A 182814-nucleotide genomic window follows, 5' to 3' on the forward strand; every position below is an offset into this window, starting at 1 on the left:
TGGCTCGTGAATACGTAAGATTATATCTCCAGAACAATCATCAGCCAGCTTAACCCAATCTAATGCAATTAGACCTGAGTTTCTATGAATCGTAAACAATGAATCGACATCTGGTAACATATCAATAATTGGCGAATTCAAAAGATCGGCTGCACTTAGCACTGAATCCATATTTGCATCAGCAATAAATGACCAAGTAAATTCATGCTCACCTTGATCAGTGTTAGGATCGGGATAAAGCGGTGCAGAAAGCAAAGATAATCTGAGCATAGTTCCATAAGATGAAGAATAATCGCCAATAGGAGCAGCATCAGCGCCATAAGTAGACGAATTTGCAACAGCAACAGCATAAGAGGAATCTTCTATGCGAACAAACCTATGAGTACATGATTCAAATTTTGCATCATCACTACGAGTATTTTTTACTATTGGCCGTTCAACTAAACCATATTGACACTCATATTGCGCATTATTTGAACATATAGATGTTGGCATATCTACTTTTAGAAATTGCTCTTTAGCATTCCAATCAACTTGCGCATGGAAATCAAGTCGTTTAACACATGGCTCTAAAATTATATTTGTTTGAATCTTAACATCCTTTTTACATGCCAAGATTTCAACAGATACACCGCCCGATAAAAGTTCTTTAACGGCAACAATTGAAGAATCATCAATCTTACAATTCCTCATAAATGCATCTCGCTCAATATCCCACGCATCCCACTGATATGGCTCATCTTTTAATATCTCATATTGCGCCATGCGATAACCAGATGGGATTAGCTCACGATTAACTTTAATATCTTTAACAGAAGATACTGTGCCATCTTGTTCAATAGTCACACTTAAAACACCATTATTAAGAATTATTCCACCATCATTTTTGTGTTTTACAGTTGTTGTATTATTTTTACCGCTTTCACTACATTGATATAAATTCCAAGCGACCTCATTTTTACCTGTATAAGTCAACAACTTTACATTTTCACGCGCATTAACCGTGTTAACCGTGCTGCTAGTTTTTACAATCGCATCAGCAATATTTGAAATAATTTTACGCAAACAAGAAATATCTCTAGCATATTCTTCTCTAGCTTGTCTATGAACCCATGCAATAGCAGAACCCGGAAGAATATCATGGAACTGGTTCAATAATAAAGTCTTCCAAATTCTAGTAAGCTCATCGTTATTGAAACGATATTCCGGTGCATACACTCGAGCTAAAACAACAAGATATTCAGCCACGCGCAACAACGATTCCTCCATGCGGCAATAACGCTTCATATCTTGCTGAGATGTAAGAGTTTTCCTGTGCAACTCTAAATACAGCTCACCCTTGAATACTGGTGTATCACCATTTGAATCATCAACAATATCTTCGCGTATTTTTTCAAACAACTCATCAGGAGTGCCGAAATCAACTCTAGGAGCACCCTCTAAATTGCGATCACGTCTAATGCGAGCAGTCATCTCGCGAGTAGGTCCGCCACCGCCGTCGCCAAAACCGTACAACAATATTGCGTGATTAGATAAATCTTTATCCAAAAAATTGCGCTGAGAATAAACCAACTCATGCATACTAACAGATGAAGCATAAGTATTAGATGGAGGGAAATGAGCTAAAATCCTAGAACCATCTATTCCCTCCCAAAGGAATGAATGATGTGGGAATTTAGTGGTATCGTTCCATGAAATTTTTTGAGTTAAGAACCAATCAAAACCAGCTCGACGAGCGAGTTGAGGAAATGCACCAGTATAACCAAAACTGTCTGGAAGCCAAATTCCATGCGGCTCAACACCAAGATGTTCCTTAAAATAGCGCTTACCAAAAGTCATTTGGCGAATTAAAGATTCACCGCATGGCATAATTGCGTCAGACTCAACCCACATACCTCCAACAGGTATAAAACGTCCTTCCTTAATCCTATTTTTCATACGCTCAAACAAATCAGGATGTTCGTTTTCTAGCCACTCATATTGTTGAGCAGAACTCATAGCATAAGTAAAATCAGGATCCTCATCCATAAGAGCTAAAACGTTGGATACCGTGCGTGCAACCTTTCTATGAGTCTCACGCACAGGCCATTGCCAAGCAGAATCAATATGAGCATGACCAACAGCAATATGCCTTAGAGAACTTGCAGCCGCAGGCTGATTTAATACATTAGTCAACATATTACGAGCATTTTGAACAGTAGAAGAATCATGCTCATCATACGCATTTAAGGAGCGCTGTAAAGCTTTAGCTAGTTTCCAGTAACGCGGATTATCATCATTCAATTCTCGCATCAAAGAACTTACAGTCTCAAGATCCATATAATAATCAAAAATATTACGATTAAAAACGGTAACGTCAACATATTTCAACATATATTGGCATTCTGTATTTCCAGTCGCACACTCACCTAAATCAGTAGGAGAAAATGGAGTAGGTCCTTCAACAAATGGATTGTCTGCAGCTTCCAAATATAAAGTAAAATTACCATTTTCATCAATACTGATAGAACGATTATTATGTTCATCAATCAATGGAACCCAATGATTACAAGGGTTTACAGCTTTGATAACTTTTCCATCAGAATTATATACTAATCCTTCAGCTTGAAAACCAGGAAAAAGATTCTCAATCCAACCTAAATCAACATTTAGCTCAACTTTGCGCCCTTTTACCTTTGAAAAATCAATCGACCCTGTAACTTCAAACCACGTTGTGCCCCATGTTGTTCCCCAAACGTCTGGAGCATTAAATGAATAAAACATAATATCATTTCTTTTCAACTTAGAAAAGAATTTGTTAGAAGAAATAGGTTCTCCAGCAATCTCATACGCTCGAATTTTACAATGCGATAAAACAGTATTTATATACGGATATAAGCGTTGTTGCATAACTCTTGTGCAGCGATTCAACTGCTGCTCAGGTAATAAAAACATCGTTTCTACACTTCTTTCTTACCCAACTACACATTTATAAATAAATCATGTATCTCTGTATATAAAGACAAAACAAGTATACGATATTACATCAGTAAAAGTTTATGACAAAAGACAGTAATTAATAAAAATTCATAACTGCTGTGAATTTTGCTGACCAAAATTATAATATTTAATCAGCGAATAGTAATTGTCCATATATAGTGATGAGCTGTTAGAAACTTTGGAAAATATTAAAGATGATATTTTCTAATTGGAATAATTATCTATAGTCAGTATATAAACAGCATAAATGAAGATAGGCAATTAGTCATCTATAACATAACACATGACTCTGTTGATTCAATTTTAAAATTACAATCTACGAAAGGACAATAATGCAAGATTTTGAAACATCTAAATATGCGTTTGGCACACAAGCCAACAGAATATTTATGGCAGAACAAACAAAACAATTACTTGATTTCGCAAAAAACTTCCCAGCACCAATAGGAGGGTCGGGATGGCTCAGCACAGACGGATCACTAGATAAAACACGCGGAGTACAAACATGGATTACAGCACGAATGACTCACGTTTACTCAATAGGAGAAATGTTAGGATACACAAAAGCGAATCAACTTGTTGAACGAGGACTCGACGGACTATTAGGTCCTTTACACGACAACGAGCACGGAGGATGGTATCCACAAGTAAGTTGGAACAAAGAACCTGAAAAAGACAAAATTTGTTACACTCACGCATTCGTTATACTAGCCGCATCAAGCGCACTACTAGCAGGACATGAACGCGCAAAACAACTATTAGAAGATGGATTAAAAGTATTCGATAAATACTTCTGGAATAATGAAATAGGTTTAACAGTAGATACATGGGATACAAGCTTCAATAAGCTTGATTCTTATCGCGGGCTTAATGCAAACATGCATACAACAGAAGCATTTCTTGCAGTAGCTGATAGCACAGGAGATGAAAAATATAGAGAACGAGCAAAGCGCATAATCAGCCACGTAATCAATTGGGCATCTAACAACAATTGGCGAATACCAGAACATTTCAACGATCAATGGCAAGCAGACTTAGAATATAATAAAGACAAAAAAGATGACCAATTTAAACCATACGGTGCAACACCAGGTCATGGAATCGAATGGTCAAGATTAATACTCCAATGGGCATACAGTTACTATAAGGAAGATTGCAAACAGCGAAGAGAAGCATTAAACGCTGCAGAAAATTTGTTTAACCAAGCATTAAAAGATGGATGGAATGCTGACGGACAACCAGGTATCGTATACACAACAGACTGGAATGGAAAGCCTATAGTCCACGACCGTATGCATTGGACACTAGCAGAAGCCATTAATACATCATCAACACTTTACAGAATCACTAAAAATAAGCAATATGCTACTTGGTATAAAGAATTCTGCAAATATCTAGACCACTCAGTCATTGATCATGCTAACGGTTCGTGGTTCCATCAACTCGATGATAAAAACAATGTTTTAAATACTGTATGGCCAGGAAAATCAGACGCTTATCATGCCTTCCAATCCACTCTGATTCCATTTATAGATCCAACGTGTTCTATAGCAAGCGCTATATACAGAGAGCAACTTGATTAATAATAAAATATTGTTAATTTATTAATTTAATAATCCACATTGCAGTTAAATCTGCAGTGTGGATTATTTCATCGCATACACTCCAAGCATTCCACAAATACATACCAAAATATAAAAATAAGAAACGTTAAAAAGCAAAGTAAACAGCATTAAGATGTAAATACAATACTGATAAATCTTATAGAATTTGCGACTGAAGGTTTTTTCGAGCGCTTTCCATTTTAGTGATTTGACCTAAAAGATTAAGCTTTTCTTGACCATCAGGAAGCTTACTCATACGAACTTTAAAAGCTCCGATTTTTCGCATAAAACCAACGTCTAAAAGCTTAATAAGCAACTCGTTTGCATATTTTTGCTCTTCTTCACTAGGAACGCGCAAAAGATCAGATGGTCCGCCTTTAGTGCCTTCGCCACCATAGTCGTAAGCAGCCGACGAGTTAAGCGAAGAGGCCCCACTTAAGCCCTTATTAAAAGACAATGGAAGAGGCATTACAGAAAGCTCGTTAATAACGCCTTCTAGCATTGGACCAGCAGCTTTAGTTATAATATGAAGCCACAATCCTTGACTTGCATTTGAAGTAGGCAATCCCCCAGCTGCCACAAAAGCCTGAAAAAGCGTTCTAAAAACTGGCGTAATAAAATTATTCAAAGTAAGCTGCGCAAAAAGCTTACTGTTAAACGCTAGAGGAGATTGCATAAGAACGGCCATAAATTGCTGCTCACACATAAACACAGAATCGTCAACCTTATAATAGCTTTGATTTTTGTACGCACTCCTAGACATAGCGGTTTTTATAGCAGCTTCATTCATACTCTGCGAACGCTGATCAAACACGCGAGAATCCGAAGAAACGCTAAAAGAATAACCTTTAGAATAAGCATCATCGTCTACAACGTGCAATCGCCTTCTAGCAGACTCCACTTCCCTACGCATAACGTCTAGATCAACACCAATATTTCTAACGGCTTTCCTAGTGTACAAGTCCAACAAAGACCTGTCTCGAATTTGCGCAACAAGAGGAGCAACAGCCTTAACAGCACCCATCTGACCTGTTGCAAAAAACGTGTCAAACTTACGAATAACAGTGTCAATTACAAAATCGTAAAGAGGGTTAGCGTGCGAAATCAAAGAACGAACAGCCTCGTCTCCCCTTTGAATACGCAAATCGCAAGGGTCTAAATTGTTATCTGCAACAGCAACAAAAGTCTGTGTCAAAAACGCTGAATCTAAGCCAAAAGCATGCAACGCAGCTTTCTGGCCAGCCGCATCCCCATCAAAAGTAAAAACAATACGAGAACTAACTTGCTGACCTTCTACTTTTACAGGTCCTACAAGCTGAATCGCTCCCAAAGAATCGTCTGCAATAAGACGGCGAATAATCTTCGCATGCTCCGCGCCAAAAGCCGTTCCACAAGTTGCAACAGCAGTATCTACACCTGCTAAATGACAAGCCATAACATCCGTATAGCCTTCCACAATCACAACTTGACGCTTTTTAACAATATTCGACTTAGCAATGTCAATTCCATAAAGAACTTGCGTTTTTCTATACAACACAGTGTCTGGAGTGTTAATGTATTTTGCGCTAATAGAATCGTCATCGTAAAGCTTTCTAGCACCAAAACCCAAAGTTCTGCCTGTAGAATCGCGAATAGGCCACGTTAATCTGCCGCGAAAATAATCGTAAATTCCGCGCTGACCTTGGCGCGCTAAACCTGCATCCAATAATTCTTGACGAGCAAAGCCTTTATTAGACAAATATCTAACTAGAGTATCCCAACTATTCGGCGCATATCCGCAACCAAAACGTTCACATTGAGCTTGAGTAAAATCACGTCCAGCAAGCAAACTACGAGCTGGAGCTGCTTCTTTAGAGTTGATTTGGGACACGAAAAAACGCTGAGCTTCCTCATTTGCTTCTATAAGACGAGCACGCTTTGAACCTGCGTGAGCACTATCTTTACCAGCTTGCGATTGGTCATAATGAACTTCAACATGGTATCGATCTGCCAATAGTTCTACTGCCTCGCGAAAATCAATGTTTTCTTTTTGCTCAACATACTTAAAAACATCTCCACCAGCACCGCAACCAAAGCAATGCCAGACACCTAAGCTTGGACGAACGCTAAAACTAGGCGTTTTTTCATCGTGAAACGGGCAAAGCCCTACAAAAGTACCCGTTCCAGAAGGCTTAAGCGTAACAGTTGCAGACACAATATCGTACAAATCTGCAGCAGCGCGCACACGCTCAACGTCTTCTTTTACAATCATTCCAGCCATAGTCTCTAGCTTATCGCAAGCCGGAGGCTATAGACACTCTATACTAGAAAGAGTTGATTTAACACAAAGCGGCATGAAGAGCTGTAGCAGATCCATCTGTAAGACTTGCAACTTGATCAATCGCAACTCTTAAACGCTCGTCATCGCTAGAGCAAGCATTCCAATCGCTTATAAACACAGATTCCATAGCATCGTGCGCTCGCGGAGACTTGCTCATAAACACTTCAACCAAATCCGTTAGAATCTTTTGCTCACGCCTATAAAACTCGCGCTCTCTAGGTTGGATTATAAAATGCACAGCCAAACTTTTAAGAACGATTATCTCGTAAGACGTTTCAGGCGGAATCACAACGTTTGCGCGGTATCGAATTAAAGCGCCGTTTCCATATTTTTCTCGAGTTGCTCGCTCAACAGAACTTGCAAACCTTCCGATTAAAGCACTCGTAATATTCTTTAAATGAGCGAGCGACCTTCTAGAGCCGTCAAAAGAATCAGGGAACATATTAAGAGCACGCAAACGCTTAAAAGCTGCCAAAAGACTATCCGCATCCCACTGGCTACCGTACCAATTATGAGCTTCTTGAACAATTTGATCTGCAACGCTTGAATCCCAAACAAGCTCCGTGTTAAAAGCGCCAGTCACAATCGCGTCTTCAATATCGTGAACACTGTATGCAATATCGTCGGAAAGATCCATAATTTGACACTCCATAGGCTTCGATTCGCGCGGAGAGCCACTTTTTAGCCAATCAAAAACTTCTCTATCGTCTGGGTAAACGCAGAATTTTAGATCACGCTCGCCTTTATCGTGCGCTTTTGCTTCATCAAAACCCCAAGGATATTTAACAGCAGCATCCAAGCTTGCACGCGTAAGATTTACGCCTGCGCTAGCTCCATTTTCTCTAAAAACTTTAGGCTCTAAACGCGTTAAAAGTCTAAGAGTTTGAGCATTTCCTTCAAAACCACCAATATTGCTTGCGATTTGAGCAAGAGCGCGCTCTCCATTATGACCAAAAGGAGGATGACCTAAGTCGTGAGCTAAGCAAGCGCAATCTACAACGTCTGGATCCGCGCCAAGCATCGCAGCAATCTGGCGACCAATTTGCGCAACTTCCAACGTATGCGTTAAACGTGTGCGAGCAAAATCGTCGGAGCCTGCTACAAGTACTTGACTTTTAGCACCAAGCCTTCTAAGCGCTGAAGAGTGGATTATTCTTGCTCTGTCTCGCTCAAACGGTGTGCGAGCGCGCGTGTGATGAGGCTCGCTAGCCCATCTCTCAGTATCGTGCAAGCTGTATTCGCCAACAACTTCGTTATCGGAAGCAATCACCTCATCACACATTAAAAACCTCTTCTTCTAAACAACAAGTAGCAAATCGCAAATTAGCTAATAGAAATTCAGCAAATCGCAAGATCGCTAAATCAAGCTTTTTTCATCCAACATTTTTATGTCTTTTTTAGGCAAAACTTCGTAAGCATTCTTATACAATCGAGGAACTCTAGGACCTATGCCAGTCATAATCTCGTAGCTTATTGTTCCTGCAGCTGCTGCCCAATCGTCTGCCGTCGGCTCCGCATATTCAAGACCCCTGCCTGGACCAAAAAGCCTGACTGTATCTCCTTCTTTAACCCCAAGCTCTTTAGCGCTGCCTTTTAAGTCAACAATAAATTGATCCATGCAAACGCGCCCCGAAACGTGCAAAATCCTAGCACCGTTATTAGTTTCCACGCGCACGGGTCCTCCATGCTTATCAACATGCCGAGATCCTTGCATATCAAATCCGCTAGCGGCGCGCAAAATGCCATCCGCATAGCCAAGTGGAACGATTGCTGTGCTTGTATTATCTGGCGTTAAATACGTGCGGCCGTACGAAATGCCGTGACCTGCTTCTACAGATTTAACTGTTCCTAATTGCGCTTGTAAAGTCATAGCTGGGCGCAAGTCGTAAGTTTGAGGCGCTCCCATAACAGGGTCTGGCTCGTATCCATATAATCCAATTCCTGGGCGAACAAGCTCAAATCGTATCTCTGGCCTGTTAAGAGTTGCAGCTGTATTAGCTAAATGTCGGATTTTAGGCTCCAACCCAGCTTCGCGCATTCTTCGAGTAAAATCGTGGAATTGCTCAATTTGCCTATCTGTAGATGCAACAAACTCTGGAACATCTGGGCAATCAGCAACAGCCAAGTGACTCCATTGACCAATAACTTTGATTAATCCCTGGCTAGAATATTCACTAAGTTTTTCTAAAGCAGCATTAAAACCTGCAGGCGTAAAACCGTTTCTACCAAATCCTGTATCTACCTTAACGTGCACGCGTGCAGCGGCACCAACCGATTTAGCAGCGAGCGCAACAGCGTCAATGGAATCGAGCGAGCCAACAGAAATATCAATATCTGCTTTTATTAAATCAGCAAAAAGAGACGTTGGAGCACTAGTAAGCCATGTAAGAATACGGCATCTGCTTGAGTCAATTCCACATGTGCGAAGTCGCAAAGCCTCATAAGGCTGAGCTGTGCCAAGCCAAGTTGCTCCTCCTGCTAAAGCTGCAAGCGCACTAGGAATAAGTCCGTGACCATAAGCGTCTGCTTTAACAACTCCCATAACTGCTGGCGACTTTTGCCCAGGCTGCAAATCTTTAGAAACACGCTCAACAAGCGTTCTCATATTATCTCTTAGTGCTTTTAAATCAACGATTACCTGCCCTGGGTATGCACTCAAGGCGCGAGCATAGTTTTCTTGCAAAATCGTTTGTATACTCGAATTTTTACACATATCTCACGCCTTTACTTTTAGTTTTTACTTTATTTTTTTATATCTACTATATATGCAACTAATTTTGACTTACGTTTTGATACAGCTAATACCGTATTTAATACCGTATTACATGATTATGCGAGCGCAACCATTGATACGCGATTCTAGTTGCGCTATGTGCGCGATCTGGAATTACAACAAGACCACACTTGCTAAAGCCTTCTCGCAAAATAACTTTTTGCATAATCAAGTTGTCGGGATGAGTGTCGATTCTAACATTAGAGTAGTTGAGTTTAGCCCATTTTAAACACTCGCTTGCCATTTTTGGTCTAACTCCCGAAGATGCAAGTCGATGGATTGTAACGTATGGCAAAACGTCATCTAGCCATGCTCCGTCGATCTTTGCATAGACTTCATCAAGCCCCTCGCACAGTGCAAATTGCGCCAAAATGCGCTCATCGCCAAAGTCTGGGTCCGTGTCTACAAGAAGATTAAAACGATTCAAACGAATATCTTCTATAACACTAGACGTCAGAGGAAAACGATCTCCCCATTGATGAGGATTACCATTATTTGCCATAAATACTCTTGCTCTCTCATAAATATTTTCAATATCTTTTAGATCGCTAAGAGTTGCTTTCCTCAATCTTATATCACACATACACCCCCCTATGCTTAGAATATGGCGATTTTACAGTCTTACACACAAGTGAAGTCTTAACAAGCAAAGTCTTACACAATCGAACGCAACGAATCACACAATCTTGCGCTCAAAAGGATCGGAGCTAATGCCCTTATCTAAAATATCTTTACACCATTGACGCGCTCCAAACAAGCTATGATCGCGGTAGTTTCCGCAAGACTCAATAGTTGTAGCTGGAACATCATCCCAAGTAGCTTTATACGCAATAAATTCAAGCGATTCCTTCAACGCACGCGCAACATCTTCCGTGCTATGAGTGCCCCAAGTTAAAAGATGGAATCCTGTACGGCAACCAAATGGAGAGCAGTCAATGTAGCCTTCAATACGCTGGCGCAAAAGAACAGCAATAGTGTGCTCAATCGTATGCAAAGCGCCCGTAGGAATAGCCTCTTGGTTAGGCTGAGTTAAGCGAATATCATAGTTAGAAATAACATCTCCATTCGGGCCTTTTTGAGTGTCAATATAGCGAACATATGGAGCCTTAACTTTAGTGTGGTCAAGCTCAAAGCTTTCTGGACGAGGAGTCGGCTGATTGTTTTGATTTTCGCTCATTTTATCTTTCCTAACTTATATTCATGCGCAAAATATATGCGTAAATAACGATTACTAAATAATATTAGACGCTATTCTTGCCAAACACACATAAATGCGAATTTAAAAATATTTTTTATTGACTTATTAACTTATAAGACTTACATATACAGAATATACAGACTTACAAAGTAGAAGCATCAATAAGCTCACGCGTGTAACTATGTTTTGGATTAGTTAAAATTTGATTTACACGCCCCGATTCAACAACAACGCCATCTTTTAGAACAACAACACTAGACGCTAAATGCTGAATCATACCAAGATCATGGCTAACGAATACGCATGCCATATTAGGGCGATTTGCGCGAATCACATTAAAAGCATCTAAGATTCTTGTGCGTTCAGCAACATCGATTGCGCTCATTGGCTCATCCGCAACCAAAACTTTAGGATTATTGATTAGCGCTCTAGCAATCGCAACGCATTGAGCTTGTCCGCCCGAAAGCTCGCAAGGGTATCTTTTGCCAAAAACATTAGGATTTAATCCAACTAAATTCAAAACATCATCTACTTTAGAGTCAATAGCATGTGAATCAACATCACGTGAATCAACAATATTTGAGTCAGAACTCATGTTTTTACGCCATATTTCAAGCGGTTCAGCAACGCTTTTTCTAACTGTCCAACGCGGATCTAAAGCTGCAAAAGGATGCTGAAATACAAGCGAACATTGTCTTCTCATATTTGCGTAAGCAGAGTCTTTTAAACTTGATTTTTTAGCGTTTTCAACAGTGTCGACAACTTTGCCGCAATACTCTATTCTTCCTTCGCTTATTTCTTGCAATCCGAGCAAAGAGCGAATCAAAGTTGTTTTACCACTTCCCGATCCGCCAATTAAAGCTAAAGATTCGCCAACTTTAAGATTAAAGTCAACGCCTTTTAATGCTTCAACGCGGTTTTTTGAGCTTCCTAAAACAACGTGAACGTTTTTAGCTTTAAAAATGCAATCATCTTTAGAAGAATCATGCTTATTTGAATCATTCTTATTTAAATCGCTTTTACTATCAAAACTTAAATTATTCTTATCAAAACTCGAAGCATTTTTACTAAGACTTAAATTATTTTTACTAAGACTTAAAGCGCGCGCCGCAAGGACAAGCTGCTTAGTAGAGTGAACCTTAGGATTTTCTAGCAATTCACCAACACGCGCGCTATCGACTAATCGCCCAGAATCCAAAACATAGCAACGAGTAGCAGCGCGAGAAAGAACCGAAAAATCGTGAGTAACAAAAAGCATTGAAGCGCCCATATTATCAACTAAAGAAGTGAGCATATTCACAACATCTTTTTGTGTAACAGAATCAAGAGCAGTAGTCGGCTCATCCGCAAGAATCAACTTAGGGCAAGTTATAAGCGCTGTAGCAATCCCAACTCGTTGCATTTGACCGCCCGAAAGCTCAAAAGTGCGCTTATTTAAAATATTTGCGTTTAAACCAACTTTTTCAAGCATAACTTTAACGCGATTTTGAATATCGTCTTCGTCTAAATTGTAATGAAGCCTAAGAGGTAACGCGATTTGCTCGCTAACATTCATAATAGGGTTAAGAGCACGATCCGCTTGCTGAAAAACAACGCCAACATACTTGCCACGAATGTTTGCAAGCGCAGAATCGTTAGCGCCAACAGTTTGGGCATTGCCAACATGGCAAGAGCCAGTGATTTTGCAATTAGAAGGAACTAAGCCAATCGCAGCTCTTAAAAGCATTGATTTACCAGAGCCAGAAGATCCAACTAACCCAACGCGCTCGCCATCTTTAACGTTAAGTGAAACATCACTTAAAATGCGCGAAGATCCAATGCTAAGAGATAATCCTTTTACATCAAGACTCATTCTTAGACTCCCTATTTGCTGGATTTGTAACACTTCTTAAAACATCACCCAAAAGATTAAGAGCCAAAACTGTTAAAGTGACAACAAGACCAGGCCATAAAGCCGCAAGCGGATAAACATGAATCAAAGTAACCGAAGTAGAAAGAACACGACCCCAGCTCGGTACTCCCGATGGAACACCAACACCTAAATAAGTCAATCCGCTTTCCGCTAAAATAACAGTTCCTGCCGAAAGCGAAAGCTGAACGGAAGCAATAGGCAAAATATTAGGGAGAACATGCTTTAGTAGAACGTAACTTCTGCTAGCTCCATTAGAAATCGCGCAATCAACATAGTTGGACTTAAGAACAAGAACAGCACTTGGTCGCAAAATACGAGCAAGATTTAAGCCATATCCAAATCCGCATGCAAGCATAATTACAAGAACGGATGCTCCAAGAGGCACAGCAAGCATAAGCGCGATCAAAACTGTAGGAATGGAAATTAAAGCATCTACTGCCATAATGCTTACGGAACGAATTTTTTGAACGCGGCAAATCGTAAAACTAAAAATCACAAACCCAACAACGCTCGCAATCGCAACCGTTGAAATAACAAGCAAAATCTCTACTCTAGAACCAGCCATAAGCCAACTAAGCATATCTGCACCCGTGCCATCTGTGCCAAGCCAATACTTTAGCGAAGGCTTTTGCCATACCTGGTATCCGTTTGTTTCTAGAAGAGAATAAGGCGTCCACACAAAAGAAAGAGCAGCTACAAAAATCCACAAGCACAAAATAATGCAAACGAATTTTCCAGTAACTCCGCGCCAAATGCGTCTTAAAAACTTAATCATTGTTTGAAGCACTCCCCACTTGAATCACTGCTCGAATCATTCACTACTCGAATCTTGGCTAAGTCTTGAATCCAGCAAACGATGCAACACGTCAATCGCAAAACCAACAAGCAAGAACAATGCAGAAAGCATAAAAAGATTGCCTTGAACAGATATAAGATCTCGCAAACCAACATCTCTCACAAGACCCATACCCATTCCAGGAAGCGAAAACAGATTTTCAATAACCATTACGCCCATAATCATATGCGCAAAAGTCAAGCCGATTACGGATACAAGCTGCGGCAACGCTAATCGCAAGCCAACTCGCCAAATCATTTGCTTTTTAGTCATTCCACAAGCCATAGCTTGCAAAGCAATGTCACTATTAGAAATCTGCTCTAATGATGCTGCAGTGTAACGCATAAAACCAGATCCAACAATAATGCCAACTGTTAGCGCTGGAAGAATCAAAGACAAAAATGCGCTACCAAAATCTCGCCAGCCGTCTGTTGGAAAACCTTGAGTAGGGAAAAACTCCACCAAACCAATGCCCTTGCCAAAAATCATGATTAAAATCATTCCGCCCCAAAGAGCTGGAACAGATCCTGCTGTAATAGCACAAAACCTTGCGACTACTTGCGAAGCCTTACCAGAATGCAAAACTTGCAAGCATCCCAGAGGAATACCAATTGCGAGCGCAATTAAAAGTCCAAGGAAAATAAGTGGAAAAGTTATACTAGCACGCATGGCAATAGTGGATGCAACGGAGCGGCCCGTAAGCATTGAAACACCAAAATCGCCTCTAAAAACGCCAAAAATCCACTCTAAATATTGAACGAAAAGGGGCTTGTTTAATCCTAAATCGCGTCTTAATTGCTCAACTTTTCCATCTGGCGCATTTAAGCCAGCCATAACTTGAGCAACGTCTCCAGGTAAAACTCTAAGAGCAAGAAATACGATTGCAGAAATAAATAGCAGCGCTACAAAAAACAACGCGATGCGTTGAAGAATCATGCGCTTCATACAAACCCCTTACTTAATCTAGTGTTCCCTATAGTGTTCCCTATTTTGTAGCTTTACGAGCTAGTTTGAGCAACATTTTCGGTAAATCGCTCGCGCGGATTAGCCGCGCTCACGTCTTCGCTTGCGTTGAAAGCACACTGTGCTTTCAACTTGAGCAAGCTCAGCGCTCCGAATTGCCTTCGCGCCCGCATTTGTTCCCTTTTTTACCTAAATGGTAAACAAACTCGTGAAAGTGTTCCTGCTTTTGTTTACCGAATGAGCCAAAACGTAAACAAAAGCAAGAAAAAAGAAACAAACGCGGGCAATTTTTCAGAGCAAATCAGCTAAGTCTAGAGCAAATCAGCTAAGTCGCAAGTTGTATAGCGGCAAAAGAACTTGATTAATGTCAAAAGGCATGCCTTCAAGATTCTTTACCTTAGCTGTAACAACCTTATAATTAAGCAACCAATCTGCAGGAGCATCCTTGCTAACGATTCTCGCAGCCTTGGCAAGAAGCTTATTAGACTCCTTAGTATTCGCGCAAAGCATTGCCTTAGCGTACAAATCCTGAACCTGCTTATTGTTGTAACCGTAGTAATATTTAGGATCTGCCCATTGTCCAAAATCATGGCTTTCATTGTGATCTACCATAGACAAATCGTAGTTTTTATTGTTATAAACGTCGTGAAGCCAAGTAGTAAATTCTACAATGTTTACCTTCAGATCAATGCCAATCTGCTTTAGCTGAGACCTCAACTGGTCACCAAGTTGCGTTCCATAAATATTCGGGTACGTAAGTGAAAGATGCAAAGGATTTGATTCACTAAAACCAGCTTCCTTCATCAATGACTTAGCGCGCTTAACATCATGAGTGTAAATATTAGTCAAATCCTCATAACCTGGGTCAAGAGAAGGAATTGGACCACCCAACAAAGCATCCGTGCCTCCGCGTGAAGCAATAATTTGCTTATGGTCAATCGCATATCGAATCGCTTGGCGCACGCGCTTATCTTTAGTTCGTTCACCATTCATGTTCATAGCAAGCACAAATTTATCGGTGCTGTTTCCAGCTTTAACCACATAGCGCTTTGTATCCGCTTTAAAAGTCTTAGCAAGCTGACCGGAAATAGGCGCCAAAGCTTGAACAGCTCCAGAAGAAAGCGCATCTACAGCAGCAACATCATCCACAAAGTAGCGAACAACAACTTTTGATGTTCTAGGCTTATTAATACCCTTGTAGCATGGATTTGCCTTTAACACAACGCGGTCATTCGGTACAAACTTTTCTACCAAATACGGGCCAGATCCAACAGCTTGAGTTTTAGCATCATAATTCGCAAGCTTATCGAAGACTAATCCAGCTCTAGAGCACAATGCCCACAAAAGTTTTGCGTTTGGTTCTTTAAGCTTGATTTCAAACGTGTAATCATCCTTAGCTTTAGCGGATTCAACTTTTCCAACCATGTTTGATCCGCGATACTTCTTTGCAACAAGCTCGTTAAAAGACCACTCAGCATCTTTAGCCGTAAGCTTGTGCTTGTTAGAAAACACGACTCCCTTACGCATGTGGAACGTGTACTTTAAGCCATCTTTGCTAATTTCCCAACTCTTTGCAAGTGATGGAACAACCTGATTTTTAGTATTTCTAGCTACAAGACCTTCATACACGTTTCCAATCAACAACTGCTCTAAGGAAGAGCCAGATTGATTACGAATATCAAGATTTGTAGGAGCAAGTTTTAGTCCAATTGACACAATTTTATTTGACACTTGTGTAGAGGAAGTTTGACTTGCAGGATTTTTTTGCGGACCTGTAAACGTTGCAATAATAGCGCTAACCACCGCAATTACTACGATTGCTACAGAAACAAGCCAGAATTTTCCTAAACCACGCTTATTAGTTTTATATCCCCTTTTAGACGCAGCGTTAAGCGAAGCATCTGTACTAGAACTAAATTGCGATTGTTCTGCGTTTTCTTGCCCATAGAATTTATCGGTCGCGTCGTTATTGTACGCGCCATCTTTGGGTTCTTTGTTATCCATCCAACAAACCTTTCTGGATTGTAATTAGATACATTATTTATATTTAATTTATATTTATTCTGTTTTACAGCTCGTCGCTTTATCTAGCTGCAACTTTCGCAACCATAAAGTCAACGGCAAACACAATCGTATCCGATTCACAAGTCAAACAAAGATGCGGTGAGTCTAAACAACACATTGCATATTTACATTGCATATTTACATGATTTTTCAGATATTTTAAGCCTATTTTATTGCCATATATCCTACGAATGTGGTTAAATGCCAACAGACGTAAACTTGCAAACGTGCGCAAAATCCTAAAAAGATTAGAATCACGCTAGCTTGCATATTAACAAAATACATACGTTTAATAGCATATGTTTAATAGATGCATGAAAATGTGTAGTATAACACTGTACAACATAAAAATGCGTTTAATAGGTTTAGTAAAAAGCGAGGAATAATGGCTGAGAACCTGAATACTACAGTAACCGTGAACGAATCCTCGGATCCGCAAAATAAAGGCAGCGAGGACCGCACTGCTCTAAATCGCCAGCTTGCACAAATGCTTAAAGGCGGCGTAATTATGGACGTTACTACTCCAGAGCAGGCACGAATTGCTGAAGATTCTGGAGCTTGCGCAGTTATGGCGTTAGAGCGCATTCCTGCTGATATTCGCGCAGCTGGCGGCGTATCTAGAATGAGCGATCCAGCTATGATTCACGGAATTCAAGAAGCTGTGTCTATTCCTGTTATGGCAAAATGCCGTATCGGTCACTTTGTTGAAGCGCAGGTACTTGAGGCTATTGAGATCGATTACATTGACGAAAGCGAAGTGCTTAGCCCAGCAGACGACGTTTACCACATTAACAAGCGCGATTTTGCTGTGCCTTTCGTTTGCGGCGCTAAGGATTTGGGCGAGGCTTTGCGCAGGATTAACGAAGGCGCTTCCATGATTCGTACTAAGGGTGAGCCTGGAACTGGAGACGTGATTCAGGCAGTACGCCACATGCGCATGATGAATTCCGCAATTCGTAAGCTTACAAGCATGCGCGAGGATGAGCTTTTTGAGGAAGCTAAGACTTTGCGCGTGCCTTTCGATCTCGTAAAGTACGTTGCACAAAACGGCAAGCTTCCTGTTGTTAACTTCGCTGCTGGCGGTGTTGCTACCCCTGCAGATGCTGCTTTAATGATGCAGCTTGGTGCTGAAGGCGTGTTCGTTGGCTCTGGCATCTTTAAGTCTGGAGACCCAGCAAAGCGCGCTGCTGCAATCGTTAAAGCTGTGACTAACTACAAGGACGCTAAAATGATTGCTAAGCTTTCCGAGAATTTAGGCGAAGCAATGGTTGGCATTAACGAGCAGGAAATCAAGCTTTTAATGGCTAATCGCGGCGAGTGATTGAGGCGAATGATTTTGGCAGACTCACCTACTACTACTTCTAACTGCGCGCACACTGTAGCAGTTTTAGCTGTTCAAGGAGCTTTTCTTGAGCATCGCTTAATGCTAGAAAAACTTGGCGCGCGCGTTATTGAGCTTCGTCAAGCACGCGATTTAGAGCAATCTTTTGACCGCCTTGTTTTGCCTGGCGGCGAAAGCACTGTGCAAACTAAGCTTCTTAAAGAGCAAAATATGCTCGAACCTTTGCGCGAGAGAATTGCAAACGGAATGCCTGTTCTTGGCACTTGTGCAGGCTTGATTTTGCTTGCAAAAAACGTGGAAGGTAACGAAGTTAGCGGATTTGGCACGCTAGACGTTACTGTTAAGCGCAACGCTTACGGCCGCCAGCTTGGAAGCTTCCACTACGAATCTGAGTTTGGAAATCTTGGCAAAGTGCCGATGACATTTATTCGCGCGCCTTATATTGTGCAAGTCGGTCCTAATGCCGAAACTCTTGCAACAGTAGATGGCAACGTTGTGGCTGCTCGTCAAGGAAATCAAATCGGAACAGCTTTCCACCCAGAGCTTGACGAAGACACTAGAATCCATCAGCTCTTCTTAGATTTGTAAATATCTTAGATTTGTAAATAAATGTGGCACTTAAATCACTTGTTTAAGTGCCACATTTATGATTAAAACACTATTAAAACGCCATTAAACCGCTATTTTACCTCAAAAATCGCGTATCCAAAGGCTCCAAGAGCATGATTTTGAGCATCATAATTGTAGCTAATAATCGGCTCACAATCAGGCAAAGCACTAAACGAATCATTAGATTCATTGAACGCATTTAAAGCCACAACAACGCGCTTAGAATCAGTTGCTCGCGCAAACACAAACTTTCCGCGCTCATCATAGTCAAGAACCCTAAAATTGCCATGAATAAAGCAATCGTTGCTTCTACGTAATTTTATGAGTTCGCGGAACAAATCGCGATTATCCTTTACAGGATTTTCCCAAGGCATAGGTGCGCGATAATCACACTCTTCAAAACCAACTACACCAAGCTCATCACCGTAGAACACGCTTGGAGCTCCAACAGATGTAAGCAAACAAAGCTCAGCCAAGCGGAATCGCTTATCTACCGTAGAAAAGTCGCAAGCATCCGAAGAGCTTTGAGTACACAAGCTTCTAAAGCGACTAACGTCATGGCTATCAAGCAAATTCAATTGACCTTGAACAATCGGGAATGGGTATCTTAAAAGCATATCTACAAATCGACTATTAAACTCGCGCGCATTAATCTTGCCAAAAGCAAAGAAATCGCGGCAAACTTTGCGGAATTCGTAGTTCATAGTGGAGTCAAACATGTCTCCTTGCAGCCAACGCTCAGAATTCTCCCAAATCTCCGCAATTAGCACACTATCTTTTTTAGTCTTTTTAGCAACAGCGCGGAAGGCACGCCAAAAGTCTTTATCAACCTCATTAGCAACATCCAAACGCCAACCGTCAACATCAAAATCTTCAAGCCAATAGCGGCAAACGTCCATAAAATAGTCGCGAACTTCGGGATTAGAAGTATTGAGCTTTGGCATTTTACGCTCATACGCAAAACACGTATAGTTTGGGCGCTGACCATCTTGAGGGCGCACAACAGGGAACTTTAATCCATAGAACCAATCCTTGTATCGCGAATTTTCACCATTTTTAACAACATCGTCAAACGCGAAGAAATACCAACTAGAATGATTAAAAACGCCGTCAATAATTATGTGCATGCCGCGATTATGAACCTCGCTAACAAGCTCCCTAAAATCGTCATCCGTTCCCAAATTAGGGCAAACGTGGTAATAGTCAAGAAGATCGTAACGGTGGTATTCTGCAGCTTTAAAAATAGGATTTAAATACAGGCAATTAAAGCCCAAATCCTCAATATAATCAAGATTTTCTATTATGCCTCTAATTGTTCCACCCAAACGAGTGTGCAAAGTTTGACCAGTTTTCTCATCAAAATAATCTTTTGCTGTGCAACTTATGCCACGCTTAGAATCTGCAAAACTATCTGGGAAAATGTTGTAAACAACAGCCTCTTTAAGCCAATTGGGAACGTCGCTAATCTCCTCGCGGCGAATAAATGGGAACTGGTAGACTTCTGTACGATCTTCTGGAAAATCAGTCGCAATAGTATCGGCGTACAGATACAAGCGCTCATCCGCATCTTGCATCTCAAAGTAATAACAAACTCTATCCAAATCGCTGCTTATATTTGCTTCATAGTAGTCAAAGTAATCGTCGCTCGCAATCTTTTCCATTTTCAGCGTGCGGAACTTATCTAACGGAGTCAAATCAACGCGATTTCCGTAATGCAAAACGCATGAACAAAGATTATTCTTTGCTGCACGCAAGCGAATTGTTAAACAATATTCTGCCGTAGAATACGCATATTGTGAAAGTGGTCGGTGCAATATTGCTTGACGATTTATCATTTACATTTCCTTTCTAGCCTCGCTGCCATTGTTTTCGACTTTATCACCTACTCTTCTACACCGCTACACTTTGATTGTGACTCGCCGAGAGAGCGAAAAAAATCGAGAATCTCAGTGTCTAAGCAATACGTAATTGTTCAAGCATGTAAGAGGGCTGGGTGATTCTTGGTCGAACAATATAAGAGCGGCGCCGATACCAAATAATCCAATGAGTCACCACTACAAACAAACTTCAACCCAAAAAACAAAATCAAAACCAAATCGGAACAACCGCAACAACAACCAACACACAAAAGGCAGAGCGTTGTGAGACAAGAATTAGCCAGCCCTCGCGCAACACCAAGTAAGGAAAGCTTGTAAAAGCCCGCAACGGACCTAGCATTAATGTAGTATTGCTCTAAAGATGCGCATACTTAAGTTTGGCAACACACAAACACAACGGAGGCGAATATGCTTTTAGCAGTCGATATTGGAAACACGAATATTGTGCTTGGATTCTTGGAGAACGGCAAGATTGTTGGCACGTATAGAATGACTACAAAAGCAAATCACACTTCCGACGAATACGGCATTATGATTACGCAATTCTTAAATCTTAGCGGTTTTAGCGTAAACGATGTTGAAGATGTTATCGTTGCTTCGGTTGTCCCAAAAGTTATGCACTCGTTCCGCGCAAGCATTGTTAAGTTTTTGCAAATCGACCCTATGATTGTAGGCCCTGGCGTAAAAACTGGCGTAAATATTCGCATTGACGAGCCACGCTCTTTGGGCGCTGATTGCTTAGCGGATTGCGTTGGCGCGTTTTACGAATACGGCGGGCCTGTATTAGTTATCGATTTTGGCACGGCTACCACCTATAACTATGTTGATAAAAGCGGCGCAATTACTTGTGGACTTATTTGCACGGGAATTAGTGCGGCGGCTGCAGCTCTATGGGATAATACTGCTCAGCTTCCAGAAGTTGAGATTTCTCGCCCTAAATCCGTTCTTGCAAAATCAACTCGTCCTGCTATGCAAGCTGGATTGTATTACAGCTTCCTTGGGGGCATTGAGCGCACAATTGAGCAGTTCAAAATAGAGATAAATGAACCTTTTAAGGTTGTTGCTACAGGAGGCTTGGGGCGACTTTTTGAAAAAGACGTTGACTCTATTGATTATTACGATTCAAATTTGATTTTTAAAGGAATGTACGAGATTTATAGACGAACGATCGGCTGCTAGCGACTTTTCCTTTGGATTACAGACCTAAAGTGCATAAGTCTAGCGCACAACAAAACCCTGATTATACCCGTATTCTTTCAAGTCTTTTTTCCAAAGATTAATACCATCTTTAAGACTAATTTTAGGACCAGGGTCGTCTGGAAGTTGAAAATCCTTACCATCGTCTTGTTTAATGCCTGCATCAATCATCGACTGCACTGTTAAACGTGCTCTTGATTTTCTGTTCCAATCATAGGCCAAACCGACTGTGAAACGAAAATCGCTACGAGAATATACTTCAAACGGCAAATATTTGTAGCCTGTATCTACATGATTTGCTGCATCTGCAAAAATACGGTTGAATTGTTGTCCTCCGAAATATGGCACATCGATTCCGCGAGAATCACGAACCATTGTTTTGTTTAGAAACGATTTGTCTCTAAGAGTCACAACGTCTGCTGGGAATGCTCCAGATAAAACTCTTTCTTTAATACCAGTCTGATCATGGCATACAAAATTCACAAAACGCATCGCGGCTTCAGGCTTGCGACTAGACTGAAGGACGCTTAGAGCAGATCCTCCCATTTGCGCATTATCATTGTTTCCATTCATAGTTGGAACTCTCGCTACACGCCACAATCCTGCTCCGCCTGGAATATCATGCATAAGAAGCGATGTCATCCATGCTCCGGCAAAAACAGATGCAACACTGCCAGAACCGACTGCATTTTTCCAAGCTGGAGTCCAAGTTGTTAGTCTTGTATCAACCAAATCTTCGTCAATCATTGACTGCCAGAATTTGGTAAAGTCTTTTGTCCCTTTGTCTTTACTTAAGCGAACTGTAACGGTTTTACCATCGTGAGAAGTTATAAAAGGTCTTCCTCCTGCAAGCCAAATCATAGCGTTATAAAAACTAGCATCTCCAGAATCTGCAGCAATATAAACGCCAATATTTTTTAATTTTCTTGCAGCATGTAGATAATCCTTCCAGGTGTGAATTTGCGTAGCATCCACACCTGCTTGGTTGAATACGTCTTGATTATAAAACCATGCTAAGGGACCTGAATCCATTGGCAATCCATAAACTCGTCCTCCTAGTTGAACAGAAGACCATGTGCCTGGCGTATAGAATGTTTGAGTTCCTTGAACGCGATTTGTAATATCCAAAAGTTGTCCGCTAACCGCGTATTGTGGCAAAGCGTGATATTCAAGCTGAGCGACATCCGGCATACCGTAGCCGTCTTGAATAGCGCTGTTAAGATTGTTGTATCCGCTTGTATCTTTAACACTAACGCGAATATCTGGATTTCGTTTCTCAAAATCTGCCGCAATCCGCTTCATGCTTGGTTCCCAAGACCATACTGTTATTTTTGTTCTAGAATCAACAGATCCGCATGACGCACAAAAAGCAACAATAAAAACGCATGTAATCGCAGAAATTACGCGCTTTATATTACGAACAAAAACGCGGTTTATATTACGGTTTATATTACGCATAACAAAACAACCAAAATTCTGCTTGCGACTTTTCTGCGGGCTTCTTGCACACATAATATTCACTGCTATTCTACAGTTACAGATTTTGCAAGATTCCTAGGCTTATCAACGTCATAGCCTTTAAGCTTTGCCATATTCATAGCAAAAAGTTGTAATGCTACAACATCTACTAAAGGACTTAACAACGTTGGGCATTTAGGGCGCCAGAACACAATATCTGCGTAACGCTCAGCGTCTGGATCACCATCTTCTGCAACCGCAATCGTAAACGCTCCGCGAGCCTTAACTTCTTCAATTCCCGAGATTACTTTAGCGTGTAAAACGTCTCTGCCTCTAGAAGATGGCACTATAACAACAACTGGCTCGCCTTTGTCTACTAGAGCTATCGGGCCATGCTTTAATTCTCCTGCCGCAAAACCTTCTGTAAACGTGTACGCAATCTCTTTTAGCTTTAATGCGCCTTCTAAAGCAACTGGGTAGCCAACATGCCTGCCAAGGAACAGGAACGATTTTGCGTCTATTGTTTTCTTTGCGGCTTGCATAATCGAATCAGCTTGCGTATCTAAAACGTTTTGGATTTTATCTGGCATTTCTTTAAGCTGAGACACAATTTGCTGAATCTCATCCCTGTACATTGTTCCCTTGACTTGAGCCAAATAAAGCCCAAGCATGTATGCTGCCACGATTTGCGCAACAAATGCTTTTGTAGAAGCAACTGCGATTTCTGGGCCAGCATGAGTGTAAAGTACAGCATCCGATTCTCGCGGAATACTCGAGCCTTGAGTGTTGCATATTGCAAGCACGCGGCTACCCTGCTCGCGCGCGTGCCTTAACGCCATTAACGTGTCCATTGTTTCGCCAGATTGAGATATTGCGACAACAAGCGTTCTATGCGTTAAAATTGGGTCCCTGTACCTAAATTCGTGAGCCAACTCCACTTCTACTGGCACGCGCACCCAATGTTCGATCGCATATTTTGCAACTAATCCAGCGTAGCTTGCTGTTCCACAAGCCACAACTATTATCTTGTCGATTGATCGCAAAATATCTTGACTAATCCTAACTTCGTCAAGAATAATGTTCCCTTTTGCGTCAAATCGTCCTCGTAAAGTATCAGCTACAGCATGCGGATCTTCGTGGATTTCCTTATCCATAAAGGAATCCCATCCGCCTTTTTCTACCGCAGAAGCGTCCCAGTCTACTGTAAAACAACTAGGGTTTTCAATCTCGTTGCCGTCAAAATCTGTAAGAAGAAGCTCTGCTTTTTTGTTTCCTTCTATATCACCTATTAAAACAGCTTGATCTTGACCAACTTCAAGCACTTTATCTGTGTATTGAACAAAAGCTGCAACATCAGAGCCCAAGAAATACTCATTATCTGAAACACCTACTACAAGCGGCGAATCGTGACGAACAGCGGCAACAATACCAGGCTGTCTAACATCCACTGCAAGTAGAGTAAAAGCTCCTTTAAGAATTTTTGCAACTCGTCTTATTGCTTCAAAAAGATCTGGTTTACCAGTTTCTTCAATTATTTGATTCGCGATTTTTCCAAGCGCTTTTGCTGCAACTTCCGTATCTGTTTGAGACGAAAACTCTATGCCTTCTTTTTGCATTTGTTCTTTAAGGCTAATAGCGTTTTCAATAATACCGTTATGAATAAGAGCGATTTTTCCGTCTGCACTAGTATGCGGATGCGCGTTTAAATCACAAGGAGCGCCATTCGTAGCCCATCGAGTGTGACCGATTGCCACGCTCGCTTCTGGCATTGGATTAGCTTCTATATCTTTTCTTAAAACAGCTAAGCGACCAGCTTTTTTGCGTACGCATATAGAATCCATTCCTGGAGCAGCAAGCGCTACTCCAGATGAATCATATCCGCGATATTCTAAGCGTTCTAACCCATTTAAGCAAACTTCTAAAGGCTTTGCGCAAACTGTGCCAAAACCTGCATATCCTACAATGCCACACATAATTTTCTATTGTACGTTATAAAACGTGCGTGTTTCTACACATGTCGAAAATATGCAAAAATCTTATTAAAATACGCGAAAAATACTTGCAAAATATTTATATAAAATACTTGCAAAACACTTATAAAACGTGATGTAGAAAATCTTTAAATCTTTCTGTTTGTGGGCAATCTATGATTCCTGAAGTACCACATTCAACAACTTTTCCGCCGTCCATGAACACAACTTGATCTGCAACTTCTCGAGCAAAGCCAATCTCGTGAGTTACGACAATCATTGTCATTCCATCATTAGCTAAATCGCGCATAACGTTAAGCACTTCCCCAACTAGTTCTGGGTCTAATGCAGACGTAGGCTCGTCAAAAAGCATTATTTCTGGTTTCATTGCGAGCGCACGCGCAATGGCAACTCGCTGCTGCTGACCGCCCGAAAGCTGAGAAGGATAATGGTCTAATCTATCTGCCATTCCGACACGTTCAAGTTCTTTAATTGCTAAATCGCGTGCAGCGGTTTTGTCCATGTGTAAAACATGAACTGGCGCTTCCATAACGTTTTCAATAGCAGTCATATGTGGGAATAAGTTAAAACGTTGGAATACCATGCCTAGCTTTGCGCGTTGCGCTGCAATTTCATTGTCGTTTAACGCTTGCAATGCTTCTTTACCGTTATGTATAACGGTTTTTACGCCAATGCGCTCGCCATAAATCGTGATTTTACCAGACGTAATTTTTTCTAGCTGATTTATCAATCGCAATAGGGTTGATTTTCCACTTCCAGAAGGACCAAGTATGACTGTTACACTTCCTGGATTAACAGTCATGTCAACTCCCTTAAGGACTTGAAGATTGCCGAAGGACTTGTGTAAATCTTTTATGACTACTGCTGGAGTATCACTTTTAGTACCATTTTGGTTTTGTGTATCAACCGTTAAAATATCAGTCATTTTTCCTCAAATCTAATTACGATTATATAAAATTTGTAATTTTTACGCGGTTTATGCGTTATATGTTTATGCGTTAAAACCTAACATTGTTGCATTATTGCGACCTTTTACAGCGTCACTATTCGCTTTAATCGCATTATCTCCACGCTTTGCAGCATTAGAGTTAATTTGAGCATTGTTTACAATGTCTTTTGCTTCAAATCCTTTACCAAAATGCTTTTCTAACATAACTTGAAAAACCATCAAAATAGACGTAATAATTAAATACCAAATGCTAGCAACTATAAGCAACGGAATTGGCTTATAAATACGATTTGCTACAGCATTTGTGGCAAACTGAAGCTCTAAGGTAAAAGGCACAGCTAAAACCAAAGACGTAGTTTTAAGCATACCAATAGTCTCATTGCCCAAAGGTGGAACGATAATGCGCATAGCCTGAGGCAAAACAACCCTGCGCATAGTCAAAGACCTGCCCATGCCAAGAGCTTGAGCTGCCTCAACCTGACCAGCATCAACAGCTTCTAAACCAGCACGAACAATCTCCGACAAATACGCAGCCTCATTAAGCGACAAGCCAATAACTGCAGCGTTTAAAGAAGTCATAACAACGTTGGAATCAATGGAGAAAAACTCAACGGATGTAAATGGAATGCCCATACTCAATTTAGGAACAAGTACAGCAAACATTCCCCAAAATACTAGCTGCGTATAAACTGGTGTACCCCTAAAGAACCAAATAAAGAACCAGCTTACGGCTCGAAGAACAGGGTTTACAGACTTACGCATCATTGCTAATCCTATGGCAAGAACAATTGCAATAATCATAGATAAGAATGTGAGTATTAGCGTCCAAGCAATGCCTGTAAGAACATTGTCGCTTATTAGATAAATGCCTACAATATTCCACTCAAAACGCGGATTTGTGATAATTGAATAAATCAAAGAGCAGGCGATTATTGCTACTATTACGCCAGCTACAATCGGTCCAGGGTTCTTTACTGGTAGAATCCGATCACCATCAGAGTTTTGCGAAAGCTTCTTACTCGCATTGTTAAACATATTTTCTCCATTAACATTTTAAATTGTCACATATGTGAATAATAACTAGCGGATTATTAACTAGCAATTAACGCACTTGCGATGCACAAATATATTAAATACAAATAAGGCGTGCGATTTTCACTATACTAATAGCTACAAACGCACGCCAAATTTAAGATCAAACTTCTGGATTTACTTGCGCTTCCTTAATGGCAACGTTTTCAACACCCCACTTCTTTAGAATGTCATTATAAACGCCATTCTTCATAAGCTTATCTATTGCAGCCTTAATGAGCTTTAACATCTTAGCGTCGCCCTTTTTAACCGCCGCTCCCATTGGCTCGGAATCATTGCTGCTTTCAAGAATCTCTAGCTTTCCATCGTTCTTTATTGCAGCATAACCAGCTACAGGAGTGTCAGCATACATAACGTCTGCACGACCAGAGAGTAATGCTGTAGTAGCATCTGTCTGCTCTTTAAAGCTCATGATTTCTAGTGGCTTATCATTATTTGCCTTGCACTGCTTTTTGGCTTCTTCCATAATTGGCTCGCCAACAGTGCCTGTTTCTAATGTAACTTTTTTGCCGCAAAGATTCTTTGGATCTACCTTAGTTGGGTTTCCTTTGCGAACTTCAAAAGATAAGCCAGCGTTTGCGTACGTCACGAAGTCAACGGACTTCATACGTTCAGCGTTTACAGTAAAACCAGAGATTCCAACGTTATACTTGCTTCCGATTGCTGGAATAATGGAATCAAACTGAGCATGCATAATCTTCGCTTTTAAGCCCATCAATTTTGCTAAAGCTTTAGAGAAGTCGATTTCGTAGCCGACTGGTGTTTTTCCATCTGCAGCGAAGAACTCTGCTGGAGCATAGCTAACGTTTACACCAACTGTTAATTCGCCAGTTTTTGCAACGCTTTCTGGAACGAGTTTTGCAATCTCTTCATCTTTTTGAACTTTGCTTACATCGTAGCTGCGTGCCACATCTGGATCTGCTGCTTTAGAATCAGCTGGACCGCACGCGCAAGTGCATCCAATTAATGCAAGAGTTGCAATTGCTGCAATAGGCTTAATTGACTTAAAAATCTTATCCGACTTAAGCATTTCCTTCTCCTGTTCAATATTTCAGTCTTAAACAACTAATAACTTATAATTTACAGTGATGTGCATAACTATACACTATATCGCTACTAAATTGCGATTACTAAAATGCAAAAACTGAATATTCATAAATTGCCATACATGAATATGCTAAAAATCAGCAAAAAATAACGAATTACAAAATCAAAAACCGTATATTATTCGTAAAAATGAATAATATACGGCGTGTCGCAATACAATCACAAACAGCAAATCACCTAGATTGCATATTCTTGTATCGCATAGCGCGCAATGCCTCGCGCTTATCTTGTTCCTCTCGCAATGCCTGCCGCTTATCGTACTCTTTTTTGCCTCGCGCCAAAGCAATCTCAACTTTAGCGTAGCTGCCTTTAAAGTAAATCCTCAAAGGCACAATAGTGTAACCTTTAGCTTCAATTTGCCTAGAAAGTTTAGCAATTTGAATCGCATGAAGAAGCAACTTACGCTTGCGCTTAGGAGCATGATTATTCCACGTGCCATTTAAATATTCAGGAATATTTGCGCCTTCTAGCCAAATCTCACCACGTCTATCAATATTCACAAACGCCTCAGCTAAAGAAGCGCGGCCTTCTCGCAAAGACTTAACCTCTGTGCCAGTAAGAGCAATACCTGCTTCATAGCAATCTTCAATCGCATAGTCGTGATTTGCTTTTTTATTTCTTGCAACAGTTAAAGTACCATCTGAACCAGGTTTTTTATCCAAATTACACCAGCCTAAATAGAATCATAAAAATTAAAATTTAGTAGTGAACATACTCATAATTGCCAGCATTACGAATAGTCCTATAAGACGGGAATGTTGCGAAACCAACGCCACCTTCGGAAATCAGTACCGAACCGTCCGAATTAACGCGTTCAACAACAGCAACATGTCCATATGTAGGATCTGATCCAGCAGCTCCTCTAGCAAATACCATAACAGCGCCAACGTGTGGAGTGCGGTTAACCAAATACCCAAGTCTACGCCCAGAATTCGCCCAATCAGCACCGTTGCCCATAAAGGATCCTACTGGAAGACCAAGCTGAGATCTGCGCAAATACGCCCAAAGTGTGCATTGACGAGCTGGATAGGCAGAACCTCCAGCTGTGTTACCAGTATTATGCCCGTAGCAATTGCCAGAACCAGCAGGACAATTCCCAGGAACCGCGTAATTCATACCATTTGCGGCACCATTAGAAAGCGGTAGTGCAGGCAAGGAAGGAGTATTCCATCTGCCACCGCCTCTAAGCTGTTGACGATTACCATTATTAGGATTCATGCGAGCTGCAGCAGTAGCAGCTAAAGCCCTAGCTTGAGCGTCAATTTGTGACTTCAAAGCAATTATTTCAGCAGCTTCGCGAGCATCTTGAGAAGTAAGACTATTCTTTTGACTCTCTAACTGCTTTCTTAGAATAGTTCCTTGATCTCTTAAAGACTGAAGAGAACGCTGCTTTTCACTGGCAGCCTTAGCCGCAGCCTGGGCACTTTGCGCCTCAGAATCAGCTTTTGCTTTTAACTTTTGAATCTCTGTTTCAATAGCAGCTAAGCGCTGACGTCTATTCATAGAATTATTCAAAGTCACAGCAGCATCATTTGCAGCATTTGCTTCGCTACGTGCAACAGCAGCTTCTGATTGAAGTTTTCCAACAAACTGCTCAGTAGTAGTGGAGTTAGTCACCATTGCCATTACGTTAGAAGCATTGGAGCCATGGAAACTTTTGCGAGCAAGTTGAGCTACAGCAGCCTTTGCATCATCGAAATCTTCGCCAGTCTGCTTGATTTTTTCTTCCAAATCGCGTTTGTCTTTTTGTGCAGATTGCAAACGCTGATTTGTTGATTCAACAAGACTCATAGCTTGTTGAGCTTGCTCCTGAGCTTGCTGAGTAGCACGGACTTGATTAGGGATTTGATGCTCGTTTAAATCATTAAGCTCTAGAATTTTATCAGCAAGCTGTTTATTTACTCCAGCAAGACGCTTTTTAAGAGCAGCATTACTTTGAACTTTCCTGTTGTAATCTTGCATGGTAACGGCATCAGCGCGTAGTGGCTGGTAAGCATATAAGGTAATACCAGCGGAAAGCATAAGAATGCTGCTTGCAATCGCGCTTGCAACAGTGCGCTTACAATATTTTGCATGGCATTTCTTGCTTTCCATATTTACTTCCCTTTCAAGTAGAAAATTCAAACACAACTAATGCGAATTATACATTGAAAATTCTATTATCGATAAAATTTTTTTATTTATGATTTTTTATTTATGATTTTTTAATGTTCATAATTTATTGATAATTTAAATTTTGCTTTTATATTTACGCTTGAAGATATCTTCTGAGTGCAGCCGCGGAGGCGACTATTGAAAGTAGCACAGCTCCAAGAACCAGCACTGGAACTGTCATCCAAACAGTTGTTTGATTTACAAATGGCATCCAACGAACGTTTTGTGCAAGCCAATCTGTAATAAACACTTTAACAACAACGCTTAGTGCACACCCAGATAGTAGGGATCCCATAAGGGACGCAAAAGCACCTTCTAAAATAAATGGCATGCGAATTGTCCAATTAGACGCGCCCACAAGTCGCATAATCTCCGTCTCTTGTTTTCTAGAGGCTGCAGACATACGAATAGTTGTACCGGTTAGCATAATCGCAACAACAACCATAACTGCAGCAAGCACAATAGTCACAGCCGTAGCATGATTCAAAACGCTAAACACTGGGTCAAAAATTTGTCTTTGGTCTACTACTTCCTCAACACCATTTCTGCCAGAAAGAACTTCTGAAACAACCTGATATTTGGTTGGATTTGTAAGCTTTAGTCGCAAAGAATCTTGCATATCAGCAGCTGTTAAAGTACGCCCCTGATATAAGCCATTAGGATATTGCTTAAGAAAAGTATTCTTGTAAAATTCGCTTCTACTAACATAAGTGATATTCGAAACATCATCACCTAACTCTTGGTTAATAATGTTCTCCAATTTTACAATTTCTTCTTTAGTAGGAGCTTTTCCAGAAGCACAGGATGCTGACTGACTTGTACCGTCTGGGCAAAGCCATGCTACAACTTCTACCTTGTCATACCAATCGCCTTTGGCTTTTGTGATTTGCGCTTGCATAAGAACAGATGCGCCTATAAACAAGAACGATATGAATGTAACGAGCATTACCGAAACAATCATAGAAACGTTTCTGCGCAAGCTAATCCACGTTTCTGAGAATATGAACCGCAATCGCATCACTCGTCTCCTTCGTTCTTAAGATTTTCGCTTTTACTGGCTTCAGATTTACTTTTTTCATCGGATTCTTTAGATTCAATATAATCGTCAGTTTCGCTTGGATTCTCGCTTGTATTGCCGACGTTTTCGCCAGAATTATCGCCAGAATTTTCAATATCGTTTTCGACAATATTTTCTGCATTATTCTTATCTTTTTGGTTCTCACTTAAATCCAAAGAATCGCCGGAATCCAAAGAATCGTCAGAATCTGCAAAATCTGAATTCTTCATATCTTCAGCATCATTCGACTTTTGTACAGGAGGAGCTGGTGGAATCGAAAGACCACGCCCCCAAGTCATAGTTGTTTCTAAAGGCTGAAAAACTTCACCATATCTACCCGTTCTGCCTGAATGAACAGATTGCGCAAGTCGAGCAATGCCCTCATTATCTTCAGAACCATTTTGCAAAGTTTGCGCAACAGCATCCATAGCCTGCTTTGCTTGAGCTGCACGCTTTGCGCGTTTAGACATGAATCTGTAATTTTTAGGATCTTCAGAAGACGAGTTAAAACTAGTGTGATCAGAGCCAGAATCTGCCACAGTACGAACACCTGAATCGCCTTCAACTGACTGCTGAGCTTTCGACTTTTGCTCAACATCTGCATCTGGGAAGTAAAGCGCAGAATCATAAGAGCCTTCACGCTCGTCTCGCACAATTTTTCCAGCATGAAGCTCCACAACTCGCTTGCGCATTGAGTTAACAATTTCCTCATTATGCGTAGCCATAACAATTGTAGTGCCCGTACGATTAATGGCGTCCAAAACTTCCATAATGCCAAGCGAAGTAGTTGGATCCAAATTACCAGTAGGCTCGTCGGCGAGAAGAATTTGCGGATGATTCACGTACGCGCGCGCAATGGCAACACGCTGAGCTTCACCACCCGAAAGCTCATGAGGATAATTATTTTCTTTACCCGTTAAGCCAACCGTTTCAAGCACACGCGGAACAAGCGACTTAATAGTAGAACGACTCGTACCAATAACTTCTAGTGCAAAAGCCACGTTCTGGTACACGGTTTTATTATTCAACAGTTTATAATCCTGGAAAATAAAGCCGAGAGTACGTCTATACTGCGGAACCTGACGATTCACTAAGCGTCGCAAGTCATTACCAGCAACGTGAATCTCGCCCTTAGTGGCCTCCTCTTCGCGCAGCAGCAAGCTTAGAAGAGTTGTTTTACCAGATCCAGACGCTCCAACAAGAAACACGAAGTCGCCACGATTAACGTCTAAAGAAATATCGTCCAAAGCAGGGCTCGTACCCTTAGGATAGATCTTCGACACATGTTCTAGTGAAATCAGAGACATATTCTGCAGTTTCCTTTACGAACTATTGAACGATATACTTTAATTTTGTTTTTAACTATTTTATATTTTATTTTTGATTTTTATTCTGACTTTTATCTTGAATTTTACCTAGTGCAGACTAAGCTTGCGACTTTTCCTCGGCTTCTTTTTTAGCTGCAACTCTCTGTTCGTGTCTCCAACGAATTCCAGCTTCAATAAAACCGTCAATATCGCCGTCAAAAACAGCCTGAGTTTGCGAAGTTTCGTAGCCAGTGCGCAAATCCTTAACCATCTGGTATGGGTGAAGCACGTATGAGCGCATTTGGTCTCCCCAACTTGCCTTAATATCTCCAGCAAGCTCCTTCTTTTTCGCTGCTTCCTCAGCATGCTTAAGCACAAGTAAACGCGATTGCAAAACCGCCATTGCAGCAGCTCGGTTCTGAATCTGGCTGCGCTCATCTTGCATTGAAACAACCAAACCAGTTGGCAAATGCGTGATGCGCACAGCAGAATACGTAGTGTTTACGCCTTGTCCGCCAGGGCCAGACGCCTGGAAAGTATCCACACGAATGTCAGAATCTGGAATATCAATATGATCCGTAGCTTCAACAAGTGGGATTACTTCTACGGCACTAAAGCCAGTTTGACGCCTGCCTTGATTATCGAACGGCGAAATACGAACCATTCTGTGAGTGCCGCCTTCTACGGAAAGACGACCATACGCATATGGGGCATCAACTTGGAAAGTGGCGGATTTAATACCAGCTTCTTCTGCGTAAGACGTATCCATCATCTTAGTTTTGTAGCCGTTTCGTTCCGCCCAACGCAAATACATTCTAAGAAGCATTTGCGCAAAATCGGCAGCATCCACACCACCCGCACCAGAGCGTATTGTCACCACTGCTGCACGAGCATCGTATTCGCCGTCAAGAAGAGTTTGAACTTCCATATCGTCCAACTCGTGAGCAATAGAGCCAAGCTCCTCTTGAGCCTCGCTCATAGAATCAGCATCCTCTTCTTCCTGACCAAGTTCAATTAAAGTCTTAGTATCTTCAATGCGTTGCTCAACGGCTTGTAAACGCTTTAATTGAGACTGAGCTGCCGAAAGCTTACTCGTAACTTGCTGAGCGTGCTCAGAATCATCCCAAAGTCCAGGCTCCGAAGCCTGCTTTTCTAAATCTGCAATAGCAGTCTTCAACGAATTAACGTCTAAAGCCTTAGAAATCAAAGAATACTTTGCTTCAACATCATTTAACGCTTGGGCAAAATCAAATTCCGCCATTTACTTAAAGTACCTCTTTATATTTTATATTATTCGTTTTACGCACTTACTATTCGAAGTTTAGCGTACGGTCAAAATCTCTGGACCATTCTCAGTAATTGCAATCGTATGCTCAGTGTGTGCACCGCGAGAACCATCAGCAGAACGAAGAGTCCAGCCGTCCTTTGGATCTTGGTAAATTTCGTCAGTAGTCTTTAGGAACCATGGCTCAATTGCAATCACAAGACCTGGGCGAAGCTTGTAGCCGTGGTGAGCAGTGCCATCGTTAGGAACGTGCGGATCGCCATGCATAATATGGCCAACTCCGTGACCACCAAACTCAAGGTTTACGCTGTAACCATACTCGTGAGCAACGCATCCAACAGCTGCAGAAATGTCTCCAAGACGGTTTCCAGGCTGAGCCATGTTAATTCCAGCCTCAAGTGCTTCCTCAGTGCACTTAATTAAGCGCAAATCTTCAGGATCCGCATGCTTTCCAACCACGAAACTAATAGCAGAATCTCCAACCCAGCCATCAACGTTAATTGCCAAATCAAGAGTCAACAAATCGCCGTCTTTAAGGTTGTAATCAAAAGGAACTCCGTGAAGAACAGCATCGTTTACAGAAGTGCAAATGTAGTGTGCAAAAGGACCAGTTCCAAAATCAGGAGCGTAATCAACATAGCAAGAAGACGCATCTTTACGGCTCATAATGCGTTGGCGAACAAAGTCATCGATCTCAAGAAGATTTGTGCCAACTTTTGTCATTGCTTTCAAGTCTTTAAGAATACTACCAACGAAGCGACCTGCAGGCTTCATAGCTTCAATTTCGGATGGAGTTTTAAGTTCAATCATGATTTAAGACTAACTCGCAGGCACGAAAATAGCGCAAAATATGGCGAAAATACTAGCTAATGATGTCGCTTAATACTTGTAATCTAGGCACATGCATAATAACAATGAAAATAATAATAACAATGAGGAATCGCAGAAGGAAATTTCTGCTGTAAATTTTGACCCAGCTTCCTTCTCTTCAGTTACTCGACCACAAGACGATTTGTTCCGCTATGTGAACGGTCCTTGGATTGACACTTACACTCTTCCAGAAGATAAGCCAATGTATGGTGCTTTCTACAAGCTCGCAGAAGATGCAGAGACGCAAATTCGAGATATTTTAGAAAGCGAAGATTGCCCAGCCAAAAAGTCGCGAATCTTATACCGCAATTATTTGGATACTGAAGCTATTGAAAAAGCTGGAATTACGCCAATTAAGGGCGATTTAGACGCTGTTGATGAGGCTGCTAGCAAAGAAGACTTAGTTCGCACTATTGCTTCTCTTACTCCATATGGCGGCCCAAATGCAATGTTTGCTTTTGGCGTTTGCGGAGACCCTAAAGACCCTAAGACGAATATTATGCATATTGAGCAGGCGGGATTGGGCTTGCCAGACGAAGCATACTATCGCGAAGATAATTACGCTCCGATTCGCGCTGAATACGTAAAAATGGTGGCAAAGTTGCTGCGCTTAGCTGGCTACGGTGATGCCACAACTACAAGCGAGCAGTCGGAACGTTTCTTGAAGGTTGAAACACAAATCGCAAGCAACCACTGGGATAACGTAGCAACACGCGATTCTCAAAAAACTTATAATCCTTACAATTATGCGGATTTGGCAAAAACGCTTGAAGCGTTAAATCTTGACGCTTTCTTAGATGCTGCTCAAAAATCATACGACGATTCCGAAGAAGCAAAGAATCAGCCAATAGATTTTCGCAAAGCTTTTAGCAAAGTAGTAGTTCACGAACCAAGCTTTATAGAAGGATTGAATAAGATTTGGCAAGAAGCCGACTTAGAAGATCTAAAGCTTTGGGCACGCGTGCACGTGATTTTGTGCTGGGCAAGCATGTTAAGCGAGGACTTTGCACAAGCACGATTTGACTTCTACGGCAAAGTTCTTTCCGGCGCCACCAAGCCGCGCGATCGCTGGAAGCGCGCAATCGGAGTTGTTGACGATGCTTGCGGCGAGGAAGTCGGTAAAGAATACGTGCGCTTGCACTTCCCTGAGTCTTCTAAAAAGTATATGCAAGGCTTAGTTGACAATCTTATTAACGCTTACCGCGAGTCGATTTCTCACAGCAGCTGGCTTGGAGAGGAAACTAAAGCAAAGGCTTTGGAAAAGCTTAGCAAGTTTGAGCCAAATATTGGTTACACAAATCATTGGATTGACTACTCTGCTCTAAATATTAAGGAAGACGCTGGCTTAATTGAGAATATGCGCGAAGTTTCTCGATTTGTGTTTGGTAGGTATACTGCAAAAGCTGGAGAACCTGTGGATCGCGAAGAATGGCAGATGACTCCGCAAACTGTAAACGCTTACTACGATCCGTTGCTTAACGTAATCGTGTTCCCAGCTGCGATTTTGCAACCGCCATTCTTTAGCCCAAGCGCTCCAGACGCAGCAAACTACGGCGCTATTGGTGCCGTAATCGGTCACGAAATCGGCCACGGTTTTGACGATCAAGGTTGCGAATACGACGGCGACGGCGTGCTTAACAATTGGTGGACAGAAGAAGACAAAACCAACTTCACTGAACGCACTAAAACGCTTATTGAGCAATACAATGCTTTTACGCCAACGCAGCTTATTGTTAAATATTCTCACTTAAAGAGCAAAGAAGAGCGCGATGCAATGCCTCACGTAAATGGCGCTTTAACAATCGGCGAGAATATTGGTGATTTAAGCGGCGTAACTATTGCTCTTAAAGCCTACGCTTTTGCTTTGCAAAAGAGCAAGGGACAAGAAATCGACGGAAGTGACGATGCGATTCGCGAAACTTTGCTGAGCGCTCCTAAGATTGATGGCTTCACTGCTTTGCAACGATTCTTCCTAAGCTACGCGCTTGTATGGCGTTCAAAGTCTCGTAACGAGATTGCGGAGCAATACCTTCAAATCGACCCACACTCCCCTGCAGAGTGCCGAACTAACGGCATTGCGCGCAACGTTGACTTGTTCTACAATGCATTCGACGTTAAAGAAGGCGATGAGATGTGGCTCGACCCTGCTAAGCGCGTACACATTTGGTAAATCGCATATTAAAACAAGTAAAGTAAACAAATAAACAAAAGCCTGCAAGCGTTTAAAACGTTTGCAGGCTTTTTAAATGATACTAATCAGATTTACTAATCAGATTTACTAATCAGACTCACACTCCGAAAGCGTAGGTCTTAACGTCCGACAAATTACCGTTCTCATCGTAAGCTTCGAAATGAGTCCAGTAAACGCCTGGGCGTGGGCTCCACAAAGCCCAAGGACCATCAAATCCTTCAACCCACTGCTTAGCATTGTAATCATAAATCTTAATCTTGGTATAACCATTAGGATTATTAGTAGTTGCACCAAGAAGAACATTATTACCCTGCCATGCAGCATAAGTTCCAGAAACAACAGTCTGACTTGGAACAGCATAATGGAAAGCAATGGTCTTTTCTAGAACAACTTCCTTGGTAGAAGGATCACGAGCTTCGCAATGCAGCCAATAGTCACCTGGCTTTGTAACCCAAGAAGCCCAGTTTCCAGTACCCCAATCAGCAATAGTAGCCCACTGCTGAGTATTCAAATTGTAGGAAAGCCAACGATACTCAAGCTGCTTGTCGGTGTAAGCATTTGCACCAACAGCAATATCGTTATTACGGATAATCCAAGCAAAATCAAGGTGAGGAGCCACGCCTAATTTGCCTTGTGGGTAGTCAGTGTCTCCAACCTGAGTTGAAAGAGTTAAAACAGATACTCTTCCGTATGATGTACCTGCTATTTCGCCATATCCGAAGGAAATGTTTTCTGGATTCAAAATCTGGTAAAGATGAGCATTGTCAGTAGTTGCAGCACCATTAGACTGGTGTAATGCAGATTCCTCTCCAGCAGTCCAATCCGACATAGCTTCTTCTGGGCTTTCACCCCAAGCAATGTTTTCGCCCCAAGCCTTACGACCATCGTAGTTTGGAAGGCTCACACCATCCGCAGCAAAATGACCAAGTTTTCCATGCTGAACAGTCTCATTTGCACGACGATAAGCATCCTCTTCATTAGCACGATCGTAGCGAATATCGTTAATATACTGCTCTTTTGTAAGACCTTTAGAAGCAACATAATCCGCAAGAGGCATACCGTTCATAAGGGTAACGCCATCGTCATAATACTTTGAACGCACATCACGAATTGCACCTAAAATGTAGCTTGCAACTGACTGATTCTGAACTTGCCAATTAGTATTAACATTAGCAACACTGTGATTCTGCACTATAACCAAAGCACTAGCAGATACTGCAGTAGATCCAATCATTGCTACGCAAGCAACGGCTGATGCTGCAACAGCTAAACATTTCTTTGCAGAAAATACGTGCGACTTATGCCACATAAATGTAGTCCTCTCTCCACGTGATTAATAACTACTTTTTCAGTAATCCCTGATTCAAATAACACAAACATGTAGGCAAAAAATTCAAGTTTCACCTTCCAATGCTAATGAAAAACAAAAACTACTTCCGCTAAGTATATCAATCTACATATATTTTTCGCATTTTAGACTCGCCTACTCAGTTTTATATATTTTGTCAAGAGTTTTTAAACGATGTGCATAAAGCATAGGCTTTAACCACATTGATAAAAATATCTTGCAAAACTATTTTTGATACTTCATAGTTGATTCTACTGCGGCGAATTTATTGAAAATCACAATAATCAACACGTGTTGCGCGATGAATTTTGAGATTTAAATTAGTCGCAGTCCAAACTTTTGAAAGGTTAAGAATATGGCACAACAACAAGCAACACTAACAATCAGCGGCTATGTAGGGAGTGACCCTGTGAACTTTAGTCGCAACGAAAACTCACCCGCATGCTCACTTAGAATAGGAAGCACAACGTCTTACTATCATAGCGAGGAAAGACAGTGGAAAGATAGACCGACAACTTGGATGACAGTAAAAGCATACAAGTCTTTAGCTGCAAATGTGCTAAAAAGCGTGCATAAGGGAGACGCGATAGTCGTGTGTGGAAATTTAAACACGGAATCCTGGCACAAAGATGGAGAAGACCGATCTCGAGTTGTACTAGAAGCAACCGCAATTGGACACGACCTAAATCGAGGAATCAGTGCTTTTACTAAATACTCTTATAATCGTGGAAGAACCGATCAGAGTAACAATAGTAAATATCACACTAATCAAATAAACCAAGAAAATCGGGCAAATCAAGATACTTATTCCAATCAAGATTTGAGCTTGGCGATGAAAAACCCTATGGCTAATACTTATTCTATGGATTCTTCACAAGAAAACGACAGTCAAGAATACCATCATGATGCTGAATCTTCAGCAAAAGAAACAATAGATTTCGGCTCACAAGTCGAAGAAAACCAATATGACGATATTGAAGGAGGCGCGAATGATTTTTAGAAAGTTTTAATAGAATTAAATATTAAAACTTATGAACATTTTATTTTAACAATTCAGATAATTTTTTACTATTCATAGCAATATTGCCGCTGAAAATAATGCGCATAATATGCAAAGCATTACACCAACGGCAATATTGCTTAGTCGTTTAATTGTTTAATAGTTTAATTGCTTAATCGCTGATTAGTTGTTAACAGCTATTGCGATTACAACTGTTCGCGAACGCGCTCTACAATGCGGCTAGCAGCCTCATCCACTGGAACCGCCTCAACGTTTGAACCGTTACGATCGCGGATTTCAATCGTTCCATTGTTCACAGTATCGCGGCCGGCTACAGCAATCAGCGGAACGCCAACAAGCTCAGCATCCTTAAACTTCACACCTGGAGAAACCTTTGGACGGTCGTCGAAGATTACTTCAATTCCCTGCTTACTAAGCTCTTCAACAACTTTTTCAGCAGCATCGAAAGCAACTTGATCTTTGCCTGTAGCAACGACGTGAACTTGAGCTGGAGCAATCGCCATAGGCCACGCAAGACCAGAATCATCGTGATGCGTTTCTGCCAAGCATGCAATCACGCGGCTAACGCCGATACCGTAGCAACCCATCCAAACTGGTACAGCTTTACCGTTTTCGTTAAGAACGCTTAAGCCCAAAGCCTTAGAATACTTTAAGCCGAGCTGGAACACCTGACCGATTTCCACGCCGCGTTCGAAGCTCAATGGTCCGGAACCATCTGGGCTCATATCGCCATCGCGAACCTGAGCTGCTTCAACAACACCATCAGCCTCAAAATCGCGGCCGTAAACAGCGTTATAAACATGCTTTCCGTCTTCGTCAGCTCCTGTAATCCAGGCGCTTCCCTTTGCAACATGAGCATCCATCAAGTAGCGGACAGGATTTTCAATTCCACTACCCTCTTTGCGAGCTTGAGGACCTAATACACTAAAGCCAATGTAGCCCTTAACAAACTCAGGATGAGCCTTCAAATCATCCTCAGTTGCTTCTTCAATTTCTGCAGGAGCAAACTGAGCTTCAAGACGCTTCATATCTACCTGGCGATCACCTGGAATACCAATAGCAACGATTTCGCGCCATGGCTCTTCATGCTCGCCGCCCTCAGCATCAGCCGGGTGCTTAACAGCAATAATAAGGTTCTTCAAAGTATCGGACGCTTGCCATTCGCGACCATCTTTACGCGGATGCAAATCGTTGGAAACCTTAACCAAAGCCTCAATTGTCTTAGCGTCTGGAGTTTCAAGAGCTTCTGCTGCAGGAGTTGCCGAATAATCAACCTCTTGCATTTCTGGAGTGGTAAGAGCTTCAACATTCCAAGCTTTTCCAGAAGGAGCGAGAGCAAAAGTATCTTCGCCAATTGGCATTGGAGCCAAGAATTCCTCGGAATCAGAGCCACCCATAGGGCCAGAAACAGCGTGAACAATCACGTATTTAATGCCCAAACGGTCGAAAATTCGAGAGTAAGCAGCACGCTCTTCAACATAAGCAGACTTTAAACCATCTTCGTCAATCGAGAACGAGTAAGCGTCTTGCATAATAAACTCGCGGCCGCGAATAAGACCTGCGCGAGGACGGAATTCGTCGCGATACTTCGTTTGAATCTGATACAAAGTAACTGGCAAATCCTTGTAAGAAGAATACATATCCTTAACAAGGAGCGTGAAAACTTCTTCGTGAGTTGGAGCAAGAAGATAGTCAGCCTCATGACGATCTTTAAGACGGAAAATGTTATCGCCATATTCTTCCCAACGGTTTGTAGCCTCATAAGGCTCACGTGGAAGAAGCGCTGGGAAGTGGACCTCCTGCGCACCGATACCGTTGATTTCTTCGCGAATAATCGCCTGAACCTTGTTTAAAACCTTGAGGCCAAGCGGCAACCAAGTCCACACACCTGGGGCAGATTTACGAATATAGCCTGCGCGCTGCATAAGTTTTGCGGAAGTCACGTCCGCGTCTGCTGGATCCTCGCGCAGCGTACGAAGGAACAGCTGAGACATACGAAGTACATTGGAATTCATGCGTTCCAATCTATTTGCGCATGAGGACATAAACACTTGTTTACACTATTAAACAATAGCAATAACACTTTCCCGCATTTGTTTCCATATCAGCCCATTTGGTAAACAAAAGCAAGAACACTTCCCCGCATTTGTTTACCGTTTTGCAAAATAACAACACCGTTTCAACAGCAACAAATAAAAACTAAAACTCGTTATCGAAGGAAAATTCGTCATTATACGCGTAATCGCCAGAGCCAAAAATATCAAACTCTTGCTGATCGGCAGAATCGCCATTTGCGCTATTCGCATTATTTGTAAAAGCGCAAGCGCCATCGTTTGCAAGAATCTCACTAGCTCGTTTAGAAGCCTCACGCAAAGATCCATCTAGCAGTACAGCATCCGCCGAAACACTAAACGCGCGATCGTTAATACCTTCCAGATAAAGCCCGCCCAGATTTTCCACGCGAGAAAGCGCCACGTATCCCATTCCAGGAGCAAAAGTTCTACGCAAATCCATTACAGCACTGTCAAGCGTCATACCTTGCGACTTATGAATCGTAATTCCCCACGCACAACGAAGAGGCACTTGATTTACGCTAGCAAGCACGGTCTCGCCATCCGTCATTTCCCATGCAGCTGGCTTAAGAGTGACAATATTGCCGTTTTCAAACTCAACAATCGGCCAGCCACCTTTGGATTCAGGTGCGAATCTCAAAACTCGCCCAACAGAGCCATTTACATACTGCTTTTCCTGATCGTTTCTTAAAGCCATTACTGCAGCTCCGGCCTTTAAAACTAAATGCTCCGGAGCAAGCATATTCTTTTTTAAACGCTCGACGAGATTTTTAGGCCCTGCTTCCGTTGCCACGAATTCGTGAGGCTCAGCATCAATCGCCGCAAGTTGCACATTATTTAAGCCATCTGCCTGTGAGTTCGTAGGGAAAAGATGAACCGAAACTGCGCTATTTTGAGGATATTCTCCAAGCCGACTGGCAAGAACTTGTTTATCTTCATCACTCACAATACCGCTTCGAATATCCGTCAAAACTTCAAGCAATTTGCCGTCATCTTGACGATGTTGCTCAGTTAAGTAGCACACAACAGGCTTTAAAGAATCCCAGGCGAAAGATTCCGTAATATAACCTTCTGGATTTTTGCCAGCGGCAGCATACTTTTCGCGCGACTCAATAAATGCCTGACTTGTCTCGAACACATCGCGATTTCGCATAGAAGTGCTAACCGGCGGCAACTGGAAGAAATCTCCCGAAATAACTACTTGAAGCCCTCCAAAAGGAGCAGGATTTTTGCGCACTTTACGGCATACTTCGTCAACCATGTCAAAAAGCCACGCGTGAATCATTGAAACTTCGTCCAACACAAGCACGTCCGTGGCTTTTATGCGTTTCCCCCGCCGAGATCGAATAGTTTTAAGAAGCGTATCACTAAGCGCATTTGAAACTCCAACTCCACTCCACGAGTGAATGGTTTGACCGTTTAAATGAGTTGCCGCAATGCCGGTAGAAGCAGTTACGGCAACACTTAAACCGTTTTTTCGCATTTCGCGAATAGCTTCGTTTAATACGTAGGTTTTACCTGCACCCGGAGCGCCGGTAATGAACGCGCTTGCACCAGCGTTGATTATGGTTAGAGCTTCGGATTGCTTCATTGGCAGTACCTTTTATTGCGTTTAGTAGTCGCGCTTTGTTTAGTAGTCGCGCTTTTCTGCGGAATTTACATCTTCTAGCGCTTCACCACGACGTTCGTAGTCACGAAGCAAGCTCGTGCTCTCAATGTGTTGCGCACCGGCTTTTGCCTGAGACTCGCTTGGGCCTGGCGCTGGAACGAACATCATATCGCGGTAGTAACGAAGCTCATCAATCGACTCAATAATATCCGCGAGCGCACGGTGGCCGCCATGTTTTGCTGGCTTATTGCGGTATACGTCTGGGTAAAGTCTGCGCGAAATCTCCTTCAACGTGCTTACGTCGATTACACGATAGTGCAGATTTGCCATTAAATCTGGCATATAACGGTCGAGGAACTTTTTGTCGGAACCAACCGAGTTTCCAGCAAGATGAGCTTTTCCGCGCTCTGGCAGGAAACGCTTTACATACTCAACAACCTGCTTTTGCGCTTCTTCCAAAGGCAAACCGTTCTTATTCCACTCGTCAACAAGTCCAGAAGAAGTGTGCATATTGCGCACAAAATCGTTCATATGAGCCACAGCAGCATCGCTCGGCTTAATCACTAAATCAATACCGTCGTCTAGAACTTTCAAATTAAAATCGGTTGGAACTACAGACACTTCGCATAATTCGTCGTGGAAAATATCGAGTCCCGTCATCTCACAATCGATCCAAATTAAGCGCGATTCTTCCGGCGTAAACGTAAGATCTTCCTTAGCTTCTGCCATTTTCGTTCCTTTCCTAATATTTTTTCGAACCCATCAGCCTACATCTTCGTACAGACGACTATGAGCTGAGTTGTACGAAATATTGATTTAATCATCTAATAAATCCTGCATAAGTTCATCTGTGTTATTAAATGATTTTCCCTCATGAGCTTCAGATTGACGACGAGCTTCAACACTTTCACGGCTTTCACGAGTAATCAAAAAAGGCATAGCTTGATCAACAATTGACTGTCTTAAAAAGACATTAATCGCAGTCGACAAATCCATTCCCATTGAGGAAAATAATTTTTTTGCTTCCTCTTTAACTCTAGAATCTGTGCGAAAACTCACAGTTGCTTGAGACGTGTTTTCAGTATATTTACTTTTGACGCTATCGCTAACCAATATTGCAGACAATTTTATACACACTTTCTAATGATTTTTATTTTTATTAAATTGCTATTGTAATACAATATACATACAACAGCAATCATAATGTTTAAACAAACAAAAACGACGAAAAGCATGCAAGTTGGGGAAACTTGATTAACTTTTCGCCGTTTAAAATAGTTGCGCTTTATACGCGACTTATACGCGATTTAATTGCATAATACTCGCGATTTAGTTGTGGAAACCGCTGTAGTTTGGCGCTTCTGCAGTCATCACGATATCGTGAGGATGCGATTCACGAAGACCTGCATCCGTAATGCGAATAAAGCGTCCGCGCTCTTGCATTTCCTTAATATTGTGAGCACCAACGTAGAACATAGACTGATGCAAGCCGCCAAGCAACTGGTAAAGCACAGCGTTAAGCGGACCGCGATATGGAACTTCGCCTTCCACGCCTTCTGGAACCACCTTGTCAGAGCTGGTAACGTCTGCCTGGAAGTAACGATCCTTAGAATAAGACTTTTTACCGCGAGGAGCCATTGCGCCAAGCGAGCCCATGCCACGATAAAGCTTATACTGCTTGCCGTGAAGCAAAACCTTTTCACCTGGAGCTTCCTCACAACCAGCCAAAGTGCCGCCGAGCATAACGGTGTCAGCGCCAGCAACCAAAGCCTTAGCAATATCGCCAGAATAGTGAATACCACCATCAGCAATGCATGGAATGCCAGCAGCCTTGCAAGCCTGAGCAGCGTCGTAAACTGCAGTAAGCTGAGGCACACCAACGCCTGCAACAACGCGCGTAGTGCAAATAGAGCCTGGTCCAACGCCAACCTTTACAGCGTCAACACCAGCATCAATCATAGCTTGCGCGCCTTGGCGAGTAGCAATATTTCCGCCAATAATTTGTACGCCGTCGAAAGCCCTATCTGCCTTAATTCTGCGAATCATATCTAGAGCCAAGCGAGCCTCTCCGTTTGCGGTATCAACCACAAGCACGTCAACTCCAGCCTCCATAAGAGCGCATGCACGCTGCCAAGCATCCCCAAGGAAGCCAATTCCAGCAGCCACGCGCAAGCGACCCTGATCATCCTTAGTAGCATCTGGATACTGCTCAGTCTTCACAAAATCCTTAACAGTAATCAAACCAGTAAGCTTGCCTTCTGCATCAACCAAAGGCAATTTTTCAACTTTGTTGTCTGCAAGCAAACGATGCGCGTCTTCTTTAGAAATATTAGAAGGACCAGTGACGAGATTTTCGCGAGTCATCACGTCTTTGACTTTCAAACGATCATAGTCTTCGGAAGCAATGAAACGCATATCGCGATTGGTAATAATACCAACTAGACGATTTTCGCTATCTACTACTGGCAAACCCGAAATATGAAAACGCCCGCACAATTTATCTAAATCTGCGAGCGTTGCATCTGGGTGAACAGTGAGTGGGTCGGTAATCATACCAGACTCGCTGCGCTTAACAATATCAACCTGCGCAGCCTGATCATCTATAGAAAGATTGCGATGAAGAACACCAATTCCGCCATTTCGAGCCATTGCAATAGCCATATCGGACTCAGTTACTGTGTCCATTGCTGCAGAAATTGCAGGAACTTTCATAGTGATTTCGCGAGTCAGATGAGTGGTTGTATCCACTTCGGATGGGATTACATCGGTTTCGTTTGGAAGCAACAGCACATCATCATAAGCAAGACCGAGCTTCTCGAAAATTGGTGGAACAGGAGCATACACGGATTCCGTGTTCATATCAGTTGTAGCCATAGGGTTACTATACGTTTTTGCTATGACGTTTGTAAAAATCGCGTTTCATAAACTATGATTCGCGAGTATTCGAGTATTATTTCACGAATTTCGTAGCTCTGGCAGCCGCCTGCGCAAATATGGCATCATTGTGAGCACTGTAAGCAGCACAGCCGCAATAATCATGCCAATCATCACGTAAACTGCTTTAAAGAACAGTATCATTATCGAACCGAAAGATATAAGCGCCGCCCATCCCCAGAGAATAAGCACCGCTCCTTGCACAGAATGCCCAATGCGCAACATGCGATGATGCAAATGCATGCGGTCTGGATGCATTGGCGACTGCCCTTTTGCAAGCCTCCTGCATATTGCTAAGCACATGTCTAATACTGGCAAAAACAGTACTAAAATTGGTAGCAAAATCGGCATAAATACTGGCAAATAGATACTTGTGTGCACTGCAGATGGATCTAAGTGACCTGTCATTATAATAGACGCGCAAGTTATTAGATATCCGATTAGCATGGATCCAGAATCGCCCATAAAAAGCTTTGCTGGATGCCAATTGTGCAAAATAAACCCTAAGCACATTCCCACCATTGCAACGTCTATAAGAGTTGCCATTGACGCATAGCTTGGAGATGTGCGCGCAAGAATATAAGAGTATGTTGCGAATGCGATTCCGCCTATTGCTACAATTCCAGAAGCCAGCCCATCTAGTCCGTCTACAAAGTTGACTGCATTAATTGAAGCCACGATTAGTATTGCGGTTATTGCGATTGAAAGACTTGGAGACGCTGTAACTAGCGATCCTAGCGGCAATGTAACAATTTGTAATCCGCCCCACGCTACAAAAACAGCTATTAGCAATTGACCTGCAAGTTTTAGCATCCAATCTAAGTCCCAAATGTCGTCGCAAACGCCCAAAAGGCATATGAGTACAGCTCCAGCTAAAACTACCCACGGCTGGTGTGTTCCTGTAAAAAGCCCTGAAATAAAAGGCATGGAGCTTGCAAACGCCATTGATACAGCAAAGCCGAATAGCATTCCCACTCCACCCATACGTGGCGTAGGTATTGTGTGTACGTCGCGAGCGCGCACTTTTCCAACGGCTCCTATGCGAATCGCAAGATGACGTACAAGCGGCATTATTAGCCAAGTTGCGCCTCCTGCGACTGCTGCTATAAACAGGTATACCCTCATTTCTTGCGACTTTCTGCTCTTATCTGTTCTTCGCTTATCACGCCTTCGCGCAAAATTACAATCCCGTCTTTGTCGCTTGCATCCGCACCAACCACTGTGCTTGCCACATGCGAGCGCGTTGGGCCAGCGTTTAAGTACAACGGAATTTCGTCTCCAAAAGCCGCTACAGCTTCTTCTACGCTGTCTGCGCTCTCGTTTCCGCTGCGATTTGCGCTAGATGCAGCAAGCGGCCCCGTAACGCGCAAGATTTTCATTAATTCTGGGCAATCTGGCACGCGCACTCCTTGCGTTGCTTCAGCTTGCGTTGCTTGACTTTGCTCACTGCTCTCATCTGCTTTACAAAGCGTAGCAAGCCTTGTAGCTACCGAATCTTTTTTTGCACACGCGATTGGCGAGTATCCGCCTGGCAGGAATTTTTCCGCCAGCACGTCTAATGGGCTTGGCAAGTAAAGACCGAGTTTTTCTAAATCACTTACGCTGCTCATAAGTATTTGCAAGGCTTTTGTGCGTGGCCTGCGTTTTAGTTGGTAGATTTTCGCTACTGCCGCCTCGTTAAATGGGTCGCATGCTACTCCGTAAACTGTGTCTGTTGGCACTACGATTACGCCGCCTGCGTTGATTATTTGCGCTGCGAGTTGCAATGATTCTTCGTTAATCGTGCAAATTTTACTCATTTTTAGCCTCTTTTTTGCATACTACAAATCTTGCTCTGTTTGTTAAGTCGTTTTTGACTTTTGCGCTGCTAAATCCTATGTTTTTTGCATAATCTGTAAGCGCTTTTCCTTGCGTAATGTCGTGTTCCATAATCATTATTCCACCGTTGCGCAAATACGCAAAACTTGTTTTCATAATTTTTTGCGGTATTAGTAGTCCGTCTTGAGATCCCCCGTATAGCGCCATTTTTGGGTCGTAGTCTCGTGCTTCAATCTGCTCTACTGGTTTATTTTCCGGCACGTATGGAGGATTCGTAATTACTACGTCTACTTTCTCTTTAATAGCATCTATTTCTGGAAGATTAGCATTTGTGGCATCACCTAATATTGCGTGATATCTGTTTGAAATATCATATTTTTCCGCGATTTTGCGATAGTTTTTTTGCAAATATTCAAAAGCTTTAGGCGACTTTTCTACAGCCCACACTTGCGCGTCTACGACTTCCGTCACAACCGACAATCCAATTGCTCCCGATCCTGCGCATAAGTCTAAAACAATAGGATTTTTTAGATTATTTGCGCGAATCCAATCTATTCCCTCTTGAACTACGACTTCTGTTTCGGGCCTCGGCACAAAAACGCCTTTGCCAACGCTCAAATCTAAGTATCGAAAAATTGCGCATCCAATAATGTGCTGCAATGGCTCGCGCGAAGCACGCCTAGATATAAAATCGCTATATTTGCTGGCGTAATCGGGCAAAAAATCTTTAAAATCGCCAAGTATTAGCGCTTTGTTTAAGTCTGCTAAACTTACGCCACAAGCGTGAGCCAGTAGTAAACGCGCGTCGTATTCCGCCGACTCTACACCTGCATCTTCAAGTTTTTCGGCAGATGCGCGCAAAATGTGTAAAATTTCTTGCATTTTACAAGCCACGTGGTGATTTTATTTAGATTACTTAACTTACTTGACTAACTTAACTTACTTGGCTTTAGCTAAGCGATCGGCTTCATCCGCCTGAATATCACTGTCGATAACAGGCTGCAAGTCGCCGTTAAGCACCTGGTCAAGATTGTAAGCCTTGTAATTCGTGCGATGATCCACGATACGATTTTCTGGGAAGTTGTATGTACGGATTCGCTCGGAGCGATCCAACGAGCGCACCTGCGAGTGGCGCATATCCGCCGCCTCCGCCGCCTCCTGCTCGTGCTTCATGGCAAGCAAACGCGACTTTAGCACGCGCAAGGCTGCAGCGCGGTTTTGAATCTGCGACTTTTCATCTTGCATGCTAACCACAATTCCAGTTGGAATATGCGTCATGCGAACAGCGGAATAAGTAGTGTTCACGGACTGTCCGCCAGGACCGGAGCTCATGAAAATATCGATTTTCAGGTCTTTTGGATCGATTTCGATTTCGTCATCGTCTTCGTCTGCTTCTGGGAACACGATTACGCCAGCCGCGGAAGTTTGAATACGCCCTTGCGATTCAGTTACTGGGATTCGCTGCACGCGATGCACGCCGCCCTCGTACTTCATGCTTGCCCACACGCCGTCTTCTGGAGCAGGCGTGCCTTTTGCGCGAATCGCAAGCTGCACGTCTTTTACACCACCAAGTTCCGTCGAATTTTCGCTTTGGATTACTGTAGTCCAGCCGCGCTTTTCCGCGTAACGCATGTACATGCGCAATAAATCGCCAGCAAACAGAGCCGCTTCTTCGCCACCCGTACCAGCTTTGATTTCCATAATCATGTCTCGCGCATCGTCTGGGTCTCTAGGAATCAGCGCTGTGCGCAACTTTTCTTTTGCTGCTGGAATTTGTTCTTCTAATTGTTTTGCTTCTTTTGCTAAGTCTTCGTCTTCGCTTGACATTTCGCTAGCTACTTCGTAGTCTTCGCAAAGCTGCTTGTAATTTAGGTACGCGCTTACAATTGACCCGAGTTCTGCGTGCCTACGACCGAGCTTGCGAATTGCGTCTGGATTAGACGCTACTTCTGGCTCTCCCATGCGATTTTCAATATCGCGGTATTCGTTTAGAGCTGTAACCGCTGCTGGGAACTGTTCTTCTACTGACTCAGCCATTTTGTTCCTTTGTAGTCGCGCATAACGCGGATTTTGAATCGAAAATATTAAATATTAAGTTAAGTATTAAATATTAAATAAGACACACGAGCACATGTATGTTTAGCACATAAAACGCCAGCCCCGATTCCGCGAGTTACACGAAAGCAGGGCTGGCGTTTAAAAAGCTACTTAGTCTTCTTACCGTAGCGCTTCTCGAAGCGAGCCACGCGGCCGCCGGTGTCGAGAATCTTCTGCTTGCCGGTATAGAATGGGTGGCACTTTGAGCACACGTCAACCGTCATATGATCGCCATTTGCGGTGGAACGAGTTACGAAAGTGTCTCCGCAGGAGCAGGTAACCTGCACTGCGTGATAGTCGGGATGAATACCCTGCTTCATAATGTCTCCTATGGAATTCGGGCGACCCGGGTCGCAAAGCCCCAATAGCTAAGCGTGAACCGGAACCTTCGTTATTTTAGTCACCACCCTCGACTCAACAAATCAACTTTCGTTATCTTCGTTCTTACGTCTGCGATGCTTAGCAGCAAATCCAGCTAAACCAACAGACGCTAACAAGCTGGCAATTAACGCGGACTGTGTAACGTCACTACCAGTTTGAGGCAGAGCTTCTGACGGCTGCTTTGCAGAATCCTTCACGGCTTCTGGCTCTGTTTTTTGCTTCGCTTCCGCAGTCTGTTCAGGTACGACTTCAGACGAAGGAGCTTCAGGCATTGGAATATACGGATATGATTCTGGAATCGGATATTCTTCTTGTCTTTGTTCTTCTTCTGGCTTTGACGGAGCTGGTGCAGGAGCTGGCGGCACAGGCGTTGGAACAGGTGCTGGAGTTGGCACGAGCATTGGAGCAGGTTTGCTCTCAGAAATCACATCAATTTCAACAGTAATTTCCGCTTGGCGACCGTACTTGTCGGTAGTGGTAAACGTTAGCTCAACTTTCGGCTTACTGTCCACAATCTTCGGAGTTCCGGAAATCGTGCAAGCAGTACCAGCGCATTTTGCGCTAATGCCGTTTACAGAATTCTTAACCTGGGAAACTAACTCGTTAATAGTTACTTCCTTGCCGTCTACCGTAATCTTGTTATTCGCATCGCCCGAACCTTCAGTCATGTTTTGCAATCTGAAGTTCGTCAAAATACCCTCGCGAGCAGAACCGCTAAACGTAAACTTCATAGGAGCCATCTTCTCGAAGTTGGCAGTAATAGTGGTTTCACGTATTGGCTTAGGCTCTGGCAGAGAAGTCTCAGGATTTACACCTACATTGCGCAAAAGCTGCTTCAAGGCTTCCAAACTAGACTTCTTAGAGTTGCGAATTATCTTTGCAACAAATGATTTACCTGCAGCATCAGCAAGCTCAGCCAGCTTATCGCGTTCAATAGTATTATTAATCTCCAACGGATTAGTAATATTTTGCGCTAGTAAGTTACTCAATGCAGCTAAAGTACTGTTATTAGATTTGCGAATCAACTCAGCTAAGTAATGCTTACCATTACTTTCCGCAATTTTAGCTAATTGCTCTTTCTTCGCTTCATAAATTCCCTTTGCATTTTCCTTTTGAGCTTCACTAAGCAGATTCTGCAATGCAGCCAAAGTAGAATTATGCGAATTACGAATAATCTTTGCCACAAACTGCATACCATCAACAATAGCTATATTAGCCAATACTTCACGCTCTTCATTGGTAGCTTTACGTTGATCTGCCGGAGACGCTGGCTTTTCAATCGTCTTAGACGACCAATCCTTAAACACGTATCCCTTATCAGCAAGAACGTCTGGAATATAATCTTTTATTGCAGACTCTTTGCCATTACGCACCCAGTAAGTGTGCATTGGCGACTGCATGGTTCCACCCTCGCCAGCTGCATACATTACCTTCGTGTAGTTCTGCGCAATAAATTCATATTCCTTCGTACCTTTTTCTGGCAAATCTTTATCCGCAATAACTTTCGGAAGCACACGAATATGTACCTTAACAGGAACTATTACCTGTTCCTTCTTATCATTCGTGCGAGTAACGTTTACTACGACAGTGGTAATACCCGGCTTAGTAATTGCCTTGTTAATATCGTATACGCCAGCACCTTGCACGCCAACAATATTAGGATTCGACTTAGCATCATTCCCGTGCACAAGCTCATCAGGACCAGGTATGCCGTCGCCAACGCTTAGAACAATATCCGACGCGTTCACGTCGTCAACACGCGCCTGTTTTGCAACATATACGCGAGTTTCTTTTTTATTATAATCAGGTGAAGCGGACGTGAGTTCGTTGCCAGCAGCACCATAAATAGACCAGCCACCAAAACCTTTAAGCTGACTACCTAAATCATCAACTTTATTATTAATATCGTTATAATAGTTACTACTTTCTGGATCAAAGTAGTACACCTTCGGATTGGAAGTGCCATCGGTCCACCTTCTACCAAAACCTGGTAAGAACAAATGTGGCACGTAATTATCCGGAATCTTCTCATTGGTGCCAGGCTTCAACACGTTATCCACTCTTCTAAGGACAGCTCTAAACTTGGTGTTTTGAGTAAACGCCATCTTAGCAATTTGTTCTTTAGTGTAAAGATTTGTCGTTGACGAGCCACCCGTATTAGCAGAACGTGTTTCAGCAGGAGATGTTGCGTTAGATATAGTTGCAAACAGAGCTAACGTTGGCAGAGGAGCTGCAGCAGGTAAGCTAGCACGTGTGGCAGGCACAGTACTGCCCTCAACCATCTCCCAACCAAGAAACTCGTAGTGGAAGCTACGATCATCGTGCTTTGCGCCAGTAACTTGAGGAGCCTTTATGCCCTTAGTATAGTCTCCACTTGTAATTTCGTCGCTGCTAGCCTTCAAGATGTAATATTCTTTACGGCCCGAAGCAGCACCTTCATAAGCAGTTGGATCCTCAAACTCTACCTTAACGTAGTTTTTGTTATTCTTTGTAACAAAATCAATCTCGCCAGATTCGCCAATAACTGGTTGTTTATCAGTCTGAGTACCAGAACCAGGCTGTTGAGTACCAGAATGAGTATTATCAACCTTCGGCAAGCTTTCTGGATACATCAGCTGGTAAATCACCTTAAGGCGGGCAACGCGCTTATACTTTTTAGGTTCCACTCCGTCCTTGTAATTGACTGTAATCCTTAGCGGCACAGTGTACAAAGAAGGCTTCTTAAGCATTTTATCTTCAAAGTCTTTTGGATCCTTACCTTTCGGCAAATCGTATTCGATTTTTACATCTTCTATATCGCCCTTAGTTTCTGCCTCTTTCTTCAAATCATCAAGATTTGTCAAGTACTTGTCTAACGCCGGAAGCGTGTCACGCTTATCTTGCACAGCAACCAAGTAATCAGTCTGCACTTCTGGCTCTGTCCAAGGAGTTTGATCTGCCACAAACTCTTGGAATGGTTCATTGACATGCCAGCCGTCTTTCCAATCACCAGTCACGTCAGCAACATCTTTAACTTCAGCAACTTTATTACCGTCATTAAGCATGCTGCTTCGAGACCACTTGCCAGTAGGGTTGGTGAGATTGTTTTGAAGCATCTCAAGAACATTCACTGTCTTCCCATCAACAGTCTTCGTGATTTGGGAAAGATCAGTGCCCTTCTTTACGTAGAACACCTTAGGGCCATTTGTGCCGTCAATCTTCCACTTTCGTCCTGGAGCAGGCTTGAAGATTGCAACTACAGAATCTTCTGGAACTGTTCCGTTGTCGGACGAGCTGGAGAAGTAGTCGATTCGCTTGTAAATAGCGTGGTAAGTTACGCCGTTGTCTAAATTGACCTTCTTGTAGCGGTCGCTTGAATTTATGTCAAACGTCTGCTCTGGCTTCTTCTGCTCTGGCTGTGCTGTACCAGCAGAAGTCGTGCCAGAAGAAGGCGTACTAGTAGTCGGTTCTACAACCTTAGTCGCCCAACCCTTAAACACGTAGTGGTAATGCTGGTCGTTGTAATCTTTACCGAAGGCTTGCGGCACACGGATTCTAACATCCTTACCCTTATAAACGTACGCAGTAAGCGTAGTTTCTCCGCCAGCAGGAGTATTAGCATTACCGCCATCGTGACCAATAATAGTGCCTTCATCGTTCTTGCCAGTAAAGGTAATCGGCACGTAATCGCCAGCATTATTGCTGCCGTAGTCAGTAGCCTTAAACTTATCCCAATCGCTTGCGTACACTAAATCTGGCAGCACGCGGTACAGCACTTCAGCTGCAGCAGTGTTATTGCCAAGCGTCACTTGCACTTTAATCTTGTGCAATCCTGGAGTGTTGTCAAACTTTTCGCCAGGCGCAAAGCTGAACGTAGCATCAGCCGGATAATCATTAGCATTGGTTATAAGCTTCTTAGCATCATCACTACTTCCGGTACTAATATTCTCCTTTGGCGTAAGCACTTGCGGAGCTGCAGCAACAGGTGCCTTCAGCTTGAAGTTAGCAATGTAAATTACTTCAGGGCTGTTCTGCTCTTCGGAGCGAATCGGCAAACGATTTACGCCATCAGAATACTGAAGCTCCGTAGAACCAGCTTCAGACGAACCGATTTTCGAAGTCCAGCCAGCAAACTCATAGCCTTGCTTCGCTTTCACTGTTGGAAGCGGCATCTGGTAAGCCTTCGTGCCCTTAATCGCATCGTACACAAGAGCAGAGCCGTCAGCTACCTTACTTCCTTGCCAGTCAACAACGCTACCCATAGAGCTTTGGTCTTTGGCCACTTTAAACACGTAGCGCGTGTAGTGATCCGGGCGATACTGAGGATGCTTAGGATCCTGATACTCAGTATCCTGAGGATGCTCAGTACCCTGAGGAGGATAACACTTGCGCTTAAGCACGCGAACGTCTTTATACCTGAAGGTGTATGTTTTTTCGCCAATCTGCTTGCCATCTTCGTCAGTAGCGTATTCAATATTCTGCTGCGTAGTTTCCGGCATAAAGCCTTCAATCGGCTTGTAGAACGCTACGTCGTACTTTCGATTTACAGAGCTGACTTCGCTTTCTGGAAGAAGATCCTTTTCATTGCCGTCTTTGTCAGTTGTTACATAGCGAACCTTATACTTGCGCGTATTGTACGTTTGGTAGATAAACTCGCCAGTATTCTGATCCTCGTCCTTCGAGGCTTCAAAGCTCGTGAAATGCTTATCTGGGAAGTGCGTTTCGTCACTGTAGACTGCTTCCGCATTGTAGCGCAAATGCTCACGCAAGCCGGAAACCGTTTGAGTAGAAACGTGATCCACCATCGCGGCTTTTTCTGCGTCTGTAAGACCAGCCTTCTTATAGTCAGTAAACGTGTACCCTGGCTTTAAGAATATGTGCTTAAAAGTGCCGTTGTAGCGAGTATCCTGAACCCACACTGCATCAAGCGTTATATCTTCTACTACTTTGTTGCCGAAAGCGTACGGCAAAGTCGTGCCGTTCTTAGTAATTTCCCAGCCGTAGAAGTCGTAACCTTTGCGCGTTGGAACCTTTATATCTTTATTTTCCTTAATAACATAGTAGTGATCGAACTGCTGTTTCGTAACTACGTTAGAGTCCTTTATTTCTTTGCCGTTTCCGTCAATTTCAGGCATATTGTAGTTAAGCGTTACAGTGTGCTTAATACCTTCTGGCTTACCCCACGCAGCGTAAAGCTTAATGCCGTTGACTGGCACTGTAATATCTTTGTCTTCGCCATTTATAAACCGAGTGCCGGCTTGATCAACAGCCCAGCCCTTAAAAACGTAGTCTTTTGGCAGATTTTTAGGACGCTCGATGGAGTAAGTCTTGCCATTAAGCGTGAAAGTGTACTTGCCGTCGAACTGAGTTGCGGTATCGGTGCCACCGTTTTTAGTTACAGAAGCATCGTAAGACTTAACGTTGCCATTGTCGTAGTACAAGTCTGCGTCTTTGCCCGTCAATTTAGCGTTGCCGCGCTTAGACAAGCTATACTCAAACGGCAGTTCTTCTGTAGCAGCGACACTGCCGTCCTTTATAGCATTGCCGTCCGCATTATAAAACCGCACGAAGTACTTCTGGCGCTTGTACTCGAGAGTTACTATTCCGTTTTCTTCTAATTCATTAGGAACATTGCTGTCACCAAACTTAAGCTTTCCTTCAAATCCAACAAGATAAGAATGCCAACTAATATGATACTTTTTCTTAAACTCATAATATTTCTTATATGCTGGATCAGTTTTAAGTCTTTCAGCAATAGCATCATTTAAATTTTTAAGAGCAAGTCCTCCATCTTCATCTTCTTCGCCAGAAGTATAATTAGGGGTAGGAAAGCTGTTCCTATCTTCTTCTGGAGCATCTTCGTCTGGAGTATCTTCACCTGTTAAATTGTTATAAATATCATGTATTTTGTCATAGAAATCACTGAAATCGTCCCGTTCAGGTTTTACTTTTTCATCTTTTGGTTCAAAACCAGCAATAGACGGCGCAGTATACTTGTACTCGTCGTTATTGGTATCATCCTTAGCATAGGAATCTGTTGAAATCACATAATCATCATCGCTTGGATCATTGCCGCTTTTAGCAGACGCAATACTTTGCTTTTTAATAATAACCGTATATGGAATATCATTATGAGCACCGGTTGTATCAACTGTAAGCAGACGCTGATTATCTTTTAACTCGTGTGTAGTCTGAGGATTATGCTCAGGGTCATCGCTAATTTTAGGCGCTTGTTTCTCACCCACTACACGGAATTTAGGGTCAGCAAATTCTTTTTTAGTAAAACGAAATGGAGGAGTGTCACGATAATCCGCTTTACCTGCAGGTCCAATACGCCACCCAAGAGAAGCCTTTTTTTCTTCTTTATCACTAAGCAGATCATTACTAAGATCTATCTCTTCTGCTCCTGGCCAAATATCAGTAAGCTTTTGACCGTAGCGAACATTTACACGGTAACCTTTGTGGTTAATCTCAGTGCCATGCTCATCTTTGGTTGCGCCATCATACTTCTTTGAGCACTCACCGCCGCCAGCATAGCAGTAAATAGTTGTTTTGCCATGCTCGTCTGTTTTCTTTATAGCAGCATTGTTGGCACCTTCAAAAGATTTAGCAGGCTTAGCAAAAATAAGCTCATAAGTATTGCGGTCGTAAACTAAGTTGAGTGTGTTGTTTAAGTCGTCCGCGCAAAGCATCGACTTAATGCGTTTGCCAAAATCTGGGCGACCCGGCACAAAATCATGTTCCTCACGGTTAAGCTTTTTAGTAAGCTCCTTATTCACGTGGAAGTAGCGCGTGAATAAGTCCTTAGAAGTTCTTATGCCCTTAGCGTCTTTAACATAGTTTCCTTTAGAATCTTTAATGTAATTGTTTTCAAGATTATTAGTATCATACCCGTCTAAGTTTGTTACATGCGTATCGTTCATCCAGTTGAACTTTGCAATTAAGCCGTCTTCGTGGTCATTCGCTTCTGTACCCTGCAGCTCTTTTCTAGTTAAGCCAAGCTCTGGGCTTTCTACATAATCATCTACGCTTTCGCCATTAAGCTTACTAGTATCCTTAGCAACGCCAGCATCATCCATCTTATCAAGCGCAACTTCACTATCAGTTTGCACGTTCTTGCGCTCAACAAGACCAACAAAGTCGTAGTTTGCAAGCGAATTCGGATGCTCTTTATCAACCAAATCCGCCTTTTGCACCCACACATTCACGCGGTAGCTAGTAGTCTTGTTCGCTTCCCAATTAGCGAGGAATTGCACATTGTGATCCGGCATCTGGTAGTCATCAAGAGAAACAATAGTATTATCATCATAAAGTGAATTACTCTTTTTGCTAGGATCTACTAAAGACCATCCTTTAAAAGTGTAGCCGCGCCTAGTTGGTTTCGTAACTTTTGGCACAGGTTGCTGGTAATACACTTTTTGAGCAGTAACATCCGTACCGCCAGCAGAATCGTAAGTAACCTCATACGCTTTACGGTAGTAGCGAAGGTTCAAAACAAGCTTGTCGCTTTCATCTTCAGAATCCGAAAGCGGCGAGCTAATAAGATTGTGCTCAGGTTCATAGCCTGGAATATACGTTGAAACAGCTGTTACATCCGAGCCAACTGTGCCAGTAATCTCCGTAACGTGAATATTCTCAGAAGTGCCATCCTTATGCTTTACAGTAATTACTTTACCTATACCCAAATTTGGAGCATCGTGGAACTCATCCTTATGATCAAGATCCTGCACCAAGTGACGCACATAGTACTTAGCTGTTTTAGGAGCGTAGTTGATGTTCAACTCGCCGTAGTACTGAATGCCGTCTTCTGCTTTTGGCTGCGTAGAGGATGAAGATTGCGGATTTGTAGTTGCTTGAGATGATGAGGTTTGCGGAGCTTGAGCGCCGTTATTGCCCCCAACAGCCGGCCTTTCCTTTACAGCGTAATCAGTAATCAGCTTCTTGCTTAAACGCAAGTAGCGAACAGCATCCGCATCCGTGCCATCGTCAATAACGAACTTGCTGTTATCTCCCTCACCTTTTTTAACGTAGTACTGGTAATCACCGGAGTGATATACGGACGGGCGGTATCCAGCAGACTTTGGAAGCTCAATGTATTCGTAACTATTAACATCGTCAAGCTTATTCAACTTTTCAACGTCAATCGTAAGCTCGTACGGCTGCACAAGCTGCTTATTCGCAGCGCCACCAATCGTGTAGCGAATTTTCAAATTGTAAGTAGCTTTTGGCTTTTTGTCAGTTTGTACCTGACCATTGGCTTCACTGGTGCTGCCAGCCGTTGGATTATCCGTATTAGGCTTAATTACCTGGCTATTTGGATCAGTTGCTGCGTTATTAGTTGTTGTGCCAGTGGTCGGTGTGCCAGTGGTCGGTGTAGACGTTGAAGCAGGTGAAGACGTTGGATTATTGCTCGAAGCAGACCCAGGCTCTGAAGCAGTGTTTTGTGCAGTAGCTGAATGCGTAGCGCTTTTATCTTCGCTTGTAGCACCTGTAGTTGCACCTTCTGCACTGCTTTGCGAACCTTGAGCATTGGTTTGCGCACTTGGTTTTTCTGAACTTGGGTTCGCTGTAGTTCCAGCACCAGCATTAGATTCCGCACTTGCAGGAGTTACAGGAGCAGACGGTGCAGTTGTATTGCTTGCAGGAGTAGTAGTCGGAGTTGCAGTTGTATTATCTGCAGGAGCTACACTACCCCCATTGGAAGCACCATCGCCGCTCCCAACAGACCTACGAACACGCCCATTTGGTGTATTTGCATCGCTTACTGTATTCGTATTTTCTGAGTGAGTGCTTGAAGGTTGTGCATTTGTATTCTGCTCAGCCGCAGGCTTCGAGCTTTCAGCATTTCCAGACTGCGCATTCGCAGGCTGCTGATTTTCAGCTGGCTTAACATCAGTAGGCTTAGTACCCTCAGAATCAGTATTTGAAGCAGCTGGTTTTGCGTTTGCAGGCTGCTGATTTTCAGCGTGTTCAGTCTGCGCTGAATTCTGATTTGGTTCAGCCTTTGCTTCTGGTTCCGTCTTCGCAACAGGCTTTGCACTTGCAGGCTGTGAAGTTTCTGGTTGTGTAGGTTGCTTCGATGCAGGAGCGGCAGCTGGCTTTGTGCCTGCTGGCTTTACAGCATCAGGATTTGTCGCAGCTGGCTTTGTATCTGAAGCCTTTGTGTCAGCTGGCTTTACAGAATTTTCAACTTTAGGTTTTGCAACAGCTGGCTTTTCAGTCGTTTTAGTTGCAGGTACAGACGCGTTCGACTTTGGCTTTTCCGCAACCTTACCAGTTTCAGCTGGATTGGTTTGCTCAGCCTTAGTATGCTTTACATCTGGCTTCTTCGCAGATTTTACAGGTTTTGCAATCTCAGAACTTGCTGTATCTTGCTCACTCTTAGTCGCAGTCTTAGTAGCACTATTATCTGCACTACTAGTAGCAGATCTATCCTCAAAATTATTAGTATCAAAAGAACGATTTGAAGGCGAAGACGAATCGCCATTTGTAACAAAATATTCGCCAGAATCCTTAACACCTACGGAAGAATCGCCAGCAACCGTTTCCTGATTCTTAACGCCTTCAGCGATAGCATTAGAATCAGTATTCTTAACTAAATATTCCTTAACAGAATCAACCATCTGACGCATAGTGCGATCAGAAGTAGCACCCGTGTTAAGCAATCCATTCTTATATAAGCCGTTTCCATCGCCATCGCCCTTGCCATTACCAGAGCCTTTGCCGGCGCCATTTCCAGCACCTTTGCCAGAAGTCTTAGCAACACTATTTACATAAGACGGATCAAAAGAATCAGGGTTAAAAGAAGTCCTAGCTAAAGCCGCTGCGCCAGGCAACACCATAGACAATGTAGACGCTAAAGCTACAGCTGCAACGCCAAGGCGACGACCAGAAACACTAGTAGCGGTAGACGAAGAAGAACGCTTAGCAGTCTTAGCATTTTTCTTAACGCTCTTAACACTCTTAACGTCATTAGCGTTACTAGCGTCGCCAGAAACGCTCTTATGCTTAGCAGATTTAATGCTTAAAACGTCACTACCACTATTTTTAGTTCTAGCCAATTCGACTCCCAAACTCCGTTACATCTAGTATATAGAATCAACATGCACGTTTAGTATTTAACAATCAAAATACACAACATACGACAATGTTTAACAACCAGTGCACTCCAAAAAAATACTTAACCTTTATTATTCAAGCACAAGCTATGGATACCCCCCCCCCATAACAATTGCAATATATGTGTTTTTGGTGTTTCTTGTGATAAATGTTTAAGAAATACGCAATTGTTCAAGCATGCAAGAGGGCTGGGTGATTCTTGGTCGAACAATATAAGAGCGGCAGCCGATACCAAATAATCCAATGAGCCACCACTACAAACAAACTTCAACCAAAAAACAAAATCAAAGACAAAACGGAACAACCGCAACAACAACCAACACGCAAGAGGCAGAGCGTTGTGCGAATCGAAGTGACTTCTCGCGCTACGCTTTAAGCGAAAAGGCAGGTCGGAGCGCAAGTGAGGTGGAGATTCGAGATTTTTCGCACTGAATGAGATGAACCTCAGCATCTTTGATGGTGATTCATCGAATGAAGAAGAAAAATCGAGAATCTCGGTGATTAAGATATACGCAAAAGTTTTAGATATTCAGAAGGTTTGATGTATTTCTATACGAGCAATAAAAGAGGAGCGTAGCGACGGGAGTTGCGAGGAGAGAAATACTCAAACCTCGCGCAACACCAAGTAGGAAAGCGCGCTACGCTTTAAGCGAAAAGGCAGGTCGATTCGAGTGTGCAGAAATAACAAAAACCGCGCAAGCCAAGAAAATCTTGACTACGCGCGGCTTGTAAAATCTTAGAAAATCCTAAGCAAAACCTTACTCGGCTGCAGGAGCTTCGGCTGAAGGAGCGGCAGCATCGGCAGCAGGAGCGGCAGCTGGCTCTTCTGTAGCAGCATCTTCTGGAACAGTGACGCTAACAACAGACTCTTCGCCATCCATGTCGAGCACAACGCCCTCAGGAAGCTTAACATCTTTAGCAAACACCTTGGTGCCATCGGCCAAGCCGTCAACATTAACTACCAAGCGCTCTGGCAAGTTGGCAACGTTTGCGCGAACCTTAAGCTCCTGAACGTCTACGAATGCAACAGCAGCACCCTTTGGAGTGCCTTCAACAAACACTGGCACCTCAACGTCAATCTTTTCGCCAGCCTTGACTTCGTAGAAGTCAATGTGCTCAACGATGCGCTTAACAGGGTTGCGCTGAACATCCTTAACAACTGCGATTCGTGACTCATTGCCAAACTTAATGGTAAACAAAGCGTTTGCGTGACGAAGAGAAAGAGTAGTCTCTCTCATTGGAAGAGTCACATGTACAGGCTCAGCACCACCAGCGTAAATGCTGGCTGGAATCAAATTGGCAACACGCAAACGGCGAGCAACGCCCTTACCGAACTCATTGCGAACTTCGCCTTCAAGTGTAATCTTTGTAGCCATATCGGTCTCCTTATGGTCTGGATTATGCGGATAATCTTATTTAAATCCAGCTTCAGGCGCACCGACGCGCCGAAAACCACCATAAGTTGGCTATCAGCCCAGTCGATAACGGAACTTACACAACAATCGCAAGCAACCAATGAATCGCAAAGCGCCTGCTACAAGTATCGCAGTGTTATTCCCTCGCCAAAGCAACTTATCCAGTCTACAAAAACACTTAGACAGATAAAGTCTAAAGTCAAATCCAACACCAAAAGGTGACTTGAATCACACCAACGATTATCATGTATATATAGTCAAAGGCGCATAACAAATATGTGCTCGAAACAAGCTGATTTAACCAAAACAAATTAGCAAATTTAAGCATTTAGCAAAATTAAGGAGCAGATGTGTCCGTCCTAAATACACTCCAGCAGCAAGCTTTCAATCTTGCTCGCAAGGCTTTGCAAATTGGCAGCAACTTCGCGCACCCAGTAAGCGACGACATCGCAGGAGAACCAGACTATTCTATTCCACAAGATCAGCAAGACGGATCACAGAATAAACAGAATAATCTGCTTCAGCAAAATCAGCATCTTCCACGAGTAGACGAATGGGGTTCCCAACTACAAACCACCACTTTCCTAGACCCACAAACTGGCTTGCTAACCACAAAAACGGACGGAAATCCGCCATTAGATGAAGGTACAAGCATCTACGACTTGTATGCAGACAGAGCAGCCAGAATGGGAGACGATCCGCTCTACACCTACAAGGAAAACGATATATGGGTTACAAAAACAGCCAACCAGTTCCTTGCAGAAGTTAGAAAAGCAGCAAAAGGCTTGATTCACTATGGGTTGCGCAAAGGCGACGCTGTTGCGTTAATGTGCAAAACCTCGTATGAGTGGGATGTTGTTGATGCTGCAGTTATGGCTTGCGGAGGCGTGCTGGCTACAATTTACGATACGGATTCTGCCGAGCAAATTCGCAACATTGTAAACAACTCCGACTCGCGCTTTTTGATTGTTGGCACAACTGAAATGAAAGACAAGGCAGATGGAGCTATTGAAGAATGCCCGAGCCTTGAGCGCATTATTTGCATAGAAACAGGCGGATTGGCGGAACTACAAGCCTTTGAATACTCCGTTAGCGACGAAGAACTAGACGAGCGCATTGACTCGGTTAAAAAAACCGACTTGTGCTCTATTGTGTACACTTCTGGCTCTACGGCTGCGCCAAAAGGCGTGGAAATGACGCATGAACATTACTGCACAACCGCGTTAAACTTGCCAACTTACTTGCCGGACTTGCTTAGCGAGCCTAACGGTTCCGTGCTTCTATTCTTACCTCAAGCCCATTCGTTTGCGCGCGCAATCAACTATATTGTTGTTGCTAGCACGCTTAGAATCTACATTGCGCAAGGCATTACAACGCTTATATCTGACCTTCAAGTTGCAAAGCCAACTGTTATGATTGTTGTTCCGCGTGTGCTCGAAAAAGTGTATAATGCGGCTTCGCAAAAGGCAGGTCATGGAGCTAAGGGACTTGCTTTCCAGGGTGCTGTTGTTACAGCTCAGCAATATATGAAGGAAGTACAGGATTCTGGAGATGCTAAGGCGCTAACAAAGGCTCGCCGCGCTGCTTACGATCCACTCGTTTACCGCCCGATTCGCCAAGCGCTTGGCGGACGCGCGCGTTGGATTGTTGCTGGTGGCGCGCCACTAGATCCTGAGCTGATTTCATTCTTCCGCGGCGCAGGCGTGCCAGTTTATGAGGGTTATGGCCTTACGGAAACCACCGCCCCATGCGCGTTCACACCTATTGGCGTTCCATTCCGTGAAGGATCGGTCGGCATTGCTTTCCCAGCTTTCACTTTGCGAATTGCTAAAGATGGCGAAGTGCAAATTAAGGGCACTTGCGTATTTAAAAAGTATCACAAGAATGAAGAGGCGACAGAAACTTCGTTTACAGAAGACGGATGGTATGCTACTGGCGATTTGGGCAGAATTGACGACGATGGCATGCTTTACATTACTGGTCGCAAGAAGGACTTGATCATTACTGCTGGCGGCAAGAATGTGGCTCCTGGTCCTATTGAAGAAGTGATTAAGCGTTGCGAACTTGTATCTCAAGCTCTTGTTCTTGGAGATAAAAGACCATTTATATCTGCTCTTGTGACTTTAGACGAGGAGATTTTACGCAATTGGCTTAAGACCAAGGGCTTGGACGAAACTATGAGCATGGAAGACGCCGCAAATAACGCGGTTGTGCGTGCGGAAGTCCAAAAGTTTGTGGATATTGCAAACGAGGGCGTATCGCGCGCGGAATCTGTGCGAAAGTTCATTATTCTGCCAGAAGAGTTTACTCAAGAAAACGGTTTGATGACGGCTTCTATGAAGATTATCCGCCCGCGCGTTATTAAGAAGTATTCCGCATTGCTCAACGCGCAAATGTATACGATTCGCAAGAAGTAGCGCTTTTGCACGCTACGACCTGCATTCGAGCATAAAGCGTGATGTGAAGCGTGGCATTAATCGACAGCAAATCGACTTGCGATTTACTCGCGAACTACTCAAAACCGCGGTTAACTGGTCTTATAACTGACTAGTCTTCCGCGGTTTTTCGTATCTACCCACGCCCCCGCGGATTAGCACTCAGGCAGGTCGGAGTGCGGATTTAATCCATAGGTATCTGATAAAATCGCGTTGAAAACTTGATACCCCCCCCCCGGTAGAAAATATGTTTTCCAAAACAAGACGAACGGCAAGCAATTGCTAAAAATCTTGTTCAAAAACACGAAAACTAACGATTTCCTATTATCAAATATGAGGAGAGGTTTTATGAACACTAAAATCGCAGCCGCTATATCTTTAGGCGCAAGTTCACTGGCATTATTCGCAATGGCAAATGTGGCAAATGCTGATGTTGTAAATCAAAACTCAGATAATGCAAATGTTGAAATTAATGCTAATCATGAGGATTCTAATCCACAGGAAGCTAAAGCAAATGAACTCGCAAGAGAAGCTGAAAAGCTTGAACTAGAAACCAAAACAGAAGTAGACAAAGCCGATGAAGCTGTTAAAAACGCAAATAGCAATCTTGCAAAAGTAAATGAAAAAGTAGAAGAGGCATCCCAAAAAGCATTGGAAGCTACAGAAGCGAAGAATCAAGCAGAAAAAGATGCAGAGGATGCAAAGAAGCAAGATGCAGAAGCTCAAGAAAAAGTAGATGCAGCTCAAAAGAGACTTGAAGAAGCCGAAAAAATTAAAGAAAATGCACAATTAGCGGCAAGTAACGCCGAAAATGCAAAGAAGCAAGTAGAAAACACTAAAGCACAAGCTATAGATGCAAAGAAGCAAGCAGAAACACAACTTGAACAAAATCAAAACGAACTACAAAACGCCCAAAAAACGGTAGATGAAGCAAAAACAAATCGAGATGCAGAAAACAAGAAGCTAAATGAAGCTAAAGAAAATCTTGAAAAAGAAAAGTCATCTTATACCTCTTTAGTTGAAAACGCAAAATCTCTTGAAAATGCAAAGAAGCAAGCAGATAATGATCTTAAAGATAAAGAAACAGAATTAGAAGAAAAACAAGCACAGTTAGATCAACTTAAAAAGTCTGATTCTGCTTTAAGCAATACGGATTTGGAAAAAGTAAAACAAATTGCTAAAGAGAAAGAATCCGTTTATAAGCAAGCTCAAGAAAAAGTAAAACAGAGCAAATCATCAATTGAAGAGAAGAATAAAATAATTGCAAAATATAGCGAAACACTAGAATCTAAAGAAGAAGAACTAGAAAAAATCGATGATTACAAAAAGCTAGTTGAATCTTACAAAAACTTAGACAACCTTAGAGGAAAAGCTGATGCAGCAGGAAAAGTCTATGATACCGAAAGCAAAAATGATTCTAATACAGAAAATTCATTAGAGAAGAAGTCTGACTTCTACAAATTCTTGCAATATGTGATTAACACTGAAAAAGCTAAGAAAAGCAACAAGAACGAAGATCTTATTGCAGACGCTGAACGCGCTCAGAAAATTCTTAAAGGTGAATCATATGTGATTCCAAGGCAAGAATTCCAAGATGGATCGTATAAAGAAGCACAAACAATAGAAGCTCCAACATGGTATGATGATATTGTAAAACCTGGGCTTGGTAGAGTTGGAAGCGCGGACTCTTTGCAAAACATGAAGGAAGCCGCTGAGTATTACGATGCTCTAAACGAGTACAGAAGAAACGATAACAACTCGTTGCAAAATGTAGACGTGCGTTTAAGCTTGATTGCCGAAAGCATTGTGCATTCCTTCTACTCTGCTGCTATTAATAATCATGCATTAAACCATGAAAAGTATGATAACGCTAGTGTTATGGACACTACACCGTACAAAACTGCAGAAAATCTTGCTTGGGGTGATTACGACGGCCATAAAAATGGTCGAATGAAATATTCAAATAACGATTGCAAAGTTCTAGATGACGGTAAAACTTCATGCTCAAAACAACTTAAGACGCAAAGCACAGAACCTAAACCTACAGACAACAAGTCAAATGCCTTAGACGGCTGGTATACGCTTGAAAAGAATCGTTATGAAGAAGCTAGAGATAAAGGAATCTTCTATACATTCAAGGGCGATACAAAAATTGAAAACAAGCTTTCTGAAGCTGGCAAGCAATTCCTCAAGGAAAATCAATATGATTTTGGAATGAAATTAAGCCAAAACCCAGACACAAGATTATTCGAAAACAATGACAAAAATGGCAAGCTAACTAATTTATTTAGTCTTTCCGTAGGTCATTACACTACTTTTGCTAGAAAAGATATAAACGCTGGCGGTTTCGCAGAAGGCGATTTATATATTCAAGAAATGACTAGACCTTCTGGCAGTAAACAAGAAACTGTTACAAAAAATGAAGATGTTGCCGTATGGCACGGAAGCAACGAATCTTCGATTAGTGTTGCCAAATATAAAGAGCTTCTTGATGATTATGAGAACAGTCTAAAGCAAGAAAAAGCTGCTGGAAGCGCATCTGAAAATACAGATGAAATCGCTAAATTGCAAAAGCTGAATGCTGAAGCAAATAAAGCAAATGCAAATTTGTTTGAAGCTAAGTACAATCTTCGAAAAGTACAATACGATTTGAATTTGCCAGACAAAAAGAGCGCTAAGGGGCTAAAAGAACAAGAATTAGAACATGTAAAAGCCGAGAAAGAAAAAGCAAATAATGAAGCTAAAAAATATGGCGACCCTAACGCAGACTGGGGAAGCGAAGAAAATGCAGCTATTGCAAACATGCTTGCTAAACAATGGCAGAAAAAGTACACGCATCTAGATGGAAAGGTTAAAACTCTTAGTAGCTCGACTGATGCTGCGAATTCTAAGAACTTAGCAAATAAAACTGCCTTGGATGCTTTCATAAATTCTGCATACGATTTTGATAGCGCTAAGAACGAGTTAAAAGAAGCTCAAGAAGAATTTGAAAAACTCACTATTGAAGCAGAGAAATACGAGAATGAGTATAAAGTTGCAAGCACAAATGTAAAAGAAGCCGAGAAACAATCTCAGTTAACCGGTGAAGCAAAGCAAGCTAAAATCAGGGAGTTTGAAGAATCTGTAAAGCAACTCAAATCTACTAAAGACGATTTGCAAATCAAAGCTAATGATGCTGCCACTAAATTGGAAGAAGCCAACGAGAAGGTCACGAAACAAGATGCAGCTGTTGGTAATGCCACACAGTTGCTTGATTCTGCTCGTAGCAAAGTTAGTGAATCAGAGAAACAATTAAAACTTGCAAACAAATCTAAGGAAAAAGCTGAACAGCAAGTTGCACAAGCTCAAAGCCAAGTTAACAAAGCAGATGAGCAATTAAATATTGCAAACCAACAAATTGATTCTGCTAGCGAAAAAGTTACAGAAGCTCAAAAGCAAATTCAAGATGCTGAACAGAAAGTAGCAGCAGCAACCGAAGTTAAGAATAAAGCTGATGCTACTAAGTCTAATGCAGCTAGGCTAGTATCTGATGCTGCTGCTAAAGCCGCTCAAGCTAAGCAAAAAGCTGATGAAGCAAAGTCTGCTATTGAGCAAGCACAACGCATTACAAAAGAAGCTAAAAGCCAATTTGAATCAGCAAAGCAAAAGGCTGAAAATGTTAAGACGCAAGTTTTGCAAGCGAAGCAAAAAGTTGCTGAATTGCATGAGAAAGTTAAGACGCTTTTGGCTGGAGCTAAAAATAATGTAATTGAAAGGTACAATGCTACTTTTTCTGCTGTAAGTCAAAGCTTCGATAATCTCGAGAATACGTTTGTTCTTCGTTTTACAACGCTTGATGCAGTGGAACAGTCTCTTAATAAATCTACTTCTACTTTAGATAAGACTTTAAAGGACGTAAATTCGCTGGTGACTTCAGGTAATGAGAATAATGGTGATGGTGGTAATGATGGTGGCAATAATGAATCTCCAACAGTGCCACCAGAAAATCTGCCAACAGATCCGCCAGCAGATCAGTCGCATGATGCAAGTACAGATTTAACTCCTGCTCCTGTTCCATCTGTACCTACTCCATCTAAAGAAGTAGAATCGGGCAACGATAATCAGAATACTGGTTCAACTAGCACAACGCAGAACAGTACGAGCAACAGCACGAGTTCTAGCGAATCCTTCGAAAACTACTACAACCAGTATCTTGCAGGATACGCAAATAACTTGTTTGGCGGCGAGCAACTCGGATTCCACGCTGCTATTCCAGCTGCACAATCGCAGAGTGCAAACGGAGCAAACGGAGCTAACGGTGCAAATGCTCAAAACGCTCAAAATGCTAATGGCGTTGCAGCAAATAATGTTGCAGGCGCAGCGCACGCTAACACTCTTAGCGCAAGCAGCGCTAACCGCATAGCAGCTGCTCTTGCATCTGGCGCTAAAGCTGCAGTCAAGGATCTTGCTAAAGATCTTGCTAAAGCACAAGATGCTGCTAAGGATTCTGCTGCTAAGAGCGATTCTGCAAAGGACTCCGCTAAGGATTCTGCAAAGAACGATGCAAAGGATTCTGCAAAGAGCAAGTCTAAGAGCGACTCCAAGAATGATTCCAAGAGCGAATCCAAGGATGAGTCTAAGAACGCTCAAGCTTCTGGCGGCGCACAAGACGGCGCACAAAGCTCGTCCAACAGCACTACGATTAAGATTGTTGCAGCTATAGCGACTGTTGTTGCAGGAATCGCAGCAATCGGAGGTGGCGCTTACTTCGCGCGCCGTCGTCGCGCGTGACGACCTGCCTGAGCGCTTAGACCGCACTAACGATACGATTTGTTTTCCGAATTTTGTACGTGATTTGGGTCAAATTTGGTACAAAGTGCGGAAGTTTATGTAGTGCGTTTGTACCACGACACACCGTATTTTATGTACAAACGCACTACAAGTCTGCATAGGTTACATCAAGTAAGGTAGAGATTCGAGATTTTTCGCACTAAATGAGATGAACCTCAGCATCTTTGATGGTGATTCATCGAATGAAGAAGAAAAATCGAGAATCTCGGCGATGAAAACCACGAAAAAGTTTTAGATATTCAGAAGGTTTGATGTATTTCTATACGAGCAATAAAAGAGGAGCGTAGCGACGGGAGTTGCGAGGAGAGAAATACTCAAACCTCGCGCAACACCAAGTAAGAAATAATGCTCTATAACACGCGAGCGTAGAAACACCCAGCCCTCACACAACACCAACAAGGAGTTTCGTTCGCGCGGTCTAAGCGCGAATGCAGGTCGATTCGCTAGAACCCCAAGCGCTCAAGCTTCTTAGGGTCGCTCTGCCACCCCTTTGCAACCTTTACATGCAAATCGAGCACAGCTTTAGCGCCCGTAATACGATTCACAGCAGTACGCAAACGCTTCTTAACACGCACAAGATGCTCCGCACCGCGCCCAATAATAATCGGCTTTTGCGAATCTCGCTCAACATACACCGACACAATCACATGCGCTTTATTATCGTCATATTGCGCATCACCCCCATCGCCTGGGCGCACAATGTCATCTACAACAACCGCAAGCGAATGTGGCAACTCGTCGTCAAGCTCCTCAAGAAAAGCCCCACGAATCAGCTCCGCAATCATGCTTGAAGGGCTTTCCTCACTAAGCTGATCGTCTGGATACATCTTTGGACCTTCTGGAAGATTATCAATCAAAACCTTCTTCACTTCGTCAACATTGTCGCGTTCTAGCGCGCTAACTGGCACAATATCTGTAAAATCAGCAAACTGTTGAATCTCAATCAAATGAGACACCAACTCATCGCGGCTTATAGAATCAATTTTTGTGACGATTCCAATAAGCGGAACCTTCCACACCCAGTTTCCAGACGCGTCTTTTTTAGCAAAGTCGGAGCGAAGTCGGCTTAAGATTCTTCTATCTCCCGGCCCAATCTCCTGATCTGCTGGAAGCAAGAAAGCAATCGCATCCACATCTGCAAGAGACTCGTCTACAATATCGTTCAAACGCTGACCTAACAAAGTGCGCGGTCTGTGGATTCCTGGCGTATCAACTAACACCATTTGCGCGTTTGGAGTTGTTAAGATTCCGCGAATCGCCTTGCGCGTTGTCTCTGGTCGAGAAGACGCGATTGCGATTTGCGTTCCAATTAGCGCGTTCATAAGCGTTGATTTTCCAACGTTTGGTCTGCCTACTACCGCAACAAATCCCGATTTATAGCCGTTAAAATCGGGCGCTTCTACGCTAGCTTTTAGGGAAGGATCTAAATTAGCAAACATTTCGTCATTCATATCGTCCATATCGTCCATATCCTCCATATCCTCATTCATTTCATCATTCATTTCATCAATATCTTTCATATTATTCTTAATTCCACACTATTTATCGCCAGCAACTTGCGACGATCCACTGTCTTTGCCACTATCTTTATCGCCATTTTTTCCATCAGTCTTTCCATCGTTTTTCCCATCAGTCTTGCTATCACTCTTTCCGCCGCTCTTTCCACTATCGTCTTCTTCTTTGAGACCTTGAATATCTTTAAGCCCTTGAATATCTCGCTCAACAAGAATCGTGGAGACTTTCTTGCGCCGCCCAGCAGAATCAACAGCGGTTAGTTTAAGACCTCGCGTCACAGCACTAGACCCAACAATCGGCACGTTTCCAAGCAACTTGGTAAGCAACCCAAACACAGTGTCTACATCGTCTTCGTCTATATGAACTTCAAAAATATCTTCCAAATCGGCGATTGGCGTGCGCGCAGGCATTTTCCACACACCCTTACTCACCTCTTGCGGATCCGCGTGCTGAGTGCGGTCGTGCTCATCTTCTAGCTCTCCAACAATTTGCTCAATCGCGTCTTCAATCGTCACAAGCCCTGCAATTCCGCCATATTCGTCTACAACAACAGCAACATGCTGGCGGATTCGCTGCATTTCGTGGAATAAATCATCCACTGGCTTGGACTCTGGAACAAGCATTGGACTTCTACTAATCGTAGAAACCGCGCGCTCAGATGCTGCTGGATTAAACACGGTTGCGCGCACAGCATCCTTTAAATACGCGATTCCTTCCAAATCGTCAACCGACTCGCCAATTATAGGCACGCGAGAAAATCCAGATCTTGAGCACAATTTTAGGAAATTTTCCAGCGTTTCGTCGTTTTTAACGCAAATCATATCGGTTCGCGGAACCATGATTTCGCGCGTTAACGTGTCGGAAAGCGTAAGCACGTTGCGCATCATCTCTGAAACTTCTGGGTCAAAATCGTTTGCTTCCACAAGCCTATCGATACTCGCTTTAGCTTGGTCTAATTGAATATTCTCCAACTCTTCGTCGTCGGAAAGAGCAGCATTTTTCTTATGATTTTGGCTTTGATTTTGCGAATCTCCACGGCTTGCGATTTTTGCAAAAGGATTCATAAAAACAGCAATCGAAATTATTCTAGACAAGCGCATTAGCTTAAAAACTGGCTGAGCCGCTCCAACTGCTCTTGGCCGCACAAGAACAGAAACAATTGCAACAATCATTGCAACTATTAGCCCGATTAATAGCGTTAACCAAAGAGGCGCACCAAGAGTCGCCGCGATTGCAGAAAAAGCCACGCCGTCCAACACGTTACACACGATTCGCACAAATGCGCACGCTCCGCTCGTAGCATACCTATCTGCTATAAGCTTTTTTGCTCTGCGAATTCTAGCAAGCTTCCTCAAGCGAACGACTTGACTTTCGTTATCGTTCGTTTGCTCTTCAATCATAAGATTATTAAGACTAGACCTTGTGACTCTTGGCACAGCCCCTTCCGCCGCCGCCATTGCAAGCGAAAGCCACACAAGCAAAACTGCGACTATTGCAATCGCACACAAGCAAGCCCACATATGTGCAGGCAAATCGGGAATCGGCGGAATTGTAATGTTATTTAGCATGATTTTTCTCGTATTCTTCCAGCTCATTTACGGCACCAGCTGGCAAAGTGGCGTCGTAAAGCTCGCCAGATCTAGCCGCAAAGAACGTTAGCAAAAGCTGCCTTTGCAAGCCAAACATTTGCTTTTCTTCTTGAGGCGTAGTGTGATCGTATCCAAGTAAATGCAACATTCCGTGAATCGTGAGTAATAGCATCTCTTCCATTGTGCTATGCCCTGCCGCTGCTGCCTGTTGAGCCGCCACCCACGGGCAAATCACAAGGTCTCCAAGCATTCCTTCACTCACTTTGTCGTCGCTTCCAGGAGTCAGCTCGTCCATTGGAAAGCTCATAACGTCTGTAGGACCTTCTAAGTCCATCCACTTTTCGTGAAGACTAGCGATTGGCTCTGGATCCACAAAAGTAATTGACAAATCGGATTGAACGCTTACTCGCATTTGTTGCAAAACCCACATTCCAAGGTCGGAGAATATTTTTGGGTCGATTTGCCAAACGGTTTCGTTCATCACTTCAACACTCATGATTACTTGATATTCCTCTCAAGATTTTGCGATTCAAGACTTTGCGATTCTTCGGTTGCTGGCGATTCAAGACTTTTCCTATTTCTAGCCTTCTCGCGCCTAAAATCAGCCTCACGATTTTCCCACGCTTCATACGCTTCTACGATTCGCCCAACAAGCTCGGCCCTAACAACGTCTTGCGCATTTAAGTGAACAAACGCAATACTTTTAACGTCTTTCAGCACGTTCTCAATCGAAGCTAATCCAGATTTTGGAACCGCTAAATCAACTTGCGTTCTATCTCCTGTAATCACCATTGTGGTGTTAAATCCAAGACGCGTCAAAAACATCTTAAGCTGCTGAACAGTAGCATTTTGCGCTTCGTCTAAAATAACAAAAGCGTCATTAAGCGTGCGACCTCTCATGTATGCAAGCGGAGCCACTTCCACAACGTTCTCGTCCATGTATCGCTTAAGTTGCGGCGCTCCCAACATGTCGGAAAGCGCGTCGTAAAGCGGCCTTAAATATGGGTCTACTTTGTCGTTTAGCGTTCCAGGCAAGAATCCAAGATTTTCCCCAGCTTCTACAGCAGGGCGCGTCAACACTATTCTTCGCACTCGCCCATCTTCTAAAGCTCTAACAGCCTTAGCAACCGCTAAATACGTTTTTCCAGTACCAGCAGGCCCAATTCCAAACGTTACAGTATTTGATTCCATTGCTTGAATATAAGCTGTTTGACCCGCTGTTTTTGCGCGAACAGGATTTCCTCCTGCAAACGTTATAACACCTTTAGCCATTCGCGCTTTTCTGCTCATTGCACGCCTTTTAGCATCTTCACTAGATGGCATTAAATCGGCAGAATCGCGCGCAAAATCGCTTTCCATTGCGCCAGTTCCAAAGCCAGATTCAGCTCCAGTACCAAAAGACTTTAATCCGCTAAACGCTCCGCCTAAAACTCCGCCATTGTGCCCAATCCTATCGATTCGCACATTATGCTCGCTACCTTTAAGCACATCTCTTTCTAGCATGCGTTTTACAGCATAAGAATCAACAGGAGCTTCGTAAGCGCAATCAACTATTTTGCGCAACGCGTGTTCGGCTTTGCAAGCGTCTTCTTCACTTCTTGCGCTTCTAGATACGATTTTCACACAATCCGCGTGAACGGAAATATCTATGCTTGGAAAAGCCTTCTCCAACTCTCTTAAGTTTGAATCTGCTGCTCCCAAAACAGCAACTGGGCTTAATTCGCTTGGAATTTGAACAATACGCGTTGTACTATTTGCCACGATTTATAAACTACCTTCTTCAAGTTTTTCGCCTGTTAAAACATGAGCGTGAACATGGAACACGGTTTGACCAGCTCCCAAACCAGTGTTGAAAACAAGGCGATAATCGCCATTATAAAAGTTGTTTGCAATTTTTTGCGCAACGCATGCAATATGAGCCAAAACATCAGCATCATTTTGAGCAAGATCTGCAACATTCTTGTAATGATTGCGCGGAACAATCAAAACATGCACCTTGGCTTGCGGATTAATGTCTTTAAAAGCCACTACTTCATCGTCTTCATACACTTTGCTGCTTGGGATTTGCCCATCAATTATCTTGCAAAAAATGCAATCGTCGTCAGTTTTGTATGTTTTGCATGCTTTATCCATTATTTTGCCCACTTTTCAATAATTCTTATTGCAATTCTTGTTGCAATTCTTATTGCCGAACACCATTTACTATTTTACACAAAACACGCACAAAGCTTGCAAAGATTGCTTACTACTCATACCTGCCAAGTGCTCTAGAAAGCAACGATAAACATACTGGCCCTGCTGTAGATGCGCGTAAAATATTGCTTCCTAAAACGCAACTTTTAGCTCCAGCGTCTATAAAACTTTGCACTTCTTCTTCGCTAATTCCACCTTCTGGCCCCACAACTACATAAACAGTGCGCGTTTTGCCATCTTTTAAGCATTTTTCCGTTAAGTCGTTTACGTAGTTTTCGATTTGACTAAAAGAATCCGTTGCGTCTTGATGCAAAACAACTACAAGACTTCCATAAACGCATGCACGCCTACAAATCGCTAGAATCTGCTTACTTGTAACTGGCTCTAAAAGCTGCGGCATCCACGCTCTTCGCGATTGCTCCGTAGCAGCCTCAAGCACCTGATTCCATCTCTTATCTGTGCGCCCTGGCTTCCATTTTGAAATCGACCTATTTGCACACCAAGGAATTACTTCGTCTACACCAATTTGCGTAGCCATGTCTATTGCTTGCTCGTCGTGACCCGTTTTTGCGAGAGCCTGAATAAGCGCTAATCGGGTTGTTGGCGCTGGCTCTTTTATGAACGAATCTACTGTAACTAAGCCGTTTTCGCTGTCTGTAATCGTTGCGTGAATTCGCACTCCTTTGCCGTCCGAAAGGTCTAGCGAATCGCCATCCGAAAGTCGCATTGCGCTTATTGCGTGCCTTTTAACGTGTTGAGGCAAGCTAAGAGTCCACCCTTCTTCAATCCCGTTTGCAAGAACGGGCGCATCGTCTTTATTCGTATCCAGCAAAAACAAAGCATCTGTCATAATTTAAGCCTAACGTTAGGCGCAGCCAACATCTTTGCTACTTAAGTATTTCTACTCAAGTATTTCTGTGCAAGTATTATGGCAAACTAGAATTATACGAATTGGAGGTATGCGCAAATGGTTGACGATTTTAGACGCAACTTTGCGCATTCCATTAATCAAGATTGCACTACAAGCGGTGAAGCTTTTGTGACTTTTCGCGTATCTCGTTTTACGCCAAATGACGGTTCTTGCGATTCGTCGGTTACTTGCGACTCCGCGGTTGCTGGCGATTCAAGCACCGATTCAGCCACCAACCCAGCACCAATCGCCTCCACTAACTCCCCTGGTTTAGTTAGAAGGCACCGAGAAAGCCCTTTTGCAAAAAAGCGCAAAAGTAGCCCATTTTCAACGCAAAATTCTGGCGATTTACCAGCTAAACCATTAAGCGGAAAACATTGGATTCAAGATTATACGATTCGTGCGCGCAAAAATGACACGATTTTAGACTGCTTGCTTAAAATTAAGCGCACAATAGACCCCACTTTGGCATTTAGATACTCTTGCGGTCACGGCGTTTGTGGATCGGATGCTGCAAATGTAAACGGCATGCCCACTTTACTTTGCACAGCTACAATCGCCCAAAACGCTAGGCAAAATACGCAAACTCAAGGTGTTAGATCAAGCGGTTTTAGAAAAACTGGTAGCGTAAAGTCGCAAGCAACCGCAACAGCAACAACAAACGAAAATCACAATCCGCAAGTGAAATCTCAAGAAATGTCTTCTTTAATCCAAAATGGAAGCTTTGGCATTATTGAAATCGCACCACTTTCAGGCTTTGCTGTTCAAAGAGATCTTATTTGCGACCTTTCTACAATGATTGCTCAGCTTAAAAGAATGGAACCATATTTGCAAGCGCAAAACGTTCAAACAAGAAACAGCAGCGGAAAGCTTGCGATTATTGAGTTTTTGCAACACCCAGAGCAGCTTGCAAAGTTTGAGCTTTTAAGCAATTGCATAATGTGTGGAGTGTGTGAAGGAATTTGCCCAGTTTATGCAGGCGGAGAAGCGTTTATTGGACCTGCAGCGCTTATAAATGCTGCGCGATTTATTAACGATTCAAGAGATAACGCCACTAATCGAAGATTAGATTTGGCGGATTCTAGCGACGGCATAAGCGCGTGCCAATCCGTGCGCGCGTGCTCTAGGCAGTGTCCGCGCGGAATCGACGTTGGAGAAGAAATTTGGCAACTTACAACGCTTATAAATGAGCGAAAAATAAGCCAAAATAAGCAAGGATAAGATAAGACTAGCCACAACTATCTAAGATTAGATAAGACAGCTAAGACTAGTTAATAAACTTATCTCCGCTAGCGATTCGCACAGCTTCTATAGGATCGTCTGTAATCGCAAGCAAACTAGGGTCAAAAGACGATATAAGTCCTCTTTCTTTAACCGTAGTTTCAATCCAATTCATAAGACCCTTCCAATATTCGCTGCCAAAAAGCACTACAGGAATTTTAGAAACCTTATGCGTTTGAACAAGCGTAAGCGACTCAAAAAGTTCGTCCATTGTGCCAAAACCGCCTGGGCACACAATAATTCCTGAAGAATATTTTAGGAACATTGTTTTGCGAACAAAAAAGTAGCGGAATTGCATACCGAGATTCACCCATTGGTTTAAGCCCTGCTCGTGAGGCAATTCGATTCCAAGCCCCACGCTTGTTCCTCCAGCTTCTGCAGCTCCGCGATTTGCCGCTTCCATAATTCCAGGACCGCCGCCCGTAATCACCGCAAAACCGCGTTTTACAAGCTCTTTGCCCATTATGCGAGCGCTATTGTATTCTGGCTCATCTGGCTTTATGCGAGCAGAACCAAACACGCTAACAGCTAATCCAAGTTTTGCTAAAGCGTCGAAGCCATCAATAAATTCGGCTTGTATTCTAAGAACTCGCCAAGGGTCAAGTCCTTGCCACGCGTGATTATCTTGCAAATCGCCGTTAGGTAAATCGTGTTGCAACAGCGTTTCCGTTGTGCTTTCCTTAGGAATCATTGGACCGCGCATCATTACGGCGCCGCTGTAATAAGTGTCTTTCCAAGGTGAGTTCTGTTCGCTTTGCGCGCGCAAGTCGCAAGAATTATCTGGATTATCTGGTTTACCAGAATTACCTAAATTATCAGAATTACCTAAATTATTATTAGAAACCATAAGTCACCTTTAGAACTTTCTAGTCACTTTCTAGTCATCTTGTAATCGCGTTAAATAAACGCATTAAAGTCACTCTTCAATATCGTCTAATTCTTCTTCCATATGATTCGATTGCTTTGCAAGCATAAATCCCGAAACAGCAGCCGCAATAATAGACGCCACTAGTACGCCGAATCGTGCCTCGCCCGAAAGATCCGCGTCGCTATAAGAAAGCGAAGCTATTAACAAAGACACAGTAAAGCCAATTCCGCACGCGCATGCTGTAGGAAAAAGATCGCGAACGCGCAAATCGTCTGGAACGCGCAAGCCCATAACTTTCTTAGCAATCCAAGCAGTAATCATAATTCCAAGAGGCTTTCCAACAACTAGCGCAATCGTAATCGCAATTAATATTGGAGACAAGAACAGCTGCCAAGTCAAAGTTTCAAAATGAACTCCAGTTGCGAAAAGCGCAAAAATAGGCAACGCAAACAGAGAAGACAAAGGCTGAATTTTCTGGCGATACCTTTCAGCTCTAAGCGACTTTTCGCCGTGAACAAGATGCGCAGGAGTTAGCAAACCAACCATTACGCCTGCAAGAGTAGGGTGAACGCCGGCCTGATACATCATAACCCACGCAAGCAATCCAACAAGAGCCACAACTGGCCATGGAACGCGCTTTAATCGCACAAGCATAGTCCACACTAATCCGCATAAAACAACGCCTACAAACCAATACCATGCGTTAAGCGAAGAGAAGAATAATGCGATTAATGCGATTCCAAGAAGATCGTCAACTGTAGCCAGAGTCATTAAAAATGCGCGCAATGCTTTAGGAAGCGTTTTAGCAAAAAGCGCAAGAACCGCCAAGGAGAATGCTATATCTGTTGCCGTAGGAATAGCCCAGCCAGCGCGAACCATGTCTAAAGACGGAAGCGCTCCAGAAGTAAGTCGCATAATCTCTTGACCAGCGTGCAACTCCGAGAATATTGTAACAGTTCCAGCAAAAAGAATAGGAGGAACAATCATGCCACCAACCGCGCAAATCATTGGCATTGCTGCCGCGCGAGGGTCTCTAAGCGATCCTGCAATAAGCTCGTGCTTTAAGTCTAAACCAACTGTAAGGAAGAAAATAGTTAGCACGCCGTCTTGAACCCAGTGGCTAATCGACATGTGAATATTTGTGTATGGAATTCCGATTTGCGTGTGGGAAACAGCTTCAAAAATCGGCGACGTAAATGGCAAATTTGCAAGCATTAACCCAGCTAAAGCAAATCCGAGCATAATCAACCCAGACGTACGCTCATTATTGGCTATTTTGCATACTGTTTTCCAAGAGCGGCTTAGCATTATGTAAATCTTCCCTCCGATTTTCTATCTTTTATTTTCTATTTTCTATCTTTGACTTTTGACTTTTGACTTTTGACTTTTGACTTTTAGTTTTTAATTTCGACTTCTTACTTTCGACTTTTGTTTAACAATTTACGGCATATAAATTTTATGCGATAAAGTTTATGCACCTAGGACTTATAAGTATATAGGATACGTATCGAAATATAACAAAAAACGCCACCTCGCTTAGAAGTGACGTTTCAAATCGTGGAGCTAGGGGGATTCGAACCCCCGACCCCCTCCATGCCATGGAGATGCGCTACCAGCTGCGCCATAGCCCCGTTTTTAATTGTGCGGCTCAAACGAACCTTTGATAGAATACAACAGATTTTGCTACCAACCAAACTCGGCGTGTCGTAAGCTCCTCAATTTTTTTTGTAAAAATATGGATTTATTGCCACATAAAGCTATTACTCGCCACTACCCGATGATTGTTGCGATCCAGATTCTCCCTGCTGTACGGAAGTACCACCATCCGCACCATTAGGTGAAGAATAAGAAGGAGATGAAGGAGACGAAGCCGATCCAGAATCTGTGTTTTGTGAAGAATCGCCTTTCGATCCGCTAGATTTTGAGTCAGATCCAGAATTGTTTAATCCATCCGCACCCTTTGAATCACCGCTATTCGAAGAGTTTTTATCATCTAAAGAGTTTCCTTCATGATTATTCTCATCTTTTTTATCAGACGGTTTTTTATCCGAACTATTCTCATCATTCTTATTGTCTTCACTAGATTTGGAATAGTTGCCTGAATCCTGATTCTGGTTTTGAATACGATTATTCTCACTATTTTCAGGAGCCTGATTTCCCCTATTAGTCTGATTATTATTTTGCACAGGGTTCTGCGGTAAATTGTTTAAATTATCAGTGCCTTTTCCTTGCGTAAACAGCAGAACCATGCCAGCAGTAATAATCACCGCAGCAAGGGCGCTAAGAACAGCAACTAAAATAGTAAGTCGTTTGTACCTTGACTCATTATCTACGTAACTTTTCTGCTTTGCATAGTCATAATCACCATTGTTGCCTAATCTACGCTTTGCGTCGGTTAAGGTAAGCAGAGAATCCGAATCCCCTTCCGAAAGCGAATTATCTTCTTCTTTCATCTTTCTTAATGAAGACAATTCCATGATGCTTGTGTTATCGACGCTATTATTAGGATTTTGCTCAGAGGCAGTAGCCATAACTTTTCTAACTGTTTTTATTCTGCGAGGTTCGTTCGCTTCATGAACCTCATATTCTTCTGGCATATCATCCTCTAATGCAATAAACCGCGCATTATTTACAACTTTAGTGTCATCATCTGCATAATGGCTTGAAACTGACTTTAATGCAGAAGAAGACTGGATCTTTTTTGAAGACGCGTGAATAACATTTTGATAAAGTTGTGATGCTACAGCAGACACAATCGAACCTATTGCAACACCAATTACTGATCCTGCTATACCGATCTTTGACGATAGAAGGAATGCTGTAACAGCTGCTAAGGAACCAGCCAGCACTTGCGTAAACGATATTCCTTTGAAGAAGTTCTTCACAAGTACCACCTTACAAAATTATTATTTACTACTATTCAAATTGACAATTATTGACAACTATTTAAATTGACAACTATTTAAATTGTAGATGCTGCTGCAGATGCAACTTTAGACTCTGTTCCAGAAATTTTCTGCTTATTTTTGATTTTTAAAAGCTCAATATGCTCTGCCAAACTTGCAAGCAAAATCGCAGCAAAAATCAATGCAAAGCCAATAAAAGCAACGCTTGTTACGCGCTCATTGTAAAGAATGCTAGAGAATAGCAATGTAAACAAGCATTCTGTGCACATAATCACGGAAGCGTTAGCTGTTGAAAGATAAATCAGAGTATAGTTTTGAATAATTTGCGCAAGAACAGTTACTATCACTATAAGATAGAACATGTTCGTAATAGTTATCCAATTATCTTCGGCATTGAAGTTAGGCAAAGGCTCACTTATTGCAGCTCCGCACAAAAATAGAACTCCAGAAACACTAAACTGACCGAATGTTAAAGCAACGGGATTGTATTGCCTAGAATAATACGCTAAGTATGTTAAGTTAAACGCAAAAACAGCCGCGCAGATAAGAGTTAAAACGTCTCCGTGAGAAAGTGTAAGAACAAGAGATCCTGGCTTTAATGCAACGAATCCAACACCTACAACGCATGTTAGAGCCGCAATAATTCCTAAAAGCGTTGGCTTTTTTCTAATAATTATCCAAGCAGAAAATGGCGCTATAACACAGTATGCGGCTGTAAGAAATGCGCTTCTACCTGGATCAATCCACCTTAATCCTTCTGTTTGCGTAACTAAAGATGCGTAGTATGTAACGCCTGTTAAAAGCGAAGGAATTATCAGCTTTTTAGTAAAATTTTTGCGGATTGTTTTAAAGAAGACTACGCCCATTATTATGCACGCTCCAAGCATGCGAACTCCCATAAGCCATTGAGGTGGGAATACCTCTAGAGCGTATTTAGATGAGACGTAGCTTCCGCCCCAAATTGCGGCGCATAGAAGCAACATGATTCGCGCGAAGTTTACGTTAATTCGATTGTTCTGCCTCGGTTGAACCGCGCTATTTATTTCACTCATGTCACTCCCCTCATTTTCTTGCAAATCACAAGTCTATAACATTAAATTTTTCTTTAAGTCAGCTAAATTGCTTTATAAACTTTATAGAATAGCCACAAAAACAAGAAAAGTACAACCCATCGGCGTTCCTTCGGAAAATTTCCTAATTGACAACTGAATTGATTGTACACACTGCGACTTTACCTTAATATTTACAATTCATGATTTACAACCAAAAATTTACCAACACACAATTTATCATGATTTATGTAGTGCGTTTGCTCTACGCACGCCCGAGTTTGTTTCTCTTTTCCCGCGTTTGTTCCCATATCAACCCATTTGGTAAACAAAAGCAAGAACTCTTTCCCGCGTTTGTTCCCAACTTTGGCATTTCGGTAAACAAAAGCAGGAACACTTTCCCGCGTTTGTTCCCAACTTTGGCATTTCGGTAAACAAAAGCAAGAGCAACGACCTGCCTTTTCGCTTAAAGCGTAGCGCGCGAGCGATTTACCGACTTTGTAGCTCTAACGATATTCGGCAATTAGTGATTTAAGTCACAAGTTTAGGCATTTTTGCAAAAACACATCGAATTTTAAGCCTTTATATGCACGATTGCGCGTAATCTTGAAAGTGATTTAAACATAATCGCATGATTGCGCGATTGCACAATAATCAGTTGAAGAAAGGACTCAACATGGCAGCTCTTAGTGAAGATATGAAGACTTTTATCGAGAACAATTTGGCTTGGATTGCAACGATTAGCAAAGATGGCGAGCTTGATCTTGGACCAAAAATGTCAATGTTTGTACTCGACGACAATCACCTTGCCTATCATGAGCGCACTGCAGGTCAGCATTTTAAGAACTTGCAAGACGGCAGCCAGCTTGTTGTTGCCGTTGCAAATTTGGCTGAAAAGAAGGGATATCGCTTCCGCGGAACCGTTACTCTTCACACAGATGACGCGATTTACGAAGAGCAGGTGCGCGTTGCAGAAGAAAAAGGCACGAAGAAGCCTGCTGCTGTTCCTGTTATGGAGATTACTGAGATTCAGGATTTGACTTCTGGAGCTAATGCTGGAAAGACAATTGCTAAAGATTAATCAAAATACTAATTTTTAGCAAAAATCTAACAAAACGCCGAATTTTTAGGTCTCTAATACGAGGCATACAATAGCGAGTGGCGTTCGTCCTCAATGGCGAAGATGAACACCACTCAATTTTTACTTTATAATTTTTTATTTGATGATTTTATTTGATTATTTGATTGTCACTAATTTACTTGCTTTCTTTACGCAATGCTTGCAATCTAGAGTTCATTTCTTCCGCTTTCTTCTTCTCGAAGTAATAGATTATTCCAGCAATTGCAATCGGGAAAATAACAGTGAATGCAATCCATCCGCAAATAACCGCTGGCTCATCTTTGAATGAAATCCATCCAACAATCACAGACACAATAAATTGAATAGCAATTGGTGGAACTAGCGCAAAAACAAACTTTGCAAGATTTGACATACGTTCATTCGACCAAAAAATAGCGAACACTCCATAGCCTATGCCTATAACAAACGCTGCTACAGCATAAGATGCGATTCTGTTTCCAACCGCGCTATGCGCTAACAGGCTTGAAATAAAAGACATTACTGTAAAAATAGTGCATCCTATGCCAATGCCATTAACAATGTTTTTTACCATTGTTTTACCTAATGTTGTAACTTGCTTTTCCATAATAATCGCTTCCTTTTTAAGTATTAAAATCTAGTAATAAATAATTAGTATTAAAATTTTGATAGTTTTATATTTAACTACGCTTAAAATTACATTCCTAAGCGCTTTTTGAACCCAGCTAAGCATCTGCGACTAATCCACTCAACGCTTCCGTCGTCCATTTTTACGCTCATACTTCCGCCGAATCCTGGATCGACTCGAACAATGCGATTCAAGTTCACGATTGCGGATTTAGATATGCGCACAAACGACGCGAATTGCGGATTGTCGAAATCCATTAAGCGCTTGTAAGACACGCACTCGCCTTTATCACTGTGAATGATTACGCGCGAATTTTCTACGCAAATCATAATCACATCTGGCTCGTGCATAACAATAATCGAATCGTTAATATAACCGTATATGAATGAATTATTGTTGCTATTTGCCGCATTCGCAGTACTATTTTCGACAATCTCAGTATTATTTTCAGCGTTGCTTGCTTTTGCAGACTTAGAATCAACGCTTTGCAACTGAGCTATAAGACGCTTAATATCATCGTCAATATTGTGAATTGACAACTGCGCGGACTGCTCCTCTTCTGGCGGAACAATAGCAATCGTTACTTTCATCAGTCCTCCTTTCCATATTGCTACCGTTAGCGTTTACTAGCTTCTGCTAACTTTTCTTAGCATTTGCTAGCTTTTTGTTTTGTAATTTTGACTATACGGCACTGTAAATAGTCTGTCTCTACAAAATCGCTAAACGGTAGCTTTCGAGGATTAAGCGGCGAAAAGCGGCAAAAATGGAAAGATGACGCAGCTCCCTACGCAGCTCCCCAAATGCGAATAAGACGCTGACTTGTAGGGTCGGCTGCAGGACCTTGATCGTAAGCATCCAAACGCCAATGAATCGAGCCATCTGAGTTTTGGCTTGGAATTAAGCGCGCCCAACGACCGTTTCCCATTCCGCCAATCGTCTTATAAGAAGGATCTACCTTGTCTAATCCAAGAAGCTTATGAACAGTTTGAGAAAGACAAGATCCGTGTGAAAATACTAGTAAATCGCGGTCTGAGCCAGTTTTGCGCGCCCAATCCTCAACAGCTTTCGCCGCGCGATCGCCAACTTCTTGCTTAGTTTCTGCACCGTGGTTGAGTTCCCCACCTTTGCCATCAACCCATGACTTAAAATCTTCAGGCCATTTTTCGCTAATTTGCTGGCGATTAAGCCCTTCCCACTCGCCAAAAAAGCGCTCGCGCACGTCATCTTCAACATGCACATTAAGCCCAATCTTATCCGCAAAAGCGTGAGCTGTCTGTTGTGCACGAATAAGCGGCGAAACAATAGCAACAAAACTCGCGTCAGCCTCTTCTGGAGTAATGCGAACGTGCTCTTCGCTATTTGGATTCTTTGGGTCTTCTAAGTCGGAAGCTCCAAAAAGAACGCGCAAAGCTTTGCCAGAGCGAGTCACCTGGTCTATTCCAGACTCATCTAAAGCAATATCAATCATGCCTTGAAGTCTAAATTGAGCATTATAAGGCGTCTGACCATGGCGAACAAGCATTACAGAACGCGCAATACCTTCGTGAGAGCTGTTTTTATTGGCATTATGCGCGATTTGCGTTGCGCTTTCAACAAAATCAACCATTATCTTGCACTACCTTTCAGACTCTTGATCGCCATTTTGCGCATCATAGCCATAATCGTCATCATCACTATGCGCATCGTTTTCGCTATGCTCTGGAAGTTGCAAATCAATTGCAGGACAATCATTCCACAAACGCTCAAGGCGATAAAACTCGCGCGCTTCCTCGTGCATAATATGAATCACAAAGTCGCCAAAATCAAGCAAAACCCACTGTGCTAGTTCTAAACCTTCTCGAGATATTGGCTTGCGTTTGTTGTCTTTTAAGTACAAGTCTTTTTCGATTTCTTCACTAACAGCTAAAACTTGACGCTCGTTAGATGCAGAAACAATCAGCATGGCGTCTGTAATTCCAAGCAGATTACTAACGTCAAAAGCTTGGCAATTAGTGGCTTTTAACCTATCGGCTGCAGCCGCAGCAATCCTAATCGCGTTAACAGAGCTTTCTAAAGCCGCCATATGTTTCTCCTTAACTATCGAACTAGCGCTCCCAAGCTGGCTTCCAGCCTTCTACAACGTGCTGCGTATTTTCCGAATACACCATGGAATCCGCTGGAACATCGTGACGCACAACAGAGCCTGCACCCGTTGTAACCCCATCTCCAACAGTAACTGGAGCTACAAACAGGTTTCCTGCGCCAACATGCGCGTTAGAGCCAATAGTCGTATGGTTTTTATGCACGCCATCGTAGTTTGCTGTAATCGTGCCACCACCAATATTCGTGTGCTCTCCCAAATCAGCGTCGCCCATATAGCTCAAATGCGGAACCTTAGTACCGTTTCCAATATGCGCTTTCTTCATCTCCACAAACGCGCCAGCTTTGCTCTCCTCACCAAGCACATTTCCTGGTCGCAAGTACGTCCACGGACCAATATTTGCAGCGCGGCAAATATGCGATTCTTGCACACGCGAGCGCTCCACAACAGCGTCTTCATCCACTTGCGCATCAATAAGCGTTGTATAAGGACCAACTACAGCACCGCTTTTAACAATCGTGTGACCTTGCAAGAAGCACCCTGGAAGAACAGTAACGTCTTCCTGCAAAACAACATCGTCTTCAATCCACGTGTTTTCTGGGTCTAGAATTGTTACGCCTTCAAGCATCCACTTTTCGCAAACGCGCTTGTTGTATGCTTTTGCAAGCGCAGCTAACTGAACGCGCGTATTCACGCCTTCTACACTCAACGAATCTGCTGCCGCCATTGCTCCAACTCGTCCCATTGTGCGAGCGTGCTCTAACGCATCTGTTAAGTAGAATTCGCCTTGAGCGTTCTTTGAATTAAGGTTAGATATTGCGTCTGTAAGCACTTCCGCATCGAACACGTACACAGACGTATTAACTTCCTTAATCGCAAGCTCTTCTGCATTGGCATCTTTGTGTTCTACAATTCGCAAAACATCACCATTTGCTTCTCGCACAATTCGCCCGTAGCCAGTGGCGTCGTCTAAAACAGCGGTTAAAACAGTTGCTACATTGCCTTGATTATTGTGAAAATCTATTAATGATTGCAATGTTTGCGTGTCTAAAAGTGGTATATCGCTTGCTGCGATTAACACAGCCCCTTTAAGCGCATTACCGCATTCTTGTTTTGAAGCTTCATTAAGATCTCGCATTGCGCATTGCACAGCCCTGCCATTTCCAGGCTTATCATCCTGGTTCACAATCCGCACGGCATTGTTGTAGCTTTGCGCAGCTGCCGACACTCGTTGCGCTTGAGCGTGCACTACAACAGCAAGCTCCTTAGGATTTACGCCTGCCATTGCGTTCATTACGCGATTTAGGAATGTTTTTCCAGCAAACTTATGCAATACCTTCGGCGTTGTTGAACGCATGCGCGTTCCTTCACCTGCTGCAAGAATTATTGATGCTGCTATATTATGGTTTTCCACTACACTATGATTTTCCACAAGTGCTCCTTATTTTTCATAATACGTGACAAACATTTTTCACATAACACAAGAGCAAAGCAAAGTGCCCCCGACGCGATTCGAACGCGCAACCAACGGATTAGAAGGCCGTTGCTCTATCCATTGAGCTACAGAGGCGCAAGTTGCAATTATACCAAAATTCTTACATCAACACACCCAGTCTTAAATAATTTGCAAATTAATATTTCTGTTTTGATTCTGTTTTGATTTATATTTATTTATTTTGATTTTACTTTGGGTTTTTGCGCTCGGTTACTTGCGACTTTTCCATGCGCGCAACACGCGGTATATTTGATTACTCTACAAAATGTGGTATAGTCATCAAGTCGCGTTAAAACGCGGATAATTTAAGATGCCCCTGTATCCCAATTGGTAGAGGAAACAGCCTCAAAATCTGTGCAGTGTGAGTTCGAGTCTCACCGGGGGCACGTGCACAACGCCGCTTACATTCTAAGCGGCGTTTTTGTTATCTTCATTCCTGCGTTTGTTCCCTCGTTCGCTCAAATGGATATTTGTTATCTTCTCTCTCACGCGATTTTGCACAACACACAAACAACACACCAAACGACACACCTAATCCTCGTAGCGCTTTTCATTCCCGCATTTGTTCCCTTTTTGGCTCAAATGGTAAACAAACGCGGGAATCGACAACTTCGAACTTAAATCGTAACGTGAGAAATCACAAGATTCGCACTAAACAAAAACGCGCACCCCAAAAGGATGCGCGTTCAAGAAACTAACGATCAGCTAGCAATTAGCTATCGATTAGTCGCAAGCACCAACGGTGTGAACGTAAATGGAGTCGGTACGACCGGCCTGGCGCTCACCCTGAGCAGTGCTCAAAACAACAATCTTGTCGCCGTCAGCAACCTTACCAGCTTCACGAAGAACCTTGTCGGTGAAGATCATAAGATCGTGACGATTCATATCGTGGTAATCCTCGCTAATCAAGAAGCCTTCAGCGCCCCAGCTCAAAGCCAACCAGTGATAAGTGTGCTCATTGTTGGTAAAGCCATAGATTGGAGCAGCTGGGCGTTCACGAGAAATACGATGAACGGTACGACCAGTTTGAGTGTAAGCAACAATCGCCTTAGCGTTAAGCTTGTCTGCCAAGTCTACAGCTGCAGAAGAAACTGCACCCGTGCTAGACATGTCAAGTTCCACGGCTGGAATGCGATCATAACCGTTATCAGTAGCGTACTGAGAAATACGGGACATGGTCTGAACGGTAACTGCTGGATACTTGCCAACTGCAGTCTCGTTAGAGGTCATAGTTGCATCGGCGCCGTCAAGAACAGCGTTAGCGCAGTCAGAAGCCTCTGCACGAGTTGGAACTGGAGAGTTAACCATAGATCCAAGAACTTCGGTAGCAACGATTACTGGCTTTGCGTATTGGCGAGAAAGCTCAATGCAGCGCTTGGTAACGAGTGGAACCTGCTCAAGTGGCATCTCCACTGCCATATCTCCACGAGCAACCATAATGCCATCGAAGGTCTTAACAATCTCTTCCAAGTTTGCAACAGCCTGTGGCTTCTCAATCTTTGCAACGATTGGAATGCGGCGGCCTTCTTCGTCCATGATTTCGTGAGCGCGATCAATATCGGTAGCAAAACGCACGAACGACATTGCAATAATGTCTGCACCCGTGCGAATAGCCCAACGAAGATCAGACTCATCCTTTTCAGTCAATGCTGGAAGAGACACTGCAACGCCTGGAAGGTTAATGCCCTTGTGGCTAGAAACTGGGCCAGCAACAACAACCTTAGTGTGTACGTCGTTGCCTTCTACCTTGGTAACCTCAAGACGAACCTTGCCATCATCAATCAAAATTGGATCGCCTGCGTGGCAATCTCCTGGCAAACCCTTGAAGGTTGTGGAAGTGCGATGCTCATCACCCTCAATATCGTCTGTGGTGATAACGAACTCTTGACCTTCTTCCAAATAAACCTTGTCTTCGCCGTCAGCGTTCTTCTTGAACCAGCCGCAACGAATCTTTGGACCCTGCAAATCAACAAGAGCAGCAACATTACGACCAGTGGTCTTTGAAGCTTCGCGCACATTGTTGTAAACGCGCAAATGATCTTCAGGAGTGCCATGCGAACGGTTTAAGCGAGCAACATCCATGCCAGCTTCAACAAGCTTGGTAATGCCCTCTAACGATTCGGTAGCTGGTCCAATAGTATCAACAATTTTGGCTTTTCTCATAATGCCTGCCTGTTTCCTTGTTTGTTTATTTTTAAATGGGAAAATACCCACTTTCCGAGTAATAGTGTACCAGCAAATTGTGACCTATAGATAAAACTCGCGACTATTTATTTATCGTGTCTATTTATTAGCCACACTTATCACTTAGCAACACTCATTTATTAAAATTTATTTAAACACGATTGACTTGCGACTAAACACGATTAGCTTTCTCAATCATTTTCTTTCAGCGCAATCTTTCAGCGCAAGTTCTAAAGCTTATCCGTGTAATCAGCCTTTGTCATATTTTGGGCTTTTTGGACTATACCTTAGCGCATATCACATTATTATATATATTTTGGTGTATTCAATCACATTATTATACATATTTTACTGTTTTTATCACATAATTATAGGCATTGCGTAATGCTCAGCATAAAATAGACTAGCGTAGATTCTACTAATCTGGATTATGCAACATTTCAAATGCTCACATTCTTTTGACTTTTACGATGCTCTTTCAACATTCACACTAATCATTGAGTGCAAAATATTACTATTTCTTCTTATAACCTATAGGACATTACCAGTTTTATTAACCAGCACCTCTAAGAACATCAGAGATTGAGGATGTTAATCCAAAAAAGGTTAATAGATTTTACTCTAATAACCTTTTGTTTCTTTAATCTTGATTTTTCTGTTTTATTACTATCCATTTACCTGATTTGGTAGAGCCTTCTCTTTTAATCTTACCATCTGCTCTTAATTTTTTTATGTGATAACGAACTCCGTCAAAAGAAACATTTAAATGTTCCGCAATTTGTTTTGCTGTAATATTTGGCTCCATCATCATCAACTCAATAATTCTATTCGGTACTGATTTCTCAATTTTTATTTCTTGGGTAGTTTCTTGGGTAGTTTCTTGGGTAATACTACCATTAAACTCCTTTAAAAACTCTGCATTTATACCTATAACTGCGTTGGTATAGTTATCTTCTTCATTATCCGGATAAAACTTAAGCTCAGGAGAACCATTTTCTAATAATGCATCCTTTGCACGCCTTATACCTGAACCATAAGACTCTATCAAATTAAGGGAAAAGAACATATCTTTAAGTTCTTTGTTAAGGTACTGCCTTCGATCAAAAGTTCTATCCCTGTTAAGAGCCTCAATGGTTACAGGAGGAAGCGGTCTATTATGATTCACAAAAGAAATTCTGTCCCTGTAAATGTATATCCCGACATACTCAGGCGTATCGTATTCCTTATGCAAAATGGCATTTGTAGCAAGTTCTTCAAATGCTGTAAGAGGATAGTTATAGACAATCTTATGCTCGATTTTATCCGCTTCCCTTATGGTATATGAAGCCATAATATTATCTTCAAAATATTTGCTAACTTGCTTTGCCTGTATCCAAACCGGACCATCAAATTTCTTTGATTCCATTTTATCAGTTCCATCAATTTCTCTTATGATTTCAACATGGGCATTTGGAATAAATTTATTTGGTGTATCTGCAAACATCAGCACAGCAAAATTTTTAGCTCTATAACCGCCATACTCACTTTCACTGACAAGCCCCATACTCTTTGCCATATCCAGCTTAGACATTTCTCTAATATCTTTTTTTGCTCCTGTTTGAAGCAGATATTCTTTCATATATTCATAGCTTAAATCATCTATGGTAGCTGTATCGTTCAGGTTTGAGCTAAAAGAAAAGTTTGCAAATTTCTTCAAAAGTTCAAATTCTTCGGTTGGATTTGGAAGCCTTGAATCTCTACCGACTCTAATATATCTTCCTGCCTTTAATCGAATATTTTTATCTTTTTCTGCCCTTTCACTTGTTTGAAACGGTCCGTTACTACCACTTTCTACCGCGACTACGATATAGTATTCATCATCAATTTGATCCGTAATAATGTGATAGTTGATTTTAGGATGGATGTTTGCAAGGAGTGATTTAATTTCATTTTCTATTCCCTCTAATTTTGCTTCCTTTATCCCTTCAATCGGTCTTTTGGGAATTGCTTTTTCTCCCGTTTCTTTATCATTGACTTCTTCAATACCAACAAACAACAAGCTTATCTCATTATTCATATAGTTATTGGCAAAGGCACAAGCAGTTTTTAGAATTTTATCTTTAAAATTTGCCGACTTTTTATATTCGATAAAACTGCTTTCTACGTTTTGATTTTCAAGAATGTTATGAGCCATTCTTTTTATATCTAAAAGCTGCATAATACCTCCTCTTTCCAAAAATATTATCAGTATGTTATAGCATTTTAGAGAATTTCCACACTCTGAGATTAGTGGCATCTTACTCGCAATATATCAAAACCATTTATTTTATATCATTTTCAACCTCATCTAAAAATTCTTTCTTAGACTATTTTCACTTGACCAATATCAACAACCAAAGTCAAAAGTAAAACAAAAAACCAAAACCAAGACTTTTCATCGCACTTATCACTATAAGTGAAATTTAATGACAAAATCGATAATTTATAAGTTATAACTAATAAAAAAAAAGCTAAATCACACTCAAAACAGCAAGAAGTCAGCCTAAACCGCCGCACATTAAGCCTTTTAGCGATAGCCTTCTTAAAACCCAGATATACAAAGCCTAAAACGCACCCACCTAATCAGCTCTTGGTATCACGACAAACACTATAAAGTGATTAGCTAAGATCAAAGTACATTAATTTTGCATTTTTCTATGAATTCAAACAAAAATATTTATCTATCAACGTGCTCCCAAGATACACGTTTGCTACCTCTTTTTATCTCTCTTATTTTAAATATGCAAACTATTACAGATACAAAATCAATAATTATAGTTGTTATTAACAGTAAAAATGCGAATGGTGACAACAAAAAAATATGCAGCTTATTTTTAAAATCCAGATAAGCATTTTCTGCTATAGATACTGTTATAGCAAACAACACAGCAGACAACACGAATATGAAAAATATTAAACCTTTTATTATTGAATCTGAAGACATCATTATCATAATCACCCATGAAGGTGTTAACACTAGTACAACCTGATCCATTATCGCTTTTGGAAATATCCACCAACATAGAGCACGACAGTATTTACCATGTCTAATATTAAATAGAATATTCTTATACTTAAAAAATGACTGTATAAGACCATACTTCCAACGTAATCTTTGTCTAAAAAGCTGAATATATTTATGCACCGCTGGAGTCCACGTTATTACATCACTTGCAAAACCAAAATGATATTTTTTGTTTCCATAATGCATAATCAGCTTCATAGTAAAATCTAAATCTTCTGTAATGCAATCAGTATCATATAGACCCACTTCAATCATAGCGTCTTTTCTAAATGTAGATCCTACGCCACCAATAATATACTCCATGTTAAGCAAAGCTTCGGCAGATTTAAGACGATAAGAAATTAAATACTCAATTTGCTGAATAAATTCAATAATCTTTTTGGGAGAAAAAACCTGTACATTGCTTGCGCATGCAATCAACTTTTTATTCTTGTCAAATTTATGAACCATATTTTGTAATGCATCTATTCCTAGAGAAGAATCAGCATCAAGAATCATCACATATTTACCAATCGCATAGTTCATAACAGCATTATTAATTGCTTTACTTTTACCAGAATTTTCTTGATGAACTACACAAATCATTTTATCTAAAGGAATATCTTTACTGAAATAAGATTGTAAACTTGCATCATTTATAAACTTATCTCGTAAAGAAATCAGTACAGAAAATGTTTTATCTTTTGAACCATCATCTACGATAATAATCTGTTTATATTTCCAACTTTGAGTTAGTACAGACATAACGCACTTACTAATTGAAGTTTCCTCATTATACGCTGGAATAACAACAGATATTACAGATTCATCATGCAAAGAGCGCTTACCGCATACCCCCCCCCCCGTGTTAGAATAAGCACTTATGCTCCTTACATGACGCATTCTATATTTAGGAGTTTTAGCACTGTTAACAAGTATTTCATGTGTATTAATAATAATAAGCTCGCATATAGTAGCCAATAGAGGCAAAGAAGCAGCTACCATTACAACAATACATAACGTAATAATCATTATAATGAACCAACCTATCTGTATTGTAGTGAATGTCGATTCACATGATGTAAGCACAAAGAAGTAGCGATAAGGATAATAAGCAAGAGAACTGTTATACCCAACATACAATAACAGGTTTCTGTAATTGGATTGTTGTTATATTGAACAAACAACCACTTAATAATTTGCATCTCAATTCTCCCTATGTAAGTTACTTAAACTTATCACACGAATTGTATACCTTGATGAAGAATTTATTCTGCTATTTAGTTATTTTGTTACGTTAAAGCACCCATTAAATACAAACACACTTGATGACAACGTATTCTACCCGTATTTATTATCTACCAGGATTTTACAAGCAAAACCTATTTTTTAGCACACGCATAAAAACGTCTGGGAAAACGTCCCCCCCCCCCCCTAGACTTTTTCCCATGTTAAAGAGAGCATCATTATACGTAACTATTCTCATAACATGGTTACTACTATTCTTGATTTTTACACCATTCGCTATTAGAGAATACGTTTTTTCTGGAACAAGAAACACTACGCTAGATATTCTCATAGCATTAAACGCAATCTTCATAATCTACTTCTGGCTGAACGGCACTAAAGATATCATCTACGTACTATGGTTCTACCTGCATAAGAAATCCATTACACAATACGTTCAAAAAGTCTCTTGCATGCCAATACCAGCAAACAAGCGTATTGTAATGCTCTACTGTACTTGCAACGATTTCGAAGGCGACTCACTCACTCAATGCTTAAAACAAAATTATGCCGGATCAGTCAAAACAATCATCCTCGATGATTCTAGTGACCCTAATTACAAAAACAAGGTAGACGAATATGCTAAAGAACATAATGTAGAAGTAGTACGCCGCGAAAATAGAAAAGGATTCAAAGCGGGAAATCTCAACAACTATTTACACGGACGAACCGACTACGATTATTTTGTTATTCTCGACAGTGATGAAATCATCCCTCCAGATTTTATTATTCGATGCTTACAATACTTCCAATACTTTAAAAACGCTGGAATCGTGCAATGCAATCACGTAGCAACGCGTAACATTAACCGCTTTATGCACCTACTACACATTGGAGTGAACAGTCACTGGCCTGTGTACCAAACAATGAAACATCACTATGGTTTCATGTCTCTACTAGGGCATGGCGCGATGGTAAGCCGAGAATGCTACGAAGCAGTAGATGGATTACCAGAAGTTGTTGCTGAAGACTTATGCTTATCAATCGAAGCACGCAGTAAAGGATACTATGTTGCTTTCGCACCAAACATAACATGCGAGGAACAATATCCGATTGACTATCTAGCTTTTAAGAAACGACATAGTAAATGGACTCAAGGTAATTTCGAGTTCATGAAATGCTACACTAAACGCATTTTTACATCTAAAATGCGATGGTTTGAAAAACTAGATATTTTCCTGTTTACCTACAACCTGCCATTAACATCACTTTTCACATGCTATGTAGCAATGAATATCATATTCTTCCCAGCGCTACACTACGATTTACATTATCCAGCATGGCTACTTGTACCAACCGTAATATTCTTCATGGCACCGATGCTAAACGACGTATTCTTCTGGCTTGGTAAAGTATCGCTCAAACATTTACTACTCTACATGCTTTTTACTTTCTGCTTGTACGGTTCAATGCTTTACGTGTCAATGAAATCATCATTCCTAGCACTTACAGGAAGAAAAGCCATATTTGTTGTCACACCAAAAACAACGCAACATATTACGCTAGTTGAATCATTACGAATGAACATTCAAGAAATAATATTCTCAATAGTTCTTATCACGCTCTCCTGCGCGTTCAAAGGCGGAATACTACCAGTCATTCTCATAGTAGCACCAACGCTTTTCAGCATATATTTAACAATGTACTCGAACTCTAAAAAACCTATCGATACGCCACATCATGCTAGCAACAAGTACAGAACAAGAAGACCACTCGCACACGCATACAGGTGATATAAACCCACAAAATAATAGTCATTAAAGAAACTTGTAAAAGTAGAAATTAGGGCGAGCACGTTGATTTCTGCAAAGTGCCCGCCTTAATTTATGGGATTTATGTGCTGCGATTAACTCACGATTAGTGCGAAAATATTTATTAGCTCACTTATTAGCCGCATCCATTTGACGCAACTCTTTCTTTAAATCGCGTATTTCGTCGCGCAAACGCGCTGCAAGCTCGAATTGCAACTGTTCTGCAGCAACATGCATCTGCTCGCTCAAATTTTTAATCAGCGACATAATCTCATCTTGCGGCAAGGCCGAAATATTCGCCATGCGCTTTTCTTTGCTTTGCTGCCCCAGATTCGGCTCTTTTGGCACTCCATAATGCGAGTTCCCAGCCTTATTAGCATTCCTGTAACCGCCTGCTAGCAAAGTTTGAGTATCAACATCCTCTTTAGCAAGCATATCGTTCACATCGCTAATCTTCTTTCGCAAAGGTTTAGGATCAATTCCATGCGCCTTGTTATACGCGATTTGCTTTTCGCGACGCCTCTCCGTCTCGCTAATCGCCTTGCTCATAGCATCCGTAACAGTATCCGCATACATAAGCACAGTTCCCGAAACGTTACGCGCAGCGCGGCCAATCGTCTGAATAAGCGAACGGTAAGATCTTAAGAAGCCTTCCTTATCTGCATCCAAAATCGCAACAAGCGAAACTTCCGGCAAATCCAAACCCTCACGAAGCAAATTAATGCCAACAATCACATCAATTTTGCCTTCGCGAAGCTCGCGCAAAAGCTCCACTCTGCGCAAAGTATCAACATCCGAATGCAAGTACTCAACTTTAATACCAAGCTCCAAAAAGTAATCAGTTAAGTCTTCCGCCATTTTCTTCGTAAGTGTAGTAACAAGCACGCGCTCATCTTTTGCAACACGCGCCTTGATTTCCGCAAGCAAATCGTCAACCTGGCCTTCTACAGGCCGAACCTCAATCTTAGGATCGAGCAAACCTGTAGGCCTAATAATCTGCTCAACTACGCCATCCGAAAGCCCAAGCTCGTAATCTCCAGGTGTTGCCGAAAGATACACGGTTTGACCAACGTGCTCCAAAAATTCCTTCCACTTTAACGGACGATTATCCATTGCCGAAGGCAGCCTAAAGCCATGCTCCACAAGCGTTCTTTTACGCGAAGCATCGCCTTCATACATAGCTCCGATTTGCGGCACGGTTACATGCGATTCGTCCAAAACTAGCAAAAAATCGTCTGGGAAAAAGTCAAGCAAAGTATGCGGAGGCGTGCCTGCATCGCGCCCGTCAAAATGCCTTGAATAATTTTCCACTCCCGGGCATACTCCAACTTGGCGAAGCATCTCCAAATCGTACGTAGTTCGCATTTCCAAACGCTGAGCTTCCAGCAATTTATTCTGCTTTTTAAGCTGCGCAACTCTTTCGTCGCGCTCTTTCTCAATCGCCTCAAGCGCGCGCTCCATGCGCTCAGGACCCGCAATATAGTGAGATGCTGGAAAAATATGAACGCTGCTCTCCTGGCGAATCACTTCCCCAGTAAGCGGATGCAACATTGTAATTCTGTCGATTTCGTCACCAAAGAACTCAATTCGCACAGCTAATTCTTCGTAAACTGGAATAATCTCAACTGTGTCACCGCGCACTCTAAAAGTTCCGCGCGTAAACGCAATGTCGTTGCGCTTGTATTGCATGCTCACAAATTGACGCAATAAATCGTCTCGCTCAAGCGTCTCCCCAACACTCAGCATAAGCATTCGCTCAGCATACTCCTCTGGGGTACCGAGTCCATAAATGCACGAAACAGTAGCTACAACAACGCAATCCCGTCGCGTAAGCAAATTCGCTGTAGCAGCGTGACGAAGACGCTCAACATCGTCGTTAATATTCGAGTCTTTTTCAATATACGTGTCTGTTTGCGGAATATACGCTTCCGGCTGATAGTAATCGTAATAAGACACAAAATAGCTCACAGCATTATCTGGCATAAGCTCACGAAATTCCGCGCAAAGCTGAGCTGCCAATGTTTTATTCGGCTCAATAATAAGTGTAGGCCTTTGCAAACGCTCAATTAGCCAAGCGGTTGTAGCAGTTTTACCAGTGCCAGTTGCGCCCATTAAAACAACGTCGTTTTCGCCGTTTTCAATACGATTAGCCAGCTCTTCGATTGCTTGCGGCTGGTCGCCCGAAGGCTTGTATGGCGCTTTTACTACAAACGGCTTGTTTGTGCGCTGAATTCTATTCGACATTATTTTTCTCCAAGAGCATCAAGAGCATCAAGAGCATTTTATTTATTTTACTAAAACCCAACAATCGCGCGGTTGCTTGCGATTTTTCCGCGCGGTCTCTAATGCTCCTCACCCATCCACGTTTTAATTTTTGAATCAACGCTTTTAAGCATAACTTCCATAGGCTTTGTGGAATCAACTACAAAATCCGCGATTTTTTTGCGCGCAATCTCTTCAACTTGATTATTTATGCGCTGCTGCGCCTGATTCTTACTCATTTTGCGCTCGCTTATCATTCGCGCAATGCGAACATCTTTAGGCGCTTCAACTGTAATAATATAGTCAAAACTAAATGGAATGCTGTCAATTACTTGTGCAAGAAGCGGAATATCGTGCACAATAACAGATCTTAAAGATGCGCGTTCACAGCAATCTTCGTTATTAATTTTCCTATCACACTCGTTTCTATACTCGCTTTTATACTCGATTTCTAAAGTCTTTGCGCAATCATAAATAGCAGGATGAATAAGCGACTCAAGCTTCTTACGATTTTCACAACTCTCGTCGGAGTTCCCAAAAACATGCTTTGCAATAAACTCGCGATTTAAAGAGCCATCATTCAAAACAGCATTTTCCCCAAAAATGCTTACGATTTTCTGCAAGACTGCGCTTCCCGGTTCCACTACTTTACGCGCTAAAACATCGTAATCTATAACAAACGCACCAAGCGAACGCAAATGGTTTACTACTGTAGATTTTCCAGCAGCGATTCCGCCCGTTACAGCAATCCGCATCATTGTCATATTTTGATTATAAACGATACATTTCTCACAATAGCGTAAATTTTCATTGACCCTACTAAAACTTCTTATATAGTACGCAGTAAATAGGCCCGTAATAGGATTTCCAATTATCGGTTAATAAACTGTATCCAAGCTTGTTATAAAAATCTAAAGCAACAACATTGTTATCTTTTTTTGTAGATAAAATTATTGTTTTATATAATTCAAGATTTTCGACTTTTTTCATAAGCGCACTACCCACACCTAAATGTTGAAATTCGGGGTCTACAAACAACTCATTTAGCTCTAAGCTTTTATTGAACCAATCATAATTTTCTGATAAAAATGGCTTAATTTGATTCGCATACCAATTATCTTGTAATAATTCTATGCCATATAAAACACCGATAATACGATTATTCATCGTAGCAACAAGTAAAAGCGCACTATTGTTATATTTCAAACTATCTAATATGCGTTTACGAACATTATCTATACGATCTAGTTCTTTAGGGAATGCTTTTAGATATAAATCTAAAATTATATTCATATTATCTTTGGCTTCTAAATAATCTAATTTTTTAATTTCAATATTCTTCATAAAAACCCTTTATACAAGCTACTATCCGTATCACAACACAACATATTTAATCGACATATGCATATTTGATTTTACATAACCATCGTTATATAAGTACTAATTATCTCTGAAGCATTAATGAAATTAAAAAATATGCAATATTAAAGAATAAGTGTATTTGCTATATTATTCATTTCTTCTAATGCTTTAGGCATAAAAATAAAAGATGCGTTTTGGAAATTGAATTCTAAAACGCATCTTTTATTTGTAAAATTACTTATAAATCTTAATACTAAATATTTATTTTAGTCTTTTAACTCAGCACCATCAGCATCCTTATGCCACTTAGTTCCAGGCTTTGAGCAAAGAATCAAAATACCTTCAACAAACGACCATATTACCGTAATAATCAACAGGAATCCAAAGGAAAGAACAGTAATAAGTAATTGCACAATCGCCTTAGTCTTAAAACCAAGGTAAAAATTGTGGATACCTAAAGATCCTAAGAAAATCGCTAGCAAACCTGCAACAATTTTATTGCGCGAGCTTACTAAAGTTGCCTTAGCGTTCTCCTCAATATTCCCATCGTACGAAGGAAACTGAGCATTTTTCTGATCGTTGTCAAACGTGCTCATAATCTTCACCAATCCTTTTAATAATTATGATTAATGTTTAAAAGCATCATATAATCATGATTCTTAAAAGAAAATTAATTGTACCTATATTTAATTACAAAACTTGAGTCACAAAAATACTCGTAAAACATACTCAAAATAGTAGCCAAACATAAACAAAATTGCCCCGATGATCACTCATCAGGGCAATTGTTAATAAGCTTCTAGTAGAAAGTAGAAACTACTTCTTTTCGCTCAAAAGCTGTTCGCGCAAAGCTGCGAGCTGATCGGAATCAGCTAAAGCACCTTCGTTAGCTGCTTCAGAAGAATAGTTGGAAGCAACTTCTTCCTTCTTTTCTTCCTTAGCTGGCTTCTTTTCAGCTTCTTCGTTCTGACCATCAGCGGCTGCGGATTCTGCTGCAGCTGCGAGTTCCTTAGCGGCAAACACCTTGTGCTGCTCCCACAATTCGTGAGCTGCTGCATACTGTGCTTCCCACTCTTCGCGCTGCTGCTCGTAACCAGCAATCCACTCGTTAGTGTTTGGATCGAAGCCTTCTGGGTACTTGTAGTTTCCTTCTTCGTCATACTCAGCTGGCATGCCGTAGAGAGCTGGATCGAAATCTTCAGAATTTGGATCAACAGCCTCATTAGCCTGCTTCAAGGAGAGCGAGATACGACGACGATCGAGGTCTACGTCAATAACCTTAACGAATACTTCTTCGCCACCCTTAACAACAGTTTCTGGGTTCTCTACATGACGGTTAGCAAGCTCGGAAATGTGAACCAAGCCTTCGATGCCGTCTTCAACGGAGATGAACACACCGAACTGAACAATCTTGGTGACCTTACCCTTAACAACCTGTCCAGGAACATGGGTACGAGCGAAGCGCTGCCATGGATCTTCCTGAGTTGCCTTAAGGGAGAGGGAGATGCGTTCGCGATCGAGATCAACGTCGAGAACCTCAACAGTGACCTTATCGCCAACCTTAACAACCTCGGATGGGTGATCGATATGCTTCCAAGAAAGCTCGGAAACGTGAATGAGACCGTCAACACCGCCGAGATCAACGAATGCGCCGAAGTTCACGATAGAAGACACAACGCCTTCACGAATCTGACCCTTCTTAAGCTGCGAAAGGAAGGTCTCGCGAACTTCGGACTGGGTTTCCTCGAGGAATTGACGACGAGAAAGTACAACATTGTTGCGATTCTTATCAAGCTCAAGAATCTTAGCCTTAATCTTCTGACCAATGTATGGGGAAAGATCGCGAACGCGACGCATTTCAACGAGGGAAGCTGGCAAGAAGCCGCGCAAACCGATGTCTACAATCAAGCCGCCCTTAACAGCCTCAATAACGGTACCTTCAACAATGCCGTCTGCATCCTTGATCTTCTCAATATCACCCCAAGCACGCTCATACTGTGCACGCTTCTTGGAGAGAATAAGACGTCCTTCCTTGTCTTCCTTAGTTACAACAAGGGCTTCGATGGTGTCGCCAACTTCAACAACATCATCTGGATCAACGTCTTTCTTGATGGAAAGTTCACGGGAAGGGATTACACCTTCAGTTTTGTAGCCGATGTCCAACAATACTTCGTCGTGATCAATCTTTACGACTGTACCTTCAACTAAATCACCATCGTCAAAATTCTTGATGGTTGAATCGACTGCCTTGATGAAGTCTTCTTCGGTGCCAATATCATTAATCGCAACCTTGGCGACTTCGTTATTATTCTCTGCCATTACTTATTAGTGGTTTCTTCTTGGGGTGGATATTACTCGATATTAAATTATGACTTTTTCACGCGCACTATGCACGCGCTCTGTCAATGTTATATATAGGCATAGCCAAAATCGCCGTTTTACTTCGGGCGTGTCGCGCTACTTGATATTTGCTACTTAACACTTACTCGCCGCTTGCTGCTCGCTCAGCCATGTCAACAACATTAGCCAATAGCATTGCGCGAGTCATTGGACCCACTCCACCAGGATTTGGCGAATACGCTCCCGCGACTTCTCTACAAGCAACATCTACATCGCCTTTTACGCGATATCTGCCCACTTCTTCATCAAAAACGCGCGATACGCCAACATCAACCAACACAGCTCCAGGCTTAACATCGCACGGCTTTACAAACCCCGCACTGCCCATTGCCGCAATAATAACGTCGGAGCGCATCATAATATCATGCAAATCACGCGTACGCGTGTGGCACAATGTTACAGTTGCATCAACTCCCCTGCGCGTAAGAAGCAGCCCGATTGTTCGTCCAACAGTGATTCCTCGTCCAAGAACGCACACATTTTTGCCCTCAAGATTAATGTTATAAGCGTCTAAAAGCGCCAAAATCCCTCGCGGTGTGCAAGGCAACGGAGTAACAATATCTCCCGAAATATGCATAACCAGTTCGCCTAAATTGTATGGGTGCATTCCGTCGCAATCTTTTGCAGGGTCTACTGCTTCAATAATCTTCTGGGAATCAACGCCTTTTGGCAAAGGCAATTGCACTATAAAACCTGTGCAAGAAGGGTCATTATTTAATTTTTCGACAGCAGCAAGAATTTCATCTTCACTAACATCTTCGGGCAGGTCGCAACGAATAGAATTAATTCCCACTTCTTCACAATCGCGATGCTTACCAGCAACATATTTCAACGACCCAGGGTCGCTTCCAACTAAAAGCGTTCCAAGTCCTGGATTAATGCCTTTTTCTTTAAGCTTTTCTACTCTATTTTTTAAGTCGCTTTTAATACTTGCGGCTAGCGCTTTTCCGTCTAGTACAACAACCATGATTCACTCCCCAACTCGTATGTTAATTCTCATGTTCAACTCACATAATCATCTAACACAATTCGTACTCGTATGCTATTCGTATGGATAGGCTATCGTGAGGTATAGAGGTGTGCGACACAACTACTAATAACAGGATATTAATAATAGAATGGTATTTATTATTAGCAACACAATTTATTAGCAGTACCACACTTTTATACGTGCATGCTGTTTACGGAAGGGGCGCAAAGATGTGCGAAAATACTTTTCATTTAAGTCGCGCAAAGAAAATATGCAAAGCGATTTTAGCTTGCGTAATTGTGCCATCAATGTTGATTGGCATGGCTGGGTGCGGTGCAAATTCACAATCTTCTGAAAAGACAACGCATCCAAAAACAGAAATTAAACAAATTAAAGTTGTTTCCACACTTGAATCTTGGGCAAGTTTAGCCAGAGAAATCGGAGGCAACGATGTTGTTGTTAAGTCAATAATAGACAAGCCAGATGTTGATTCGTCCTCATTTAAGCCATCTAGTAAGGACTTGCAAAAACTTTATGATGCACAAGTTGTGATTTCTAACGGAGCTGGATATGACAGTTGGATTGCAAAACACTTATCTAAAAAGAGCGAAACAGTAAATGCTGCTTCTACAGTGGGCGCTCTAAATGGTGATAATCCTTATTTATGGTTGTCCAAAGATGCGAGAAGCGCTATGGCGTCTAATATTTGTGACGTTTTCTCTAAGATTCTTCCATCAAAGAAGAAGATTTTTGCTAAAAGACTTAATACTGTTAAATCTCAAGAAAAAAATCTTGACGAATATATTGAAAAGTTTGGCAAAGATCACAAAAACTTAAAATATGCGTCAACTAATCCTATTCTTTTCTGGCTTATGTCAGATATGAATATAGAGGATTCTACTCCTAAAGAGTACGCTACTCAGGCTGCTCAAGACGATGCTATCGATAAGACTAATGTGGACAAATTCCAGAAGCTAATAGAAGAAAGAAAATTTGACGTAATAATCAACAACAGTCAACGAAATAATACTGACATAAGCATTTTGACTGGAACAGCTGGAAGAAGCTACACATCTGTAATGTGGGTTAACGAGCTCATGCCAACATATGCAACCGATTTAAGAAAATGGGTTATGAAAATTTGCGAAGACATTGACAATGCTGGTAAAGCTACGATTAACATGAGAAAAGAATTAGGAAAGCACGAAGGCTCTCAGCAAAATAAACCTATTACAGAAAAGCCTACAATTTCTAAGCCAGATCCAAGTAGGTCTAACGAAGGTCAGCAGGATCCTGGAAAGTAAATCTGAAAAATAAAAACAATCAGAAGATATAAAAAAAAATATAAGAAGATATAAAAAGTTATAAATAAAGAATAAAAAGTCACCTCCTAAATTTTTACAACTTAGGAGGTGACTTTTTTTATGTCCTATTTCTTTTTAGATTTTTTAGACCTTTCGGCAAGCAATCTAAGTGTATCCGCAGCAGCTTCTTCTGGAGCTTGAGTATGATGTTGCTTATCTCCAGGTAGAGGATCAGAATATCCAAGATTCACATTTAGTAAGCGTTCTGCCTGCTCTTCGTCAATCTTTTCAGATAACGCAATTTCTGAGATAAGAATACTGCGAGCGCGTGCAAGCATACGCTTTTCTCCTGCAGACAAACCATGTTCGTCTACATCTCGCTGAGATAAATCTCTAACAACTTCTGCAATCTTGTTAACATCGCCAGTAGCGATTTTCTCAACATTAAGCTTATATCTACGAGACCAATTCATTTCTTTTTCGAGAATAGGAGTGCGCAAAATTTCAAAAACTTTAGCAACTTCTTTTGCGCCTACAATATCTCGAACGCCAACTTTCTTGACATTGTCTACTGGAACATTAATCTCTAAACCATCTGAAGACAATACAACTAAGCGTAAGTATTGCCTAGTAATACCTTTGACAGTGCGTTCACTAATTTCCTCGACTCGAGCCGCACCATGACGAGGATAGACGACCATATCGCCGACTTGATAACCCACAGAACCCTCCGTATGCACAGAAAAACTCATTTCAGTTTCCCATAAGGCAACGACTTGATGCTCAAAAAGCTATTTTTTTGACTGATTAGTCAAACTTTGCTCAAAACACACAAGACATACGCAAATAATGTTGTATGATAGACAGCATGAGTACAGTATCTAACATCAATGAAGATGCAATCGCAGTGGCTGTTCGTCAGGACGTGCTTGCTGCGGTCAGCAACGCAGAATACTACAATCCACACGAGGTCCTTGGTGGACATCTCGGAACTGGCAAAGGCGCTGGTACTGCCACGGTTCGCGTATTGCGACCAATGGCCAAGAAGGTAACCATTCTTACTAAGGGCGGAGAATACGAAGCCCAGCACGAATACAACGGTATTTTTACTGCTGTTGTTCCTGCAACAAAGCATTCTAAGAGCAAAGAGTGGTCTGTTCCTAGCTATCGTGTCCGCACTGTGGAAGTGGATGGAACTGAGTCTGTAGATGATGATCCGTACCGTTACTTGCCTCAGATTGGCGATATGGACATGTATCTGTTTGGTGAAGGCAGACACGAAAGACTTTGGGAAGCTTTAGGCGCTCATGTTAAAAGCATTACCGATTCTTGGGGTCTTGTTAGCCCAGAAACAGGAAAGATGGTTAAGAAAGTTACTGGAACTGCTTTTACGGTGTGGGCACCAAACGCACGCGCTGTAAGAGTTGTTGGTAACTTTAACTATTGGAATGGTCGCCGTCACGCAATGCGTTCTCTTGGCTCTAGCGGTATTTGGGAGCTTTTCATTCCAGGAGTTGGCGCAGGCGAAGTTTATAAGTTTGAGATTATGACTCAAGCTGGAAACTGGATTATGAAGGCAGATCCTATGGAGCGCTCTCACGAGCTTCCACCTAATACTGGGTCTGTTGTTGTTGATTCCGAGTTTAAGTGGCACGATAATGAATGGCTTGAACATCGCGCAAAGACTAATGCTCACGATGGTCCTGTGAGTATTTATGAGGTTCAGGCAAATAGCTGGAATCGCGATTACGATAATTATCGCGAGCTTGCAGATCACTTGGTTGACTATGTTCAGCAAGAAGGCTTTACTCACGTTGAGTTTATGCCTCTTACCCAGTACCCGTTCTCTGGTTCTTGGGGTTATCAGGTGACTGGTTATTATGCTGTTGACTCTAGGCTTGGAAGCCCAGACGACTTTAAGTACTTGGTAAATAAACTACACAAGGCTGGAATTGGTGTGATTATGGATTGGGTTCCTGCACACTTCCCTAAGGATGATTTTGCTTTGGGTAGATTTGATGGCACTGCGCTTTATGAGGATCCTGATCCTCTTCGCGGAGAGCACCCAGATTGGGGAACGTACATATTTAACTTTGGTCGTCACGAGGTTCGTAACTTCTTGGTTGCTAACGCATGCTTCTGGCTTAGCGAGTATCACGTTGATGCTTTGCGAGTAGATGCCGTGTCTTCTATGCTCTACTTGGATTACAGCCGTGAAGCTGGTCAATGGCGTCCAAACATGTATGGTGGACGCGAAAACCTTGAGGCTATTGACTTTATTAAGGAAGCGAACGCTACTGCATACAAGAATAATCCTGGCATTATGATGATTGCAGAAGAGTCCACCGCATACCAAGGTGTTACTGCTCCTACGGATATGGGCGGCTTGGGCTTTGGCTTAAAGTGGAACATGGGTTGGATGCACGACACTTTGCAATACCTTAAGGAAGAGCCGATTAATCGTCGTTGGCATCACAATGAAATCACATTCTCTATGGTTTACGCATATTCCGAACATTATGTGTTGCCTTTGAGCCACGATGAAGTTGTGTATGGCAAGGGATCTCTTCTTGGAAAGATGCCTGGAGACGAGTGGCAGCAATTTGCTGGTCTTCGCGCACTTTTGGCATATCAGTGGTCTCACCCAGGAAAGAACCTCCTGTTTATGGGCGGTGAAATTGGTCAGTCTTGCGAATGGAACTTCAATAACTCGCTTAATTGGCACGAGCTTCAATGGCCGTTCCATCAAGGTGTGCAAAAGCTGGTGGCAGATCTTAACGCTTTGTATAAGAGTTCTAGAGCATTCTGGAGCCAAGACTTTACGCCAGACGGATTCCAGTGGCTTACTAGCGACGATTCTGATCACAACACTTTAAGCTACATTCGTATTGGTGATAACGGTGAAGAAATTGTTGTGGTTGTTAACTTCTCTGGTCAGGCTTGGCAAGATTACCAGGTGGCATTGCCTAAGGGCGGTCAATGGGAAGAAGTTCTTACAACCGACGATGCTAAGTATTGTGGTTCTGATATTCACAATGGCACATTTACTGCTGCTGCTGAAGAATATCATTCAAGACCATATTCTGCAAGGATTACTGTTCCAGCACTTGGAGCTGTGTTCCTTAAGCCAGTCAGCAAGTAGTTAGTTGATAATTAATAACTTAAGTTAGGAATCTGAATTAGGTTAAAATGTTGGACACTCCATCAGAAAAAGGTGTTCCTCGAACAATTCTTGTTGTAGAGGATGAGCCAGATTTAGCCACAGCTATTGCGCAACGTATTGTTGCTAGAGGTTGGAAGGCTAGAGTTGTTTCTGATGGAGTGTCTGCTGTTAAAGCTGCTTTAACCTTAAAGCCTGATCTTATAATTATGGATGTTATGCTTCCTGTTATGGACGGCATTGAGGCGACTCGCAGAATAGTATCTAGATGTCCTATTCCTGTGCTGATGCTTACAGCTAGAGATGCTGAGTCGGATAAACTTGCTGGATTAAGCGCTGGAGCAGACGATTATGTTACTAAACCGTTTTCTCCTAGAGAGCTTATTGCAAGATGCGCTGCTATTTTGCGTAGAGTTGAAAGAGCTACTCTAATCGCAAACAGAGCGCAATATAACGCTCTGTTTAAGTTTGGAGATTTGATTATTGACCCTAGACAGAGGCTTGTTACTCTTAACGGTAAAGAAATTCATTTTACTCCTACTGAGTTTTCTTTATTGACTACTTTTGCAAAGCATCCTCATGATGTTTTAAAACGAGAAACACTTTTAGAAGAAGTTTGGGATTGGCCAGATGCTTCTGGAACTAGAACTGTTGATTCACATGTTAAATCTTTAAGACGTAAAATTGGTTCTTCTTGGATTCGCACAATACATGGAATAGGTTATGCTTTTGAGCCACCTGATGAAGATTATGACCAAATATTTAACTAGAAATAATAAAAATAACAATAACGATTCTGTTGATAAAGTAGGTAAAGTCGATTCTTTTTCTAATGCCACTTCGCAATCTACTTTGCGCCCTAATCGTTTTATAGGATTTTTTGCATCTTTAAAAGGTGAATTATCTGCGATTATTGTTGTTGCAACAGCTATAGCATTTGTAATGGCTTGGTTTCTTCTAAAAGTTGGGTTGAGCGGATGGATTGCAATGCCTATAACGCTAGCTGTAGCGCTAGGTATAACTTACGCATTTTCCAGAGGGTTAACTGCTCCGCTTAGACAAATGCGAGATGCTTCCGAAGCGATGGCGGATGGCGATTATTCCGTGCGAGTTCAGATTGAGAATAGAAAAGACGAGGTTGGAAAATTAACTCTAGCTTTTAACGAAATGGCTGAAGAACTAGAGCATGCTGATAATATGAGGCGTGACCTTATAGCCAATGTAAGCCACGAGCTTAGAACACCTGTTAGCGCATTACAAGCTATGGTAGAGAATCTTGCTGATGGAGTTGTAGAGCCGACACCGTCGAATATGGAGGCTATTCTAAATCAGATTCACAAGTTGGCTGATTTAATCACTTTTCTACTCGATTTGTCTAGAGTAGAAGCTGGTGCAGAAAGTCTTGTTATTACAGAGTTCGATTTTAAAGATTTTCTTAACAGTATTGTTGAACCTATAGAAATAGCGGATGCTGGGCATAATCATCATATAAGTCTTAATGTTGAAAATGATATTACGCTTGTTGGAGACAAAAATCGCCTATCGCAATTGTTTACTAATGTTGTTTCTAATTCTATTAAACATTCTGCAGACAATACTAAGATTCTTATAACAGCAAAATCGAATCATGAGAAGAATACTCTAGTTTGTAATGTTATTAATTTTGGAAACCAGATTCCTAAGGAGGATAGGGCTGATATTTTCCGAAAATTTGTTAAGGGAAGTCAAGGTATTGGAACTGAGTCTGGTGGAACAGGATTGGGTTTGTCTATTGCAAGATGGGCTGCACAATTGCATAACGGTACTGTAAAAGTTGTTGATGATAAGCGTGGAGCTAATTTTGAGATTACACTACCGCTTACGTATAACGAATAACGAATTATTATAGACTGTATAAAACACTTTCCTTTGACCATACTCCTGCTATAGCAAAACATGCAAAAACTGTTATACCACAATTTTTTAATGCTTCAACGCAATTTTTCATCGTAGATCCTGTAGTGATAATGTCGTCTAAAAGTATTACTTTGCATCCTTTTGGCACTATTCTTGTGTCTACTAAAAACCCTTTTGTGGTTCGCAAAGATCGTCCCCTACTTCCTTTAACTTGAACTGATTTTACTTTTATTTTGCCCATTTTGATTGCTTTTACAACCCGCGCATTAATACCATATTCTTTAAGATTTTTAGAAACGTATTTAGCAATAGGATCCATGTGTTTTCTTCCGCGTTTTCTTTGTGATTTAGAAGACGATGGAATTGGTACGATAATAAGATTTTCAATAATATTCTCATCGGTATTTTCGCAATTATTTTCGCAATTACTTTCATAACTATTTTCATAACTATTTCTGCTATTTTCATAATCACTAATAACTTTGATCATTAATTGAGAAACCAAATATGAAAAAGGCTTATCGAGAAGTTGATTACTATGATCCTTCCAACACAACAAAGATTTCCTTACAAAACCCACATAAGTTGAGCACGAATAAATATTTCCACACATTACGCTTATCAAAGGATCCTTATGCCATTCTTTAAACATACTCGTGCAATCATCGCACAAAACGCAATCAGGAAGATCACATCCTGCGCAGCCAACTGGAAGAATAAGATTAACCATGGTTTTAAAAACACTCGTCCAAGAAATGTTAAGAATAAGCCTATTTATTTTATGAGTTGGATTTTTTAAAAGCATAAAATCGACGATAAATATTACAAAATGTAATTGCAATAAAATTAAGTCAATGTGGTTAAAGGCTATTTTAAAATTCGAAAATATTCATGGAATTAGAAGATTGTCTAAAAATCAGCACACTAGGAATTAAGATGTTTTAACATTCCAATGCACAAGTTAAATGTGTCACTAGGATCTTTTACCCTAACAGCCAAAGCTCCAGTTAAAGATGTTGGGTAATCATTACCACCTTCATACATTCGATCTCCAACAAAAGCCATCTTATTTAAAGGAATATGGCAATAGGAAGAAAGAGCCTTAAGAGCTTGAGCCTTATTATCGCCTTTGCTGACAATATCTACACTAGTAAAACCACCAGCACGCACAGAAAAATCAGGCAAATTTTTAGAAATTTCTTGAGCTAAAGTAGTTTTTAAAACACCACTAGGATCCCACTGTTTTTTAAATTCAACTGGAGCGAGTTGACCTAAAGCCGAAAAAGTAATTTGCGTACCACGATTCTCTATCTGACTCCCCCAAAGTTTCTCATCTGAATCACACTTCCACAAACCCATTTTTTTAGCACAAGATATAATTACTTCAATAACATGATTTGCATCATCGTCAGAAATATTATGCGAGTAAATGCAGGACAATCGCCCATCCGAAATGCGATAATAGCTTGCTCCATTAGTCGGCATAATATGTAGATTATCAAGTCTTGTATATGCAGGTAAAACATTTAAAATCTGGCTTTTAACTAGTCGCAAGTCACCGCCAGTAATAACAGCAATAGGCAACCTATTTATCAAATCACCAAAAACTGTGCGCATTCCACTTGTCATAGGTTTTTTTGAACAAGCAAGAGTATTGTCTAAATCAAAACCAATAAGCGAATACGATGCAAGATACTCACAAAGTCCTTGCTCATTCCACTCATGAATATTAGACTCCAACACTTGCCTCCTGTACAAACCTTGCAATTCAAGTATTCCATATTATTAACATATTTACTACAACGTGTCTTGCATGTTTTGTAGCCCACTCATTTCACTACCTATTCCACTATGAGTTTGCAGAATTGCCCTAGCATACAAATAAAGTTAAAGCATGACGTCTTTAATATGGGAACAGCGAAGATATAAAAATCGACATGGCAGAGGAATGAGAATGCCAATGTTTGGCACAAGACTACCACGGTATAGAACAGCAAGCGGAATGTTTGACTCAATGGTAGCTGGTCAAATACGAAGACTTAATGGCGCATGGTCTAATCTTACAAAAGGCGTGCAGTTTGCTGTAGAAGACGTTCCACCATCTCAACCAGTACTTTGGGAAAGCAACAAAAGAATAATGTCTCAAGTATTTCCAGCTTCCAAAGGAATACCACCTAGAATCGTATTGTACAGGCTGCCGCTATGCACACACGTTACTAGCCGCGCAGAATTACAATACGCCATACGAGATGAGATGGTACAACGTCTAGCAGAATTGTATGGCAGAAGACCAGAAGAGATAGACCCAGACTGGGGATTATAAAGCTAATTAAAATAATAAAGCTAATTAAAATAATCTACTAAATAAACTACTTCACGATAGCAGGATTTGCTCTAACCTTAACGCTTATCCTATTAGGATCTAGTGATTTAGAAGGAATCCAAGCAACTCCTGCAAGCCCCGCACTATTTACAGTATTATTTTGAATCCTAGAAGCAAAAGATACACCAGACTTTGATTTAAGCGTAAACATAACTGCCTTAGGATTAATATCTTTTGCAGATATTGTTGAAACAGTATAAGGTTTAATATCAACCACTTTGGAAGATACCTTTATCCCATAAGAATCATAAGCATTTATGGTTACGCGAGAATTATCCACTAAACCATTTGCGATATATAACGAAGTTTCATCTGCAGAAAGCGGAGACACAAAAGCACTATTAGTCATAGGATTAACAGCATTAACAAAAGCAATATCACTCTGACCATCCTTACCGTTTCTTTCAACAGAAGCCATAATAAAAGTCGGAACAGTGCTTTGAGCAAAAATAGCGCCAACTCCCTTAGGAGCATTTCCTAAATCAACAACCTGAACTTGCCTTGCATTAAGATCCACTTCCTTAATGCTTTTCTTTCCTGAATCATCCAGCCAATATAAATCGAGTTTCCCACTTTTATCAGACCAAATATAGGCTTTTACCTGATCTCCATCTGTAATGCCTGGTAAAACAGGTTCCTTAGACGCTGAGCTTGTTGGTTGAATAATATCCACTCCCTTAGAAACAAGTCCTTGAGAGCGAACGACTTTAACAAAAGATGAAACTGGCGCTTGATCACTTGAAACTTGAATATACAGACCATTAGTTTTCTCGGCTGCGGCAGAAATGTTAAAAGAAGAGTCACTATGTGCTGGAACAGTAAAAGTACTTCCAGTAGATAGATTCACTTGAGCACCTGATCTGCCTGTTGACCACGCTTTAACACTCACAACAGTTGGTTTTGATGAAAGATTAATAGAATTTAATCTTATTGACACACCTTCCGATATTTGCGGAATAATAAAGTTTTGTCGCATTGATGGGGATACGCAAGAAGTAGCAGACAAACCTTTTAAATCCCCATTTGTTGCCCAAGATACACTAGAAGCAACTGATCCAGTGCCCGACTGTGCGTTAAGAAAATTGCTTTCTAAAATTTGAGAATCTTTGTCTACATTATTTTCTGCAAAATAAGCTTTACTATCATCATCTGAATTAGAAGCATTAGTAAAAGATTTATTGACTAAATCTTTAGAATTTCCAGAATCTTTTAAACCATGTACCGAGGATTTATAAATATTGCCAAAGGATGCGTATCGCGCAACCGACTTTAAATCACCTTCGGATTCTTGAAACTCACTATCGCCATAATTTGCTAAATCTGGCAAAGATACTCTAGTAGGACAAACCGTTTGAAAATTAGTAGAACTTACTTGTTTTTCCACACTTCCATTTGGATAAATAGAATCATCCATAATATGTTTAAACGGAGATGTGTAGGATATTACAACAGCAGTAGAAACTAGTATTGCAGCGCTTAAAAGCGACAATGACCATAATTTGAATCTTCTAAAACGAGTAGAAGGATTAACAGAAGCATACTCTTCTGCATGACGATGACTATTTTTAGAATTCTTATTCGACTTCATTTAAATCTTCCCTGACATATTATTCGTTTAATAAATCATAATCATCTAACTAATCATCTAAACGCTCTATTAAATTGCTATTATTAAAACGCGGCAACGCTACTAAGCAATACAATAATAGGACTAAAGCAAAAACAATAAACCAAGGCATTCTCCATGAAAGTGGACGAGAATGACTATAAATCGATGTTTTTGAAACAGATTTTTTACTGTTATCAACATCAAAACGGCAGTATGTTCCATGATCAGATGAAACAACAAGTTGAGTACCATCTGAAGCATTAACGTTCGCAATCAGGGTTTCTGTAGCCTCATTATTCGAAGTGCTATCAGAAGACAAGATAGAATTGTTAGCAGATAAGTTAGTTTTAGTTCTGGAATCGTTAACAATATAAATTCCACCTATTCCAAGCTGTTTTAGAGTTTCTATAGACTCATCGTCTGCATGAGAAAGAAGCTTAGAAGCCGCATAATATAATGTGTTTCTGCTAGGAGAATACCCGTAAAGTACATCTCGAACTTGTAATGCTGGAGATAGATCAATAAGATCACCGCGAACAGTTCGCATAAGTGAAATATCTAGCTCACGACTATTTATTGCTTTAATAGCAAGAACACGATTAGAGTCATTCTTCCTTAAATAGTCAGAAACAACCATTGGTAAACCATTATCACTTGCATAAACAGAAGTTAAAGGACCACTTGTTACAGCAAATAATCCAAGCAGAATAGCAACAGCAAAAATACCAAAAGCTAAAATTCCTCTAGCAAGATGAATAATCTTACGGAGCATCGCTTTAGCAGAGCGCCTAATAGCAGCACGCTTAGAAACGCGCGTCATATAATCGTCTGGATTATTATCAATATTTACATTAGACCTTCGCAAAGGCTCAAAACGATGAACAGCCTTACCAGCAACCATGCACATGCAAGCAAGTACGCCAAGAGCGCTTAAACATACGCCTGGAAGAACGCTAGAAGATATAGGACCATCAAAATCCGCTGCAATAACGACTCTAGATGCAACTAATGAAAGAGCCATACCACTTACTATCACAACCCACATCATTCTAGAAGTTCTTAAAGCAAATGGAAGAGCAAGAGAAGCTAAAGCCATTAACAAAGCGAGGACAGCAAACACAATCATTATGATTCCGCGAAGCTGCATAATAGGCAAAGATTGAGAAGAAAAATGATTCAAATCAATATTGAAAGCTCTAAGTAAAACATCTAAATAGTTGATAACCCTAGGAGCACCATTGATTTTTTGCGATGGAACAGCCATAGTCGCAAAAAGCTGACGCCACATTCCAGATTCAAAATAACGAACTACACTACCTAAAGTTGGAATAAGAACCAACACAGAAGGTATAGGCATAAGCGCTAGCATAAAACGATGTGAACGAACCATTATCAATGATGCTATGAAAATAACAATCATAGGTAGGATAAGCTGAGGGCAAGCTGCAAGAGGAATCATAAAGCATAACGACGCGCATGCAGCACATTGTATAGATGGAACAGGAAGCACTGGGTCTTCTGTAACATACATTCCTACAGCGTGGAAAGCAAACGCAAATGCTGCTGGCAAAAACACCATTGTTAGAAGCATTGGTAAGTCGCCTCTAGCGAATATGCCAAATGCCATTGCAACCATTGTCCAACAAATACCAGAGCAAACTCTTACAATATCGGAACGAGTAAATACTCCTGCAAGCGCCCAAAAACTTAACAACATTGCTGGAGCTGCAAGGAAGAAAATAACACTTACTGCAGCGATTGTATTGCCACCAAACACAATAGAGGCGAGCATCCAAATAATAAGAAGAGGAGATGGAGGTATTGCAGAGGCAAAACCATCATCTGGAATATAAGATCCGATTGCAGAATTAAAAAGTTGATTAAAACTAGAGCCAGTAGGAAGCAATTGGCTTGAATAAAGCGAGGATCCAGAAAAAATCTTACTAATAGGAGCACCATACAGGAGCATAACAGCCGCAAACACAAGCAAAGAAGCAAAAATAGCAGCACTCCAACGAAGTAAAATTCGCTTATGCAAATGTCGTCTTGCAAGCGGACTTAAAATAACTCCCTTTTTTTGAGTTTTAAAAGCAACAGTCTTGTCTTTCCAACGTGTAATTTGGCTACGACTTGCTATAAGGGACGAAAGCCTCTTCAAAGACACTTTCGCCACTCTAGATACTCTTCTTCTAGCAAAAATAGCTCTAGGAAATTGCGCTAATGCTATCCACGGGAGCATAAGGTGCATGAATGCCACATATGGTTGCTTAGCAAACAAAGACTGCAAGGCGCGAATTAATGACATAGGCAGGCTACACAACCAAACAATTGGCCACATAATCACACGAATATCCGTGTACAAATATCTTTGTTTTGCCATAATCGAATATGCAGAACCGTAGCAAATACTAGATTTTTCAACAGGTCTTTCTTCTCCACTTCGAGTGCGGATTCCATCAAAACGCGCTCTTCTATGCGCTATGCGAGCTTCTGGCACAACAACTACTCGCCCACCGCTTAAAATAACTCGCCTACAAAAATCGTTAGACTCTTCAAACGTTGTTAACCAAGGTTGAGTCCCTCGCATTGTTTGCCATGCGCTAAGAGAAACAAGAGCACCAGCCAAAGAAACAGAATAAACATCTCCGCGAAAATCATACTGCTCCTGATCTGGCTCACCTTCTACAGTAAGAGAATGCACCCTATGCTTCCATGCATACATGCCAACATTGTGCAAAATCTTACCCTGCCAATCCACCTGTTTTGCACCGAGAATGCAAGCTGTTGGCGTATTTCTCCATGTTTCTCTTAAAGCTTCAAGACACTTGTTATCGCAAGGTTTTGAATCGTCGTGAAGAAGCCACAAAGATTTAACGCCTTGCAATGGTAAAAGTTTTCTCAAAGATTTTTCTACCGCATCACCAAAAGATTTTGCAGATTTAATAGGTAGAATAATAACCTTTATCTTTGCGTAAGATTCCTGTATATAGCCCTGATTGTTGTTATAAAAATCACCACCATAATTACTAACAAAATCTGCGCTAGAAATTAGACCAGATAATGTTGTTGGTTCTATTTGAACATTAAAAGATGTTACAGATTCTTTTTCTACTCTATTAGCACAATCAGCTACAACAATAGTTCCTGGAAGAACAGTTTGATTTATTAAAGCTTGCAAAGTGTCTTCATAAAACCGCGTATCTCTCTCAACACTCATTATTGAAATAATCGACGAATCAACTTCGCGCGGTTGCTTGCGATTTAAAGCTGAAAAAACGTGTAAAACATTATTTTCAAACGTATCAGTCTCAGCGGTTAATGAATCCATACATAATAGTGTACGCAAGGGGTATGTATTATGCATGTTTAGATAATTCTCAATAGAATGCACTATAATAGTGGTTCATATGTGTGTTTACGAAAGAAGGAAGCATGGCAGCCTCTCGCTATGAACAAGACCGCCGGTACCAAACTAACTATTGGGACTCCTCAGCTCCACATCATAGCCTAAGCAACCATATTTTAGATAATTCTCGTAAATTAATTTCTATTGTTATTGTTGCCGTTCTAGCCTTCTTTTCTACAATCATAGCAGCTGTTTGGCTTGATTTTTCGTCTACAATACAATCCCGTGTTGTTAACATAATTACAAATGATGGCAAAAAAGTTCAAGCAGTAGATCCTAACGCTGGGAAAACAATCAACATTCTTGTTCTTGGTCAAGATACTCGAGAAGGCAAAAACCGTGCTTTTCAGGGTGGTGGCGAAGATGAAAATCATCAGTCAGATACGGCAATGATTGTTCAAATCAGTGCGGACAGATCTTATATAAATATTGTTTCTATTCCAAGAGACTCAATGGTTAAAGCAGCATCATGCAATACGACTAACGGAAAAATTCCTTCCAGACGCAAAGTGATGTTTAATTCTATTTTTGCTCTTGGGTACGCTAAAGGCGGAGATTTAGCGTCGGCAGCATCGTGCACTCTTGCAACAGTAAATGAAATTACTGGATTAGATATAACTAATTTCATTGTTGCGGACTTTAGTGGTCTAAGCGACATGATTAACGCAATAGGCGGCGTAAATCTGTGTATTCCAGTAGATACTAAGGATTACTACACTGGAGTTAACTTAAAGCACGGATTACAGCATTTAGATGGTGTTCAAGCAACACAGTATGCAAGAATGAGGCATGATACTGCAAGCGACGGCTCAGATATTATGAGAACTACGCGTCAACAATATCTACTAAAACAGCTTATTCATCAAGCATTGTCTAAAAACTTGTTCACACAATCCGGTCAGCTATATCAGCTTGCAAAATCTGCTCTAAAATCACTTAATATAAGCGAAGGATTAGCAAATCCTGCAACACTGGTTGGATTAGCAACAAGCCTTCACAAGTTAAATACTTCTAATATTTATGCACAAACAATACCGATTACAGCTGATCCAGCTGACGAGAATCGTGTTATTCTTGACGACAGTGCAGAAGATGTTTGGGAATTGATGAGAGAAAATAAACCACTTACTAAGCATCTTGCCTCTAAGCAAAGTAAGTCTGAAAAATCTACAAAGAAGAATTCTAAAGAAGATAAAAAATCAACTTCTAAAGATTCCAATGTCTCAAATGACGATTCGGATAATACGAACGGTACAGGCTCCTACGATTCTACAAATAACGGAACAGCAGGAAAACTTAGCGCTATTAATCCAAAAACTGGATTAGCTAAAGACGAATTAGGTAGACTAATAGACCCAAATAGTGGAGGCATAGTTGATCCAGATGATGGAACAATAAGAGATCCAAATACTGGACATTACATGGGTATTGCAGATAAATACTTAAATAACACTATTTGCGCAGTTCCAAAAGGGAAATAATAAGAAATATAGAAAATATATTTTCGACACTGCTTTATAACCACAATGCTTTATAATGCCATTGTTAGTTATTGCATTGAGATAATACGATTAGAAATTATTAATTAGCAAACACATACGAGTTATGCTACAGGAGGATAAATGAGCCAGCAACGTCCAGAAGACGCTTCAGGGAATCAGAATAATCCTCCTAGTTTTGCACCATCTAATCGTAGAAAAAATAAAAATGGCTATTATTTACACAATTCAAGCTCAAATAATGTAAATGCAATACCGAGTTTTCCTCCTAAACAGAATCATAAATTTAAAGAAGTAGAAAATCAAAACTCACGAATCAACCAAAAAGCACCATCTTTTGCACCAGCATCGCGCAAAAACGGTAACACAAGTCATCCAAAAATATCGAATACGACACCATCAATTAATGTGCAACCGATTAGCACAGCATATTCAAATTCCGAATCGCATACGATTTCACCTGACTCTTATATAGGAACGTCTAATGAAATCTTTGAAAAACCAGACGATGTAGAATCAATTGATAATTCTGCTAATAATCCTATAGGTTATAGGAAAAAACATCATTTCTTAAAATACTTAACTCTATTGTTAGTAACGCTCTTAATTATTGTAGGAGTGTGTGGAGCGTTATCTTGGAACTGGGTTGATTCACAAATAAAACGCGAACCATGGTTGACTAATACAGAAGACACTCAAGAAACAACATGGCTTATTCTAGGATCAGACCAGAGAGAAGGCGAAGAAGCTAAAGAGATAACAGGCTTTAGAACAGACACTATACTTGTACTAACAAAACCTGTAAGCGGACACAGCTCTTTAATATCAATTCCAAGAGATTCGCTTGTTTCAATAAATGGTCAGCAAATGAAAATAAACACTGTTGCACAAGATATTGGAAAACGAGCCTTAACAAAAACAGTCGAAAAAATAACTGGTCACAAAATAGACCATGTAGCAGAAATAAAATTTGAAGGACTTACAAAAGTTGTAAATTCTCTGGGCGGAATAGATTTATGCTATAACCGTACTGTAAATGATGCATACAGTGGTCTTAATTGGACAGCTGGATGCCATAGTGTAGACGGAACAGTTGCGCTAGCTTTTTCCAGAATGAGATACGCGGATCCACAATCCGACTTTGGTAGAGCGGCAAGACAACGCATGGTGATAAGCGCAATAATGAAAAAAGCATTATCTAGCAGCACACTTACAAATTTTGGAACTGTAAAAGGATTTGCAAAAGCATCTCTCGATTCAGCAATGTTAGACGAAAACACAAATCCTGGAACACTACTAAACATGGGGCTTGCGTTTAAAGAAGCTACAGGAAAAGACGGTGTAACGGGAACAGTTTATTGGACAAACCCTGATTATGAGGTTTACGGAGTCGGATCATCAGTATTGTTAGACGACGCCAAGAACATTGAATTATTCAACCAGTTATCTGCAGGAACACATGCTCCTGGAAGCGTAGGAACACTTGCAGAATTAATGAATCAACAATAATACGAATACGATTAACACGATTAACACAATTAACACAATTAACACAATTAACACAAAAAGTTTTATCGTATTTAAACCTTTAACCACACTGCTGTATTTTCCTTGCACAAACTGTAAAAACTCATGCATGATTGCGCTATGGAATATAAGGAATGTAAAAACTACAGAAACTATGAAAACAACGCGATCTGTAATAAAAACGCATCCTCAAAATCAATGTTTTGGATGCAGATTATCGCTAATATTGTGCCGATTTTTGCCAATACTGCTCTAGCAATAATGGCGTGCTTGCAAAAAAGTTGGATGATGTTAGCTATGGTCATCCCAAGCATAATGATGTATATTGCTTGCTTAATACCACAAATTATTCAATACAATGTGAATAAGAAAAGTGATAACAAAAACGAAAATAATATTAAAAAACATGTTGAAACACAATTTTCTAAAAGGATAAGTCGCCAGCATGTTCAAGGTGTTCCAAATACGCTTGTTCCAATAAATTTAGAAGCAATACTTATAAATAATGCGAATCAAATAAGCAGCATAAGTAATTCTAAAAATATAGTAAATCACGCTACTCCTCCATGGAAAAATGTTGTTTACTCTTGGCTAAAATCTTCCAACGAGTCAAATAAAAAACTCGTAGCACCAATCGGTATAAGCGAAAATGGATACTTTTGTTTAGACCTTATTAGAAACGGACCACACGCTCTTGTAGCAGGTACAACAGGCTCAGGAAAATCTGTGTTACTAACATCATGGTGTTTGGCTTTAGCATTCAACTACTCCCCCAAATCTTTGCAATTTGTTTTTATGGATTTTAAGGGTGGAGCCACATTTGACGCTCTTTCCACACTCCCACACAGCATTGGGAATGTAGGAGATTTAAACCTTCAACATGCAGTAAGAGCACTTCGAGGATTAGAAAAAGAATTAGATAGAAGAGAAAGATTAGTAGCATGCCAAGGATGCCATGATATTAATCAAGTAAAACCATACCAGCCTTCACTGGCTATTGTTATAGACGAATTTCACGCATTAAAAAATCAATTGCCAGACTACATGAATCGTCTTATACGAATAGCATCAGTTGGAAGATCCTTAGGAATGCACCTTATAGCATGTACACAGAATCCAATGGCACAAGTAAATGCAGATATGAAAGCAAATATGTCTATAAACATATGTTTAAGAGTTAGAGATGCAATGCAATCTCATGAATTATTGGGATCATCTTGTGCAGCAAGCATAAATCCAAACAATCCTGGAGCAGCATATTGCAACACTGGAGATGGAATAATAGCATTACAATGCTCACAAAGCAGAAACAAAGATTCTCTTATACAAGCAATAAAATTAGCTGGAAAATTCTACTACTATAATCAGCCTAAACAACTATTCAGTGCCCCACTACCAAGATATTTAGGTTATTCAACAATCAAAAATTATTGCAATAATACTTTTTGCAACGATAAATATTCTAGGTCTAATTCTGACTCTAGCTCTGACTCTAACTCTGACTCTAGTAAAGAAGATGGATTGTTAATAGGCTTAAAAGACGATGGCATTAATTTAAGCGAAGCAATTCTACCTATAAATCTGGGGAATATCGCAATTATTGGAGGAAATAAGAGAGGAAAAACTAATCTTATAAACGTAATTTCTAAAGCTATAAAATCAAGAAACACATACAACGATTCGCAAAATATTTATATTTTAGACAATGCAGACTCACTGCTAGAACCTTTTAGTAGCGACACAAGGTCTCAAGAATTTCAAAGCAAACTAGTCAATCCAAAAATAACTGTAATTTTCTGCGCACAAAATGCAAGGCATATTCGTATACCAGAACAAGCGCCAGTAAGAATAATATTCCCAACAGGAGATGCTGGAGCGGATACAATGCTTGGAATACCATCAGACTTGCTAAAAACTCTTAATGTAGATGATTATCAAACTCCAGGAAGATGTGTAATGGTAATTCCTGGAAGTGCTAATCTATTGCAGATTTTAAGTTTTACATAAAGTTTTACATAAAAAAGATATTTTAAATTATTCAAAAAATTAAAAAAATAAAAAATTCTTAAAAAAGTCTTGAAAAAAAGTTATATTCATGGTTTCCTTGAGTGCGGATAGTTTTTAAAAACAAAGTTTAATAATAGTTTTAACCAGCGTAAGCTACGTTTTTTAAAGGGGATATTTATTTATGAGCAGCGCATTTGATTGGCGTTCAAAAGCAGCATGCAGAGACAAAGATCCTGAACTTTTCTTCCCAGTGGGAAGCAACAGTGCATCTAATCAGCAGGTTGAGGAAGCCAAAGCAGTGTGCAGAACTTGTAACGTTGCAGACAATTGCTTAAGATGCGCGCTCGAAACAAGCCAAGATTACGGCGTATGGGGTGGTCTTAGTGAAGATGAACGACGTTCACTAAAACGCAGAGCTATACGTGCAAGAAGAAACCAAAACGCAGAACTGTAAGCTACATCTACTCCACTCCTGGAACTCTTAGCTTAATGTCGAGAAGAACACGAGTTCCGCCTTCTCTACGTTGCTCCCATTTAACTGTTCCGCCAAAGTCGTTAGTAACAAAAGTATTGATTAGCTGAGTGCCTAACCCAGATCCAGAAGACTTAGCCATACCGTGCAAAGACTCACTTTCAATACCCTCTCCATCATCTTCGACGACGATACTCAGATTATCCCCACCTCTACCAACAGAAATCTTAATATGTCCTTCACTAACTCCTTCAAAACCATGCTCTACTGCATTAGTGACAAGTTCTGTTAAAACAAGAGAAAGAGGAGTTGCATCTTGTGCCGCCAACATGCCAAACTTGCCACAAAAATCTATCGTAATATTCTGATTTTGCGAAGCAAGCTCGATAGACATTTTAAGCAAACTAGAAATAACCTTATCAAAATCAACAACCTCATCAGCTGTTTGACTTAAACCTTCGTGAACAAGAGCAATCGTCTGAACGCGTCTTTGTGCTTCTTCTAATTCTTTACGCACTTCTGCAGACTTAGTTTTTCTAGCTTGAAGACGAAGCAAAGCAGAAACAGCTTGAAGATTATTCTTAACACGATGGTGAATTTCAGAAATAGTAGCATTCTTAGTTTGAAGCTCTTTTTCCCTACGAAGAACCTCTGTAACATCACGACAAAGAACAACTGCGCCTGTTCGATCATTTGGACCATACAATGGAAGCGAGCGCATAGAGACAACAGAATTATTGACTTCTAGTTCGCAATCAACATCCGCTTTACCACTTAATACAAGAGGCAAACTTTCAGGAACAACATCGTTTGTGTGCAATAATCTTGCTCCAAACTCGCATAGAAACTCTCCTTGCATAGTGTCTAATCCGCCTAATCTACGGAAACAGCTAATTGCGTTAGGAGAAGCATAGCGCACAATTCCGCTTTCTTCCAAAACAATAAAGCCATCTGCAACTCGAGCATTATGACGCTGATTGAGCATTGAGTCATGGTACGGGAATTGTTCACGAGGAATCATATCGAACAAGGTTTTGCCAGCATTAATGCTTTCGGTCTCATACCTACCGTTTGATTCTCTTGTAGCAAGATTTGTTTCTCGAAGAACAAGACCTAGCGTCTTGCCATTGTGACGCACTGGGGCGTAAACATTACAAACTGTTGCCCTTCCAACAGTTCTTAATACAGAAGAGTGGAAACTTGTTTCCTTACTCATTGCTGCACTTAGTTCTTGATGCATTGATTCATCTAGCTTTACGCCCAACAAATCTTCAGTTCGAAGTGTAATTGCTGTAGACGGACGACATTGTTCTGCCACAACGTAATCACCATTGCCGTTTTGAATAATCAAAAGCAAGTCTGCAAAACTTAAGTCTGCTATTACCTGCCAGTCTGCTACAAGGTGATGCAGCCATTCGCGATCAGACTCATCAAAATCTGGACGCGTTGCAAGAATATGAGAAAAATCAGCCATAACCACAATAATATAGCCACATGGATAAATCTAAAACTACGGAGGATTTGCTCCTACCAATTACGTGGCAACGAAAAGAGCCGTCTTGCCATGAGCTAAATGATTATTCTGGGCAATTCAAATTGCGTCTTCCTAAAGAATTACACAGACAATTGTCTGAGCAATCTCAAGCCGAAGGCATAAGCATGAACCAGTATTGCGTGTATCTTCTTTCGCAAAATAACGCTATTGAGCGCGTGCTTGAGCGAGCATAGAAAATAAATACTTATACTATTTATTAGCAATTCCTCGCAATTACTTGCAACGCAATTTCAATACCTCGAAGCATATCAGCTAAACTCATAGAACTCGTACTCGGCTTATTGAGAATCTGCTCAGGCAAATACGGAACGTGAATAAAACCGCTCTTAATCGGCAATTTCCTAGTCTGGCAATAATGACAAACACTGTAAAGCACGTCATTACACACGTATGCGCCCGCAGAAAAAGACACAGACGCCGGCAATTTTGCTTTATTTAAAGCGTCAACTATGTTTACAACTGGCAAAGTCGCTTTATAAGCCACATCACCATCTTGCACAACAGGCTCATACCAAGGCTTATATCCACTATTATCCGGTATGCGCGCAGCTCTACAGTTAATACCAACATACTCGACGTTAAAACAAGCAGAACCGCCAAATTGCCCTAACGAAAGCACAGCATTAGGATGAACTTCCTCTATTTTCTCAATAACTTTTTGCGCACCCTTGTTAAATTCCGTAGGAATCTGCAAACGAACAAGTTCCACACCCTCAGGCGCATGCACTGATTGCGCAATCTCCCACGACGGATTTATAGACTCATTATCAAACGGCGTAAAACCAGTAATCAAAATACGCATTAAAATACCCCCTCATACAACTCTCACTTATCAAACTTTATCAAAGTTTATCAAAATTTATCAAAAGACATTGCGAAAACTATATATACACGAATGCACTTATATAAAACACTTACGATTCTATTACATACTTCACGTTCATAGAAAAGATTAAATGGTAATTACAACTTATACAATAATCAGAAACAACACACCTAGAATCAAAATTAGCAAGACTCGTATCAATGTAATAAGATTTAGTACCAGCGTGTAACTAACGAACAATGTGGTTAACAGCACGCATATGAAAATTAAACAATAATATCAACGACGAAAAGAGATTACCAATGACCAAGATTATTCAGATTGGCGCAAATCATGCTGGCACTGCCTGCGCTAACACCATTTTGAGCTACCCAGGAAACGATCTTACAATTTACGATCAGAATAGCAATATTTCCTTCCTTGGCTGCGGTATGGCTTTGTGGATTGGCAAGCAGATTCAAAGCAGCGATGGGCTGTTTTACCAAAAGCCAGAAGATTTCGTTAAAAAAGGCGCTAAGGTAAATCTCGAAAGCAGAGTTCTAGACATTGATTACGCAAAGAAAGAAGTAACAGTCGAACTTAAAGACGGCACTGTTATTCACGATTCTTACGACAAGCTTGTTCTCGCCACTGGTAGCCTTCCAAACAAGCCACGCATTAAAGGCATTGACTTGGAAAACGTGCAAATGGTAAAGCTTTTCCAGAATGCTCAAACTGTTATTGCAAAGCTTCAAGAGCGCGATTTCCATAATGTTGTGGTTCTTGGCGGCGGCTACATTGGCGTTGAACTTGCGGAAGCTTTTAAGCGTTTGAACAAGAACGTAACTCTTATTGACATGGAAGACCATATTCTTAACGGCTACTTTGACCCAGAGTTTTCCGATAATTTGAAGAAAATTATGGAAGATAAGGGCATTAAGTTTGAGCTTGGTCAAACTGTTGAAGAGATTGTTGGAGACACTGAAGTCAAGGCCGTTAAAACCAGTAAAGGCACTTACGACGCTGATATGGTGATTTGCGCTATTGGATTCCACCCAAATATTGCTCTTGGAAAAGATCATTTGAAGCAATACGAAAATGGAGCTTTCCTAGTTGACAAGAAGCAGCAGACTTCCAACCCAGATGTGTACGCTATCGGCGACTGCGCTACAATCTACGACAACGCTCGAGACCGCGTAAACTATATTGCACTCGCCACTAATGCCGTTCGCAGCGGCTTGATTGCAGGTCACAACGTTTGTGGCACTCCTGTAGAAACTGAGGGCGTGCAAGGTTCTAGCGCAATGATGATTTACGATTACAAGCTTGTTTGCACTGGTTTGAGCTTGACTGCTGCTCAAAAAGAGGGCATGGATGTTGATTACGTTGATTTTGAGGATACTCAAAAGCCTGCATTCATGGAAGTTGAGAATCCAAAGGTGAAGATTCGCATTGTTTACAAGAAAGACACTAAGGTGATTGTTGGATGCCAGTTGGCTTCTAACTACGATATGTCTGCAGCAATTCACCTGTTCTCTCTCGCTATTCAAAAGAAGGTCACGATTAAGGAGCTTGCTTTGTGTGATATCTTCTTTATGCCTCACTTCAACCAGCCATACAATTACATCACTATGGCAGCTTACACGGCTTTGTTGAAGGGCTGATTAGACTTTTCTGATTAGCTTAGGCTGAATCACTTTTTACTAATTAGCTTAAATCGCGTTTATTAAACCAAGCAACCTGTTCTATAATGGAGCAGTTGCTTGGTTTTTTAATCATCCGCGCACTATTGGCATAAGACATGCAGATTAACACAAAGGAGTCTAGGATGAAACAGCTCTCTATTAAGCCAACTATTCATAAATTTGAAAATACGAGCGATTTTGCGCAAGAATTTAAGCTTGGCGAAGACGATTTGGTTATTACAAACAAGTACATTTGGGAACCTTATTTTGGCAGCTTGAACCTTGATTGCAATGTGATTTTCCAAGAGAACTACGGCAAGGGCGAGCCAAGCGACGAAATGGTTGATGCGATTGTTCGCGATATTCACACTACCCCAAAGCGCGTGATCGGCATTGGTGGCGGAACCGTTTTGGACATTTCCAAGGTTTGCGCTTTGAAGCAAACAAGCCCGCTCGAAGATTTGGTTGACGGCAAGATTCCTGTACAAAAAGGCGCGGATCTTATTCTTGTTCCAACTACTTGCGGAACTGGATCCGAAGTTACTAACGTCGCCGTGTTCTCGCTTACAAAGCGCAACACTAAAAAGGGTTTGGCAAACGATGCTTGCTATTCTACAGACGCGGTTCTTATTCCAGAATTGTTAAAGAGCCTTCCAGATTACGTTTTTGCAACCAGCTCTATTGACGCTCTTACTCATTCGATTGAATCTGCACTTTCTCCTATTGCAACAGAGCTTACAAAAATGTTTAGCTACAAGGCTTGCGGACTTATTTTGCAAAGTTATATGCGAGTTGTTAAAGAAGGCAGCAGCGCGAAAAGCAAAGTTGTAAGCGACTTGGTTTCTGCAAGTCTTTATGCTGGTATTGCTTTTGGTAATGCTGGCTGCGGTTGCGTGCACGCGATGGCTTATCCCCTTGGCGGCACTTTCCACGTAGCTCACGGCGAAACGAACGCCGCGCTTCTTACAAGCGTTTTGCGATACTATGCTAAGCGCGACTGCGAAAACAACGATAGCGCAGAAAACACTGAGCTTTCTAAACTTTTTGACTTTATGGCAAATATTCTAGAATGCAATAAAGCAGATGTATTAGATAAGCTTGACGAAGTTCTTAACACGATTCTTCCTAAGCACAAGCTTCACGAGTATGGCATGACCGAAGACATGATTCAAAGCTGGGCTTCAAGTGTTGTTAAAGAGCAGCAGCGACTTTTGAAGAACTCCTATATACATATGAGCGAAGATGCTATTGCCGAAGTCTACGCATCTACTTTCTAAAGTCAGATCTCACTAAAAAGTAAAATCTAACTAAAGATTTCACTAAAAATAATCCCCGCAACTAACAAAAGCTGCGGGGATTTTAATTATCGCGACTATGTGAAACTTACGCATCAAGCGTTATTACAGGATGCAAGTCAAACATTTTTACAGTACGCTTCATGCGGAAGGCAATGCTTGTTATAGCAATCGCAATAACGCCGAAAAGCACAAGCATTCCAATGCCAGAGACTATTTCACCATTGTTCTTTCCAGACATTGCTTGACGCAACCCCATAATCGAGTACGTCATTGGCAAATATGGGTGAACAGCTCTAAAGAATGCCGGCGTCATTTGTACTGGGAACGTTCCTGCAGAGCTTGTGATTTGCAACATAAGAAGCACAATAGCAACTATTCGCCCTGGCATGCGGAACACAACCATAATCATTTGCATTATTGCCATAAAGACTATTGACGCTATAATCCCCAGCGCGTAGAATGCACCAACATTATCGATTTTAAACTTCAACGCTCCTTGTACAACGCCCATAAGAATAATCGCTTGCACAACGCCCATAATCACAAACGGCGTCAAGCTAATAAGCGCGCTTTTAAGCGGATTCATGCCGTTTAGTATCGCTCGCCTATCCATAACTCTCAAAACGAATGTTGTCATAAGAGCACCAACCCAAAGGGCGATAGAAATAAAGTAAGGTGCAAAACCGGTTCCATAGTTTTCAACGTGCGAATACTCGTGCTCCTCCAAGGAAACTGGTGCGCTCATCATCTTACTTTTTTGCTTAATATTGTTGATTTTGCTAGAATTTTGAGCATTTTTAAGCCCCTCATGCAACTTTTTTGCTCCATCAGCAAGCTTTGGCGTGTTTTCAGAAAGCTTTTGAACTCCAGAATTCAATTGACTTGATCCATCAACTATTTTTGCAGACCCAAGTGCAGCAGAATTAATACCATTATTGAGCTTTTCACTGCCGTTGCTTACAGCGCTAAGACCTTCCGCCAGCTTATTTGCTCCAGCGGAAAGCTGCGACGAACCATTGTGAACGCTTGATATTCCTTTAGAAACGGCGTCAACTCCAGCTTTTATCTTCAAACTACCAGAAGAAAGTGCTCCAGCACCTTGGCTCAATGCCGAAAGATTGGTCTCTAAAAGCTTAGAATTTTCGCTTAATCCTCCCGCAAGACCTTGCAATTTTTCTAGCACAAGCTCTTTGGTCACAAGTGGATTTTGCGCTTCAACAAGCAGCTGAGTAAGCTGACTCTTTGTAGCCTCGTTTCCAGCCTTAACATGCTGTTCAAGTTGAGCACTAGAATCCGAAAGCTTTTGCGCACCATTATATAGTTCGTCTGTAGCGTTATACAACGTTTGGGCTCCACTATTTAGCTGATTTGCACCATTTGCCAAATCGTTAGTTTTTTGAGCTAAGAATTGCGCCCCATCTTTGCTTTGCGTATTTGCATTTTTAAGCGATTGCGCTCCCTTTTGAAGTTCACTTAATCCGTTTTGTAGTTTTTGCAAAGATTGAGTAAGCTTGATCGATCCATCAGCAAGCTTATCTACTCCGCCATTAAGCGATTGCATTCCAGCGCTTAAATCGCCAGAACCACTCACTGCTGAATTAAGAGAATCAGAAGCAGAATTTACTTTTTCAAACATGTGCTCCCAATACTCTTGAGCAATCGCCTCGCTAATCTCAGTACGCATAGTGCGGAAAGCAGTTTTACCAATTTGTGAAGCCAGCATATTGCTTGCTTGATCGTACTTTACGTGAAGTTTTGCTTTAGTTGGAGTATCGTATTGCGCGGAAGCAATGCACTTACTGAAGGAAGCTGGAATAGTTGCTACCATAAAATAGTTGCCATTTTTAAGGCCCTTATTTGCTTCAGCACTATCTACAAAATTCCATTGGAAACCTTCACTACCGTCTTTTTGATTCTTCAAACGATTCTTGATTTCATCGCCAACATTGCGCATTTTGCCGTTAATCATAGCACCATTGTCTTCAACAACAACAGCCACAGGCACAGTATCCAAAGTCTTATAAGGATTTGTAAACGCCCACAAGTAAAGCGATCCGTATAAAAGTGGAATCAAAGCTACGGTTCCAATAACAAGCTTTCGAGCTTTTCCTTTCATCGTATTGTTAAGCTCACGAAATGCAAGAGCAATAGTATTAACGTGCATTGTTTTCACCACCATTTGCTTCACTTGTAGCAAGTTGAGAATCAGTATGAGAATTTTCTGCTTTCTCATTATTTGGCATAAGTCTTAAGACTTGATCCGCTTGCTTTTCTAACTCACTTTGCAAAACTCCAACAAGGCAGGAGCAGTAGTTTTTGCTAACATATTCGCGAATATCGGAAAGTAAGCATTCTCTTTGCTCACTAGTAAGCTCCGTCTCAATTCCATCAACAAATAGCAGCCACGGCTTTTTTAGCAAAGCCAACGCAATTGCCAAGCGCATGCGCTCGCACGGAGTCAACTCTCCTATTGCTGTTTTGTGAGGAGAAAATACTTTCCATTGAGCTAGCACGTTGTAAGCGTACTGCTGTAAAGCTTCACGGTTTTTAACATCATTTTTGTATTGCTTCAAAAATAGAGGCGAGCGCGCTGCTAGTTTCAGCTCGCTCATAAGAACTTCTTCTATTGTTTGCGTTTTGTAGAATTCGTTAATTCCGTTGAATATGCCCAGTCCAACATATTTACGCGATTCTTTAAAATCGTTAGGAAGAGTTGCGTCCGCAATAGTAAGAGTTCCGTTCGTAAATTTCATATAACCAGACAGTGCAAGCAGCAAAGCTGATTTTCCAGAGCCATGTTCGCCTGATATTGCAACGATTTGATGAGGCTCTACTTTTAACGATACGTCCCAAAATGGTGTTCTTCTAAATATTTGTAAACCTAATTCTTTCGCTTCTATAAGCGTTTGTTCTTCTTGCATAATTTACATGTGCGGCGAAATAAGCATTTGAAGCGAAACCGTACGGCACGCTTATATTGCAATCGCCGAGCATTCCTCCTTTTGCTCTTTAATTGTGGATTTTTAATTTTCAATTTTCAATTTTTTGGTTTTATTTTGATTATTTTGATTATTTTGATTCTTCTAACTCAGACTCAATATTTAATTCTGATATCGCCTGTAATGATTTTGGCGACTACCTCATATTGCTATGTTACAGCAAAATGTTATAACCAATTATTGACGTCGATCTCCTGAAAGTACTTTCGTCGTACTATTCAAGGCGAACAAATATTAACTTATTTTTAGACATTTTGTTCATTTGTTTATGTTTTAGCCATAAAAACACGATATATAGTGACAAAATGTCACATTCATGATTCAAACATGTAAATTTCAAGCATACTTAATATTTTTACTTTGCCAATAAAAATTTTACGCATGTCTTTATGTTATATTGTCTTTAATTATTAAAATTGAAAAAATATCAAAATTAAAAAAACATATTATTTGCAAACATAAAAATGAAGATAACTTTAAAAAGAGGTGAAACAGTATGCAAATTTTAAACATTCTATGCAATCCGGTAATCGTATCGGTTGTAGTGTTATGCGTGTTAAGTCTTGCAAAACTTAATGTTTTACTCGCAATGATTGTTGCATGCGTTGCAGGAGGCATAGCTGGGCATCTCCCTCTTTTTGGAGATGGGAATCACACTATTATGGCTTTGCTATGTGATGGTTTCTCAACAAACGCGCAAACTGCGCTCGCATACATCCTTCTTGGAACCTTTGCAGAGGCAATTACTTCAACTGGATTAGCTCAAATTATTTCTAAGAAGATCAGTCAAATAATTGGAAATAAAAAATATGTTTTGCTTGCGATTTTAACTTTGATCGCTTGCATGTCTCAAAATATTGTTCCTGTTCACATTGCTTACATTCCTATTCTTATTCCGCCAATTTTACGAGTTATGAATAAGATGAAGCTAGATCGCCGTGCTGCAGCATGTTGTACAGCATTTGGTCTTGAAGTTCCATATATTGCTATTCCTTTTGGCTTTGGCTTAATTTTCCAAACGGTTATTGCAACTAATCTTTCTAAAAACGGTATGAAGGTTAGCGTTGCAGACGTTAGTGCTGTGAACTGGTATTTAGGTGCAGCAATGCTTGCCGCACTACTATTCGCCGTGTTTGTTCTATACAGAAAGCCTCGTGAATACACTACAACTGAATCAGACACTCGCGCTGCAGACGCTGTGGTTGGCGGTCTTACTAGCCGCCATTACGTAACTATTCTCGCGATCATTGTGGTTGTCATTGTGCAAGTTATTAGTAAGGATCTTTCGCTTTCTTCTATTGCAGGTCTTGCAACCATGATTATTTTTGGAGCAATAAAATGGAATGATATTGATAAGCAGCTTACTGGTGGCGTAAAACTCATGGGTCTTATCGCTTTTGTTATGCTTATCGCTGGTGGATACGCTAACGTAATTCAAGCCACTGGTGGAGTTAATGAACTTGTACACATAGGCGTTGCAGCAATGGGACAAAACAAGATAATCGCCGCATTCGTAATCACGATTATTGGTTTGCTCGTTACTATGGGAATTGGCACTTCGTTTGGAACTGTTCCTATTCTTGCGGTTTTATTCGTTCCACTCTGCCAAAGCATTGGTTTTAGCACTCCTGCAACAATTCTTCTTATGTCTTCTGCAGCGGCTCTTGGAGATGCAGGCTCTCCTGCTTCCGACACAACGCTTGGACCTACTGCTGGATTGAACGCAGACGGTCAGCATAGCCACATTTGGGATACTTGCGTTCCAACATTCCTTATTTTTAACATTCCACTCATGGCGGCAGGTATTGTAATATCGCAGTTTATTTAGATACCTATTTATGTATTTAAGAGTTTGTTGATTTATGAATTTATAGTTTATGTTTTATGACTTTTAAACCTAAAAATTCATAAGTTATTCTTTAAACATTAAATACATTAATACAAATTTGTTAACAATAGCATTTAAGAGTAGACTCAGCCATGTTATTATCTCTTTTTCAGAAAGAAGGTAAAAACAATGAATTTCACAAATGACGTGGTCATTGTAACAGGAGGCGCTCAAGGAATCGGCAGAGAAGTCGTCCGAGGCGTACTAGATGGAGGCGGAAAAGTAATTATCGCCGATATCAATGAAGAAAAAGCAAACCAAACAAAATCTGAATTAGGTTCAGATAATATCTTTGTCTATAAGATAAATCTTGGTGATATTCAAAATGTTAACGACGTTTTTGCGCAAATCATCAAAGATTTTGGCAAAGTAGATGTTTTGGTAAACTGCGGCGGCGTTGTTTCAACTGTTCCATTTGAGCAGTTAACAGACGCTGAATTTGATAGAACAGTAAAGATTAATCTTTACGGAACTTACGCAACAAACCATGCTTTATTCGAGCATTTTAAGGAAAATGGCGGCGGAAGAATCGTAAACGTTAGCTCTGTGGCTGGAAAGATTGGCGGCGGTTTACTAGGAACAGCAGCATACGCAACATCTAAAGCTGGTGTGAATGGTTTAACAAAAGCCGTTGCAAAAGAAGGCGGCAAGTATGGTATTCGTTGCAACGCAGTATGCCCATCTTATACTGAAACACCAATGACTCAAGCTTTGAAGGAAGACAAGGAAAAAGAAGCAAAGATTATTAATGCTATTCCTTTGCACCGCAAAGCACAGCCTGTGGAAATTGCGCAAATGATTCTATTCTTTGCAGCTAAAGAATCTTCCTTCGTCAACGGAGAGATTGGCGATGTTGATGGCGGAATCGTATTAGACGGCTGACGGAGAAAATCATGTTCGCAAATCTAAAAAGCCAAAGCACAAAAATAAACTTAAAGAAAATAAAAATTCCAGGAGCTACAATTGTTGTTCCTCTATTTATAGGCTGCTTAGTGAACTCATGTTTCCCAGCATCCTTAAAAATAGGTGGTTTTACAACAGCGGTAATTAATGGAACTGGTCCTTTGGTTGGCGCATTCATGCTTTGCATCGGAGCAAGTCTTTCATTTAAGAATGCTCCTAAAGCTTTATGGCGAGGTGCCGTAATTATTAGCGTTAAGATCCTAACTGCTATTGTTATTGCTCTGCTTGTTTCCAAGTTCTGCAATAATAATCTGCTTGGATTGTCAATGTTGTCTATTTTGGGCGCAATGACTGTAGCCAATAATGCGCTTTATTCTGGCATTACAGCAAACTACGGCACTGAAGTAGATCGTGGAGCTGTAGCTATGACAACCATAAGCGTTGGCCCAACAGTAACCATGATTGTTATGAACTCTTCTGGGCAAGCCGTAATACCATTCTGGCAAATTGTTGGATCGATTTTACCCCTTGTTTTGGGAATGATTCTAGGAAATTGTTTCCCTTACATGAAGAAGCAACTGGTTAATGGCATAATACCTATAACCATGATTCTCGGCTTTGTTCTAGGAGCAAACATGAACTTTGCTCAACTAGTTGAAGGCGGACTTTCTGGTGTGCTGCTTGGCATTATAGTACTTTCTGGATTTGTGTTTACAGTATTAGCAGATCGTTTCTTAACTAGAGGCTCTGGTATTGCTGGTGCTGCTATAAGTAGTACTGCAGCAAGTGCTGTTGCAACACCAGCTGCAATGATGGCTATAGATCCAAATTTGGCAAAAGCCGCATTAATAGCGACTCCTCAAATTGCTGCCGCAGTAATTATTACTGCCTTGGCTACGCCATGGTTGACTGCACTAGTGAGTAAAAAATTTGCTAAAAAATCTAGCAAGTAATCAATAGATAATAAATAAAAAATAGATAATAAATAAAATAAGTAATTCAGCCCTGCAAAATAAAATTTGTGGGGCTGAATTACTCTTGCAATAGATTTTCGCAATAAAATCTCAATATCACAAGTAGCCAATCGCCGCAAATTTGCGATGATTGGATACTTCAATATGACATTTAGCTCAATATGACATTTAGCTCAATATGCTATCGATATTCTTCTTATTGCTTAGGTCATCTTCACTAAGAAAATCCATCTGCTTTATTCCGCTTAAACTTGCAATAATCGATACTGGAAATGTAACGATATCTTGATTAAGAGTGCTGATGTTACTATTTACTATTCTTTTTGCTGCCGCCAGCTGCTCGTTTTCGTCGTTTATTTCCTCTTGCAAATTCAAAAATTGTTCAGAAGATTTTAATTCTGGATAAGCTTCTGCTAAAGCATAAATCTTCCCTATCGCATGATTCTGATTTTTTATTACCGCACTAGAATCATCAGAGTTTAAGCCTTCTCTTAGACTCACTAAATCCACTAATGTTGTTTTTTCATATTTTGCAAATGACTGTGCAACTTTGAACATTTGGCAAATCGTGTCATATCTTTTAGCTAGCGCAATATCAACGTTTTTCTGCGACTCTTTTATAATCACTCTATATTTTCTTAATCTATTTAAAGTTCCAATAAACCAACCAATAATCATTACAAGCACTATTGCAATAACTATTAAAATAGTGTCCCTATCCATAATGCCATCCATAATGTCACTCATAATGTCTCCTTTAGTTCTAGTCTTTCTCTAGTCTTAGTTTTCTCTAGTCTTAGTTTTTCTACTTTTGCAATTCGTTAGTATTGCAATATATAATATTGAAATTTTCTAGCTTCTAATTTTGCAATTTTTCTCTAATTAATCTGATTACCTCGTAATACTCAGCCAAAACATCTCTAAATTTTGCGTATTCTCTTGTTAAAGATAGGTTTTCTATTCCAGATTTTCCTGGAGCGCCGAATAGATACCAACCAGAGTCAAAAGCTGCAATAATATGCTCACTATCTAGGTACAAGCAAACTCTCATTCTTTTTTGCAAATTATTCAATATTTCTATAAAACTTGGATCTAATACCAGCTTCGTATAAAAATCGTCTGTGGAAAAGATTGAATACGAATTGTTAAATTCAATGGATTCTGTTTGAACTTCGCTCTCCTCTTTTGTTTTTTTACCATAGTATCCATTTAGTTTTTGCCCCATAAAGCTCTTGCCAGTAACGGGAACGATTCTAATGTGACCATTTATATTGGTTTTTGTGTTTATTAATAAGACTTGCCCAATAAAATCCGTTTTTTTGACAGTTTTTCCACTTTCACTTCTAGAAAAGTGCATTGCTTGCATATTTGAAAATTCGGTTTTAGATTCATCGCCAAAAATTATGTGTTTATTTGAATAATACCTACTCGATATTGGCAGAAGATTATTAAAAATACTATTGTCAATTCCTTCAGAATTTTCTAATACCGTTCCAGGCAGAATCGCATTTAGAATCGGCGTTAAAACATTATCCGCGTATAGCGAGCTTACATCAACCTTATTACTTACAAAAAACTTACCAGCAAAGCAAACAACAAAAGCAATTACTATGAGTAAAGGATATTTATAAGTAGAGTAATCAAACGAAGGAAGATAATTGCCAACAGCCCCAATAATCAGCACTACTGGTATTAATGGAATCAAACGCATTGGGTCAAAAGCGTTGTTTTTTATGCCTTCTTTTAACTCATTTAATTTCCCCTGCATTTGGGGAGATTTTTCTAATTTATTAAGCTTTTCTAAAACTTCGGGATTTGTGAACACGCTACCATGTCTTACATTCATCGTCATCTCCCTCTTACAATCGCCAATGTTTTTTGTAACAACATTTTTTATAACAAAATTTTATAAAAGGCATAAAAGGCTCTTATATTTTTTTATCATAAATAATCATTATTTGGAATAGTTGAATAATAACGACTTTGATTTTGAACAACTTTGATTTTGCTAGCAAAGTAGCTTAGATGTGATTATTTTCAATAAAGATCTAATACAAAACAAATAGCAAAGAACAAAATAACACAAAATAAACAATATAACAATTTATAACACATTAATTTTCAACTACTTTAATAACATTTGGCAAAGCGTATAATGAACTTGAATTTATTCCTTAACTGATAGGAAATTCCAAAATGGTAAATAAACTAAAGAATATTTGGAGCGTTAAATTAACTACTGCTTCACTCGTACTAATACCAGCCGCAATTGGCATAAATTATGTTGCAAAACTATTTGCAAGCATGCTAAAACTACCACTTTGGCTTGGCACACTAGGCACTTGCATTTCAGCATGCTTAGCAGGCCCAGTTGTTGGCGGAATTGCGGGATTTTTAACTAATATTGTTTACGGCTTAACGATTGATCCAATTTCTACAGTTTATAGCATCACAGCTGCAGCAATTGGTGTAAGCGTTGGAATCGCTGCACGATTAAAATATATGGACAAAGGCTTGCACATTTTTATAACAAGTCTTATTGTTGCAGCAATCGCAATAATCATTTCTACACCTCTAAACATGATTTATTGGGGCGGAACCACCGGAAACGTTTGGGGTGACGCTGTTTTTGCAGCAATGGGTTCCAAAGGCTTCTTTGCGTCATTCGTAGATGAGCTTGTTGTAGACATACCAGACAAGATTGTTGTTTTGTTCCTTGCAGCTGGAATTTATAAAGTTCTTCCTAAGAGTTTAATAGCTATCTATCAATCCAATGACGAAGATCTTGATAAATAAACGTTTATCGCAAGCAAATAAATCACATAAACGCTAAGATTTACAAGTTTTAATATAAGCACAATAAGACGAGATAGTATGAAAAGCATAAGCCTATTTGAAGATAAGAATTCGTTTTTAAACGGATTATCTGCAAAAACCAAACTTGCATACGTAATATGCGCTATAAGCACACCGGGTTTGCTTGGAGGCTATACTTCTTTCGCTATCTTTATTATTTTGAGCCTAATATTACTTGCAACATCAAGGGTCCTAGCAAAAATAAAAATTGTAATACAAGTTACTGGTTTTATTATTGTAACTATTTTTATAGTTCAGACTTTCTTTAGATCGGGAAACTATACGATTTTATTCAAACTAGGACCTTTGATTGCTCGCAAAGAAGGTTTTGAAGTAGCAATGAAGATTGTGTTAAATATATTAAATATTTCGTTTGCGTTCTGTGTTTTAACGCTTACAACTAAACCTTCCGATATGATGCAAGAGATGATACAAGCTGGTTTACCACCTAAAATGGGCTATGTTTTTGTCTCGCTATTCCAGATCATTCCTCAAATAACACAGCAAACTTCGACTATTGTTGACGCACAAAGAAGCAGAGGATTGAAAACAAAAGGTTCTCTAATAACACGTTTCAAAGCTTTTTTGCCTCTAATATCCCCGATTATAATGTCTTCATTTATGAGTTCTAAAGAAAGAACTATAGCTTTAGAAGTTCGCGGATTTTCATGCAATAATCAAAAAACATTCATAAAACCATTTAAGCCAAGTAAATACAATACGCTATTTTTATGCGCTTGTTTAATCGTAATAGTCGCATCTATTATTTACGCGTTACTCAATAATTTAGGATATATAGCATGGCAGCTATTCATATAGAGCACTTAAAATATCGCTATCCTTATAGTAAAACTCTTGCACTCAATGACATTTCTTGCGATATTCATAAAGGCGAATTTATTGGAATAATAGGTGCTAATGGAGCTGGAAAATCAACCTTATCGCAAGCTATTTTAGGTCTTGTTCCCAATCTTTACCACGGAGCTTACGGCGGCAAAGTTGAGGTAGACGGTCTTAACGCAAAAACTACGCCAATAGATAGTCTTTGTAAAAAAGTTGGTTTAGTTTTCCAAAATCCTTTTAATCAAATTACTGGCTCTAAGCTTACTGTGTACGAAGAAATTGCGTTTGGGCTTGAAAATCTTGGTGTTGAACAAAACGAAATGCAAAATCGCGTAGAGAAAATCATGGAGATGCTTAACATTGCTCATCTTAAAGATTGTTCTCCATACGATTTATCTGGCGGTCAAATGCAGCGCATGTCTATTGCCGCTATTCTAGTTATGCAACCAGAAATAATAATTTTAGACGAGCCTACTTCGCAGCTTGATCCTAAAGGTTCGGAAGAGGTTTTTAAGTCTGTAGAATCCTTAAAAAATCAGGGTCAAACTATTATTATGGTTGAGCATAAAATGGAAAAAATCGCGCAATATAGCGACCGCGTAATGCTTTTAAGCGAAGGAAAACTCGTTGATTTTGATACTCCGCAAAAAATCTTTTCTCGCGAAGACTTGGAAGAATATGGCGTAAATCCTCCTATTTATACTCAAATTTGCAAAAAACTTTCGCTAAAAAGCGATAATGGCTTGTACCCAATAACTCTTGAGCAAACATCACGCATCTTAAGCTCGCACGAAGGGAATCGCTTATCATGACTCCTACTATTGAAATACGAAATGTGTCTTTTTCTCATACTCCAACAACACAAATATTCGATGATCTCAATTTGTCTTTTGCACCTGGAGCATGCGCTATTGTTGGTCAAAATGGCACTGGAAAAACAACTTTACTAAAAATCCTTAGAGGACTTCTTACTCCGAAATCTGGAAGCGTTTTATTAAATGGTAAAGATATTGCAAAATGTAGTGTTCCATCTCTTGCTAAAGATATTGGCTTTGTATTCCAGAATCCAGATGACCAGATTTTTGAATCAACTGTTATACGCGAAGTAATGTTTGGACTTTTGAAAATTGGAATTGATAAAGATAAAGCATTGATTCAAGCAAAAGAAAGTCTGAAACTTGTAGGACTTTTAGATAAAAGCGAAGTAAATCCTTACGATTTAAGTCTTTGCGAAAGAAAAATGGTTTCTATTGCGTCAATTTTAGCAATGAATACGCAAGTTGTTATTTTAGATGAACCTACAATCGCTCAGGATGATTGCGGAAAACGTTGTATTGAATCAATTATTAAACGCCTTGTTTTGCAAGGAAAAACTATTATAGCTGTTCTTCATGATATGAATTTTGTGGCTCGAGTATTTAATCGCGTTGTTGTGCTTGCAAATGGTCGAATTCTTTTTGACGGTGCTGCGCGCGACGCTTTTAGGCGAGACGACATACTTTCTATTGCACAGCTCGATAAGCCAGATGTTGTGAAGCTGTGTGAGAAACTGGGTTATGAAGATACGTTCCTATCTGTTGAAGAATTTGTGAACTCGTATAAGCTGAAAAATTTGTGAAGGATTATCGGTTGAAGAATTTGTGAAGGATTATCGTAAGCGAGTGAACAAACGAGCTACCCCGAATTTGTTTACTTATCCGGCATGTTGGTAAACAAAACCAAGAACACTCCCCCGAATTTGTTTACTTACTGGCGCTTTGCACCAGCGCCATAACCTCACATAGACACAGTGTAAAGCGAGTAGAAGTAAGCCTTCTGATTCATAAGCTCCTCAAAGCTTCCGCGCTCAATAAGCTCGCCGCTTTTCATCACAAGAATCTCATCATATTGCTTAAGCGAATTAGCATCCAAGCGGTGAGTTACCACGAGTCGAATAATTCCTTGCAAATCCAAAATAGACTGCGTTACGTTCACGCTCGTCTCATTATCTAGCGCGCTCGTTGCCTCATCAACCAGCAGAATCTCGGACTTTTTAAGCAAGCTTCGCGCAATAGCAATACGCTGCTTTTCGCCGCCAGAAAGATGACTACCGTTCTCGCCGCACTGATAATCCTTGCCTTTAGAAGCAATCAAATCATCCAAACCAGCCAAGTGAATCACGCGATCCACTTCCGCCTCCGGGAACGGCTTAAAAAGAGTAATATTATCTAAAATCGAAGCATCAAACATAAACACAGACTGCTGCATAAGAGTCGTCTTATCGTAAAGCGAACTCTTGCTCACATTGCTAAGCTCGTGATTATCCAGCTGCACACTACCTTCATAATCCTTGTAATAGCCCATAAGCAGATTAATCAAACTACTCTTACCAGCACCAGAAGGTCCTACTATCGCGTAAGATTTTCCAGCTTGCAAAGTTAGACTTACGTTCTTCAATACTTTATGATCCGCGTCATAAGCGTACGAAACATCGCGCAAAACAACGCTTTTAATAGAATCGTCAATGATCTCGCCAGAATCTTCCTTAGCGTTACTCATATAATCAGCCATCTTGCTAATAAGCTTCTTAGCGCCCTTCATCTCGCCAAGCATTTGCGGAAGAGTTGCAATAGGCTGAAGCACGCCATTCATCAAATTAGTGAAAGCTAACACCATTCCAGCAGTAATAACACCAATATGAGCGTTAACCATCCAAGCACCAATAAGCATCACGCCAAGCTGAGTCCCAAGACTTGAAATCGTGCCAAGAGCAGAAACAGTAGTCATAGTTTTTTCGCGAAGATTCTTAGTATGCTCAAGCTCCATCGACTGATTCTGATAACGGTTAATAACCTCTTGCTCCGCCTTAAAACTCTTAATAACCGAAACGCCGTTCAAAATATCCTTCGTTAAGGCTGTATAAGACTCGTTCGACTTAGAAACCTGCTCCTCGCGAGTGGCAATTTCGTTAGCTGTAAGAATCGAGCACGCCATAGGAAGCACGGAAATAATAAGAGCAATAACAGTCAGCAGTGGACTATAGTAAATCATAAGAGCCAGAGAGCTTACAAGCATAAGAACGTCTTGAACAAAATCAAAAATCTTCTTCAAATACTTTTCTTGAATACGCTCGCAATCATTAGTAAGCACAGAAAGATATGTACCAGAATTCGCAAGCGAAAAATCACTATAACTCTTTTTTAAAAGCTTTTTAATAACAGACTCTTTATACTGATTCATTGCTTTTTCAAGAAAGCGAGGATACGCGCTGCGCTTCAACGCAAAAATCATGGAAATTGCAAGCATAAAGGAAACTACAAGCAGCAAAATAGTAGTTAAAGAGAAGGATCCTTTACCAGCCATATAGTCGAAAATAATTTGCAAAATCCAAGAAATAGCAGTGAAAATCATAGACAAGGCAATAAAAACTATCATAGAAAGAAAAGCTACAAGCTTGTTTTCTTTGAAAAATAGTTTTACGTAATTTTTTACGTCGGGATGTAGTTTAGATGATTGCTGATTTGCGGGCGATTGCTGATTTGCCGTATTGTCAGTTTTGTTCATTCCAGCTACCTCTCACTTCCTTTGAATATTTCTTCTATTTATGCTATTCCCTATCTAATAACATTTTCGTAGCTAGCATTTTCGATTCTGTTTTGCCGATTAGCCGTATACAAAACGTTGAAAGCTACATTATCATACTCATCCTGATTAATTACAATTATCTACCGACAACACCTATAAACTCTTAAACACACTTATATGTAATACTCAAATACGCAACGCTGCTTCAATACAAAGCTCAAGCGCATACGCTTTAGAATCCCCACCCCAATTACGCTCATCATAATTTTCAACATCGTGCAACGTATCTGCAGTATAAAGAATCTCACCCCATACAATCCCGCGCATTTGCGCACAAGCCGCTAAAGCAGAACACTCCATTTCAACAACCGCGCATCCCTCCTGCTTACGATTAGCGACTTTCGTCTTAGTCTCACGGAAAAACCCATCCGTAGTCCACGTCTTAACTTCATGATAAGGCAAATTATGCGCCTGCAAAGTTTGCAAAATAGCACGCCTCGAACGCTCTGAAACATCAACATAACGACTTGGAGGCAAATAATGATAAGAAGTTCCCTCATCCCTTAAAGCTTTATACGGAACCAGGAAAACGTTTTCTGCATAATCAACTAGCGATCCGCAAGAACCAGCACTAACAACTTCCCTAACACCGTAAGAAATCAACCAATCTAAGATCTGAACAGCGGCAGGAGCGCCAACTGGGGCCTGTACTAAGCAGATTTTTTGCGTTTCTTCCTCTACTTCGCTGTTTGTATTTTCTCCTACTTTTTTCTCTACTTTTTCTTCCAAAACATATATCGGGTATGCTTTAGTTGCAGATTCAAAATTTGCTACAATCGTAGCTTTCCTACTTAAAGCATACCGATCGATTTCATCGCCTAAGAAAGCAAAAACCGCTTTAGGTGGCAGCTGAACAGAAATATTATCGTGATTTGGCATTAAAACTGCGCTTTTATCGGAATCATACTCTAAAATCGGCAAATCATATTCTGTCATATAATCAGCTCCTTCATACAATCAGCCCCGTCCTACAAGCCATTCAATTTTACATACCATCATTCGCATTATCGCACAAAAATCACAAATCAGCCAAACACAGCAAATTCGCACTTAATGGCTACTGGAGCCAAACAGAGACACTCGCGCAAGACAAGGAGTACATATCAAGAACTAGCAAACACAAATCAAGTTTGACAAACACAAATCCATTCGCTATAGTCTTCACTTATCACCATTTCGACGAGTAAAGGAGTGCGCATGTATCATACAAATATGATGACAAATTGTTGTTGTAACTTATGCTGTTGCGCATTTCTTAATCGAAATGATGTTTGCAAGCACTAAGTATGCATAACATCTAGCCTGTGCTAAAAGCATCTACGTTAAAACACAGCGAATTACGATTCAAGAAACAGCGCGCTGTTTCTTTTTTTTTATGCCAAAAATCGAATATAAAACGTTAAAAAGATAACAATTTAATACGTGTTAAATATTAAAACGAATAAATGGCATTTTTAGAAACAAATAATAAAACAATAGTCGCTTTATTAATAAAAATTATTTTTAAAAATTAAAAACAAATTAAACAAAACAAAAAAAAAACAAGTAAAACAACAAACAAGTAAGGGGAAATATTATGTCTAATATCTACAAGTCCGTGCAAGAACTCGTAGGTAACACTCCACTTATGGAGCTTACGCACATTGAAAAAGAGTACAATCTAGCAGCAAAAATCCTGGTAAAACTCGAATACTTTAACCCAGCAGGCTCTGTAAAAGACCGCATTGCAAAGCAGATGATTGAAGAAGCAGAAGACGCAGGAACAATTAAACCAGGCTCAGTAATTGTTGAGCCAACTTCTGGAAATACTGGCATTGGTCTTTCAATGATTGCTCAAACAAAAGGATACAAAAGCATTATTGTGATGCCAGAAAGCATGTCTATTGAACGACGAAAACTCATGAAAGCATACGGCGCCGAACTCGTACTCACCCCTGCTGCAGAAGGAATGAAAGGCGCAATTGCCAAAGCGAAAGAAATAGTTGAAAACACGCCAAACGCGTGGACTCCGGGACAGTTTACCAATCAAGCAAATGTGCACGCACACTACAACACAACTGGTCCAGAAATTTGGCAAGACACTGACGGAAACGTGGATATTCTAATTGCCGGCGTTGGAACAGGCGGCACAATAACTGGTACAGGAACATACTTAAAAGAACAAAATCCTCAGCTTGAAGTAATCGCAGTAGAACCAGCAGACTCTCCTGTGCTCGCAGGCGGCAAGCCAGGAGCGCACAAGATTCAAGGAATCGGCGCAGGATTCGTGCCAGATGTGCTCAACAAAAACATTTACGATCGCATTGTTCACGTAACAAATGAAGACGCAATCGAAAATGGCAAGCTTATAAGCAAAAAAGAAGGCGTTCTTGTAGGTATTTCTTCTGGAGCTGCAATTTGGACAGCAATCCAAGAAGCAAAAAGAGAAGAAAATAGTGGCAAAACCATAGTTGCAATACTGCCAGATTCAGGAGATCGATACTTGTCTACCGCATTATTTGAAGACTAAATACATTTAGGTGTACTACTTTAAATACGCAAGTTTTGATTAAATAATAAATGAATAATAAATAACATTATTAGATAATGATCAAAACTATAAAATAAAGAAAATAGCAAAATAACGGGAGAAATGTATGAATGATCGCCTTGATCTTATAAATCAACTGAACTCAATTCACGATTCAGACATAAGACAAGCTACATTCATACCTAATTACCGAAATATTATTGCGCTCATACATGCGACTCAGGTGTTACTTTTGCCTGAGTTGCATGTGCGCAATGAAAGCAACGATTCTACACAACTCAATGATAGTTTGAATACTGATAATAGTTTGAATACCGTTGCTTCGAACGCATTAGACACTATAGAACGCATTATATTTCACGAACTTCAATGCTACACAAGCAACACAATTAAAATTCGAGAAACTTGCAATCAATTTATAAATACTCTTCCTACAATTAAAAAGTTACTTTTAACAGATATTCAAGCCATATACGAAGGCGATCCTGCTTGCACAAGCAAAGTAGAAGTCACACTCGCATACCCTGGTTTTTATGCAATGCTTATTCACCGAACAGCTCACGCACTCTACGAACTTAACGTGCCGCTAATTCCTAGACTTATGAGCGAATATGCACACAGAAAAACTGGAATCGACATTCATCCAGGAGCAAAAATTGGCGCATATTTTTGCATTGATCACGGAACTGGCATTGTAATTGGCGAAACAACTGTAATCGGCGAGCATGTTAAGCTTTACCAAGGCGTAACGCTGGGTGCAAAAAGTTTTGCGCTAGACGAGGATGGAAATCCTATAAAAGGCGGAAAGCGGCATCCAAATATTGGAAATAATGTTGTAATTTACGCAAACGCAACAATCTTGGGCGGAGAAACCACAATAGGAAGCGGAAGTATAATCGCAGCAAACGCGTGGATTAACCGCAGTATTCCTGCAAACACAACCTACCACTTCCCTAAAGCCTAATACACAATCATGCTCTGTCTTTTATAAAACCGCAGCACTCGATTTCTGATAACTCAATAAAACCAGCAGATTTATAAAAAGCAATAGTTTTTTCAGTACAATCCGTTGTTAATTGAATTTGACGAACATTAGGGTAAAAATCCACAATCGCATTTAACAAGGCAGAGCCTATCCCCTGCCTTTGATACTCCGGCAAAACAAGAATATCCTGAATAAGAACAACCGTATATCCGTCACCAACAGCTCTAGCAATTCCAACTAGCTCATCATTTTTATACGCAGCTAAAACCTTGAGTGAATTGTTAAAGCCATTTTCTAAAGCAACTAAATCATCTGTATACGAAGACCAACCAACAGAATCATATAGTCTTAAAATATCTTTGCTATTATATTTTTCGTACTCTTTTATTTGAACATCTGCTAGATTCATTTACAATAACACCTCGCAAAATATAACAAAAGTGCGCGATCTAAAACGTAAAAACGGAAGAACGCGCACTAATAATAATACTTAACAAAAGCTACAACAGCTACTTTTTAAGTTGCACTGGTTCGTGGTCTTTGCCCATCTTAAACTTAAGACCTGCACGCTGCCACATGCGATATTCGCCAACTGCCGTAAAGAGAACATCTGTGGAAGAGTTAAGCGCAGTTTCGCACGAATCTTGAATCACGCCAATAATAAGACCAATAGCAACTACTTGCATAGCAATATCGTTTGAAATACCAAACGATGAGCACGCAAGAGGTATAAGCAAAAGCGAGCCACCAGCAACACCAGACGCGCCTGCAGCGCTAACTGCAGAAAGCACAGACAAAATCACAGCTGTTGGAATATCAACGTAAATCCCAAGAGTGTGAGCAGCACACAAAGCCATAATCGAAATCGTTATAGCAGCACCACTCATATTAATGGTTGATCCAAGCGATATAGAAACTGAGTAATTGTCTTTGTTAAAACCGAGTTTTTCGCACAAATTCATGTTTACAGGGATATTTGCAGCAGAAGAACGCATAAAGAACGCTGTAACTCCCGAATCGCGCAACGTTCGCAATACAAGAGGATACGGATTCTTGCCAGTGAGAGCAAAAACCAAAATTGGATTAACAATCAAAGCAACAACAGCCATAGTGCATACTAACAAGGCAATAACGGAACCGTATTCACTAAAAATACGAAGACCATTGCTTGCCACTGTTGTATAAACAAGACCCATAATGCCAAAAGGCGCTGCGTTAATAATCCAGTGAACAATTTTTCCAATAGCAGACGAAACGTTGTCAAAGAATGCTTTAGTGGAAGGCTCAGCCAAACGAAGCGCTACACCGAAGGCAATTGCCCAGAATAAAATACCAATAAAGTTTCCCTTAGCAAGGGCATCTACAGGGTTCACAACAATATTTAATACAAGAGAATTAAGAACTTCACCGATTCCTTGAGGAGATGGCGAAGATGCCGCTTCAACATGTGCAAAAGTGAAATCAACAGGGAAAATCATAGCCGCACATACAGCTATAAGGCTTGCAGTGAAAGTAGAAATCGCATACAACACGATTACAAGCTTCATGTTTCCAACACTTTTTGCTTTTGCAAGCGCTCCAATCACAAGGCAAAATACCAAAATCGGAGCAACGGATTTAAGTGCGCTCACAAAAAGCTTTCCCACAAGATCTAGCACATAAACGTGAGCTGGCACAAAAAGACCAAGTGCAGCGCCAAGAAAAAGACCAATGACAATACGCAAAATAAGGTCAATGCTATTCCACTTTTGAACAATCTTGTGCATGAGAGTCTCCTGTAATTTAGTTTGTGCAGAATATTTTATACTCTTTTATTTGTATTCATACTCGCAAGATTTTTTATTTTTACATATTATACACAGATATGCATACATATGCAAATCGTTAAGTTTTAGCCGATTTAAAAATGACTTCCGCTTAGGAGATAACACTGATTAATCACATATCACTTCACATATTCTGCAGCGCAAATCGTCTAATCTACATAACTCGTATTTGGTAATTGAGGCAAAACAACAATCAATCCTGCACTAAAAATCAGCGCAAGTATAGGCAAAAGCTGCCATTGCAACGTAGACGAGAATGCAAATCCAATCCAAGATCCGGTAGTAGCACCAATCGCAAACGCGAGGCGTGCCCAACCAGAAAACTTAGCAAGCATATTCCCTTTAAACAAAATCTGACGCGCAACAATAATCGGCTCTACCAATAACATTCCTCCAATCGACTCAAGGAAGAATGCGAAGCACATCATTGGCAAAATACTACTAAACATAAGGCAATAAGCAACCAAGCTCACAGCAATTCCCAAAATCGCCACTTTTCTTAAACCGAGCTTTTGAGACGAATGCGCATACAAAACGGACGCAAGCACGCTTCCTACACCACTGAAAATATACAATATCGTCAAAGATTTAGAGCCATATTGTTTACCAAAACCAAGAAGAATATATGAAACAGAGCACGCAGGAATAAAAGCAACCAAAAGAGAGCCCAAAAGAAGCATGAGCTTACTCTTGAGATGCGAATTTGCAGATTGCTTAGATGTAGATTTGTTAATCACATCATTTGCTTGCGATTCTTGCGATACTTCTCCTTCTTCACTAATCGCTTGCGATCCATTCTCTACATCGCAAGACGCTTCTTCTTCTACACAAGACGCTTGCGCAATGTCTTGTTTCATAATAAAACGCGTAGCGCAAGCTGCAAAAGAAGTCACGGACGAGAAAATCAAAACCGCAGGAATCGACCAGCTTGCAATCCACGAACCAAGTGGAGAGCCAAGTAATGTTCCAGTAATACTCGCCAAAATACTCACAATGCCACTGTAGTTTACAATCATGCCGTCATCACCGCCGGCAGCATCAACCTCGAAAACTTCGCTAGCAATATCAATCACTTGACCTGTAATCAACAATGCGCAAGAAAGAGCCACAAGCGACCACTTCCACGCAGGAGAACCAAGCATAAGAAGCGGCAGCAAACTGAGCACGCCTTCTACGCCTTCAGTCATAGCAAGAGCGCGAAAACCGCCAAGCTTATCAACAATCCAACCAGAGCATGGCGAAAGAAAATCGGCAACCGTCATAAAAGTCTTACGAAAACCAATCACCCAAGCCGGCAAGCCAACAATAATAATAGAAGGCAAAACCGAGCCTTCATACGCTTGATTGCCAAGCATAGAAAAACAGAATCCAACCAAAGCCCATCGCAATGCTGGACTAATAGATCTCATACGAATAAAAATATTATTCTTGCTAAATATTGACTTCACAGCAACCAACTCTCCTCTAAAACTCTTTCAAAATCGCAAATCATAATGCAAGTTCCTGCAAATGCATGACTACTCACATGCAAACTCGCATGCAAACTTACATAACTACTCGCATAACTACTCGCATAACTACTCGCAAATCGCTATCAAACTTAAATAATTCACTACAAACTACACAAATCCAATAGCTTATTTGACAAATTTGATAACACTATACTCTTGTTTAAAAAAAAAAGCAAAAATAACAGCAAAACAATTACATAAAATTTTGCACCTTTTAACGATAGGAAAATATCGCAAAAAGGTTTAAGATTGGCTTAATAGCTTGATTTTAGGCATGATATCCATTCTCTTAACACCATGCCCATGCAATATTAGATTGTTGGTTGGAATCCGTGGTGTTCTAAAGGAATACGCAGAGTTCCCATAAATAACTACACTGTTTTCTACCTAGTTGACAAAAACCAAATGACTGTAACAATTATTCGCATATTCTACTCAGGCAGAAACATCGAAAATATTATCAACAACAAATAATGGAAATTCGACAATATGTGACATATCTTTCTAAAAGCCCAATGTAACGTTTTATATGGTCAAAATCATGACTTGGTGCCAATGAACTTTTTGACGCATAGGTCAAATAATTTCAGTAGACTAGCCAGATGCAAAGAATATGCATTTTTATATGTGTGCAAAAATCGAATTTCATTTCTTATGATTAACTGTCATGTAAAACACTAAAAGCATGTACAAAACACAGAAAATAACAATCAGTAGAATGCGGAAATCAAAACTGAAAACAACATTCTTCTGACCAATTCCCAACCAACTACCGGTTCTTACTTATCACGCAACTTACCAACTTGCGTAAATTCCTTATCCCCAACACACATCTTCTTATCAGTGAACTTTACTCGCATCATTCTGCTAATAATATACTCGTCCGTTATCAGCACAAAAAATTGCTTCTCTTTTTTATTCACCAAGTAATACTGTTCACTGCCAATACTCTCTACCGCTTTACCGAATGCAAACGTATCAAACAAAGGAATACCACCGAACAAAGTAGTAATACACCCGATAAAATTATCCATAAACTTTTCAGACGAATTTGGAATAAACTTCGTCACCGTGAGCATAATAATTTCAGCGTCTGCATATTCATCGCGAATAATTTGTTCCTTCATCTTGATTTTCTTATGAACACCCAATTTTGCATTAAGACCATACTTCGCTAAATCGATAGGCTTCTTAATGATTGACAAATCAATAGCATTGTCTTTATCCAACAAATAGTCGACAGTAACACCCAGCGCATCCGCAATCACCTTCAAATTTGCAACATCCGGCAGACCGCGACCACCTTCCCACTTCGCTACCGCAGCACGCGAAACCATAATCATTTCAGCAAGTTCTTCCTGAGTTAAACCCGCTTCCACGCGTGCATTTCTGATTTTTTCTCCTAACAACATCGTATAACTCCTTTCATTGGCTATGAGTTTTCGTTCTTAACGATTATTTGTTTTGCTCGTAATGCAATTAATAACCGCACTGCGTAATTACATGCTAACGAGCAACATATGAATAGAAAAGGAACGAACGAGAACACAAGCGTTACGAATCGTAACATGGCATTTTCTTGGCAAACGCGCACATAATTATGTGAAAATAGCTGTTTCAAAAGAAATTTATACAAAACTAACAGAGAACGTACAAAATCCAAAGTGCACGAGCCATACAACACAACGCGCCGAAGACCGATATCCACCTCATTGCTCTGCTCTCATTCATGCCAATAATCAATATGCTTTTAGTATTACCCACCCCTATACCCGATAATAAAATCCTTATTTAATTAACTAAATTCACATATTTATTACCTAAAACCCTATATTTGTTAAAGTACCTTTACGTCGTTGAATCGCCACACCAACATTCCATATGATCACACCAACAATTGCCCACAACGCACCAACAATAAGAATCACAAGTAACGATACGCCAACATTTACAGAACCATCAACTATGCTACGCGATACTTGCGTAACATGAGTTACTGGAATCACATATAACACGTATTGCATCATCTTAGGAAATACGCTAATTGGAGCAATCACACCACAAACAATAGGAAGTATTGCACTAAGCGCGTTAGAAATAGTATAAACATCATTCATCATCATGCTTATAGCAGCTATATCAATACCAAATCCAGTAGAAGCAACAGGAACAATAAGGAACAACAGCATCAACGCACTCATATTAATCACAAAGAAAGCACTCGGGCTTACTACAAGCATTGTTATAAACAAAGTCACAGCATCACTCACCAAAGAAATAGTCACGAGCGCAATAATACGACCGAACCATAATGGTAATGCAACTTTTGCGCTTGTAAGCACGAATGGTGTTGTGCCTTCAAAACGATCCCACGCTAGTGCTTCTGACACAGTCATACTTGTGGAAATAGAACACGCACCCATCACAGCAGCAAGAGTTGAAGCAATCAAACTATGATTAAAACCCGCGCTAGTTGCAGCACTAGCTGCTCCATTGAAGCCTCCGCTTACAGCTCCAGCTAGAAAAACGTATAAGAACGTGGATAAAAGAGGCTCAACAATCATACGGATAACAGCAGTATTCCAACTATTTAAGCTAGGTATACTCTGTATACTCACTCTTGCACCAGTTCGCATACTAGATAAAACGCTTACGTGACCATACTGAGAATATTGATTATATTGATGCAATTCAGCGTACTTACTATTTTGAATAATTTTATTTCGCATAGTTTCAACCTGATTATTATTTCGTATCATATTATGTTCAAACTTCCATTAAGCGTTGCAAGCCGAATAGCATGACGTAACATAAAGCCTGCGATAACAAGCAGAACGCTGGATAATACAACGCATAGCACAATTGCTAACACAGTAGTAGCATTAAACGATTGCGCATGAGCCACCCACACTGCAGACGTGAGCGGATGAATAAACGCAATAACGCGAGCAGGCAATGGCATTGATTCTACAGGAATCACTATTCCACAAAGCATCCATACAGGAATTAAAATCAAACCTTCATAAACTGTAGCTTTACGGCATAATACAAAAATTCCAGATAATAATGCAGCAGAAGCTACGCAAGCGAGCATAGAAAGTAAGTATCCAACTAACTGCGTGAATGTTATCATAAAGAACCCATGGCAGAAAACAGCAACGGTAATAATCGCAAGCGGCATACCAATACAACCAAGTAAAGCTGAAGATCCTACAATAGGAAGAAACACTGCAGAAGGTGAGATAACACTTAAAGTTAAATATTGCAATGTTCCTAAATAACGCTGGTATCCAATAATTCCAACAGCAGTAGTCGTAGCAGACCATAATCCAGCTATAGAAGAATCAACCCAAATATTATTAAGACAATTAGCGCAATCATGAGAAAAACCATAGTATGCAACAATTTTCATCAACGCAAAACATACTGGAGCAAGTATCGCATTTTGCAAGAAAAACGTTGTTTTCGCTAAACTTTTAAGCTGAAACCACAAGCCACGAATCACAAAAGCATATGAACGAGTAGAAGTATTCATATTAAACCTCCTACTTGCTTAATGGGAGTAAGGACGGCGAAGAAGACGGCGTAGCAGCAGAAGAAGAAGAAGAAATATTTGATGCAGAAATATTGTCATTTTGCACAATAGCAAGATACGTTTCTTCCAAACTTGCAGCGCGATCACCTAAACGTGTAATCCCATCAACAGGAATCTTAATATTTCGTTCTTGAGATAATGTTTTACTCCACGCGATAGTAATATTTAACACTCCATGCGATTCAAAAACATCACACCACAACGCTCCATCAAGTTTTTGCAATTCTTCCTTAACACTAGGAGTTCCGCTTGATGCTTCACCGTCATACGCGTACATTGTTACATGATCAATATGCTGCAAAGAAGCCAACTGCTGCACGCTTCCCTGAGCGATAATATTACCGTGATTTATTACAGCAACAGTATCAGCTAATTTTTCAGCCTCACTCATCTCATGCGTAGTTAACAAAATCGCTATTCCTTGATCTCGTAAAGCATGAATAATTTCACGTACTTTCCTAGCATTTTCAGGATCCAAACCAGTGGTAGGTTCATCTAAAAGCATAAGATCCGTTCTAGCAACCAGTGATCGAGCAATATGCAATCGCTGCCACATTCCTCTTGAAAAAGTTTGAACAGCATCATGAGCTTTATCAAGTAAATCAACTTGCTCAAGAGCATCGTGAATACGCTTACCTTGCTCCCTATATGGAACAGCGGAAAGATCCGCAAAATAACGAAGATTATCTAATGCACTTAGCCTTTGATAAAATCCTCGCTCACCTCCAAGAAGTAACGACACGTGCTTACGTGCTTCTCGAGGATTGCTCACAGCATCAATACTGGCAATACAAACACTACCACTATCAGGAGCTAACAACGTACCAACAATTTTCACAGTAGTTGTTTTACCTGCACCATTCGGACCAAGCAAGCAAAATATTTCACCAGAATGAATATCAAAAGATACGTTATGTAAAACTTGACGAGTTGTTTTCTTACGACCGAATCCACGAGAATAAGATCTTGTTACATTATCAATACGCAATATTAAGTTGCTAGTTGACTGCTTATTATTGTTATTGCGACTATTAGTTGCGTTTTCTATATTATTATTCATTATTATTGCTTCGTTCTTACTTGTTACTAAAGCTTAATTCTTACTGTTATTGAATAAATTTCAACAATGAAAATCAGTTAGCTAGATAAGAAAATATAACGCTTGCCTGCAAGAACGATAAGAACGCGCAAAAACGCGCAAAAACGCGCAAAAAACGTGCAAAAACCACAGAAAAACTAGCGCGCATGTGCAAACATAATGACAAGCATCATGTGCAATGCGTGTTTAATACTGCTAAAGAATACGTATCTTAAGCTGTTTTATGTGTTTTTATATGCCTTTCAAACCGTTCTTAAGACTAGCGATCATTTGGGCAGTCATAGCGCAACACCTCATAAACTTAAATGTGCTTTACGCGGAAAATTATATGAGCATTACGCAAAAAACTCAATAATAATCACGCTTAAAACTCTGGAGAAAGAACTATTACCGAGTAACAACTATTACATCAACACATAGAAAATAACATTTATACTCTATTGAAGCATCTTACTTTGAAATTTTTAATATTCATCAAAATCAATCACCTTATCAAATACACCACAATTAGTTTGCGAGCGCAACATAACGTCCCCTTCAAGTATTGATGAAGCAGAATGCAAAGATAATGCCGATAGTAAACGCTAAGTCTCTATATTGATTTGGTTCATTGCTATATAACTTCTATATTTTAGCAATGTGCATTACATCATCTTTACACTTCTTTATCTAACTTTTCCAATCCTTCAACTAGAGTATCTACAAATTCTTTCCTGTCTACCTGTTTGAGCACAAACACATTAGCTTTGTGTTTCGGAACTTTCCTCAAATCAGCAAATGTCTGTCCTCTTGAAACCCCATTATCAGTAACAATATCTACATAATAATTTTTCCCTGAAAAAATCTCTGGTTTAATCAGATATTCCACAGCACAAAGATCATGAATAGGACTGTCTACAAATCCAAACTGCTTACCACTTTCGTTATAAAAACTCAAGAGTTCATAAGCTAGATGACTGACTTTCCCTTTATCTTTTAACGTTTTAATCTCATTCAGAGTGATTGCAGCATTCTCTGTGACGTCAAGACCCGCCATAATAACCGATATTCCCGAATGAAATACTATATGAGCAGCTTCTGGATCCACGTATATATTAAATTCTGCCAACTCCGTGCAGTTTCCGTGGCTAATACCACCACCCATCATGCTGATGCACTCTATTTTTTCTTTAACATCAGGATACACTTTCAAAAGAAGCGCAAGATTTGTCAATGGCGCAAGCGCAACAAGCGTGGTTTTCTCTTTGGACTCCATGATTTTATGGTACATATATTCTATTGCATTTTCTGATACAACAGGATAATCAGTTCCATTAAAATACGTTCCGTCCATCCCACTATCACCATGTGCCTCCGGCGCTGTATTTAATGGCTTTACCAAGGGTTTATCCTGTCCTTTTGCGAGAGGAATATCCGAATGCACAAATTCCAGAATATTTTTTGCATTTGTCGTAACTTTTTCTATTGTCTGGTTTCCTCCAACTGTCGAAATGCCCAAAATCTTTAATTTTTCAGGATTCGCGATAGCCGTAAGAATTGCCATGGCATCATCATGCCCAGGATCACAATCAATCCATATTTGTCTCATTATTTTGTCACCCCAATCATATCGTCTATTGTTAATACAGCCTTGTATCCAAGAAGATTAGCAAACTGGCAGATATATGGCTGTTTTAGATTACTGGATTTTAACAATTCCTCATCCCAGAAAATCTCTTTTGGACTTACATCCCTTCTTTTCTGTTTGTTTGCCATTACAATAACTCTATCGAATTCCTTCACTACGAATTCCATATCATGTGTGATTGTTATAACAATTTTATTCTTTGAGATAAGCCAATTTATGATTTCGCCAAGTCTTTCTGTAGAACCCCTGTCCTGCCCCGCTGTTGGCTCATCCAAAATCACAACATCAGTATCCATGGCTACAATTGCAGCAATCGTAATGAATTTTCGCTTTGAATACGATAGATTGTACGGATGTTCTTCCAATACATTCTCCACTCCACAAAGCTTCGCAGCCTCTTTTACTCTTTTATCAATATCTTCCTTTGCTATTCCTCTTTTTGATAATCCAAAAGCAATTTCTTTGTAGATACTGTCCTGGAAAATCTGATCATCTGGATTTTGAAACACATAACCCACATTTTTAGCAATTTGCGCTGCTGTACGATTCGCTGTACTTGTACCATTTACCAGAACTTCGCCTTTTGTTGGGCGCAATAATCCATTCATTAATTTTACTGTTGTTGTCTTTCCAGCGCCATTCTGTCCAATAATTGCGACTTTTTCTCCCTTTTCAAATTTCATACTGACGTTTTCAACTGCCGTATACCCATTTGAATATTGGAATGATACATTTTTAAGTTCTAAATATGCCATTGTCACTGTACCTCCTTCATAATCTTTTCAACTGCTTTTTTGACCGTAAGTGGAATTTCATTCCCTTTTATACTTCCCTTTTTCAGAAAATAAAGCACAATCTGAGGGAGCTGACCGCCATACTCTAATACTTTTGGATCTGTCAAAACATCTTTCGACTCTCCATGCATCACAAGCTCTCCGTTATGCATCAAAAGGATAGAATCACAGTATTCTGCTATAAGATCAATCTTATGCTCGATCAAAATAATAGTTTTGCCTTGTTTCTTTAAAATATTTACGATTTCAAATATATCTTCCGTACTCTTCGGATCTAGCTGTGAAGTTGGTTCATCCATGATAACAACTTCTGGATCTAATGCAATCATGGACGCCAAAGCAACTCTTTGCTTCTGTCCACCTGATAATTCATATGGATTTTTATCCACCAATTCTTCCAGGTGGAACATTTTTACAAGTTCATTTACTCTCTTTATCATCTGGTCTCTTGGGATTCCGATATTCTCCATACCATATGCAATTTCTTCATATACGTTATCTTTTACACCTGAAATCTGCACAAATGGATTCTGAAAAGAATAACCTACGATAGAAGCGAGTTCGCCCGAGCCATAAGTATCAATTTTACGACCATTGATTAAAATTTCTCCTTCTAATTTTCCTTTATATAATTCAGGAATAAAACCGCGTATAATGTTACATAACGTTGTTTTTCCGGATTCATTTTCTCCTATGAGCCCGTACACTTTACCCTGCTCGAAATAGTACGTAAAATTACGAACCACTTGCTTTTCTTCCAAAGGATATCGGTAACTTACATTTTTTAAAACAATCTCTGCCATTACATCAACCTCCATACGACATATCCGATAAACAAAATCACGCTTAATACTTCCAGCACAATGTCTAATGCTGTTTTATTAAGAACGTAAACGGAAGTTTTCTTGCCTTTTGCTGAAAATGCTCTCGATTCTAGAGCAAGTACACGTTCTTCTGTCTGCTGAATTGACGAAAGTACCAGCGGACCAAGCATTGGGATAAATGCCTTCATCCTTGTTATCAATCCACCTTCTGTTTCAATTCCTCTTGATTTCTGCGCATCTGTGATTGTTTTTGAGATGATTGACATCTGCGGAATCAATTGGATTGTTGAAGAGATAAGAAATGTTACTTTTCTTGGCGTACCTGCATGTTCCAGAGAATAAGTGATATCTTTTACTTTTGTTGTTTCAAAAAATATCATTATCGCGGAAGCTATTGCTGCAATTTTCGATGTCATAGACAAACTTGTTGCAAGTCCTATCTGCGAAAAGTGAATAAATCCCCAGATTGGCGTCTGATCATCGTTAGCAACAATAAATACTTGCATAACAAATATGAACAAAATAATAATAAAAATAGATTTAAAAAATGCACTTAAGAACTGTTTCGTTGTTCCCGCCATAAGACTAATAATCAAAAATACAGGGAGCAATGCGTACTGTAATGCATATCCTGGCGTAAAAATACTAATAATCACGACCAGAAGTGTAATCATAAATTTTGTGGTTGGGTATAATTTACCAATTCTGCTATCCATTGATTTTTGCCCCTTTCTTTTTAATATATTGAAGTCCATAGTTTAATTTGACTAAAAAGCGGTCTGGAATTCTTCGCACAACGATCCATGCAACCGCAAAGTTTACAATTGTATTAATTGTTCCTGAAATTACATTTGTTGTTAATACAGAATTCCAAAGAGCTTGCCCCGATGCAACGAACGCAGCTGTAAGAAGATCTGTTCCAGCTCCAGTAACTCCACCAAACATAAACACCGTAACTACAGCAGCAGATACAGATGACACTACATTTAGAAGAACACAACCGAAGACAATACCAAGAATATTACTGTAGAATTTCCATCTGGAAAGGAATCCAGATACAAGTCCAATCAGCATTGATACTATTGCATAGCCAAAAGCTGTAGGATAAATCATTCCGTTTACTGCATTTCCAAGCAATCCTGTTACCATTCCAACCCATGGACCCATGAGCATGGATACCAGAATGGTTCCAATTTGGTCAATAAAAATCGGAAGTTTCAATATTTGAGACATCTGATAGCCTACTACGTTAATGGATACACCCACGGGTATCAATACAAGTGCTATCAATGAAAAATCATATTTTAATCCTCTTTTCACTTCTTTTCCTTTCTGCCCGTTTATATAGTTCGTTATATTCCTAAATGGACTCTTATGTTTCCTGACTGAATATATTTATGGAAAATTCCCATGATTCAAATTTTCAGCGCTTACACAATCTATTCTTCATTCTTCATGATTTCCGAGAAAAAAATACCTTGTAAGACTACATCCCACTGATGTGGTGAAAATGCTTAGCACATAAAACTACATTGTCAGTGCTTCTTTACAGCTTTGACACACATTGATGCAACCACACTAAAACCCAGCACAATTGCAGGATTCGCACCTTCGCTATCGCAATGATACAACAAGAACCCCAGTGAGTATATCTACAGGCCTTACATAATGATCCATCTGATACGCATAATCAATATTTATAGAACCAAAAACAAGTCCTTTTATCCTGCATTGCTCACATTTTAACCTCCTTGTTCATGTCGCTTATTTTTCATTTATTGTATATACTTTCTATTTCCTTCTAAAGGTCATATGTCCTTTCATAAAATTAACAACAATTTATACAAAAACAGCAGGAATTTCATTACAAAATCCCTGCTGTCATAGCAATTATGAATAAATTGTTTTAGTGATTATGAATAAATATTTGTTTGTAGTTCTTTATATTGATGTTTGCCAATAATGATTTTTTTCTGTACATTTTTTAGTTCACCAGTCTCTTTCAATTTCTGCAAATTGCGCCCGACTGTCCTGATACTCATTCCGATTCCATTTGCAATATCCTTATATTCGGCTTCTATAAGTAACTCACCACTTGCATTCTTCATATTCTGATGACTTTCATAATATGTAATCAAAAAAAATCTCACTCGATCTAATCCAGACATGTAGTACATAATCCCATCATTTCCCGAACGTTTATATAAATCGTCCGACAGAAGATTAATACATTTCTTAAGTAATTCTTTGTCTTCCATGATTGTCTGATACACCAACGCTGCATCTATACGTAGCGCCTTCACTTTAGTTACTGTACTAAGCGTTGCAATATAACTATCTTTCCCTGCAAGAATCTCCAATAGCCCAACACTCCCATTAGTACTGTTTAACTGGAAATAACTGTATGTACTTCCATTCATATACTCACGTATTCCAGCAACTACGCCATCTTGTATGAAATATATGTAATATGGTCTATCTCCCCTAGATACAAGAATACTGTTCTTTTCATACTCTACTAACACGCCTTTTTTTATTAGAGACTCTGGCAATGCGTGCAAATTAAAATCTCCGTCTGATCTATATTTCTCCCATAGCTTTTCCAGAATCATACTTATCACCTGCGGCTAATTCTTCTATTATTTTGTTATCTTACTCATCTTAGTTTCTACCAACCATTCAAAACAGATTATCCTTATTGCAAATGTCCTAAAAATTAAGATTCCAAGTATGAAATAATCTATATTACACATCATGTTATCAAATCTGCATACTGAATCTTGCTTTACTTATATTTTTGCCTTTGCTAATTAACTTGCATGAATATCATCAACAGTTTTAGACCACTAATATACTCAGCAACAAAAAAAAAACAATAAATCAGCTTCAACCTGCTTCACAGAATATTAGAACAATATCACGCCAATCATCGGAATAAAAATCCGCCAAACGTCGGAATAAAAACCCGCCAATCGTCGGAATAAAAACCCGCCAAACGTCGGAATAAAAACCCGCCAATCATCGGAATGAAAGTTCGCCATCGGCTTTCTATTCGAGACACTTTGCGTCAGAGATTTGCGCATTTTTGCAGATTCTCTAGGCGGCGAAGTTTGCCACCCAAAAGGGCTAATTTCAAAAAGGAGCTCTAATGTGAACACATACCGCAAACTGTTTGCCTATATTCCGCAGTTTAAGGATTTAGCTAGCGAAAAAAAAAACAACGCTGTTACGGCTTATAAATGGTTTAATTCCGCTCTTCTATCAAGGAAATGTAAAAGGCGATATATTAATATTTAATTAAACGGTCGTTCATGCATGTTGCACAAGATTGATTCATATGTAAGTCTGCGGTATCGTTAGAGAGACCTTAAGCCCACCATGTTTGCTTTTACTTATATCAACTGTTCCATTATGAGCGCCAATAATCTGCTGAACAATCAGCAAACCCAAACCATGCCGCTGCTCTGCAGTACTTGTATCGCAAATCATATAGTGCGGTGCATGATTAAGCTTTTCGATTTTTTCATCTGAAGCACCCATACCATTATCCTCAACGCAAATAATACAATTGTTATTATTTGCAGCAACGGATACATAAATCGTACACCCATTTTCATTATGAGATATGCTGTTCTGAATAAGATTAGATATTGCTCGTTTTAATAAATCTTTGTCTACGCTAATATTGCAAACAGTCAATTTAGCATCTGTTTCCCACTTAATCGAAAACTCATCTTGCATACCCATATTCATAAAATCCACAACAACTTGCCTAACAACAGCAACAATATTTTCTTCTTTTTTCATAATTGGTTGCATATTATATTCAAGTTTTGAAGCCAAATTAAGGTCATTAATCAAATTCTTCATTCTTGCACTTTGCTTAATAATCATCGTCGCTTTTTTACGATCTTCTTGCGAAATATGGAGAGAATTTTCTAACTGTCCTGCATACCCCATAACCATAGATAACGGCGTACGAATATCATGCGAAACTCCAGCTATCCAATTCGCTCTTGCAGTCTCCTTTTTTCTCAATTGTTCTTTTTGTATTTGCAAAATATCGGAAGCAGAATTTATGTTAGATGAAATTTCTGAAAGTGCTCCTGTTTCTGGAATATGCACGCTTTCTCCACTAGATAAACGTTGTATCCCTTTTGTAATCGGATTAATTGATTTTAGTAGTTTTATATTAGCTATTAAATAAATTCCAAGAATCAGCAAAATGTTGATAAATAATACGCTTAAAACAATCTGTGGAAAATTTGAGATTAAACTGTAGTTCCAACTTGGTCGCGTATGTTTCCAAAAGCTTTTGTGCGGAAATCCGACTACGACAACTCCATTCTTATTATCACCCGTGTAAGTTGGATAACCATCAATGTAGCCAACGCTCAAATTAGCTATATCAGACAAAGTATAATCGTTTGGGATAGTTGCAGGGACATTTTCTGTTTTCCATACGACTTTCAACGTATTATTATCAATCAAAATTGCCCATGCGCCAGAATTTGTCAATTTGGAAGACATATTTTTTGATAATACATAATCCCCACTTGCGGATAATTGTAATGCCTCACCTGTCTCTTTTGCTATGTTATAGGGAGACATCTCTTTATCGGGTGCGTAATTCCCTATAAGTACAACAAACGCAATAATATTCATTAATACTATGAGCACAGTGCTTAGTAGAAAAATACTTATAAAACGTTGTATTAGTTTTGGTATGCTTTTCATTCTGCTTTACTCCACAATCAGCTTGTATCCTAAGCCTTTTACTGTTACCAATGAAACAGGCTGCGATGGATTGAGTTCTATTTTTTCTCTGATACGACGTATATGCGCCATTAAAGAATTTTCATATCCAAAAGGATTAGCTCCCCATGCAGCTTCACATAACGCGTCAATTGTTACGATACGACCCGCATTTCTATATAAAGCAGAAAGCAAATCGTGTTCTTTGGCTGTAAGTGGAATATGTTCGTTATTTTTTATTACTTGGGCAGAAGAAAAATCAATCTGACTATTTTTCAGTTTAACAATGGGATTTTCGCTCTTGTAGCTTCGTCTTAAAATTGCCATAATGCGAAACGTTAGCTCTTTTGGAAGAAACGGTTTTACAATATAATCGTCTGCTCCTAAGTCAAACCCCTTAAACTTATCTTCATCCTCACCGCAAGCAGTAAGAAACAAAACAGGACAATCACTATATTGTTTTATCTTCTCCATTAACTCAAATCCATTACCGTCGGGGAGCATAACATCAAGGATTGCTAATTCTGGACGTAATGTTTGTGTTGCTTCTACAGCATCTTTCATGCTTTTTGCAGTCGTTATATCATAAAAACCGTATTCGTTTAATATGGATACAACCATATCTAGAAGTTCCTGCTCGTCATCAACAAGCAGAATATGCTTGTTCAACAAATAATCATCCTGATTCATGGAGCGCCCCCTAACATATATTATGCCATGTGAATATTCATTTTTTTACATCGTATAAAAATGTAAGGTAGATGTAAGGTGAAGAGAATGTTGTAGAAAGGTTGACGCAATATCATAAATCCCGAAAGGAGATATTGCCATGAACAATATTGTTACAACAGAACATTTAACAAAAAAATATAAATCATTTATTGCTGTTAATGATGTCTCACTCCATATTCGCAAAGGTAGCATTTACGGCTTTCTTGGACCGAATGGAGCTGGAAAATCTACAACAATGAAAATGCTCCTAGGTCTTACAGCTCCAACAAAAGGTGTATTTACAATCGACGGAAAGCAGTTTCCTGCTGACCGCATACCTATTTTGAAAGAAATAGGCTCGTTTATTGAATCACCATCTTTCTATGCAAATCTAACTGGTAGAGAAAATCTTGACATTATACGTCGCATTTTAGAACTACCTAAGAGTGCAGTTGATGACGCATTAGAATTAGTAGGTCTTTCCGAGTTTGGAGACCGTCTTGCAAAAAAATATTCGCTTGGCATGAAACAAAGGCTTGGTCTCGCTGGAGCATTGCTTGGTAGACCACCTATTTTGATTTTAGATGAGCCAACAAATGGACTCGATCCATCTGGTATACACGAAATCCGAAATCTGATTAAGTCGCTGCCAGATCTTTACGATTGCACGATTCTTATTTCTTCTCATATGCTATCCGAAATTGAGCTTATTGCAGATGATATTGGAATACTTAATCACGGACACTTGCTATTTGAAGGTAGTTTAGATGAACTACGACATCATGCATTACAATCTGGTTTTGCTTCCGACAATTTGGAAGATATGTTCCTATCCATGATTGATAAAGACAATACACTCAGGAAGCAGAGTGCAAGACTATGAAAACGCTTGTAATCGAACTCAAAAAATGCAAGAGGACTGGCTTTATAGCTCTTATGATTGCTATTGGCATTATGGGAGCAGCGTACGCTTTTGTGAATTTTATTGTGCGAAAAAATACATTATTAAACCTGCCTTTAGCTCCTATGGATATTCTTCTTACACAGCTTTACGGCATGATTATGGTGTTAAACATGTTCGGCATAATAGTCGCCGCATGCATTATCTACAACATGGAATTTAAAGGAAATGCAGTAAAAAAGATGCATATGCTTCCTATGAGTGTTCCAACTATGTACCTATGCAAATTTATGCTGCTGACCGTTCTGTTACTAATCGCTATTTGCATACAAAATTTAGCACTTGCAAAAATTGGTGTAACAGATTTGCCACAAGGCACGTTTGATGTAAGTACTCTTATGTCTTTTGCCGCATATTCATTTATTACGTCAATGCCTGTATTGTCCTTTATGATTTTTGTATCATCACGATTTGAAAACATGTGGGTAACGCTTGGAATTGGTGTAGCAGGATTTTTAAGCGGCATGGCATTGGCTTCTTCAGACATTGTGCTTTTTATGGCATCACCTTTTATCGTTATGTTAAAACCAGCAGTTGCCATGAGCGCGCAACCTAATACTACGGTCGTAATCGTATCCATAGTTGAAACAATTCTGTTTTTATGTTCTGGATTGTGGGCAGCTAAGAACCTGCACTACGAATAAGGAGATTATGAAAATGAGATTTTTTGAACTTCTTAAAATTGAATTTAAGAAAGTAAAGCGTAGTAAAATTATTCCTTTGATTTTTATTGCACCGCTACTTGTGGTTGGCTCTGGTGTAGCAAGTCTTCATAGCTACTTCACTCCAGAATATACACACCCATGGGCTGCTATGTTTATTCAAAGCGCATTAGTCTACTCATATTATCTGCTTCCGCTTAGTATGATTGTTGTTTGCGTGATGATTGCAGGACGAGAAACAAGCAATAACGGCATATTAAAAATGCTGGCTCTGCCTGTTAGCAGATACGCGATTTCTGCTGCAAAATTTTGCGTACTGTTATTTTATTTGCTTATGGAAATGGTTGTATTTTTTGCCGTATTCGTTATAGCAGGATTGTTTGCAACCAGTAGCACAGGAGTTACAGAAACGCTCCCAATTATGTATATACTAAAATGGTGTTTAGATCTGTTTTTGACTATGATTCCAAGCGTAATAGTCATGTGGGCGATTACTGTGCTTTTTGAAAAGTCAATGTTATCCGTTGGATTAAATATACTTCTTGTAATTCCTGGCGTATTAATAGCAAATACTCCACTTTGGGTAGTTTATCCTTATTGTTACAGCGGATATATGGTTTCCCGCTCTCTACATGCAGTTACATCAACAGGATTAGGAAACGGATTTAATCTTATCCCATTTTTGCCATGTGCAATTGCAATATCTGTGTTCGTATTTTTGATTGCAATAACACAATTTGGTAAAAAAGAGATGAGATAACAAGGGATACTAAATAATAATGCAGCGAAATAACAAATAAAACGAAACAATAAATATAGACGTGATTAGCAAAAGCGCACCCAGCTAATCTGCGCTTGACATCATCTACAGTGCTCTCAATCTACATTGAGAGCACTCGTAGTATTTATACACTTTTTTGAGTGCGCACTATAGATATTGTATGCACTTTTTAACGATAATAAGATACTATCGCAAAAATTTAGATTGGCTTGATAGCTTGATTTTAAGCATGATATCCATTCTATTAACACCAATCATTTTCACGCTCGCAAGCAAATGCAACCGCGCAAAACAAACCACATCACAATGCGCTCAAAACACAAACAACCGCGCTATAGTCAGCGTTAGTTTAAATGCCTTCCATGCGGCGCAATATTCTTACGATGCCTGCGAACCGCGGCAATAATCATCGTGGCAAGAATTACCGCGCACCCTATAAGCGCGAGCACGAACATTGTCATCCAAAGCGGCCACTGCAACTTGTCTCCCGGCGCAGAAACTGGATCCGGAAGCACGCGATACCCAGTCACCAACAGCCTCTGCGTATTCACACCATACGGAGTACACGTAAGCAGCGTCGCCAAATCGCGCCCCTTCTCGCGTTGAAGCAACCTAATATCATGCGGATCGACCACGCTAATGCGGAACACCTTGTAACGCAGCGTCTCCCCCTGCACGTCAAAGTAGAAGAAATCGCCCTTCTTCAACTCCACTAAATCATCAAACATGGTCGCATTCGGCAAACCAGTATGCGCCGTCACCACCGAGTGACGAGTTTTGCCACCAACCGGCAAATCCGTGCCATACAAGTGCCCAGCGCCATACGCCAAAACCTCCTGCGAACTACCGTGATAAATCGGCAGCTTAACGCCAATTTTCGGGATTTTTACGATACCCATAATCCCCATCGGCTCATCCAACTGCTTCGCATACTCCTTATACTCCGGCGTCTTCATATAATCCGTCGTACCATCGTACGGATCAGCTGTAATAATCGACTTGTGGCGCGCATTATAACGACGAGCCGCGTTCAAAATCTTCTCTCTAGCACTCGCAGTCTGCTTACGACTCAACCGATCATAAGCTACAGAAACTTCCTTCAACACCTTGTTATTCCACAACGTTGACACAACCGGGTACGTGAAGCACAAAATTGCTGCAAGCGCGAGAACGATTGGCTCTAAAATACGGCGCAAATGCGATTTCTTGCGTTTTACTTGCTTTTCCTTTTTCTTAGCCTTCATTCCTACTCCAATGTGCGGATGCAAATGTTTTAATGCAGATTTGTGTAGTGCGCGGTTTTCTTACTTGGTGTTGCGCGGGGTTTGAGTATTTCTCTCCTCGCAAGTCCCGTCGCTACGCTCCTCTTTTATTGCTCGTATAGAAATACATCAAACCTTCTGAATATCTAAAACTTTTGCGTATCTTTCATCACCGAGATTCTTGATTTTTCTTGCTCTCTCGGCGAGTCACCATCTAGCGATGCTGAGGCTCACCTCGTTCGCGGCGAAAAATCTCGAATCTCTGCCACACTTGGCGTATTTGCGCAATCTGCAGTGCGCAAAAGATTAGAGCACTTTGTACCAGAAGACACGCCGCAGCGTTTAAAACAAAATGCATTTAGCATTTTGTTTCTACGCTGGCGTGTCCTGGTACAAAGTGCCTAAATCTTTTGAATGCTAAGCCGAACGTCATCTAATCAACGTCGGTTAACGCATTCAATCAAGCGTTCTGCTGCTGTTCTTCTTCCTTACGATTACGCACGTAAAGAATCACACTAGCTGCGATCAAACCAATACCAGCCAATGCGAAAATCAGCACGCCGTAAGCACCAGTTGCAGGAAGGTTGAACCAGAAGCTCTTGCCATCTTCGCCACCCTTAAGTGGGAAGTCCTCAAACTGCTCAGTCGTAGTTTGATCCTTCGTAACAGTCACAGCGTGGACTACAGGAGAAATCGCATAACCCTTAGGAGCTTTAACCTCAACAAGATAAACCGGCTCACCAGCGCGAGTCTTGTACGGAGTCGCGAAGTTACCTTTAGAATCTGTTGTAGCAGTCTTTACATCAGTAGTAGCAACGCCAGCAGCAGGTTGTGCACCAGCTGCAGCAGTACCACCAATAGTTGAAGCAGCCTTGCACTCTTTAACATTGTCTGCTTTCTTGCTAGGATCTGCTAGTCCTTTAGCACAAGCATCAGCCTTGTCTTTATCAGCGAAAATCCTGAACTCAGCATTTTCAAGCGGCTTCTCTTCATTACCTTCCTTATAGAACTTGTGAACCTGAAGGAAACCGAAGTCAATAGTCGCTTGAGAATGATCATTATCAGGGATAATTGGCGGCAAGTCACTTTCGTTATGCTCGTGAGCCTGGAAGAAGCCGGACTTGTTTATAATCTGATCCTTCTTCTTATCAGCCTCAGACATTGGCTTAGATTCGGTTGGAGCAGTGCCAGTCTGGTAATCAGGATTAAGCTCAAACTCGAGATTAACCGTAACCTTAGGAGCTTCTTGACCTTCAGTAACATTATTCAAAGCATCAGCAATCTTACCTAAGCCAGCCTCGGTAAATGTTACTAAAATACGAGTGTAACCCTCAGCAAGATCCTTACCTTCATCTGTCTTACTATCAGTGACTAAAGTAACTTTGTAATCTTTCTCTTCAGTCGCAGTAGATTTGTCAAGAGTCGTTGTACCAATCTTCACAGTCTTCACAGCATCATCAAGAGTTGGAGTAGTTGTTGATTCAGCAGGTTTTTGTACTGTCAAGGCAGCGGTTGGAGCATCATCGAAGACCTTATAACCCTGAAGATTAGCAGCAGTCAACTTACCCTCTTTAGGCTTAGCTTTGTTCACTTCCGCTGTAATCGTGAAAGGCACTTTATCCTTAACGCTAGCGAACTTAGTCTTATCGTAAACCTTCTGAATAGTAGCCGAGAGATCCTTATTCTTCGGCTTCACAGTAGGATTATAGTTATAAGACACAGTCGTCTTGGTGTTATTACCCTTGCTAGTCGTGGTGTACTCTGGCAAAGGAAGCGTCATATAGAAGGATTGAAGATCAGAAACACCATAGCCCTTAGGCGCGCTAGTTTCCTCAACCTTGTACAAGCCAAGGTCAATAGGAGAATTCTTACTACCAAACTTGGCTATACCTTTATCGCTAGTGGTCTTCGGATCAATGGTGTTAGTAGTATCAAACTTGACTTCTGCATCATCACCACTGTCTTTAATAGTGTGATCGTTCAGCTTAGTAACAAGTTTCGCAATCTTCTGCCATGAATCAAACTTGCTAAGATCTAAGTCAACATACTTGTCACCTTCCTTAACAGAAGTGACTTTAGTCAATTTGAAAGTAGCGTCTTTAAGCGGCTTAAAACCAGTAAGGCAAGAAACCGTTGGTGTCTGACCAATAACCTTCCCGCTACCTCCCGAAGAAGGAGTAGTAGTAGAAGAAGAAGGAGTTTTAGCGTCCTTATCCTTCACGCACTTAAGAATGGTTATAGTGCCATTCTTTGGAGCACCAGTCTCCCACGGAGCCGGAGCAGGACTATCCTGTGATCCAATCAAATTATTATGACCAGCCCACGCAACGCCAGTCATTGTTACAGCGCCGGCGACGCACAGCGTGCCAGCCATCGCAAGCGACGCCACCGCCGCCACGAATTTATTAGTGAACTTTTTCATGTTCACTCCTTTCATTTGCCGTTTTACGGCAAGTAGAGAATTAGTTTGCATTAATAATGCTCATACGAGTAAAGTTTTAAAATTTTTTGCATTTACCTTGTGTTATCACGCTCCCGAATCCCGAAAGACTGCGCAATAAAACAATACGCAATAAAACAATGCGCGAAACAGGAAGGCTTTATGCGCAAATGCGTACGTAGTCGCCTTATGCGCAGCACCGCGAGTAAATGCATATACAACTGCTTTATACGTGATTGCATAAGCCTCGCCACCTTCCCAAAATTAATTTGCGACCGCGCTCACTTTGACTTACCACGAAGCCAGCAGCCAACAGATTCACCAATAGCGCGGCAAGAATACCAAGCTGCAAATTCCAACTATGACCACCCGTGTCCGGCAAAGTAAACTTGCTCACCGAATCAATATTGAGCTTAAAAGTAGCAAAATCCTTATTTTCTTTAAGAGACTTATCATCAGCTAATGCCTTATCAATGTCCGCAGGCGTTTGCTTGCCAGATTGAACAGTGAGCGCATTTTGCTTAAGAGCGTACACAACGCACTGGTAATCGCCAACCGCAGTCGGCTTCAAGGTCACTTCCTTATCAGTTCGCGCAGCCACTTTCGTCTTATCAGCCGACACACAAGTTGTCTCGCCTTCTTTATTAGAGTGGCACGTATTTTGATCATCATCCTCAGGCACACTCAACCCAAGCTCGGCAAGATTACTACTCCAAGTCTTGTATTCAAGAGGCTCCTCAGCTTGCGAGCCAGTGCCAGTATTAGCGACATTTGAGCCACTTCTAGCAGAACCACTTCCACTAGAGCCAGTACCGCCATTCGAAGCGCCGACACTTACAGCAGCATTATTATTCTTCTTCTCGCCCTTCGAGCACAGCACGCGCAACATAATCTTATTCGCGCTATCCGCCGCAGAAGTAGCATCAATAAACGGCTTAAGCTCCATACCAAGTATCGCAGAAATCTTGTTATTCTTGTCAGGCAACTCCGTCGGCAACGAATCATCGCCGTTTTTAAACGGATACACCTTCAGCGTAAGATCATTATCGCCAATTGTTGGCGGCTTTGGCTTTGGAGGATTACTCGACTTCACCTCAATCGTAACTGACTTATAATCCCAGTCAACGCCTTGCGTAATAGGCGAATCTTTTTTCCACTTATCTTCAACAATGTTTCCTTTAAACAGGGATTGCTTACCTTCCGTAGTTGCTGCTCTAGCATCAAACTCTGTTACTAGTTTAGAATATTTCGTATTTTTACCACCATCTAAGGTTTGTTTTAATTTAGCATCTTTAAAAGCAAACACTTTGCACGTATATTTACCTTCACTACCAACGTTTGGAGTTCCAGTAGTAATCCAACTTTGAGAACGCTCGCCAATGCCGTCATTTTCGTACAGCTTACCGCTAGTAAAATCGTTAAGCACACTGCCATCTGTGCGATTCCCTAAAGAAGGCTTCCACTGCTTTTGTGTGGGCGGCTTAGCTGAAACAGATGCATCAGCACTATCGCTAAGAGTTAAGCCATTAATTGAATCAAGATAGTAATTACTATCTCCATCTTTATGGCAAATCATGCGATGGTAAATAGGGTTAAACTTTTCAGAAGACTGACTGTCAATAAAAATTGGAGTAAACGGGCTAAATTTTCCATCTTTATTCAAAGTAAAAGTAACACCGTTCGTTTCATCAACTTCGGTACGACCATCAGCTTCCTGGTGATTGTAAACCTTTAACGATAAAACGTTATTTGTAGAATTTTTGTATTTAATCTTGACAGTAAATTGTGAGTATTTCTCATAACCTCTACCTTTACTATTCTTGATGGATTCCGGATGAGTTAAAGAAGATTTGTCTTTATAGTCTACTTTTACATATATGCAATAGGTACCATTCTTCAACCATTTATTAGGGCGTATTGTAATCACGCCAGAAACAGAATCTACTTTAACAAAATTATTAGTTTCCTCTTTCAAATCAAGTAACTTTTTATCAACTACAATTCCTTCTAAAGAGAAACTTTTTACAAAGCTTTTAACTTCATCGTACGAAACTTCTGTTAATTCTGACGGATTACCACTCTTATTATTAAGTTTAGTAACACGATGAAACACTGGATTTGCAGTATAAGACCCACCTGCTTCGTTTATAGTGACATATGATACATATTTTTTTCCACTTTTAACCTTATACTCTGCTACATAGCATTTTGCGAGTTCAGTTATGCCAGCATCTTTGCACTCTTTCGGAGGCTCAGCATCAGCAGTTGCACTTCTCTCCATTTTGCTAGAAGCTTTCGCAGAGGCGCCTTTCTTTTGGGCATCTTTAACTTTTTTATTTACAGCAGGAGCATCAGACTTAGCCTTATCAACACCATTGCTGTTAGCATTCTGCTGCTTTTCAACAGGATTCGATTCTTTATTATCTTTATTTAAAGTACTTGAAGTATCAGTATTTTTCTTATTAGGCTCAGTATTACTAGATTCATTTTGCTCAGGCTGCTGCTTCTCCCCCTCAGTCTTAGCAGAATCAGACTTAACACCCTCAGCCTTCTCATTAGAAACAGTATTAGCACCAGCACTTCCACCAGCATTTTCGCCAGCGCTTAAAGCAGAAGTTGGAGCAATCACAAAAGTAGCAAGCAACGTTGCAGATGCTACAAGTAACGAAAGTAACGCTCGACTCGTGCACGAACCACACGCTTTTCGAGAGGCTTTTTGAGACGATTTTATGAACGCGTTTTTGGACGCGTTTGAGCGCAAAGCGACGCAAGAAGCCTTTTTAGACTCTCTTGCAACGCTAGAGTCAATGCGACGAGCAACAAAATCTCGAATTGCACGTACACACTTTAAAAATGTATTAGATTCCGGAGCAGTCATAGCATACTCTCCTTATATCATCTTAAACAATTTTTAAACTTTATGGCCTAAAAATTAATGAAACCCAAAGGCTCACATTAACAATCAGGCGGAATGCTACCCCTTTCGTAATGTACAGCTGTGAGTATACCCCCCCCCCCATGCTGGATTTCAAGCAAAATATACGAATTTGACAATCTTTTTGAAAATCACTATTTTCTATGAAAATAATCGCAAAATACGTTAAAAAATATTCAAAACAACACACATTTTTAGAATATTTTACTACAAAAAATTTTATTGTCGCAAACTTCGGGCGTGTCACAGACACAATATACAGTCATTCGAAATAAGCATAACCACAATATATGCTGGTTATTATTACAAGCAGACAAATGCACACTTGTTTTAGCACTACCAGTACCGCTACCCCTACCCCTACCAGTACCCCTACCAATACCAATACCAGTACCACCAACTATCACTATAACTGCCTGCATCAATCGAGACGAAGGCAGATCTCACTCGCGTTAAAAGCACACTGCGCTTTCATCAACTTTGAGCAAGCTCAGCGCTACGAATTCCTTTTGCGCACGCTACGCCCTTGCGCTCTCAAGCAGGTAGGAGCGCAGCGATATCAAAGCTGCTTAGCATGCTTGCAGAAGGTGGATCCGTCGCCTCGGAACCGAGCAAAGAAGCCGGTTGCTGCACTTACAACGGTTTTAAGCATAGAGCCACTTACAACAGAATGCGCAACAGAATGCGCGAAGCAGTGCTTAGCACCAGAGGCAACATCGAGCGCACAGCCGCTAAAAACTTTTGCAAACCCAGCCAAAGCGGTGCTTGGAAGCACAGACGCAACCCAACCATGACGACCGAACGCGCCAGCAACCGCGAACATTGAGAACAGTCCAATAGACAAGAATGTGAACATAACAGCCGACTGGCCGCCAGTATGCGGCAAAGGCACTGGCTGAACAAAGGTCTCCAAATAGTACATTGTAGTGAAGAACACTAAAGGCGACTTTGGATTACTAACAGGCACAGCACCATCGCTATCGCCAAGTTCTGTCCAAGTGCAAGCGTTTCCCCTTGACTTCTTAAACATGATTTTATAAGTACTGCCCTGTCCTTCGGTACCTCCAGGTTCTCCGCTTTCTTCATCACTGCCATCACTTACAGATCGCAATTCTCTTGCGGATCGCAATTCCTTTACACGCGATTTCTTTATAGATCGTAACCTCTTTACACGCGATTTCAACTTTGCACTACGCGAGTCACCAGTATCGTCACCAGTATCGTCGCCACCTTCACCGGGTTTATCTCCACCTGGTTCCTCAGTACTAGGTTCCTTGCCTGATTGAGAATCTATAGCACTTCTAAACTTTGAAGCGAAACTATTTTTTACAATTCTGTACGCATAATCCTGCGATTTTTCACCCTGCTTCTTCTCTAACTTACTCGAATTATACAGTGCAGGAACATAGTAAGTATAAGTAGTACCACCCGAATCTATATTGCAATCACATGTCATATTGTCATTTTTTATATCGCCAGGCTCCATTAGCTTGGCTTTAACAGGAATGTAGTATGCAATATTTTTAAGATCATCATCGTTTGAAATTGTATCTAAAATCGTAACATTATTAGTTACGACTATATTATTGCTGTGATAATTCTCATCGAGGGAGAATATTCCACCCGTAGCAAAATTACTTTTGATAGGATCATCCTCAGGATTATTCTCAAAACCACTAGACTGCAAGTTATTCGCAATCAACGTGCCTTTAAAACCACCAAACATACCATCAACAGAAACAGTAGTAGACTTAGAATTAGTAGGTTTTGTAAAGTTCTTATTGCTGAAATCTAATATAAGACTGTCGCCACTTTCTGCTCCTGCATTGGAAAACATCGAACTAAGATCCGTAACTTTTGAAATATCCCACTTGCTTAAATCTGCAACGCCGGTAAGTTTTTTGCAATCAGAAAACATGCTAAACATATTCGTTACACTGCCAACATTCCAGCCACTCAATGCACTTATATCAGTCAATCCTGTTGTACTTACTACCTCAAGTTCATCGTTCGTATGCTCAAAGTAGCAATTGGAGAACATGCTGCTCATGTTCTCAACACTGCCAACATTCCACTTTTCTAGACCGCTAAGATTACTCAAGCTATAACAACCGCTGAACATGCTACTCATTTTCGTGACACTGCCAACATTCCAACCGCTCAAAGGTTGAAGACTGGTTAAGCCATTACAACTGCTGAACATGCTGCTCATTTCCGTGACACTGCCAACATTCCAAGCGCTCAAAGGTTGAAGACTGGTTAAACCATTACAACCGCTGAACATGCTGCTCATTTCCGTGACACTGCCAACATTCCAAGCGCTCAAAGGTTGAAGACTAGTAAGACTGCCACAACCGTCAAACATGCTGCTCATGTTCTTAACATTGTCAACATTCCAGCCGCTCAAAGGTTGAAGACTAGTAAGAAAACTGCAGCCATAGAACATTCTAAACGTGCTAGCTAATTGGTCTGTACTGCTCTTACCTGTTGTATTCCAATTATCTAATCCTTTGATATTTTTAAGATTAGAGCAATATGCAAACATGCCACCCATTTTTTTAACGTTACTAACATTCCAATTTCCTAAGCCTTCAGTACTTTCGATGTTGCCGCACAGCGCAAACATTACCATCATGTATTCAACGTTCTTTACATTCCACTTTTCCAAAAATTTAAGCGAACTCATACTCTTGCAATATTCGAACATACCGCTCATTGTCGTAACGCTTTTAGTATCCCAACCTTCCAAACCAGTAAAATCTGTTATGCTGGTGCAACCCTCAAACATTCTGTTCATGTTCATAACATTGCCAGTCTTCCACTTACGTAAAGGTTCAACCGAAGTAATCGCCATCTCACTTGCATACCCGTCTACTGGATTAAAATCATCATGTTGATCTTGGTTCTTAATAACAGACGCGAACATTCCAGACATATTTCTAACATTGCCAACATTCCAGTTACTCAACGCACTTATATCAGTCAATCCTGTTGCACCAGTGATCTTGCCATCATCATCGTAGATACGCCTAGCACAACCACTGAACATGCCACTCATGTTCGTAACATTGTCAACCTTCCAATTAGCCAAACCGCTAATATCATCTAAACCAGCGCACCCCTCGAACATGCCCTCCATGTTCGTAACATTGCTCACATCCCAGCCACTCAAAAAACTAAAATCAGTTAATGAGGAATCCTTAAATAGATAGGACATGTCTGTAACGTTACTTACATCAAACCTTTCGATGTCACCAATGCTACGAATATTTTCCCCTGAAAAAAGACCTTCCTTATTCTTTGAACCTTCCTTATTCTTTGACAAACTACCGTAGCCATACGCTTTAACACCGTCTACAAAATCGATTTCGCCATCATCAGCAGGGAGAGACTCAATTTTTGTACGAATAGCATCAAATGCGTCACTCTTCTCATTGGCACTGATAGCACATTTATCTTCCCCTGATGGAGACGCAATCGTAACTTTAGTATTATCCTCGTTAATTTCAGCCACGCAAGCAGGAAGTGCTTTAACTTGGTCTAGGGTTAATTTCTTACCATCACCAGCGCTGCGATCTTTACCCTTAGTTTTTTTAGCCTTTTCCTTTTTAGCTTTTTCTTTTTCTTTTTTAGACTTAGCCTTTTCCTCAGTCTTTTTCTTAGCCCTCTCTTTTGCGTCTTCGTTCTTAGCTTCGGTATTTTTCTTGTTCTTATCTACTTGCTTGCCATTTTCTTTATTGGATTTATGCTCAGGAACATTCGCAGGAACATTAGATTGCTTCTTTTCATCGCCAGCATCTTTGCCAGCATTGCCATTATTTACAGACACCCCATTAGGATTTTTAACAGTTCCCTTATTACCTACAGTACCTTCTCTATTAGTTTCCCCTTTACCAGCTTCCCCATTAGCTGCCCCGATACCTTCAGCGTTAGTCTTCTCTTTACCCTCTTTACCCGCTTTACCAGCATCTTTGCTCTTATCATTCTCGGCAGCAGCAGCCAAAACAGCAGCAAACAATGGATTCTTCGTTATTTTGGCATAAGCCAGCCCTGGCAGCACTGACACACTCAATGTCATAGCAAGCACACACAAAACAGCACTCAACACTGACAACACACGATGCTTCATATTTTTCTTCATATCCCTCACCTCGTGATACGCAATAGTCGTTAATTCACGTAAAACGGCACATCTCCCTTATTTTGCGCACTGACGAAGTTCTACCGTGAACCACACTATTTGCGTTCGCTATACCTTTCATAGTATACTCCTATAACACTAATCAGTAAATATCCACAAGCTATGTGCGAATTTGTTTGAGACCAGCCGTATTAGTGCGTTGCTATTTCTACGCGTAGTTAAACTGCGGTTCTTCTACATGTGTGCTGCTTGATAACGAGAACAATATTGGTAAGCACAATACCAAAAACTACGCTTACTCACACCAAACTCGGTGTAAGCAGCCAAGCGAGAACACCAAAGATCAGCAGTCTAAGCAGCACAACAATAACCAAGAAAGTCAAACTTTTTGTTAGGCATTTCTGTTGATCAGCATTCAATGCGCCCATCAGAACCATAACAGCAGCCGCCGCGCAAGAAAATAGCATATTGCCCAAGAACATGACAAGCAGCGCAATAATAAGCGTGCAAATACCAGCAACAGTTTCTATAATCACATGCCCCCCCCCAAAAAAAAGCATGCTTGAAAAGCACCGGACTTACATTCGTCTCACTCATCATCTTCTCCTAGAAAAAGCAATTACGAAATATCGTGCTATGATTACACAGCTATGATGATTGCACAACTATGACTGAACAGAATATCTAAAACGTCTTTCAGCATTCGGCCTAAAAATTTCATCTTCTTCATTTGCTTCTATATAACTTTGGATATATTTCTTATCTGGTCTAATTAATCTCATAAGCTCTTCTTATTCCTAATATGTAATTCTATTAAAATTAGAATCCATATCAGTCTGTTTAGTCCCATTTATCAGATAAAAGGAAGTCACGAATATTCCTGTGCTTAATCCCATTTCGACTCATATCAAACTCATCGAGAGAAACAACATATTTCGGGAAATTATCGCGAATAGCATCATACACTCCAAACTCACGATTCACTGTTTCTTCTGAAGCAAGCAAATAAGTGACCTGAACATACAACTTTTCACCGCACTTATCACACTTATAAGTGAAATTTAATGACAAAATCGATAATTTATAAGTTATAACTGATAAAATCGCGAGAAACCATCCTAAAACAGCCTAGAAGAAATCCCCCACCTAGACTGGATTTGCAACGTTTCGTCAATTGACACTCATTTAACTTTTACACTAGCTTATTTCTATATCTTCTAATCGTTCACTTTTAAATTATCTTTCTTTATCAATCGTTCTCTTTCAGCGCAAGTCCTATAAGCTTATCCGTATAATCAGCCATAAATAACGGAATATTCAACACATCATCATCTAGTTTGAGATTATTAAGCGAGAACCGTATACGTAATTTCGTTTGATTCGGGAATAATTCTTTAAACTTTTTCAAACTTCTACTATTAATATTTGCTTCAGATTTAACCTCAATAGGGAAAATATCATTTTCTCGTTGGATAAGAAAATCCACTTCATACGGCGGATTCGTTTGAGACCAGTATCTCGGCATCACTTCAAATTGAGTAAGCAGCGCTTGCAAAACATAATTTTCTGTTAAAGCACCCTTAAACTCAGTAAACAGCCTATTGCCTTCCGCAAACGCAGTAGGAGCAAGTTGAGCCAATCGCCTTAACAAGCCAACATCTGCCAAATAAATCTTAAAAGCAGATACATCATCATAAGCAGCAATAGGTAAACTCGGCGCAGTACTTCTATAAATTTTATACACCAATTGTGCCGATACCAGCCATTGCAAAGCATCTTCATATTCTCTTGCTCGCGCACCATTTTTAACAACTTTATACAAGAATTTTTTATTTTCACGCGCAAGTTGAGACGGAATAGAATGCCAAATCATTGATATTTTAGGAAACTCACTAACATTAGGATGTTTCGCAAAATCTCGTTCATAAGCTGTTATAATCTCAAACAACGTTTCTTGCATTGCGTTTACATCTCGCGCTTTAGTCCACATTAAAACTGACTCAGGCATTCCCCCTGTAACATAATACATTTTTAATTTATCGTATAGAGGATTAAAAAATGCGTCTGGAATCGGCTCTATTTTATCGATTTGTTCAATATACTTCGCTAGATTTTCATCTCCATTAGCAAGCAAAAACTCCGTGAAAGTCATTGGGTTTATTTGCATAAAATTAACTTTTCCAACTGGGAATGAAGATGGTTTTGCAAGCGTTATTCCGAGCAATGATCCAGCGCAAGCAACATGATATTGCGGAGCATTTTCACAAAAATATTTCATCGAGTTTATTACTTCTGGGCAGTCCTGAACCTCGTCAAATATGATCAGCGTATTTTCTGGTTCGATTTTTTGACCGCTTGCAAGCATTAGATTTTGTAAAATTCGCTCCACATTTTTAGTGGCTTCAAAGAATTGCTTATACTCTCTGTTTTCGTCGAAGTTAAAATATGCAATATTTTTGTAGTAAAGCTTACCAAATTCTTTTAATATCCAAGTTTTACCAACTTGACGCACGCCTTTTAATATCAATGGTTTACGGTACGGTGAGTTCTTCCATGCTAAAAGTTTGCTCATAATCAGCCTTTTCATGATTACTCACCTTTCACTTGACGTTACGCTATTAAATATTGCAGTCGTATTAGTGCGTTGCTATTTCTACGCGTAGTTGCACTGTTGTTCTGTTATATTTTGCGTTATCTTTTATCGTATATCACATTATTATATATGTTTTGGTGCATTTAATCACATTATTATACGTATTTTGGTGTTTTTTATCACATAATTATGTATTGCGTAACTATCAGCATAAAAACAACGCTTTCGACGCTCGTAGAGCCTTCTGCTCAAAAGAGAAGAAAACAGTCTTACAAAATCTTATGCGGCTACTGCGGTTCTTTTCCATGGGTGCTGCTTGATAACGAGAACAATATCGGTAAGCACAATACCAAAAACTACGCTCACCCATGCCAAGCTCGGTGTAAGCAGCCAAGCGAGAACACCAAAGATCAGCAGTCTAAGTGGCACAACAATAACTAAGAAAGACCAACTTTTTGTTAGGCATTTCTGTTGATCAGCCTTCAATGCGCCCATCAGAACCATAACCGCAGCCGCCACGCAAGAAAATAGCATATTGCCCAAGAACATGACAAGCAGCGTTCGCCAGCCAGCAATAGTACCAAGCATCCACCATTGCAGCATCAACGCAAGCAAAAATGTGACAACATCGCATACTGCTTCAATCAGCATATTCGCAACAATTAACGAGGAAAATGTTAAAGACACACCTCTAGGAGTGCCTGTTTTACCTGCGCTCTCATGCTGTAATGCAATCATGTTTCTCACCTCGGCGCGCTTTACGCGCTCTTCTTCAAGCATTTGAACGCCAAGCTCAACCGATTTCTTTGAAGCTTCCTGTAATTGCGCATCCGTCATACCTGGCTGCCAAGGCTTTTCAAAAACAAACAGCAACACACTAGTAATCGCTGCGCCAATAATAATGCTTAGCAGCGTAGTATTGGAAACAAGCAATAAAGCAATACCAGAAGTCACCAGCAGCCTGAGCACAAAATCGATGATTCCAATAAGCAAATCGCCAGATCCGTCATCTGGCCTTCGATGCCTATCCCACTGCAGATACGCTGTACTTAGCAGCGAAAACACCACAACACTCAACGCGAGTATGACCACAGTTTCCCAACCTAGTACGCGATGCCCTACGAACTGCTGTACAAGAAGCGCAACAATAAGCGTGCAAATACCAGCAACAGTTTCTGTAATCACATGACCCCAAAAAGCATGCTTGAAAAGCACCGGTCTTACATTCGTCTCACTCATCATCTTTCCTCTATATATTAATCCAATACCTTCTTGTTGTAACATTTCCTCTTGGTAGGCTATTTTTCACTTTATTTTCTAAAATTCCACCATTATTTTCTATAACTCGTATCGAGCCAATATTGTCATCATCACACGTAATCAAAACCTTATGCAGATTCAAAGTCTCTTTACAATATGTAAGTGCCATAGAAAGCATTTTTGTTCCATAGCCCTTCATACATTCAGACTGTCTAATCTCGTACCCTATGTGACCACCATAGTTAATTAAAAAAGAATTTAATTCATGCCTAATATTAATTTCACCAATAAATTTTTCATTATCTATCAGCCAAAATGTAGTAGCTTTAACATAATTTTCAGGCAAATTTATACCATGTTCATAGTTATAAGAACTCTCTACAATTGTCTCAGGGTTTATAAAACGTCTTTCTGCATTCGGCCTAAAAATTTCATCTTCTTCATTCGCTTCTATATAACCTTGGATATATTTACTATCTGGTCTAATTAGTCGCATACGCGCTCCTTATTTTTAATATGCAATTCTAATAAGAATGCAATTCTATTAAAATTAGAATCCATAATAGTCTGTTTAGCTTTAATAGTATTACTATTAAAAAAAAAACCACATATACAAGCTTTATTAAAGAAAAATTTTTTATTTTCCCAATTAGTACAGGCTTTTCACACCCATAAAATTTTTCTCTTCCATAAATCACAGCTTTTATTAGAAAAATAGGGTTATTCCCCAATAATCAAATAATGTAGAGAACTTTTTTATGATTTTTACACCGATTTGTTCCCCAAAACATAAACAACTAAATTAATAATCACTCGACAGCAAAATAGCCTTAATGCTCATTGCAGAATGAAAGTTAATATTGGGAATATTGTAGGAGCGTAAACATCCAAGACAATTAGAAACAGAGAGTTGTTAATTTTTTTGTTCAATAATTTTATCGGTAAATGCCTTTAAAAATTCTCTAGAATTGCTCCAGCCTGCACCATTGTTTAATCCCGAGAAATCGAACCCAGATATTTCATCTAAAGCTTTACTACAAACCCATTCATACATTCCAGCCTCTTTGCTTTTATATATTATTAGGAACAATGGTTTCATTGCTTTTTTACCTAATAATATGACACTAATATATTGTTTAGAATACATTACATCGTTATACCATTGTCCTGTCAGCCAATAGAACTTATCTTTGCGCCCCTTTTCACCAATCTCATCGCATAGATTTTGTAACTGTTTAGCCACATACGTGAGAACCTTTTCATCTATGTTTTTTATTAGCAAAGTTTCATCAACACCATTTTTACTTATCTCTTTCCAGTCAACATCTTCATTATTTTCTGAATTTCCTTCATTTCTTGCAGACTTTTGATTTTCTGTTTTTACTTCTCTATTATTATCGCTAAAACTATTCTGACTCTTACAACCTGAAATAAGTGATATAAGACAAACTACCACAGTCAAAAAAGCATAATGCTTGATATGCTTCATTTACGCCTCCTCTACAACTTAATCTTTACCTAATTGCGGCTACGATTCTCATGTTCAATCTTCACTCTGTTATTCACTATCATCTGCCCAATATTCATTCATCTCGTAGTACAAATCATCTTTGAGTCTAATAAAACTGACGGGATGTAAATTATGGACAAAGAATGCAGATCTGCAGCCTATAAAATAATTGTAACTAAAAATCATCCGATAATCCACAGGATTTTATTTCCATACATAAACAGATGCGTAGGCAAAGTAAATGCACCTTTTAGCAATAGAAGCGAGCTATCGTTAAAAGGTTTAAGATTGGCTTGATAGCCTGATTTCTTGCTCTTTATTCGTGAGAAAGAGCAAGAGGATGTTAAAACATATCAAGCATATGTTGAGCCTAAAGGTAGTCAACTTTTATTTGAAGATGAGTGGAAAGAAAAATTCTTAGGGCAGATTGAGAACAACTACAAGATTAACGATATTTTAGGAAGAGGATACAAGATTATAGGTCTTCCATTCTTTAATCAAGAAAACAGAATGTCTGAAATTCGACAAAGCACTAAACGATTTAGTATCAAAATTATAGTGATGTAATAAACTACAACATTTGTTTAGAAATTACCCAATCACATATCTGCAACACACCATAAGACGTATTACAGATTACGAAAATAATAAGAAATTTTATTAAAAATTATATTGTTATAACATTTCGCAAAAAATTTTCATTTAGAGCACCCCCCCCCCGTAGGAAATTTTACAGTCTAAACTAATTTCAAACTGAAAAATATTATGAAAAATAACAAAAAAATGATAGAATTTTAAATGTACCCGTTTAAATAGAGAGCTTTATTACTGGCATTGGAGAGATTTGTCATAGAATTCGTTCTATTTATTTGTTTAAAAATTCGTTAAAGATTAGGGAAAATTAAGGAGATTGTTATGACTACCACTAATCCTTCAAAACATACATCATCAAAATCTTCTAGAAAGCGTCCTGCACACAAAGTACACACTCTTCCGTTAGCAACAATGGCTGCTTTACTGACAGCAGCAACATGCTTAGGCAGCCAGCCTGCTATGGCTGTTCAAGCGGCCACAATTACTACACCAACACAGGCTGGAGTAGTTAGAAATCTTACGAATAGCACCGGTGTTGTGTATCAAGATCGTGAAGCTGATGTGGTTGTTAATAATCCAGAATGGCTTAAGACTCCTAGTATTCTTGAGTTCCAGCGTTATCGCTCTACTAATGATGAAAATAAAGATAAAACGACATTTAATTCCAACGAGCATGGTAGCGATGAGTACAATACTCTGATTAAAAAAACAGATATGTATGCACATATCGAAACAATAGATGGCGCTAAATATCTCGTATTCGACGTATTCTTCAACAATGATGCTCAATCAATGGTAAATCTCTCAAACAGGCAATGGTATATATGGCAAGTACCGTACCAAATTGCTAAGTTAAATTCCAATGGTTCGTATGCGAGTGACACAATTCGCGACTTACGTTTTGACGCTTACAAACTTAAAGATGCATCACAAAATGACAAAATAAAACGCAAGATGAACTTTACTCTTTCGCGCGATTTTGCCAAGTTTGAAAAAGTAGACAATCAGTCAACAACTATAAACTTCCCAAATGATCATGAAAAAAATTTCGGTGGCAGTAGTAATAAGTCTTCAAGCTTCTCTTATACTTTAGGACCGAATCAGACAAAATATGAAAAAGATATGAGCAATCTATTCCATGAGAATCACAATGATTACGCTATTGGTAAAGCAACTTGGCTAGATTACCCATATAATGGTAAGAATTATGGAATAGGTATTCAAACTTCAGAAGTAAATCTTGCATTCCATATGCATGCCGCAGTAAAGCTTAACGATACAGCAATTAACGAAAAAGCTACAACTTATGATGAAAAGTACGCTAATATACATAATGCTTGGACTTGGGCAGATTCTGCAACATATGGAAGCACAACAAGCTCGTCCTACGCGTGGATTTCTGGACGAGATCCAGAATCTGATGAAAAAAACTTACAGCGCCACAAGGATGACAGCATAGCGCCAAAAATTTATTACAATGGCACTGAAATAACCGACGACAATCAGACCATTCAACTTAATATAGGCGATAAACTAAGCTTCACTACCACCGACAACAAGGGTCATATTGAGAAGTTTAGCATTTCTGGTTTAACAAAAGATCCTACAGTCACGCAAGGCGATGGAAGCGAAGACAAACCGCTTTCATCAGGCGACATCAAAGTTACTAAAAAAATGAACGGCAAGGAAGTAACTATTACTTCCGAGGATGGCTCTGGCAACGTTACCACGCGCAAAGTTAAAGTCACAGTTACTAAAAAGAAAACACTTGCTGAAGAACATCCTCTTACTGGTAAAACCATTACTACTACAGTTGGTGAACCATTACCGCAATTGACAGAAATTAACAAACTTGTCGAGATTAAAGACGAAGGCAAGCTTAAAAAGAAGCCAACATTAACGTGGAATGGCAAATCTCCTGCTCCAAACACTGAGACAGTTGGCGTATTTACCCGTAGTATTAAGGGAACATACTCCGATCAGTCCACGAAAACAACAGATGTAATCATCAATGTTAAACCACAGAAGCCAGTTATCGACACTGATCTGACTGATCTTGCTGGAAAGAAAGGGCAGAAAGTAACAATAACTGTTGGAAGCGGCATTCCTACTGACGCTAAAGTTACTACAACAGTTAAACTGTTTGATAAAAATGGCAATGAAATCGGCTCTACTACAACGATTAACAATGGTAAAGCAGAGATTACTGTTAATGGTGAAATTCCTGAAGGCGACGTGTATGCAACAACGACTGTAACGAAACAGACTGAAACGCTAAATGCCGGTAAAACAATAATTCCAGGATTTGACCTAACTTCAGAAAAAAGTGATAAAAAACGAGCTACCAAGCCTAAGGATAATGAAAAACCAACAATTACTGCTACTGCTACTTCATCGCCTGTAACAGTTGGGCAAGATTTGAAGATTCACATTGTTGCTAAAGATGATGTGAAGGTTGAATCAGTACCTAATGCACAAGCTTTGATGCAAGGTTTAGGTCTTAAAATTAACGAACTCTCATCTCGAATAGAGTCAAAACAAACAACTAATACTGATACAGAAAAGGATTTTGATCTTACTGTTAAGAACATGCAGCCGAAGGAAGTTGGCACACATACCATAACCTTCACTGTAACCGACTCGTCAGGAAAAACCGGCACCACAACTCTAACCATAACCGTG

131 protein-coding genes, 3 tRNA genes and 5 pseudogenes (1 of these 139 running past the window's edge) are annotated in these 182814 nt (G+C 40.6%); 39 read left to right on the forward strand and 100 right to left on the reverse strand.

Annotation, left to right across the window (positions count from 1 at the left end):
* Positions 1 to 2934, reverse strand: partial view of an alpha-mannosidase gene (locus ABVC65_RS05855; RefSeq protein ID WP_353582822.1) — the 5' portion only. 192 nt of this gene lie to the left of the window's left edge; the window shows 2934 of its 3126 coding nt (coding positions 1-2934); its start codon is at positions 2932 to 2934; the stop codon falls past the left edge of the window.
* Between the two features lie 377 nt (positions 2935 to 3311).
* Here ABVC65_RS05855 and ABVC65_RS05860 point away from each other — a divergent pair, with 377 nt between their 5' ends.
* Positions 3312 to 4562, forward strand: coding sequence for an AGE family epimerase/isomerase (locus ABVC65_RS05860; RefSeq protein ID WP_004120805.1), 1251 nt, complete (start codon positions 3312 to 3314; stop codon positions 4560 to 4562).
* Positions 4563 to 4740: 178 nt separating this feature from the next.
* Here the strand turns inward: ABVC65_RS05860 and dnaG are convergent, their stop codons facing one another.
* The 9 genes from dnaG to ABVC65_RS05905 all read right to left on the reverse strand — a co-directional run bounded on the left by dnaG (position 4741) and on the right by ABVC65_RS05905 (position 16588).
* Positions 4741 to 6843: a DNA primase gene (gene dnaG / locus ABVC65_RS05865; RefSeq protein ID WP_353582823.1), complete on the reverse strand. Its 2103-nt coding sequence runs from the start codon at positions 6841 to 6843 to the stop codon at positions 4741 to 4743.
* A gap of 58 nt (positions 6844 to 6901) precedes the next feature.
* Positions 6902 to 8185, reverse strand: a complete 1284-nt coding sequence (locus ABVC65_RS05870; protein WP_004120812.1) for a deoxyguanosinetriphosphate triphosphohydrolase — start codon at positions 8183 to 8185, stop codon at positions 6902 to 6904.
* Between the two features lie 75 nt (positions 8186 to 8260).
* Positions 8261 to 9616 (reverse strand): alanine racemase, encoded by a 1356-nt coding sequence (gene alr, locus ABVC65_RS05875; protein WP_353582824.1) that lies wholly within the window; start codon positions 9614 to 9616, stop codon positions 8261 to 8263.
* 97 nt (positions 9617 to 9713) lie between these two features.
* Positions 9714 to 10259 carry a histone acetyltransferase gene (locus tag ABVC65_RS05880; RefSeq protein ID WP_004120817.1) on the reverse strand — a complete coding sequence of 182 codons (546 nt, stop codon included), beginning with the start codon at positions 10257 to 10259 and terminating at the stop codon, positions 9714 to 9716.
* Between the two features lie 93 nt (positions 10260 to 10352).
* On the reverse strand, positions 10353 to 10853 hold the full coding sequence (locus ABVC65_RS05885; protein WP_004126097.1) for an S-ribosylhomocysteine lyase: 501 nt from the start codon (positions 10851 to 10853) through the stop codon (positions 10353 to 10355).
* Between the two features lie 163 nt (positions 10854 to 11016).
* Complete coding sequence (locus ABVC65_RS05890; RefSeq protein WP_353582825.1) at positions 11017 to 12726, reverse strand: ABC transporter ATP-binding protein; 1710 nt, start codon at positions 12724 to 12726, stop codon at positions 11017 to 11019.
* Positions 12716 to 13561: an ABC transporter permease gene (locus ABVC65_RS05895; protein WP_353582826.1), complete on the reverse strand. Its 846-nt coding sequence runs from the start codon at positions 13559 to 13561 to the stop codon at positions 12716 to 12718. The genes ABVC65_RS05890 and ABVC65_RS05895 overlap by 11 nt, the downstream gene beginning before the upstream one ends.
* 36 nt (positions 13562 to 13597) lie before the next feature.
* Positions 13598 to 14566, reverse strand: coding sequence for an ABC transporter permease (locus ABVC65_RS05900; protein ID WP_353582827.1), 969 nt, complete (start codon positions 14564 to 14566; stop codon positions 13598 to 13600).
* A gap of 339 nt (positions 14567 to 14905) precedes the next feature.
* On the reverse strand, positions 14906 to 16588 hold the full coding sequence (locus tag ABVC65_RS05905; RefSeq protein WP_353582828.1) for an ABC transporter substrate-binding protein: 1683 nt from the start codon (positions 16586 to 16588) through the stop codon (positions 14906 to 14908).
* A 445-nt stretch (positions 16589 to 17033) separates the two neighbouring features.
* On the opposite strand from ABVC65_RS05905, the gene pdxS reads away from it, so the two are divergent.
* Positions 17034 to 17969 (forward strand): pyridoxal 5'-phosphate synthase lyase subunit PdxS, encoded by a 936-nt coding sequence (gene pdxS / locus ABVC65_RS05910; protein ID WP_004126122.1) that lies wholly within the window; start codon positions 17034 to 17036, stop codon positions 17967 to 17969.
* A 9-nt stretch (positions 17970 to 17978) separates the two neighbouring features.
* Positions 17979 to 18578, forward strand: a complete 600-nt coding sequence (gene pdxT / locus ABVC65_RS05915; RefSeq protein ID WP_353582829.1) for a pyridoxal 5'-phosphate synthase glutaminase subunit PdxT — start codon at positions 17979 to 17981, stop codon at positions 18576 to 18578.
* 92 nt (positions 18579 to 18670) lie between these two features.
* Here the strand turns inward: pdxT and ABVC65_RS05920 are convergent, their stop codons facing one another.
* Positions 18671 to 20434, reverse strand: a complete 1764-nt coding sequence (locus tag ABVC65_RS05920) for a glycoside hydrolase family 13 protein (protein WP_353582830.1) — start codon at positions 20432 to 20434, stop codon at positions 18671 to 18673.
* A 450-nt stretch (positions 20435 to 20884) separates the two neighbouring features.
* On the opposite strand from ABVC65_RS05920, the gene ABVC65_RS05925 reads away from it, so the two are divergent.
* Positions 20885 to 21655: a type III pantothenate kinase gene (locus ABVC65_RS05925; protein ID WP_019261249.1), complete on the forward strand. Its 771-nt coding sequence runs from the start codon at positions 20885 to 20887 to the stop codon at positions 21653 to 21655.
* Between the two features lie 39 nt (positions 21656 to 21694).
* On the opposite strand, the gene ABVC65_RS05930 is transcribed toward ABVC65_RS05925, so the two are convergent.
* The 11 genes from ABVC65_RS05930 to map all read right to left on the reverse strand — a co-directional run bounded on the left by ABVC65_RS05930 (position 21695) and on the right by map (position 34883).
* Entirely contained in the window at positions 21695 to 23185 is a 1491-nt protein-coding gene (locus ABVC65_RS05930) for an ABC transporter substrate-binding protein (RefSeq protein WP_353582831.1), read from the reverse strand.
* A gap of 11 nt (positions 23186 to 23196) precedes the next feature.
* Positions 23197 to 25104: a glutamine--fructose-6-phosphate transaminase (isomerizing) gene (gene glmS / locus ABVC65_RS05935; protein ID WP_353582832.1), complete on the reverse strand. Its 1908-nt coding sequence runs from the start codon at positions 25102 to 25104 to the stop codon at positions 23197 to 23199.
* Between the two features lie 121 nt (positions 25105 to 25225).
* Positions 25226 to 26047, reverse strand: a complete 822-nt coding sequence (locus ABVC65_RS05940; RefSeq protein ID WP_004120849.1) for an amino acid ABC transporter ATP-binding protein — start codon at positions 26045 to 26047, stop codon at positions 25226 to 25228.
* A 66-nt stretch (positions 26048 to 26113) separates the two neighbouring features.
* Positions 26114 to 27106 (reverse strand): amino acid ABC transporter permease, encoded by a 993-nt coding sequence (locus tag ABVC65_RS05945; protein ID WP_004120851.1) that lies wholly within the window; start codon positions 27104 to 27106, stop codon positions 26114 to 26116.
* 160 nt (positions 27107 to 27266) lie between these two features.
* The gene (locus tag ABVC65_RS05950) at positions 27267 to 28193 is read right to left on the reverse strand and encodes an ABC transporter substrate-binding protein (protein WP_004120854.1); all 927 of its coding nucleotides are present in this window, start codon (positions 28191 to 28193) and stop codon (positions 27267 to 27269) included.
* 250 nt (positions 28194 to 28443) lie between these two features.
* Positions 28444 to 28932, reverse strand: a complete 489-nt coding sequence (smpB, locus tag ABVC65_RS05955) for an SsrA-binding protein SmpB (protein ID WP_004113499.1) — start codon at positions 28930 to 28932, stop codon at positions 28444 to 28446.
* A 37-nt stretch (positions 28933 to 28969) separates the two neighbouring features.
* Positions 28970 to 30364, reverse strand: coding sequence for a CHAP domain-containing protein (locus ABVC65_RS05960; RefSeq protein WP_116692020.1), 1395 nt, complete (start codon positions 30362 to 30364; stop codon positions 28970 to 28972).
* A 154-nt stretch (positions 30365 to 30518) separates the two neighbouring features.
* Positions 30519 to 31442, reverse strand: a complete 924-nt coding sequence (gene ftsX, locus ABVC65_RS05965; protein ID WP_004120862.1) for a permease-like cell division protein FtsX — start codon at positions 31440 to 31442, stop codon at positions 30519 to 30521.
* A complete protein-coding gene (gene ftsE / locus ABVC65_RS05970; protein ID WP_353582833.1) occupies positions 31442 to 32788 on the reverse strand; it encodes a cell division ATP-binding protein FtsE in 1347 nt (448 codons plus the stop codon). The genes ftsX and ftsE overlap by 1 nt, the downstream gene beginning before the upstream one ends.
* A 118-nt stretch (positions 32789 to 32906) precedes the next feature.
* Entirely contained in the window at positions 32907 to 34049 is a 1143-nt protein-coding gene (prfB, locus tag ABVC65_RS05975) for a peptide chain release factor 2 (protein WP_004114918.1), read from the reverse strand.
* 60 nt (positions 34050 to 34109) lie between these two features.
* Positions 34110 to 34883 (reverse strand): type I methionyl aminopeptidase, encoded by a 774-nt coding sequence (gene map / locus ABVC65_RS05980; RefSeq protein ID WP_353582834.1) that lies wholly within the window; start codon positions 34881 to 34883, stop codon positions 34110 to 34112.
* A 91-nt stretch (positions 34884 to 34974) separates the two neighbouring features.
* Here map and ABVC65_RS05985 point away from each other — a divergent pair, with 91 nt between their 5' ends.
* Complete coding sequence (locus ABVC65_RS05985) at positions 34975 to 37113, forward strand: M13 family metallopeptidase (RefSeq protein WP_353582835.1); 2139 nt, start codon at positions 34975 to 34977, stop codon at positions 37111 to 37113.
* Positions 37114 to 37231: 118 nt separating this feature from the next.
* Here ABVC65_RS05985 and ABVC65_RS05990 read toward each other — a convergent pair whose 3' ends face one another.
* The gene (locus ABVC65_RS05990; protein WP_353582836.1) at positions 37232 to 38443 is read right to left on the reverse strand and encodes a CAP domain-containing protein; all 1212 of its coding nucleotides are present in this window, start codon (positions 38441 to 38443) and stop codon (positions 37232 to 37234) included.
* Positions 38444 to 38837: 394 nt separating this feature from the next.
* Here ABVC65_RS05990 and ABVC65_RS05995 point away from each other — a divergent pair, with 394 nt between their 5' ends.
* Positions 38838 to 39482: a single-stranded DNA-binding protein gene (locus ABVC65_RS05995; RefSeq protein ID WP_353582837.1), complete on the forward strand. Its 645-nt coding sequence runs from the start codon at positions 38838 to 38840 to the stop codon at positions 39480 to 39482.
* 206 nt (positions 39483 to 39688) lie between these two features.
* Here the strand turns inward: ABVC65_RS05995 and ABVC65_RS06000 are convergent, their stop codons facing one another.
* From ABVC65_RS06000 to ABVC65_RS06055, 12 genes are all read right to left on the reverse strand, one after another.
* Complete coding sequence (locus tag ABVC65_RS06000) at positions 39689 to 41518, reverse strand: proline--tRNA ligase (protein WP_353582838.1); 1830 nt, start codon at positions 41516 to 41518, stop codon at positions 39689 to 39691.
* 184 nt (positions 41519 to 41702) lie between these two features.
* A complete protein-coding gene (locus ABVC65_RS06005) occupies positions 41703 to 43166 on the reverse strand; it encodes a PIF1 family DEAD/DEAH box helicase (protein ID WP_353582839.1) in 1464 nt (487 codons plus the stop codon).
* Between the two features lie 39 nt (positions 43167 to 43205).
* Entirely contained in the window at positions 43206 to 43913 is a 708-nt protein-coding gene (gene orn, locus ABVC65_RS06010; protein ID WP_353582840.1) for an oligoribonuclease, read from the reverse strand.
* Between the two features lie 87 nt (positions 43914 to 44000).
* Positions 44001 to 44309 (reverse strand): type II toxin-antitoxin system RelB/DinJ family antitoxin, encoded by a 309-nt coding sequence (locus tag ABVC65_RS06015; RefSeq protein ID WP_019261631.1) that lies wholly within the window; start codon positions 44307 to 44309, stop codon positions 44001 to 44003.
* A gap of 204 nt (positions 44310 to 44513) precedes the next feature.
* Positions 44514 to 46058 (reverse strand): IMP dehydrogenase, encoded by a 1545-nt coding sequence (guaB, locus tag ABVC65_RS06020; protein ID WP_353582841.1) that lies wholly within the window; start codon positions 46056 to 46058, stop codon positions 44514 to 44516.
* A gap of 81 nt (positions 46059 to 46139) precedes the next feature.
* Positions 46140 to 47243: an MraY family glycosyltransferase gene (locus tag ABVC65_RS06025; protein WP_353582842.1), complete on the reverse strand. Its 1104-nt coding sequence runs from the start codon at positions 47241 to 47243 to the stop codon at positions 46140 to 46142.
* On the reverse strand, positions 47240 to 47917 hold the full coding sequence (locus ABVC65_RS06030; RefSeq protein ID WP_019261633.1) for an L-threonylcarbamoyladenylate synthase: 678 nt from the start codon (positions 47915 to 47917) through the stop codon (positions 47240 to 47242). Before ABVC65_RS06030 ends, ABVC65_RS06025 begins: the two co-directional genes overlap by 4 nt.
* Positions 47910 to 48818, reverse strand: coding sequence for a peptide chain release factor N(5)-glutamine methyltransferase (prmC, locus tag ABVC65_RS06035; RefSeq protein ID WP_019261634.1), 909 nt, complete (start codon positions 48816 to 48818; stop codon positions 47910 to 47912). The genes ABVC65_RS06030 and prmC overlap by 8 nt, the downstream gene beginning before the upstream one ends.
* A gap of 57 nt (positions 48819 to 48875) precedes the next feature.
* Positions 48876 to 49973, reverse strand: a complete 1098-nt coding sequence (prfA, locus tag ABVC65_RS06040; RefSeq protein ID WP_353582843.1) for a peptide chain release factor 1 — start codon at positions 49971 to 49973, stop codon at positions 48876 to 48878.
* Between the two features lie 167 nt (positions 49974 to 50140).
* Positions 50141 to 50353, reverse strand: a complete 213-nt coding sequence (gene rpmE / locus ABVC65_RS06045; RefSeq protein ID WP_004114884.1) for a 50S ribosomal protein L31 — start codon at positions 50351 to 50353, stop codon at positions 50141 to 50143.
* 102 nt (positions 50354 to 50455) lie between these two features.
* Positions 50456 to 60454, reverse strand: coding sequence for an InlB B-repeat-containing protein (locus ABVC65_RS06050; protein WP_353582844.1), 9999 nt, complete (start codon positions 60452 to 60454; stop codon positions 50456 to 50458).
* Between the two features lie 816 nt (positions 60455 to 61270).
* Complete coding sequence (locus ABVC65_RS06055) at positions 61271 to 61888, reverse strand: 50S ribosomal protein L25/general stress protein Ctc (RefSeq protein ID WP_353582845.1); 618 nt, start codon at positions 61886 to 61888, stop codon at positions 61271 to 61273.
* Positions 61889 to 62277: 389 nt separating this feature from the next.
* Between ABVC65_RS06055 and ABVC65_RS06060 the strand changes: the two genes are divergently transcribed.
* Both ABVC65_RS06060 and ABVC65_RS06065 read left to right on the forward strand, forming a co-directional pair.
* Positions 62278 to 64344, forward strand: coding sequence for an AMP-dependent synthetase/ligase (locus ABVC65_RS06060; RefSeq protein ID WP_353582846.1), 2067 nt, complete (start codon positions 62278 to 62280; stop codon positions 64342 to 64344).
* A gap of 366 nt (positions 64345 to 64710) precedes the next feature.
* The gene (locus tag ABVC65_RS06065; protein ID WP_353582847.1) at positions 64711 to 69132 is read left to right on the forward strand and encodes a Tat pathway signal sequence domain protein; all 4422 of its coding nucleotides are present in this window, start codon (positions 64711 to 64713) and stop codon (positions 69130 to 69132) included.
* 503 nt (positions 69133 to 69635) lie between these two features.
* On the opposite strand, the gene era is transcribed toward ABVC65_RS06065, so the two are convergent.
* From era to ABVC65_RS06095, 6 genes are all read right to left on the reverse strand, one after another.
* Positions 69636 to 70712: a GTPase Era gene (era, locus tag ABVC65_RS06070; RefSeq protein WP_353582848.1), complete on the reverse strand. Its 1077-nt coding sequence runs from the start codon at positions 70710 to 70712 to the stop codon at positions 69636 to 69638.
* Positions 70713 to 70730: 18 nt separating this feature from the next.
* Positions 70731 to 72275: a hemolysin family protein gene (locus tag ABVC65_RS06075; RefSeq protein WP_353582849.1), complete on the reverse strand. Its 1545-nt coding sequence runs from the start codon at positions 72273 to 72275 to the stop codon at positions 70731 to 70733.
* Entirely contained in the window at positions 72265 to 72792 is a 528-nt protein-coding gene (gene ybeY, locus ABVC65_RS06080) for an rRNA maturation RNase YbeY (RefSeq protein WP_004114866.1), read from the reverse strand. The genes ABVC65_RS06075 and ybeY overlap by 11 nt, the downstream gene beginning before the upstream one ends.
* 2 nt (positions 72793 to 72794) lie before the next feature.
* On the reverse strand, positions 72795 to 74057 hold the full coding sequence (locus ABVC65_RS06085) for a PhoH family protein (RefSeq protein ID WP_353582850.1): 1263 nt from the start codon (positions 74055 to 74057) through the stop codon (positions 72795 to 72797).
* 3 nt (positions 74058 to 74060) lie between these two features.
* Complete coding sequence (locus ABVC65_RS06090) at positions 74061 to 74429, reverse strand: histidine triad nucleotide-binding protein (RefSeq protein WP_353582851.1); 369 nt, start codon at positions 74427 to 74429, stop codon at positions 74061 to 74063.
* Positions 74430 to 74541: 112 nt separating this feature from the next.
* Positions 74542 to 75339 (reverse strand): 16S rRNA (uracil(1498)-N(3))-methyltransferase, encoded by a 798-nt coding sequence (locus ABVC65_RS06095; protein ID WP_353582852.1) that lies wholly within the window; start codon positions 75337 to 75339, stop codon positions 74542 to 74544.
* A gap of 117 nt (positions 75340 to 75456) precedes the next feature.
* Here ABVC65_RS06095 and ABVC65_RS06100 point away from each other — a divergent pair, with 117 nt between their 5' ends.
* Entirely contained in the window at positions 75457 to 76620 is a 1164-nt protein-coding gene (locus ABVC65_RS06100; RefSeq protein WP_353582853.1) for a succinate dehydrogenase/fumarate reductase iron-sulfur subunit, read from the forward strand.
* 46 nt (positions 76621 to 76666) lie between these two features.
* On the opposite strand, the gene ABVC65_RS06105 is transcribed toward ABVC65_RS06100, so the two are convergent.
* The 5 genes from ABVC65_RS06105 to ABVC65_RS06125 all read right to left on the reverse strand — a co-directional run bounded on the left by ABVC65_RS06105 (position 76667) and on the right by ABVC65_RS06125 (position 81506).
* On the reverse strand, positions 76667 to 77527 hold the full coding sequence (locus tag ABVC65_RS06105; RefSeq protein WP_353582854.1) for a TIGR00730 family Rossman fold protein: 861 nt from the start codon (positions 77525 to 77527) through the stop codon (positions 76667 to 76669).
* 69 nt (positions 77528 to 77596) lie between these two features.
* A complete protein-coding gene (locus ABVC65_RS06110) occupies positions 77597 to 78856 on the reverse strand; it encodes a Na+/H+ antiporter NhaA (RefSeq protein WP_020761832.1) in 1260 nt (419 codons plus the stop codon).
* A 250-nt stretch (positions 78857 to 79106) separates the two neighbouring features.
* Positions 79107 to 79179: transfer RNA gene (locus ABVC65_RS06115), tRNA-Ala, on the reverse strand.
* Positions 79180 to 79308: 129 nt separating this feature from the next.
* Positions 79309 to 80433: a hypothetical protein gene (locus ABVC65_RS06120; RefSeq protein ID WP_353582855.1), complete on the reverse strand. Its 1125-nt coding sequence runs from the start codon at positions 80431 to 80433 to the stop codon at positions 79309 to 79311.
* Between the two features lie 77 nt (positions 80434 to 80510).
* The gene (locus tag ABVC65_RS06125) at positions 80511 to 81506 is read right to left on the reverse strand and encodes a DMT family transporter (RefSeq protein WP_353582856.1); all 996 of its coding nucleotides are present in this window, start codon (positions 81504 to 81506) and stop codon (positions 80511 to 80513) included.
* Positions 81507 to 82179: 673 nt separating this feature from the next.
* Here ABVC65_RS06125 and ABVC65_RS06130 point away from each other — a divergent pair.
* A complete protein-coding gene (locus ABVC65_RS06130) occupies positions 82180 to 82584 on the forward strand; it encodes a pyridoxamine 5'-phosphate oxidase family protein (RefSeq protein WP_004122888.1) in 405 nt (134 codons plus the stop codon).
* A gap of 175 nt (positions 82585 to 82759) precedes the next feature.
* Here ABVC65_RS06130 and ABVC65_RS06135 read toward each other — a convergent pair whose 3' ends face one another.
* The 6 genes from ABVC65_RS06135 to ABVC65_RS06160 all read right to left on the reverse strand — a co-directional run bounded on the left by ABVC65_RS06135 (position 82760) and on the right by ABVC65_RS06160 (position 86880).
* Positions 82760 to 83209, reverse strand: a complete 450-nt coding sequence (locus ABVC65_RS06135; protein WP_004122890.1) for a DUF3021 family protein — start codon at positions 83207 to 83209, stop codon at positions 82760 to 82762.
* Between the two features lie 89 nt (positions 83210 to 83298).
* Complete coding sequence (locus ABVC65_RS06140; protein WP_004123408.1) at positions 83299 to 83820, reverse strand: LytTR family DNA-binding domain-containing protein; 522 nt, start codon at positions 83818 to 83820, stop codon at positions 83299 to 83301.
* A 194-nt stretch (positions 83821 to 84014) separates the two neighbouring features.
* Complete coding sequence (locus tag ABVC65_RS06145) at positions 84015 to 84836, reverse strand: histidine phosphatase family protein (RefSeq protein WP_004122897.1); 822 nt, start codon at positions 84834 to 84836, stop codon at positions 84015 to 84017.
* A gap of 9 nt (positions 84837 to 84845) precedes the next feature.
* Positions 84846 to 85292: a ribosome silencing factor gene (rsfS, locus tag ABVC65_RS06150; RefSeq protein ID WP_004123407.1), complete on the reverse strand. Its 447-nt coding sequence runs from the start codon at positions 85290 to 85292 to the stop codon at positions 84846 to 84848.
* Between the two features lie 22 nt (positions 85293 to 85314).
* A complete protein-coding gene (glmU, locus tag ABVC65_RS06155; protein ID WP_032812331.1) occupies positions 85315 to 86724 on the reverse strand; it encodes a bifunctional UDP-N-acetylglucosamine diphosphorylase/glucosamine-1-phosphate N-acetyltransferase GlmU in 1410 nt (469 codons plus the stop codon).
* 83 nt (positions 86725 to 86807) lie between these two features.
* Positions 86808 to 86880: transfer RNA gene (locus tag ABVC65_RS06160), tRNA-Arg, on the reverse strand.
* 237 nt (positions 86881 to 87117) lie between these two features.
* Here ABVC65_RS06160 and ABVC65_RS06165 point away from each other — a divergent pair.
* Positions 87118 to 87191 (forward strand) — tRNA-Leu (locus ABVC65_RS06165).
* A gap of 337 nt (positions 87192 to 87528) precedes the next feature.
* Here ABVC65_RS06165 and pyk read toward each other — a convergent pair.
* The 3 genes from pyk to ABVC65_RS06180 all read right to left on the reverse strand — a co-directional run bounded on the left by pyk (position 87529) and on the right by ABVC65_RS06180 (position 93016).
* Entirely contained in the window at positions 87529 to 88968 is a 1440-nt protein-coding gene (gene pyk, locus ABVC65_RS06170) for a pyruvate kinase (RefSeq protein WP_353582857.1), read from the reverse strand.
* Between the two features lie 661 nt (positions 88969 to 89629).
* A complete protein-coding gene (locus ABVC65_RS06175; RefSeq protein ID WP_004123403.1) occupies positions 89630 to 91186 on the reverse strand; it encodes an AlbA family DNA-binding domain-containing protein in 1557 nt (518 codons plus the stop codon).
* A 498-nt stretch (positions 91187 to 91684) separates the two neighbouring features.
* The gene (locus tag ABVC65_RS06180) at positions 91685 to 93016 is read right to left on the reverse strand and encodes a glycosyltransferase family 2 protein (RefSeq protein WP_353582858.1); all 1332 of its coding nucleotides are present in this window, start codon (positions 93014 to 93016) and stop codon (positions 91685 to 91687) included.
* Between the two features lie 443 nt (positions 93017 to 93459).
* On the opposite strand from ABVC65_RS06180, the gene ABVC65_RS06185 reads away from it, so the two are divergent.
* Complete coding sequence (locus tag ABVC65_RS06185; RefSeq protein WP_353582859.1) at positions 93460 to 95031, forward strand: glycosyltransferase; 1572 nt, start codon at positions 93460 to 93462, stop codon at positions 95029 to 95031.
* Positions 95032 to 95178: 147 nt separating this feature from the next.
* Here the strand turns inward: ABVC65_RS06185 and uvrB are convergent, their stop codons facing one another.
* The 6 genes from uvrB to ABVC65_RS06215 all read right to left on the reverse strand — a co-directional run bounded on the left by uvrB (position 95179) and on the right by ABVC65_RS06215 (position 102040).
* Positions 95179 to 97293, reverse strand: a complete 2115-nt coding sequence (uvrB, locus tag ABVC65_RS06190) for an excinuclease ABC subunit UvrB (protein WP_353582860.1) — start codon at positions 97291 to 97293, stop codon at positions 95179 to 95181.
* 98 nt (positions 97294 to 97391) lie between these two features.
* Positions 97392 to 98075, reverse strand: coding sequence for a dephospho-CoA kinase (gene coaE / locus ABVC65_RS06195; protein WP_353582861.1), 684 nt, complete (start codon positions 98073 to 98075; stop codon positions 97392 to 97394).
* Between the two features lie 55 nt (positions 98076 to 98130).
* Entirely contained in the window at positions 98131 to 98655 is a 525-nt protein-coding gene (locus tag ABVC65_RS06200) for a GNAT family N-acetyltransferase (protein ID WP_353582862.1), read from the reverse strand.
* 284 nt (positions 98656 to 98939) lie between these two features.
* On the reverse strand, positions 98940 to 99269 hold the full coding sequence (locus ABVC65_RS06205) for a TM2 domain-containing protein (protein WP_353582863.1): 330 nt from the start codon (positions 99267 to 99269) through the stop codon (positions 98940 to 98942).
* 220 nt (positions 99270 to 99489) lie between these two features.
* A complete protein-coding gene (gene rpsA / locus ABVC65_RS06210) occupies positions 99490 to 100992 on the reverse strand; it encodes a 30S ribosomal protein S1 (protein WP_004122912.1) in 1503 nt (500 codons plus the stop codon).
* 163 nt (positions 100993 to 101155) lie between these two features.
* On the reverse strand, positions 101156 to 102040 hold the full coding sequence (locus tag ABVC65_RS06215; protein ID WP_353582864.1) for a bifunctional methylenetetrahydrofolate dehydrogenase/methenyltetrahydrofolate cyclohydrolase: 885 nt from the start codon (positions 102038 to 102040) through the stop codon (positions 101156 to 101158).
* A 233-nt stretch (positions 102041 to 102273) separates the two neighbouring features.
* On the opposite strand from ABVC65_RS06215, the gene ABVC65_RS06220 reads away from it, so the two are divergent.
* Positions 102274 to 103347 carry a metal ABC transporter solute-binding protein, Zn/Mn family gene (locus ABVC65_RS06220; RefSeq protein WP_353582865.1) on the forward strand — a complete coding sequence of 358 codons (1074 nt, stop codon included), beginning with the start codon at positions 102274 to 102276 and terminating at the stop codon, positions 103345 to 103347.
* Between the two features lie 125 nt (positions 103348 to 103472).
* On the opposite strand, the gene ABVC65_RS06225 is transcribed toward ABVC65_RS06220, so the two are convergent.
* Entirely contained in the window at positions 103473 to 104069 is a 597-nt protein-coding gene (locus ABVC65_RS06225; protein ID WP_353582928.1) for a CarD family transcriptional regulator, read from the reverse strand.
* 146 nt (positions 104070 to 104215) lie between these two features.
* On the opposite strand from ABVC65_RS06225, the gene glgB reads away from it, so the two are divergent.
* From glgB to ABVC65_RS06240, 3 genes are read left to right on the forward strand one after another with little or no spacing between them, the layout of a single operon-like run.
* Positions 104216 to 106489: a 1,4-alpha-glucan branching protein GlgB gene (gene glgB, locus ABVC65_RS06230; RefSeq protein ID WP_004122368.1), complete on the forward strand. Its 2274-nt coding sequence runs from the start codon at positions 104216 to 104218 to the stop codon at positions 106487 to 106489.
* Positions 106490 to 106536: 47 nt separating this feature from the next.
* The gene (locus tag ABVC65_RS06235; RefSeq protein ID WP_004123388.1) at positions 106537 to 107277 is read left to right on the forward strand and encodes a response regulator transcription factor; all 741 of its coding nucleotides are present in this window, start codon (positions 106537 to 106539) and stop codon (positions 107275 to 107277) included.
* The gene (locus tag ABVC65_RS06240) at positions 107249 to 108382 is read left to right on the forward strand and encodes a sensor histidine kinase (RefSeq protein ID WP_435528280.1); all 1134 of its coding nucleotides are present in this window, start codon (positions 107249 to 107251) and stop codon (positions 108380 to 108382) included. Before ABVC65_RS06235 ends, ABVC65_RS06240 begins: the two co-directional genes overlap by 29 nt.
* A gap of 7 nt (positions 108383 to 108389) precedes the next feature.
* Here the strand turns inward: ABVC65_RS06240 and ABVC65_RS06245 are convergent, their stop codons facing one another.
* Both ABVC65_RS06245 and ABVC65_RS06250 read right to left on the reverse strand, forming a co-directional pair.
* Positions 108390 to 109208: a ComF family protein gene (locus tag ABVC65_RS06245; protein WP_353582866.1), complete on the reverse strand. Its 819-nt coding sequence runs from the start codon at positions 109206 to 109208 to the stop codon at positions 108390 to 108392.
* A gap of 119 nt (positions 109209 to 109327) precedes the next feature.
* The gene (locus ABVC65_RS06250; RefSeq protein WP_353582867.1) at positions 109328 to 110146 is read right to left on the reverse strand and encodes an HAD-IIB family hydrolase; all 819 of its coding nucleotides are present in this window, start codon (positions 110144 to 110146) and stop codon (positions 109328 to 109330) included.
* 151 nt (positions 110147 to 110297) lie between these two features.
* Here ABVC65_RS06250 and ABVC65_RS06255 point away from each other — a divergent pair, with 151 nt between their 5' ends.
* The gene (locus ABVC65_RS06255) at positions 110298 to 110726 is read left to right on the forward strand and encodes a metallopeptidase family protein (RefSeq protein WP_004138024.1); all 429 of its coding nucleotides are present in this window, start codon (positions 110298 to 110300) and stop codon (positions 110724 to 110726) included.
* Between the two features lie 46 nt (positions 110727 to 110772).
* Here ABVC65_RS06255 and ABVC65_RS06260 read toward each other — a convergent pair whose 3' ends face one another.
* Together ABVC65_RS06260 and ABVC65_RS06265 are read right to left on the reverse strand one after the other, a co-directional pair.
* Positions 110773 to 112374 carry a DUF5719 family protein gene (locus ABVC65_RS06260; protein ID WP_353582868.1) on the reverse strand — a complete coding sequence of 534 codons (1602 nt, stop codon included), beginning with the start codon at positions 112372 to 112374 and terminating at the stop codon, positions 110773 to 110775.
* A gap of 49 nt (positions 112375 to 112423) precedes the next feature.
* Positions 112424 to 115723, reverse strand: coding sequence for a glycosyltransferase family 2 protein (locus tag ABVC65_RS06265; RefSeq protein WP_353582869.1), 3300 nt, complete (start codon positions 115721 to 115723; stop codon positions 112424 to 112426).
* Positions 115724 to 115827: 104 nt separating this feature from the next.
* Here ABVC65_RS06265 and ABVC65_RS06270 point away from each other — a divergent pair, with 104 nt between their 5' ends.
* The 4 genes from ABVC65_RS06270 (at position 115828) to ABVC65_RS06285 (ending at position 121288) form a co-directional block, all read left to right on the forward strand.
* Positions 115828 to 117282 (forward strand): LCP family protein, encoded by a 1455-nt coding sequence (locus ABVC65_RS06270; RefSeq protein WP_353582870.1) that lies wholly within the window; start codon positions 115828 to 115830, stop codon positions 117280 to 117282.
* Between the two features lie 141 nt (positions 117283 to 117423).
* Entirely contained in the window at positions 117424 to 118809 is a 1386-nt protein-coding gene (locus ABVC65_RS06275; RefSeq protein ID WP_353582871.1) for an LCP family protein, read from the forward strand.
* 123 nt (positions 118810 to 118932) lie between these two features.
* Entirely contained in the window at positions 118933 to 120834 is a 1902-nt protein-coding gene (locus ABVC65_RS06280; protein WP_353582872.1) for an FtsK/SpoIIIE domain-containing protein, read from the forward strand.
* 181 nt (positions 120835 to 121015) lie between these two features.
* Positions 121016 to 121288 (forward strand): WhiB family transcriptional regulator, encoded by a 273-nt coding sequence (locus ABVC65_RS06285; protein ID WP_004113182.1) that lies wholly within the window; start codon positions 121016 to 121018, stop codon positions 121286 to 121288.
* 7 nt (positions 121289 to 121295) lie between these two features.
* On the opposite strand, the gene ABVC65_RS06290 is transcribed toward ABVC65_RS06285, so the two are convergent.
* Positions 121296 to 122780 (reverse strand): sensor histidine kinase, encoded by a 1485-nt coding sequence (locus ABVC65_RS06290; RefSeq protein ID WP_016813303.1) that lies wholly within the window; start codon positions 122778 to 122780, stop codon positions 121296 to 121298.
* A gap of 74 nt (positions 122781 to 122854) precedes the next feature.
* Here ABVC65_RS06290 and ABVC65_RS06295 point away from each other — a divergent pair.
* Positions 122855 to 123034, forward strand: a pseudogene (locus ABVC65_RS06295) (toxin-antitoxin system HicB family antitoxin); the annotation flags it as partial.
* A 23-nt stretch (positions 123035 to 123057) separates the two neighbouring features.
* Here ABVC65_RS06295 and ABVC65_RS06300 read toward each other — a convergent pair.
* Complete coding sequence (locus ABVC65_RS06300) at positions 123058 to 123663, reverse strand: pyroglutamyl-peptidase I (protein ID WP_353582873.1); 606 nt, start codon at positions 123661 to 123663, stop codon at positions 123058 to 123060.
* A 326-nt stretch (positions 123664 to 123989) separates the two neighbouring features.
* On the opposite strand from ABVC65_RS06300, the gene nox reads away from it, so the two are divergent.
* Together nox and ABVC65_RS06310 are read left to right on the forward strand one after the other, a co-directional pair.
* On the forward strand, positions 123990 to 125330 hold the full coding sequence (gene nox / locus ABVC65_RS06305; RefSeq protein ID WP_353582874.1) for a H2O-forming NADH oxidase: 1341 nt from the start codon (positions 123990 to 123992) through the stop codon (positions 125328 to 125330).
* A 164-nt stretch (positions 125331 to 125494) separates the two neighbouring features.
* Positions 125495 to 126628: a 4-hydroxybutyrate dehydrogenase gene (locus ABVC65_RS06310; protein WP_353582875.1), complete on the forward strand. Its 1134-nt coding sequence runs from the start codon at positions 125495 to 125497 to the stop codon at positions 126626 to 126628.
* Positions 126629 to 126734: 106 nt separating this feature from the next.
* On the opposite strand, the gene ABVC65_RS06315 is transcribed toward ABVC65_RS06310, so the two are convergent.
* Both ABVC65_RS06315 and ABVC65_RS06320 read right to left on the reverse strand, forming a co-directional pair.
* Positions 126735 to 128813, reverse strand: coding sequence for a YhgE/Pip domain-containing protein (locus tag ABVC65_RS06315; protein WP_353582876.1), 2079 nt, complete (start codon positions 128811 to 128813; stop codon positions 126735 to 126737).
* On the reverse strand, positions 128803 to 129570 hold the full coding sequence (locus ABVC65_RS06320; RefSeq protein WP_353582877.1) for an ATP-binding cassette domain-containing protein: 768 nt from the start codon (positions 129568 to 129570) through the stop codon (positions 128803 to 128805). Before ABVC65_RS06320 ends, ABVC65_RS06315 begins: the two co-directional genes overlap by 11 nt.
* A gap of 574 nt (positions 129571 to 130144) precedes the next feature.
* Here ABVC65_RS06320 and ABVC65_RS06325 point away from each other — a divergent pair.
* The 3 genes from ABVC65_RS06325 to ABVC65_RS06335 all read left to right on the forward strand — a co-directional run bounded on the left by ABVC65_RS06325 (position 130145) and on the right by ABVC65_RS06335 (position 133392).
* Positions 130145 to 131476, forward strand: coding sequence for a Na+/H+ antiporter NhaC family protein (locus tag ABVC65_RS06325; protein ID WP_016813311.1), 1332 nt, complete (start codon positions 130145 to 130147; stop codon positions 131474 to 131476).
* Between the two features lie 189 nt (positions 131477 to 131665).
* Entirely contained in the window at positions 131666 to 132418 is a 753-nt protein-coding gene (locus ABVC65_RS06330) for an SDR family NAD(P)-dependent oxidoreductase (RefSeq protein ID WP_353582878.1), read from the forward strand.
* 11 nt (positions 132419 to 132429) lie between these two features.
* On the forward strand, positions 132430 to 133392 hold the full coding sequence (locus tag ABVC65_RS06335; RefSeq protein WP_353582879.1) for a 2-keto-3-deoxygluconate permease: 963 nt from the start codon (positions 132430 to 132432) through the stop codon (positions 133390 to 133392).
* A 189-nt stretch (positions 133393 to 133581) separates the two neighbouring features.
* Here ABVC65_RS06335 and ABVC65_RS06340 read toward each other — a convergent pair whose 3' ends face one another.
* A complete protein-coding gene (locus tag ABVC65_RS06340) occupies positions 133582 to 134160 on the reverse strand; it encodes a LemA family protein (protein ID WP_004123027.1) in 579 nt (192 codons plus the stop codon).
* A gap of 112 nt (positions 134161 to 134272) precedes the next feature.
* Positions 134273 to 135259 (reverse strand): DUF3137 domain-containing protein, encoded by a 987-nt coding sequence (locus ABVC65_RS06345; RefSeq protein WP_353582880.1) that lies wholly within the window; start codon positions 135257 to 135259, stop codon positions 134273 to 134275.
* Between the two features lie 350 nt (positions 135260 to 135609).
* Here ABVC65_RS06345 and ABVC65_RS06350 point away from each other — a divergent pair, with 350 nt between their 5' ends.
* From ABVC65_RS06350 to ABVC65_RS06365, 4 genes are all read left to right on the forward strand, one after another.
* Positions 135610 to 136209, forward strand: coding sequence for a hypothetical protein (locus ABVC65_RS06350; RefSeq protein ID WP_004123024.1), 600 nt, complete (start codon positions 135610 to 135612; stop codon positions 136207 to 136209).
* Positions 136210 to 136287: 78 nt separating this feature from the next.
* Positions 136288 to 137088: an energy-coupling factor transporter transmembrane component T family protein gene (locus ABVC65_RS06355; protein ID WP_004113221.1), complete on the forward strand. Its 801-nt coding sequence runs from the start codon at positions 136288 to 136290 to the stop codon at positions 137086 to 137088.
* Complete coding sequence (locus ABVC65_RS06360) at positions 137070 to 137924, forward strand: energy-coupling factor ABC transporter ATP-binding protein (protein ID WP_004123020.1); 855 nt, start codon at positions 137070 to 137072, stop codon at positions 137922 to 137924. Before ABVC65_RS06355 ends, ABVC65_RS06360 begins: the two co-directional genes overlap by 19 nt.
* Positions 137921 to 138730 carry an energy-coupling factor ABC transporter ATP-binding protein gene (locus ABVC65_RS06365; RefSeq protein ID WP_353582881.1) on the forward strand — a complete coding sequence of 270 codons (810 nt, stop codon included), beginning with the start codon at positions 137921 to 137923 and terminating at the stop codon, positions 138728 to 138730. The genes ABVC65_RS06360 and ABVC65_RS06365 overlap by 4 nt, the downstream gene beginning before the upstream one ends.
* A gap of 158 nt (positions 138731 to 138888) precedes the next feature.
* Here the strand turns inward: ABVC65_RS06365 and ABVC65_RS06370 are convergent, their stop codons facing one another.
* Both ABVC65_RS06370 and ABVC65_RS06375 read right to left on the reverse strand, forming a co-directional pair.
* A complete protein-coding gene (locus ABVC65_RS06370; protein WP_353582882.1) occupies positions 138889 to 140655 on the reverse strand; it encodes an ABC transporter ATP-binding protein in 1767 nt (588 codons plus the stop codon).
* Between the two features lie 207 nt (positions 140656 to 140862).
* Entirely contained in the window at positions 140863 to 141672 is an 810-nt protein-coding gene (locus ABVC65_RS06375; protein ID WP_016820589.1) for a nucleoside phosphorylase, read from the reverse strand.
* 640 nt (positions 141673 to 142312) lie between these two features.
* Here ABVC65_RS06375 and cysK point away from each other — a divergent pair.
* Complete coding sequence (gene cysK, locus ABVC65_RS06380; protein WP_353582883.1) at positions 142313 to 143245, forward strand: cysteine synthase A; 933 nt, start codon at positions 142313 to 142315, stop codon at positions 143243 to 143245.
* Positions 143246 to 143372: 127 nt separating this feature from the next.
* Complete coding sequence (epsC, locus tag ABVC65_RS06385) at positions 143373 to 144230, forward strand: serine O-acetyltransferase EpsC (protein WP_353582884.1); 858 nt, start codon at positions 143373 to 143375, stop codon at positions 144228 to 144230.
* Positions 144231 to 144237: 7 nt separating this feature from the next.
* Here epsC and ABVC65_RS06390 read toward each other — a convergent pair whose 3' ends face one another.
* From ABVC65_RS06390 to ABVC65_RS06400, 3 genes are all read right to left on the reverse strand, one after another.
* Positions 144238 to 144660 (reverse strand): GNAT family N-acetyltransferase, encoded by a 423-nt coding sequence (locus ABVC65_RS06390; RefSeq protein WP_004122613.1) that lies wholly within the window; start codon positions 144658 to 144660, stop codon positions 144238 to 144240.
* 100 nt (positions 144661 to 144760) lie between these two features.
* Positions 144761 to 146017 carry a serine/threonine transporter SstT gene (gene sstT / locus ABVC65_RS06395; protein ID WP_353582885.1) on the reverse strand — a complete coding sequence of 419 codons (1257 nt, stop codon included), beginning with the start codon at positions 146015 to 146017 and terminating at the stop codon, positions 144761 to 144763.
* 209 nt (positions 146018 to 146226) lie between these two features.
* Complete coding sequence (locus ABVC65_RS06400; RefSeq protein ID WP_004123312.1) at positions 146227 to 147525, reverse strand: MFS transporter; 1299 nt, start codon at positions 147523 to 147525, stop codon at positions 146227 to 146229.
* 333 nt (positions 147526 to 147858) lie between these two features.
* Between ABVC65_RS06400 and ABVC65_RS06405 the strand changes: the two are divergent.
* Positions 147859 to 148062 (forward strand): annotated as a pseudogene (locus ABVC65_RS06405) (type II toxin-antitoxin system RelE/ParE family toxin); the annotation flags it as partial.
* 305 nt (positions 148063 to 148367) lie between these two features.
* On the opposite strand, the gene ABVC65_RS06410 reads toward ABVC65_RS06405, so the two are convergent.
* The 12 genes from ABVC65_RS06410 to ABVC65_RS06465 all read right to left on the reverse strand — a co-directional run bounded on the left by ABVC65_RS06410 (position 148368) and on the right by ABVC65_RS06465 (position 160972).
* Complete coding sequence (locus tag ABVC65_RS06410) at positions 148368 to 149000, reverse strand: helix-turn-helix domain-containing protein (RefSeq protein ID WP_353582886.1); 633 nt, start codon at positions 148998 to 149000, stop codon at positions 148368 to 148370.
* Between the two features lie 408 nt (positions 149001 to 149408).
* Entirely contained in the window at positions 149409 to 150347 is a 939-nt protein-coding gene (locus ABVC65_RS06415) for an ABC transporter permease (RefSeq protein WP_353582887.1), read from the reverse strand.
* The gene (locus ABVC65_RS06420) at positions 150344 to 151123 is read right to left on the reverse strand and encodes an ABC transporter (RefSeq protein WP_353582888.1); all 780 of its coding nucleotides are present in this window, start codon (positions 151121 to 151123) and stop codon (positions 150344 to 150346) included. The genes ABVC65_RS06415 and ABVC65_RS06420 overlap by 4 nt, the downstream gene beginning before the upstream one ends.
* Positions 151124 to 151133: 10 nt before the next feature.
* Entirely contained in the window at positions 151134 to 152243 is a 1110-nt protein-coding gene (locus ABVC65_RS06425) for an ABC transporter ATP-binding protein (RefSeq protein ID WP_353582889.1), read from the reverse strand.
* Between the two features lie 694 nt (positions 152244 to 152937).
* Positions 152938 to 153870, reverse strand: coding sequence for a nucleoside hydrolase (locus ABVC65_RS06430; RefSeq protein ID WP_353582890.1), 933 nt, complete (start codon positions 153868 to 153870; stop codon positions 152938 to 152940).
* Complete coding sequence (locus ABVC65_RS06435) at positions 153870 to 154664, reverse strand: energy-coupling factor ABC transporter ATP-binding protein (protein ID WP_353582930.1); 795 nt, start codon at positions 154662 to 154664, stop codon at positions 153870 to 153872. Before ABVC65_RS06435 ends, ABVC65_RS06430 begins: the two co-directional genes overlap by 1 nt.
* 2 nt (positions 154665 to 154666) lie before the next feature.
* The gene (locus tag ABVC65_RS06440) at positions 154667 to 155506 is read right to left on the reverse strand and encodes an energy-coupling factor ABC transporter ATP-binding protein (protein WP_353582891.1); all 840 of its coding nucleotides are present in this window, start codon (positions 155504 to 155506) and stop codon (positions 154667 to 154669) included.
* Positions 155506 to 156243: an energy-coupling factor transporter transmembrane component T gene (locus tag ABVC65_RS06445; protein WP_004114769.1), complete on the reverse strand. Its 738-nt coding sequence runs from the start codon at positions 156241 to 156243 to the stop codon at positions 155506 to 155508. The genes ABVC65_RS06440 and ABVC65_RS06445 overlap by 1 nt, the downstream gene beginning before the upstream one ends.
* Positions 156236 to 156847, reverse strand: coding sequence for an ECF transporter S component (locus tag ABVC65_RS06450; RefSeq protein ID WP_016820556.1), 612 nt, complete (start codon positions 156845 to 156847; stop codon positions 156236 to 156238). The genes ABVC65_RS06445 and ABVC65_RS06450 overlap by 8 nt, the downstream gene beginning before the upstream one ends.
* A 593-nt stretch (positions 156848 to 157440) precedes the next feature.
* Positions 157441 to 158139, reverse strand: a complete 699-nt coding sequence (locus ABVC65_RS06455) for a Crp/Fnr family transcriptional regulator (RefSeq protein WP_016820555.1) — start codon at positions 158137 to 158139, stop codon at positions 157441 to 157443.
* A gap of 721 nt (positions 158140 to 158860) precedes the next feature.
* The gene (locus ABVC65_RS06460; RefSeq protein WP_042904293.1) at positions 158861 to 160264 is read right to left on the reverse strand and encodes a sensor histidine kinase; all 1404 of its coding nucleotides are present in this window, start codon (positions 160262 to 160264) and stop codon (positions 158861 to 158863) included.
* Between the two features lie 6 nt (positions 160265 to 160270).
* Entirely contained in the window at positions 160271 to 160972 is a 702-nt protein-coding gene (locus tag ABVC65_RS06465) for a response regulator transcription factor (protein WP_004122570.1), read from the reverse strand.
* Positions 160973 to 161111: 139 nt separating this feature from the next.
* On the opposite strand from ABVC65_RS06465, the gene ABVC65_RS06470 reads away from it, so the two are divergent.
* The 3 genes from ABVC65_RS06470 to ABVC65_RS06480 are packed head-to-tail and all read left to right on the forward strand — an operon-like array spanning position 161112 to position 163376.
* Entirely contained in the window at positions 161112 to 161876 is a 765-nt protein-coding gene (locus ABVC65_RS06470) for an ABC transporter ATP-binding protein (protein WP_004122568.1), read from the forward strand.
* Positions 161873 to 162598 (forward strand): ABC transporter permease, encoded by a 726-nt coding sequence (locus ABVC65_RS06475; RefSeq protein WP_004122566.1) that lies wholly within the window; start codon positions 161873 to 161875, stop codon positions 162596 to 162598. The genes ABVC65_RS06470 and ABVC65_RS06475 overlap by 4 nt, the downstream gene beginning before the upstream one ends.
* 13 nt (positions 162599 to 162611) lie before the next feature.
* On the forward strand, positions 162612 to 163376 hold the full coding sequence (locus ABVC65_RS06480) for an ABC transporter permease (protein WP_353582892.1): 765 nt from the start codon (positions 162612 to 162614) through the stop codon (positions 163374 to 163376).
* 365 nt (positions 163377 to 163741) lie between these two features.
* On the opposite strand, the gene ABVC65_RS06485 is transcribed toward ABVC65_RS06480, so the two are convergent.
* From ABVC65_RS06485 to ABVC65_RS06535, 11 genes and pseudogenes are all read right to left on the reverse strand, one after another.
* Positions 163742 to 164641 (reverse strand): class C sortase, encoded by a 900-nt coding sequence (locus ABVC65_RS06485; protein ID WP_353582893.1) that lies wholly within the window; start codon positions 164639 to 164641, stop codon positions 163742 to 163744.
* 478 nt (positions 164642 to 165119) lie between these two features.
* Positions 165120 to 167081: a SpaH/EbpB family LPXTG-anchored major pilin gene (locus ABVC65_RS06490; RefSeq protein WP_353582894.1), complete on the reverse strand. Its 1962-nt coding sequence runs from the start codon at positions 167079 to 167081 to the stop codon at positions 165120 to 165122.
* 244 nt (positions 167082 to 167325) lie between these two features.
* A complete protein-coding gene (locus ABVC65_RS06495; RefSeq protein WP_353582895.1) occupies positions 167326 to 169977 on the reverse strand; it encodes a hypothetical protein in 2652 nt (883 codons plus the stop codon).
* Between the two features lie 616 nt (positions 169978 to 170593).
* Entirely contained in the window at positions 170594 to 174175 is a 3582-nt protein-coding gene (locus ABVC65_RS06500; RefSeq protein ID WP_353582896.1) for a BspA family leucine-rich repeat surface protein, read from the reverse strand.
* Between the two features lie 218 nt (positions 174176 to 174393).
* A pseudogene (locus ABVC65_RS06505) lies at positions 174394 to 174666 on the reverse strand (hypothetical protein); the annotation flags it as partial.
* Between the two features lie 192 nt (positions 174667 to 174858).
* Positions 174859 to 174957 (reverse strand): annotated as a pseudogene (locus ABVC65_RS06510) (GNAT family N-acetyltransferase); the annotation flags it as partial.
* 58 nt (positions 174958 to 175015) lie between these two features.
* Positions 175016 to 175246, reverse strand: a complete 231-nt coding sequence (locus tag ABVC65_RS06515) for a hypothetical protein (RefSeq protein ID WP_016828780.1) — start codon at positions 175244 to 175246, stop codon at positions 175016 to 175018.
* Between the two features lie 178 nt (positions 175247 to 175424).
* Entirely contained in the window at positions 175425 to 176762 is a 1338-nt protein-coding gene (locus tag ABVC65_RS06520; protein WP_004120904.1) for an ATP-binding protein, read from the reverse strand.
* A gap of 285 nt (positions 176763 to 177047) precedes the next feature.
* Positions 177048 to 178007, reverse strand: a complete 960-nt coding sequence (locus ABVC65_RS06525) for a hypothetical protein (RefSeq protein WP_353582897.1) — start codon at positions 178005 to 178007, stop codon at positions 177048 to 177050.
* A 10-nt stretch (positions 178008 to 178017) separates the two neighbouring features.
* Positions 178018 to 178524, reverse strand: a complete 507-nt coding sequence (locus ABVC65_RS06530) for a GNAT family N-acetyltransferase (protein WP_353582898.1) — start codon at positions 178522 to 178524, stop codon at positions 178018 to 178020.
* Between the two features lie 417 nt (positions 178525 to 178941).
* The gene (locus ABVC65_RS06535; protein ID WP_353582899.1) at positions 178942 to 179517 is read right to left on the reverse strand and encodes a hypothetical protein; all 576 of its coding nucleotides are present in this window, start codon (positions 179515 to 179517) and stop codon (positions 178942 to 178944) included.
* A gap of 330 nt (positions 179518 to 179847) precedes the next feature.
* Between ABVC65_RS06535 and ABVC65_RS06540 the strand changes: the two genes are divergently transcribed.
* Both ABVC65_RS06540 and ABVC65_RS06545 read left to right on the forward strand, forming a co-directional pair.
* Entirely contained in the window at positions 179848 to 180105 is a 258-nt protein-coding gene (locus ABVC65_RS06540) for a type III restriction endonuclease subunit M (protein WP_353582900.1), read from the forward strand.
* A gap of 348 nt (positions 180106 to 180453) precedes the next feature.
* Positions 180454 to 182814: pseudogene (locus ABVC65_RS06545) on the forward strand (hypothetical protein); the annotation flags it as partial.

The organism is Gardnerella vaginalis (assembly GCF_040427915.1).
Lineage (GTDB): Bacteria > Actinomycetota > Actinomycetes > Actinomycetales > Bifidobacteriaceae > Bifidobacterium > Bifidobacterium vaginale_C.

What these genes read in the sequence shown, in the direction of transcription:
- ABVC65_RS06130 (WP_004122888.1), top strand. Translation starts at nt 82,180, where the DNA reads ATGGCAGCTCTTAGTGAAGATATGAAGACTTTTATCGAGAACAATTTG.
- ABVC65_RS06235 (WP_004123388.1), top strand. Translation starts at nt 106,537, where the DNA reads ATGTTGGACACTCCATCAGAAAAAGGTGTTCCTCGAACAATTCTTGTT.
- ABVC65_RS06275 (WP_353582871.1), top strand. Translation starts at nt 117,424, where the DNA reads ATGAGCCAGCAACGTCCAGAAGACGCTTCAGGGAATCAGAATAATCCT.
- ABVC65_RS05890 (WP_353582825.1), bottom strand. Translation starts at nt 12,726, where the DNA reads ATGAGTCTTGATGTAAAAGGATTATCTCTTAGCATTGGATCTTCGCGC.
- ABVC65_RS06260 (WP_353582868.1), bottom strand. Translation starts at nt 112,374, where the DNA reads ATGAAGTCGAATAAGAATTCTAAAAATAGTCATCGTCATGCAGAAGAG.
- ABVC65_RS06335 (WP_353582879.1), top strand. Translation starts at nt 132,430, where the DNA reads ATGTTCGCAAATCTAAAAAGCCAAAGCACAAAAATAAACTTAAAGAAA.
- guaB (WP_353582841.1), bottom strand. Translation starts at nt 46,058, where the DNA reads ATGGCTACAACTGATATGAACACGGAATCCGTGTATGCTCCTGTTCCA.
- ABVC65_RS06300 (WP_353582873.1), bottom strand. Translation starts at nt 123,663, where the DNA reads ATGCGTATTTTGATTACTGGTTTTACGCCGTTTGATAATGAGTCTATA.
- ABVC65_RS05905 (WP_353582828.1), bottom strand. Translation starts at nt 16,588, where the DNA reads ATGGATAACAAAGAACCCAAAGATGGCGCGTACAATAACGACGCGACC.
- ABVC65_RS06440 (WP_353582891.1), bottom strand. Translation starts at nt 155,506, where the DNA reads ATGGCAGAGATTGTTTTAAAAAATGTAAGTTACCGATATCCTTTGGAA.
- ABVC65_RS06090 (WP_353582851.1), bottom strand. Translation starts at nt 74,429, where the DNA reads ATGGATAAAGCATGCAAAACATACAAAACTGACGACGATTGCATTTTT.
- ABVC65_RS06270 (WP_353582870.1), top strand. Translation starts at nt 115,828, where the DNA reads ATGGCAGCCTCTCGCTATGAACAAGACCGCCGGTACCAAACTAACTAT.
- ABVC65_RS06420 (WP_353582888.1), bottom strand. Translation starts at nt 151,123, where the DNA reads ATGAATACTTCTACTCGTTCATATGCTTTTGTGATTCGTGGCTTGTGG.
- era (WP_353582848.1), bottom strand. Translation starts at nt 70,712, where the DNA reads ATGAAAGATATTGATGAAATGAATGATGAAATGAATGAGGATATGGAG.
- ABVC65_RS06180 (WP_353582858.1), bottom strand. Translation starts at nt 93,016, where the DNA reads ATGGTAGCTGCTTCTTTGCCTCTATTGGCTACTATATGCGAGCTTATT.
- ABVC65_RS06135 (WP_004122890.1), bottom strand. Translation starts at nt 83,209, where the DNA reads ATGGAAAAGCAAGTTACAACATTAGGTAAAACAATGGTAAAAAACATT.
- ABVC65_RS06185 (WP_353582859.1), top strand. Translation starts at nt 93,460, where the DNA reads ATGTTAAAGAGAGCATCATTATACGTAACTATTCTCATAACATGGTTA.
- ABVC65_RS06175 (WP_004123403.1), bottom strand. Translation starts at nt 91,186, where the DNA reads ATGCAGCTTTTAGATATAAAAAGAATGGCTCATAACATTCTTGAAAAT.
- ABVC65_RS06365 (WP_353582881.1), top strand. Translation starts at nt 137,921, where the DNA reads ATGACTCCTACTATTGAAATACGAAATGTGTCTTTTTCTCATACTCCA.
- ABVC65_RS06430 (WP_353582890.1), bottom strand. Translation starts at nt 153,870, where the DNA reads ATGAGACAAATATGGATTGATTGTGATCCTGGGCATGATGATGCCATG.
- prfB (WP_004114918.1), bottom strand. Translation starts at nt 34,049, where the DNA reads ATGGCGGAATTTGATTTTGCCCAAGCGTTAAATGATGTTGAAGCAAAG.
- ABVC65_RS06110 (WP_020761832.1), bottom strand. Translation starts at nt 78,856, where the DNA reads ATGCTAAGCCGCTCTTGGAAAACAGTATGCAAAATAGCCAATAATGAG.
- ABVC65_RS05885 (WP_004126097.1), bottom strand. Translation starts at nt 10,853, where the DNA reads ATGAGCGAAAATCAAAACAATCAGCCGACTCCTCGTCCAGAAAGCTTT.
- ABVC65_RS06465 (WP_004122570.1), bottom strand. Translation starts at nt 160,972, where the DNA reads ATGAATCAGGATGATTATTTGTTGAACAAGCATATTCTGCTTGTTGAT.
- ABVC65_RS06100 (WP_353582853.1), top strand. Translation starts at nt 75,457, where the DNA reads ATGGTTGACGATTTTAGACGCAACTTTGCGCATTCCATTAATCAAGAT.
- sstT (WP_353582885.1), bottom strand. Translation starts at nt 146,017, where the DNA reads ATGCACAAGATTGTTCAAAAGTGGAATAGCATTGACCTTATTTTGCGT.
- rpmE (WP_004114884.1), bottom strand. Translation starts at nt 50,353, where the DNA reads ATGAAGCAGGGTATTCATCCCGACTATCACGCAGTGCAGGTTACCTGC.
- ABVC65_RS05985 (WP_353582835.1), top strand. Translation starts at nt 34,975, where the DNA reads ATGCATAATAACAATGAAAATAATAATAACAATGAGGAATCGCAGAAG.
- epsC (WP_353582884.1), top strand. Translation starts at nt 143,373, where the DNA reads ATGAATGATCGCCTTGATCTTATAAATCAACTGAACTCAATTCACGAT.
- ABVC65_RS06055 (WP_353582845.1), bottom strand. Translation starts at nt 61,888, where the DNA reads ATGGCTACAAAGATTACACTTGAAGGCGAAGTTCGCAATGAGTTCGGT.
- ABVC65_RS05960 (WP_116692020.1), bottom strand. Translation starts at nt 30,364, where the DNA reads ATGGAAAGCAAGAAATGCCATGCAAAATATTGTAAGCGCACTGTTGCA.
- ABVC65_RS05940 (WP_004120849.1), bottom strand. Translation starts at nt 26,047, where the DNA reads ATGACTGATATTTTAACGGTTGATACACAAAACCAAAATGGTACTAAA.
- ABVC65_RS06525 (WP_353582897.1), bottom strand. Translation starts at nt 178,007, where the DNA reads ATGAGTGAGACGAATGTAAGACCGGTGCTTTTCAAGCATGCTTTTTGG.
- ABVC65_RS06200 (WP_353582862.1), bottom strand. Translation starts at nt 98,655, where the DNA reads ATGAAGAATATTGAAATTAAAAAATTAGATTATTTAGAAGCCAAAGAT.
- ABVC65_RS05925 (WP_019261249.1), top strand. Translation starts at nt 20,885, where the DNA reads ATGCTTTTAGCAGTCGATATTGGAAACACGAATATTGTGCTTGGATTC.
- ABVC65_RS06425 (WP_353582889.1), bottom strand. Translation starts at nt 152,243, where the DNA reads ATGAATAATAATATAGAAAACGCAACTAATAGTCGCAATAACAATAAT.
- ABVC65_RS06485 (WP_353582893.1), bottom strand. Translation starts at nt 164,641, where the DNA reads ATGAAGGCTAAGAAAAAGGAAAAGCAAGTAAAACGCAAGAAATCGCAT.
- ABVC65_RS06000 (WP_353582838.1), bottom strand. Translation starts at nt 41,518, where the DNA reads ATGAATTCCAATGTACTTCGTATGTCTCAGCTGTTCCTTCGTACGCTG.
- ABVC65_RS06495 (WP_353582895.1), bottom strand. Translation starts at nt 169,977, where the DNA reads ATGACTGCTCCGGAATCTAATACATTTTTAAAGTGTGTACGTGCAATT.
- glmS (WP_353582832.1), bottom strand. Translation starts at nt 25,104, where the DNA reads ATGTGTGGCATTGTAGGATATGCAGGTTTTGGCACAGTTTGCGCAAAG.
- rsfS (WP_004123407.1), bottom strand. Translation starts at nt 85,292, where the DNA reads ATGGCGGCTTTAGAAAGCTCTGTTAACGCGATTAGGATTGCTGCGGCT.
- ABVC65_RS06370 (WP_353582882.1), bottom strand. Translation starts at nt 140,655, where the DNA reads ATGAACAAAACTGACAATACGGCAAATCAGCAATCGCCCGCAAATCAG.
- ABVC65_RS06075 (WP_353582849.1), bottom strand. Translation starts at nt 72,275, where the DNA reads ATGCTAAATAACATTACAATTCCGCCGATTCCCGATTTGCCTGCACAT.
- ABVC65_RS05930 (WP_353582831.1), bottom strand. Translation starts at nt 23,185, where the DNA reads ATGTGTGCAAGAAGCCCGCAGAAAAGTCGCAAGCAGAATTTTGGTTGT.
- ABVC65_RS05950 (WP_004120854.1), bottom strand. Translation starts at nt 28,193, where the DNA reads ATGCTTAAGTCGGATAAGATTTTTAAGTCAATTAAGCCTATTGCAGCA.
- ABVC65_RS05900 (WP_353582827.1), bottom strand. Translation starts at nt 14,566, where the DNA reads ATGAAGCGCATGATTCTTCAACGCATCGCGTTGTTTTTTGTAGCGCTG.
- ABVC65_RS05895 (WP_353582826.1), bottom strand. Translation starts at nt 13,561, where the DNA reads ATGATTAAGTTTTTAAGACGCATTTGGCGCGGAGTTACTGGAAAATTC.
- ABVC65_RS06410 (WP_353582886.1), bottom strand. Translation starts at nt 149,000, where the DNA reads ATGTTGTTAGGAGAAAAAATCAGAAATGCACGCGTGGAAGCGGGTTTA.
- ABVC65_RS06415 (WP_353582887.1), bottom strand. Translation starts at nt 150,347, where the DNA reads ATGATACGAAATAATAATCAGGTTGAAACTATGCGAAATAAAATTATT.
- ABVC65_RS06245 (WP_353582866.1), bottom strand. Translation starts at nt 109,208, where the DNA reads ATGCTTTTAAAAAATCCAACTCATAAAATAAATAGGCTTATTCTTAAC.
- pdxT (WP_353582829.1), top strand. Translation starts at nt 17,979, where the DNA reads ATGATTTTGGCAGACTCACCTACTACTACTTCTAACTGCGCGCACACT.
- nox (WP_353582874.1), top strand. Translation starts at nt 123,990, where the DNA reads ATGACCAAGATTATTCAGATTGGCGCAAATCATGCTGGCACTGCCTGC.
- ABVC65_RS06490 (WP_353582894.1), bottom strand. Translation starts at nt 167,081, where the DNA reads ATGAAAAAGTTCACTAATAAATTCGTGGCGGCGGTGGCGTCGCTTGCG.
- ABVC65_RS06125 (WP_353582856.1), bottom strand. Translation starts at nt 81,506, where the DNA reads ATGAGTGAAATAAATAGCGCGGTTCAACCGAGGCAGAACAATCGAATT.
- ABVC65_RS06340 (WP_004123027.1), bottom strand. Translation starts at nt 134,160, where the DNA reads ATGAGTGACATTATGGATGGCATTATGGATAGGGACACTATTTTAATA.
- prmC (WP_019261634.1), bottom strand. Translation starts at nt 48,818, where the DNA reads ATGCAAGAAATTTTACACATTTTGCGCGCATCTGCCGAAAAACTTGAA.
- ABVC65_RS06280 (WP_353582872.1), top strand. Translation starts at nt 118,933, where the DNA reads ATGCATGATTGCGCTATGGAATATAAGGAATGTAAAAACTACAGAAAC.
- ABVC65_RS06345 (WP_353582880.1), bottom strand. Translation starts at nt 135,259, where the DNA reads ATGAATGTAAGACATGGTAGCGTGTTCACAAATCCCGAAGTTTTAGAA.
- ABVC65_RS06005 (WP_353582839.1), bottom strand. Translation starts at nt 43,166, where the DNA reads ATGAAGCAATCCGAAGCTCTAACCATAATCAACGCTGGTGCAAGCGCG.
- ABVC65_RS06475 (WP_004122566.1), top strand. Translation starts at nt 161,873, where the DNA reads ATGAAAACGCTTGTAATCGAACTCAAAAAATGCAAGAGGACTGGCTTT.
- glgB (WP_004122368.1), top strand. Translation starts at nt 104,216, where the DNA reads ATGAGTACAGTATCTAACATCAATGAAGATGCAATCGCAGTGGCTGTT.
- ABVC65_RS06030 (WP_019261633.1), bottom strand. Translation starts at nt 47,917, where the DNA reads ATGAGTAAAATTTGCACGATTAACGAAGAATCATTGCAACTCGCAGCG.
- ABVC65_RS06500 (WP_353582896.1), bottom strand. Translation starts at nt 174,175, where the DNA reads ATGAAGAAAAATATGAAGCATCGTGTGTTGTCAGTGTTGAGTGCTGTT.
- ABVC65_RS06315 (WP_353582876.1), bottom strand. Translation starts at nt 128,813, where the DNA reads ATGCACGTTAATACTATTGCTCTTGCATTTCGTGAGCTTAACAATACG.
- ABVC65_RS06145 (WP_004122897.1), bottom strand. Translation starts at nt 84,836, where the DNA reads ATGGTTGATTTTGTTGAAAGCGCAACGCAAATCGCGCATAATGCCAAT.
- ABVC65_RS05995 (WP_353582837.1), top strand. Translation starts at nt 38,838, where the DNA reads ATGGCACAACAACAAGCAACACTAACAATCAGCGGCTATGTAGGGAGT.
- ABVC65_RS05945 (WP_004120851.1), bottom strand. Translation starts at nt 27,106, where the DNA reads ATGTTTAACAATGCGAGTAAGAAGCTTTCGCAAAACTCTGATGGTGAT.
- ABVC65_RS06330 (WP_353582878.1), top strand. Translation starts at nt 131,666, where the DNA reads ATGAATTTCACAAATGACGTGGTCATTGTAACAGGAGGCGCTCAAGGA.
- ABVC65_RS06320 (WP_353582877.1), bottom strand. Translation starts at nt 129,570, where the DNA reads ATGCAAGAAGAACAAACGCTTATAGAAGCGAAAGAATTAGGTTTACAA.
- ABVC65_RS06105 (WP_353582854.1), bottom strand. Translation starts at nt 77,527, where the DNA reads ATGGTTTCTAATAATAATTTAGGTAATTCTGATAATTTAGGTAATTCT.
- ABVC65_RS06290 (WP_016813303.1), bottom strand. Translation starts at nt 122,780, where the DNA reads ATGGCTGATTTTTCTCATATTCTTGCAACGCGTCCAGATTTTGATGAG.
- uvrB (WP_353582860.1), bottom strand. Translation starts at nt 97,293, where the DNA reads ATGTCGAATAGAATTCAGCGCACAAACAAGCCGTTTGTAGTAAAAGCG.
- alr (WP_353582824.1), bottom strand. Translation starts at nt 9,616, where the DNA reads ATGTGTAAAAATTCGAGTATACAAACGATTTTGCAAGAAAACTATGCT.
- ABVC65_RS06215 (WP_353582864.1), bottom strand. Translation starts at nt 102,040, where the DNA reads ATGGTTGTTGTACTAGACGGAAAAGCGCTAGCCGCAAGTATTAAAAGC.
- ABVC65_RS06350 (WP_004123024.1), top strand. Translation starts at nt 135,610, where the DNA reads ATGGTAAATAAACTAAAGAATATTTGGAGCGTTAAATTAACTACTGCT.
- ABVC65_RS06435 (WP_353582930.1), bottom strand. Translation starts at nt 154,664, where the DNA reads ATGGCATATTTAGAACTTAAAAATGTATCATTCCAATATTCAAATGGG.
- ABVC65_RS06325 (WP_016813311.1), top strand. Translation starts at nt 130,145, where the DNA reads ATGCAAATTTTAAACATTCTATGCAATCCGGTAATCGTATCGGTTGTA.
- cysK (WP_353582883.1), top strand. Translation starts at nt 142,313, where the DNA reads ATGTCTAATATCTACAAGTCCGTGCAAGAACTCGTAGGTAACACTCCA.
- pdxS (WP_004126122.1), top strand. Translation starts at nt 17,034, where the DNA reads ATGGCTGAGAACCTGAATACTACAGTAACCGTGAACGAATCCTCGGAT.
- ABVC65_RS06460 (WP_042904293.1), bottom strand. Translation starts at nt 160,264, where the DNA reads ATGAAAAGCATACCAAAACTAATACAACGTTTTATAAGTATTTTTCTA.
- ABVC65_RS06205 (WP_353582863.1), bottom strand. Translation starts at nt 99,269, where the DNA reads ATGAGCACGTTTGACAACGATCAGAAAAATGCTCAGTTTCCTTCGTAC.
- ABVC65_RS06355 (WP_004113221.1), top strand. Translation starts at nt 136,288, where the DNA reads ATGAAAAGCATAAGCCTATTTGAAGATAAGAATTCGTTTTTAAACGGA.
- ABVC65_RS06065 (WP_353582847.1), top strand. Translation starts at nt 64,711, where the DNA reads ATGAACACTAAAATCGCAGCCGCTATATCTTTAGGCGCAAGTTCACTG.
- prfA (WP_353582843.1), bottom strand. Translation starts at nt 49,973, where the DNA reads ATGGCTGAGTCAGTAGAAGAACAGTTCCCAGCAGCGGTTACAGCTCTA.
- ABVC65_RS06310 (WP_353582875.1), top strand. Translation starts at nt 125,495, where the DNA reads ATGAAACAGCTCTCTATTAAGCCAACTATTCATAAATTTGAAAATACG.
- dnaG (WP_353582823.1), bottom strand. Translation starts at nt 6,843, where the DNA reads ATGGCTGGAATGATTGTAAAAGAAGACGTTGAGCGTGTGCGCGCTGCT.
- ABVC65_RS05920 (WP_353582830.1), bottom strand. Translation starts at nt 20,434, where the DNA reads ATGATAAATCGTCAAGCAATATTGCACCGACCACTTTCACAATATGCG.
- ftsE (WP_353582833.1), bottom strand. Translation starts at nt 32,788, where the DNA reads ATGTCTCTGATTTCACTAGAACATGTGTCGAAGATCTATCCTAAGGGT.
- ABVC65_RS06095 (WP_353582852.1), bottom strand. Translation starts at nt 75,339, where the DNA reads ATGACAGATGCTTTGTTTTTGCTGGATACGAATAAAGACGATGCGCCC.
- ABVC65_RS06240 (WP_435528280.1), top strand. Translation starts at nt 107,249, where the DNA reads ATGAAGATTATGACCAAATATTTAACTAGAAATAATAAAAATAACAAT.
- rpsA (WP_004122912.1), bottom strand. Translation starts at nt 100,992, where the DNA reads ATGGCAGAGAATAATAACGAAGTCGCCAAGGTTGCGATTAATGATATT.
- ABVC65_RS06520 (WP_004120904.1), bottom strand. Translation starts at nt 176,762, where the DNA reads ATGAAAAGGCTGATTATGAGCAAACTTTTAGCATGGAAGAACTCACCG.
- ABVC65_RS05880 (WP_004120817.1), bottom strand. Translation starts at nt 10,259, where the DNA reads ATGTGTGATATAAGATTGAGGAAAGCAACTCTTAGCGATCTAAAAGAT.
- ABVC65_RS06530 (WP_353582898.1), bottom strand. Translation starts at nt 178,524, where the DNA reads ATGCGACTAATTAGACCAGATAGTAAATATATCCAAGGTTATATAGAA.
- coaE (WP_353582861.1), bottom strand. Translation starts at nt 98,075, where the DNA reads ATGACAATGATGCGGATTGCTGTAACGGGCGGAATCGCTGCTGGAAAA.
- ABVC65_RS05860 (WP_004120805.1), top strand. Translation starts at nt 3,312, where the DNA reads ATGCAAGATTTTGAAACATCTAAATATGCGTTTGGCACACAAGCCAAC.
- ABVC65_RS05870 (WP_004120812.1), bottom strand. Translation starts at nt 8,185, where the DNA reads ATGTGTGATGAGGTGATTGCTTCCGATAACGAAGTTGTTGGCGAATAC.
- pyk (WP_353582857.1), bottom strand. Translation starts at nt 88,968, where the DNA reads ATGAGAAAAGCCAAAATTGTTGATACTATTGGACCAGCTACCGAATCG.
- ABVC65_RS06025 (WP_353582842.1), bottom strand. Translation starts at nt 47,243, where the DNA reads ATGAGGGTATACCTGTTTATAGCAGCAGTCGCAGGAGGCGCAACTTGG.
- ABVC65_RS06390 (WP_004122613.1), bottom strand. Translation starts at nt 144,660, where the DNA reads ATGAATCTAGCAGATGTTCAAATAAAAGAGTACGAAAAATATAATAGC.
- ABVC65_RS06265 (WP_353582869.1), bottom strand. Translation starts at nt 115,723, where the DNA reads ATGGATTCATTAACCGCTGAGACTGATACGTTTGAAAATAATGTTTTA.
- ABVC65_RS06375 (WP_016820589.1), bottom strand. Translation starts at nt 141,672, where the DNA reads ATGACAGAATATGATTTGCCGATTTTAGAGTATGATTCCGATAAAAGC.
- ABVC65_RS06470 (WP_004122568.1), top strand. Translation starts at nt 161,112, where the DNA reads ATGAACAATATTGTTACAACAGAACATTTAACAAAAAAATATAAATCA.
- ABVC65_RS06140 (WP_004123408.1), bottom strand. Translation starts at nt 83,820, where the DNA reads ATGAAAGTAACGATTGCTATTGTTCCGCCAGAAGAGGAGCAGTCCGCG.
- ABVC65_RS06360 (WP_004123020.1), top strand. Translation starts at nt 137,070, where the DNA reads ATGGCAGCTATTCATATAGAGCACTTAAAATATCGCTATCCTTATAGT.
- ABVC65_RS06535 (WP_353582899.1), bottom strand. Translation starts at nt 179,517, where the DNA reads ATGAAGCATATCAAGCATTATGCTTTTTTGACTGTGGTAGTTTGTCTT.
- ABVC65_RS06255 (WP_004138024.1), top strand. Translation starts at nt 110,298, where the DNA reads ATGACGTCTTTAATATGGGAACAGCGAAGATATAAAAATCGACATGGC.
- ftsX (WP_004120862.1), bottom strand. Translation starts at nt 31,442, where the DNA reads ATGCGATTGCGGTTCATATTCTCAGAAACGTGGATTAGCTTGCGCAGA.
- ABVC65_RS05990 (WP_353582836.1), bottom strand. Translation starts at nt 38,443, where the DNA reads ATGTGGCATAAGTCGCACGTATTTTCTGCAAAGAAATGTTTAGCTGTT.
- ABVC65_RS06285 (WP_004113182.1), top strand. Translation starts at nt 121,016, where the DNA reads ATGAGCAGCGCATTTGATTGGCGTTCAAAAGCAGCATGCAGAGACAAA.
- ABVC65_RS06220 (WP_353582865.1), top strand. Translation starts at nt 102,274, where the DNA reads ATGTGCGAAAATACTTTTCATTTAAGTCGCGCAAAGAAAATATGCAAA.
- ABVC65_RS06445 (WP_004114769.1), bottom strand. Translation starts at nt 156,243, where the DNA reads ATGGATAGCAGAATTGGTAAATTATACCCAACCACAAAATTTATGATT.
- map (WP_353582834.1), bottom strand. Translation starts at nt 34,883, where the DNA reads ATGATTGAACTTAAAACTCCATCCGAAATTGAAGCTATGAAGCCTGCA.
- ABVC65_RS06480 (WP_353582892.1), top strand. Translation starts at nt 162,612, where the DNA reads ATGAGATTTTTTGAACTTCTTAAAATTGAATTTAAGAAAGTAAAGCGT.
- ybeY (WP_004114866.1), bottom strand. Translation starts at nt 72,792, where the DNA reads ATGAGTGTTGAAGTGATGAACGAAACCGTTTGGCAAATCGACCCAAAA.
- orn (WP_353582840.1), bottom strand. Translation starts at nt 43,913, where the DNA reads ATGGCAGAAGCTAAGGAAGATCTTACGTTTACGCCGGAAGAATCGCGC.
- ABVC65_RS06455 (WP_016820555.1), bottom strand. Translation starts at nt 158,139, where the DNA reads ATGATTCTGGAAAAGCTATGGGAGAAATATAGATCAGACGGAGATTTT.